We start from the raw sequence: 230,686 nt of genomic DNA on the forward strand, positions 1-230,686 counted from the left end.
TCATAAACAAATTGCGCATGCGAAGTCGCGTTTCTCACACACATATGAGACCGGGGTGTCGTTCCCAACGAAGGACTATATTCGATCAACGATTTACGAGGAGCGTTGACCGGTACGCCATGGATATACGCCCCATTCGTAAAACGGTTGGCATAAGGAGCGAATCCGCCAGTCTCCTTGGAACCGTCTACCAAATAGATCATGCGAGACTTTTTTTCTTGGAGAACATACATTCCCAACGGGGTTTCCTGCGCATAAGGAGGACGATGCTGTCCGGTAGTCGCAGGGTTCATGCTACGAACCAACCATTTCGAGCCGACGTGCTCCAAGGTCGCGATATTCTGGTTATGACGATCCACGAAGATCGCCTTATCGAAGACTACCGTATCCCCTATTTGCTTGATATATTTCTTCGGAGCATACCACTCCTCCTCCCCATCATACACGGTTTGTATACGAGCGAATTTAGAATCCTCATCCATCGCCTTGATACGAACCAAGCTACCGTCACGTCCATAGATCTCGGGAATCACGGTATCAGTCAGCAAATAAAGCGGGACGGATTGATAGCGTTCTACACCAAGCGTATCGGAAACCCTCTTATAGGCATCTCTCTTGAAGACTTTTACAAGAGGAGCCTCTCCATTCCTGTTTTTATAGTTCTGCAAGATCGCCCATTGAGACGGCTCCTTTTGGATCGACTCCAATAAGGATAATCTTTCTTTCATTTTCTCCCACTGGAACTCCCGTGTCGTATCTTTATAGAGGTAAGTATCTTCTAAAGTATGCTTATCGTAAAGCAGCTCTTTCTCTATTTCGATATGGGGAGGCAAAGTCTCCATGATCACAGCGGAATCCTTCGATATAGAATCCACAGGAGTTAAGACCTCGGTTTGAGCAGGCTCGGTCCTCGGCGTACAATAACTTAGCGTACAAAGGCTCGATATCAAAAGTATAAAAACTGTTCTCGTCATCATTATTACCCGGGATTTATTTGAATATCGTAAATATACGATTTTTTCCAAATAACAGGTAATCTTATCATCTTGTTTACAAAGTAACCGCGCCAAATGACAGAGCTATCCTATATTCATCCTATAATCCATTTACTGCCCGGTATTAATGAGATAATCTTTGTCGCCACATAACAGCAGATAAATGTACTTACCGCAATACATGGTATGGCGGCGACAGTAGGCAAGGCTAAGTCGTGCTTAAACACCGTTACCCACAATCCGAGCCAAAATATATGCATAAGGTACATACCGTAGCTGAGTTTAGACATCTCTGTTATGAGTCGTGGAGATTTCGAATTGCCTATGCAAGTAAAAGCGAGGAACGTACCCGCCGTAAGAAGCACACAGTTAATCGTACAGAAAGCCCATCCGATCTCTATCTCAGGTGTGACAAGAGTTACTCCGGGTATCGCTTGGACATAGAAGGAATAAATCGTCAGCAAGGCACCGACGACCATCGAGGCGATTCCGATAACCAGACGTTTAGAACGGTTCCATGTAAGATGGACATGTATATAATGTGCCAGTACGAGGTATCCTAAATAACCGGAGAAGTACCACAGTATATGGTATTCGTTCCAAAAACATTGTCCCCACACCTCGCCGAAGCAACGATTGAGATAGGGCATACAGGTCGACAACAGAAACAAGCCGATGAAAAAACGCTCTTCTTTCGCCGTGGCTTTATTCAACCATGGCGATATTACGGGTATAAATAAATAGAGGCTGATCAAAGGGTACATGAACCACAAATGTCCGGCCTGTGAAGGAAAGTTCAAGAATATTCTCGATATATCTTTCAATGATGTCTCGGCATCTATCTGCCCCCACAGCAAGGGTAAAGTGCTGTATAGTATCATAAATATGAAAAACGGCGGTAAGATGCGAATACAACGCTGACGGTAGAATTGCCAAGAGGTCAGCCCTGCCTTCATCGGCGCAAGAAGAAAGGCGGAGACAATTATAAACAATGGCACCGCCATGCGTGAGAAACCATCGTATACGGCTACCCACAACCGATCAGCCTCATTGGCCAGATAAGATTGCGGTCCCACCATATCCGTGGAGCCCTCAGCTCCATAAAAGTTTTCACTGGCGTGGACAACCATGACAAGGAAGCACGCAAACACACGCACGTAATCCAAAAAAACTATACGCTTCATTTTTTGTTTTAGTATTATTATTCGTTAGATGATTTCAAGTTTGTCTTTTTACGCGAAGCATGCATTCAAGAGGGATATATTTCGATGTTTTTCCTGATACTGCTTTATGGCGCACAAAGGTAAAAAAAGTCGGAAAGAATATATACCTTTGTCATATTATAAGTGAAATCTAAAATAAAAACATATGAGATCTATTAATGGCGCGGTTTTACGTAGCGCATTCGCGATGGTATTAGGGTTTGTTTTGGTATTATGGCCGGAAGCAGCCATAACCTATCTGGTTATCACGATCGGTATACTATTCATTTTACCGGGATTATTCGCTATCCTCAGCTATTTCACCCGACCGAAGAACGAGAACGGGGAGAAACCGATGTTTCCTATCGAGGCAGCGGGAAGCGTACTGTTCGGAGCGTGGTTGGTGATCATGCCCGAGTTCTTCGTGAATATATTAATGTACTTACTCGGAGCCTTATTGGTAATTGCCGGTGTACAGCAATTGGTTTCATTGATATCCGCAAGGAAATGGAGCAATGTACCGTTGGGGTTCTACCTGATGCCGGCTTTGATCTTGATAACCGGAGTAATGATTCTTGCCTACCCGTTCGGGGCGGCGGCAAATACATTCGTAATCTTCGGTGTAGCCAGCATTTTCTACGGGGCTTGTGAGTTGATCAACTGGTATAAGTTCCGCAAGCGTATAGAAAATACCGGATTATGATTTCCGGTATTCCATGGGTGATATACCCATATGCTTCTTGAAAAACTTACCGAAAGTGGATTGATCGGAGAAGTGGAGTATATCCGCTACTTGCTGAACCGTGGCTTGCGGGGCCTTCAACAGCATCTTGGCCTCGACGATCAAGGCGTCGTCAATCCATTTATTCGCTGATTTACCCGTTAGCTCTTTCAAGATAAGCGAAAGATACTGTGGGGTAATAAATAATTTCTCGGCATAGAAAGTAACGACGTGCTGCTCCTTGCAATGCTCGAAAAGCAATTGCAGGAACTGCTCGAAAAGCTCCTCCTTCCGGGAGAGTGTAGGTGCCGTCATCAGCTCCTTCTTACCCATAAAGATATTAGCCAACTCGATAAAGAAACCGACTAAGGCGTTTTGGAGAGCCTCCTTCTGGAAAAAATGGGTACGCAGCTTCATCTTTTCCCGTAAGATGGAGAATTGGCCGGATATATGCTCAGTCTCCTCGGCACTCATCGCAGCACATGGATTCTTACGGATCTGCATATAATGCACCATAGAGTTCTTTTTCCCTGCCGGGGTAGTATATCCATCCAGAAAAGATCTGGACACGATCAACAAACGCCCTCTCAAATCTTTGCTCACTTTCGATACCTGTATGATATGAGTCGGCATCAAGGTTATAAACGTATTCTTCTCTATCTTATATGGAATATAGTCTACCGAAATATCAGCAGTACCTTCCTGTACCAAGATCATCAACAAGGCATTTAAACGCATCGGGGTGGAATGCTCCAGCCTTTTTTCCTCGTAATTAATCAAATCTCCGTTCAGATCCGCTATCGATAAATCATCTTGAAAGTTGTCGCTGGACTCAATTCCCTTGATTAACTCAGTGACTTCAATTAAAGGTAAATTTTTCATATCTATCTGTAGATTTTTATTATCACCTCGGACAAAGATAGAAATAAAAAGCCAAAGACCACCCACTATTTCGTTTTTAACCAATTTTCATCCAAAATTGAACGAATAACAAGAATTTTTGACAATATCCTGTTTCATTCCATACCAATACCGTAACAGTATAAACCTTTCTGGTTTTCTAAATATATCAGACCTTTGCGAATAGATTCGACGGGAATATCCGGTCATTGGTCGATTCCAACGGACGAGTCAGCGCTTTTTACTTGTATACAGGGATTGCCCCGGCTACTTTTGACGTAACAAAAAAGAATATGATAAAAGAACAGATTATTAATACGGCGTTCGATCTTTTTTCTCAATATGGCATCAAGAGTGTGAGTATGGATGATGTAGCGAAAGCGGCTGGCATCTCCAAGCGTACACTTTACGAGTCGTTCGAGGACAAGGAAACCTTGCTGATCGAGGGGATCGATCACAATACCGAATCGCTCGGACAATATCTGACAGGATTGGAAAAAGAACCTTTCAATGCCTTGGAAGTAATCCTGCTCTTCTATGAGGAGATGATGAAAAACCCGAGATGGTTCAACGAGAAGTTTTACGAGGACTTGAAGAAATATCCGAAAGCCCAACAAAAAATAGAGATGAATAAAGCGAGAATGGGTAAGAGGTGTATGGACTTGTTCACACGAGGCGTTAAAGAGGGCGTGTTCCAAAAGGGGATCAACTTCGAGATCATGGCCTTACTGGTGAAAGAGCAGACGAAGATGTTGCGGCCTTCCAATGTCTTCTGCAAGCATTCCATCACCGAGGTATACAACACGATCCTCCTCACATTCCTGAAAGGGATCAGTACCGAGAAGGGAAGAGCGATCCTAGACCGATTCGATCTCAAACAATCCTATGATTTATAGCGAACACTTAATGAGTTTAATCACAGACAAAATCTATCCTAAATGAAACGATTATTGATGAGTAGAAAAATGATGTTGGTCACATTTATGGTATTGCCTTTTCTGGCGGCGAGACCGGTTCTGGCTCAAGACACCCTGAAACTGGATCTTGGAAAAGCGCTAGAGATCGCCCTTAGCGAGAACCCGACCGTAAAAGTTGCCGATAAAGAAATACAGAAGAAAAAGTACGCACGTAAAGGCTCGTACGCTTCTCTATTTCCGCAGATCAGTTTTGCGGGGGACTACAACCGTACCTTGAAGAAACAGGTGATGTATATGGATTTCGACATGGGTGACATGGGAGGCGGCAGCTTGCCCGAAGGCACGGACATGTCGAGTATGGACGAGGGCTTCGAGGTAGGACGTAGCAACAACTGGAGCTTGGGCTTCAACGCTTCCATGCCACTGGTGAACGCCTCCTTATGGAAAAGCTTGAGTATCTCGGCCTTAGACGTGGAATTGGCGGTGGAGCAAGCTCGCTCTTCTAAAATAGCGATGGTGAACCAAGTGAAAAAGAGCTTTTACGCCGTCCTTCTGGCAAGCGACTCTTACCGGGTATTCAAGCAAAGTTACGACAATGCCATGGAGAATTATCTGGATATCAAACGGAAGTATGAACAGGGAACCGTAGCTGAATACGACTTGATACGTGCCGATGTGACGGTAAAGAATACAGAGCCTAATCTGTTGCAGGCAGAGAACTCCCTTACCTTGGCTAAATGGCAGTTAAAAGCGTTATTGGGCATGGATCTGGATTTAAATATCGATTGCGACGGACAACTGACGGATTTCAAGTCCAGCCTCTTCGCCGACTATCTATCCACGGATACAACCTTATCCGAGAATACGGACTTGAAACAATTAGACCTTCAGGCGGAACAGCTGAAAAAGACGCTGGTCATGCAGAAATTCGATTATCTGCCGACCTTGTCGCTGACCGGTCTATATCAATGGAGCGCCATGAACAATGACTTCAAGTTCAAGAATTACAGATGGAACCCCTATTCGATGATCGGTATCACGTTATCGGTTCCTATCTTCTCCGGAGGTAGTAAATTTTATAAGGTAAAGCAGACGAAAGTCTCCATCGACCAATTAAACCTGCAACGGGACGATACCAAGCGCAATTTGCAGTTGGCCGTTAAACAGTACATAGATAATATGAATACCTGTATCAAGAAGTTCGACGCCGCCCAAAAGGGAGTCGAGCAAGCGGAACGGGGATATATGATCTCGCAAAAACGGTACGACACCGGAGCCGGTACATGGCTGGAGATGAACGATGCCGAACTTGCCTTGACGCAGGCCCGATTGAACTTCAACCAATCTATCTACGACTATATGGTAGCGAAGGCGGATCTGGAGAAAGTATTGGGTAACGAACAGATGAATTGAAAATTAAAAATTGAAAGTTTAATAGATAATAATTAGGAACAATTATATGAAGACAAGTCAAATGCTGAAAGTAATACCGATAGCTACATTGGCCCTGCTGATGTCTTGCTCGGGTAATAAGAGTGAGGAAGCCACGGAAACACAGAATGAGAAAGTAAAGGTGAAAGTGGAGACGGTCTCTGTTCAAGACGTGGAGCAACTCAGTGAATTTACCGCTACGGTGGAAGCGAATATCAAAAATAATATCGCTCCCCAAACCCCATTCCGTATCGAGAAAATCTTCGCCGAGGTAGGCGACCATGTAAAAGCCGGGCAGTTATTAGCCAAGATGGACGCTACCAGCCTAAAGCAAGCGAAGATACAATTGGACAACCAAGAGATCGAGTTCAAACGTATCGACGAGTTGTATAAGGTAGGTGGTGCTTCCAAATCCGCTTGGGATGCCCAAAAGACTTCCTTGGAAGTGGCTCGAGAGACGTATAAAAACTTGGTGGAGAACACCCAATTGCTAAGCCCGATCAGCGGAATCGTAACTGCCCGCAACTACGATAGCGGCGATATGTACAGCGGCGGAAACCCAATCTACACAGTGGAGGAAATCCGTCCGGTCAAATTAATGGTGAATGTCTCCGAGAGTCTTTTTACGAAAGTGAAGAAAGGCCATGAGGTAGATATCCGGCTGGATGTGTACGGAGACGAGGTTTTCAAGGGTAAAGTCAACTTGGTTTATCCGACGATCGATCCCGCTACCCGCACGTTCCCTGTGGAGATCAAGATCGCCAACTCGGATGAGCGAGTGCGACCGGGTATGTTCGCCCGGGTGACGATGAGTTTCGGCCATATGGATCACGTGGTGGCCCCGGATCGCTCTATCGTAAAACAATCAGGCGCCGGCGACCGGTATATCTATGTATGCAAAGACGGCAAGGTATCCTACCAGAAGGTGGAGCTAGGACGCCGTATGGGTGATAAATATGAGATCATATCCGGAGTGGAGGATGGCGACCAAGTGGTTATCACCGGGCAAAGCCGCCTGACGAACGGTATGGAAGTTGAAATCGAAAACGAATAACAGACTATGAGTTTATATGGAACAGCGGTAAGAAAGCCCGTATCGACCGCCCTTGTATTTGTGGCGATCGTGATCTTCGGACTTTTTTCCTTAAGCAGGTTATCAGTGGACTTGCTTCCGGAGATAGAGACGAACACCATCATGGTGATGACGGCCTATCCCGGCGCCAGCGCTTCGGATATCGAGATGAATGTTTCGAAGCCCTTGGAAAACGTGTTGAATAGCGTAAGCGACTTGAAGCATATCACGTCGCAATCCCGTGAGAATATATCGATCGTAACGTTGGAATTTAATTATGGCATCGATATCGATGTCGCCACAAACGATGTCCGCGACAAACTGGACATGGTAGAGTCTTCCCTACCCGATGACGTAGAGAATCCGATCATCTTCAAGTTCGGTACGGACGATATCCCTATCTTGATCCTTTCCGTGACCGCGGAGGAGAGCACGAACGCTCTTTACAAGATCTTGGACGATAAGGTATCCAACCCATTGGCCCGTATCAGTGGCGTGGGTGCCGTGTCTATCTCCGGTACGCCGATCCGTGAGTTGCAAGTGTATTGCGACCCGTACAAGTTGGAGGCTTACGGCCAGACCATCGAAGGTATCTCTACCATCATCGCGCAAGAGAACCGGAATACACCGGGAGGTAGCGTAGATATCGGTTCTAATACCTACTCCTTGCGTGTTCAAGGAGAATTCACGGACGCTAAGCAGATGCTAGACCTAGTGATCGGTAGCCAGAACGGAAAGAACGTATATCTGCGTGACGTGGCCCGTGTAGAGGACAGTATCGAGGAACGTGCGCAAGAAACGTTCAACAACGGCACGAAAGGTGGTATGATCGTCATACAGAAACAGTCCGGAGCGAACTCGGTGAACATCGCCAAGAAGGTACACCAGAAACTTCCGGAGATACAGGCTAGCTTACCCTCAGACGTGAAGCTGGACGTAATCATGGATACTTCCACGAATATCTTGAATACGATCGATAGCTTGAAAGAGACGATCATGATTACCTTTATCATCGTTATGTTGGTGGTATTCGTGTTCTTGGGACGCTGGAGGGCTACGTTTATCATTATCTTAACCATCCCGATCTCCTTGATCGCTTCTTTCGCTTATTTGCTGGCCTCGGGCAATACGTTAAACATTATCTCATTGAGCTCACTTTCTATCGCTATCGGTATGGTGGTGGACGACGCTATCGTGGTATTGGAGAACGTAACGACCCATATCGAGCGGGGTAGCCAGCCGAAACAGGCCGCTGTACACGCCACGAACGAGGTGGCTATCTCGGTTATCGCCTCCACCCTTACGATGTTAGCGGTGTTCTTGCCGTTGACGATGGTTACGGGTATGGCGGGTATCTTATTTAAGCAGTTGGGATGGATCGTTAGTATCATCATGATCGTTTCTACGGTAGGCGCCTTGACATTGACCCCGATGCTTTGCTCACAGTTATTACGCCAGCAACCGGAGAAGGGTAAATTGTACCGGATGTTCTTCACGCCTATCGAAAAGGGATTGAACGCCTTGGATCGCGGTTACGGACGCTTCTTGAACTGGGCCGTACGCCACCGGAAAACGGTGATCGTAGGCGCTACGCTGATCTTCATCGGCAGTATGATGCTGATCCCGGTTATCAAGACGGAATTTTTCCCGACACAAGATAACGCACGCATCGGCATAACGATTGAGTTGCCGATCGGTACACGGCAGGATATTACCCGTGAGTTAGCTCTCGACATCGACAAGAAGTTCCGTGAGAAATATCCGGAGATCCTAATCAGTAACTTCACGGAAGGTACGGCGGATACGGATAATACCTTCGCCCAGCTAAGCAATAACGGTACGCATATTATCGAATTCAATATAAACCTAACTAGCGTGGGCGACCGTGAGAGAGGTCTTACCGAGATTTGCGAGTTGATGCGGCAGGACTTAGCCCAATACAGCGAGATCAAGAAATTCGAGGTACTCGCCGGAGGGCAGGAAGGTTCTATGGGTGGAGAGACCTCGGTTAACATCGAGATCTATGGTTTTGATTTCGCCCAGACGGATGCCGTGGCGAATGAGATCGCCCGTCGTATGAGAAATGTAAAAGGATGCTCGCAAGTAAATATCAGCCGTGAGGATTATATCCCGGAATACCAGATCGACTTCGACCGGGAGAAACTGGCCATCAACGGGCTGAACGTAACAACCGCCTCTATGTATCTCCGAAACCGTGTAAATGGTTCCACCGCTTCAAAATATCGTGAGGATGGAGATGAGTATGATATCAAGGTACGTTACGCCCCAGAGTTCCGTGAGTCCGTAGAGGATCTTGAGAATATTTTGATCTATAACAATGAGGGCAAAGGCATCCGCATCCGTGATTTAGGCAAGGTAGTGGAACGTATGACTCCCCCGACCATCGAGCGTAAAGACCGTGAGCGTGTGATCACCGTATCTGCCGTAGCGGGTAAGGGAGCGGCATTGAGCGACTTGGTTGCCGCCGCCCGGAACGAGTTGAAACAAATGGATATCCCATCCGACGTAAGTTGGCAGTTGGGTGGAACATTCGAAGATCAGCAGGATACATTTACCGATTTGGGTATCTTAATGGTATTGATCATCATCTTGGTATTCATCGTGATGGCTGCCCAGTTCGAGTCGTTGGTAGACCCGTTCGTGATCATGTTCTCTATCCCGTTCGCCTTTACAGGTATCGTATTGGGATTGGCGGTCACGCAGACACCATTGGGCGTTATGGCTTTGATCGGCGTGATCATGTTGATGGGTATCGTGGTTAAAAACGGTATCGTGCTGATCGACTATACGATCTTATGTCGGGAGCGTGGCATGGGTATTATCACATCGGTAGTGACTGCCGGAAAATCCCGTCTTCGCCCGGTATTGATGACAACGTTGACGACCGTTTTGGGTATGATCCCGATGGCGGTGGGAACCGGCGAGGGTTCCGAGATGTGGCGCTCGATGGGTATGACCGTGGCTTGGGGTCTTTCCGTATCCACCTTGATTACCTTGATTATTGTTCCGACGGTCTATGCCGTATTCGCCGCCAACGGCGTAAAACGAAGACGCCGCAAAATAAGAAAGGCATTACGAAATAATTAATTATCTTTGCGTACCATAGGGAAGCCGAGGCCAAGCAAACCTCGATGGGCATTGTTAGGTCATAACAATGCCCATTGTAAGGTGCTTACGATGCCCATAATAAGCAGGCTTGAATGCCCATCGTAAGAAAAGCTTCCCTACGGATATGCGATCTCATAAAAAACAACTATATGAAAGCGATATTTATATCTTTCAATCAAGCGTATTACGAAGCTATCGTCAGTATCATGGACCGTAATAACCTTAAAGGTTTTACCTATTGGGATGTCGTGCAAGGACGGGGAAGTAAAACAGGCGAGCCACATTACGGCAATCACGCTTGGCCTACCTTGAATTCAGCTATCCTTACGATGGTAGAAGACGAGAAGGTCGATCATTTTCTGGAAATCCTACACAACTTAGACAAGGAAACGGAAGCGCAAGGGCTTCGGGCCTTCGTCTGGAATATAGAGAAAACCATCTAACTTAATTTTTCGAAACAACTATATTAATCTATTGATATGGACAAATCAATCCTGTTTACACCCGGTAAGATCGGTCCGCTAACACTTAGGAACCGCACGATCCGGGCCGCCGCATTCGAGAGTATGTGCCCGGGAAACGCTCCCTCGGAGCAGTTATTCAACTATCACACATCCGTAGCCGCCGGAGGGATCGGCATGACGAACATAGCTTATGCCGCCGTGACGCAAAGCGGCTTGTCGTTCGAGCGTCAGCTGTGGATGCGTCCGGATATTATTCCCGGCCTCCGCAAGCTCACCGACGCTATCCATAAAGAGGGAGCCGCCGCTTCCATCCAGTTAGGCCATTGTGGTAATATGTCGCATAAGCGGATTTGCGGATGCACGCCTATTTCAGCGTCCAGCGGTTTCAACCTCTACTCTCCCACGATCGTACGAGGTATGAGACAATCCGAGATCGCTTCCATGGCTCGTGCCTACGGTGAGGCCGTACGATTGGCACGTGAGGCAGGTATGGACGCTGTCGAGATCCATGCCGGGCATGGTTATCTGATCAGCCAATTCCTTTCCCCGTATACCAACCACCGGAAAGACGAATATGGAGGAAGCCTTGAGAACCGTATGCGCTTCATGAGAATGTGTATGGAAGAGGTGATGAAAGCAGCAGGTTCCGACATGGCCGTAACCGTAAAGACCAATATGCGGGACGGGTTCAAGGGAGGACTTGAAATAGACGAATGCCTAGAAGTAGCCCGTACACTCCAAGACCAATGCGGAGCGCATGCCTTAGTACTAAGCGGCGGATTCGTGAGCCGTGCCCCCATGTATGTAATGCGGGGAGAAATGCCGATCCGTACGATGGCGTATTATATGCCTCGCGGCTATCTACCGATTGGAATCCGCATGGTGGGTAAATATATGATTCCCTCGGAACCGTTTAAGGAGGCTTACTTCCTTGAAGATGCGTTGAAATTCCGCAAAGCCTTACATTTACCTCTTATTTACGTAGGAGGATTGGTCTCCAGAGACAAGATCGAGGAGGTACTGAACGACGGGTTCGAGTTTGTGGCCATGGCACGTGCCTTGGTGAACGAGCCGGGCTTCGTCAACCGTATGAAAGAAGACGAGCACGCCCGTTGCGATTGTGGGCATAGCAACTATTGTATCGCCCGTATGTATAGTGAGGATATGGTCTGTCATAAGAACGTGAAAGGTCTTCCGGAATGTATCGTACGTGAAATCAAAAGGCTTGAATATAAATAATGGAAAAGAAATGGGCTTTAGTCACGGGGGCCAGCTCCGGAATAGGTCTCGCCTATGCCGAGGAACTAGCCTCACGAGGCTATCAGTTAGTGATCGTCAGCAATGAGGAGCAGGCGATCCGGGAGAAAGGTGAGTTTCTCTCCGAGAAATATGGTATAGAAGTTTTGCCGCTTTATCGTGATTTGGCGATCCCCGGGGCGGCCAAGGAGCTATATGATACTTGCCAAGAGAAAAACATCCCAATAGAGGTATTGGTCAATAACGCCGGTATGTTTTTTTTCTGCGAGACCTTACAAGCTAAGGCCAACATCGTCGAGAAAATGCTTTACCTCCACGTGACCACTCCTACCCAGCTTTGTTATTATTTCGGTCAGGAGATGAAGAAACGGCGTCATGGATATATCCTCAATATGTCATCCCTATCTTGTTGGCTACCTTATCCGGGAATTACGCTGTACGCTTCCACCAAGCGATACTTGAAAAGCTTCTCCCGAGGCTTGCGTTCGGAGTTACTGGATTATGGAGTAAGCGTAACCGTACTTTGTCCCGGTGCCGTCGCCACGAATTTATATAACCTAAGCGACAACTTAAAGATTTTAGCGATCCGCCTAGGTATCATGATGCGTCCGGAAAAACTGGCTAAAAAAGGGATTAATGCCTTGTTTCACCACCGGGCTTCCCTATTACCGGGTCTCTTCAACAAAATATGCACACCCCTCGTAATGCTCCTCCCCCACGGCCTTGTCCGTTGGATCATGCGAACCACGAAATTAGTGAAGCTAGATCGACAATCCGACAAATAACATGCGAAATATTTGTCACATCAAACAAAAATCGTATCTTTGCACCGCTTTTTAGCCCCGTACCGTGTGATGGGAAATTAGGAAGCAAAATAACTAATTTTGAGTAACACAAAAATTAAAGAAAATGAAGACATTTGAGTTAGAAGGAAAAGGAAGAGAGATCGTCGCTCGTTCCGCTGATCAGAAAAGAGCCTTGAAAGCAATGCGTAAGAACAATGAAATTCCCGCTGTATTATACGGTGGCGAAAAAGTAACTCACTTCACGGTTACAAAAGAAGCCGTTCGTAAGTTGGTTTACACTCCGGAGATTTTCGTTGTTGAGTTAAGCATTGACGGTAACAAGACGATGGCTATCGTTAAGGACATGCAGTTCCAACCTGTAACTGACGAGATCCTTCACATGGACTTCTTGGAAGTATCTAAGGACAAAGCCGTAGTAATGGAAGTTCCGGTTGTTTTGGAAGGTCACGCAGAAGGTGTTAAAGCCGGTGGTAAGTTGTCTCTTCAAATGAGAAAACTGAAAGTGAAAGCTATATACGATCAAATCCCTGAAAAGTTGACGATTAATGTGGATCACCTTGGCTTAGGTAAGACTATGCAGGTAGGTGCTTTGCACTTCGAAGGTCTTGAATTGATGAACGCTAAAAACGCTGTTGTCTGCGCCGTTCAATTGACTCGTGCCGCTCGTGGTGCTCAGGCTAAAGGATAATCTGAGGTAAAAACATTATTACAATACATGAAGGGGAGGATATTCATAGAATGTTCTTCCCCTTTCTTTTATAGATTCGAGGATAATGAAATATTTGATAACAGGACTTGGTAATATCGGTTCCGAATATTGGGGAACCCGTCATAATATAGGTTTCCGGGTTGTCAACCATATGGTAGAGAGCGTAGGAGGCAATTTCACTGAGGAGCGATACGGGGCAATCGCACGCATACGGGTGAAAAACTGTGACTTGATCGTGCTAAAGCCGAATACCTTTATGAACCTCAGCGGCAACGCCGTTCGGTACTGGTTGCAAAAAGAGAACATTCCCGTGGAAAATCTATTGATTGTCGTAGATGATCTGGCATTGCCATTCGGAACCTTACGTCTGAAACCAAAGGGTAGCGACGCCGGGCATAACGGGTTGAAGAATATCGCCCAGTTATTGAATACGCAGGAATATTCCCGCCTTCGTTTCGGCATAGGCAGCGATTTTCCACGGGGCGGACAGATCGATTACGTGCTAGGGAAATTTCCCCCGGAGGAATTGCAATTGATGCCAGAGATATTGGATCGTGCGACAGAGATCATCAAGAGCTTCTGCCTCGCCGGCATCCAGATTACGATGAATCAATTTAATAATAAATAAAAAGAGACTGAGAATACAGATATGAACGAGGTACGTATCGATAAATGGATGTGGGCGACCCGTATCTTTAAGACCCGCACGATAGCCGCGGAAGCTTGCAAGAAAGGGCGTATCATGATAGGTGGAGTAACGATCAAACCTTCCCGCATGATCAAGGTTGGCGATGTGATCCAAGTGCGTAAACCGCCGATCACCTTCTCTTTTAAGGTAATCGGATTGATCGAGAATCGTGTGGGCGCGAAGCTCGTCCCGAATTACTTGGAGAACGTGACAACCCCGGATCAGTATGAGATTCTGGAGATGAACCGTATCTCCGGTTTCGTGAACCGTGCGAAAGGTCTCGGACGTCCTACCAAGAAAGACCGTCGTGAACTGGAGCAATTCACTGAGCCGGAATTCATGGATGACGGATTCGATTTCGAGTTCGACTTTGGAGAAGAGGATGAGGAGTAAGCATGCTGATTTCCACTCAATTACATTTACCAATATTTTCATCAAGAAGTAAAAGTATTTTCACCTAGAGGTAAAACTGTTTACATACTGATGTAACGACATTTACCTCTAGAGGAAAAAACATTTACCATTAGAGGTAAATGTCGTTACAACGGTATGTAAACGGCAATTATTCCTATTGATTCTCCTCGGAAAGCAGATTCCCCTCCTCATCCCAGCTACGCCAGACACCAGATTTCTTCCCTGCCGTATAGAACATCTCATACAACAAATTTCCCTTATCGCTCCAGATACGCCAAGGGCCGTCCTTTTGCCCTTCCTTATAAGAAGCCAGGCCGATCAGCTGGCCGTTATCGCTATACGTGCGCCATTCACCATGGAAGATCCCGTGATAGTAGGAACGCACCTCGGCGATCTTGCCATCCGGATAATAGATCACATAGGTTCCCTCGGGACGGCCATCCTTCAGGTACAGCTCCATCTTGAGCATGCCATCCTCATAGAATTCCGTATAGCGGCCCGTATACGGGGTGGTTTGTGTCTCATCGGTATAATACTGTCCCTCGCTCAATACCAAGTCTTGCGCCAGCACGGTCCAAGAGGCTCCCGCCAAAAAAGCGGAAAGTAACAATAGCTTTTTATTCATGATACATTCTTATCTAAATTATACATAAAAAGACACCGAGGGATCTTTCCGGATACCTCAGTGCCTTTAACAAATTCACAACCTATTCAATGCCAAGCTTGATTAATATTCGGTATTTTGAGGATCCCAATTAGTCCAACCGGCAGTCCAGTCATTCTTTCCGTCGAAAGCACCTTTGTAAGTTACTTTTTCGAAGAAGCTGTTGTTCAATACCTCATCGACAAATTCAGCGCCTTGCACAGCTGAAGCTACGACAGAAGAGTAATCACCATCTTTAGAGATAATCTCGTTGGTCGTTGCCAGAGTCGTGTTGCTACCGGCAAGATTGAAGAAGTTCTCACTTACCTTATCATCCTCATAGAAGTTCTTCCACATACCAGCAAAGATCACATTCTTGATGGCGATGCCATCGTTTGCCGTACCTTTCTTATCAGTAGCACGAAGTCCGTAAGGCCAGCCGGTGAATACGGAGTTGTAAACATTCAAGCTGGTATTACGACGCAGGTGCATGGCTGCCTGGAATTTACCACCCTTGGCACCGTTAGCAGCGTCGGCTGTCTTGGCTTCCACCTCAGCCTGTGTCTTATCGGATACCTTGCCATAGAAAGGACCTATCAAGGTTACGTTGGAGAAGACCGGCTTGGTAAGCGGAGTGTTGGAAGAACCGTCACCGTCGTTATCAGATTCAAAACCGTTAGAGTCTGAAGTATCAGCGATATTCTTATCACGTACGCTCAACAAGAATTGCAGTTTACCCGTATAACCGAAGTCTGTATCGAAATCATCATCCCAGCCTTTGTAAGCGATCAAGTGTTTGGCATTTACCGTTCCACCGAACCATTCGTAAGAATCATCGTTCGAAAATGAAACCTGAACGAACTCCACTTCCGTGCCGCTACCAACGCCGCCGAAGGTTAAGCCATTGATTTCCTTGTCTGGCTCCAAAGGATAACCGGCGAACTCGATACGAACGTATTTCAATTTACCGGAACTTTCCGCATTAAACTCATCGGAGGTCGTATTTCCATATAATGTACCAGGTCCTCCTTCGATAGTTGGTTGATTGGTACGATTCACACGAGCGTTACCACAAATAATCAGACCGCCCCAGTCACCTGTCAAACGTTTACCCGGCTCTTTATCGGACGTAAAGACGATCGGTTTGTCAACAGTACCTTCGGCGATGATCTTAGCGCCCGGCTCGATAATCAAGGAAGCGGCTTTCTCGCCCGGACTAACGGACACACCTTTGATAACAGAACCAGCCTCAATAGTCAATGTAGCGCCTGATTTCACGTATACGAAGCCTTTCATGAAGTTCTTGTCGGCAGCGTTGATCGTTAGATCAGCCGTGATATTTCCTTCCAATATCACCTCTTTGGAAGACGGAGCATCATTAGAGACAGTCACGGTACAAGTAGCCGTTTTACCGCCATCCTTCGTAGTTACAGTAATCGTAGCGGAACCTTCGGCCACGGCTGTTACCTTACCGGCATCAACAGTCGCTACCTTTTCATCGGAAGTACTCCATGTAACCGTTTTATCCGTAGCGTCACTTGGAGTAATAGTCGCGGACAAGGTAGTGGATTCGCCCACCTTGATAGTAGCGGTAGTAGGACTGACTGCCACAGCCGATACGGCTACGGAGCCATCAGGTTTATCATCGTCATCACTACACGATACAGTCCCAAACATAACGGCCATCGTTAACACAGAGGCCAAACCTTTTAAGAGAAATCTGTTCATAATAAAAACATTTTGTTTGTAATATATATATATTCAATTAAACATCAAAACCTAAGGGAAACACCGATATTGATATCCACTCCCGGGCGATAGCTGCGGATCAGTTGCTCACGCTCGCTCTTGCCGCCTTTGTCGTCTGTCAGTTTCACGAACTGCTTGTACTCGACCTTGGAGTTCAATATATCCTGGATTCCCGCCTTGATCTCGACAATCTTGCCAATCTTCTTCGAGAAAGTAAGATCCAACGAGTTGCGGGGCATCTCATATATATCAGGGATATCCTCGTCCTGGTTCTGCATCGGGACACCGACCGACTCAATACGCTTCCCGATCCGGTTATAGAGCAGGGAGGCGGAAATCCCCTTGTCATCGTACTGGTAGAAAAAACCGGCATTAACCAAGTAGGGGGATTGCCCTGCCAAAGGGCGATCCCGCTCCGGTGCCCCTTCCTCGAAACGGACACGGCTATAGATATATGCGGCGTTGCACACAAAGCTCAAGCCTCGCAGCCCTATAAAGTCGAGGTTCTTTTTAACGTCCAACTCTACGCCGAAGGTCTCGGCGTTCTTCGCGTTATGATAGGTATATTGCAGGCCGGAACCAGCCTCGTTGTACGTCTCCTCGATAGGATCCTTGAAGTGCTTGTAGAAACCGCCGATCGTGATCATCTCGCCCGCGGCGGGATAGAACTCATAACGAAGATCGATATTGTCAGCGTAAGCGTTCTTCAACTCCGTATTACCCACGATGTTTGCGTCTCGCTCGAAGTTGAAGTACACGTAAGGCACTACCTCTCGGAACTCCGGACGGTTGACCGAGCGACCGTAAGCGGCGCGGACCAAATGTTTTTGTGAGAGGTTGTAGGCAACATTAACTGAAGGGAAGAAATCCGTCGTCTTATTATCCAAGTGTACCGGAGTAGTACCGTCCGAGCTATATCCGTCCATCTTCAATTGGTAGTATTCCATGCGAACACCGATATTAGCGTTCAGCACCTCCCCATAGTTCAATTTAGCGGAGACATAGGCGGCTCCCAACATGTTCTCGGAAGTATAAGAGTCACTGTTCGTAGTTGTCTCACGCATCCATATCTTATCCGCCGAGATATTTTCGTCGGCGAACAACTCCGTATAATCCCAGTCCGCATACCGGTCGTAGCCGCTACCCAACAGGTTGTAGCCAAAGCGACGGGCAGCGAAGGTACGGCTCTTATATTCACCGTAGACACCTCCATTGAGAACAGGAGCGAACCTATCGGATACGGTGAATTTATGTTCGTAGTTGGCGGCTAGCGAGGCGCTGTGATCCTTCAATTCTTGGTAATAACGCATCGGGTCAGAGACATAGTAGTTCGGCTGTTCCGTACGGTTCTCGTCAAGGATGGAGTTCACGATCTTACGATCCGGCTCACGGTAGGAGGCGAAGGCATAGCCCACCGTCCAATCCACCTTGTTGACATTTTCTCGCAAGGTATGCACACCGCTGATCTGCCCAGAGTAAGTGGTACGCCCGGTATAGAGGGATTCCCATTTACGGATATCCTTGTCGGAATAATAGTTCATTCCTTCCCTTTGTGTCAGAGCGGAAACGCCACGCTGGCTGAAAAAGTTGCGAAGCTCATATTTACTGCCATCCCGTTGGAATGACCAGTTAAAGAGGGCCCCTAGCTTGGAGGTATTTTTATAGCGGATATCGTTGTACTCAAAGCGGGGACGAGATACGTCGTTCTTCACGTCGTAGGCGATGTAGTTGTTATTCACCGTCTCCGAGTAATCGAACTCGGTACTCCAGTTCAAGTTCGTGATATTTCCGATCTTCCAGCCGCCCACATCATAAGAGCGGTGCGAGGTAAGGGAAATCTTCTGGTCGGGGATGGCGGTGAACTTGTTGATCCCCCAACGTTGGTTGATTTGGCGGGTAAAGGCTGCCGCCTCATCCGTGGAGTGTTCTCCTAAATGGGCGGGGAAAGAGGAAGGCAGGTTTCTCACGTCCGCTCCGAATCCAAGGTAGTCCTTCGCCGTGCCGTCCGTCAGCTGGAAGTTACGGAAGGTGGCGTTCGTGTTAAAGCCCATTTGGTAGGATACGTTGAAGGTGTTCCCGTCCGGGATATTCTTGGTCATCACCCGCACGAAACCGCCGGAGAAATCCGCCGGAAGCTCGGCCGAGGGACTCTTGTAGATCATCATGTTATCGATCAAGGAAGAAGGAAGCACATCGAACGAGAAGGCACGGCTGTCCGTCTCGCTGGAAGGGGTCGTGGCATTGTTCAGCCATACATTATTATAACGTTGCGCCAGACCCCGGACCACGATGAAACGGTCGTCCACGATGGTGATTCCCGGGATACGGCGTAGTACCTCGGCGGCATCGCTATCCTGTGTTTTACTGATTTGCTGGGCGGAGATACCATTCACGACCGGAAGGCTCTTGCGTACGGTATTTAATACGGCCATCTCGGTTCCCAATTTCCGTTGGGCCACTACGACCACATTCTGTAATTGGAGGTTAGCATCGGAAAGCTCGATATTCAACACCGCCTCTTGGCATGCGACTACCGGAACATCCTTTACCGTTTGCGTTTGGTACGACACGTAAGAGGCGGCTACCGTATAAGTACCTGGTTTCACGTTCTCGATACGGAAATTACCGTCTATATCCGTGATAGCGCCAACCGTAGTCCCCTCGATCACAACCGAGGCGCCGATCAACGGTTCTTTTATCTTTGCGTCCGTAACCGTCCCGCAAATAACCCCTGTTTGTGCCCATAGAGAGAATGACAGGAAAACTCCCACCCAGAAAAGCCCTAACCTTTTCAATCTTTTGCCCCTTAAACTCTTTCCCATTATCTTACTACTTATTATTTCATCTTTGATTTCGACGCAAAAGTACGGGGGCGGTATTTCAAAGATGTTTAGATCCAATAACAATGAAGACAACAAATGTTACATTTTTAAGACCGCAACTTTTCCTTATCGTTTGACATAGCTAACGTATTTTTACTACATTTGCACTCCTGAATGCATAAAGACATTTAATAACATGAAGAACATTAAAATTTTCCCGAAAGACTGGTTGCAGTTGCATCCCTATAAACAAAGCACTCCCGTGGATTCCTATTATACCGGAATAGCGAACCGTATCTACGATATCATGGAGAAGACCGAGTTGGTAAACTCCTTCGAGGGCGAGGAAACAAAGCAGATCTGTATCCGCATGGCCGCCTACTTCGAAGACGTGATCTCCGGCATGGGGCTTTGGCGTGCCTTCATCCTTACCCATAAGGAGCTATACGGCAAATACCTCCCCTTCTACACTCCGGACGATCATTATTACGACGATGAGGTGAACCTTGAGGACGTGCGTTTCCTCCTTTGGCATTATACCCAGCAGTATCACGGCTATCGTAAAGGCACTTTTGTCAGTCCGGACAACCCTGCCAACGAATCCACCGGCATGCTTATCTACGACCTGTTCTGCAAAGAGTGGACCACGGCGCCGGAGAATACCCGCATGGCCAAGCTTTTCGCCCTTGATACCCGCTACGAGCGGCAAGAGGATTACGATCGTCTATTGCAATGGTTCCATTACGAATCCTATATCCTGCCTGAGTCGGCCCGGGAACTGAGCGACTTCGCCCACGACCGCTGGAAGGAGCAGCCCGACCTCAACCAAGAGCAGCTTAACAACCTGCTCGTCAACAGCCACGGTATGATGGCCTACACCAGCAAGACCTCCTTGCTAGGTCTGACCTCCCCGCAATGGCTGGCAAAGATATTGCCCGCCGAGCATCCCGACCATGCGGTATTTCAGAACACCGCCGACGAGTCTGTAGCCACCCTGCCCGACGATATGCTGGAGGAAAACCGCCAACAATACGAGACTTTCCGCAAAGCCGCAGGTGACAAACTGCTTCTCTATTTCGACAAGACCGAAGATGCACAAACATTTATCACGGAGACTTCCGGCCTTATCCCCGCCGAGAACTTCCATCTTCCCGAAGACTGGCAAGGCAAGAAACTGGCGATCTACGCCACGCCCGAGGAAGGCGCCCAAGTCATCACCCGAGACGTGGAGCTGATCAAGGATGAGAACAATCCCTTCTACGACGCTAACCGTGCCGCCAAGCAAGCGCTCTCTTTCTTCATCGTGAAACATTGCAGCGTTTACTTCCTGCCTGAGCTGGTAAAGCGAGGCATGCTGGCCGACGCGCAAACGAAAAGCCTTATCAGCCCAGAACGTGGCAAGGCGATCATACAAGAGAATTGGAAGTTCCTAGCCCGCTATTTCATCCGAGAATATCCCAATAGATAAAACAGATAGAAAGCACTGTCGCAAAACGTGACGGTGCTTCTTTTTTAGCTCATCTTTCATTTAGTAAATCCACAAACCAAATACCTTTCAAATAAAAAGAATAAACCCAGTAAATTATTACAAATAGAAACATCAGACAAGATATTCTTATCTTTTTCCCGCTCTTTCGCCCCGGCAAGCAATCACATTATGTCATTAATACCTATATTTGTAAAACAAATTGACGCAATAATTATTTATACACAAACATAAGGTCAGCAAATGAAAACAAACAAGAATCATTTTAATAGCAGACAAGGATTATACGACCCGTCTTATGAACATGACGCTTGTGGAGTAGGAATGTTAGTAAATATCCACGGCGAGAAATCGCACGACATCATCGAATCAGCCCTTAAGGTACTAGAGAACATGAGGCATCGAGGCGCTGAGGGAGCCGATAACAAAACGGGTGACGGAGCGGGAATCCTATTACAGATCCCGCATGAGTTCATCCTCCTGCAAGGAATTCCGGTTCCAGAGAAAGGCAAATATGGCACCGGACTAATCTTCCTCCCGAAAGACGAGGAACAGCAAGCGAGTATCCTCAGCATCCTCATCGAGGAGATCGAGAAAGAGGGATTAACCTTGATGCACTTACGCAAAGTTCCCGTTCATACGGAAATCTTGGGAAAGGACGCACAAGCGACCGAACCGGATATCAAGCAGATATTCATCATCGGCTGCAACGATCAGCAAGAGCTGGAACTAAAGCTATACCTCATACGTAAGCGGGTCGAGAAAAGGGTATCGGCCACTGACCTTCCGGCCAAGGATGATTTCTATATAGCGTCTCTTTCCACCAAAAACATCGTTTACAAAGGCATGCTGGAATCCATGCAGCTACGCCATTACTTTCCGGACCTGACGCAACCTTATTTCACTAGCGGACTGGCCTTGGTACACTCACGTTTCAGCACCAACACCTTCCCCACTTGGAGTCTGGCGCAACCTTTCCGCCTACTGGCACATAACGGGGAAATCAACACGATACGGGGCAACCGGGGATGGATGGAGGCCCGGGAGAGCGTACTATCCTCCCCCAGAATCCCGGATATCAACGATATACGCCCGATCATCCAGCCGGGCATGAGTGACAGTGCCTCACTGGATAACGTATTGGAATTCTTCGTGGCCTCCGGGATGAGCCTGCCGCATGCCATGGCGATGCTGGTACCGGAGAGTTTCAACGAGAAGAACCCGATCTCCGAAGACCTAAAGGCTTTCTACGAATATCACTCCATCTTGATGGAACCGTGGGACGGGCCTGCTGCTCTACTCTTTAGCGACGGACGCTACGCCGGAGGCATGCTAGACCGTAACGGCCTCCGCCCCGCCCGCTACCTGATCACGAAACATGACATGATGGTCGTGGCCTCCGAAGTCGGCGTCATGGATTTCGAGCCTAACGAGATCAAGGAAAAAGGCCGTCTGCAACCCGGAAAGATCTTACTCATCGATACCGAGAAAGGCGAGATTTATTACGATAGCGAGCTGAAGGAAAAACTGGCGAACGCCCAGCCCTACCGTACTTGGCTGGAGAAAAACCGGGTGGAATTAGACGAATTGAAATCCGGCCGTAAGATTCCTCATAAGGTAGAGAAATACGACAAGCTACTGCGTACGTTCGGATACAGCCGTGAGGATATCGAACGTATCATCATACCGATGTGCACGGGAGGGGCGGAACCGGTCGGCTCCATGGGCAACGATACGCCACTGGCCATATTATCCGCCCGTCCGCAAATCCTCTATAATTATTTCCGCCAACAATTCGCCCAAGTAACCAACCCGCCGATCGACCCGATCCGCGAGGAACTCGTCATGAGCCTGACCGAGTATATCGGGGCGGTGGGAAGCAATATCTTAGTTCCAACCGAGAGCCACTGTAAAATGGTTCGGCTGAACCATCCGATCTTGACCAATACGCAACTGGATCTCCTGTGTAACATCCGGTATAAGGGCTTTAAAAGTGTTAAGCTCCCCACTTTGTTTGACGCAGAGAAAGGATGCGCAGGACTGAAAGCTGCCTTGGACGAATTATGTAAACAAGCGGAGCAATCCGTCACCGACGGCGTTAACTACATCATTTTAAGCGATAGAAACGTAGATGAGAAAAAAGCGGTGATCCCCTCCCTGTTAGCGGTAAGCGCCGTGCATCACCATCTGATCTCCGTGCAGAAAAGGGTGCAAACAGCGCTGGTAGTGGAAACCGGCGAGATGCGTGAGGTAATGCACGCCGCCCTCTTACTAGGCTACGGGGCCAGTGCCATCAACCCCTATATGGCTTTCGCTATCTTGGATGATCTAGTAGACAGGCAAGAGATACAATTGAATTACGAGACTGCCGAGAAGAATTACGTAAAAGCCATTTGCAAGGGTTTATTCAAGATTATGAGCAAGATGGGGATCAGCACGATCCGCAGTTACCGGGGAGCGAAGCTTTTCGAGGCGATCGGCCTAAGCCGGGATCTGGCAGATACTTACTTCGGGGGAACCACCAGCAACATCGGTGGTATCCGCTTGGAAGAGATAGCGGCAGATGCGATCGCCATGCACAATGACACATTCTCCCACCCCACGGATTCTTTATTGGAACATAAAGGCATTTATTCCTTCCGCAAGGATGGCGAGAAACACGCTTGGAACCCGGATACCATTTCCATGCTTCAACTGGCTACCCGCTTGGGGAGCTACAAGAAATTCAAGGAATATTCCCATGTGGTTGATGAGAAGGAAAGCCCCATATTCTTGCGTGACTTCCTGACCTTCAAACAACGCACCCCGATACCCTTGGAGCAGGTAGAGCCGGAAGAAGCGATCATGCGCCGCTTTGTCACGGGAGCGATGAGCTTCGGCTCTATCAGCCGGGAAGCGCACGAGACGATAGCTATAGCCATGAACAAGATACACGGACGCAGTAACACGGGCGAGGGTGGTGAGGACTCGGCTCGTTTCATCCCCCGTGAGGACGGGTTATCGCTCCGCTCCGCCATCAAGCAAGTGGCCTCCGGACGCTTTGGCGTGACCACGGAATATCTGGTAAACGCCGACGAGATCCAGATCAAGGTCGCCCAAGGAGCGAAACCGGGCGAAGGAGGGCAGCTCCCCGGCTATAAAGTGAACGATATCATAGCCAAAACCCGTCACTCGATCCCGGGAATCTCTCTGATCTCTCCCCCACCTCACCACGATATTTACTCGATCGAGGACTTGGCGCAATTGATCTTCGATCTGAAGAACGTGAACCCTCAAGCCGAGATCAGTGTGAAACTCGTATCCGAGAGTGGCGTGGGAACTATCGCCGCCGGCGTAGCCAAAGCTAAAGCGGACCGGATCGTGATCTCCGGGGCGGAAGGAGGAACGGGGGCTTCCCCGATAAGCTCTATCCGTTACGCCGGAATCCCACCCGAGCTAGGTCTATCCGAGACTCAACAGACACTAGTGATGAACGGCCTCCGGGGACAAGTCCGCTTGCAAACAGACGGACAATTGAAAACCGGACGGGATATCGTATTGATGGCGATGCTGGGTGCCGAGGAGTTTGGATTCGCCACCTCCGCCTTGATCGTTTTAGGTTGTGTGATGATGCGTAAATGCCATATGAACACGTGTCCGGTAGGTGTCGCTACCCAAGATGAGGAATTACGTAAACGCTTTCATGGTCGACACGAATATTTGGTGAATTTCTTCACCTTCCTCGCCCGTGAAGTTCGGGAATATCTGGCAGAGCTAGGCTATACGAAACTAGACGATATCATTGGCCGTACGGACTTACTCATGCGTAAACCTTCCGATCATATCGAGAAACATGACCTATTGGATCTCAGCCGCTTGATCCATCTACCGGAACAAGCCGCCACGCAGACCATCCATCAAGTCACCCGTCAACTCCATGCGATCGACAACGTGAAAGATGTGGATATCATCCGTCACGCAAAGGCCGCCATCGAATCCGGACAGGAAGTATCGTTGGATTATGCGATAGCCAACACCGATCGTTCCGTAGGAGCCATGCTTTCCGGAGAGATCGCCAAGCGGTACGGGAACATCGGGTTACCGGAGAACACCCTGCATATCAAGTTCAAGGGGGCGGCAGGCCAGAGCTTCGGGGCCTTTCTGGCTCACGGCGTACATTTCCGGTTGGAAGGCGAGGCGAACGACTATCTCGGAAAAGGATTGAGTGGCGGACACATCTGCTTAATGCCTCCGGTACGCTCCACCTTTATAGCGGAAGACAATACGATAGCCGGTAATACCTTATTATATGGGGCTACCAGTGGTGAGGTCTATATCAACGGCCGGGTCGGAGAGCGTTTCTGCGTGCGAAACTCCGGGGCGATCGCTGTCGTGGAAGGTGTAGGCGACCATTGTTGCGAGTACATGACCGGAGGCCGGGTTGTCGTCTTAGGCAATACAGGCCGGAACTTCGCCGCCGGAATGAGTGGTGGTGTCGCTTACGTGTGGAACAAGAATGGTGATTTCGATTACTATTGTAACATGGAAATGGTAGAGCTTTCCTTGATCGAGGATAGCACCTCACGAAAGGAACTTCATGAATTGATCCGCAAGCATTATCATCATACCGGCAGCCATCTGGCCGGATTGATGCTCGATAACTGGAACAAGTACGTGGATGAGTTCATCCAGATCGTCCCGATCGAATACAAGAAAGTACTCCAAGAGGAACAGATGCGCAAACTCCAACGCAAGATTGCGGAGATGCAGAAAGACTACTAAATATTTACACAAAAACAAGAGAACTATGGGAAACCCAAGAGCATTTCTAACGATACATAGACAAGAGGCGGGCTATCGTCCCGTCCACGAACGTATAGATGATTTCAGCGAGGTAGAACAGACCTTGAACAGCGGCGACCGCCGTACGCAGGCCTCCCGCTGCATGGATTGTGGCGTACCCTTCTGCCACTGGGCCTGCCCGCTGGGTAACAAGCAACCCGAATGGCAAGATTTGTTATACAAAGGCCGTTACAAAGAGGCATATCACGTATTAGAGCAGACCGACGATTTCCCGGAGTTCACGGGACGTGTCTGCCCCGCCCTCTGCGAGAAAAGCTGCGTACTGAAACTTAGCTGCGACGAACCTGTCACGATCCGTGAGAACGAGGCGGCTATCGTGGAAGCCGCTTTCCGGGAAGGATACGTACAGCCTATCCAACCGGTACGCAACGGGAAAAAGGTAGCCGTGATCGGTAGCGGTCCCGCCGGATTGACCGTAGCGAACCAATTGAACCGAAAAGGATATGAAGTCACCGTATTCGAGAAAGATGAGTTACCGGGCGGCTTGCTACGTTTCGGCATCCCCAATTTCAAGCTAGGCAAGCACATTATCGATCGCCGTATCCGCATCATGGAGCAAGAAGGGATTCTTTTCCGTGTAAACACGATGGTCGGCAAAGAGATATTAGCGAAAGATGTAGTGAAAGATTTCGACGCTGTTTGCGTAGCGATCGGCGCCGAGGTTCCCCGGGATCTATCTATCGAGGGACGTCATTTAAGAGGCGTACATTTCGCCTTGGAGTTATTAAGCCAGCAGAACCGGATCTTAGAAGGCATCCCGATCCCTCCCAAAAGCCAGATCAATTGTAAGGGCAAGAAAGTCTTAGTGATTGGCGGAGGCGATACGGGTAGCGATTGCGTAGGGACAGCGAACCGTCATGGGGCGGCCTGTGTCACCCAGATCGAGATCATGCCCCAGCCACCCGTCGGACAGAATCCGGCGACACCTTGGCCCATGTATCCCCAAGTACTGAAAACCAGCAGCAGCCATGAGGAAGGTTGTATCCGCCGGTGGAACCTAGCCTCTAACCGTTTTATCGGAGAGAAAAACAACCTGATAGGGGTTGAGGTAGAAGAAGTCGAATGGGTTCCCTCCCCAGACGGAGGCCGTCCGCAAATGAGACAGACCGGCAAGAAAGAGATCATCGAGGCCGATCTGGTTTTCCTCGCCATGGGCTTCCTGCATCCGGAGCAAGAAGGATTGATCAAAGAACTGCGATTGGCTACCGACAACCGCGATAACATCGCCGTAGACAACGCCGGATATACCGCCAACAGCAACCTATTCGCCTGCGGAGACGCTGTCAGCGGAGCGAGCCTAGTCGTAAAAGCGATGGCCTCCGGCCGTAATGTCGCCCGATCCATCGACCGTTTCTTACAAACCAACTAATTTTCAACTCTCAATTTTCAATTATCATGTGTGGTATAACAGCGATATTCAATATACACGACAGAGCGCAAGCCCTGCGTAAACAAGCGTTATTAATGAGTAAACGAATCCGTCACCGGGGGCCGGACTGGAGTGGTATCTACCAAGGCAAAACCGCTATCTTAGCCCATGAACGCCTTTCCATCGTAGACCCCGCCTCCGGAGGACAACCTTTGGTCAGCCCCGACGGGAAACTCATCCTCTGCGTCAACGGAGAGATCTACAACCATCAGGAATTACGAGAACGGTTAAAAGGCGATTACGAGTTCCAAACCGGCTCCGATTGCGAGGTGATCCTCGCCTTATACAAGAAGAAAGGGATTGATTTCATCGAGGATCTCAATGGTATTTTCGCCTTCGCTCTCTATGACGAGGAGAAAGAGGTTTACTTGATCGCCCGTGACCCGATCGGCGTGATCCCGCTCTACATCGGATACGATGACGAGGGGCACTTGATGGTATCTTCCGAGTTAAAAGGGCTTGAAGGCTTCGCCACTCATTACGAACCGTTCCTCCCCGGTCATTATTTCTATAGCGAAGACCGGAAACTCACGAGATGGTATACCCGTGACTGGATGGATTACGCCAACGTGAAAGATAATCCTACCGACGTACAACAACTTCACGATGCGCTGGAAGCCGCCGTCAAACGCCAACTGATGAGCGATGTCCCTTACGGCGTCCTTCTATCCGGAGGTTTGGATTCCTCCATCACCTCTGCTATCGCCAAGAAATACGCAGCGAAACGCATCGAGACCAATGGGAAAGCGGACGCATGGTGGCCTCAACTCCACTCGTTCGCCATCGGATTGAAAGATGCCCCGGACTTGATCGCCGCCCGTAAAGTAGCGGATGCGATCGGTACGGTTCATCATGAGATCCATTATACGATACAAGAAGGATTGGACGCTTTACGAGATGTCATTTATCATATCGAGACCTATGATGTCACTACCGTCCGAGCCTCCACCCCCATGTATTTATTGGCCCGTGTGATCCGGAGCATGGGTATCAAGATGGTACTAAGCGGCGAGGGTGCGGACGAGGTATTCGGGGGATATTTATATTTCCATAAGGCCCCGAACGCACAGGCTTTCCATGAAGAGACCCTGCGTAAATTAAGCAAATTGTATTTATATGATTGCTTGCGTGCGAACAAAAGCCTTTGCGCATGGGGCGTAGAAGGACGAGTGCCGTTCTTGGATAAAGAGTTTCTTGATGTGGCCATGCGTCTGAATCCGGCGGCAAAGATGTGCCCGGGTACGACCATCGAGAAGAAGATACTTCGAGAAGCATTTTCCGACAGCTTGCCCAAGGAGATCGCTTGGCGGCAAAAAGAGCAATTCTCGGATGGGGTAGGCTATGGCTGGATCGATACATTAAAGAAAATAACCTCCGAGTCGGTCACTGATGAAGAGATGGCGAATGCCGCCAAACGATTCCCGATCAATCCGCCCCAAAACAAGGAAGAGTATTATTACCGCTCCATCTTTGAAGAGCATTTCCCCAGCGAAAGCGCGGCGAGAAGCGTACCTTCCATTCCTAGCGTAGCGTGTTCTACCGCAGAGGCTTTAGCTTGGGACTCGGCTTTCAAAAATATGAACGAGCCAAGCGGCAGGGCCATAAAAGGCGTACATGAATCCGCTTATTGACGAATATTTCTTTTCTTTAGTAGCAAAATGCACCAACTTTTATGAATAATAAACGCTGGTGCATTTAATTTTTATAATAACTTTGCCAGCTAGAGTCATAAAACACTTTAAAACAAATTTATATGAAGAAAATCTTTACATGCATTAGTTTGGCAGCCGCTACATTCATGGCTACCACCCCAGTGATGGCACAACAACAAAAACAATTAACAGATAAAGAAAAGGCTGCTGTTGTTAAAGTTATTGTACCTGCTGTTTTTGATCAAGTAAAGCAAATCAGTGGTGTTGATTTCATGTCCCTAGCTAATCCTAATATCGAAAATGTTATCAACTCCCCGTTATTTTTGCCACAAGTATCAAGTTTACGTGCCGATCAACTAAACACAATCTCGGCTACTCCGGATAGTCTAAAGTTAGATCTCAGTTCTTTAGATTTCTCTAAAATATTGCCTCCTGACTATGCAGGAATGGGAGATATCATTGCGGGCTTAGTAAATGACGTAAAACTTTCATTCAGTAACTATAAAGAATATAATGTTACTGTTAATGGAATCAATGTAAAAATTGAATTGCCCGAGAAAATTGATGTTAGTGCCGCTGCTATGACTGATGCAGAGACTGGTATACCTGCTAATTTGCTATCAATATTAATAAACACGAAAGATAAGGGAGTTATCCTTCCATTCAGTAGTTTATCTGTAGAATTAAAATTAGGCTTCTTGGGAACACTAGGTAGCATGATGCCTAATTTTCCTCTTAAAGATGGTAAATTAATTAGTCTTGCAGAGAATTCTAATAGTACAGGTACGATTGATTACAATGTTACTTTAGAAGAAAATTTACGTAGCCTCTCTGAATCATTGGCCCAAGTCCCTAATTTCCAAGTATCTGTTGATATGACGAAATTAATGACTGATAATGTAATCAAGGCTAGCTTATTCGGTAAACCTCTACAAGCACCTAACGCAAAATTGCCAATGGGTGACGCTGTCGTATATGCAAACTTGAAATCAACTACAGGAATGCCTGCTGATTCTATTGTCTTGACTTCATATGATGCCGCATCTAGCAAAATCAAAGGATACAAGAAGTTGACTCCGACAATTGGCGTATCTGGAGCAAATCTAGTTTTAACGACAACAGATTCTGTACGTGTTGACCAAAATACTGCTTGGACCCCAATGTCTAAACAGATCGTTACAATGCCAGCAACAATGAGCACAGCGATCAATTCTATTATGTCCTCTCTTGTTAATGGTGTCGTTAGTAATCTTAAAGCAAGCGCACAAACCAATTACACCATTACAATTGATTCTATTTACGAAGCTAAAAAAGATGAGGTTATTCGTGTAATGGAAATCGACGCAACGACAAAAGTTGAAGCTACGAGCTTAAAAGATACAAAGATGATCGTAGATATCAACTTCTTGAAAGGAAGCAATAAAGAGAATGTCATGAATATCAAGGCTACGGCTCCTACAAATGATACTAAAATTACGGTAGACTTTAGTCCTGCTGTTGATCCTAAAGGCGATGGCATTAAAGAAAATGTCAACATGGCGACATTATATATTACATCTGACGCTATGGGCATCATCACCGATAACGAGACTATCAGTGAAGAGGTTCAAGAAGTTACGGTATCTACAACCGCTAGCGGTCTTTATGTAAAGAATGGTAAGGGTAATTATGTAATCGTTAATATGGTAGGTAGAGTTGTTTCTACGGGTATCATCACTAGCGATGAGCAATACATCAGTACTCCGAATATGCCGAACGGTATTTATATGATCTCAATCGATCAGTCTAAGCTCTTGAGATCTGCTCATAAGACAACTGTTAAGTTCGTAAAATAAATTATCTAGATAATTAGTTAATCTGATAAAAGGAGCTATCCGGAAACAAAACCGAGTAGCTCCTTTCTTTTTGTCAATTTGTAAACCAAACTCCCGGAGAGTTGATTTTTCTGGCCTGATGTACTTCTCGTCCCTAAATATGAGAAAAAATATTAGCAAATGATTGTTTAGTAATATATTAGCCAAATACGACCTTTTGTTCTAGAAAAATAATTCATGCTAGTTCACATTTATACGGGTCAAAACATATTTTTTATACGGATAAAAGAGGCATTTCATACGGTTGTATCGCCCGACGCGACTATATGTATCGCCTTACGCGACCTATCGCGTTGGCTAACGCCACTACTTGCGTCGCCCAACGCGACCTTTCGTGTGACAAAACATGACCTTTTACGTAGAAATCAGTGGTTAAATACGTATTTTCATCCATTATCTATCCCTAGTTGAGGCTTCTTGAAAAAGAGGCTCGTCAGACAAACAGACTTATTTTAAGCAAATAGATAGATATATAGTTTTTTTACTTACAGTTACAGCAACCCATATTCACAAAGCATATATTACGATATAAAACCAAAACACGCACTTCTAATTATCATTTATAACTAAAAGCATATATTATAACTTCAATCTATTACAAACCTCATATTTATAAAACATTCGAGCCTCTCACCTGTTATATACTTATCAAAACGTTATATATTTGCATTACAATAAAACAAAAAGAAATAATATAAAGAATAATATCATCAAAATGACAAAATCAATCAGATTCACAAAGATGCACGGTGCCGGAAATGATTACATCTATGTAAACACGATGGTCTATCCGATAGACAACCCCGAGGAATTATCTATCGCATGGAGCAAGCCGCACACAGGCATAGGATCTGATGGTTTGGTCTTGATAGGTTCTTCAGACATCGCGGATTTCAGCATGCATATCTATAATGCGGACGGCTCCGAGGCGATGATGTGCGGAAACGCATCCAGATGTATTGGCAAATATGTCTATGAGGCCGGCCTAACGCAAAAGAACAAGGTTACCTTAGAGACCTTATCAGGTATCAAAGAGCTACAATTGAAAATAGAGCGTGAAGAGGTCACCGAGGTCACGGTAGATATGGGAATGCCTGCCGTAGGCGAGATCGCCTTGGAGGTTGAGGCTGGAAGAGAAATTTACACCGGCACCGTCATCTCCATGGGAAATCCTCATTTGGTTATCTTCGTGGACGAGATGGACAAGGTCGATCTGGCAAGCGTAGGCCCGTTACTGGAATGCCTCCCGCTTTTTCCGGACCGGACAAACGTGGAGTTCGTGCAGGTGCTAAAACCGGACGAGGTACGGATGAGGGTGTGGGAACGAGGTTCCGGCATCACCCAAGCCTGCGGAACCGGAGCTTGCGCCACCGCCGTGGCCGGCGTCGTACGTGGGAAGACAAAGCGAAAGACGAAGGTCATCATGGATGGGGGCCCTTTAACCATCGAGTGGGACGAGCGAAGCGGTAAGGTCTTTATGACCGGCGGAGCGGTCAACGTGTTCGAGGGATTCATCAAAGTCTGACACGGGGAACAAGACAAAACAACAAAAACAACAACATAAAAACAAAAGAACTGAGTATGGCACTAATTAATGAACATTTCCTGAAACTACAGAACAATTACCTTTTCTCCGACATCGCGAAAAAGGTAAACAGCTTCAAGGTTACCCATCCCAAAGATAAGATCATTCGAATGGGTATTGGTGATGTTACGCAACCACTTGCCCCCGCCGTTATTGAGGCGATGCATAAAGCCGTGGAAGAAATGGCGAGCAAGGATACATTCCACGGATATGGCCCCGAGCAGGGATATCCTTTCCTAATCGACGCTATCATTAAAAACGATTATGCCAGCCGGGGAGTCTTTATCGAACCGAGCGAGGTATTCATCAGCGACGGAGCGAAAAGCGATTGTGGAAATATAGGCGACATGCTCCGCCACGACAATAGTATCGGGGTGACAGACCCCGTATATCCGGTCTACATCGACTCGAACGTAATGAGCGGACGTACCGGGGTATTGGAAAACGGGAAATGGAGCGATGTCGTATACATCCCTTGCACGGAGGAAAACAACTTCGTACCGGATCTGCCCAGTCGCAGGGTGGACATCCTTTACCTCTGCTATCCCAATAACCCGACCGGAACGACCCTGACTAAGGACGAATTGAAGAAATGGGTAAACTATGCCCTTGCCAACGACGTGCTTATCATGTACGACTCCGCTTACGAGGCTTATATACAAGACCCGAATATCCCCCACTCTATCTACGAGATCAAAGGAGCGAAGAAGGTAGCTATCGAATTCCGGAGCTTCTCTAAAACCGCCGGATTCACGGGAATACGTTGCGGATACACGGTCGTACCGAAGGAGCTGAACGCCTTCACGCTGGACGGGCAACGGGTACAGTTGAACAAATTATGGAACCGTCGCCAATGCACGAAATTCAACGGAACCAGTTACATAACCCAACGGGGTGCGGAAGCGGTTTATTCCACCGCCGGGAAACAGCAAGTGACAGCTACTATCAATTATTATATGACCAACGCGAAGATCATGAAAGAGGGCCTGCAAAACTGCGGTCTCACGGTGTACGGAGGCGATAACGCCCCATACCTCTGGCTAAAGACCCCGGACGGCCTCTCCTCATGGAAATTCTTTGACAAACTGCTTTATGAAGTCAAGATAGTCGGAACCCCCGGAGTGGGATTCGGGCCGAGCGGGGAAGGTTATCTACGCCTCACCGCTTTCGGCGATAGGGATGACACCCTAGAGGCCATGGCTAGGCTGAGGAAGTGGCTAAGATAAGTCATTTACTATAAACAACAATAATCATCAGGTATTATGTCAAAGTTAAGATTTAGAGTCGTAGAATCGGCGTTCGAGAAAAAAGCGACCGAGCTAACCACTCCCGCCGAGAGACCTTCCGAGTATTACGGTGAGTTAGTATTTAACCGTGAGAAGATGTTCAAATATCTTCCAGAGAGAGCGTACGAGAGACTGGTGGACTCCATCGACAACGGTACCCCGTTAGACCGTGAGACAGCGAACGCCGTGGCCTCCGGCATGAAGAAATGGGCGATGGAAAAAGGCGCTACCCACTACACCCACTGGTTCCATCCCTTGACGGAAGGTACCGCCGAGAAGCACGATGCTTTCATCGAGCACGATGGCAAAGGCGGCGTACTTGAGGAATTCGAGGGGAAACTACTGATCCAGCAAGAGCCGGACGCCTCCAGTTTCCCGAACGGCGGTATCCGCAATACGTTCGAGGCCCGTGGCTACTCGGCTTGGGACCCTTCCTCCCCCGCTTTTATCGTAGGCGACACCCTATGCATCCCAACGATCTTCATCGCTTACACGGGCGAGTCCCTCGACTACAAAGCCCCCCTGCTGAAAGCCTTGGAAGCCGTGAACAAGGCGGCAGTCGATGTCTGTCACTATTTCAACCCGGACGTGAAGAAAGTATACGCCTACCTCGGCTGGGAACAGGAATACTTCCTAGTAGACGAGGGCCTGTACGCCGCACGTCCCGATCTGTTGATGACCGGCCGAACCTTGATGGGACATGAAAGCTCCAAGAACCAGCAGTTGGAGGATCATTACTTCGGCGCCATCCCGACCCGTGTCATGGAATTCATGAAAGACCTCGAGGTAGAGGCTTTGAGGCTCGGCATCCCCGTAAAGACCCGCCATAACGAGGTAGCCCCGAACCAGTTCGAGCTGGCTCCCATTTTCGAGGAATGTAACCTCGCCAATGACCATAACTTACTGATCATGGCCCTGATGCGCAAGATCTCTCGCAAACATGGGTTCCGTGTCCTGTTGCACGAGAAACCGTTCAAAGGCGTGAACGGTTCCGGCAAGCACAATAACTGGTCTCTGGGAACCGATACCGGAATCCTTTTGATGGGACCGGGTAAGACGCCGGAAGACAACCTGCGCTTCGTGACCTTCGTGGTCAACGTACTGAAAGCCGTGTACACCCATAACGCATTGCTGAAGGCCAGCATCTCCAGCGCGACCAACGCCCATCGTCTGGGAGCGAACGAGGCTCCCCCAGCGATCATCTCCAGCTTCTTAGGGACACAGCTATCCAAGGTATTGGAACATCTGGAGAACAGCGATACGGAAGATTTCAACCTAGCGGGAAAGCAAGGCATGAAACTCGATATCGCCCGTATCCCCGAGTTATTGATCGATAACACGGATCGTAACCGTACCTCCCCTTTCGCCTTCACCGGCAACCGTTTCGAGTTCCGTGCCGTAGGCTCCTCGGCGAACTGCGCTGCCGCCATGCTGGTATTGAACGCCGCCGTAGCGGATCAGTTGAGGCAGTTCAAGGCCGAGGTAGACGCTAAGATTGCCACCGGAAAGGATAAGTTCGCCGCTATCATCGAGGTAATCCGCAAGGATATCAAGGAATGCAAGGCGATCCATTTCGACGGCAATGGCTACAGCGAGGAATGGAAGGCCGAGGCCGCACGCCGGGGCTTGGATTGCGAGACCAGCGTGCCTTTGATCTTCGACGCTTATTTGAAAGATAGCAGCGTCCGCATGTTCGAGTCCACGGGAGTCATGACCCGCAAGGAGCTGGAGGCTCGCAACGAGGTCAAATGGGAGATGTACACGAAGAAGATCCAGATCGAGGCCCGTGTATTAGGCGACCTGACAATGAACCATATCATCCCGATGGCCACCAAATACCAGTCTTCCTTGATCGACAACGTATATAAGATGCGTGAATTATTCCCCGCCGATAAAGCCGCCCATCTATCCTCCAAGAACATGGAGATCATCGAGGATATAGCGAACCGCACGATCTTCATCAAGGAAAAAGTGGACGAGATGGTCAACGCCCGCAAGATAGCCAACAAGATCGAGAGCGAGCGGGAGAAGGCGATCGCTTACCACGACCGGATCGTCCCGATGATGGAAGCCATCCGTTACCATATCGACAAGTTGGAACTGGTTGTCGACGACCAGATATGGACCTTGCCGAAATACCGTGAGCTTTTATTCATCAGATAGTCTTATTCAGACAGTAGTTTTTTGTTGATTGTTTTGTGTTAATAAGGAGAGGATGCTGCGAAGTATACCTCTCCTTCTTTTTTATCCCATACAAAATACATACCTTTGGGGCATAAATATATAGGAGGGAAATTGATATGACGACAATAGAGTTACAGCAATGGAGAGAAAGCTTCGTGGAGAGATACCTTAACAAGATCGATGACATGGAGATATCGGAGGAACTGGAACGGGCTGCCAAAAAGATCTTTTCCAAGAGAAGGACACCCCGCCCTTGCGTAATCCACTCGCAAGAGGAGATGATAGCAGAGGTACGGAAATCGGTAGAAGACGCCCGAGAAGGTAGAGTCACATCAAGTGAGGATCTAGATAAAGAGATAGAGACATGGTTCTGAAACAGAAAAATCCATATTGGACAGCCAAGGCCAAAGAAGATTTGAAAGAAATTACGAAGTATTATAAGAAGGAGGTTTCTATCAACATGGCCCACAAGAAAGTCAAGGATCTGAAACATTACGCAGATTTGTTAGCGGATAATCCTCTTCTCGGTTTTTATGAGCAAGCCTTATCCTCGGAGCCGCAAGGCTTTCGGTCTCTTGTTCATGAGCATTACAAAATCATCTATTTTATAGAAGATGATATCATCTATATCTCCGCAATATTCGACTGTCGTCAAAACCCCGATAAATTAAGAACATCTATCAGATAAACAATAACAAATATGAATTACGGATTCGTCAAAGTAGCGGCAGCCGTACCACATGTTAAAGTGGCTGACTGCTTTTATAATATTCAACAGATCGAGGGATTGATGCGCCAAGCGTCCCAAAAAGAGGTCCAGATCATCGCTTTCCCCGAATTATCGGTTACGTCTTACACTTGCATGGACTTGTTCTCGCAAGAGACCTTACTCAGAAACGCCGAGAAAGCCTTGCTGGATTTAGTGAACAACACCGCCGATCTGGATTTACTAACGATCGTAGGTTGCCCGCTTGTCAGCGGAAGCCAACTGATAAACGCCGCCGTCGCTTTCCAACGGGGCGAGATACTAGGGGTAGTGCCCAAGAGCTACCTGCCCAGCTACAAAGAGTTCCAAGAAGAGCGTTGGTTCACGGCCTCTTCACACCTACAGCAATCCATGATCACGATCGGTAACCGGGAAGTGCCGTTGGATTGCTACCTGATCTTCGAGTATGATGAGGTACGCGTGGGTATCGAGATCTGCGAGGATCTTTGGGTTCCCATCCCTCCCAGCTCCGAGCTAGCCATGCAGGGGGCGAACTTGATATTCAATCTATCCGCCAGCAACGAGTTGATCGGTAAGCATGCTTACTTACGATCCTTGATCTGCCAGCAATCCGCACGTTGTATCGCCGGATACGTCTACGCATCCTCCGGTTTCGGGGAATCCAGTACCGACCTCGTATTCGCGGGAAACGGTATCATAGCAGAGAACGGCACGTTGTTAAGGGAATCCGAGCGTTTCTCCATGGAGGAGCAACTCGTTATCAGCGAGATCGATATCCAGAACTTACAGAACGACCGACGGATCAACACCAGTTTCATGCAGGGTTATCTCAACCATAACATGGATAACGGCACCGTAGTCTCATTCAGCCTTCCCAACCGGGCGCTGGACTTGACCCGGGTAATCGACCCGCATCCCTTTACCCCTTCCGGCGATGCCTTGAAAGAACGTTGCGAGGAAATATTCCATATACAGGTAGCGGGACTCGCCAAGCGTGTCCTCCATGCCCACGCCCAAACCGCCGTCGTAGGCATCTCCGGGGGACTGGATTCCACCTTGGCCCTACTGGTCACCGTCATGACCTTCGACGCCTTGAAGATCCCACGGGATAAGATCATCGGCATCACCATGCCCGGCTTCGGGACGACGGATCGTACCTATACCAATGCCTGCGACTTGATACGCTCCCTGGGCGTGACCCTCCGGGAGATCTCCATCAAGGAGGCTTGCGTCCAACATTTCAAGGATATTGATCACGACATCCATGTACATGACGTGACCTACGAGAACAGCCAAGCCCGCGAGCGTACCCAACTTCTTATGGACGTGGCGAACCAAGCGAACGGCCTCGTGATCGGTACGGGGGATCTCTCGGAGCTTGCCTTGGGCTGGGCTACTTACAATGGCGACCATATGTCTATGTACGGCGTCAACGGTAGCATTCCCAAGACATTGGTCAAATATCTGGTGGAATGGGTTGCCAACAACAAGGTAGACGAGGCTTCCCGCGCCACGTTATTAGATATAGTAGACACTCCGATCAGCCCGGAATTGATTCCCGCCGACGAGCATGGAAATATCAAGCAGAAGACGGAGGATTTGGTAGGCCCCTACGAGCTGCACGATTTCTTCCTCTATCACTTCCTACGCTTCGGTGCCTCCCCCGCGAAGATTTATTTCTTGGCGAAGCGGGCATTCGGGGAAACCTACGACGATGCCACCCTCAAGAAATGGCTCCATACCTTCTTCCGCCGCTTCTTCCAGCAACAGTTCAAGCGCAGTTGCCTGCCCGACGGCCCGAAAGTAGGCTCCATCAGCCTCTCCCCGCGTGGAGACTGGCGAATGCCGAGCGACGCGATGGCTACGCTTTGGCTGGATGAGATCGCAGGGCTTTAACATTCGTTCACGGGTATGGTCATAGACGAGGCTCTCTCATGGGTGTCGAAGCCTCGGCTATGACCCGTGAGAGAGCCTCAGTTATGATCGGTGAGAAAGCCTCGGCTATGATCCTGCCTAATCGAACTGCGTGATCACCCTCCGGATCCGGGTGAAGCTATCGCCGTCCTTCTCCAGTTTATAGATGTGCTTATAGGACAGGGCATCCTGCTCGGTCGGTGAGCCATTGATCAAGAGAATATCCCGGTCGTTGGCGAATTTCAAGATCCCCGCCACGTTATTCGGGTGTAGCTTCCCGATCTCATCCATCATGCAATGTAGCTTGAAATCAGAGAATACCGTGGAGGCGTTCCGCTTGAACACGTTCAGCAACATGATATTCACCATGGATTTGACCAAGATATCCGTACCCTCGGAGCCTACGTTCGTAAGGCGCTCCACGAAGCCCGTATCATTCCGGTTCTCGATCACCCGGAATTTAAGGTCGAAGAAATCCGCCAGACGGATCAAGTTGCCGGAATAAGCGTCCATCGACTTGATCAACTCACGTAGCAACGTCGTCGCCTTCTCCCGGGTAGCCGTATCGTCGGCCGAGGAAGCGAACAGGTTCTGCCCCAAATCCCAGCTATATTCCTCGTTGAATCGCTTGATCTCCTTCAACAGATTGACGATCTTGTTCTGGCTCGGATCGATACGCATCTCGATACACTGGATAATCCCCACGAAGTTCTTCTCCTTGAAATCGGCGTTGATCTGATCCACCACGCCACGGATATTGCCTTCCTGAGAGACCATGCTTTTCGTGTCCGCCGTAATCTGCCGGAAGATATCGGAGTTGCGGGTATTGATACGCAATTGGTATTCCGAGACCTTGTCCTCGTCGATAAACTCCTTCAAGTCGCAAGCGAAATCCATATACTCTTTATCATCCGAGAAGCTCGTCTTGAAGGCGAACACATTATCCTCGGAGAAATTGCCGGTGTAGGCGGTTATCTCCTTGCGCAGCTCGGAAAGTTTCTGGGATTGCTCGCTGACGCAGATCGTGATCTCCCGTACCAAGGAACGGCAATCGCCATTCGTATCCGTACGGTTCATGGAAGAGAAGACGGATTCCCTAGAGGTAAACCAGTCCAACAGGGTAGAGCGATGATATTCCTCCCGGTTCTCCAACGCTTTCCGGTTGGCCTCCTTCAGCTCCTTCAGCTCGGCATCTATCTTGAAGATATTCCGGTTCACGTCCGCCAGACGCTTTTTCAATTCCTCCTGTTCCCCGTGGATGATCTGCTGCAAACGTAGGCTCTCCGCCGTCCAGTCAGGTACCTTATCCAGCATCTCTCGTTTATCTTTCAGATACTCGATAATCAAAGCCTTGGTCTCGTTGATATACTTGATCTCCCCACCGATATACGCCAAGCGGGAATGGATCTCCTCCAAACGCCTCGGATCGCCACCACTGGCGGTCAGGCTATCCAATTGCTCCCTGTCATATCCGGATTTGCGCTCTTCCAGCTCCACTTTCTTGCGTGCGATCTCCTCCGAGATAGCTTCCCTCCGGGCGGAGAGTTCCTTATCCAAAGCAGCCAACTCATCTTTCTCTTGCTCATCCAAGGAAGCGAGTTCCCGGTCCATCTTGCCTTGAAGCGTGGCGATCTCCTGCCGGATCGAGGAAAGGGCGGCCTCGGCAGCGTTCAACTCCTCCTCCAAACGCCGGATCTCCTCCTGCCTCAGACGGGTCGCCTGATCCCGCAAGGCCGACAGACGAGACTCGTCCTCTTTCTTGCGAACCGCCAGTTGCTCCAACTCATATTCCGCGTGATAGATATCCTCCTTGATGGGCTTCACGGAGGATTGATATTGCTTGCGGAGATTCTCCTTGGCCGCCTCCAAATCCTGCCGCGCCGTAGCGATGAAGCGCTGGATTCCGGCACGTTTTTCCTCGGCCTCCTTCTTCTCCGTCAAGTAATCCTCCTTGGTCTTGACATTCCGGTGAATCCCGGAGGTGAAGCGGATTCCATAAAAGGTATCTCCCTCGCCTACCTCCGCCGTAAACTCTTTCCCGTAAAGCAGGCGCTCGTCACACACTTGCCCGATCGTCTGCTCCCAGCCGGGTTTATGCTCGGACAGCCAGTTGAAGAAGCTATCTTTCTGGTTATCCAAGAATTCCGTCAGTTCCGCTAGCTTAGCGCTCAGGGCCTCGATCTTCACCTCGTTGGATTCCGCTAGCTTTTGATAATCCTCATCCAAATGCTTCTCGGCGGTCTCGAACTCTTTCATCTGGTAGTTCAACTCGTACTTCAGCTCACGGATCTTCAGCTCCAAGTCCTTCCGGTTCGCGTCGTAATTACCGAGACGCCCTTTGACCGCCTCCAATTCCTCCGAGGTTCCCGACTGCCCCCGGGCAGTCTTGATACGCATCTTCAAGGCGGCGACCTCCGTCGTACGTTTCTCCCGATCCACCAACAAACGCTCTTTCTCCTCCGAGGCGGCATGGCGCGATTCCTCCCGTAGCCGTCGATAATACTCCCGGCGAGCCTCCCGACGAGCATTGATCTCAGTCTCTGCCGCCAGTAATTGTTTCTGTTTCTCGTTCTCGAAGCCGGCCAACTCGTTCTTCAGATTAGCGATCAAATTGGCGTGCAAGACCGAGGCTTCTTTATTCTTGGAAGAAAGCAAATCTTTCTCCACGACTAAGGATTCCTGTTCCTGCTGTAAGATCTCCAATTTGTTACAACGATCCATCGCCGTCTGGATATCTTTTCCGGCATAGAAAACCCGTTTCGCTTCCGCCTCCGACAAGGCGTTTTTCAGCACGGCCAACTCGCCTTCCATCGTGGCTGTCCGGTTCTTCGATTCAGCGTCCAGCTTATCCCTTTGCTTATAGAAATCCGATTTGACCGCCTCCTGCTCGTGTATCTTCCGGGACAACTCCGGCAAGATACGCTCCGTTTCCAGATAAGCCCCGCGCAATTGGCGGCACAGATCGTTGATCCGTAAATCCCGCTTACGGATATCGTCCGACAAGGTAGAGATCCCGGCGGCCTTCCGCGCCATGCCCGGCTCACGGAAAACACCGATATCATTCAGTTGCGCCTCGAAACCGGATAGATGGCTCCGGTAACGGCTCAAGTCGATCACGCTATCCGCCTCGTTCAAGGAGGTGATGATCGTCTGCTTGATATAATCCGCCTCCAAGCGTGAATTCAGCAAGACGTTCTGGATCGTACGGATGATATTCTGGTAGGAGCCGCTCTCCATCAAGGAATAACAGGAGTAATCCCGTTTATTATCCGAGTTTCCGTAAAGGATATTCCGGTATTCCTCATACGTGGAGATCGCCCCGCTATACTTGATACCGTTCTTATCGAGCACCGAGCGGATACGATCCGACGGATAAGGCGCTCCCTCCTCGTCGATAAAAAGATCCGGCCGGTACGGAGAAGCGATAAAACGGTAGCAGATACGGTTCATCGTCTTATAGCTAAGTACCGTAAACCAACCATCCTCCCTCGCTACCTCGTAGATGATCGAGGAATCGGCATAAGGGAAATAATAATCCTGATACGATTTCTTCTCGACCGGGATTCCAAGCCGTTGCGTATCGGCGTTGTAAAAGAAAAGGATCGCACGGAGGATCGTACTCTTCCCCACTCCCTGCGTTCCGATTAAATGTATATTTCCATCCAGCTGTACTTCCGAGTAACGGATAGCGGCGCTGTTTATAAATACTATTTTATTGAGATATCTCATCTTCGTTCTTTATGTTAATACTATGGATCATCTTCGTGAGGTAATCCCACGAGGAGAGCACTTTCCACGTCCCGTTCATATCGCTTACGCACTCGATAAAGCCCTCTTTCGTCATCCTGTCCAAGATGGTATCGAGGATATCCTTGCGTTTCTCCTTGCCTCCGGTATGTTTTTTCAACCCGTCCAGCTTCATCTCCAGATCCATGTCGATACGGGAACGTACCAATATCTCCGCCGGCGAGAAGGTGAAACCGGGCCCGAAGGCCGTATCGTACGTACAGAAGAAGTCCATGATATCGATCCAAGCGAAGAAACGCTGGAGTTTTTGCTCCAAGGTAGCCCGGGGCTCCTTGCGGGAGAAGTAGAAGTAATTATTCCCCTGCTCCAACACGAAATTGATATGCGAGAAATAATCACGTAAACGCTCAAAATTATCTTCTACGACCGAGAAGAGTGTCCTCAACTCCTTTACACTTGTATTCGAGCACAGAAAATTACCTTTCGACAGGTAATCATAGATCTGTGCGGTCTGTACCGGTAAATTATCTATCATCCTTATTATTGTTGTTTTATTTTATCCAGTTGTAGAGACGGGGCGTGCCCCGTCTCATCACAGGGGACACGCCCCGTCTCTACAACTAGGTTCTTTGAATAATGGCATATTCTATATGCTCCGTATGCCCAAAACGGTCTGTTATCTCCAACTCATTTTCATAGAGGGAGAGTAAACGGCAAAATAACGTAACCTTCGCCTCGAAATCCATCTCCCGGTTATACTCGTAGCCCATCACGAAAGAGAACAAATCCCCTCCGGTCCGGCTAAAAACATCCATCATCTTCCGGGTATTGATAGCGGCCTCCCCCACTTCTTGATTCTCCATCTGCTCGGCGGAGATCACGCCTAGCTCCTGCCGGTGGATCACCTTGTCCGGCCGTATGCCGTCGGCCACCTTCAAGATGACATCCAGCGCCTCGTCCGTTTGCAAATAAGGAATGGAAATCTTGAATAAGGTAGGCTGCACGCCCTCCAATACCACGGAACGCTCCGCATCTACCACCTCCCGTACATTCGTGTTCTCCTGTAACTCAAACTGCTCCCGCAGATATTTGATACGACGCAGCTTACGGGTAAAACCCACCTGCGTACGGATCTGGTTCAAGTAATCAATGATATCCTGTTGGGAATGGATCAAGCTATGGCCAGCGCTCAATAACTCCGTCTTCAACTCACGGGCGATCGTCAACAGCTCCTCGTCCGGGACTTGGGCGAAAAAGGGAGTCCGTTCCCGATCCAGCAGCTTCTCCACTTCCACGATCAGGCGGTTGATCTCGATTCGTTTAGCGTCCAGATTCTCCAGTTTGGCGATCTTCACCTTATAGCTCGGCTCGTTCTTGAACGTATTATCGATCACCCGTTGCAAGGACACCACGTTACGTACCAAGATCTTCCCGATCTTCCGCAAATGCGCCTTGACCGATCGCAGATAACCCAGCTTACGCAAATCGTTATCCTCCTTGCCATAATAATCGATCAATTGATACACCAACTGGATATTCTCATCGATCACCGAGGTAGAAATCTCCTCATTCGCCTCCAGAAGCAGCTCATAGAAAGAGAGATAATGCTCATCCATCTCGATATAAGGGCCGTTCCTGCGGATCACCTCACGCTCGATCAGGATATTCAATTTATTCTCATCGATAATATCCAACGCATAATCATAGCGAAACGGTAATGATTTTCTTTTCTCAAATAAGACCTCCAATAGGTCCTTTCCCAGATTTAGCGTGTTCGTTATATGGGGTATTGAATTATATATGTACATCCTAAACAATTAAGGACACAAAGGTAATAAAAATACAAGTAACCCTTTTTTCTCCGTGATGAAAAAGGATTTCCATCGTAGTGAAAAAGCTTTTTCATCACGGTGGAAAAAGTTTTTCACCCCGATGGAAAAAGAGGAAAATCACGAAGAGTTATCAATCCGCCGGATACACAATTCCCAACTGCCGGCGTACTTCATCGATAATCTCCAATGTAATCAAAGAATTATCAAGGCTATTGATTTCTGACTCCCGCTTGCCAGACAAGACGAGGTTGATAAATTCCGCTACCTCATAATAGTACTCATCCTTATCGGCGACCACGCTTAGGTCTTCCGGAACCGGTTCCGGGCCTTTTCCCATCGCCGGAGCTAAACGGGGAGAATACGTCACTTTACGGATGATATTGATCCGGTCCAAGGTCAAGTTCCCCTCCTCCCCTTGTATCTCGGTAGGCAAGGCGGAGTTGGCGATCTTAGAATAAAGCACCGTGGCGTTCATCCCCTCATACAAGAAATTCACGGCCCCTTGCCCGTCCGCTCCTGAGGACAGGACTATGCCCGAGGCATCTATCTTCTTTGGGCGACCAAACAAGACAACCATCGGATAGACCGTATAAATACCGATATCCATCATGGCCCCATTAGACAACTCCGGCTTGAAAGCGTTCAACACGATTCCTTCCTTGAACTTATCATAACGGGAGGAATACTGGCAATAGCAGGCGAAATAACGACGAACCGTACCTACACGCCCAAGATTCTCTCGTACAGCAAGGAAATTTGGCGTAAGCGTAGGCTTCATCGCCTCCATCAACGTGACATTATATGTACGGGAAGCCTCGATCATCGCACGTACTTCTTTCGCATTGGAAGCGAAGGGTTTCTCGCAAAGAACATGCTTGCCATAGCTCATGCAAAGAATACTCTGGGAGGCATGAAGGAAGTTCGGGGAGGCAATATACACAGCGTCGATCAACGGGCTTTTCGCCATCTCCTCCAAGGAGGTAAACGTATACGGTATATTATGTTTCGAGGCGAAAGCATCCGCCGTCTCCTGAGTTCTCGAATATACAGCTACCAGTTCAAAACGCTCATCCTGCCGGGCTCCGGCAATTACCCAATCACTTATGAAATTGGTTCCGACTACACCAAAACGTACTTTATCCATATTCTATCGTATTATGTTCTTCATTTACAAATGTACGATTTCTGTTTAACATAAATACTCCGTGGAAATGTTATTGTATCTATAAAAAGGATAAGCCACAGGAACTTTTTCGCGACGACGCTGTTTAATCTATACAATTTAAAACCGTTTTAAAACTAAATCAAGTATGAAAAGAATTGTATCTTTTATCGTCGTTCTCGCTGTCGCTATGTGCGGAATGACACAAGTAATGGCTCAAAAATCGATAACAAAGGAAGCCAAAAAAGTAGAGAGAGAAATCAAGAAACAAGAGCGTCTGGCACAAGATGCCGTAGAAGGCCAAGAAGAGTTTAACGCCGCTGTACAAGCTATCAACAACCAATCATTCGTATTGGAGGCTAACAACATACAACCGATGAACGGACAGGTATTCTACGTAAATTCAAATACGAACTTCGTATCTTTGAATGACGGACAGGCTATGGTCCAGATCGCGTCCAACTCTCCGTATCCCGGTCCTAACGGATTAGGTGGTATCACCGTACAAGGTAGCGCCTCCAATATCCAGACCAAGCAGGATGACAAGGGCAATGTTTATCTGAACATGAACGTACAGGGTGTGTTTATCTCCGCTACCGTTAGCTTGATGCTTACCAACGGAACAAACAACGCAACCGTTACCGTAGACCCGAACTTCTCCGGTAGAAACTTGAGAATGACCGGTACCCTACTTCCGTACTCACAATCGAACATTTTCCAGGGAACAACATATTAATCATGTCCAACTTTTCTATAATAAGGAAGGCGGTGCTCCGTGAGGAACATCGCCTTCGAACTATTTATAGATAGCCTTATCTCTTATTTACGGAAAGGAGCCTTTACCACTTGAGCCTTCAAGTTCTTATTACGCACCTTGATAAAGATATCCGTACCCGCTTTCGCAAACTCAGGTTTCACGTATCCCATACCGATCCCCTTCTTCAATACCGGAGACATCGTACCGGAAGTAACCACGCCAATTACATTCCCTTCCGCATCGGCGATCTCATAGCCATGACGGGGAATTCCCTTTTCCTGCAACTCGAAAGCACACAACTTACGGGTTACGCCCTCTTTCTTCTGACGCTCCAATTCCGCACGATTCGTAAAGTTCTTACCCTCGGCGAACTTCGTGATCCAGCCTAAACCAGCCTCGATCGGAGAAGTCGTATCATCCAAATCATTTCCATACAAGCAGAAGCCCATCTCAAGACGAAGCGTATCGCGTGCTCCCAAACCGATCGGCTTGATCCCTTCCGGCTTTCCAGCCTCGAAGATAGCGTTCCAGATCGTCATCGCATCACTCGGATAGAAATACAACTCGAAGCCACCCGCACCGGTATACCCCGTGTTGGAGATAATCACGTTCTTGCAACCGGCGAACTCACCCGTCACAAATGAATAGTAAGGAATAGAAGATAAGTCAACCGGAGTAAGACGTTGAAGAACCTCTTGTGCCTTCGGGCCTTGGATAGCCAATTGAGCCGTACGGTCAGAAGAATTCTCCAACTCGGCACCTACCGTATTATGGCTTACGCACCAATCCCAATCCTTGTCAATATTACCGGCATTTACGACCAGCAAATATTTCTCCGGCTCGTAATGATATACCAAAAGGTCATCCACGATACCTCCCTTGTCATTCGGGAAGCAAGTATATTGAGCCTTGCCAAGCGGCAAGACAGAAGCGTCATTAGAAGTTACGCTTTGAATGAAAGCCAAGGCGTTCGGGCCTTTTACCCAAAACTCGCCCATGTGGGAAACATCAAACACACCTACACCATTCACTACAGTCATGTGTTCGTCGATAATTCCGGAATATTCGATAGGCATATTGAAACCTGCGAATTCGTGCATCTTCGCGCCCAAGGCGATATGCACGTCGGTAAACGGAGTTGTTTTCATGTAATTATTGCATTTAAGATTTACGAGCCGATAGCTCTATGATTTTTATAACTGTTTCCATACTCTTCTCCAACGAACGAACGGGCAAGAACTCATAACGTCCGTGGAAATTCAGGCCTCCCGCAAAAATATTCGGGCAAGGCAATCCCATAAACGACAGGCGGGCACCATCCGTACCTCCCCGGATCGGTTTCACGATCGGTTCTACCCCAACGGAGGTCATCGCCTCAAACGCCAAATCAACGATATGCTTCTGGGGCTCCACGACCTCGCGCATATTGTAATATTGATCCCGAAGCTCCAAATGCGCACATCCCGGATGCGCTTCATTCATCTTATCAACCAACGTACGAAGCAATTCTTTCTTCTCCTCGAACAACTTCCGGTCATGGTCACGGATGATGTAAGATAGAGTAGCTTCCTCAACCGAACCTGTCATACCGGTCAAATGGAAGAATCCCTCATAACCAGTCGTATGCTCCGGACGTTGCTCGGCCGGCAACCAAGAAGCAAACTCGATCGCACGCAAGGAAGCGTTTTGCATCTTATCCTTGGCGTATCCCGGATGTACGTTCAAGCCCTTGAAGATAATCTTAGCGCCGGCGGCATTGAAATTCTCATATTCCAACTCACCGATTTGTCCACCGTCAATCGTATATCCCCAATCACAACCGAACTTCTCCACGTCGAAATGATCGGCACCTTGTCCGATTTCCTCATCCGGGGTAAAAGCGATACGGATCTTACCGTGCTTGATCTCCGGATGATCCTTCAAATATTGCATAGAGGCGACGATAGCGGCTACACCTCCCTTATCATCGGCACCTAATAAAGTCTTACCATTCGTTACGATAATATCCTGTCCCTTATAATCAGAAAGCTCTGGGAACATCGATTGAGATAGTACAACATTTTCTTCCGCATCCAAGACAATATCACCACCCAGATAAGTCACGATACGAGGTTGAACATTCTTACCCGACATATCCGGACTCGTATCCAAATGAGCGATAAAACCGATAGTCGGGATTTTCTCGTCCGTATTAGCCGGCAGAGTAGCCATTACATAACTATTCTCATCCAAGGAGATCTCCTCCATACCAATCGCTTCCAATTCCTTCACCAAAGCCTCGGCAAAGACACGTTGTCCCGGCGTACTAGGAGTCGTACCCGTCTCCTCGTTCGACTGGGTATCGAACGTAACGTACTTTAAAAATCTATCTAAAACTGTCATAACTCACTCTTTTAAAACAGCCATAAAAGTAGACAAAGCAAGTTACATGACAAAAAAATAGCGAGACAAATTGTCCCGCTATTCCTGTTTCTCTCAAAAAATGTCATCAAAAGCAGCTTGAACCGTCGAAGCAGTGCGTACAAACCTTACACTTAGGCAAGCCGATCGCCTCCACCAAGGTTTCCAGCGTATTAAACTTCAAGGAACTCAACCCGAAACGCTCGGCGATAATTCCGACCATCTTCTTATATTCCGGAGAGTCTGTCGTAGCATATTTATCCAGATTCTTATTCTCATCCCCTTCCAGTTCCTTGATAATCTGACGAGTTATCAACTCCAAAGGACTCTTGGAAGAAGTAAAACCGATAAACGGGCAACTATAAATCAATGGAGGGCAAGCGATACGCATATGTACCTCTTTCGCCCCATAATCATATAAGATCTTCACGTTATCACGAAGCTGTGTACCACGCACGATCGAGTCGTCGCAGAAAAGGATGCGTCTGCCTTCCAGCATCGCACGGTTCGGTATCAATTTCATCTTAGCCACCAAAGCACGCATCTCTTGGTTAGCCGGGGTAAAACTACGAGGCCACGTCGGTGTATACTTAGCGATAGCCCGATGATAAGGCACCCCCTTACCTTCCGCATATCCCAAGGCCATACCCACGCCGGAGTCCGGTATACCACAGGCGCAATCCACCTCCGAGTCATCCTTCTGCCCCATCTTATATCCACTCATAAACCGGACATCCTCCACGTTCTTACCCTCATAGCAAGAAACCGGAAATCCATAATACACCCAAAGGAAAGAGCAGACCTGCATCCCTTCATTCGGTTTACGCATCTGCTCCATACCATCGGCACGCAAACGGACGATCTCGCCCGGGCCTATAAATTTCTCGATCTCATAATCCAAGTTCGGAAGACTGCTAGACTCACTGGTCGCCGCATAAGCTCCGTCTTTCTTCCCGATTACGATCGGCGTACGCCCCCACTTATCACGGGCGGCGATAATACCATCCTCCGTCAGGAGCAACATAGAGCAAGAGCCCTTTATCTTATTGTAAACATTCTCAATACCCTCCACGAAGTCCTTGCCTTGTGTAATCAGCAAAGCGACTAACTCCGTCTGATTCGTTTTTCCGGAACTCAATTCCGAGAAATGCATGTTCGCTTCCAATAACTCCTTTTCCAGCTCGTCCAGATTATTAATCTTCGCCACCGTCACGATCGCGAATTTACCTAAGTGAGAGTTGATAACGATAGGCTGCGCATCCGTATCGCTGATAATACCGATCCCGGCTTTTCCTTTGAATTTAGGAAGCCCCGGTTCAAACTTGGTGCGGAAATAAGAATTCTCCAGATTGTGGATCGAACGCGTAAACCCTTCTTCCTTATCGTACGTAGCCATACCGCCTCTGCGGGTTCCTAGATGAGAATTGTAGTCTGTACCATAGAATAAATCCGTAATACAGGCTCCTTTAGAAATAGTTCCGAAAAAACCACCCATTGTTTTTTATGTTTGTATTTATGTTTGAGACCGCAAAGTTACAAGTTTATTTATATATGTTCCAAAATTTACTTCATAACGTTTATTATCATCGGCAATAAAAAAAGGATACCCCTTTTCAGGATATCCTTTTCCTTATTCTTTGGTCGCAGAAACTTAAGCCTCAGCAACAACTTCTTTTACAGAAACAAATGATCTGTTTTCTTTTCCTCTACGGAAAGTAACAACGCCATCTACCAACGCATACAACGTATGATCCTTACCGATACCTACGTTCTCGCCCGGATGATGAACCGTACCTCTTTGACGAACGATGATGTTACCAGCTTTAGCAACCTCACCACCAAAAAGCTTAACACCTAATCTTTTACTTTGTGATTCACGGCCGTTCTTAGAACTACCCACACCTTTTTTATGTGCCATTTCTTTTCTTCTCCTTTAAACGTTAAGCAATAACTTCTTTAATACTCACCTCAGTGAACTGCTGACGGTGACCGTTCAATTTACGGTAACCTTTTCTTCTCTTCTTGTGGAATACCAGCACCTTGTCACCTTTTACCAGCGGAGATAATACCTCGCATACTACCTTTGCGCCCTCTACAGTAGGAACACCCACTGTTACCTCACCGTTGTTATCTACTAACAACACCTTGTCAAACTCCACAACAGCACCGCTTTCCGCGTTCTGAATGTGATGAACGAACAATTTCTTGCCTTGCTCAGCCTTGAACTGTTGTCCGTTAATTTCTACGATTACGTACATCTGTCTTAAAATCTTTTAAACAGGTTAGGTCCCGGGGGTGGGCTCCGTCTCCGGCTCCACTTATTTACCCTCTGCGGAAAATCGAGTGCAAAGATAGAGTTTTTTATTTAATTCCACAAACATCTTCTTGAACTTTTAAAAAGCCACGCATAAGACGATGAGAATACAGAGCTTTTTACTACCTTTGCAACTAATAATATATTACTATTATCCAAATAAAGATGCAGGAAACAAATAATATGTTATCAGTTCTTGACAACTATACGCTAGACAACCCGGATGAGATCGCTAAAGAAATAGCCAACGACTTCCGCAAGCGACGTATAGAGAAGAATCTGACACGCGAACAAGTGTCGGAGAAGGCAGGTGTAGCAGTCAGTAATATCGTGCGATTCGAACAGAAAGGTCTTATCTCACTCAAGAACCTTATCGGCATAGCAATGGCATTAGGTTACACTTCGGAGATAAAGAAGCTTTTTTCCGAACCAAAATACTCCACCATGGAGGAGCTACTACAAATCCGCAAGAATACCAACAAGAAAAAAGTACATAAGTAATGAGAATCAAAAAAATAGAAAGACTTATCGTAAAGTATCACGAACAGATAGTCGGGACGCTTTCGCTCACTCCCGACAACAAACAGTGTGCCTTTGAATACGATAAAGCATGGCTTTCCAACGGTTTCAGTATATCCCCATTGGAACTTCCGCTGAAACCGGGATTGTTCATCGCAAAGCCCTCACCTTTTTATGGGAATTTCGGTGTTTTCGAAGACAGTCTGCCCGATGGCTATGGTCGCTACCTCTTGCATAAGGCCTTGCTCAAAGAAGGCATCAACGATACCCAATTGTCAGCGCTCGACCGTCTAAGTCTAGTGGGAAATGGGGGTATGGGAGCACTCACATACGAACCGGAAACCAGCATAGGTACTTCGCATGAGCCCCTTGATTTCGATCTGCTGCAAGAAAAGGCCTTAGAAGTGTTGCATGAGAAGAACGACGATGACGTAGAACTTCTTCTTTTTAACAGCCGAAATAGCGGCGGATGCAGACCCAAGGCATTGTTCTCCAACAATGAAGGGCATTGGATGGTGAAGTTCCGCCATACATACGACCCTCAAGACATGGGATTGATAGAATTTCATTACAATGAGTTAGCACGACAATGTGGCATCCGCGTTCCAGACTTCAAACTGATCAACGGTAAGTATTTCACGACACGCCGCTTCGACATCTCGCAAGATGGAGAACGTTTGCATACAGTCACAGCCGGAGGACTGCTTAACATTCCACTATCCAACCCAATTCTCGATTATAGCAACTTACTGGCCCTAACTGGCTATCTAACGCAGAATCCTTTAGAAGTGGAAGAAATGTTTCGTCGTATGGTTTTCAACTATTTCACAGACAACAAAGATGATCATTGCAAGAATTTCAGTTTCACAATACAGAAAAGTGATACCAGCACATGGCAATGGCATCTTGCTCCCGCCTACGATCTCACCCTATGCACAGAGGGTTATAATGGTGAACATGCGACTTCGGTCAATGGAACCGGACATCCCACCATTCAAGACATGATAACCATCGGTACTAAAAACAAGATGAATAAACCGCGCTGCATACGAATCATTGAAGAGGTTAGGACTGGCTGCGGAGATTTGTTGCGGAACAAAGACTGGGAGTAATTTCGACAATAGGAGCTGCCTTCCAATCTATCAGACCATCCGCCGTACGTAAGTCCATAAAATCAAAATCCATAAGCCATCGTTTCAATTTCTCTTCCGCTCCACGCAAGCCATAATACGATTTGAAACGACGGATATAATTTAAGTCCTCAATCATCGGTTGCTCCGCATCCAGATCACGAGGATGGATGTAAGCCAACAAATATTCCGGACATTCACGTGTCCATTTCCTCAATAATCTATAGGGAACCAAGCGGAAATAGCCTCCTCCAGAGAAAACGATATGCTTTCCCAATATCTTACGATACACGATCGGGAATTCTTTCATCCTTATTCCGTTATATTCCACCCAGCTAGGCACCGCAGAAACATATGATGGCATTCCTCCATGCGCATGATGCGCAGGAAAAACCGAGCTATCCATACGAATTCCCAATTCATGCAATATCTCGAAAGCCCACCCCTCGCTCTCACGGATCGAGAAGCCCGGCGCACGAAAAGCCTCTACCTTCTGTCCCGTTATATCCTCCAGCAATTTTATGGAAGAAGAGACATCCTCTTTGAATGCCTCCCTCGATTGTTGCCACACTAACTGATGATTCATCGTATGGCTTCCCACCTGATACTTGGATGCAATCTGTCTCACGATATCCGGATACGTCTTGGCGATCCAGCCGATCACGAAAAAAGTAGCCTTCGTATCTGTCTCCTCCAAGATACGAAAAATGCGCTCCATATTCTCATAGATACGCACTTCAAACCCTTTCCACTGCTCCTCGGAGCGTGTAGAGTCGTTATCGAGGAGATGAAACCATTCCTCGATGTCGAAAGTTAGTATGTTCATATTTTGTTAAATCAAGATCTTAATTTAGATTTTCGAAAAGAAGGATTCAGATATTTCACCAAACCAGATAATATACCCATCAACATTGGTAAAGGGTCTTTTAAAGATCCATCCTGATAAAATATATTCTTACCTAAAAAGCAGAACCAAGAGGGATGGGAACTAAATCTTTGGGGAGAAAAGATAAACCACATAACATCCAGTCCCCAAAAACGTAATACTTTTCCGATATGATAAGTATAAGTTAAGATCGGTTCATCCTTCATATCATGAACGATCATTTCCGGATAATTAACTCCTGCTATATATGCAGCATGTATACTTGCCGGTACACGAGGATTTATTTCTATAACTTTATATTCCCCCGATTTGCTCTCCATAATATCAAAGTCGGCAAAACCAACCCAATCCAAAGCATCTAAAATATCTTTACAGATGCAGACCAAAGTCTCATTTTGAATCGTCTCACAATAACAACTAGTCCCTCCTTTTAAAGGGAAATAACGCATGATTCGAATAATTACGGCTTCATGGCACCCCCCGCTCTTATCACGATAAAGCATCACATTATAATAGATCCCTGTATGATCAACATATTCCTGTAAAGTGCAACGACCAAAATCTCGTTCTATGGCAGGCCATTTGTCTAATAGCTCTTTCTCTTCATGCACAAGCATAATCCCTCTAGCCCCAGATGAAATATTCGGTTTGATTAAAGCAGGAAAGCCAACATAAGATACTACTTCATGCAGATTTTTTGACGAAAGAAATGCAGTCCGAGGGTGTGGAAATGATCGTTGCTTGCAAACATCCATCAATCTTTCTTTGTCATGTGCCTTTATAAAAGTATCATAATGTGGAATGGCACACTTCACGGAAAAAGAATTTTCTATCCTCTCCTTATTTTGGCTCAACAACTCTGCGCTATCATTATACATTGGAATAATAACATCTTGTGGATTTTTCCCCAAGAAATCAACTAAAAAATTCAAGTATTCAGAGGGAGCATCACGCAAGATAGGACAAAGGATCTTATGATCTACAAACCTAGAGACATAACCATAAGATAACCTAGATTCAATGAAACCAAATATAACATGACCATTCTCTTTCAAAGAACGAGCTACGGAAATGGATTGAACCGTATGAGCATCCAGTAACAAAATATTCATATCTAGCGGTATAACATAAACTATTAAAGCTTATAGTACAATTTTTCTCTTACGACCCCTACTATTCCCCAATAAACTAAACAATACAAACTTTTTATTAATGATAATTTTTCTACTCTTCGAAGTACCAGCCACTGAGGCTTTATCATTCTTATTTTATTAGAAGTAACTGCCGTGACCCTATCTCTATAGGAGATTGTTACAGTCAAATTTCCATAAGCATATGGTACCTCTTTCAGGATTTTTAGCCAATAAACATAATCATCCCTGAGACTCCCTAATTGCTCATCAAAATAATATTTCTTCGATTTGGACACATCATAAACCGTAGCAGAAGGACAAATCGGACATAATTTTAACAAATCATCATATTTAACCTTTTTCGGACGGGGAAATGGAACTCCCAAGTATCGCTTAGAATGTTCTTCTATATGTTGTACTGAAGCATAAACTATAATAGCTTTCTCCGTTTGCAAAAAATTCACTTGTGATTCCAAATACTCTTCCGGCCACATATCATCCGAATCCAAGAACGCTATATACTGTCCTTTCGCCTCTTTCAACGCAATATTCCTCGCCCCAGAAGAACCTTTGTTCACCTTGCTCTCTATCAATTTGATCCGCGGATCCGCATACCGCTTCACGACGTTGATCCCCGCCCCATCATCCGGCGAGCAATCATCTACGATAATCATCTCCCAATTCGTATACCTTTGCTTCAAGACAGATTCTATCGTATCGCCAACAAACTCAGCCCCTTTATACATAGGGGTAATGATCGAGACCAATCCCTTTTCCATATTTTCAGACATTGTATTATATTTTTCTCTTTATAATCATAATCCCACCAAAAGACCGACAAATCTTGTCAGCCTATTCGCATCCTTTACCCTACGATATATCACGCCAAAGAGGATGGGTAACGAGAATCCCAACACAAACGAGACACACGAAAACAGATATTGGTTCACCTCCGGAAAAGCATGGGCAATAGGTCCGCGCACAAGCATCTGCGGGAAATAAGAAAGCAGGAACACGGTATAGGTGTAGTCGGATAGATGTATCAAGCCTACCCCGCTACGCTTCTCCACTATAAGCGATAAAATCAGGCTGAATACGATACCTACTAATGCGGCAACCAATTTCCATGGCAATAAGCTAGCGGATAAAGCAAACGATCCCAAAAACATTCCATACTTATATCGTAGCAGAATAGCATCTATCCTCCCCTTATAAATACAATAAAGAATTCCCAAACCGAAATAAGCGGAGTAATGAACAGCAACCGATATTTGCATAAACTGCATATTAGGCATCACATAACTTAACACAAACAGCAAAATTACCCCCCCCATTTGTAAATATACGTTAACATATATCCATTTCCTTAAAAGCGAAAAGAATACGAATATCATGAACAACGTCGGTAAAAACCACATAAATCCAATCGGATACCAAAGCATACTCTCCACCCACGAGGAGAAACTAAACGTCAACGGATTCTGCATCAACTCCGCAGGAACAAAACGTGACTTAATAACAAAAATCACACTATTAATAAATAAGAAAGGCAATAAGAGCCGCTTGACCTTTTTCCTCATGAATGGAAAGAATCTCATTCCTTGCATTTTATTTGCTGGATATGTATACGCAAACAAGAATCCAGACAAGAAAAAGAAAAGAGGCATATGAAATGAATACACCCATTTATAAATCCAGAGATCTCTGTAATCCAAGGTAATATCCGCATGGCCTATCACAACCAACAGTGTTGCAAAAACAAATAAAAATGAAACTTGCGTGAGTTTCTTTCCCATAATCATTCCAAGTTTAATTAAATTTTTCCGCCAACTCCAACGCATTTGCGATCACCTGATGCATATCATAATATTTATATTCCGCCAGCCGACCGCCAAAGACCACCTTCTCTTGTGCGTCTGCCAAGGCCTTGTACCGAACATACAACTCACTGTTCCGTTTATCGTTCACCGGATAATAAGGCTCATCCCCCGGTCTCCACTCCTTGGAATTCTCCCTTGAGATCACCGTGTCCGGTTGTTGTCCAAACTCAAAATGTTTATGTTCGATAATACGGGTATAAGGAGTATCGGCATCCGTATAGTTCACCACGGCATTCCCTTGGAAATTAGGAACACCTTCCAATAACTCTGTTTCGAAACTCACGGTTCGATACTCCAAATACCCAAAGCGATAATCAAAGAAGCGATCAATCTCCCCCGTGTAGATTACCCGATCCGCTATCGAATCAAAATATTCTCGATTCCCGAAATAATCCGTATTCAAACGAACCTCCACGCCATCTAGCATTTTCTCGATCATCCTCGTGTATCCGCCCTCCGGGATACCTTGATACTTATCATTGAAATAATTATTATCGAAAGTGAAACGCACAGGAAGTCGTTTAATGATAAACGCAGGAAGTTCCGTAGCCTTACGTCCCCATTGTTTTTCTGTATAATCCTTGATCAGCGTATAATAAATATCCTTCCCGATCAAAGATATAGCCTGTTCTTCCAAATTCTTAGGGCTAAGGATTCCGGACTCTCTCCGTTGCTTCTCTATCATCTCCTTAGCCTCCTCCGGGGTCGTCACCCCCCACATCTGATAGAAAGTATTCATATTGAAAGGCAAATTATACAGTTTTCCCTTATAATTTGCCACAGGAGAGTTGGTGTACCGATTGAACTCAACCAACGAGTTCACGAACTCCCATACCCTCCTGTCACTGGTATGAAAAATATGCGCCCCATACTTATGTACGTTGATGCCATTCACGGACTCCGTATAGACATTACCCCCTATATGCGAGCGCTTGTCTATAACCAAACATTTATATCCTTTTTGATGAAGGAGGTAGGCCATTGTGGTTCCAAAGAGACCGGAACCGACGATAAGGTAATCATAAATCATCTCTATATGGTTTAAAATTATTATTTGAGGAATCTGTCAACAGGCACAAAGAATAAGATCCTTTTTGTAAGCCTATCGGTTTCCTTATCTACTATTGATCATGCATAAACCACTTATATATTCTCAAATACGGCAACGGTATCTTTAGAAAACGTTTTAAATAACCTATTTTCCAAGGTGATGAGGAAATACCCTTTTTCAATTTCAAAAAACTGAAGTAAACGCCACGATTAGGTTTAGCCAACGGGGAAATCGTATTATTGGCATAAAAAGACCAATTTCCGAACCGATTTAAGTCCGACTGACGGGTTTCCGTTCCCAAACGGCAGATCGCATCGAAAGCCATCGTCTTGTCCCAGCGGATGACATCCGACAAGGAATTCTCACAGAACCGCTTGACAAAGCATAAAGCCCCCTCCCGTATCTTTAGGAGATCCTTGAAATCATTTCTCAACTTACTGTTCCCATCATATTCAAAATCATACAATTCAATAGTTTGATCCGATTTATACCGTTTCACCGAGCCGTGATCCGCACTGAACAACATCTCCAGTAACCCCTCGAAGGATCGCACCATCACCTTTTCCTCGGAATCTTCCGAGCCATACAGATAGCCGAAAGCGTTTTCCTTATCCAACATGATACCTAGATAGAATCCCATAATTTCCATATTCTTTCCTAGTTCCGGCAACATTTCCTCCAAAGCCTTCTGTAAACGTCCCCGCCAACCTATATCGATAATCCCTACTTTTCCGGATAGGTTTAAACGATCGATGTAGTACTGTAAAGAGAGAAATTCTTCTTCCGAATTCTCAATAATATCGGGAAGTAATTCCTTTAGGAAACTCGATAAATCCTTATTCTCTAAAAAATCTTTTTTCAAAAAAGAATCATCCAGATCAAGTCCATAACGACCAAGTGCCAAGACATATTCCTTATAATCTAACCCCAACAAATCCAACATCGTTCTGACCGATGTATAACGATATATAGAGAGCCTGTCCAACATGGCTTTTATATCCTTGCAATGGCGTAATATCGGGACTAATAAACTTCTCCTTGAAGCATATACATATTCAGTATCCTCCTTAGGATATAATATCTTATAAGCGGCACGCATGATTTGTCCGTCACGAGAAAGGAACAGAAACTTATCGATTCCCAAACGTAATTTATATTCATGCAGCCAAACACAAAACCCATACAAAAGAGGTCCCAAGGTCTCATATCCGATACGAAACAAACGATCACCCGATTCCGATACCGTATTATTGATAAAGCTATACAAAGAATCCGAATCGAGTTCTCCCGTTTTAGATTTCCGACAATAAAGCGTATGGTTGACCTCTCTTGGTATATGAACGGATCGGATACCGGACAATTTCGGACGTATATAATCCGCCATCAAAGCATCCCCTATATGTACTATTTTTCCGGGGCTGTATGAGTTCTCCCGCAATATCATCCTATACATATTGCCGGTATATTTTTGGACTCCGGTCTCCGAGGAGACGTATATTTTCTTATACTGGTTATAACCGCATTTCAATAAAAGACGCTCAATAAAAGCCCGATCCAAATACATATCGGAGACGATAATCACCTCTTTCCCCCGGTCAATGGCATACTTATAAACCTCCTTGATTTCTAGATTCACGGTAGTCAACGCATACTCCATCTCCAGTTCCAGCTGCGATAAGGACGATTTAATCTCCTCCTCATAAGGCAATTGATCGTAAATTTCCCCAAACGAGATCTCCTCGCGATCGGACAATTCGCGGGCCGTTCGCTCCGCACATACACGCTTATCCCTGAATCCTTCCATAGAGACACCGAAACGTTTTAACGCCTCTCTTTCCACCAACGAGAACACATCTTTGGGTGTCCTTACGTTCCTTTTTATCAGCGTGTCGAACACATCGAAAGAAACAACCTCGCATCTATCGATATATTGCTTGTAAGACTTGATACTCATTCCTGTGTTGTTTTGTGGTTTTGAATTAACAAATTATCATAGACCTTTTTTAATTGCTCGCCATAGACCTCCTCCGTAAACGAGTGAATGGCTTTCTCCCTCGCTTTATCTCGAATAATGGTCGTATCCATATCCAAGACTTTCTCCATCAATGCCTCCAATTCGCTATTCGAATCAAACAAGAATCCGGTTTCCTCATGTTCTATCAATTCCGATGTCCCACCCGAATTCCTTCCGATAACCACGCAATCATTCATCATAGCCTCCACCGTCACTCGCCCGTATGCCTCATGCCAGGAACACATTAATAATGCAACCGCTTTCCTCATCAACTCCTTGGCATCCGTACGGTATCCCAACAAGACGACTTTTCCCTCTATCCCCTCTTTTTCTATAAGCGATTTCATCTTCTTGACGAAATGAGCAGATCCGGTTCCCGCTATATACAGCCGAATATTGCGATTGCGTGACACTTTTGAAAATGACGATATAGCATCCAAAACACCTTTATTTTCACTTAAGCCACCACAATACAAGAAATAATTCTCCTTCTCATAATGCACATCTTGAATATTACGGATAGAATCGACCGCATCGTAAAGAACCACTGCGTTCTTATTCCGAATATGAAAATGCCTCTTTACCGCTTCAGACACACAAATGACAGAATCCGAATTATTGAAATCCTCACATAACTTTTCAAAAGGTTTAAATGACCGCATATAGAAATGTAAATCTGACATTTCTCTCAAATGCCAAACATGCTTAATCCGCTTTTGTTTTGCGATTTCAAAGCCAATACTAATCCAACTATTATTCGAATGAATAACATCTATACCATTCTCTTCTATAATTTTTAATATCAAAGGATAAGAATACTTGTTAAGAATCCAATAATAACAAAACCTAACAGGATATAATATAAAACTTAAAAAATTCTTATTATAAGTCGCCATATTAAATTTAAATGGAACAACCTTATACGATACGCCCATTTCTTTCAACAGCGACAAGAAAGGGCCTTCTGATGGAGACAAAACCAAACAATCCTTAAAGCCATACGACTTAATCATATTAGAAAGCGAAAGATTTGCTCCATACAATCCCGCATCATTCAATAAAAAAGCAACTCTCATAATTATTCACAAAATATTGTTTGATAAGGAGAAACACCAACATTTCCTTCTTTTAGGCCCCTATTATTAGCATAAATAAACATCTCAAATAAAACAACATAAAACAACACCATGAGATATTTCAAAGCTATAATCTTTTTCTCACGCCATACACTCAAGCATAAGGGGAGAGCAAACACCAATGTTATTGCAGCTGCATCTGCCAATCTTAAAAAAATACTAACCTTTGTCATTAAGACCAATGATATAAAATAAAACAATGAAAAATAAATCACAGCATTATCTTTAGTCTTCGAGAACAAGACAGACAAAAAAACTATCGCCGCAAACAATATTTTCGAAAACGCACCATATCCCGTATTATAGGAAGGCTCAACCCCATAAACACTAAACATATATCCTCCATAATATGAATTCAAGAACAAGTCATTGTTCAACAAAACAAAAAACATATCTGTATAACATATACATAATAAAAACGATGAAATGAGCAGGAGAATAATTCTATTGCAATGCATCCTATTTACAAAAAAGAATGGCAGGAAAACAAATGAGGAAGCATGAAACAAGACAGACAATGGATATATTATGAAAGCCCCCCATCTTTTACCTCTAAAAAACAAATCGAATGCTAAGATTACGAGAGACAAAGAAATCATATTCCTTATCGCAGAATAAGACAATAAATAGCACAACAACACATACATCAAAATTTTCCACGTATAGTTCTTTCTTTGCAAGAACAGCAAAGGAAAATAGGTTATAAATGCAGAACAAACGAAAAGGCTATGCGCAGGCAACTGAAGATTCCTTAAAAAAAGGATCAAAGCATAAAAAACTATTTCTGTTTGTTTGTATTCGGAAGAAAAATTAAAAGAATCCACATAACTTGCATAATCAGTACCAATATCATATCGTAGAACAGAGGGCACGAAAAGTACCATAAAGAGGCTGTAACGAGCAAGGATACGTGAGCGTCTCGTTTTAGAATGTTCTGCATAATATGCGAATAATACGGACAGCAACAATATGGCATTATATAAGATAAATGTTTCTATCATAGTACTATAGAGACAAATAACCAATTTTCATATTCACGAAATCATTACTTCAACGCTTCCCGCAGAAACGTCACGGATCGCTCACGTAAAGGTGCCAGCGACTCCTCTATCTTGTCCCAATCTATCGGGAGATGATAAATCCGTTCAAAATCTCCGGGGGCTTTCCAGACGTTATCCGACAAGCTTAGTTTGGAAAGCATGTTTAATACACGGCTGTTCCCTTTGGCATGCGTGCCGGACAAAGGGAAATAAACGAAAGGCTTATGGAACAGGATACAGAAAGCCACCCCATGAAAAGAGGTGGTCACCACAAGGCCGGAATGCCGGATAAGGGAAAGCCATTCCGGAATAGTGGCGTAACGATATTCCACCCCTTGAAATAGTTCACGACCGGGTAAATATCCGCTGGCGGGTGTCACCACCAACGATAGTCCCTCTCTCTCTGTGAAACCTCGAAGCTCCGGCCAACATATCTCCTCATTACTTGAAATATTGATACTATATATAAAAATGTAAGGAGAAGGGCTTGGGGGTATATCTCGTGAAAGAGACAGATACTCCTCCTTCGCAAGCAACAAGGTCGGATCGAGCACATGTACCGCCTCTTTCCCGACCGCTTGGCAGATAGCGACCCCGCTTTCCTCGCGTACGGACAGGATATCGAACCGAGACAATCTAGCGGTGAGTTCCGCTTGAAGCCTTAAAGGACATTGATCCGATCCGAAACTAGCCGCGTATGCGATACGCCTTATCCGATCCGATCCGAAATCCAGCCAATAGGCCCGATCGTCTTTCCGTCTCAAAAGCACGGGATGCCATACCTGGTCGCTACCCGTTATATAGAGATCTGCCGTTGGAGGATCCTTCCGCAACTCTTTTAAAGAGCCATAGATCCGTTGAGTCTGATAGATATGGCTCTTCCTAAACTCCTCAAAACGACGCTCTTTATTCTTAACCCGATTAACAGCCTCCATGCGCCTGACCTCGCGATGCCTCCACCAACGCAGGAGCGGATAGACGAGAACCGTCTTCGCCATAAGCTTCAAGCACTTTCTCCAAAGTGGTTCTTTATAGAGGTAACGTATTAAGAATGGCTCATGGCCAATCCCTTTTAAATAACGCTGCAAAGCCCAACACTGCAATTGCTGCCCATAATTGTCACCGCTTTGCCAAAACGTAACGATTCCTATTCTCATAGTCTATATTTTATTTTCTTCCTCGAAACTGCGGATTGCTGATCCATGAATTACTGATTTATAAGTATAAAGTTATCAAAGCGACAGCCGGACGGCCATCACCCAATAGAGATAAACGTTCTAAAAATTAGAAATCTTTCGTATTTCGGGTTACAATCACCTCACATTAGGCGGAAAGGGCACTGTTGTATTGCAGCGCACCCTGTAAAAAGACAGCAGAACCCAATCATTCGAGTCCTTTTAAAATCCTACCCTGCGAGCCACCGATGGCAAGACTCTTCGTACGCCATATACAAGGCATGAGGAGAGAGCCAACACTACGAATGTCTGTGAGAACCAATCCCAATGAAAGGGCAAGCGACTCAATACCATGATAAAAAAGCAATGGATAAGGTATATCCCAAACGAGATCTGTCCCAACCAGACCAATAGTCTAAACCAAAGGCCAAAGGAGGTAAACTTCCGCTGAGTCTTCTCGGAAAACAATACCATGATTACCGCCAACGAATAGAGATGCGCGGAGGCCTTTATGCCATATCCCATATGGTACAAAGGATACAACCATTTGGTTTCCAAAAACGAGAGGAACAGACCTATACCCATTACAAAAAGCCATGGCCAAAGCCGATAAGCACGCTCTTTTCTATTGCCTAGATAAACCCCCATCACAAAAAACAGGAGCCATACGGGAAACAGGCCACCCTTTTCCAAGGAACTCATGCCATATCCTTTGACTAAATCTAAATAAGTGACTAGTATTATAGCCACCATAGTGATAACGAATGCTAAAATTACCCCCCCCATATTAACCTTTCGTAACACCGGAAGCAATACATAGTATTGAATGATAAGGGCTATGAAATAATAGATGGAGAAGCCGCAGGCGAGGAATAGGATCATGCCTTTCATCCAATCATTACCCTGCCACACATAGAGGGCCCAATAAGGTAAAGACCAGATTAGAGTAGGTATATAGATCTTGGGGATTTGATGTTTCAAGAATCGCGCATACGACCGCTCGCCTTGCTTTTTTGCAAGGAAATAACCAGATATGGCCAAAAACAGGGGTACAGCGCAATTCAACATCTGCCTAGATACAATCAGTGCGTCTCCAACCATTTCCTCTTTTTGCGAAGTGGCGGCAAACGTATGGATCGCTATGACCATCAAAACGGCCACACCCCGAAGAAAATCGAACCAGCTCTCTCTCTCTTTCATCTCCCCATCACCTTCTTGATCATCTCTTTCCCCTTTTCTCCTACCACGCTCTTCATCGCCTCTTTCAATACGCCTTTGGTCGATACGTTCAAGTTGTTCATGATCCGTATGGCATCGCTCTCGTCCCGGCTGTCGGTGAATACCTCGAACAGCATGGGACGATCGGTGAGACCCGGAGCGAGGAAACGGTCGAGTTGCCTCAAATAATCCTCCTTATTCTCGGCCGAAAGGTATTCATATCCCAGATCCTCCGCATAGTGGCGCACCAATTGGCGCGACTTATTGCCATAGTGACCGGCCGCGGCGATGTAATCGTCCGCCGCCTCGCCGAAGGCGGCGCCGGGATGCATGTAGTTGCGAAACTCCGTCCCTTTGCCGTTATTGACTAGCAAGATGCGGACGTTCCTCCCTACATGACGGTTTCCCAGCACATTCATGTCGTAGAAAAAGGCCAAGTCGCCCGCCACGCAGAAATAGAGCTTGTCCGGATGTACCCAGGAAGCGCCCATGAACGAGGAGATATAGCCGTCTATGCCGAAACCGCCGGTATTGGCGTATCCGTACACCGAATCGGGCAGGTCGAAGTAGTTCCATGTACGCAACGTATTGAGGATACCCAAGAAGAGCACGCTTCCCTCAGGGATACGACCTGCCGTCTCATGGGCTATCCATACGTTCGAGAACGGCAAGGCGCTTTTCGGCACTTTCGCCCAAATGGCTCTTAGTTCCTCCCGGCAAGCGTCCAGGTAGCCTTGACGCCCCGCGGACGCGGTATCCGCGTAACGCTCGAAAAACGCCCGCTCCTCCATCTCGAACACGCAGGTCAGTTTACGATAGGTATCGCGAAGCGCTCCGTCCGGGTTCACACGCCACACCTCCTGGGGGCGCATTCCTATATAACCTCCGGATACCTCTCCGATATGTATCAGCAGATCCATGCTCACCAAGTCGCAATAGTCCTTCTCTTGCGAGGAGAGGATGGAGACCGGGACCCGGTATTTCCCTTTGTAGCCGCTGGTATGATCCGTGAACACCACCGCATCGTAGGTGGAGCAGAAAGCGTCGAGAGCCGCCGTCTCCGGATCAGTGAATTTCCGGTGCGTGCCGACAACGACCGCCACACGCCCCTTGGGTAACTCGGGGAACAGGTCTTTCGGCATGACACGGCGGATCATCCGTGCCTGCGGCAATTCCCTAACCGAATAATCGCGGCTGTAGGTGGTCTCCATATTCAGGTGCACTGGGCCTCCGCCGCGATGACGCAACTCCAGCAAGGCGCAGTTTATCCTCACCGTGTTACTCCACTCCTTCACGCTGTCGTCCGTCGCAGGTATATACTCGCTCAAGAGAGCGATGTCGTTCTGTATGACGCGCCGGTCTATCACCTGTGCGATATGATGGCCGATCCGGGAAATATCCTGCGTGCTCGTGACGGCCAGTACCGGCAACTTTCGATAATAAGCCTCGGTTAGTCCCGGGATATAATTACGGGAAGCCGTCGCCCCCGTACAGCTCAACACCACGGGCTCGCCCGATTCCTCCGCCATACCACACGCCAGATACGCTGCACTACGCTCGTCCACGCTCGAATACACCTCAAACCACTCATCCTGTTGTAAACTCGCGACAAACGAAAGATTCGTAGTTCCTGGAGACGCAACGATTTTCTTGATTCCGTGCTGCTTAAGCAACGAGATAAGGAGCTGGACACTACGTTCCGAGCTATAATATTTTCCATCCATATTCCTGTTTTCTAAAAAGTATAATCCATATCATCATAAGTGACAGTTGCGGCTCCCCCTGTCATATAAACCATATCTCCGACTATCGTCCGTCCCATTGGGCTTACCAACACTACCGCCATGTTAGCTATCTCTTCCGGCAAGGCATAGCGCCCTATCGGATTCCCCTTATTCGTGATATTACCTTGACCATCTTTCAACAACATCGGGGTGGCCGTAGGCCCGGGCGCTATCCCGTTCACCGTAACACCATAAGGGGCAAGGCTCTTGGCAAGTCCAAGCGTCAGGCCTCGTATTCCCCACTTGGAAAGCGTATAAGCGGAAGTCGCAGGACGCAAGCAAGAGGACGAACCTACATTCAGGATATTCCCTTCCACCTTATTCGCTTTCAAATATCCGCCAAACAGTTGCGATAAGAAGAATACGCCTTTAAGGTTCGTATCTATCACCTTGTCAAACGCTTCTTCCGTGGCATTGGGCATCGAGGCACCTAGCACACCCGCATTGTTCACCAATATATCTATATGCGGAAATCCTCCGGATCCCACTTTATCTAACGCCTTTTGAAAACGATCATGGAATAAGTCCACCCTTGTATTATCCATTACCAAACCGAACAAACGGCCTTTGTAATGATCATCCTCGTTCAATTCCCCACAGGCCAGTCGCAAGCGCTCTTCACTACGACCCGTTATCACGACCGCCGCACCACTCCGTAAAAACGCTTTCGCCATATGGAAACCTATCCCGCTCGTTCCGCCCGTGATCAGAGCCACACGCCCCTTCAACAACTCGTTCGGAGCGAGACTTACCACCCGAACGTCAAACTTCCGGGCAGGAATATTATTGAGAATGAACTTAATCATCCCCTTTACCTTACGTTTAAATGACATATTTCCTTATTTTTATCCAGCCTATTGATCCTACATTACCGCCTCTTCCCCATCAGTTTCAAGAAGATCGCCTTCACGTAATGGGGGTATCGGTGAATCCGGAGGAGCATTTTCACATAGAAAGCCCTTTTCGCTCTTTGGGAATAGCGTTTATAGCCCACACCTTTCAGCCAATGTAACAGTTTATCGCAATAAGGATAGGTCACTGTGTCATCGATGGAATCCACGATATCCCAAAGCCAGCATAAATTCCGCTCGCAATATTGATAGAGACGAACGTGACGGGAGAATCGCTTCTCGTCGAACTTCTTAAATCCCCAATCTGCCGGATTCTCTCCCGCGCACAGGATATTAAGCTGCGTCCTCACACATTTAATGCACGTGCCACACTGCTCCGTCTCGTCATCAAAACAAGTCCAAAGCATGGTTCGCTCCCCCCGTGCCTTACACCACTCCACGATATTCCTCGCTTTCAGTGAACGCCGCACATAAAGACCATCCTGCTCGGTGAAGGAAACCTCCGCGAACTTGAATGAATCCGACAGCTCCGGATTCGCCCCGTCCAAATTGGAGGCATGATTATCCTCTAACTGCTCAAAGGCACTTCCCACAACTAAATATCTAATACCCAGCGCATAAGCAAAAGGCGCGGCGGAAAGCAGGTTCCCCAGATATTTCATGCCAAACCATCCATCGAAACGGAACGCCTCGCTACTGAGGGCGAAAGCGTTCTTCAACTCCGCCCATATCCGATCGTCATCAAAAACATCGGCTTGGAAATTATTCGTGATCAGAAGCCAATCACTGCCTGAAACGGCGGAAAACTCACGGATGAGACGAGACTTGACCTGGAGGAAATCCTCACCGGTGTCTTCTTTCTTCGTCTTTGCCATAGCCTCGATACTTGGCACACTCACCAAGACACTCCTCTTTCCTGGATTATTTATCCCGGCATGTACCGCATCTATACCCCCGGAAAAGAACACGATCGTATCAAACCCGCTCTTTCCCATCTTATTCTCCACCACGGCTCCGGGTCTCACCCTCCCGCTCCACACCTTCTTAAAGGGACCGTAAATCCGGGAATAAGTCTCATAAATATTCGGCAAACACTCATACAACGTCTTATCCATGGACGGGACAACCAGATCCACCCCATAGAACCACGTAGCCGGTAATAAGTACAGCGAGATAGGGATAGCCAAGATGGATTCCGGCAAGTCGCGCAAGGAAAAGGGAAAGCCCTCAGCATGATGGAACTTCACCCATGCCTCCACCCTCCGGCTTTTAAGAAGACTCAAGCCCGTAGAATCGCATATCTCATACTGGATAGTGTCGCCAACAGCGACCACTTTCGTGATCTCAATTGTCTTATTCATCTGTATATTAATTTGATTACATCTTTATTCCCGAAAGCTTTCACTGAGCGCGGGATAGTCTCTCTTTTAATATTCTCACCACATAATCCCTCTCCTCCCGGGTCATGCCGATGAGTATCACGGCCACGCCGATGAAAGCCATGATCGCAAATGTCCTTACCCCAAAACAGACGAGACCCCCGTATTCCTTTCCGGGAAGAATATAAATGAACAACGCGGACAGCAGGAATACGGCCAATGAGAACGACAAGCATTCCTTGCAAAAACGTGCTACCGGAAAAGCGAACTTCAATTTGGAGTGGATGAGCAGCACGACAAGCACAAGAGCCTTAAAAACAATGTTCAGCACAAAAACCGTCTCCACAGGCATCCCTAGCTTCAAGCAAACATACGAAGCCATGAAATTAACCGTATAGAGACTTGCCAAACCTATCTCGAAAGATTTTATGTTCCCCTGTGCCAGCATACCTGTTATAAGGGGGTTCAAAAAACACTCCACGAGTGAGTACAGAAGGGTAAGTACCACGAAATTCACCGTATGGGCGGGGACATCGACCAACCACAACCGCAACACATAATCAACGCCCGCACAAAGGGGCAACAAGATCATCAACATGATAAAAAAGCTGAACTTGCTGCACCGGATGATCAGGGAATACATCGCCTCCAGATTCCCGGAGGCGTAGTTCTTGGTGATTTGCGGATTCGAGGCTTGCATGAAATTCATGACGAAGCTATACACCGCCGCGTTGACTTGCATAGCGATCCCCCGTGCGGCATTGACAGCGGGACCACCAAACAGGTTTAAAAGGACGTTGCTTCCTTGGTCTTTCAGCACGATGGCCCCATTCCCCAAGAACGCCCAACCAGAAAAAGCGAACATGCGGGAAAGCAATCGCCTGTCGAAGCCCCACAGGAAACGGCACTCCGCAAAATGACGCTTGCAATAGAGCACATAGGTGAAACGCACGATCAAGGCCACCAACACCATGCTCAAGGCGTATAGCCAAAGCTTATCGACAGGGGAGATCAGTAACAAATAGGCCACCAGCAACTTCAAGACCACCTCGATGATGCTGATGTAAGCGAACGCCTTCATCTGCTCGTGGGCTATAATCAACGCATTATAGGGAACGCTCAGCAAATTGATGAAAAAGCTCAACACGGAGAACCCCAACACATAAAACGTCACGCCGAGGCGGTCGGACGGTATGACCATCTTATGCGCCACGAACCAAACCCCGAACGTGCCTATCAGCAAGGAGATGACAAGCCCCATGGCTATCTGTATCAACAAGGAGGATGAGAAAATGCGCCGCAACCGCAAGGTAGTGGCATCCGGCTGCCCCATCTCGTAGGTAATGAAACGGCCGATAGCCACCGACAAGGCACCCGACAAAATGTTGAACAGCGCCACAAATCCACCTACCACGTTGTAGATGCCATAATCCTCCTCGCCCAATACCTCCAGTACCACCCGTACCGTATACAAACTTACCGCCATCACCAATATCTGGCGGAAGTAGAGGAACAGCGTGTTCTTAGCGATCCGTTTATTGTTCACTGACGAAACTGACATAAGAAAGGATTCATTTTTACCCGATTTGAATTTTCGAGCAAAGTCATCGTATCAAGAGGCTTTGGTCAAGATAGTATAAAAATGGCTCGTTTTTTTGTAAGCACTCAATTTAGGGCATACCCCTTTGAAAGAGCACTTTTCAGTGCCCTAAACCGAGTTTTGTTAAATAATTAGTTTTGAAATTAACATTGGCTCGTAACCAAAGTGATTTTGTCAGGAACCATGTTAACATAATCCCTGCACCCGTTAAAGATATTTTAAAAAAAAGTTCCGATGAAGTTCCAGATAGAACTTAATATTCAATCTTCCATCCCTCGATCGTCCGTGTCTCCGTGCTGAAATTAATCCCAACCTTCACCACCGGTAACCCGCAAAGAGCGAAACGCTCCGGATAATTTTTCAAGTTGATTTGATCAAAGGCTATATCCGCGGTCCTATTCAACTTCAATTCCACGACATAAAGTGTTGTCGTGGTGCGCATCACCATGTCCACACGGCCTTGGGGGGTACGGACTTCCACGTCCACATACATTCCAAGCAGGCTGAAGATCGTATAAAGCAACGACTGGTAATGACCCTCGTAATCCGTATTGTCACATTGAGGGATGGTGGACAGGAAGGTCTGCAACAAACGCAACGCATCATCCATCCGCTCTCCTGCGATCGCCTCGAAAAGAAGGGCTACCGTGGTAAGCCCATCCGCGGTATATTGATGCAAAAAACCGGGAAGCAAGCTCTTCAACAATCCCATACGTACCTCCTTGTTGGGGATATCGAGCGTGTACAAATTCGTGAGCGGGGAATAGCCCTTTATCGTGACGTAACCACTCTGATAGAGCAAGGGCGTAATATCGAGCATCCGTTCCGTGGGGGCGTCAAACGACTCCGCCAACACTTTGCGTGCGCCTATTTGCTGGGGTTCCACGTGATACTTATCCAACATCTCGATCAAATAGGTAGGTGTACCACTATCAAACCAATAGGAACTGATTTTTCCCTTGCTCAAGGCGGTAAGCAAACTGAACGGATTATAAATATCGGATGACGGCCACGTGAAATGATAACCGTCATAATTATCTTTCAGGCGAAGAAAAGCCTCCTCTCCGGATATCCCCAGCTTCCCTGCCAGCAAATCGATATCCGCACCCATCTGACCGCGCAATTCCTCTTCCGAGATGCCGCAAAGCGAGGCATAAGCCTCGTCCATGCTGATGTTCTCAATATTGTTCAGCTCGCTGAATATGCTCAACTGTGAGAATTTCGTGATACCGGTGATGAACACGAAGCGCAAGTAAGGATCACACGCCTTCAACGGACTGTAGAAATTGCGCATCACGTCGCGCAATACGGGAAGATCCCTCTCCTCGTGTACCACATCCAAGAGCGGAGCGTCGTACTCATCAATCAAGACAACCACCTTCTGTCCGGTCTGGGCGTAGGCACGTTTGATCAGGCTCTCCAGACGCTGGTTGGTATAGACCGCGCTCTCATCGCGTCCGTATATTTCCTCGTAACCGGATAGTTTCCGTTCCAATTCACTCAACAAACGTTCCTGATCCATATGCTTCGCCGTGCTCATGTCGAAGTGAAGCACCGGATAGCTCGTCCATTCCTTTTCCAGCCGTTCCATCGCCAGCCCTTCGAACAGTTCCTTACGTCCCTCGAAGTAGCTGCGCAGCGTACTGGTCAGCAAGGATTTTCCAAAACGGCGGGGACGGCTCAAGAATTGATATTTCGAGGCGGAATGGGTCATTCGGTAGACCAGTTCCGTCTTGTCTACATACAGGTAATTCCCCTCCCGGATTTCAGAGAAGGTCTGGATGCCTATCGGATATAATCGTTCTTGTCCCATCATCGTATCGCCTATTTAGTCTTGAACCTCAAAGATTCAATTTTTCCCGGATTCAACGAATTTCACCTTGTTTTTTACAGATCATCGTTTCTACACAGGTGTTTTCGCGATAAAACAATTAATCGTCAAATGTAGCAACGACCATAAAATCAAGTTTATAGCCAACAAGAAGGTAATATTCATCCACCATGCCAACCATGCGTTCAATCCGATAAAAGACAACGCTATCCCAAGGATCGTCACCATCACCATCCGCACCCGCATCCCCGTGCGCAACAACTTATGATGAAAGTGATTCTTATCCGGCAAGAACGGGTTCTTGTGCTCACGCAGGCGATGCAAGACCACACGGATCACGTCCAACAGCGGAACCAGCACCGTAGAGAAAGCGATCACCATGTACGGGTTGGACAATGTCGGAGAGACCTCGTTCGTCACGCTCATGTGAATGATCAAGAAACTGATCACGTAGCCCAGCGTAAGGCTGCCGGCATCCCCCATGAAAAGCTTATGTCCACGGTTGGCGTTACCGAACACGTTGTAACACCAAAAGGGCATAAGGATACCCAGCGTACAGATCGCCAACAAGGCGTAAACATACTGCCCGCAAAGAAAGAATATCACGCTCAAGACCGACAAGGCGATACAACACAGACCCGAGGCCAGGCCGTCGATACCATCAATCAAGTTAATGGCATTTGTTATATATACCACGATAAACACCGTGAACGGCACCCCTACCCAAACCGGCACCGAGTAAATACCGAACAAGCCACCAAACGAGTCGAACCAGTTGCCTGACAGTACCAACAGAAACGCCGCAGCAATCTGCACGGCGAACTTATAGCGGTAGCCTACACCGACCAGATCGTCGCAAACACCCACCAGATAAAGCAGCGTCATGCCCACGAACAGGAACAGGTACTCATAAAGCATATTGAATGACAAGCCGGACACGTTCACATCCCAAAAGTACAGACGAAAACCGATCACCAGGAACATCGACATCAGGATCACTGGAAAAAAGGACAGCCCACCCAGACGAGGAACCGGCATCGTATGTACCTTACGGGCGTCCGGGACATCATAGAGCCGTTTCTTATGGGAAATCACCAAGATCCTCGGGATGATCACCATGCCGAGCGATACGGCAAACAGGAAACCGAATAATAGAAACAAAGATGTTTGCATGATCCTAACGTATAAGATTATTTCTTTCTTTCATCCATCTTCCCCCGCATGTAAGCGATATACCGCTCCACGGCTTCATGGGCCAGTCGGCGGAACCGATCCTCGTCATCCAGATGTTCCCAAAGGAGGTCCAACAGACGGACATAGATGCTGAAATGCATGTCTATACCTTTTTTAAAGCGTTATAGGTACTGCCGCCCATACCTCCGGTTACGCAGACGATGGATTTGGTCAGCTTGGTGACTTTCAGCAGCGTGTCGATGTAATCACCCAGACGGGGAAAGAATTGTTGTCGGTACATATGTGATAATCGTATTAATTTCTCTGAAATCCGTACGTGTGGGGATACGGCAGTCCCGATACCTCCCGGTCGTGCCACGACCGGTAATCTTCCGCAGGGAAAACGGGGACGGTCAATCGCTTATAATCCGGCTCGTCTATCCGCAAGATATGCTTGCGGGCGTACGAACGCAGCGAGCGATCCGTTACGGACACCATCACGACCGGAAACGGATACCCGAACAGGCGCATCGGCGTGGTCTCGCTGTCCGGGAACGCACGACGCAACTGATAGGCCGAACGCTCGAAGGCAACCCAGTAAGGCCCCGTACAATATAGGTGCATGGAGGTATGGTTCGCACGCTCACGTTCCATGATCTCGCACAAATGGTCGTTCAGCAACGCCACCAAACGAACGCCGGAAGGAAGGGTAGACATCAAATTTGAATTATGAATTTTGGATTATGATTTAAACTGTCAACTGCCACTTCTCAACTGTCAACTGATTCGTGGCCCAGCCATCTATCATAGTCGCCCAGCCGGTGGATCAAGGATAATTTACTTTTCTTAGGCGAGGGATCGACTTGCCAAGGATCCACTAGCTCGTGTGCCATGCGACGGTAGAGAGCGTTATCCGTACAGCCGTACAAGGTGACCAGCAACAGGGCACGGGATTGCGGTGCTTTCACGACAGGCAATAAGCCGCGCATCGTGTCGTGCAAGCGAACGAAAGCCTCCTCATCGCCCGACAGCTTATAGGTCGGGAGGAGCAACGCGCACAGCTTGCAGCGCATCACGTCTGTCTCCGCACGCAAAGAGGCATACCCCCGCAGTACCTCGCCGGCCAATCGTCGATCCTCCTCGCAGACACTGCCGGAAGCATGGTAACGTCCCAAGGCCTCGTGCAGGCCCTCCGACAGGCGGTCGTTGTCCAGATGGGTATAAACGTGCTTGCTCTTCGTGTTCAACTCGATCAACTCGTACTCACCCGCCTTTACCTCGAACAAGGGTACCCACATGCAATCCAGTATGCGCGCCATCACCTCCTTATGACCGCCGCCCGGCTGGATCACCACCTCGGCCTCCATCCCGGTAAAATAACCGGACGTGATGCGTACCCGATCCCCCTTCAACAAGCGGGTACTCTCCGGCACGTACACCGGGAGCTCGTTGGAGTAAGCCTCCGCCACCCAGCGCAAATTCGCCATCTCCTGATCCAAGAGGTGCGGGAAATAGGTCGTACTCCCGGAAGAGACACGGGGAAGGAAATTATACAAGGGGAGTGCCTGCTTCATGCGGAAGATTTCCTCTACCGAAGAACGGATAAACACGTAGTTGAACAGCAAAGGTCGCCTCGTGTTGACCAGCTTGCCACCCACCTTTCGCACCTCCACGTACGAGGGGGCGAAATACTCGAAAAGAGCCTCTCCCCGACGTTCCCGCCGGGAAAGCTCCACGTCCAAACCTTTGGAGGGGCTGATCCGGTCACGCCGTCCACCCGCGGCGGTAGGAAGCGTGAGCACGTACCAGCGCACGGCTTTCAAGTCATGACGCTTGCCGGCCTGTGTCAAGCCCCCCTTCGGGCAATCGTTTCTCAAAATACGCGTCGGCATGATTCTCTTTTCCCTAAGATATACGAGGAGTTCCCCTCTGATTAAACGACAATTCAAAGCCCTGCCAAGCGTACCCTATTTACGCCTAACACACAGCACTTTAAGTTTTCAAATATGGCATTTCTGAAAATTACCATACCTAGTGAATATTTAGCTACTCGGGAAGTAGCGTAAAAGGAGGTGAAAATTACCCAGCTGTAGAGACGGAGCGTGCTCCGTCTCCCATCGTCTGACGGTAATTTAAATACCATTTTGAGGAGATGAGACGGGGCACGCCCCGTCTCTACAGGGATACACACAGGTTATGGGGCATGGTGGAATGATACCGGGAACAAGAGGTCGTTTCACCCGCGTCACCATGTCTATACGTTTAGGATAAAATGGGAAAATCAAAGAATCGAGAGGATCAAACGCCTACAATGAGTAAACAAGCGGATCTATTCGCTTGTTTTTAGTTATTTTTTACTATATTCGCGGCATGAAAGAATACGCTACTTCCCGAGTAGCTAATCTCTTACCCCACCTCGGATACCGGTTTATACACGCTCTCGAAGCAAGCCCGGTTCACCGCCGACAGACGTTCCAAGGAAAAGCTCTTCAAGTAAATTTGCGTGGTCTTGATAGACGTATGCCCCAACAGCTCGCTGATCATCTCGATCGGTACGTCCTGTTCCTTCAAGGTCGTGGCGAAAGAGTGACGGATCGTGTACGAGGTGACCGGCTCACCCACACCACAAGTCTCCGCCAGCGACCTCAAGTCGCGGTTAAAGCGCAGCAAGGCGCCGTTGTATTCCGCATAGGCCGCCTCACCCGTTTTCTTCCCGCTCAGAAACGGGAACAGGTAAGGCGAGTCCTTGTCCGTGCAAACCGCCAACTCTTCCAACAAGAGCCGTACATCGGCCGGGATCTCCACCCGGATGAAAGACCCGCTCTTCTGACGGTGGTACGACAAGACCCCGTCCTTGACATTCTCTTTCCGCAAATGGGCGAAATCCACGAACGCCATCCCGCTGAACGAGAACATCAGGCAAAAACACAGCTGGGTTCTCCGCATCTCCGGCTCAACTCTCGGAGTCCCCATCAACGAGCGCAAGCTATCCAGAGGCAACGCCTTCTTCCGCTTGCTCTCCACGCCTGTAAACACCCCCTTGAACAGATTCGGGATATACGAAACCTCGCCAGCCTCCACCGCCAAGTTATAGATATGCCGGATTCGCCGCATATAGGTGGACACCGTATTGCGCATACAGCCCCGCTTCGACAGCCATGCCTGATAAAGCAAGAGCCTCTCTTTGTCTATATAGGCATAAGGGATTTCCTCCATCCCGCAAAAACACTTGAACGAGCGTAAAGCGTCCAGATAACTCTTCGCCGTGGAATAACGCCCCACCTCACGAAGGTGGGCTATATAAGCCAACATACCCGCCACCACGTCTTCTTTTTTCATATAAATCCTCCTTAAATCCTTGTTTATTCTGTTATCTTTTATTTAATCATGTCAACACCATTAACATTGGGACGAACTGTTCGTCCCGCACTTTATTTTATTAATCCGACCTTCACCGCCGTTAATCTAAGAAAAAGAATACATGAAAAATGAATTTAAAATGTCCCTTTTCGCAGCCCCGATCTCACCGGTCAAAGATAGCCTAACGGGACGAGTATCACGACCGGCTACCGTATATCCCAGTCGAGAAGTCACCTTACAGGAGGTGGCCCGACTCATCACCGGCGATCCGACCCTCGAACGCCTCACCCGGCAGCTCCGCCTCCCGCTTGAGACGGGTGACAAGGAACGATTCAGCGAGCTGAAACGGCAAACGCTACCGTATGTCACGCCTTGCGGGACTTTCTCCTACCGGAAAAGCGATCGGCTCCTAGCCCCGAGCGGATTGGTAGTAGTGGATGTAGACGGATTGGACTCTACCGCGGAGGCGGAAGCTCTTCGAAGACAGCTGTTCGACGATGCCTACCTATGCCCCGCCCTCTGCTTCATCAGCCCGAGCGAACGAGGCGTAAAGGCTTTCGTCCCCTATCCGGAACATCCCGGAAACGAGACACCCGCCTATATCTCCGAGCATATCCTAGGCGTAATGAACTACGTGGAATATGTGTATGGCGACGGAGAGACGCGAGGCTCCCAGAAAGTAGACCCGAGCGGCAAAGACATCGTCCGCTCTTGTTTCCTATGTCATGATCCCAACGCACTTTTTAGGATTTGAAATCTAACTCATAAATCATAAATTACATGTCAGACAGTTTATCCCGCTTAGTAGAAGCGGTTCGTTCGGCGGGTGTAGATATCGCCCCCGGATATTGTGAATACGTGCGCTTGGCGTTTGCCATCGCCAACGATTGCGGCGAGGCAGGACGAGAAGGGTTCATCGCCCTGTGTTCCCTATCGGTGAAGTTTAACCGGGAGAAGGCCGAACGGCTTTTCTCCAACGCCTTGAAAAAGGGAGACCACAGGATACACCTCGGTACGGCCTTCCACTTGGCCGAACTGGCGGGCGTACGCCTGGAGCCTCCAAGCCGCCCCCGCGATACGCACGCAAATAATGCAAGTAATGCAAGTAATGCAGCACCTTTTTCCCACACACGTGCGCGCGATAATAACGTAGAGATCGAGATCGAGGAGCAGGTCGATCCGTTCACCCACCTGCCCTTCTTCCCCGAGGGGCATGAGTGGCCCCGGATGTTGCGGCAGATCATGGCGTTCGGACAGAGCCGGGAGCAACGGGACGTACTCCTCCTCGGCGGGCTCACCACCTTGGGCGCCTCGCTCGCCCAGACGCTGCGGTTCCTATATGGAGGCAAATGGTTCTTCTCCAGTTTGCAAACCTTCATCGTCGCTCCCCCCGCCTCCGGAAAAGGCGTGCTCGCATGGACGCGAATGCTCGTGCAACCGATCCACGACGAGATCCGGGCGACCGTGGCGGAGGAGATGAAAAGGTATAAGAAAGAGATGACCTCCTTCAATTCCTTGGGACGGGAAAAGGCGAAAGCCGAGGAACCGGAAATGCCTCTCAACCGTATGTTTATATTCTCCGGCAACAACACCGGTACCGGTATCTTGCAGAATATCATCGACTCGGGCGGCGTGGGGATCATCTGCGAGACCGAGGCGGACATGGTCAGCAACTCCATCGCCTCGGATTATGGCCATTGGAGCGAGGTGATCCGCAGCTCGTTCGATCACGACCCACTCAGTTACAACCGGCGGACAGACCGGGAGTATCGGGAGCTGCGGCACTCCCACCTGTCGGTATTGATAAGCGGAACGCCCGGGCAGGTGAAGCCGCTGATCCCTTCCAGCGAGAACGGATTGTTCTCCCGGCAAATGTTCTATTATATGCCCCGTGTACTTCACTGGATCAACCAGTTCAGTCTACAGCGGACCGACACGTCGCTGGAATTCCAGAAATTGGGCAAGGACTGGATCGCTCACTTGAGAGAGATCCAGAAACTGGGGGTGATCTCGCTTCGCTTGACCGACGCGCAAATCGTCTCCTTCAACGAGGTGTTCCAAACCTTGTTCGAGCGCTCCCGGAAGGGTACCGGCAACGAGATGAACAGCTCCGTCGTACGGATGGCCATCAATATCGGACGTATCCTGTCGATCGTCGCCCTATTGCGAATAACAGGGGAATGCGAGGAGGCGGGAGACTTCGCCGCCAGCCTGCGCAAGTCGCCCCGGCTCACGCCAGACCCGCAGACCTGCTCCGACAACATCAAGGACGGGATCATCACCCGCTGGGATCTCTCCATCCAAGAGGATGATTTCCAAGCGGTCCTTTCCTTGGCCGAGCCTATGTACCTACACGCCGTACACATACTCTCGTTCCTTCCCGCCAACGAGGTGAAGAACCGGGGCATGGCCGACCAAGAACGTCTCTTCATCACCTTGGATACGGGTTTCACCTATCAATCCCTCTTGGAAGAAGCCGAGAAGCTGAAGATACCCAAAAACACCGCATGCAGTTGCTTGCAACGTTGGCAGAAACAGGGAATCGTCCGAAAGGGAGAAAAACGAGGGGATTATAAGAAAACATAATCCCTCTTCTTCCTCTTCTTTTAAGTATGTACGCACGTGTGTGGGAAAACAGGTACTGCATTACTTGCATTATTTGCATTACTCGCATAAGTCGCACGCCCCACACGTACACCGGCATCGCCTCACGCCTACGCCCGTACAGGGCCACGCCGATATACGTGTGGGCTAACGTCAATATACGCATGAAGCGATGCCGATATACGCATGCGAAAGCGAACGTGGAAGATCCTCGTTCAAGGACGGCCCAAATAGCGAAAGATCAGTTCCACTTGCAGGGAGGTGAAAATCCGCTGCCGGTTTTGGTAACCCGTCTCATCCAGCTCATGGCTGAGCTTCTGATGATGTCGGACCCATCCCGCCAAGCGGTTAAGAGCGGAACACGGACTGATATCGGGAGCATAGGCTATGGCCAACTCCCGTTTGCTATAAGGGCGCACCGGCCACTCATCCAGATATTCGTTGTTTGTTTGCATAAAATAGGTGTTTTTCAATTCATTTACAGGAATAAAGATACTGAAAAAGTACGAATCCGGCAACGATCCGATCCACTAATATTCATCTTTTATCACCTTATATACCCCGATTTCACACCGCCTCTACGAGACTCATTCCGGAGGAAACCGGAAGTCGTACATTCGTAATCGAAAACAGATCGATCCCATTTTCAATTATCAATTATCAATTTTTAATTATCAAAACTATGGCATTAAATTACAGTGTGGCCCTTCGGCCCAACCCTTTGAAGAAAGACGAGCCGGCGAAAGCGTACGCCACGGCACAGGTCAATGGAGAGCTGTCGCTCAAGCAACTGAGTCGCCGGGTATCCATGCAAACCACCGTCAGCCGTGCGGACGTGGTAGCGGTATTGATCTCCACCGTCGAGAACCTGCTTGATGCCCTCCAAGAGGGAAAGCAGGTGGATTTCGGCGATTTAGGCAAATTCCGTCTACAGATACTCAACGAGGGGGCGGAGAGTCTTGAGAAATTCACATCTACAAACATCACCGGTGTCAACATCCAGTATATACCGGGTGAGGACCTGAAGAACATCTTCGCCGGACTAGAGTTCCAGCCGGTGGCCAGTCGCAAGGCTCAGCAAGCCGTGCTTCGTGCGGAGAAGGCCGGGGAGACCTCTGTCGATATCAGCAAGAAGCCCGCTTCCGGAGGGGACGACTCGGAATCGCCTGACGAGATCTAGCGTGTCACTTTTGGCTTACACCCAATCGGTATGTCACTTTTGGCTTGACCCAAAAGTAACCAAAAGGTCAAGGCTGACGCGGACGGGCTACTTCGAGACCTGCGCTCGCTGTCGCATCCCAACTCGCTACGCTCAAACAGGGATGCTCCGGGCGCTCGCTACGGTCTCTCCGCTTCACGCCCGTCCGCTGAGGCCGTCCGAAGGAAAGCGTCGCTTTCCTCTTATATCAGCCGGGATATCATTATTCATTATTCATTGTTCACTATTAATTATTAATTATCATGAAGAAGTCTGTTTGGAGTACCATTCTCAAAGTGATCATCGCCGTAGCCACCGCCATCGCAGGGGCCTTCGGCCTGCAAGCTTGCCAATTGTTTTAGCAAGCCTCCCCCACCCATTCCCACTCCCTAAAGAAGACAACCTCCCCAAAAGAGGACACCCTCTACCCAGAAGGACAGTCTTTCTCAAGGGGCCGGCCTCTCCTCAAAGAGCCGGGAACGGCTCTCCATCCGGCCTTAGCGGGCGGGCGTAAAGCGAGGCGGCCGAAGTGAGCGACAGGAGCGTCCCTGTTTGAGCGAAGCGAGTTGGGACGCGACAGCGAGCGAAGGCCGACGAGTAGCCCGTCCGCGTCAGCCTTGAACTTTTGGTTACTTTTCTTTCAAGAGAAAAGTAACACACAAACTAAAAAAAGAATAAAAATGAAACAATATTGCTTTTACCAGAATTACAGGGAGGTTCGCCTCCTTGTAATTCATTGCAGCGCAACACGCTACGACCGGGATTTTCCCGTGGAAGCGCTTCGAAGCGCACACAAGGATCGTGGGTTCGCTGACATCGGCTATCATTACTATATCACCCGGGATGGCGAGCTGCACCGCTGCCGGCCGGAGAACCAGATCGGGGCACACGCCTCGGGCTGGAACGATCACAGTCTGGGTATTTGCTACGAGGGCGGATTGGATGAGCGAGGTCTTCCCGCTGATACCCGCACCTACGCCCAGCGTTGTACCCTGCTCGATCTCTTGCGGCAGCTACGCCGTGATTACCCGTCAGCGCATATCCTGGGACATTACCAACTCAGCCCCTATATCCGCAAGGCTTGCCCCTGCTTCGACGCGGAGAAAGAATATGCGGAATTGTATTAGGCTTCGTGATATTTGAATAGGCAACAGATTTTTTCGTATGTTTGCGGACAATATAGAAAATAAACAAAAAGATACGACATGAACTACTACGAACTTAGTTTCACATACACCTCTCCTATCGAGAAAGAGATTATCAATGACGTGCTGGCCGCCGAGTTGGGGGAAATCGGTTTTGAGAGCTTTACGGAAAGCGAGAAGGGTTTGCTGGGATATATATCCGAGGCTTTATACGACAAAAAGACATTGGATGATAAACTGGCCGACTTTCCGCTAGAGAATACCCGGATCGATTACACCTCCAAATGGGTAGAAAGCAAGGATTGGAATGAGGAGTGGGAGAAGAATTATTTCAAACCCATCCGGATCGGAAACGAGTGCATTATCCGTGCCTCCTTCCACGAGGCGGAGCCCGGCTATACATATAATATAATAATAGACCCGAAAATGGCTTTCGGCACCGGCAATCACGAAACGACTTATTTGATGATAAGCGAGATGCTGAAACTAGACCTAGAAGGTAAGGAGCTACTGGATATGGGATGCGGCACAGCCGTGCTGGCCATCTTGGCCCGGCTGAAAGGGGCGAAACGGGTAGCGGCCATCGACATCGACGAATGGGCTTATAACAACGCCCTAGAGAATATCCGCCTGAATCATACCGAAGACATACAAGTAGCCTTGGGCGGCGCCGAGAAAATCAAGGAATTCGGACTATTCGACATCGTCTTCGCCAATATCAACCGGAACATCCTCCTGAATGACATTTGTCAATATACAAACAGTATGAAACCGGGAAGCATCCTATTTATGAGCGGCTTTTATGTAGAAGATATCCCGGCGATAGAAGCAGAATGTCAGAAGAACGGGCTGAAATTGGATTCTTATAACGAAAGAAATAACTGGGTTGCCGTGAAGGTCTTAAAAGGATAACTTTTTTTAACAACAAAAGTTAAGACAAAGATAAACCTTAATCCAAATAAATACGTTATCTTAGTGGAAACTTCTAAAAAGAAAAAGTTATGAAAAGCGTAGATTCAAAATTATTACTTGGCCTTGTAGTAGGCGCGGCTGTTGGTGCCGCTGTAGGTTATTTGGCAGCGACAGATAAGAGAGAACAATTACTGGAAGAATTGAACGGTGTTGTCGGAAAAGTAAAAGAAGGTTTTAACTCCGCTCTTGCCAAATATAAAGAAGGAAAGCAAGAAGTAGTACAGGCAACAGAAGAAATCGTAGCTGAATAAGCTTTGTATGGAGAAAGATTCAGGAACAGTCTTCCGTGAGCTGAAAGAAGATGTATCGGCTTATGTGGAGTTAAAACTTGAGCTCCTAAAGTTGAGCACATATGAGAGAACGGGTAAAGTCATAGCCGTTCTCTCATATGGCTTGATATTATTGTTCTTGGCGTTCTTCGCCATCTTGTTCATATTCTTGGCCTTGGGCTTCTTCCTAGGGGATTGGCTCGGCTCCTCCGGGTTCGGATTCGGTATCGTGGCGGTCTTGTACCTGCTACTTATCGGCATTATAATAATGAATAGGGACAGGATCAGCACAAAAGTATTAAATGAGGTAATAGCCGCCATGACGGCGAATGACGATAAAAATAACGCGACAAACGATGAACAACCGGCAAACCCCACTGGAGAAACTGATTTCTGACAAAGAACGCATACAGAGACAATGTAAGCGACAGGAACAGAAATTGAATGAGGATTTCTCTTATATACAGGAGAACGCCGGAAGTTTATTGTTATCCGGATTATCGTCTCTCCTTTTCCCGAGCAATAAGTCAACGACAAAAACAAACGACAAGAACACAGCTCCCGTAACGGCTGGACAACCCTCCATCGCTTTAGGGATCTCAGACTATTTATCCATAGCGAAAGGCATGATTCCCATCGCTTGGGATCTCGCTCAACCATTTATTATGACGTGGGGAATCAAAAAAGCGAAAAAATGGTTCTCTAATCTCTTATTCAAGAAAAAGAAATAACCTCCAACAATTAATTTATGTTAGAGGGCAGCTTTTTTCTAGCTATATTATAAGGCTCAATACAAAAAACATGACTACATTTGCAGTCGTTAAAGCAAGGATAAAATGAATATCTACTCCTTGCGATGGATAAGAGATAAAAATAAAGACTTATTATTAATAAACCCATAAAAAGTTTTATTACAATGATCAAACTAGGTATTAACGGTTTTGGCCGTATCGGACGTATGGTGTTCCGTGCTGCAGTTGCTAACTTTGGCAACGATATTCAAGTTGTAGGTATCAACGACCTTTTGGATGCTGATTACTTGGCATACATGTTGAAATATGACTCAGTACACGGTCGTTTCGACGGCGAAGTAGCTGTAGAAGACGGCGCTTTGGTTGTAAACGGTAACAAGATCCGTTTAACTGCTGAGATGGATCCTGCTAACTTGAAATGGAACGAGGTTGACGCTGACGTTGTTGTTGAGTCTACTGGTTTCTTCTTGACAGACGAGACAGCTCGCAAACACATCCAAGCTGGCGCTAAGAAAGTTATCATGTCTGCTCCTTCTAAGGACGCTACTCCTATGTTCGTTTACGGTGTTAACCATACAACTTACGCAGGTCAAGACATTATCTCTAACGCTTCTTGTACTACAAACTGCTTGGCTCCTATCGCTAAGGTTTTGAACGACAAGTTCGGTATCGTTAAAGGTTTGATGACGACAGTTCACGCTGCTACAGCTACTCAGAAGACTGTAGACGGTCCTTCTAAGAAAGACTGGAGAGGTGGTCGTGGTATCCTTGAGAACATCATCCCTTCTTCAACGGGTGCCGCTAAGGCTGTAGGTAAAGTATTACCTGTATTGAACGGCAAATTGACAGGTATGGCTTTCCGTGTACCGACTTCTGATGTTTCTGTTGTTGACTTGACAGTAGTTCTTGAGAAAGAGGCTTCTATGGCTGACATCTGCGCTGCAATGAAGGAGGCTTCTGAAGGCGAATTGAAAGGTGTTCTTGGTTATACTGAAGACGCAGTTGTTTCAACTGACTTCCGTGGCTGTGCTAACACTTCTATCTTCGACGCTAAAGCTGGTATCTCTTTGGATTCTAACTTCGCTAAGATCGTATCTTGGTACGACAACGAGTGGGGTTATTCAAACAAAGTTTGTGAGATGGCTCGCGTTATCGCTGGTAAGTAATTTATTACCACTCTACATAGAAAAGGCTATCCTCTTTGAGGATGGCCTTTTTTTTCGTACGTTTGTATTATGAAATCATATGAACTTATCACGATTCTAGGGCCTACGGCTTCCGGAAAGACGACCTTCGCCGCCGCTCTCGCCGCCCAGTTGGATACGGAGATCATCAGCGCTGATTCTCGGCAGATCTATCGTTCTATGGATATCGGGACGGGTAAGGATTTGGCCGATTACAACGTGAATGGAAAACAAATCCCCTATCACTTGATCGATATCTGCGAGCCCGGCTATAAATATAACGTATTTGAGTATCAGCATGACTTTTTCCGGGTCTATGAGGATATGAAGCGGAGGGGTAAACTCCCGATCTTATGTGGAGGAACCGGGATGTACATAGAGGCCGTACTAAAAGGATATAAGCTATTAGACGTGCCTCAAAATCCTGAGCTAAGGGAATCCTTGAGGAATAAAACCTTGGAGGAACTGGAAACCATCCTCGCCTCTTATAAGATATTACATAATAAAACGGACGTGGACACCGCCCAGCGGGCTATCCGTGCGATCGAGATCGAGGAGTATTATAAGACTCAGGCACCAGACGTAAATGAATATAATCCGATCAACAGCCTGATCATCGGTATCCACATCGACCGGGAATTACGTAGGGAAAAAATATCCAGACGCTTGCGGACCCGGTTGGACGAAGGAATGGTGGATGAGGTTCGTACGATCTTGGCTACGGGTGTTAAACCGGAGGACTTGATCTATTACGGATTGGAATATAAGTTTCTTACTTTATATATTATCGGGGAACTCTCTTTTGAGGAGATGGTCTCGCAACTCGAGATAGCTATCCATCAATTCGCCAAGAGGCAAATGACTTGGTTCCGGGGCATGGAGCGCCGGGGTTGCGAGATTCATTGGATAGACGCCACTCTACCGACCGAAGAAAAAATAGCGACAACAATGCGAATTCTAAATAATCAGCTATGATAACAATAAACGATCTAAATAAAAGCGAGAACTTCTTCTTGATGGCAGGTCCTTGCGTAATCGAGGGGGAAGATATGGCGTTACGTATCGCCGAGAAAATAGTGGGTATCACGGAAAGACTGCATATACCCTATGTATTCAAAGGCTCCTATCGGAAAGCGAATCGCTCCCGTCTGGATTCTTTCACGGGCATCGGGGATGAGAAGGCGTTAAAGATCTTACGGAAGGTGAGCGAGACGTTCGATATTCCCACCGTTACCGACATCCATGAGACAACGGAAGCTGCCATGGCCGCCGAATATGTCGATGTCCTTCAAATCCCGGCTTTCCTATGCCGCCAAACGGATTTATTGGTAGCGGCGGCCGAGACCGGGAAGATCGTCAATATAAAGAAAGGACAGTTCCTTTCGCCGGGTGCCATGCAATTCGCCGTACAAAAGGTAGTGGACGCAGGAAATGATAATGTCATGATCACCGAGCGGGGAACGACATTCGGCTATACCGACCTTGTTGTCGATTTCCGGGGTATCCCGCAAATGCAAACATTCGGTTTCCCAGTCATTATGGATGTAACCCATTCCTTGCAACAGCCGAACCAAACCTCCGGCGTGACCGGTGGATTGCCCGCCCTTATCGAGACGATAGCGAAAGCCGCTATAGCCATAGGCACGGACGGCCTGTTTATAGAGACCCACCCGGAGCCAAGCCAAGCCAAATCCGACGGGGCCAATATGCTCAGACTGGATTTATTAGAAGATCTTTTGACACGTTTGGTACGTTTACGCCAAGCGATCCTATAAAAAATAAGGGGCCCTTACTAAAAAGGCCCCTTTATTTCTTATTTTTACGATCAATAATCTAATTATCCCATCTTGCTGATTTTCTTCAACCGATCTTCATCTATCAACTTAATCTTTCTACCGTCTAAAGCAATGATACGTTCCGCCACAAAGGTAGACAACGTGCGAATAGCATTCGATGTAGTCATATTAGATAGATTTGCCAGATCTTCACGAGCCAAATAGATGCTTAACGTAGCACCGTCTTCTTCCAGTCCGTAACTATCTTTCAGGAATAACAAAGATTCAGCTAATCGCCCACGAATATGTTTTTGCGTAAGGTTAACCGTACGTTCATCCGAGATACCGAGATCAATGGATAATTGTCGGATGAAAAACATAGCCAAATTCGGATTACTCATTAAAAGGCCCGTAACCACTGTCATAGGAATCATGCAAACCGTAGAAGCCTCGAATGCGGAAGCGTTCGTCAAGTAATCTTCTTGAGCGAAACTAGCCCGGTAACCAAAATACTGCACAGGCTTAATCATTCGGATAATCTGGCTTCTGCCACCTACTCCATCCTTGTAAATCTTCACTTTACCCTTTAACAAGCACATCATGTCCTTTGGTTCGTCGCCCTCGCAATAAATCAACTCGTTACGTTTGAAATGCTGGATCGTCGAATTACTACGGAGGATCTCACGTTCCTTATCGGTCAGAACCCTCCACACCTCTGATAAACTGGCCGATAAATCGACCTCTTCTTTTTGCTGTTTAACCACGACTGCTATATAACATACTTATGAAGCACAAATATACGATTTTTCTTTTGATAAAATAAAAACTTTTGTACGATTAATTACACCATATTGTAACATTTTACTTTCTTTCACGTCTAAACTGAAATTTATTCATTATGTTTGTCTGGAAAGAATGTAAAATCGTTGAAAAAGTTATATTCGATACTTACCTTGATTTTAATCTCTATAAGTATTTTCGCGAAGAGCACTGATACTTATAGTGATAAGATCCTGTCTTTTGGCAAGGGGAATCGAGAAACGAGAGAACGGGCGGACTCGATCATGCACCTTGTTATCGAAAAGGCAACCCAATACCAAAATACGGTATCGAAATATGAGGCTGAGATCTATATCAAAGGACGTACAGAAATTTTAAAACAAAATATGTTAATACGTCTCGCCCACCATATCTTCCCTATCGACCGAAAAAATAAGGATATGCTTTTTGAGATGGTCAGCCAATCTAAATTTAACGCTCCGCAGAACTATCTTCATGATCTAAAGGCGGTCAACGGAAACAGCATACCCAACGGGAAAAAGCAGCAGGAGGCCTTGGCCTTCTTGAATTTGAACGTATACTCCCCTACCGCTTACGATGATGCTATCTTCATGCCGATAGCTAGCAACGCTTTTAAGTTTTATACGTTCAATTTGGAAGGGCTGGAAACTATCAACGGCTTGACGATTTACAAAATCCGTTTCCTGCCGAAGCAATGGAGCCAGAAATTGGTATGCGGGGATCTATATATCATCGACCAGTCATGGACGATCGATAAGATCGATATGAACGGTCGTTACTCTTTCGCCGAATTCAACCTAGTCATGAGCTACGGACGGGATTTCAGGCGGTTCATCCTGCCCGAGAAGGCGGATCTATTCCTCCGATACAGGGTATTGGGAAACGCAGTGGCAACCACCTACCATTCTTCCTTTAAGTATCAGGAAGTGGAATGGGTGGAGGAGGACAACGAAAGCCATAAATGGAAATCCTTGGACCTGACCAATTATTACAAGCTCTCGTCCGATACGGTTCCTATTATCAGGGATTCCACGTATTGGAATATCCATCGTGACAATCCCTTGAGTCCGGATGAAGCCCACTTATACAATAAAGCCCAAGAGCAGAATATAAATAAAATCGATACGGCCGATGATCTCCAGAAGTACGTTAAACTAACGGAGCAGTTAACGAATACGGTCAATATGGATTATAAAACGACCCGTATTAAATATTCCGGGCTTCTGAATCCATTCCAATTGGGTTATTCCGCCCGTAACGGCATCACTTACAAACAGCGATTCCGTATCAGCAAGACATTTACCCGTGACAAGCAAATTCGTTTTCGTCCGGAGATAGGTTACGTATTCAAGCGCAAGCAGATATTTTTCAAGGTTGGAGGCGATTGGGAATACTCGCCGCAGAAACGGGGAATTTTATCGGTAGAAGTAGGAAACAGTAATGAAAGCTATTCCTCCGAGATCACCCAAAAGATCAATGAGGAACTAAAGGATTCCACCTTCAATTTTGATGATTTAAACCTTGAGTATTTCAAACACTACTATGCGGAAATAAAAAACTCCATTGAGTTATTCAATGGGTTTCAATTAACAACAGGCATCTCTTACCATCGCCGTATCCCCTCTAAAAAGAAAGTGGCGATTGATCCCGGGGATGATGTAGAGGAAATACTTAGCCAAAATTATAATGACTTTACGCCCACGCTCGGTTTCTCCTATACCCCCCGCCAATATTATCGCATGGACGGATACCGGAAGGAGTATGTCTATTCGTATTATCCCACGATATCAATCGAAATAGCGAGAGGTATCCCCGGAGTCGGGAAAAGCTCGGGAGATTACGGACGTATAGAGGCGGACATGCATCAAAGCCTTATGCTTGGCCTGTGCAGACGATTGAACTATCATATCAGCGCCGGTCTTTATACGCAACAGAAGTCTACCTATTTCGCGGACTTTAGGTATTTCACCCGCAGGAATTTCCCCGATACATGGGATGATCAGATTGGCGGAGTCTTCAATCTACTGAAAGGCGAGTGGTTCAATGCCTCCGATAAGTATATACAAGCACATTTCATGTATGAAAGCCCTTTTGTCTTATTCAAGATCCTCCGCATCAACTCCACGAAAAAATTCATGCAAACGGCCTCACGCTATATCCTCTCCGAACGCTTTTATCTGAGCCAGCTATGGACACCGGTCTTGCCTAGCTATACGGAAGTCGGATACGGGATCGGGAACCATATCTTTAATATCGGGATATTCGCCGGATTCGATCGCTGGCATTACCAAAGCATGGGATTCAAGTTTGCCTTCGAGTTATTTCAATAAATCGATAGTGGGCGGGCTACCAATATCCCTTTACAGCTCTTTATCCCCTCGGCGTAATCTCGTAAGGAGGATGCTTGGATGATTACCTTTTTAGCGGAAGAAGAGGCATGGATAAATGTCAGTTGTCCATCCTTCCAATAGGCAATCCCGACATGCGTCACGTCCAGCCCCTTGATAGAAGTAACAAAACAGAGGATATCGCCATTCTTGATTCCGGACGAACATTTCTCGATCTCCTGTTTAGGCACATAATAATGAGGACGCAGGTTTATCTCCTTTTCCTTATCGGCCATCCTTCGAACCCTTTCCGGATGGTTCTTCAATTGCTTATAGCTATCCGGATGCGTGGATATAAAAGATAAATCCAAAGGTAGGGAGGCACCACCGATCTCCCGCCCTATATCTTTCACGATTCCTTTTCGCTCGTTCTCATAGAACCAGTCGGTCATATAATGCAAACGATCCGTGTAATCATGGATTGTGCCGTCTCTGTACCGGAGCTGCTGTAAATTCTCACAAAAGTTCTCAAAGGTAGGATTTTCTTCCCGTAGGGTGCGGGATAAAGCCAATACGGTCTCCGCAAATGTAGTACAATCCAATTCCTGCAGATTGACCACCAAGCCCTCCGGCTCCTTTTCCAAGGTAGAGGCGACATAAGGAGTCCCCCGGAAGAAAAGGGCGGTATGGATCATTAGCTCGTCTAGGGGTAACGATTTCTCAGGTTCCATCTGGGTACAATACCGATCGAAAATAGCACGATCCTCATCCGTACAATACAACTTACGGGATGTATGCTCTTGGGCGTTCACTAAAAACACCATACATACACACATCCAAAAACCGAGCAGTAGCATTCCCCTTCTCATAAGCTAATCCTTTTTCGTTTTCAGTAAATCCTCCAATTTCACCAGCTCGTCACGGAATTGGGCAGCCTCGATGAAATCCAGTTTCTTCGCCGCTTCCGTCATCTGTTTGCGAGTCCGCTCGATCGCCTTCTCAAGCTGCGTACGGTTCATGTATTGCATGACCGGGTCCGCCACCAAGCTTGGTTCCGGCTCTATATAAGCGTAAGGCTCCGCCGCTTGTTGTTTCTCGGCAAGCATGGATACACTGTTTTTCATGACTTGCTTCGGAGTAATGCCATGCGCCTCGTTATAAGCCATCTGTTTCTCCCGCCGGCGATTGGTCTCGTCCATGGTCTGCTGCATACTCGCCGTGATCTTATCGGCATAGAAGATAACCTTTCCATTCACGTTTCGGGCGGCACGTCCAGCTGTCTGCGTCAAGGATCGGTGGGAACGCAAAAAGCCTTCCTTATCCGCATCCAAGATAGCGACCAACGAGACTTCCGGTAAATCCAGCCCCTCGCGTAGCAGATTGACACCGATCAGCACATCAAACAGGCCATTCCGCAGGTCGTCCATAATCTGTACACGTTCCAAGGTATCTACATCGCTATGTATATAGTTGCATCGTACCCCCATGCGGGTCATATACGTAGTCAGCTCTTCCGCCATACGCTTGGTCAAGGTAGTCACCAAGACTCGTTCGTCTTTTGCCGAGCGCTGCGTGATCTCCTCCATCAAGTCGTCGATTTGGTTTAATGAAGGACGGACATCGATAATCGGGTCCAGCAGGCCTGTCGGACGTATCACCTGCTCCACCACCACTCCCTCGCTCTTTATCAACTCGTAATCGGCGGGAGTAGCGCTCACATAAATGCCTAGAGGCGTCAACGACTCGAACTCATCGAAGGTAAGCGGACGGTTATCCATCGCCGAGGGCAAACGGAAACCATACTCCACCAAGTTTTTCTTCCGGGCATAATCCCCGCCATACATCGCACGAATCTGCGGGATCGTCACATGGCTCTCGTCTACGACTAGCATGAAGTCTTTCGGGAAATAGTCCAACAGGCAGAAAGGACGATCTCCCGCCGCGCGTCCGTCGAAATAACGGGAATAGTTCTCGATACCCGAGCAATGCCCTAGCTCCCGGATCATTTCCAGATCAAACGTGACACGCTCATACAGGCGTTTCGCCTCGAAGGGCTTACCGATCTCCTTGAGGAAATTCACCTGCGTCCCCAGATCCACATCGATCTGACCGATCGCCATATTGATACGCTCTTGGGTGGTCACGAATAAATTGGTAGGATAAATATTCAGCTCATCTTGCTCATCATACTCCTCGCCTGTCAACGGATTGAAAGAGGAGATGCGGTCTATCTCATCATCCCAGAACTCGATACGGTACGCCATGCCGTCGAAGGTCTCGATCGCCGGGAAAATATCCACCGTATCACCATTCACACGGAAACAGCCGCTTTTGAACTCCAGCTTATTATTCACGTACAAGGCGTCTACAAACCGGCGCAACAGCTTATCCCGGTCGATACGCATACCCCGTTCCAGATGCGTCACTTTCTCGGCGAAAGCCGTAGGGTCTGCCATGCCATATAAGCAGGATACGGATGAGACCACGATCACGTCCTTACGACCCGACAATAAGGAAGCCGTGGCCCTCAAACGCAGCTTATCGATCTCCTCATTGATCGCCAAGTCTTTCTCTATATAGGTATCGGTAGAAGGTAGATAGGCCTCCGGTTGGTAATAATCATAATAAGAGACAAAGTACTCTACCGCATTATTTGGGAAAAACGCTTTAAACTCACTGTATAACTGAGCGGCAAGCGTCTTATTATGGCTGAGTATCAAGGTTGGTCTCTGAACTTCCTTTATCACGTTAGCGATCGTAAACGTCTTACCAGAACCGGTAACACCTAAAAGTGTTTGAAAAGGAACGCCACTCTTGATCCCTTCCGACAACGCCGCAATCGCCTCGGGTTGGTCACCCGTGGGACTGAACGAAGACGATATTTCAAAATTCATCCTTTACCCGATCTGTTGTTTAGGCATTACCAACCACAAGATAACGTATAACAGTCCGCCGAATCCAGCGAAGAAAACCATCAATACCCACACGATCCGTACGATCGTCGGATCCAAGTCCAAGTACTCCGCAAGACCGGCACAAACGCCACCTATCATCTTATTATTCGAACGAGTCAATCTTTTCTTCTCTTCCATATCTTATTATATCTTTATCAATATACAAAACTAATGAATCTCACTCATATTTACAAGTTGAACCAATAATTCATTTTGATCATGAACGTATTTGTAGCGGGGAGTCCCCACATACGATCCAGATTACTTCCCCAGCCGGAGGAATACCAGTTGTCCCGGTTGGACATCCGGTGTTCCCATACGAAATAAAGCGTGGAACCGGGCAAGTATTCCCAGCGGGCTACCAAGTTGGAACGAAACTCGTTAAACCTAAAATCAGGGTTCCTAAAAGGCATCTGCCCAGCTCCCTCCCCGATGGTATAGACTCCATCCGCATAAGTCAATTGATCCGGATCAATACGTTGGAAACGGTTCTCAAAGGTATGCGACTTCGTATCCGCCGCTAATTTAAAATCATCGTATTTAGCGATGGAGGTGAACGGGGCACCATAAAATTGAATGGAAATATCGGGGGTCACGTTCACTTGTAATTTCAGCGTGAGACCATAGGTCTTCTGATCCATGTGGCCCATGACATAATAATAAGGGGCCAAGCTACTCGAGCTAAGCGGACTCGTCGTAGCCACATATTGCATCTCATCCGTATTCCACGCATAATCCAGTTGACCGGACAAATAGACATGGTTTCCCAAGCGGAATGTCAAGCTCGGCGAGATCGTATTGAAGCGATTTCCCTCGAAATTATGATCGCCCTCGTATTTGAGCATGAACATCATTCGTTTCGCCTTATCGGTATTGAACTTAGCGGAAGTTAAGAAATAAGAACCGAAGCGAACATCCGGTCCCCCTCGCAGCAAGCGGCTATCCAGCCAATTCCAAGCAAAGGTTTCCTTGACATCCCATTCATACCGGTTCATCGTCATACTTTGCCAACGCAAAGAAGCGTTGTTGCTAAAAGGAGTACCGCCGTAATTCCACATATTCTTTTGGGACAGGGTAAAGGCGTTGTACCGGAATATCTTCCAGATATCGGTCTGCCGATACATGATCTCCGTCTCATTCATCAGATAATCTGTCTCCTTCATATATCCCATATCATTCAAGTCGAAACCGGGTGACGACCAAGTAAAGGTCTCCGAGAAGTTCCATTTGGCGTTTCCTTTCCGTCCCACTTTCACATAACCACCCGTTCCGGTCAGGGAGCGACGGGTAGGATCCACCCCCAGATAATCGGCGGAGGAAGCCCTTTGATAATAATGCGCCACGCTATTCTGCAAAGCCGTGATCGCCCCGGCGCTACCATGCAAGGAACTCAACATTCCCTTTACATCTATATAATAAAGGCGATTCTTGAAATACTGGGTAAAGTCAATACCCGCCGTGAAAGCGTTACGCACCATGAAATCCTCCAGATAAGGCTGATCCAAGGCACGGTTTACCGAAGTCACCATACCGCCCAGCAAGGTATTCCCCTTCCAGTTCTTTTGCACACGGGCCACGGTATAGTTCGTCAAAGGCTCCACGACTTCCACATCCTCCACCCCGTTACGGGTAACCTTGGAGGAGGAACGTGCCGTTACGCTCTCGATCACTCCGATCGTCAAGCCCCGTTTATTCGTACCCGTCAGTTTCAAAGCACCAATAATCGGCACATTCTCTTTCGTCTCGGCATAACTGCCTACATTGTCTATACCCCGTGGCGTATAAGAGGGAGAGGCGCCGATCCTACGGGTATAAAACATCATATCGCTACCGTTAGCGAAATCCAAGATATGTTTTCCTTCCAAGAAGAAGGGGCGTTTCTCATCGTAAAACGTCTCGTAAGCCGTAAGGTTCATTACGGAGGGGTCCAACTCCACTTGTCCGTAATCCGGATTGATCGTCATATCCAACGTATAATCCGAGAGGGCGAACTTAGCGTCCAAGCCCACGTTTCCTCCCCAGCTATGCCCTTTTTGATAAGGGCTGCCGTCTATCCGGGGTTCCTGCCTGTATTTACCCATTACATACGGCAAGAACTCGATGCCGCGAGGCTTGGGAACAGAGTCCATGCCGCTCATGTTTCCGAACGAAAAGACATGTCCGTTATTCTTCAAGGGAATCATGCTCCAATTTTGCACCTCGTTATTCCTACGTATGATACGGCGTACGTGCAAGCCCCAAACGCCATCCTCCGATTGCTGGTTATAGCGCAACTGGCTGAACGGGATACGCAGCTCGGCGGTCCAACTGGAATCCGCCCGGTTGATATTCGTTCGTCCTTCCCAAACGGCGTTCCAGCTAAGGTTGACGTTCAACTTATCCGTTACGACCAGATCCGTCTTATTTCCTCCTAGATTGATATTGAATTCCGGTGCCGCACGATAATCATGGTAGGTGTCGAAAGCGACGCTGATCAAATCGCCCAGACTATTATCATCCCGGTTCCCGATAAAACGATTCATCTTATCCGGCACGGCGTCCTTGCAATATACACCTACATAGATATATTTATCATCATAGAAAAGTTTTACCCGGGTCGGGGATTGAGTGATCGCCCGCTCATAAGGGATAATCTGTACGAAACGATCCGACCATTCGCCTTGCTTCGTCCAAAAGTCCTCATCCAACTTACCGTCGATCGTAGGTTTCACTCCCGATACTTTCCGGATATTATAGGTACGCTTATAAGCTTTCTCAAAAGGGACGATCGAATCTTGCTGGGCTTCGCACAACAACGAGATTCCTAAAAACACGAGTAGAGTCAGATATTTCATAATGGCCTAGACTATAAGATAACAATAAGCCTCAAAGATAAGCACTTCTTTTCAGAAAAGAGCACATCTTCCCAAGATTTATCGCAACGTAGCCAAAGGCATACGATATCAAGTATTCACTGCAACCCGTATTGCAGTAGTACTGCGACGCACGTGCAGCGCTACTGCAACCGGCGTGCAGTAACACTGCAATGCGGGTTGCAGTACAATAACAATAGCGTCACGATAAAAATCAACAACCGCCTCCCAACGCCCGGTACAGCAATATCTTCTTCCGGCATAAATCGGTGACGATATCGATATGCTCCAGCTCGCTATCCAGATAACGCTCCTCGGCGGAAAGAACCTCCAAGAAACCGGTATAGCTTAATTGGAACATCTCGCCGGCATTCACCACGGAACGTTGGTGGGCAAGGGATTCTTTCTCTTTCAAGCGGATACGCTCCGTTTGGGTCTGGCTGGCGCAATAGAGATCGAGCACCTCGGTGTAAGCGTTCAAAGCGGTCTCGTGGTATTGGGATAAAGCGATACGCTGGGAAGCCTTCGCCTCGTTCCACATCGAACGGATCTCATTGCGGCGGAAGATAGGAGCCGTGATACCCGCCGCCAAGTCGTACACCAAAGAGGCCGGCGAATGAAACCACTTACCCACATCAAACGCATTGAAACCACCACTGGCGCCAAGCACTAACGAGGGATAGAAAGCCGCCTTCGCCGCTATCACATCCGCCTTGGAGGCGATCAACCCCATCTCGGCGGAACGTACATCCGGACGCAATGTCAAGAGGTTCGCTGGAATCCCTTCCGACAAGGGAACCGGCAACTTACGCAACTCATCGAATCCCATCCGGCGAATCTCGAAGGGGAAAACACCCAACAGGCAAGCGATCGCCCGCTCCTTCTCACCGATCAACTGATCGTTTTCCAGCAATTTACTCTCGATCGACAACACACGGGCATAAAACTGATCGACCGCCAACTGCGTCTCCGCCCCTTCCTTCTTCAACTGGCGGGTCAGCTCATGGGAACGACGGGCACTGGCCAGCGCGTTCCGCAACACCTCCTTACGCCGGTCCAAGCCGATCAACTCATAATATTGAATCGCCAAATCGGAGATCAACATCGACTGGGCAAAACGGGTAGCCTCCACGGAAGCCATCCAGCGAGCGGCGGCGGCCTGCTTCTTCCGGGTCAGTTTACCCCAGATATCCGCTTCCCATTGAAAGCTCAAGCTCAAGCCGAAATCCCGGTAAGGGTCCGGTATATGCTTATCCTTTGGCAAAGAAGGCACGTTTGTCTCGCTATTCCCCACACCATCCATCGTATATTCACCGAAACGGTTCACGGAGGCTCCGATGTTCAAATTCACGTCCGGCAGCAAAAGCCCCTTCGCCCGCTGCAAGGCCGCACGGCTCATGGCGATGCGCTCCATGCTCTGCTGGAAGGAATGGTTATTGCGTAAAGCCACATCCACATAGCCTCGCAATAAGGTATCTTGGAAAAAGACATCCCACGAGAGCGGTTTCACGAACGTAGTGTCGTTCATTCCCATCTCGCCAGATTCCGGAAGCGAGATCCGCTCGTCCATCGATAGCTCGGGAGTCTTACAACCGGCCAAAGCAATCAGAGCCAAGGCGCAGCCTATCATTATATATCTCATCTTATCAATACACATACTCGTCTTCTTTAATTTGCTCTTTCTCTTTTCTCTTTTTAAAATAAGTAGCCAGCGACTCGAAGATCACGTAAAGCCCCGGGATCAAGAAGATACCGACAAACGTACCGATCAACATACCTCCGGCCGCCGCCGTACCGATAGAACGGTTACCCAAGGCACCGGCTCCCGAGGCGATCGTCAACGGGATCAAGCCACTGATAAAAGCGAAGGAGGTCATCAAGATCGGGCGCAAACGACTGGTAGCCCCTTGAATAGCGGCTCCCATCACGCTGATACCTTCCTTACGGCACTGGTTCGCCACCTCGATAATCAAGATCGCGTTCTTTCCCAGCAAACCGATCAACATCACCAACGCCACCTGCGCGTAGATGTTATTCTCCAGCCCTACCACGTACAGCAAGAAGAACGAGCCGAACACACCCGCCGGAAGCGACAGGATGACCGGAAGCGGAAGCAATAAGCTCTCGTATTGGGCGGCAAGCAACAGATAGACGAATGCCAAACAAATAGCGAAAATCACCAATGTTTGCCCACCGGACTCTTTCTCCTCCTTCGCCACACCGGACCATTCGGTATCGTAACCACGGGGCAATACCTCGGAAGCGATCTCCTCGACAGCAGCCAAAGCCTCACCCGAGCTGACACCCGGGGCGGCCTCGCCGGTAATCATGGCCGAGGTAAACAGGTTGTAACGGGTAATCTGGCTCGGGCCATACACACGCTCCATCGTCATGAAGTTGGAGTAAGGCACCATATTCCCCTCCTTATTCTTAGCATACAGGCTGAACAAATCCTCCGGATTCATACGATACTCCGGCGCCGCTTGCAACATGACCTTGTACATCTGGCCGAAACGGACGAAGTTGGAGGAATAGAAACTACCTACATAGGATTGCAAGGTTTCCATGGACTCGTTCACGTTGATGCCTAGCTTAGCCGCCTTCGCCAAATCCACCCGGAGCAGATATTGCGGGAAATTCGGGTTGAAGCCGGAAGTGACACCAGTCAGGCGAGGATCAGCGTTCAGCTTCGCCACGAAGTTCTTGGCGACCTCATCCAACTCGGCGAACGTACCGGCGGTCTTATCTTGCAGACGAAGCTCGAAGCCGCTCGCGTTACCGAATCCCGGAACCGTAGGCGGCAGGAAGAACTGGATGTCCGCATCCTTGATATGGGCGACACGATCGGCATACACGCTCATCAACTCCGCCGCCGTCTGCTCCCGTTGATCCCAAGGGGTCAAGTTAATCATACCCATACCGAAGCTGGCACCCTCCGTCTCGGTCATCAAGCTATAGCCGGCCAAGGTAGAGATCGTCTCCACCTCTTCCAACGGCAACAAAGCCGCTTGCACCTTGTTCAAGGCCGCTTCCGAACGCTCCAAGGTAGCTCCGGGAGGCGCATCTACGTTCACATAGATCATACCTTGGTCCTCGTTCGGGATAAAGCCGGAAGGCAACACGAACGTCATGCCCCACGTGGCCAGACAGAAAAGGATCAAGGTTGCGTACGTCAGCATCCGACGGTTCAAGAACCATCTTAAATTCAAGCGATAACGACGCTCCAAGAAATCATAACGGCGGTTAAAGCCCTCGAAGAAACGAGTCAGAAGGCCCTTCTTCGCCTTTTTCGAATGAGATACCGGCTTCAGTAACAAGGCGCAAAGAGCCGGAGACAACGTCAAGGCGTTCACGCCGGAGATCACGATCGCCACAGCAAGCGTCAATGAGAACTGGCGATAGAAGATACCCACCGTACCATCCATGAAACCGACCGGGATAAACACGGCGGACATCACCAGCGTAATAGCGATAATCGCCCCTCCGATCTCACCGATCGCCTTTTTCGTCGCCTTCAACGGGGGCAGCTTCTCGTTGTGCATCTTCACGTGGACCGCCTCTACCACCACGATCGCGTTATCCACCACGATACCGATAGCAAGCACCAAGGCGAACAAAGTCAGCATATTGATCGAGAAACCCAGCATCTGCATAAAGAAGAACGTACCGATCAACGATACCGGAACGGCGATAGCGGGTATCAACGTAGACCGGAAATCCTGCAAGAAAAGATACACCACGATAAATACCAAGATAAACGCCTCCAGCAAGGTCTTGAGCACGACCGATATGGAAGCGTCCAAGAAACGGGATACGTCGTACGAGATATTATATTCCATACCCGGGGCAAACGTCGTTTCCTTCAATTCCTCCATCTTCGCCTTGATCTGCTGGATCACCTCACGGGCGTTCGAGCCCGGACGCTGCTTGATCATGATAGAGGCCGAGGGCTTTCCGTCCGTCATGGAGATCATATTATAATCCTCGGAATCAAACTCGATCGTAGCCACGTCTTTCAGGCGAAGCACGGAACCGTCCGGCAGGGCTTTCAAGACGATCTCGCCATATTCCTCCGGCGTGCTGAACTTACCGCTATACTGCAAGACGTATTGCAATTGCTGCGGGATCTTGTCGGAGCTGATACCCGTCTTACCCGGCGCCGCCTCGATATTCTGCGAGCGGATCGCCTCCGTAACCTCTTGCGGCGACATATTATAAGCCGCCAACCGGTTCGGGTTCAGCCATACACGCATCGCATAGTCGCGGCTACCCATGATCTCCACGAATCCCACGCCATCGATGCGCTTCAACTCACGCAAGATATTGATATCGGCAAAGTTATATACGAATTTCTCCGTATGGGTACTATCCGAGCTCATGATGTTCAGGTACATCAACATACTGTTTACCTCCTTCTCCGTAATCACGCCGGCACGGATCACCTCTTCCGGAAGCTCATCCAGCACGGTGGTCACACGGTTCTGCACATTCACGGAAGCTACGTCCGGGTCGGTACCGACCTTGAAATAGATCGTAGTCAAGGACATACCGTCGTTCGTACAAACAGAGGTCATATAGGTCATTCCGGGCACGCCGTTGATAGCACGCTCCAGCGGGGTCGCCACCGTTTTCGCCATCACGTCGGCGTTCGCTCCGGTATAACGGGCGGTAACGGTAACGGATGGGGGCACGATATCCGGGAATTGGGTGATCGGCAAGGAGTTGATCGCCAGCAATCCCAAGAAGACAATTACCACCGATATCACGCCCGATAAGATAGGGCGTCTGATAAATATTTCAAACATAGGGCTTACTTATTATTCTCGATTTCATTAGACGATTCCAATTGGCGACGGATCGTGGCTCCATCTACCATATCGGGATTGATAGTCATGCCGTCTGTGATCATCTGAACACCCTCGTAGACGATGACGGTCTGGTCCGGCAAATCCTGTGTTACGTAATAAGAACCGTGGCGGGCCAACGGCTCGAAGCTACGCACGCTCACCTTTCCATCTTCCGCTACCGTATATACATAGGTAAAATCCTGTATCTCGAAAGTGGATTGCTGGGGAACCAAGACCACGTTCTCCATCTTGGTCAGCATCCGGATCTTACCGGATACGCCATGTCGCAGCAAACGTTCCGGGTTCGCAAAACGGGCACGGAAAGCGATCGATCCGGTACCCCGCTCAAAGTCGCCCTCCACGGTCTCTACCTTCCCTTTATACCGATAGGTGGATTGGTCGGAAAGGATCAGCTCCAGATTATTATACTCCGGCTGGTCGATACCGCTCAACTGCGTCCGTTTATATTCCAGATACTCCTTCTCGTTGATCTTGAAATAGGCGAACATATCCGATACGTCCGTCAAGGAGGTCAATAAGCTGCTCGGCGTAACCAAACTTCCCACCTTAAAGGGGATGCGGTCCACGTATCCCTCGAAAGGAGCCGTGATCGTCGTGTACGAGAAATTAGTCTCCGCACGTTGCAAACGGGATTTGGCCTGTTGCACCTGCAAGCGTGCCACGTCCGCCTCGGCCATCGCCTGCTCCAGACGAATCGGCGAGATGATATCTTTCTCCACCAAACGCTTGATGCGGTCTACCTCTACCTCCGCCATCTTCAACTCGGCTTGGGCCTGTTTGTGATTGGCTTGCGCCTCTTTCACCTCCTCGTACAATTCCGCCGAGGAAAGCTTGAAAAGCACCTGCCCTTTCTTCACGTGCTCGCCCTCATCTACAAGGACGGCCTCCACGAACCCTTCCACTTTCGGTTTCACCTCTACGAACTGTACGGCTTGTACATCCGCTACATAGGACTGCGGCACCTCGATCGTGGTCGTGGTTAACCGCATCACCGGCGTATGATCTTTCTTCCCGGACTTTTTCTCCCGGTTTTGGCTACAAGATACCCATACACAAGCCGTTAAGCATAGTAAGGGTAAATAGTTAGAAAACAATTTTATCCTCATAAAACTTATAGATTTATAATTATTTGAATACGACGAAAAGCACATAGGCGAATCACCCCATGCGCGACAATAAGAAACAGGTAAGTTCTACTAAATCAGATAGGAACAGAACCAAACGAAATTCTGTGCTTTGTGTAGGTTATAAAATAAAGGAAGCTTGGCGCATTGCCGTAGTTCCAAGGAATGAATTAATTCATGTAAATCCAGAATCGTAAACAAGTCCCATATCAAATCGATCTCCAAGGCTCGGATTTGCACTTGCTCCTGACGTACCGTTCGCAAGGAGGCGTTATCGTCAAAATCCAACAACACATCGGGTGCCTCTTTATCGACTATTTCCATCGAGGTAGTGGTAATATTCTCCGGAAAGAAATCGCTTCCAATGGAATAAAACTGTAACAGCACCAACATGATCATAAGCATGATACGCTGGTGAAACCCAAAACGATTATTCACTGTTACATTTAGCATCTTTTATCTAATGGAGGCGCAAAGATAAACAATCTTTTTGGGAAGAAAAAACATTTCACCCGCATACGAGTATTGGTATCGCCCCACGCCGGTATAGGCATGAGGCGATGCCGGTATAGGCGTAGGGCTACACCAATACCGACACAGGCTCACGCCTATACCAGCACTTAAATATATGCTTTTACCTTCTCCCGATCCGTTTGCACCGTCTCGAATTCGGAGGACACGATACTGCTTCCCATCGGGACATTCTCATTACGGTATTCCATTTTACTATATACGATACTTCGGGCGGACGTATGAAACTCTTTCGCTCCTGTCTCCGCCTCTATTTTCCCGATATTATTCTCACGTACACCACATCCCGGCATGATGATGATCCGTCCGTCCGCACGTTTCACCAGCTCGGCGATCAAGGGGATTCCTTTCACGGCATCCGATTGCTGGCCGGAGGTCAAGATACGGTCGCATCCCAACTCGATTAGCTGCTCCAACGCGGTGAATGGGTCCCGGCAAACATCGAAAGCACGATGACAAGTTACGGACAGAGGTTTTGCCGCCTCGATCAAGCGCCGCATCAAGGGTACATCGATATCCCCGTCTTTCGTAAGACAGCCGAAAACGACGCCATGCACTTTTAGCTCCTTGCACAGTTCTATATCCAATAGCATGGATTGTACCTCGGCTTCCGTATACAAGAAATCACCGCCTCTCGGACGGATAATCACATTGATATCGATCTTGGAAGTCAGAGCCTTCGCCGTCTTGATCTCTCCATAACTAGGTGTAGTTCCCCCTTCGGGTATCCCGGCGCAAAGCTCTACACGGGTAGCGCCTCCCGCCTCCGCCTCCACACAGCTCTGGGCGGAGTTCGCGCATATCTCAATAATTCGTTTCATGTTTATTTAGTATTGTTGACGTACAAAATTACATAAATATCACCACTTGCTCAACAGAACCACAAATAACTATCCGATACCATTAAAAACACCCCTATTATGGATTAACAAAATAAAACAGAACTGTCACCTTTACTATCAAAAAGGCAGCAAATTCGTATCTCCTTATCTATCTATGCCTTAGAAATTTGACTATAGCTTTCTGATTCGTCCAAATAAGAAACAAATTGGTCTATTTCGGAACTACAGCTAAATAGTTTAATGTTTAACTAATCTCAAAAAGACACAAAAAGTTCTATTTTCAAGGATCGAAACGCCATAAAACGTAATATTGCAACGACATTTTAATAGGTTAAGATAAATAACAAATAGGCTTTATGGGAGAAATAAAAGGCTATATCTCACAGGTTATCGGCCCGGTAGTGGATATCCACTTTGATTATGGGACAGAAGAAACAGTAACCCTCCCCCGTATCCACGACGCCATGGAGATTTCCCGCCCGAACGGAAAGATCTTGATCGTCGAAGTTCAGCAACACATCGGGGAAAACACCGTCCGTACCGTAGCGATGGATACGACCGACGGATTGAGACGAGGCATGGAGGCCGTGTCATACGGAATGCCCATCACCATGCCGACCGGCGACCAAGTCAAAGGACGTTTAATGAATGTCACCGGCGACCCTATCGATGGCATGGCCCAGCTTACTAAAGACGGGGCTCTTCCCATCCATCGTGAGCCTCCTAAATTCGAGGATCTGACAACGACCCAAGAGGTCTTGTACACGGGTATTAAAGTAATCGATTTATTGGAACCTTACGCCAAAGGAGGCAAGATCGGACTTTTCGGAGGAGCCGGAGTCGGCAAAACGGTATTGATCATGGAATTGATCAACAACATCGCAAAGAAAAACAACGGATTCTCCGTCTTCGCCGGTGTGGGTGAACGTACACGTGAAGGAAATGACCTATTGCGTGAAATGATCCAATCCGGTGTCATCCGATACGGCGAGGAGTTTAAGAAGAGTATGGAGGCAGGCAACTGGGACTTGTCGAAGATCGATTACGATGAATTGGCTAAGTCGCAGGCTACCTTGGTATTCGGGCAGATGAACGAACCGCCGGGCGCCCGCTCGTCCGTGGCCTTATCCGGTTTGACGATCGCCGAATCCTTCCGTGACAAAGCCTCTGAGGGAGAAAGAAAAGATATATTATTCTTCATCGATAATATCTTCCGTTTCACCCAAGCCGGTTCCGAGGTTTCCGCCTTGCTGGGGCGTATGCCTTCCGCCGTAGGTTACCAACCGACATTGGCCACGGAAATGGGAGCTATGCAAGAGCGTATCACATCAACCAAGAAGGGCTCCATCACCTCCGTACAGGCGGTGTATGTTCCTGCCGATGACTTGACGGACCCGGCTCCGGCGACTACCTTTACGCACTTGGACGCAACAACCGTCCTCAGCCGCAAGATCACGGAACTCGGTATCTATCCGGCCGTAGACCCGCTGGAATCCACCTCCCGCATCCTTGATCCGCTAATCGTAGGCAAGGAGCATTACGACACAGCGCAACGGGTAAAACAAATCCTGCAACGGAACAAGGAACTTCAAGATATCATATCCATCCTCGGTATGGAAGAACTTTCCGACGAGGACAGGCTAACGGTCAACCGGGCCCGCCGGGTACAACGTTTTCTGTCCCAGCCCTTCTCCGTGGCAGAACAATTCACTGGCGTACCCGGTGTCATGGTCTCTATAGAGGATACGATCCGGGGATTCAAGATGATCATGGACGGGGAAACGGATGACATACCCGAACAGGCATTCTTAAACGTAGGAACCATCGAGGATGTCTTGGAGAAGGCCAAGCAGCTGAAAGAACAAGCAAATTAATCGATATGAAACTGGAAATTGTATCACCGGACGGCATTCTTTTCGAAGGCGAGACCGAATCTGTCTCATTCCCGGGAGTTGCCGGTTCATTCGATATCTTGCCTCATCACGCCCCATTGATAGCAGCGTTGAAGGCGGGTACGATCCGGTTCGAGGCAAACGGCAAAAGACAAGAACAAACGATACAAAGCGGATTCGTAGAGGTAAAAGACGACATCCTATCCGTTTGCGTCGAATAAAAACATACGACAATGAATGGCAGATTAAAAATGAGGTTAATGGGTTTGATCACGTTTATCAACGTGGCAATAGGCGTTTCATTGGGTGGTTTATTATATACCATCTGGCCGGAACACTATTTCTCGTGGTATCCGTCCATTCCCTTCTTTTACTGGGTCATGGCCATGGCGATGACTTTCTTCCTAGACCGGGTAAAAAGGAAAAACGGAGATGTGACCGTAACCATGTACATGCTAGTCCGGTTGTGTAAGTTCACGCTCGCTTTCGTCTTCTTATGGATGTACGCGGCGTTTGTCGGGCAACAATTAAAGACATTTGGTTTCACGTTGATGTTATTCTATTTCATTTACCTCGGACTGGAGACTTACATTTTATATCTGTTTGAAAAGAAAAGAATGAAAAGAGAGAAAAGGGAAAAGGATGATGAGTACAATCAAAGATAACAAATACATATGGATCGCTTTCTGGATGTGGCTCAGCTTTCTCACTCCGGCAAAAGCGGCGTCCGGCGAGATAGACGTGCAGGATATCGTCTTCTCCCACATTCAAGACGCCTATACATGGCATATCACGGAATGGAACGGACAAGAGATTGCGATTCCCCTGCCTATCTTGGTAAAAAGCGAGGAAAGAGGATGGGATTTATTCCTGTCATCCCATCTACATCATGGCCGGACGCATCACAATTATTATATCGCCGGGGAAGGTGAGCATGCGGGAAAGGTTGTTGAGAAGAACAGTGCAGGAGAAGAGGTTCGCCCGATGGATTTCTCATTGACCAAGAATGTTTGCGGACTGTTCCTCAGTTGCGGCCTCTTGCTTTTCATCGTTCTCCGGACCGCCCATTGGTATAAAAAGCACCCGAACGAGGCGCCGGGCGGATTTATCGGATTGATGGAAATGGCCATCTCCTACATACAAGACGGGGTGATCAAAGAGGCGATCGGAAAAGAATATAAGCCGTTCTCGTCCTATTTGCTGACGGTATTTTTCTTTATCTTGATCAATAACCTGATCGGGATCATACCGGTTTTCCCGGGAGGCGCTAATATTACGGGAAATATAGCGGTAACAGGCGTATTGGCACTTTGTACGTTTATAGCGGTCAACCTGTTCGCCACGAAAGTGTATTGGAAAGAGATTTTTTGGCCCAAAGCGCCGATCTACTTGAAACTGCCCTTGCCGATCATGCCGTTCGTGGAGTTCTTCGGGGTATTCACCAAGCCGTTCGCGTTGATGATCCGTCTGTTCGCCAACATCATGGCGGGCCATACGATTATCTTGGCGCTAACCTGTTTGATATTCATAACGGTAACGATGGGAGTAGCCGTGAATTTCGGTATGACGATCGTATCCGTCTTGTTCTGTGCGTTCATGAACTGTCTGGAATTGTTAGTGGCTTGCTTGCAAGCTTATATTTTCACCCTGCTGTCGGCCAACTATATCGGATTGGCCAAGGTAAGGGAATAAATCCAAAGAAATTAAGGTATTAGAATTATATTATTAAGGTTACTAATTTAAAATTAAACACTATGTTATCGACTATTTTATTACAAGCGGCAGCCGGGATGGGCGTAGCGAAGATGGGAGCCACTATAGGAGCGGGATTCGCCGCCATAGGTGCAGGTATCGGAATCGGATTGATCGGTAAAGGTGCCGTTGAAGCTATTGGACGCCAGCCGTCGGCCGCAGGAGAGATCCGTACCTCGATGTTGATTATGGGAGCGTTGGTAGAAGGTGTGGCATTGTTCGCTATTGTCGTATGTTTCTTAGCGTTGTTCCAATAAAAAAGTAACAAACTATGTCTTTATTAACACCGGATTCAGGGCTTCTATTCTGGATGATCGTTTCATTCGGGATTGTCTTCGTGATCCTTTCCAAATACGGTTTTCCCGTGATCGTCAAGGCAATCGAACAACGGAAAGCTTACATTGACAATTCCTTAGAGACGGCACGTCAGGCGAATGAGCGACTTGCCCATATCCAAGCCGAGGGCGAGAAGATGCTAGCCGAGGCCAAGGAAAAGCAAAACGCCGTCCTGAAGGAAGCCTTTGCCGAAAAGGAGCGGATCATCGAGGAGGCACGGAAAAAGGCCGTCTCCGAGGCACATCTGCAGATAGAGGAGGCTACCCGGCGTATCCGCGAAGAAAAAGAGAAAGCTATTCGCGAAGTCCGCTCGGAGATAGCGGATCTGTCTATCGCTATCGCAGAGAAAGTAATGAAAGAGAAAATCGGCCGGGATAAGGAACAACGACAGATGATCGACCGGCTGCTGGATGAGGTATCGTTTAGTAAATCGTAAGGTATGGATATAGGAACTATTTCTTCCCGGTATGCCAAAGCGCTTTTCTCCCTAGCGAAAGACAAGGAACAGGAAAGCCGGGTATATGATGATATGAAGATGTTGGCGGACAGCTTCTCGATGGAGCCAGAGCTTAGGGGTGCCTTGAGCAACCCGATCGTTTCCGTACCGGAGAAAGTGAAATTGCTTACGGCGGCGGGAGGTATCGAGGTATGCGAGCTATATTCACGTTTTATCAATCTGGTATTAGCCCATAAACGGGAGACACTACTGCCCTTCATCGCATACATTTATATCCATTTGTACCGGAAAGAGAAAAAGATTACCCGGGTACGATTCGACACGGCCGTAGCGGTAGACGATGCGGTCAAGTCTCACCTGCAAGACAAGCTACGGAAAGAGACGGGATGCACGATCGAGTTCTCCGGCCATGTGGAACCGGAACTAATCGGGGGCTTCCGCCTACGCATCGGCAATTACCGGATAGACGCCAGCTATGCGACGCAACTACGGGATATCCGTACCGGGCTACTCGAAAACAGATAAAAAAGAAGAAGTATGACAGAACAAATAAAAGTGAGTGAAGTCTCCTCCATCCTGCGCCAGCAATTGGAAGGAATCCATACCAGCATCAAGCTGGAGGAGGTCGGGACCGTATTGCAGGTGAGTGACGGCGTGGCCCGCATCTACGGGCTGGATAATGCGGAGGCGAACGAGTTGCTTCAATTCGATAACGGGATGGAAGCGATCGTGATGAACTTGGAGGAAGATAATGTAGGCGCCGTCCTTTTAGGTCCGACCGACCGAATCAAGGAGGGCGACACCGTAAAACGCACGGGCCGCATCGCCTCTATCGATGTCAGCGAGGGGATGATCGGGCGTGTGATCGACCCATTGGGAAACCCGATCGACGGGAAAGGCGAGATCCTTGGCGAAACTTGCGAGATGCCGCTTGAGCGCAAGGCTCCGGGTGTGATCTTCCGTCAGCCGGTAAACGAGCCTTTGCAAACCGGTATCAAGGCCGTAGACGCTATGATCCCCATCGGAAGGGGGCAACGTGAGTTGATCATCGGCGACCGGCAGACGGGAAAGACCTCGATCGCTATCGATACCATCATCAACCAACGTAGCAACTACGAGGCAGGGAACCCGGTTTACTGTATTTACGTGGCGATCGGGCAAAAAGGTTCCACAGTAGCGGCCTTGGTGAACACCTTGCAAGAGAAAGGCGCCATGGACTATACGATTGTCGTAAGCGCGACCGCCTCCGACCCGGCAGCCATGCAATATTTCGCCCCGTTCGCCGGAGCGGCCATCGGAGAGTACTTCCGGGATAGCGGACGACACGCCTTGGTGGTCTACGACGATCTGTCCAAACAGGCGGTCGCCTACCGTGAGGTTTCCTTGATCCTTCGCCGTCCTTCCGGACGTGAGGCGTACCCGGGTGATATCTTTTACCTGCACTCCCGCCTATTGGAACGTGCCGCCAAGATCATCAACCAGCCGGAGGTAGCCCGTGAGATGAACGATCTCCCCGAAAGCATGAGAGACAAGGTGAAAGGCGGTGGCTCCTTGACCGCTTTACCGATCATCGAGACTCAGGCGGGAGACGTATCGGCTTATATCCCGACCAACGTGATCTCTATCACCGACGGACAGATATTCCTTGAGACCGATTTATTCAACCAAGGGAACCGCCCAGCTATCAACGTCGGAATCTCTGTTTCCCGTGTAGGCGGTAACGCGCAATTAAAGGCGATGAAAAAGGTAGCGGGTACCTTGAAAATCGATCAGGCTCAGTTCCGTGAATTGGAATCATTTTCCAAGTTCGGGGGCGAGATGGATGCCGTCACCGCTTTCACGATCGATAAAGGGCAGAAGAATACCCAGTTACTGATACAGCCTCAATATAGCCCGATGCCAGTGGAAGAGCAAATCTCGATCCTTTATTGCGGAACGCAAGGTCTGCTGAAAGAGGTTCCATTGGACAAGGTGCATGAGTTCGAGGCAAGGTTTTTGCAAGAGTTACGTACCTCTCACCAACGGGACGTACTGGATGTCTTAAAGACCGGCGTTATCAATGATGAGATACGAGGTATATTGGAAAAAACAGCGAAGGAGTTATGGGTTCATTGAAAGAAATAAAAGTCCGGATCGCCTCTATACGGAGCACGCAGAAGATCACCGCCGCCATGAAAATGGTATCGTCGGCCAAGTTTCATCATGCCCAGACGCAAACCGAGCACACACTTACATATGCTAATAAACTATCCGCTATCTTAAACGGTCTTCTTTCGGCGGAATGCGACCTAGACTCACCTTACACCGAACAGCGTAAGGTGAGCAAGGTGGCTATCGCCGTATTCGCCTCGAGCACGGGGTTATGCGGGACATTCAATGCCAATATATGGAAAGAGTTATCCGCCACGATCCAGACTTATAAGAACCAGCAAATAGAGGTACGCCTCTACCCTATCGGCAAGAAAATAGCGGATGAGCTTCATAAAGCGGATTATAGCTTCGACACTGATTTCATCACGATCGGCGAAAAACCGTCTTATGAAAGCGCCGTATCCTTGGCGAACCGTCTCATGGAGCTGTTCGTCACAGGTAAAGCAGACCGGGTGGAATTACTGTATCACCATTTCAAGAACATGGCGACACAAGTCGTAACCCACAAGACGTATCTTCCCCTTTCCCTCTCGGATACGGAAGCGGCGGAAACGGCCACCGACTACATCCTTGAGCCCTCGGCGGAAGAGTTGCGTAACCGGCTTTTCCCGAAATTGCTGAACCTAACCATCTATACGATCCTACTCGACACCTCAACCGCCGAGCACGCCGCCCGTATGATGGCCATGCAGACCGCCAACGACAATGCGAACGATTTAATCCAACAATTAACTTTGCAATATAATAAAACCCGCCAGCAAGCCATCACCAACGAATTGCTGGATATCATGGGAGGAGCGGCCGTTTCATCGTAATAAAAACGGGATGCTTCCTTGACTAAACAGACAATGATCCGTATGTAAAACACTTTACTAACGGATCATTTCTTATTTACAAAAAAAAGTAAGACCTTTGCTCACCAAAACATAAGCCTGTATACATTTATATTATACCAATCTAGGATCGTACTTATGATGAATCAAGAAAAGCTAAAAGGGCATCTCCTTATTTTAGCGGCCAACATCCTGTTCGCCATTAATATGCCCGTATCCAAATATCTACTCCCCGAGCATGTGCAACCCGAGGCGCTGACCAGTATGCGGATGAGCTTCGCTTGCGTGATGTTCTGGATCACCTCTCTATTCGTTCCCTATGAGAAAGTGCCGTTGAAGGACTTGGGACTTCTATGCCTTTGCGCCCTTTGCGGAGTAGGCTTGAACCAAGGGCTGTTTATCTGGGGATTGAATACCACGTCGCCGGTAGACGCTTCCATCATAGCGACCGCCGTCCCCATCTTTGTCATGATCCTGGCAGCCCTGATCCTAAAGGAACCGATCACACGGATGAAAACGTTCGGGGTACTGCTTGGCATATGCGGGGCGATCTCCTTGATACTACAATCCACGCAAGGTTCCAATCAAGCGAGCAGTCTGGGGGGAAACCTGTTGATTACGGTTAGCGGATTCATGTACTCGATCTATTTGGTAGTATCCAAGCCTCTAACGCTCAAGTACTCATCCGTCACGATGATGAAATGGATGTTCCTGTTCTCCACGCTGATTACCCTGCCTTTCGCTATCGAATCCATCTGGAATACCCCGGCTTTCCACAAAGAGGTCTTCGACGGCCAAGAGCTGGGAGCCATCTTCTTCGTGTTATTCGGGGCCACGTTCGTACCCTATTTATTAATACCGCTGGCCTTAAAGCGAATCCGCCCGACTACCGTCAGCATGTACAATTATATCCAACCGATCGTAGCTTCCTTTATCGCCGTATGCATCGGTCAGGATAGCTTTAGCGTAACGAAACTAGTATCGGCCGCACTTGTTTTCTCCGGCGTCTATTTAGTGACCCAAAGCAAGAGCCGGGCGGACCTTGAACAACAAAATAGTCAATCTTTTGACAAAAACGCTTGCAATATGAAAAATAATGCGTAATATTGCCCCCATAATATAAAAGAATAAGCACAATACAAAATCAATGATGAGTGTAGAGTCCTCATATTATACATGGGCATTGATGACCCCTTGGGGGGTTAGAATCTATTAATAAGCATTCGCGTAGACCACGTCACGCTATGTCGCAATCTCGTATTGCATCCTTTTTTATTTCTCCTTTTACATAAATAAGTTTAATCAATCGGTCATTGTCGGTTGCTAATCATGAAAAAGCCTTTCTTGATTGCCAATCCTCGATGAACCATTAAAAATACATATCGATGAAAGTATTAAAATTCGGCGGAACATCCGTAGGTTCCGTGAATAGTATCTTAAGTGTAAAGAAAATAGTAGAGGCTATCGAAGAGCCCGTAATCGTGGTTGTCTCCGCCTTAGGGGGCATCACCGATAAATTGCTGGCCACTTCTACCATGGCTTCTAAAGGCGACCTTGCCTACGAGAAAGAATTATCGGAGATCATCGCCCGCCATCTGGACGTGATCGAGGGAGTGATCGAGGACAAGGAGGTACGCATGGATGTCCAGAAGAAAGTGATGGCTTTACTGGATGAATTGAGCAATATTTTCAAAGGTGTTTATTTGATTAACGATTTATCCGCCAAGACATCCGATACGATCGTAAGTTATGGCGAGCGCCTATCTTCCCTGATCGTCTCGAACGTGATCAAGGACGCTAAGTTGTTCGACTCACGCAAATATATCAAGACAGTCAAGCAATTCAACAAGCATATCGTGGATTTCGACTTGACCAACAAGCTCATAAAAGAGACCTTCTCGCCGCTGCCCAAGGTTTCCTTGGTGCCCGGATTCATCTCTTCCAGCACGGAAACCGGAGAGGTTACGAACCTCGGACGAGGGGGATCGGATTATACCGCCTCCATCTTGGCGACCGCCTTAGACGCTAACACCTTGGAGATCTGGACGGACGTGGATGGTTTCATGACCGCTGATCCCCGTGTGATCAGCTCCGCCTACGTAATCGACCGGCTTACTTTCACGGAGGCGATGGAGTTGTGTAACTTCGGGGCGAAAGTAATCTATCCGCCGACGATCTATCCGGTTTATCATAAGAATATCCCGATCCGTATCTTGAATACCTTCAACCCGACCGCTCCCGGAACCTATATCTCGAAAGAGCGGGTGAAAGAGGAAGGCAAGGCCATCATCAAGGGTATCTCCTCCATCAACGATACCTGTTTGATCACGGTACAAGGTTTAGGTATGGTGGGCGTGATCGGCGTGAACTACCGGATCTTTAAGACGCTCGCCAAGAATGGCATCAGCGTATTTATGGTATCGCAGGCCAGCTCCGAGAACAACACGACTTTCGCCGTACGTAACGCCGACGCTGATTTGGCCGTACAAGTATTGAACGACGAGTTCGCCTTGGAACGTGCGCAGGGTGATATGAACGATACCGTAGCGGAGAAAGATCTGGCTACCGTCGCTATTGTAGGCGAGAACATGAAACGTACCCCGGGTATCGCCGGGAAGCTGTTCGGTACGCTGGGACGTGCGGGCATCAGCGTGATCGCTTGCGCCCAAGGCGCTTCCGAGACGAATATCTCTTTCGTTATCAAGCATAAATACCTTCGCAAGGCGTTGAACTCCATTCATGACTCTTTTTTCCTATCCGAATATAAGGTATTGAACCTTTTCATCGCCGGTGTAGGAACCGTAGGCGGCAATTTATTGGAACAGATACGCATCCAGCAACCGAAACTGATGCGGCAAAACGGTTTGAAGCTGAATGTCGTAGGTATCTCAAACTCCAAGAAAGCCCTTTTATGCCGGGAAGGGATCAACCTCGACAATTATCTGGAGGAGCTGAAGGAGAACGGGGAAGAGAGTAACCCGGAGCATCTGTGCGAGGAGATCGTAAAGATGAATATCTTCAACTCCGTATTCGTGGATTGCACGGCAAGCCCGGACGTAGCGGCTCTTTACGAGACGTTGATGAACAATAACGTGTCCGTCGTGGCAGCTAACAAAGAAGCGGCCTCCTCCTCCTACGATAATTATACCAAGCTAAAGGAGACCGCCCGCCACCGGGACATCAAGTTCTTGTTCGAGACGAACGTAGGCGCCGGCCTCCCGATCATCAATACGATGAACGACTTGATCAATAGCGGTGACCATATATTGAAACTGGAGGCCGTACTTTCCGGTACGCTGAATTATATCTTTAATACGATCAGCGCCGATATTCCTTTCAGCGAGGCGATCCATATGGCAAAGGAAGCCGGATACGCCGAGCCGGACCCACGTATCGACCTTAGCGGCAAAGACGTAATCCGTAAGCTGGTTATCTTGGCCCGTGAGGCCGGTTATCCGGTGGAGCAAGCCGACGTAAAACGGAACCTGTTCATCCCGGAAAAGTACTTCGAGGGTTCCCTTGAGGACTTCTGGAAGAATATCAAGGATACAGATGCCGGTTTCGAGGAGAAACGCCAGCTACTGGAAGCGGAAGGCAAACGCTTCCGTTTCGTGGCGAAGATGGAGAACGGCGCTTGCGAGGTAGGCCTACAAGCCGTAGACAGCCACCATCCGTTCTATGAACTGGAGGGCAGCAACAATATCATCATGATCTCCACCGAGAGATATCATGAATATCCAATGATCATCAAGGGATACGGTGCCGGGGCCGACGTGACGGCCGCAGGTGTATTCGCCGACATCATATCCATCGCAAATATTCGATAGGTATGAAGCACATTATCATTTTAGGCGATGGAATGGCCGACGAGCCGATAGAGGCCCTGGGAGGCAAGACTCCGATGCAATACGCCAAGACGCCTTATATGGATAAATTGGCGGAACTGGGAGTAACCGGGCAGATGAAAACCGTAGCGGATGGTTTCCATCCCGGTAGCGAGGTCGCGAACATGGCGGTATTAGGCTATGACCTGCCCTCCGTATACGAGGGACGGGGTGTATTGGAAGCCGCCAGTATAGGCGTCGCCCTGCAGCCCGGCGAGATGGCGATGCGTTGTAACTTAATCTGCGTAGAAGGCGACATCTTGAAGAATCACTCTTCCGGCCATATCTCCACGGAGGAAGCGGACGAGTTGATCCAATGCCTGAACGAGCGATTAGGTTCCGACCATGTCAAGTTCTATACAGGTGTCTCCTACCGCCACCTATTGGTAATCAAAGGAGGCGATAAGCGTCTGGATTGCACGCCACCACACGACGTACCCCTCCATCCTTTCCGGCCTTTAATGATAAAACCGGAAGTTCCGGAAGCACGAGAGACCGCCGATTTATTAAACGAATTAATCCTCAAGTCCCAAGAGATCTTAAAGGATCACCCGGTGAACCTCAAACGTATGGCAGCGGGGAAAGATCCGGCGAACAGTATCTGGCCTTGGTCTCCGGGCTACCGTCCGGCCATGCGAACAATGCGGGAGATGTACGGCTTCGGAAAAGGCTCCGTGATCTCCGCCGTCGATCTCATCCGGGGAATCGGCGTTTACGCCGGCCTCGAGGTGCTTCACGTAGAGGGAGCTACCGGATTATACGACACGAACTACGAGGGAAAAGCGCACGCCGCCCTTGAGGCCCTCAAGACAAACGACTTCGTCTACCTGCATATCGAGGCAAGCGACGAGGCCGGGCATGAAGGAGACGTAGACTTAAAGATCAAGACGATAGAGTATCTGGACGACCGTGCCGTACGTATCATCTACGAGGAAACGCAAAAATGGGACGAGCCGGTAGCGATCGCTATCCTTCCGGACCACCCCACTCCTTGCTCCATACGTACGCATACGAATACCCCGGTTCCATTCCTGATTTACAAGCCGGGCGAGCAACCCGACTCCGTTACCACATTTGATGAGTTCTCCGTATCAAACGGCAAATATGGCATACTGGAAAAAGATCAATTTATAAAAGAATTTCTAAACGATTAGAGCATGAAATATTACAGCACAAACAAACAAGCCCCTGTAGCCAGCCTAGAAGAGGCCGTCGTAAAAGGTCTGGCCGGCGATAAGGGATTATATATGCCCGAGTATATCGACTCCTTGGACGAGGAGGTGATAGCCAACATGAAGAACCAGTCCTTCCACGAGATCGCCTGCACGGTAGCTCAGATGTTCTTCGGGGAAGACATAGAACCGGAGGTATTGGACGGTATCGTAAAAGATACGCTCTCCTTCGAGACCCCGGTGGTACCCGTAAAGGATAATATCTATAGCTTAGAGTTATTTCACGGGCCTACATTGGCCTTTAAGGATGTAGGAGGGCGCTTCATGGCTCGTCTGCTCGGTTATTTCATAAAGAAAGAGGGATTGAAGCAAGTAAACGTATTAGTAGCGACTTCCGGCGATACGGGAAGCGCCGTCGCCAACGGATTCCTAGGTGTCCCGGGCATTCACGTGTATGTGCTTTATCCCAAGGGAAAGGTCAGCCCGATCCAAGAATGCCAGTTCACGACATTAGGACAGAACATCACGGCATTGGAGATAGACGGCACGTTCGACGATTGCCAAGCGCTGGTTAAATCCGCCTTTATGGACGAGGAATTAAAACGTCATATGAAACTGACCTCGGCGAACTCCATCAACGTAGCCCGTTTCTTGCCCCAATCGTTCTACTATTTCAACGCTTACGCTCAGCTGGACAAGCTGGGAAAAGCGGACGAGCTGGTTGTTTGCGTGCCGAGCGGTAATTTCGGAAACATCACCGCCGGATTGTTCGCCTATTGGATGGGGCTTCCTATTAAACGTTTCGTAGCGGCAAACAACCGTAACGACGTATTCTTGGAATACCTGAATACAGGAACTTATACACCCCGCCCATCAGTCGCCACCCTAGCGAACGCCATGGATGTAGGCGATCCGAGTAATTTCGCCCGTATCATCGACCTATTCAGCGCATTCAATGATCCCCATAAAGAAATATGCGCACTGATCTCCGGACATCGCTATACGGACGAGGAAATCGCCTCTACGATGCGAGCCGTCTATAAAGAGACGGGATATATCCTCGACCCGCACGGAGCCTGTGGCTACCAAGGATTACTAGACAGCGACCTAAGCGAGACCGAGACGGGTCTATTCCTCGAGACCGCCCATCCCGCCAAATTCAAAGGAACGGTCGATAAGATACTGGAGGCAGATATCGAGATCCCGGCGAAACTGAAAGCCTTCATGGAAGGAACCAAACAAAGCATCGAGCTGGCAAAAGATTTCGAGGGATTCAAATCTTTCTTGATGAGCCGGTAAAAACACGTATATAGGCATCGCCCCACACGTATATAGATATCGGTCTACGCCAATATACGTGTAGGTTTATATCGATATACGTGTGGGGCGATGCCTACATACGCTCAATCCACCGCCCACTCTTTCATCTCATACATATCCTTATATTCTTCCCAATCTGGATCCATCTCGGTATAAATAGAGATGGGCAGTAATTCGAAAGGAGCCAAGGCCTCATTCAAGCGTTCGCCGAATACACGCACGGTACGTGTGTAAAACACCCAGACCTTCTCTCCTCCTCCGGTATAGACACCCGTCAGGATAGCCAGCTTGTCTTTCTTTTCCATCGCCTTACGAAGCGCTTCCTCCACGGCCTCCATTTTCTCGCCAAGGTCATCGCTAGGAAGGCCTCTCCCATCTCCCTCGTATTTCCAAGTGATCTCGACACGTTCCTTGAACTTACCGGATTCGGTAAACTCATTCAACTCGTCCCGCCCGTAAACGGTAATCATTTGCCCTGACTCGTTTTCCGAGAGAGCCGTAAACCATACATCGCTTAATCTCATATTTATATTTTCTATTTATCTATAAGTATTCCTTACTGACTTTACCGGGTAAAAATACGACAAAAAAGGCTGCGTCCGGTGAAGATACAGCCTTTTTATATTTCTCGACGGAAATTTATTATCTCTTTCCTAATCTATGATCCATAATGGCGTAATGGCATTCCCCATAATTCTTCAATTGATCCACGATCTCTTTAGCCGTAGATTCTTCCTCTACTTGCTCGCGTACGAACCAGAACAAGAAATCACGGGAAGCATGATCCTTATCAGCCTCGGCGATATCAACCAACTTGTCGATCAACTCTGATACATAGCACTCGTGTTTGTAAACATGCTCGAATACCTCCAACGGATTTCCCCAGCCTGTCGGAACCACGTTGATCTGGCCGATCGTAATATCGCCGCCACGATCCAAGGCGTAATCGATCAACTTATGAGCATGCTCCAATTCCTCAGCCGCTTGTTTCTTCATCCAATGGGCGAAACCGTTCAACCCTGCTTTCTGGAAATACACGGACATTGACAAATACAAATTCGAAGACCACATCTCCGCATTAACTTGGGCATTGAACGCCTCTGATAAATTTCTACTTAAGATCATAATTTTATCATTGTTTAAAAATGTTGAAGTATTATCCGTTCACGAAATTTCACTATGCAAATATAAATAAAAGTAGGATTCCTTATCTCATTTCCGCCCTTAGATATTGGCTACTTTCGAAAATTTTTCTAACTTACGCCCTTATTTGATAAACATCATGCAATACACCGACAAATATCGATCTCCCTTGGGAGAAATAACCCTAGCCAGCGATGGCGACCACCTGACAGGATTATGGTTCGACGGGCAAAAATATTTTGCCGCCACTTTATCGGCGGAACACCAAGAAAGAGAACTGCCGATATTCGAACAAGCCAAAGAGTGGCTGGATAGCTATTTCATGGGTAAGATTCCCAGCTTCACCCCTCCTATCCATCTGGAGGATACGCCTTTCCGACTTGCGGTATGGGACTTATTGAGCAAAATACCTTATGGCGAAGTCGTTACCTACAAGGAGCTCGCCGGGGAAATCGCCCGGCAAAGAGGTATCCCGAGCATGTCTACGCAAGCGATCGGAGGAGCGGTAGGCCATAACCCAATCAGTATCATCATCCCCTGCCACCGTGTCGTAGGCAGCGATGGCAGCCTAACCGGATACGCCGGAGGTATCGACAAAAAAAGGAGCCTGCTTACAATCGAACGGGCCCCAAAAGTATCGTAAAGAGACTTTACCTTGCAAATCCTTGTGGACAAATATAGAATGTAACTATCCCATTAACGTTATCTCCTTCACCTCATGATCTTCTATATCAGCATATAGGAAGTGGCCGGCGAAAGTGTCTTCCGTGTCTTGGAAAAAAAGCTCCAGTTCGTAATGGATGGAGCCGTCTTCTTTCTCCTTGGTCTCTATATGAACAGATTGCAATTCTACCTGGGAGGCAAACTCCTCTCTGGACAATGCCGGAAGTTCACAATCTTCCCACCATGCGTTTGCTGTCGGGAGCAATTCGTCGGCCATGCGCAATTGCCATATCGCTTCCCCTTCTTCTTCCAGCTTATTCATATAGCCACTAATAGCTTTCAGATGTTTCCGGATAAGGGATTCGTGCGGACAACGGGGCTCCAGGTTTTTACCGCATTGCTTCCGGATAAGTTTGATGGCCTCATTCAAACATTCAATCTTAGTACCGGTAGAGACCGAGGGCATTTCCCAAAGTCGCTCGTATAACTCCAATCGTTTTTCAAACGAGTGAAGGGCAGACCTTGCTCCAATCTTTATATCAAGATAAGCATCATAGGCTTTAGACTCTTCCTTAGTCATATCTCGCTCAACGCCGTTTAGCTTATTCTGACCCTCATCCATGCGAGTAATGATGTCATTGGTAAATTTCACTAATTGACGTACCTGCTTGGGTGTTTTTATTTTGTTTTTCTTCGCATTTTTCTCTACGCTTTGCGCAAAGAATTGAATAGTGGCCATTGTAATTGAAATATTCGTATCCGCACGCATCAAATCATCCGGCAGTTGGACATTACGCACAAGGTCATATAATTCAATTTTATAAGGAATGAGCTGACTGATTTTTTCTTCAACGGGCAAATCCGGATTGCTCCATATCTTGGTGCAGTCTTGAATGATTGCCTTAATCCTCTCGGCGTTCATGTAATCCAAATAGCGTTGCTCTAACGCCTCGTCCACCTTAGGCGGCAGGAGTTTTTTGAGAGCTTTTATCTTCTTTTTGAGTTCGTCTACGTAGGCTTGCTGTTCCGGGGGGAGCAGCTCATTCTTACCTTTTGCCGATTTCTCTTCAATGATAGGTAATTTCTCGGTTGGTGTCTCCAAGGGAGCGATGGAGATGCATAGGTCTACCTCCCTCCCCCAAATCGTCGCTTTATACTCTTCGGGTGTTTGATAGCCATGAAACCATGTCTGGAGTGTACTAAGCCAAAACTCCGTATGCATTTCCAAGGTCATTTTGGAAAGCTGGGCGATCTTATCTGTCAGATGAAATTCCCAACTATTTTCATTCGTTTGTTCCTTTTCCATAAGTATGAATAATTATTATACTGAAATAGACAACTTGATCACCTTTGAGCCAATAAGTTTTCCCCGTAAACGTATATCCTGCAATTAAGATAAATATATGATGGTTATAGCTTCAAAGCGTAACGAACGCTGTTCCATGTAATTCACCACGTTTTGCCCAAATCAACAATTCATACCCCATGGGGCAATTGTTGTTATCATATTACAGAGAGTCTTTCATGAAACAACTGCTTGTTTCTCTAGGTGTTTCCGTTTTCTGCTATATAGCTTATTTCATATTTGGGATTTGCTTCAATTTACTGATAAGAGGATAGGAAAGAAAGTTAATGAGGCGGCTCCATCGTTATTTCGGTGTGCCGCCTTTTTCCGGGTCGCATTTATTATTCTAGCTCATTTTTCCTCTTTTTCCACAGCTGATAGCTATTGAAAATATTTTGCCACATATTATATATACAATATTATATAAACCTGATTATCAAAAAGAAAGCCCACATATTACTAACAGTGGGTAACAAAACAGTAACAAAAAAAACGAAGAAAATCGCTTAGTGGTGGACTTCGTGTACAAAGGTAACAAAAGCCCTCTAACCATAAAAATAAAACTGGCGAAAAGAAGAATACTATTTTTTCTTTTCGCCAGCATATATAATTTGCTGTCTAAATAAGTTTAGTTCGTTTTGGATATACAGACAAAGAAACGTACTAAACCTTTGAACTTAAAAATATAACAAACATGTTATGTTACATACTTTTTTGAATATTTAAACAATGTAGTTAAGTACTATCAAGCATATTTCAGGCATTTTTTATACATTTGCACCAATGACAAGTAAATGATGACTGAATTTAATTCATATATGAGCAATATAGACATAGATTTTTTTAAAGAATTGTGTCTAAAACATGGAGAGTTACGACATTATAAAAAGAATGAGTTTATTCTCCATGAAGATGATGCATGTTCTTTCTTCGGGTTTATCTTGTCAGGTGTAGTCAAATACAGTTGTACCAACCGGACAGAAAACAAGCCGTATAATGTCGGTTTTTCCTTTCCAAATGAATTTATAGGCGATTACCCCACTTGCTTATATGGCATGAAATCAGAATTGAATATACAGGCAATAATCCCGTGCGAGATTTACATCTGTTCTTCTGCATTCTTACAGCAAAAATTCGAGGAGAACAAAGAAAGCCAACGGATAGCCCGTATCGCAGCCGAACAGATGTTTTTCCAATCATATTCACGTTATTTGGATTTATTCAGATTCACACCGGAAGAGCGTTACCTCCAACTTTTAAAAAAATGCCCTGCAATCCTTCAAATGGTACCACTAAAAGAAATAGCATCCTACCTTAAAATTACACCCGTACACATGAGCCGAATCAGACGCAAGCAAAGTCTTGACAACAAAAAATAAACATAGGTTTAGAAATTTACATTCAGAACAATATTCCAAGAGTATCTTAATCTGCCAAAGGATTCTTCTTTTTATCTTTGTCTTATCTTTGGTTGGTCCAACGAAGAAACAAAATAAAGATTGAATGAGTTAAACAAAAAATAAAAAAGAGAATATGAAAACAAAAGAAATTCTTGGAATACTTATGCTATTCCTCTGTACATTCTGTTTTATAAACTGCGATGATGATAATGAACAGACAAATGAATTAACCCCCGAAGCACTTTATCAGACTTCATGGCGTGGAACAGGGCATTGTGAGGCTTGGACAGTACAAAATATGGGGGTCGGTATGCAATTTGTAGATACTCAGAAAGGGAAAGTAAATTGGGAAGGTTACGATGAAATTGATATTACTTATACAATAGAAGGGAAATATATCACATTTAATAGCAATGCTTTATATTTGGGTGGAGCCCCTTGGATTATCAAAAGCTATACCCAAAAACATATAACCATTATACAGAATGAAATTAGTCCAGATAAAGAGAAAGTAGCTACGATTGAATTAGAGAAAATAGATTAAACTGAATCATGGAACATTAAGTTGCATAAATGTATGCTATAACAGAACAAAGAGAACCGTGAGATTCGCAAATTGAACAAAGAAAGAATGAAAGAACATATAAATACCTTGTAAACAAAGGGGAAAATGCAGATTCATCTAATATTCCTTTATGTGCTATTATCGAGCTGGTCTATGGGCTGAAATACAAGGAAAAGAGATTCACCTTGTTCTCTTACATAGGATTGGTTATTGGGATAGGATGACAATTTATATGCTACTGCTAATAAGGTCAATGTAAATCAAAGTAATATGAAACTGAAGTATATATTGAATGCTATACTATTTGTTTTGGCATTATCTTTTTTGTCTATGTGTATATTTAAGACTACAGAGTTAAGTTTAAAATGTATGCAATTTGCTGTATCTATCTCTTGTATAGGAGCAATGTTTTCTACAAAAAGCAATAGATACATATTTGCATCTATTGCTTTAATCATTATAGGAATATCTTTTTTACTTTAGATGTCCATAATAACGATAATGATTTGATTGTTGCTAATGTCTTTATAATAGTATCTGTCAAGCATATTTACTTTAGCAAACGCCTCCCCCGCAGGTGCAGTTCCTATTCACTATTAAATCATTGCCTAATCATCATCCAAACAATCCAGCGGATTGGGGATTTTTGCTTTTCAAATTAGACTATCCACAAATATAGAAAAAGTGCAGTACACCACGAAGATGTACTGCATTTTTCTCCACATATTGTGCGGGCTTTAACATTTACAGTTTGTATCCTTTGTTTTCCCGGTTTATGGCTTGCCCAGTCGGTTGGCTTCCTTTTTCAACCGCTCGGCTTGTTCATTGAGCAATCTTGCACGCTCCAACGCTTCCGCCTGCTTCCTGCTGCGGTATTCAAACCTCGTCACCGAATCAGTCAAATTTTGGATGAAAGCGTTATCCCGTTCTCTACTGAAATTCGTTTCCAGCAAATCAAGGCAGTCCCCGTCCGCTTCCCCTTTCATCAGAATGTAGCGGTATTTCATATCGTTGTCCTGCAACTGCTGCATCCGTCCAGCCAAACGGATATTTAGGAACAAGGAAACGAAACAGATAACCAGCCCTGCCAAAAAAACAAACAATTTCGGGCGTAACAAACCGCTTATCCTCCGGGGCAACGATGTAGGTTCGGTTTCCGCTTTTTCGGTTGTGCGTTCCTTACGGTAAGAATCCAACACATCCAGCATTTCTTTCAGACAACGGTAGGTAGCCGTTACAAATTTTCTCACTTCTCCTATGGATTGCTGCTGCTCCTGTTCCGCATTCCTTATGTCGGTAAGTTGGCTTTGGATAGCCTGCAACTTCTCCAAAGGAACAGCCGGGTTACTGTGCAGTCTCGACAATACCTGCTCAATTGCTCCAAACCGTTCGAGAGTTTCCTCCCGGCTGGCTGGCGTTACCTGCGCTTCCAGCTTCTCTTTCAGTTCTGTTACCATAGAGAGAAGCCCCTCTAAAATCAAGTTGTCTTCCATGTTTTTACAATTTAAGTCGTTTTTTCTTTTTCTTCTTCTTTCTCAAATTCAAGTTCGGCTCTTCATCCACCGGGGACGGTGATGCAAAAAACAGACCGATCGAACCGCTTATAAACGGACTTTCTGCGTTACTCTGTGTGGGTATTTGTTCCCGGATGGGTGCGAAAGCTGTTTGCCGTTGGCTTTCGGCAACATTCATGCCTACATCCCCGAAACATTTATCCAGTTTGGAGAAACTGAAACTGCGGTCTATCTCCGAACCCTTGAACGTGTATTCTCCTTTGGAAAAGGATATGCCCTGTATTTCATCGGTCTGTCCCTTTCGTTTGAACTGGATAGTGATACCCTTTTCCGCCAATCGGTGCTGCAACTGCTTCCAGTTACGGGATTTGCCTATTTCGTTTTTCACAGCCGTGTATATCTCGTATTTCGACTTGTCTGGCTCTTTCAAACGATGCTGCTTCACCTGCTCTTTCCCCTTAGCGAAATAAAGCCCGTGTTTGGCTTTCAGCTTTTTGCATACCTGTTCGTTACGGTACATATCGTTCCTGTCCGAAATGGTCTTGCCATTGTTGTCTATACGGTTGAACACAATATGTACATGTGGATGCTCCCGGTCTTGATGGCGCACGATGATATACTGCGTATCGGTGATTTTCATTTCACGCATATACTCCTGCGCAAGCTGTACCATTTTCTCATCCGTCAGTTTGGGTGCGTCCACCGCCGAATAGCTTAACGCAATGTGTCCGACAGGTTTCTTTAAGTCGGGATTCATCCCGGTCTGCATACAGAAGCTGCGGATTATATCGCTCCGGCTCTCGGTAAGAACTCCGTCCGCATGAAGCAAAACCGCCTGCTCCTTGCCAAGTACATAGTTCACACAGCCTTTAAAACCGCTTCCTTTTTTTATTTTTCCAATCATCCGACAAATGATTTATGATTTCAACAATCCTATTTTTGAGCTTCACCAGTTCCACTGCCACCAATGCGAAACCTCCGGTATTTGCCCGATGTGCCAACTGGTTAATGTTGTTGGCTTCCCCTACCAGTTTGCGGATAGCATCTGCATCCTGCCTGCTCAGCCGGGGTATGACCTCTGCCGAAATAACTGCTTGCCGAACATATTCACTGATGCGCAACCCGGCTTCCCCGGCTCGCTTCCTGATAGCGTAATACTGCAACTCAGTCAGCTTCGTACTGACTACCTTTTTCTGCTTTTCCGTCCGTTTCTTTGCCGGACGACCGCCCGGCTTGTCCTGTATCTTTTTCATGCCTTTTTACTTTTAAATGATGTCTTAGAAATTGCGACCAACGGGAGCGGTTTCCTTTGCGGTGAGCAAAGCAAGGTGGTTTCGGTCTACCGAAACATAACCTTGCTCTCCCTATGAAACCGCCAGCCGCTGGCAATCCTGCCGGATTAAATGCCCCTGCCCTTCTTTTGTCTTGGGGCGGCACGTTGTTCGGTTTTCTGCTTCCTGCCGCACAAGTAATCGTTCAAGTCCGAATACCCTCTGTAATTGTGCGAGAAGTCACGCACACGGTAGGAGTATTCCAATTCGATAGCCCGTGTCGCCTTATACCCTGTCTCATCATTGTCAAGCATACAGTGGATACGTTCATACGGGTATAGCACGTCAATGGCTTTTGGCACGTTGACAGTCGAGTTAAGAATAACATAGTCCTGCCTGTCAAGGTCGGGCATGGTCGGACAGTTCTTCATCCGGAGCGTGAGGAAAGAAAGATAATCCATAAAGCCCTCAAATACCAAACATTTCTCTCTCGGCTCTCCCTGCTGCCGTATATGGGTAATGTCTTTCGGGGCGATACACCCTTTGAAAAAGGAATTGCGAACCTCGTAACCTCCTGCCATATTCGGGAAACCGATAGCAAAGAACGGTCTGCCGTTATTGGTAAAATGAAGTTCCTTACATTCTCTTTTTGCCAGTTCGATATTGATACCCCGCCCCTCCAAGTAACGGAGCAATGCCGGATGGGTCAAGTCACGGACTTCCAAATGTTGGAAACTCGGCTCTGTCCTATGCTGGGGAAAAGAAAAACTGACCGGATGAACGTTTGGTGTCTGCTCTTCTATCCTCTTTAAAAGGTAGGGAAGACTGTCGGAAAAATAAAGTTCCTTTGCCAGAGCGATGATGTTGCCGCCTTTTCCTGCGCGTAGGCTCGGTACAAGACGCCTTGCCGCCTTTCGGCAGTAGGTTTCCTCATACCTGCCCCCAAACCGTACTTGCATGTCTCCACGCATACGGCTCTCCATTGATAACATGACTTTATCCTGCATGGCTCTGTATTTTTGCATTACAACTTGTGCATACGACCAAAGTCTTTCGATGTTTTGCGAGCATCAGTTTTTCCCATTCCGTATCTCCTTTCAGATGATTCAGATTTCTTGCATGATGCATTACAACAGGACCGACTTTCCCACACAACTCACACACCTCGGATTTTAACCTTTCAACCAGCGTTGGTTGTGGTACTGTGATTATATATGGGATATTGTCCACATCTGCGAAAGACGATGGCAGTTTGCGTTTGAAACCTTCATTGTAGAATACTCTGTAACGTAGTTTACCTTTTGCATCGTGATACGGAACAATGATGTCATTTCCTTTTTTGTATTTGTCAATGACCTTACTGATTGAACTGTTTGTTTTTGCTGCAATGGTATGATACATACTGTATTCCATAATGTAGCCAAATTTAGAAGCTGCATACGAGACGTTATTGGCTATACTGTAATAGTTGTAGAATCCTCTGATTTCAGAGTTGTACCGTGCTACTATGTCTTCTATTTTCTTTTTCATCAGTTTGCCCCTCAATTTAGGAAACCACGTTTGAACCCCGTTTTCCATCTTATATTTAATGGCTTCATAGTGTTCCAATCTGTTTTTTACAGTTTCTGTGGCTACCTTGAGGACAACTGTACCATTGAAACTTCGGACTGGTACATTAAACTTGTTACGTTTGGTTACGTCAGTTTTACGGACTAAGACTTCATATCCGAGAAATTTTGCAGGCTTTTGAGCGTTTGTTATCAAAGTCTTTTCTTGCGACATTTCCAAATGCAGACATTCTTGCATATATTGAGTTATGTCAGACTTGATTTTGATACAGTCCGCCTTGCTACCAATAACACCGATTAAAAAATCATCGGCGTATCTCGTGTATTTCAGTCTTTTATAGGTGTCGTCCATATAATCCCTACATGTAACCTTTAGCCGTTCACGTCTAAGTTTCTCATATTTGTCTTTAAGTTGTTTCGCACTTTCGGCATCTTTCGCACTTTCAATCTCAGCTTTCAGTTTGTATATCTGTTCGCTGAGTCTTGAATACTCCTTTGTTAGATGTCTTTCTTTTCCCTTGTTGAAATTACGGGTATATTCTTCCATGTACTTATCGAAACAGTCAAGATAGATATTTGCCAATATAGGACTTATTATACCTCCTTGCGGTGTTCCCGAAAAGGTGTTATGGTATTCCCAATTTTCAATGTAACCAGCATTCAAGAACTTACGGATGAGTCTGAGAAATCTTTCGTCAGAGATTCTTTTCCTCAGAATTCCTATCAATACATTGTGGTCGATGTTGTCGAAGAATCCTTTGATGTCTCCCTCTATGAACCACTTTGTACTTTTGAATGTTTTTTGTATGCGGGTTAAGGCGGTATGGCAGCTTCTGTTAGGTCTAAATCCATGTGAAGAATCTTCAAACACTTCTTCATAAATAGCTTCGAGAATTGTCCGTACTACCTCCTGCACAAGCTTATCCTCAAAGGAGGGTATGCCAAGCGGTCTTTTCTTGCCGTTTTTCTTGGGTATATACTTTCTCCTTGCCGGATCCGGTTTGTAAGATTCATCCTTTAGGGATGCGATGATGCGGCTTATTCTTTGAGTGCTCATTTGGTCTATTGTTTTACCGTCAGAGCCGGGTGTCATATTTCCCGGCTTTGCATAGATGCGTTGGTAAGCCATATAGAACATTTCCACGTTGTACAAAATGCGATACAATCTTTCGAACTTGTAATCCGAAACTTTGCCATGCTTGTTTAAAGCTTTTAATACTTGCTCTGGACTTCTCATAATGTCTCACACATTTTCCGTTGTTTGTATTAAGTTATCTAACTGCTTCCCTTCGCCATGTACAAGGCTTTCCCTTGCTCGGACTACTACGGAAGCTCCGTTCCCATGTCAGATATTCAGAGCCTATGCTCATAGCTTTTCAGCATTCTGATTTAGGGAATCCCCATTTGCTTTCACAATAACTATTTGGCGTGACTGACTGTCGGATGCGACTTACGTTCTGTATCCGCTTATTGCGGTTGCTCAGAAGCCAGTTCTTGCCCTGTTGTAATTTCGGTTTACATAGGGTGCTTCTGCCCGACATTTCAATTACCTTACGTCGGGGCTGGTACAGGTGCCGCAGAACTATCGTTCAACCAATCAGGCTTCATCCTTGTGTCTGTCTTTTCCTCTTGCCATACAGTCGCAGCGTGGTAATTGGCTGACTAATGACTTTACTGACATGCTTCTGTCACCTTTGGGTTTCCCCTCCAGCTAAGTCGTTGAGGATAGGCCTATTTGAACTCTAACCTAATCTCTTGCCAAAGAGATATTTATTGTGTAGCCTATATGGGCGCATCAAAGTCATACCAAAGATTGCGGTCTGTATTCACCTTAAAGGACGCTTCGTGTTCCTCCCTTAACGGTGATTTGTACCATAAGCCGTTACCCTGCCGCTTGACGGGCGAATAACCTAAACTGTGCAGATAGTCTGCAATGGATATTTGTTTCACATCTTCGATGTTCATAATATTTTCTTTTTGGGGATTAAAAAAATAGTTGAAAAGTGCGCCAGTCCTGTTTAGTCCGTCATATATATACCCGTACCATACTAAACCTGCCTGCTGTCGATACCGGGAAACAGACAGTCCGTTCCGCTTATATATACACCCGGACTAAACCAAACCGACTTTTAATAATGAAAATCGGGATTGTAGCGATAGCCCTTACCCTCTTTCACAATCATGCGCTTGTTCACAAGGAACTTGTTAAGCGACACAAGGACATTGCGTCCACGCTCATAACCTATACTTGCGTAACCTTGTTTCAATGCCGCTATCACATTGGAATAGCCTTGTACAACCTGCTTGCCGAAACCGCTCTCCAATGCTTCCCGGTGCTGCTGTTCCGTCAGCTCTGTAAGCGGAAAGTTCCTGTCTTGTTTGGGTTGCTGGAATACATAACCGTCCATGACTTCGGGCAAAGCGTTGTCATTGATGCGAAATGCGAACGGGTCAAACTCACGGTCACGTATATGCATCGCCTTTACTTCGCTTATATTGCCGTCCTGCGTGCTTTTCGTGATTTGCAGGACGGTTTCAGCTTTGTTGTTCAGCTCTGTACCAATATGTCCTCTTGTGTTATCATCCCCCTTGTTCAAATGCAGTACGGTGTGGATATGCAGGTTATATCCACTTGACCAGCGCATCAAAAGGTTGATTAGGTCGGTCGATTCGCTCGGACTGTTGATGTCGTACATCAAATCACGGATTCCGTCAATAATGAGCAACCCCACATCGGGCATATTCTCCAACATATAGCCAATTATCTGCTTACGCTTGTCGGGGGTATGTTCTCTTAACACAATGAAAACAAAATCGTCCACATCCTTATCGGTCGGCAGTCCGGCAAGGCGCAAAATACGTTCCATGACCTTATGGCAATGGTACTTGCTCTGCTCGGTATCAACATAGAGAATTTTGCGCTTGTTCGGTGGCAGATATGCCGAATACTTCAGAACCTCGTCATTCTTCAATGCAGCCGCAACAATGGCGGAAATGTTGAATGTCTTTTTGCTCTTGGCTTTGCCTGTGGATGCGCTGAAATTGCCCAATGTGCCGATAGTAGAACCGTTAACCCAAAGAATTTCGGGCGGTACTTCATAAGTGTCCGTCACCTTTAGACAAATGGTTTTCCAAAGGGCTGCAAAATCTTCTTTCGTCATGGCTGTGCCTTGTCCGATTTCCTCTTTCTTCTTGTTTTCCATAGCCATTATTTCTTTAGAGGACGGTTAAGGATATACTTCTGCGCTTCCTGCTCTATCTGCGCCTGCGTCTTCACCGGGTTCTGGCGCAACCATGCTTCCAGTTCAGCTTTTTCAAAATAAAGCATTTTGCCCTGCGGCTTATAATGGGGTATCAAGTTACCCGAAGTCAGCTTGTACAGGTAACTTTTAGAAAGGTTCAAGAACCTGCTCGCTTCATCGAAGCTAAGCACATTCTTCGAAAGGAACACTAAATTTTCGAGTTCTGCAACTCGCTTCTCAATACTTGTTTCCATATAACAAAAGTATTTGCGTTAGACAATATGGAGTGCATGCCCTCCGGTTTCTTGTAATCGATTACGGGGGCAAAAGTATTGAGGAATAGCTTGATAGCGGATTAAGCTATGTTTGAGGTATTAACCTATTCTTAAAGTTTTTTCAGTTGTTTGATATAATTGCTGATGGTTACATAATCTTTTTCATGCTCCACCCCTTTTACATAATTGGCGGCTGTGGCTAAATCACCTTGATTCAGATATTTATCTTTCTTTATATTCTTCGTAACAAACAACTTATTCCTTGCTATGACAGATTGCCAATTAGGTGTTATCAAACCACGATTGCTTAACTCCGAAAAAAGAAAAGCGACTAGCCTGTTGTTATTAGACCTAAATATAACTTTAGGCTTACAAGAAAGTATTGCTTTCAAATCTTCAAAAGTCATAAGAGCATTGAAAATTTCCACTTCATTGATACAATCCACCAACAATGCTATTTGTCTGTCGTTTAAAATAGACTTGAACGGATTTTCTGTTTCAGCAACATGAGGAATAATTTTAGGCTCTTGGCATTTATCTTGAATTGGTTGCAGTTCTTCCTGTTCTTGTTGGAGTTGCATTTCCGCTTGTACCTTACTTTCTTTCTTCTTTCGCAAGTATTCTGAATATCGTTCCAACACAACAGCTTTGACTACCACTGAAAAATAAGGCAGTTCCTCATCATAAACCGTATTATCTTGTTCATACCGGGAATAATCAAATGAAAGTGGATTAAACGACATATATTTTCTTTTCTCATCAGATTTCAAGGATTCATAAAAACCACTTTCCCAAAAGAAATCAGACACAGAATAAAAGTATTGAATGTCATTCAACACAGAATAACGAATATATAACTGCACCAGTTCATCAGCGGTGCGAACGTATTCCTGCTGTTCCAGCTTATCTGCCTGCTCTTCGTCAAAATATAAAGACTTAGAAGCAATGCCATCTATCATAACTTGGCTGGCATGATTGATGCAACGGTTAAATATGCCTTGTATATGGTCGAATTTTATTTTCAGTTCTCTTTCTGTCATAATATCCTATATTTCAGTTAGTAGGAACAAAGATATATTTTTCCGACTAAACAAAGGCAAAAAAAGAAAGAAAGTACGGTTATATCACAATCCCCATACTTTCTTTTTAAATCAATCTGTCAAATTCGGTATCAAGCTTATAGCTTCTTCTTTTTTCTTATCGACAATCTTCGCATAAATTTGAGTTGTGGCAATATTTTTATGTCCCAACAATTTACTTACCGTGTACAAATCAGCCCCTAATGTAAGCATCATAGTAGCATGTGTATGCCGGGCAACGTGAAACGAGATATGCTTAATAACCCCTGCGTCTTTCGCCCATTTTTGAAGTATTTTATTTATAGTTCCCTCATGCGTCAAAGGAAAAATCAAACCATCGCCTTTTGCTTCATTTTGCTGCGGCAACCACTTTAACGCTTCATCGGATATAGGCAGATAAAGCGGTTCTTTTGTTTTCTGCATCTTTATTTCAATTCTAATTCTTTCACCGCTTTTCTGCAAATCGCTCCACTTCAATTTTCTTATATCGCTTACACGCAACCCACACAAACAACTGAAAAGAAAAGCTTGTTTCATTATCTCATACTTGCACTCTGTCCCGATAAGCCGCTTCAACTCCTCTATTGTCAAATACTCCCTGCGGCTGACTTCCGATTTTACCTTACTGGCAAAATCAAACTCTTTCGTTGGATTAACCGTAATAATCCCCTCTTTATAGGCTCTATTTATAGCGGTACGCAGCACTCCATAATAAGCAATAACGGAATTATTACTTAATACGCCTCCAGCTTTTAACAAACCAAACTTACTTGCTTTCTTCGCTTGTTTCAAGAAATCCACAAAGCTATTTAAGAAGTCCTTATCTATATCACGAAAAGCGATATAATCCCCTCTGAACAACTTTAGTTCACGGATGGCATTACCAATAGTCTTTTCGTAATTCAAACTGCCACGTTCTTTAGATTGGCTTCTCATGTTCATTAAATAATCAATCACATTCGCCTTTGACTTGTTAGTGTTCTGAAAGCCGTGTGCATCATTTTGCAACTCTACTATCCGTTTGCTTTGAATGGCTTTTGCAAGAGCCAACGTAGCTTCGTTCTTCGCCTTATCCTCTCTTGTCTTTTCGGGTATAAGGTATAACTTCAAAAATTCATACTGTCGTTTACCGCCAACATAATTTTCTTTTCTAATAATATCACCTGTATAGTAATCCAAATAAATAGACTGGTTACCATTAGCAAGCTGCTTGAATCTAATCCTTACGGGTTCTTTCAATTTAACTTCTTGTTTTTTCTTCGCCATAATTATGTTCTTATTTTGTTACCGATGCAAATATAACTATTTGTTTTGTTACTCCAACGAATACGAGTAACAAAATAGTAACAAAATAAACGCATTTATTAGATTAAACAAGAAAACAAGGGAAATAAAGGAAATTACACTAAATAAATATAAAACACTCAATATCAATATCTTATATTTAATATTTCATCTCATTTTTTCTTTTCTTCCATAACTGATAACTATTGATGATGTTTTGCCACAGGACATAGCTTCCCGGGCCAACAGAAGACAAGGGGTTCAAATAGGTGTAAGACATCCAGATCGCTAACACGGTATTTTTTTGTCCCAAGGCTTGTCCGGCGCTAATACGGTCATTGTATTTCGTGCCGATGCGCTTTCCCCAATAAAACTGTGCGATACAGGTTATCAAGCCGCCTAAAGCGATCAGGATTTCTACATAAATCTCCGCCTCGCTATTAACCAAGGATTTCACGGTCTGCCCGGTCACGATAGCTAGAGCGACGGCCCAGAGGTAAAAGGCCATGTCTCGAAGCCCCGCAAGGAAGCGATGGATAGGTGGTATGAATCTACGCAAGAACAAAGCGAGGAAAAACGGGAATAACAGCAATGGGAAGACTTTTCCCAAGATCTTCAAGAATGCGGCGAAGAAAGTAATCTCGGCATGCGGTTCCACTAATGGGAAGACCAGCGGCACGACAATCGCTGCCAATAGATTCGATAATAAGGTATAAGTAGTCAGACTAGAGGCGCTTCCCCCTAATTTACCCGTAATCACGGCGGCCGCCGTAGCGGTTGGGCAAATCAGGCAGACCATCGCTCCCTCGAACACATCCCGGTATTCCTCTCTCATTGGCAGCCAGAGCAATAAGGCGGCAAGCACCAAACTGGAAACCGCTTGGATAAGCAATAGCCAACCATGCCAAGGGCTGGGCATCAATTCCCGGACAGAGATCTTACAGAAGGTCAGGAGCAGCTGGGCAAAAATCAAAAAGGGCGTCAGATACGCTATTAAAGTGTACATGAACGGCTTTGTAGGCTCCAGAAAAGTAACATTGGCGAAAACAAAATACCCTATCGCACCCGCTAACATGGAGATAGGGAGTGTCCATGTCTTGAAGAATTTCAACATAACGCCTATTCTTTTAATTCGGGATGCAAAATAACATCTTTCCACCGAAAGAGGCAAGAGAAACGGGGATTAATTAGGGATAAAGAGAGACGGGGCATGCCCCGTCTCTACATTAGATATTCTTACAGCTTACTTTTAATGTCCTTATCCCGTAACGAGGGATAGAGAGACGCATTGAACTGGCGCCTTTCTTCTCGGTGACGGTTAAGTCCTCAACCAGACGGTTATCCAATTCCACCAAGCTCGCTTTCACGTCTTGTCCTTGGAAGGTTATCGTTTTAGGGGAGGCATCGCTTTGGGCATTGAATAGGCGGATGTAAAGGTCATTACCTTTATAGACCATGGAGACCAACTCGTAGGCATTATTCTCTATCCGGAAAAGGGAACCGGATGTCAAGGTAGCATCGCCACCCAAGGTTGCGACCAAAGGCTCATTGCGTCGTTCGCTTTGTGTCCAAATACGGCTTTTCTCCCAAGTTCCGGCATGAGGGATCAAGGCATACGAGATCTCGGTCGGACGGTCTATGATATAATCCCGGCCCCACAAGCCTTTACCGGCGTATTGTACGTTCAAGGCCAATGGGAAATCCTTACCATGCGCATAGCTGGTCGTATGATCCGTGAATAATGACAGACCGCAAGAGTTATCCTTGCTCGCTACATCCACCCAATTCAAAATGATATTATGCTTGATGCTATCCCAACGATTGAAAAAGGTATTCTCCAACCGGCTCTCGCAAACATCGAACGGAGCGTCCTTATAAATCTGTTGGTTGGCGATCTGGGTAGGCAGATACACCAAAAGTTTGTAACGGTCGTCATAAAATGCCTTACGGGGATTATCCGCACGGAATTCGATACCCGGCTCACCAATGCGAGGGTTTCCTGTCCAATCCAGTTTAACACTCATATCGATGCGAGGCTCTCCCTGCGTTAACCGGATCGTTTGGGTAAATGAATACTTTCCGATCTTGCCTTTCACAGCTACCTTCACGAATAAGGGCCCTTGCTCCAACACGCTCACCTCAGCCGGTTGATCCATACTGGAAAGGAAACCGCCCTCATCGATAAAATATCCCCGAAGCTCATTGAACCCACGTTCATTCCGGTTATCCACGAATTCCTTGCCTCGTACGGCTTTCGCTTTCAAGCTTTCTATTACACCTCCTTTAGAGGGGTTTAGCACCAAGGTGTATAAATCACTTTCCATGCGAAACGTACCGTCTTTCTGTCTCTCAGCCTTCAAGGTTCCAGACTGTTTATCCTCTGCCTTCCGGATCGCATAAGAGGCATAACCGGCTGAGGGGACTTGCGCACGAAACAAGAGTTTTGAAATGCCGTCTTCCGTCAACCATTGAGCCGGTTGTTTCTTTCCTTGCTTATCAAGAACCACCCAATCCGAGTTTCTCCATGAGACGGGAACTTCCACCGCCACCAATTCATTCCGGTCGGTAGCCAAGGTATTATATACGTACACCGTGGATTCACCTTCCTTTTCTTTCAATAAGGACAAGGCGTTATCAATTATCTGACGGCTGTTTTGATTGGTCACCCCAGTCCAATCCGTAACCGTCTCCGCCCATGTCTTTTTCCCTTGTAGTTGATTGTAAGGAACGATCCAGCAATCATGATGCTGCGACAATAAAAGCGTGCGCCATCCCTCATCGATACGTTCGGTCGGCCATTCCATGCCTTTGTATAAGCGAGCGTAAGCCGCCATTTTCTCCGCACGCACGATAGCGTTCTCGGCTACCCGTACCTCTCCGGCCAAACGCTGCATGACCTGCGTTCCCCACATCAAGCCACCTAGGACATCCTCTTGCGAGAAATACCAATCATCCTGAGTAGTCCCGACGGAACAGTCTTGGATGTAATTCCGCCAAGTCTTATAGGCGGTCGGCGTATAATAGCCCGTCGTATCCTGTCCCAGCCAAGGGCCTTTATCCCAGCCATGGCTCCATGCAGCGTCTTGTATACACATTCCGACCGGGTGCTGGATACCGGTATCCAAACATTTATGGATGTAGTCCTTCGTATTGAACCACGAGATGGATTGCCAGCAAGAGCCGGGTTGTAAATCCTCGCAGGCGTAACGGGGTACGGTGGTCAGTCTCGTACCATCCGGCCCTACCCAATTCACCAACTCACCTCCGTAAGCGCTTACGTAGCCACCCCACATCGTATTCGGGTTCTTAGTAGAGGCATATGAGAAGCCGAATGACTTCAATATATACGGCAGGCAACTGGTAAAGCAAGGCTCTTCCGCCGAATAGGTGGTAAATACCGCCTCGGGGAAATGTTTCCGGATCAGCCGCATTCCATATTCGAATTGGCGGATAGCGCTCTCGCCGGATGTTCCGAAGAAATAACTTTGGGCATAGGTCGGGTTTACATACTCGATCCGCCCGCTCTCCACGGATTGATCCTTAAATAAACGCTTGAAAGCCTCGTAACCTTCAGGGTCTCGTTGCCGTACGACTTCCCATGATTCAGGCTCGATCTCGATATTGATATTCCAGTTGGGATTCTGCCTTAATTTCTGGGCGATAAAGGCGGTCTGTCCCACCGGGTAATGCCCGTAGATACCGCCATGATAGCCATCGATGAAATAGGCTTGTTGGGCATCCGCCCAACCGGCCAACAAGAATTGGCTTAATACGAATATCGCTAGTTTCTTTTTCATATAACTATGTACTATTAATTCACATTTAGAATACTTCCAGTCGGTGGGAGACGGGGCACGCCCCGTCTCTACAAGTCTGTAAATTTCTTGATCTCTATTCGCAAGGGGATTGGTTTATTTTGCTCATAGATCCGGTCGACCAGATTCTGTTGCTCATTCACGCAATCCTCACGAATCCCCTTGTGCATGTATTGTAGCCAAAGGTCGCCGTTCCATTGCAAGAAGATGTCGTGGGGACGGTATTTGCGCAAGGTGTCCACGGCAGCCTCGTCGCAGGCCCAAAGCATGCCCGTCTTCCGCATCAAGTTATATTCCACCCAATAAAATTCACGCATCTTACGCTCTTTCAACCAGCGTTCCTCGTTCATCTGGCGGATCTTCATCGCTTGTTTATACTGCGGGGTATTCTGAAGAAGAGCCATATTGATGCCTCGCTCCAACTCCCTCGCCGTAAAACGACCGATAAACTCCCCACCGATCGTCAACCCGTAATATCCATCCGACAAACCGCTCACGGACAATCCCTCATAATTCATCTCATCCATAAAAGAGATAACACTCAAGGCATCTGCCTGTGTATGTTTCTCATTATCATAATAAGAGGTATCGATAGGATACGGAAGCGATTTCGCCTCGTACGTAAAAGTAAGGTTATCCGAGGAAACAGACAAATCCGAGACACGGCAATTATCCGAGCGAGTCACCTTTTTCCCCGCTCCGTCTATCCGGATATCGGCTACCGGCTTACCGGCCAAGCCTTGCGCCTTCAAGAAGAGATAAGCCATGACCAGATGCCCGTCCGTAGAGGGATGTATACGATCCTTCCCGCACAAGGTATACATGGAATCCGCCGCTTGCTCCCATTGGTTGATCGCTACCATCGGGCGGTTGAAATCCACGAATCCCCATTGATTCTCCCGGGCACGGGCATTCAGGAAATCCACGATCTCCAAGATCGACGTATTCTTCCCCGGGAAAGCGACCTTATTGAAACGGGAAGTCTCGTCATAAGGAGAACTTCCGATCAAGATTTTCCTCACCTCCGGATACTTCTTATAGACCTCCTCGATAAGAGCATAATCCCGACAAGCTTTCTCTACCCGGTTCCGGGCGATCGTATCGGCCCCCGGCTTCCGAAAATCCATATAGCCGACATCGTTCATGCCAAAAGATAGCGTCACCACTGTAGGCTCATGTTCGAAAACCTTATCCAACCGCTGGTAAATCATCTCAGCTACATCCCCACCTACTCCCTCGTTAAAGATATCGATGCGTTGATCCGGGAAACGGGTCATATAGTACAGCCAGATATATGAATGATAATGACCACCGCAAGTAATGCTGTTTCCCACGAAGGCGATCCGATCTCCTTTCTGAAACGGAGCTATCGACTGAGCATATACTCCTGCAAGACCTGATAAAAGCAAACAGACAAACAAAACATATCTTTTCATCTCTAATTTCTCTCTTCTCTAATTTTCTGTGATGAATAATATATACCGTGTTAAAAAATATTACTATCAATAGTAATCGTATTTATCATGGATAATAATCCGGATTACTACGGATAGTAATATCCTCCCACACACCTCTAGTCTAGAGAATCGCCCGCTTACTTTTAGCGAACGACATCCTCACCGAGCAGAGGGTTCAGTTCTTTCTCACGCAAAGGTACCGGGAAAACCAAATCCGATTCTTTAAACGGATACGTATGATTAACCGCCTGATAGCCGAATAAATCAACCATTTGCTTCGATACCGGATCAAACGCACGGTGAGTACGCAACATATCATACCATCCTGTAAACTCATAACAGAGTTCCCACGCACGCTCTTTCAATACTTGATCAACCGTGATCGAAGTTGGTCTCGCCTCATCAGGCAACGCACGGTGACGAACTTGGAAATAAGCATCTACCGCCGTAGCGTCAGAAGTAGATCCTCCATCCAAGGTAGCTTTTGCCTCCGCACACATTAATAGAACATCCGCATAACGGTAAACCGGGATATTCGCCCCGCTCTTTCCTGTAGATTCCGCATTCTCATCCCAATATTTGCATAGATAAGGAACATCCAAAGTAATCGTTGTCTCCGGATCACCATATTTGGGTTTAGAAGTATAGAAAAACTCCTCATTCCGTTTACGAATATCTTGGTCATCATAACTTTCATAAAACTCTTTACGAGGAGCCAAACCACCCCCATAAGCCGGAGTAATGGAAATCGGTTGTTCCGGATAAGGCAAAAGGCCAAAATGGAAAGGAGCCCCGGCATCTTGCGCCTCACGCTGGATCATAAAAATATGCTCACCACTATTTTCGTTCTCTAACGCACGTAAATCCTTATAATCAGCGAACAAGCTAAAGGCTCCACTGTCAATAACCTCCTTGGCTTTCTCGTAAGCCAATTGATAATACTCATTTCCTTTTTGAAGCGGATAACCTGCCATTGTCAAATAAACCTTGGCTAAAAGGGTTTTGATCGCTCCCATAGAGACATGGCCTGTTTTATCACTCCAATCCAAACCGGACTGCTCCGCCTTTTTCAAGTCTTCCACGATCTGGTTATAAATATCTTCCTTAGGAGACCTTGGAATCTTCACCGTATTCAAGTCTACCGTAGGTTCCGTCTTCAACGGGATATCCCCGAATAATTGTACCCCTTGAAAATAGTAATACGCCCGCAAGAAATAAGCCTCTCCCAGATACTTCGCTTTCTGGCTCTCGCTAATAATATCCGTAGCGGAAACATTTTGAATCACGCTATTACAATTTTCCAAAGGAAAGAAAGTAGCCTTCCAGAAGTTACGAATAATGCCGTTACTCTCTTCCAAACCGGAAAGCAACAAGAACTGGTTCTGCTCATTACCGGCCGCACGAGGACGATAACTAGTACCTACAAGATATTCCAAGTTAAAAAGGTGAACTGTGGCAATCTCGAGGTCGGAACTCAACAGATCATCAAGCCCGTCATAAGTGCCATCCACAGCCGCCTTTATCTGGTTCTCTGTCGTATAATATTCAGAAGGACTCAAGAAGGTTTTCGGGTCTTCCTCTAAAAAATTCGTACAGGATGTAAAAGCCATTGTCGCCGAAAGCAAGCCACACATCCATACATGCGCTTTATTTTTCATATCTTAGTTTTTTACGAAGTAAAGATTAAACAATTAGAAATTAACACCTAAAGTAAATGAATACGTACGAGGTTTGGGATAGGTATAAAAATCCACTCCTTGCTCAAATACAGCATCATAACTCGTCACCTCCGGATCACTACCAGAATAGTTCGTAATCAAGAACGCATTCTCCACATTGAATCCCAAGGATAAACTCTTGATGTGAGCGGCAGAAAGCATACGGGAACTAAAGTCATATTTCAAGCCGATATTACGTAAACGCAAGAACGAACCCGGCTCACAACTCCAAGAATCTACGTCATTCTCATATCCATCTCCCGGAAGGCGCAAGCTAGGCACCATCGTGTTTTGGTTTTCCGGCGTCCAAGCGTTCACCGGAATGTCCGCATAAGCATTGGAGAATGTCACACGGTTACCCATCAACTGGCGAGTGAAGTTAATCAACTTATTACCATACACCCATTGTAAATCAAACATAAACGTGAAGCCTTTCCACGAGAATGTATTTGTCATATTCATCTCGAATTTAGGAGCGCCATTTCCGATATAGTCTTGGTCTTCACCATCCTTCATTCCATTACCATTTTTGTCCCAATACTTGATATCGCCGGGTTTCTTATTATATTTAGCGGCTTCTTCCGCCTCATCGGTTCCCCATGTACCTAGGCGAACATAGCCGTAAAGGGCATTTAAAGGATGTCCCTCTTCAATACGTCCTCCCCATTTACCAATGATATTATCATTTATATCCAGTACCATCGATCGGTTCATCGTATAATTCCAAGAGGTAGTCCATAAGAAATCACGGCTTTGGATATTGCGTGTATTCAAGCTCATCTCAAGACCTTGATTACGGATCTTACCCAGATTTGTCATAGTTTTCTCATATCCCGAGTTAGAAGGCAATTGTAGCTCATACAATAAATCAGTCGTAATCTTATGATAATAATCCGCCATAAACTCGATACGCCCATTAAAGAAACTCAAATCGATACCCGCATCAAGTTGTCTGGATTTCTCCCAGCGTAAATCCGGATTTGCCATACTTTTCAACGTAACGATCGTCGTCATATCCTTGCCAAAAGGAAGGCGTTTATTCTCATAACGTGCCATAGACGCATAATCACCGATTTCCGCGTTACCCACCGTACCGTAGCTCAAACGGACTTTCATATCATCAATCACCTTTTTTGCGTTCTCGAAGAAATTCTCATTGGATACACGCCAAGCGGCCGAGAATGAAGGAAAGAAACCATATTGGTTATTCAAGCCAAAACGAGAAGAACCATCCTCACGGAAAGAAGCGCCCAATAAGTAACGATTGTCAAAATTATAGTTGATACGGGCATAGTAAGAATTCATTTTATTATCCGTATAGTCTGAGCCAACCTTAGAACGTACGGTGCCGACTCCCATATTATTGTACTCAAAATAATCATCGAAGAAATTCTCGGCCCCTAGCTCGCTTTTCTCTGTTTTTGAGTAATACCAACTGGCTCCCGCTACGACATTCAAGTTATGCTTATTCCAGCTTTTATCAAAAGTCAAGTAGTCCTCATTCGTCCACGACATCGTATTTCGATGTGCTTTCTCCGCTTTACCCTTTTGAGTATCTCCATAGCCGAATAAGGTACTCGGGTTATAAGATGAATTGATATAAGAACCATCCTGGCGGCTGAAGCTAGTCGTTAACTTTAACCAAGAGGTAATCTTAAACGTACCAATCACGTTAGCCAACGTGTACTGATTCTTATCGATATTCTTACGTTCCTTTAAAATCCTCACGGGATTCTCCGTATCTTCCGCACCTGGATAATCTCCTTTACGGGAATAGGTACCATCCTCATATTGAACCGGAAGGAACGGTAATGCTTCCAATGTATACCGAGAGATCGCATTCTCCGAGTTTCGGGCATTACTAGATCCAACATTCAACATGGCCTGTAAATGGAACCATTCTTTCAAATCCCATCCGACATTGATAAATGCGTTTAACTGACGTTTATAGGTCTCCAACATTATACCTTGATTATCTTTGTAACTTACATTCGCCACAGCGGTCAGCTTATCGCTTCCTCCAGAGAAACTAAGTGAATGCTGATGAGAAAAAGCCGTACGAGTCACGGCATCCTGCCAATCCGTATCATATTTCGGAGTCCCGTCCGGATTGAACAGGTCATTCTTATGCGTAAACATATTGCTCGGATCCAGATGGGGAGCGATACGTCCCGGTTGAGCCTCATAAGCACGCTTGAATACATCCAAAGCCTCTTCCGCATTTAAGACATCGACTTTACGAGCTAACGTTCCTGCTGACAGAACTGTATTATACGAGATATTCGTCGTATTTTTCTTACCTTCCTTTGTTGTTATCACCACAACGCCATTCGCACCTCTCGCACCATAAATAGAAGAGGAAGTAGCGTCTTTCAAGATATCGATAGACTGGACAATATTCGGATCAATCTGGTCCGGATCCACGCCAACCACACCATCGACCACATATAGCGGTGTATTAGAAGAATTCAAAGAACCGATACCACGGATTTTTATCGCAGGACTACCACCCGGCGCACCAGAATTCAAGGCGATATTAACACCAGCCACCTTTCCGGCCAATCCTTGGAATACGTTCGTGGCATTCGGACGCTCCAATAACTTCTCCGAGTCTACGGAACCCACTGATGTTGACAAGTTTCGTTTCAACATCGTACCATATCCAACGACAACGACCTCTTCAAGCGCCTTATAATCCTCGGCCAACTTCACGTTAAACAGTGTACGATTCCCGACCTCGATCTCTTGCTCCGCATAGCCGATATAGGAAAATGACAGGATATCGTTATTAGCCGCATCCAAGCTAAACTTTCCATCCAGATCCGTAACCGTACCGACCGTCGTACCCTTAATCACGACATTGGCCCCGATAACCGGTATGCCATCCGGATCCGTAACGGTACCGGAGATCTTTTTCTTTTGTTGCTGTACGGCGTCTTTCTTCAAGATCGTGATGTGCTTACCTGATATGCGGTAGGTCAGGTTCGTGTTTTTCAACAACTCATTCAACACGTCGGTGACTTGGCGATTCTTCACCTGTATATCCACCTGCTTACTATTATCGATATCCTCGCTCTTATAGAAAAACATGAACTCGGTCTGTTTCTCAATCTCCGAGACGACATCATAGAACGTCCCGTTCTTTACTTCTACCGTAACTTGAGCTTTTTGCGCATAGGTATCCGCCGAGACATGCAATATACCCAGTATTAAAAAAAGCAATGTGATCTTCATGATTGATTTAATTTTTTTAGGCAATAGCTCATCGCTATTCCAGACTTTTTCCATAAGTTTGTAATTATTTTTTATTAATGACTTACCTTGCTCGCTACTTTTTAGAGGACAGCGATAAAGGTGATTAAACGAATAATGAACGTCTAAGAATCGGGGGTGAGTGGTGTCAGTCCCGATTCTTTTTTGTGATCAGGTATTTGTCATAGGCAATTCGAATGTTTAAGGTTATACATCTATTATTTTGTTATTTGCTCCTCGCCGATATCAGGATATCTTTTCCGTCTTTCGTGAAAGTGAATTGTTTCTCCGAGTTAATAATATCTAGCACCTCTTGTATACCTTGATCCAAGGAGAAGGTTCCTGTGTAGCGGATGTTCCGCAGACTGTCATGCGCCAAGCGGATATTTACCCCATAGTAATTCTCCAGACGTTTTACGATAGAGACTAAGGTCTCATCCTTGAAACGATATTTCCCTCCTACCCAAGCGTTCGAGATCGAGGCATCTGTCTCTGACAAGAAAATAGAGCCGGTCCGGTTATCCGACCGGGCTTGTTGATTCGGCTTTAGCTTCATGCTACTCATTTTCCGTCCTTGAGCGTCAAAAGATTCCAACAGGATACTACCACTTAATAAGGTGGTGACGCTAAAGCGATCATCGTTGAAAGCCTGTATATTGAATGAGGTTCCGAGTACCGTGATTTGTTGGTTCTTTAGTTTTACGATGAAAGGTTTCGAATGATTCTTCGCAACCTCGAAATAGGCCTCACCCTCCAGATGAACCACACGCTCATCTCCATTAAAAGAGGTGGGGTATTTAAAACGGGTGGAGGCATTGAGTATGATCTTACTGCCGTCGGATAGCAATAGCGTGTTCGCACGTCCGCCTTTTTCCACTACGATCTCGTTATATTCCATATCGCCGGCATATAAACGATTGCTTATCCATTGATTCATACCCACACCTATTCCCATAGCGATTACGATAATCGCCGCATATCTCAAGAATGAAAGCCAGAACTGTTTGCCAAGGACCTTGGATTTCACAGATACGCCAGAGATCGCATCCAGCTTTCCAGCCATTCGCTCCCAACTACGCTCCACGGAATAATGGTTCAAGAACGCCACTTCTTTCCGAGTGTCAAAAAGCCCCTTAAGCTCAAAGAAGTGGGCTTTATTAGCGTCACTCTCATGAATCCAAGCATCCAACACTCGAAGTTCATCCTCTTGAATCTCGTTCTGCAAATAGCGTATGATCAGTTCTTCTATCGAATTATTAGATTCCATTTTCTGTTTCATTTATAATATATACGACCGGTTTCCTCTTTTTACTTACGTATTCTACCGTATTTTCATCTAAAAAATAAAACCAGTGCCAGAAGCGCCAACACATTCCGTATGATCTTCAATCCTTTATAGAGTTGCGCCTCTACCGTACGTTGAGAGATATTTAGCATTCCTGCGATCTCCACTGATTTCTTCCCGTCCACATAAGCCAACGTAAAAACCTCTCGGCATCTGTCCGGTAACTTGGCTATTTCCCGGTAAACGGAGTCCAGACGCTCTTTCTCCAGCTCCGCCGCATCCGACTGATTATAATAATCTATCTCCTCTATCTTTAGTCTACGAGCAACCTCATCCGCATAAGTCATTTCTATTGATTTATGCTTTAGGTAATCGAGGCAAGCATTTTGAACGGAACGGAATAGGTATGTCTTCAAGCCTTCTTCCACGGAATAAATCTCTTTCTTTTGCCAGATCTTGATGAATATATCATGCACTAAATCTTCCGCCGTATCGCTATCCACATATTTCGAGGCATAAAAGATCAGTCTGGGGGCATTCTCCAGATATAATAATTTAAATTTATCCAACTCATGGTTCTTAATAATATAGTCTTTCATGCTCAATGTGGACATTTCTTGTATTATATTAGACAGTTCAAGGCTTCTCCTTTATCTATATACGATCATAGAAACAGATCTACTTACGCCCACACGAAAAAAATAACACAAAAACAAAAAGCCCTATCCGAACTTAATCAGATAGGGCTTTCAGATTATTCTATCGCTAGATATTATCTCAACGGGATATATTGTACAAACGCCTCGATCGCCTCATAAGAAGCCAAACCTAATTGGCGATACAACTCCGCGGTAGCACGGTTGCGATCTTCGGCACGCTGCCAGAACAAACGCTCGTCGTCACCCAGATACGGAGCGCTCTCGGCCTGCGATTGATGCTTCAAAATAGCGTTACGTTTGAAGCGCAACTCCTCCGGACTGATAGGTACGGCCATCTCAATATGGTCCATTTCCCATTCTGCCCATGCGCCGCGATACATCCATACACGGCAGTTCTTCATCCATTCCTCGTCTTTCACCTCGTCGATAGCGGCCAGTACGGCATCCAGACAAACCTTGTGGGTTCCGTGCGGGTCAGCCAAGTCACCGGCGACAAACATTTGATCCGGCTTGATCTCGAGCAACAGGGCCTTTACGATATCCTTGTCGACCTCACTCAAATCATTCTTTTTCACTAATCCGGTCTCGTAGAACGGAAGATCCAAGAAATGAACATGATCGTCCTTCACGCCCGAGTAGCGGCAACCGTGACGGGCCTCCTCCCGACGGATCGTTCCTTTCATAAAGAGGACATCCTTCCGCTCCGGCTCGCCGTTCTCCACCTTCTCGTAACGCAGGTAGTTGATGATCTCGTTCGCCTTATCCTTCACGGCCGAGTCGGGAGAGTATTTCTCACATACATCACGCAAATACTCGCAATAACGGATTACCTCCTCGTCGCCTACGGCAATATTACCGGAAGTCTCGTAAGCCACATGCACATCATGATGCTGGTCGCACAAACGACGCAAGGTTCCGCCCATGGAGATCACGTCATCATCCGGGTGCGGACTGAATACGATCACTTTCTTCGGATACGGGTTAGCACGCTCCGGACGATTGGAATCGTCGGCGTTCGGCTTGCCACCCGGCCATCCGGTAATCGTATGCTGGATATCATTGAATATCTTGATATTTACGTTGTAAGCGGAACCATATAACGCCAATAGCTCACCCAATCCGTGCTCGCTATAATCCTTGTTTGTCAATTTCAAGATCGGTTTGTCCGTCAACTGACACAACCAAACGATCGCACGGCGGATCAACTTATTATCCCACTCGCAGCTAGTCACCAACCAAGGATGGCTGATACGAGTCAAGTCGTAAGCGGCGGAAAGATCGATCACGACCTTGGCGTTCGGATGATTCTGCAAATAGCTGGAAGGAACGGCATCGCTAACCTTGCCCTCAACGGTCTTAGCGACAATGCTAGCCTTATCCTCGCCCCAAGCCATCAAGATCACGCTGCGGGCGTTCATCATCGTAGAGATACCCATCGTGATGATACCTGCCGGGACATTCTCCTGCGAAGGGAACGTACGGGCAGCCTCCTTGCGAGAAGCGCCTTCCAACAAGACCATACGGGTACGCGAGCTGATCGTCGTTCCACCCACGTTGAACATGATATTGCTGGAGTTACCGATACCTAGCAACATGCAATCGATACCTCCCACGGATTGGATCGTCTCCTCATACTGGCGACAGAAATCTAGGATAGCGTCTTTCGGCATGCTTCCGTCCGGGCAATAGATATTCGCAGGATCGATATCGACCTGATCGAATAACTCCTCTTTTAAGCGAGCCAGATTTCCGGCGCTGGGATTAGCCAATGGATAGAACTCATATTCCACGAAAGCGATCACGTTGCGGAAACTTAATTTCTCCTCTTTATGCATACGGATCAACTCCTTGTAAACGCTTAGCGGAGAACGTCCGCCGGGTAAAGCGATCACGAAGGGCTTACCGATATCTTGTTTTTTACGGATTTGTGTTGCTATCTCTTTAGCGATAGCGAAAGAACCTTCCTCGGCCGATTCATAAATGTTTGTCGGAATCTTTTCCAAACGGGTTAAAACTGAATGCTCGAAAGCATTTTCCGGGCGATAATACCGCAACGGTATACGCGTCAGAGTAATTTGAGAACTAAGGTTCGTTTTCATGTTTAATTATTGATTTAGTATTACAATCTTACTTGAATCACAAATATATGAAATAAGTACTGATTTCGCCATACGTTGATAGAACAAATTTATTAGCCGAAAGGTTTGATCTATATCGCCTAAAAATAAAAAAGGACCGTCCCGGCCAGCCAAGACAGCCCCTCTCTTTATTATTAACGTGTTTAGACCAATGTATTTGTCTCTGGAACTAAGTTTCCCATGCTCCATACCGCACGCACGTTCAACTTACGATCCAAGATCACGATATCCGCATCCTTCCCTCTTTGCAAGGTTCCGGTGCGATCGCTTACCCCCATCAGGCGGGCCGGAGTCTCGGAAGCCATACGGACTGCATCGGCCAAAGGAATGTCAGCCTTCTGCACCATCGTACGTACCAGTACGTCCATCGTGGCGATACTTCCCACCAATGAAGAATGATCCGCCAACTTGCATACGCCATCCTCAATGATAATGCGGGGATCGGATAACGGCTTACCCTCGTTGGCTGCGCATGAGAGAGCGTCCGTAACCAAGCAAGTACGTTCCACTCCTTTCAGCTTATAGACCAATCGGAGGATCGTAGAGGGTAAATGACGCCCGTCAGCAATCACCTCTACCGTCATATCGTCCATCAAGAAAACACTTTCCACCGTTCCCTCGTACTTATATTCACGACGCTTATGGAAACCAGGCATGGCGTTATAGAAATGAGCCGCATGCGTGAAACCGGCATTGTAAGCGGTCTTAATATCATCAAACTCCGCTTCCGTATGCGAGATAGCGGATAGGATTCCCCTCGACTTCAAGTATTGGGCGAACTCAAGCGCACCCGGTATCTCCGGGCTGGAATCCCAGCGCTTGATGCAATCCGTGCGTTCCAATATCTCTTTATATTCTTTCGGGTCGGCGGGATTCTCCTTATCGATAAACAGGCTCGCCGCCATCTTCGGATTCAGATACGGTCCCTCGATATGCAATCCCAAGATAGGGCCGTCTTTTTTCCTCATCATCTCCTCGCATACGGCCACCGCCTTATCGATCACCCCGATTTCCGGAGCCAACACGGTAGGGAATATCGTCGTGGCCCCATGCTTCTGATGGGCAGCTACCGCACCGTGGAAAGCCTCTTCCGTACATTCGGAGAAGTCGAAGCCCCCACCGCCATGGATATTCATCGCCACGAAACCGGGAACGATCGACATTCCTTTCGCATCCACCACCTTGGCGCCAATCACCGCTAAATCGCTATTTGTAACCTCCAATATCTTCCCGTCGCTAATCAATACGGAACCATCCTTCATCCATCCTTGCGGCGTAAGGATATGGCCATTTATAATCTGTGTCAACATAATCGTTCTTGCTTAGAATAGTTTATTCGTACCTTCAACCAACTTACCCATCGCCCAGACCGCACGGACATTCAAGTCACGGTCCAACAAGACGATATCGGCGTCTTTGCCCCGCTGCAACGTTCCCTTGCGATCGGATACGCCCATGATACGGGCGGGAGTCTCCGAGGCCATACGCACGGCATCCTCCAAGGGGATCTCGGCCTTCTGCACCATCGTACGGATCAGGCGGTCCATCGTGGCGACACTACCCGCCAAGGCCGAGCGGTCGGCCAACTTACACACGCCATCCTCGATGATGACACGGGGATCGAAAGCGACTTGGCTATCACTGGCAGCGCAAGCCAAGGCATCCGTGATCAGACAAGTGCGTTCCACACCTTTTATCTTATAGACCAGACGAAGGATCGTAGGCGGCACATGGATACCATCGGCCACGACCTCGACGGTCATATCATCGAGTAGATAGATACTTTCCACCGTTCCCTCATACTTATACTCGCGGCGTTTATGGAAGCCCGGCATGGCGTTATAGAAATGGGTGGCGTGGGTATAACCTACCTCATAAGCGGTCAGGATATCCTCAAACTCGGCTTGGGTATGCCCTACCGAGGCGAGCACGCCTTTCGAGGTGATATATTTACCAAACTGCATCGCTCCCGGAAGTTCCGGAGCGGCATCCCAGCGCTTGATACAATGCGTTTCCTCCAGCAAAGGGATATATTCCTCGGGATCGGGATTCTTGATGTTCTCAGGGATTTGTCCACCAGCCATTTTCATATTGAAATAATGTCCTTCTAAGTGAAGCCCCAGAACCGGGCTATCTTTCTCGGCCATCAGTTTCTCGGTGGTCTCGGCGGCGGCACGGATCATCGGGATGGTAGAAGAGGATAAGGTGGGGAAGATACTGGTAGTACCGTGTTTCATGTGTGTGGCCACCGCCGCATGGAAAGCTTCCTCGGTGCCTTCCATAAAATCACGGCCTCCACCTCCGTGCACGTGAATTTCCACGCCTCCGGGGACGATGTACATACCTTTGGCGTCTATCAAGGTTGCCCCCACTACCGCTAAGTCGCAGTTTGTCACTTCTAAAATCTTCCCGTCGCTTATCAATACCGAGCCGTCTTTCAGCCAGCCTTGCGGGGTAAGAATCTTTCCATTAATGATCTGTGTTAACATGATATGTGTTTTAAGCTTTCGCGTTTCTTTGGATAGCAAAGTTAAGGACTTTCTTTTTAAAACGAGTAAGCTATTAGAGGTTATTTTCAAAGAATAATCAAAATGACACTTTGTAATCCGAACCTCCGGAGAATCGAATATTCCGGGCCCTAAGTACAGCTCGCCTCTAAATCCGAAAGAAAATTTCAGTAATCAACTAATGGCCAACACCATACCCCAAAACAGCCTTTTATTCTAGCGAAATCAATTCATCCTAATTCATATCAAAGGGAGAGATTGGTATCATTTATAGGGTTACAATACGGTTCTAGCAGGGTAAGAATGCCTATTCACAAGTAGTCATAACCCTATTCTTGAGTAGTCACGATGCCCAACGGCGGCATATGCGTCGGCCGATGGCAGTACTGGCGTAGCCCAATGCGGCCTATCACGCATGGGAAAAGGGATATTCTCCCTTTTAAAAGCCAGCTCTCGCACTCTCTCTTCCGCTATTTCGCATCATCAACGGCAAGCACTTGTCACGAAAACAGGAGTATTTGAATCAAAAAGATCAGATAAGCTGCCTTTCACTGGCTAGCAGCCTTTTCATGAATCCTGCGTATTCAACTCTTCCAACTCCATTGTCCGTTCGGTCCATAGATCCATCGCATCGGAAAGTTCTTTTTTTAGGGCAGAATATTCACCGTAGAGAGAAGCGTCGGAGGCACCTTCCGGCGTAGCCAGCTTCGCCTCGATAACGGCAATGCCATTCTCAAGCTCCGAGATACGGGCCTCGGCCTCGGCAACAGCTTTCTCCGCTTTCTTAATCACTTTACTCAGTTCCTTCCTTGCCTCATAGGAGAGCTTGTTATGGGATACCTGAGCCTCACCGGTACCGGACATGGAAGTACTCGTCCCAGTAGAACGTTCCAATTCACGCAAGCTATCCATTTTCTTATGCTCCAAGAAATTATAGATGCCGCCTAAATGCTCGACGACTTTCTGGTTACCGAACTCATAGACCTTATCGACTAGGCCATCCAAGAACTCACGGTCGTGGGAAACCACGATCACCGTGCCGTCGAACTCCCTCAAGGCGTCTTTCAGCACGTCTTTCGAACGCATATCCAAGTGGTTCGTCGGCTCATCGAGAATCAGCAGGTTGACCGGCTCCAATAACAAGCGGATCATCGCCAAACGGGTACGCTCGCCACCCGACAGGACTTTCACCTTCTTATCGGAGGCCTCGCCGCCAAACATGAAAGCACCTAGGATATCCCGTATCTTCAAACGGATATCCCCTTGGGCTACGTAATCGATCGTATCGAAAACGGTAAGGTTCTCGTTCAATAGCTGCGCTTGGTTCTGGGCGAAGTAACCGATCTTCACGTTATGGCCTAATTGGAGCTTTCCGGTGAAATCGGCAATCTCTCCCATGATACATTTCACCAAGGTAGATTTACCCTCGCCGTTCTTTCCGACGAAAGCTACTTTATCGCCCCGATTGATTGTCAAGGTCACATGGTCGAAGATCAGATGATCGCCATAACGCTTCGCCACCTCCTCACAGATCACCGGATAGGAGCCGGAACGGGGAGCGGGCGGGAATTTCAGTCGCAGCATGGCTGTATCCACATCATCTACCTCGATACGTTCCACCTTCTCCAATTGCTTGATGCGGGATTGTACCTGTACGGACTTCGTGGCTTTATAACGAAAACGCTCGATGAAAGCTTCGGTATCGGCCAGTTTCTTCTGTTGGTTCTCGTAAGCGCGTAGCTGCTGCTCGCGGCGTTCGCGGCGAAGTACGACGTACTCCGAATATTTTACCTTATAATCGTAGATGTTCCCCAACTCAATCTCAAGGGTACGAAACGTGGTATTATCGATAAAGGCACGGTCGTGCGAGACTAAGATCACGGCGTTGGCACGGGTAGCGATAAAGTTCTCCAGCCATTGGATGGACTCGATGTCCAAGTGGTTCGTCGGCTCATCCAGTAGCAAGACATCCGGCTGGCGGAGCAAAAGCTTAGCTAGTTCGATACGCATACGCCATCCACCGCTGAACTCGGACGTCGGGCGATCGAAGTCCTCACGGGAGAAACCTAACCCGATCAACGTACGTTCCAGCTCGGCGTGATAATTATTGCCGCCCATCATCTGAAAATGCTCGGTCAAATAAGTGACACGGTCTATCACCTTTTGATAACCTTCCGACTCGTAATCCGTACGCTCCGCCAATTGGGTATTCAAGCGGTTGATCTCCTCCTCCATCTCATGGATATGCTCGAAAGCGCACTCCGCCTCCTCCCGAACCGTACGGGTATCCACCAATTGCATGTGCTGGGGCAGGTATCCGATCGTGACCTCCTTCGGCACGCTAACGGTTCCCGATGTGGGTGATTGCAGACCGGCGAATATCTTCAACATCGTCGATTTACCCGCTCCGTTCTTGCCCACTAGGGCGATACGGTCCTTCTTGTTTACCACAAATGAAATGTCATCAAAAAGCGTGAAACCGCCAAACTCAACTGTTAGTCCTTCAACCGAAATCATACTGTCTCTTTAATTTATGACCGCAAAGATACAACAGTTCAAGGTTTACTCACAAACTTTTCAATTAATATCAGCACATCCTTATGCAACGGAAGGGCCGGATCGGTATAGGTAGCCATCTGTTTTTGCTGATCCATCGTATCGCAAGTCTTCATCAGATGGTTCATATTCCCGATCAAATGGTAATCGGCCGAAGGTTGGGATCGCTTCAATAGTTCGGCGTCTTTTACGGATACTTGCATATCCTTATCCCCTTGCAAGATCAACACCGGGACTTTTAGTTTCTTGATGATTTCCTGCGGATTATACGTATACCATGAGATCATATAAGGCTGTACCGACGAGCGGAACAGGGCTTGCAAACCGATCGGCACGTCCGGTACGAGCTTCCCTTCCTTCAAGGACGTGTTTATGGATCTCACCATATTCCGGATCACTTCCGGTTGACCGGCCATCTGTTCCTCTATGATCTCATAAGCGGGACGCCCCGCACCCGCCACCGAAATGTATCCTTTCACTTTCGGATTATCCACCGAAGCCGCCATACCGACCAACGCTCCCTCGCTATGCCCCAACACATAGATTCCGGAGATCCGTTTGTCCTTGCTTAAATAATCGATCCAGCCTCGTGCGTCCTTGATCCCGTCCTCGAAACGCATGGAATACTCATCCTTTCCGGCCGAGGCGCTCGAAGCGATACCCCGCTTATCATAACGCAGGGAAGCGATACCCTTCCCTGCCAGCCCTTCCGCCAAATATCTCAAGGAATTATTCTTACCCGGCAAGGCGGCGGAGTTCCCGTCCATATCCGTAGGGCCGGAGCCGGGGATGATCAATACCACAGGATAACCGGACTCCTGATTGGGAGTTACCATCTTCCCTTTTAATACCCCGGTAGACGTATTCAACACCACCGGACGCTCATTCAACCGTACAGGCAACTGGGGCAGACCAGACAAGGATACGAGAAGAAAGCAAACGAAAGCTATCAGTTTCTTTTTCATAACGGAATCAATTTATATACTTAAAGCACACATGAGACATACAATCTCAGTATCCGCCAAATGTAACTAAAAAAGGGGAAAACCTCTCGGCCTTCCCCCTTCTTTATCTAACATCTTTATAGGAAATTAATAACCCGGATTCTGTTTCAAGTTCGGATTCTTATCCATGCTTGTTTGAGGAATCGGCAAGTAACGGTTACGAGAAGAGAACTGGCGAGTCTCAATAACAGCCGTACCCGTGATTTCCGCACGTTTAGTAGGCTCAGACTCCCCATAATTAATCGTTCCTGTAACACGTAACAAATCACCATTCATGACTTTCTCGGCAAGCATCTTTCCATCTTCCTGCCAACGGACGATGTCCGCACGGCGCAAGCCTTCGCCGGCCAACTCTACCGTACGCTCACGACGGATCAATTCACGAAGTTTATCCTTCGTCCCATATTTAGCCTTATCCACTTCCCCCATTCCTACACGCTGGCGGATCTGGTTCAAATAACCATAGATCTCATCAGAAGGACCGCTCAGCTCATTCGCGGCCTCCGCATACGTCAATAGAACCTCCGCATAACGGAATACGATCGGACAAGCTCCCGAACTCCAAACATCTCCATATTGATCCATCGGATCCAAGTATTTCGCCCAAGTCAAAGCACTCTTGGAAGCATTATCTGTATAAGTCGGGAAGTTCTTGTTGACAGTACCATCTTGAAGTTTCTCATCCAAAGTATTCAAGACATCACCTCTCCAGTCACGTCCCGGATATAAAATGGTCATGGCCATACGAGGGTCGCGATTCGCGAACGGATGCTTTGCGTCATAAGTCTTCGACTCTTCTTTCGTCAATCCATCTGACATTTCATACATATCCACCAAATTCTGGGTCGGGACGATAGAAGACCAACCTTGGTCAACATTATTATACATTTGCCCGATGGTTCCCAATCCGTCCAACGTCTCAATATTCTGATCCGCTAGGATTATCTCTTTAGAATCCACTCCCGATACCTTAAAAAGATTCGTATAATCCGGATCCAACTCATACTGCTTCAAATCAATGATTGCCTTAGCTGCGTCTTTTGCCTTTTGCCAATCACCATAATACAAAGCCTCACGCATCTTGATAGCTAAAACAGCACCTTTAGCGATATAGCCACGAGCCTCCGGAGCCTCCGCAATCCCAGCTAAGGCCTCGTCTAAATCCTTAGCTATATAATCGCGTACCTCTTGTTCCGTATTACGTTCCACTTTAGCCTCGTCCGCACTTGAATAAGAACTAATAATAGGCACACCACCATACCACCAATTCATCAAGAAATACTTATAAGCACGGATCGCTTTAGCTTGAGCCACATAATTAGCTTTTACAGCGTCACTAGAAAACGTCACCTTGTCTACATTCTCCAAGAATGTATTCGCCTTACGAATCGACTTGTAATCATAAAGGATCTGCCCAGGATTAGAACTAGACAATGACCCATCCCCCCACGGGCGGAATCCTTCCCAAGGGAAATTATTATAGCCTATATCTGAGCCACAATCCAGATAAAGCAACGTATTTCCATCTAGCAAATCCTTATAACAGCCTACTATGAAGCCCTTCGCATCCGCCTCTGTCTGCCATGTGGTAGAAGGAGCCAACTGATCCTTAGGCACCGTATCCAGAAAATCCGAACACGAAGTAGATAACGCAGCCATACCAGCCGCCAACATATATATTGATAATCGTTTCATAAAATCTTCTATTTAAATGGTCTTAACTAATTAGAATGTCACATTTACGCCAAAAGAATTTGTCATCACTAATGGGTAGCTAGACAAACGGGAACTAACCGTCTCCGGGTCTACGTTCAATGGCATAGAATCTATCGTAAACAAATTCTCCGCAGAATAATAAACACGTACATTCGACAAACCGATAGCGTTCAGCACACTCTTTGGAAGCGTATATCCCAATTGCAATGTCTTCAGACGCAGGTAACTGGTATTAATTACCCAAAAATCAGACATCACGTTAGAAGCCTCACTCGGAGATTTTCTAGACTCCGCTACACGCGGCATACTTGCATTGGTATTTTCCGGTGTCCAGCTATCCAGCCATGCAGTAGAAGGATGTCCGGCACTACCCGAGAACTCACCAAACGCTTCTTTCGTAAACGCACGGCCTACATTAGCCGCACCGGTGAAGTTCAAAGTCAAGTCAAATGCTTTATAGCCTACATTCAAGTTCAAACCAAATGTAACAACTGGATTGATAGTCTTAGACAATACACGGTCATCCGCATCCAGCTTTCCATCTCCATTCGTATCTACATAACGTAAATCACCGGCTTGGAAATCCTGTCCGAACGGGTAGCCGTCTTTTCCTTTATAGGTATCCATCCATTGTTGTGCCTCCGCGTCAGATTGGAAAAAGCCATCAGCCTTATATACATAGTAAGAATCGATTGGCTTTCCAACAAAACGCCACAAATCACCGTCATCAGGATTTGTCATACGGTCTACACCTCCTAAATCCTCGATCTTGTTCTTATTATAGGCCATATTTCCCATCACATTCAATGACCAGTCATTCCACTTATTGTTATAACCTAGCTGTACCTCGACACCTCGGTTACGCATAGAACCCACGTTGTCGAAATAAGGATCCAAGCCAAACTCAGTCGGGACCGGTACCTCCATGATGATATCCGTAGTCTTGCGATCATAGTAATCAAACGTGAAAGTCACATGATTAATAACCGCATCCAAGCCAATACCCCAAGTCGTAGATTTCTCCCATGACAAATCCTCGATACGATAGGCTTTCTGGTAATATCCCGTCGTCAAGTTGCCTCCCATAGGATAATTACCATCCAAATTATAAGTCTGCATCCAAGGATAATATTGGTTCTCCCAAGGGTTCGATTTATTCAAGGCGTCTTGATTACCTAACATACCCCAAGAAGCACGAATCTTCAAACTGCTCAACCAATCATGCGTACTTTCCATAAACTCCTCCTCGCTGATACGCCAAGCACCGGAGAAAGAAGGGAAATATCCCCAACGATGTCCCGGAGCAAAACGAGAGGAAGCATCCGCACGGAAGTTTGCCTCTAATAAATATTTTCCCGCAAAATCATAATTAATACGCCCAAAATAGGAAAGCATGGCAAGCTCTCGGCTCAAACCATCATTTGTTTGTGTAGAAGCCCCACCGGCATCCATATCATTCAGGCTATTACTCGGGAAATTATTCCTCTGCATCTGATTCTTGCTAACCTCATACTTCTCCGCATGATAACCTACCATCACTTTCAAGCCATGCTGACCAAAGTTCTTGCTGTAATTCAGCAAAGCATCGAAATTATAACGTTTCCAATTCACGAAACGTTCAACCAAGGAAGTGGTACGAGACGCAGATGCCGGATCATCCGGTATGCTCAGAACTCGCTCCGTATGACGTTGGTCCTCGTTCACATAGGCACCCGTCACAGTAGCCTTCAGCCCATCAATAATATCATAATCAACAGAAAGTGCCCCCGTAAAATTCTGGTTACAATTATCCACCGTCTGCCCGGAATCCAACCATGCGATAGGGTTACCATCGTTAGTTTGTCCGTATTTGCCATCCTTATCCTTGACAGGGATCATCGGGCTAATAATATTCAATTGACGGATAATCTGGTCGGAAGAACCACCATAATAGCTAGCATTCGGATCCGAGAAGTCATTCTTGATAAAAGACATGTTCATCCGAACAGCCAGTTTCTTCGTCAACTGCATATCCAGATTCGTACGTCCGTTAAACTGTTTACGATCTGAGTTAGGAAGGATACCCGTCTGCCCTAAATATCCGGCCGAAGCCATATACTTCACGTTCTCCGCACCTCCTGTAATACTAACATTGTGTTTATGCAACAAACCTGTCCGATAAGCCTCATCATTCCAGTCCGTATTAGGATGTCCGTAAGGATCAGAGCCATCCTCAAACATCCGGATGTCCTCGTCACTATAACGTCCCGGCTCGAAACGATTCCACAAACGTGCGTAATCGGCTGAGCTGACACGATCAATCATGGAAGTAGCTTTCGAGGCACCCACATATCCGTTATAAGAGATACGAGGAGCACCCGTCTTACCACGTTTTGTCGTGATCAAGATAACACCATTAGAAGCCTTCGAACCGTAAATAGCGGCGGAAGAAGCGTCTTTCAATACAGAAATACTCTCAATATCATTCGGATCGATATCATTCATGGAGCCACTCTCGATACCATCGATCAAGATATATGGGCTGGCAGAGTTCAAAGTACCGACACCACGGATACGGATCGTACTACCATCCTGTCCCGGACGGCCTTGACCCGAGGTAACGGTTACACCCGGCATCATACCTTGAAGACCGGAAGACACGTTGGAGATAGGACGGCTTGTCAACTCCTTGCTATCCAATTGGGCTACCGCTCCCGACAAGTTCGCCTTCTGTTGCGTACCATAACCGACAACGATCACCTCATCTAATTTCTGGGTATCTTCCTGCAAGGATACATTGATGGAAGGCTCTCCATTATATTTGAATTCTTGAGTTAGATAACCGATAAAGGATACTTGGATCACATCCCCTTTCTTCACATCCAACACGAAATTACCATTCATGTCGGTTACAGTACCATTCGTAGTACCTTTTACAACTATTGACGCTCCGGCCACAGGGCCAAAACTGTCACTAACCGTTCCCTTCAAACTACCTTCTTGCTGGGAAATACCTACCCTCGGAGTTATCGCCGCACGATCAGAAGCATGAACCACACCTCCGGAACAAAACGCTGCAGACAATAGAACAAAACTGACAGGTCTTACAATTTTCAACATAAGAATCGTTTTTTGTTTATTAAATAGCTGTTACTATTATAAGACTTAAGGCATACTATTTTAGATCTCGTTTCTTATAATATTCACTCTTCTAAATCATTAATGTATAATTATAAATCCTCGGTTAACTACCATGAAAGCACTTCTTCATCGTTCTGGCGGAACTTATAATCATTAGACGCAGCAAATATAGCACTATTTTTAATTATAAAACAAAAAAGACTAATTTTTCGCATACGAATCTAAAACGACACCACCTAATTATTAAAATATTTAACAAACAATCTTTTCAACCATAATCTTTTTTAGTATGGAGCTATGGACATCAAAGAGGTATATGGTTTGAAATTCAAACATGAAGTTAGTGTATATGAGTAATAAACGGAGTTCCGCCAGAACTACGTACTTATAGAAGCCTGATTAATATTAAGGCACTTATTCCATTTATTCCTTTATAACCACTATTTATCATGAAAAAGTTGTTATCTTCGTCCCTTGTAATAACTAATTATTAAATTATGAAAAAGAAAAGCTTAACTTTATTACTAGCGACTACGGTGGCAAGTAGTATCCTATTTTCGTCCTGTATAGGATCTTTTGGTTTAACAAACAAACTTTTAACGTGGAATAGAAGCATCGACAGTAAGTTTGTTAATGAGCTAGTGTTCATTGCTTTCTGGATTGTCCCGGTTTACGAGATTTCCGCTTTGGCTGATGTCCTTGTGATCAACTCTATCGAATTTTGGAGCGGAAGTAATCCTGTAGCGGATGTAGGTAACGTTAAAACAATCGATGGTAAAGACGGCGTTTATACCGTAGAAACAAAAGTTGACGGATACCATATCCAAAAGGAAGGCGATGAGAAAGCGGTTGACTTAGTTTTCAACGAGGCTGACCAAAGCTGGAATGTAGAAGCTAACGGAGAAAGCACAAAATTATTAAAATTCAATGGTGATGACGAAGTTGTCATGTATTTACCCGATGGCAAGGAAATGAATGTCGAGCTAAACCAAGCAGGTGTTTTAGCTTTCCAACAGGTAGCTGACGGATATTCTTACTATGCAGCTAAATAATTGAAAATTGAGAATTGAGAATTGAAAATTACGTAGAGTCACTTCTAATTCTCAATTCTCAATTTTCAATTCCCCAGTGCTAATCTAAATAAAATACGATGAATATGAACTCTATCAAAAAAATGATGCTTTCCGGAGCATTAGGTTGCCTTATTTCCGGAATGGCTTATGCGGACGGTTCTTCACCCCAACCCGTAAAACCTTATTGGCAAGACATTCAAGTCGTAGCCGTAAACAAGGAAAAACCCAGAAGCTCCTTCATGAGTTATGCGGACCGAGAAACCGCCCTCACCTCTCGATTTGAGAAAAGCCCGTACTATTCCCTATTAAACGGTACTTGGAAATTTTTCTTTGTCGACTCTTACAAAGATCTTCCTCAAAATATCACAGATCCTTCCGTTAATACCTCTTCATGGGATGATATAACCGTTCCCGGAAACTGGGAAGTACAAGGGCATGGCGTAGCCATTTATACGAATCATGGTTACGAGTTTAAACCAAGAAATCCCCAACCTCCGTTATTGCCGGAAGCGAATCCGGTTGGCGTATACCGCAGAGACATCGAGATACCCGCAAGTTGGGATAACCGGGATATTTATTTACACATCGGCGGAGCTAAATCCGGCCTTTACGTATATTTAAACGGGAAAGAAGTGGGTTATAGCGAGGATTCCAAAAATCCCGCCGAGTTCCTGATCAATAAATACCTGCAACCCGGAAAGAATGTGCTTACATTAAAGATATTCCGTTGGAGCACCGGTTCTTATTTGGAATGTCAGGATTTCTGGAGAATGAGCGGTATCGAACGTGACGTATTCCTTTGGTCTCAACCCAAGGCCAGTATTCAAGATTTCCGTGTCGTCTCAACCTTGGACGATACGTATACGAATGGAATCTTCAAACTGGCGGTAGACTTAAAGAATCATACCCAAGAAACGAAAAATTTAAATGTCGGATATGAGCTTTTGGACGCAAAAGGTAATCTTGTGACCTCCGAGGCTAATGATATATGGGTAAGTCCTGCAAGTCCTCAAACAGCATCTTTCGAGTATGATTTAAAGAACGTAGCCCCTTGGAGTGCCGAGCATCCGAATCTATACAAATTATTGATGACGATAAAAGAAGAGGGTAAGGTAATCGAGGTAGTTCCATTCAACGTTGGTTTCCGCCGGTTCGAGATGAAGCAAATTGACCAAGTAGCGGAAGACGGAAAACCTTATACGGTCTTATTGTTCAATGGGCAACCGGTTAAGTTCAAGGGTGTCAATATTCATGAGCATAACCCGGAAACCGGACATTACGTAACCGAGGAACTCATGCGTAAGGATTTCGAGCTGATGAAGCAAAACAATATCAACGCTGTCCGCCTATGCCACTATCCGCAAGACCGTAAATTCTATGAACTCTGCGACGAATACGGATTGTATGTTTACGATGAAGCGAATATCGAGTCTCACGGTATGTATTACAGCCTGAAAAAAGGCGGCACTTTGGGTAATAATCCGGAATGGCTGATCCCGCATATGGACCGTACGATGAATATGTACGAACGAAACAAGAATTATCCGAGCGTTACTTTCTGGTCACTCGGAAACGAGGCTGGAAACGGATACAACTTCTATCAAACTTATTTATATCTGAAAGACAAGGAAATAAATAGCATGAATCGTCCGGTGAACTATGAACGTGCCCTTTGGGAATGGAATACGGATATGTACGTACCTCAATACCCGAGCGCTGAATGGCTAGAGGAAATCGGGCGTAAGGGTAGTGATCGTCCGGTAGCTCCTTCGGAGTATTCACATGCGATGGGAAACTCTTCCGGCAACTTATGGGATCAATGGAAAGCTATCTATAAATACCCGAACCTGCAAGGCGGATTCATCTGGGACTGGGTGGACCAAGGTATCTTGGAAAAAGATAAGAATGGACGTGAATATTATACCTATGGTGGTGACTATGGAGTAAACGCCCCTAGTGACGGAAACTTCCTTTGCAACGGTATAGTAAACCCGGATCGTACCCCGCATCCCGCTATGGCAGAGGTTAAATACGCCCATCAAAATATCGGGTTTGAGGCGATCGATTTAGCGAACGGTTTATTCCGCGTCACGAACCGTTTTTATTTCACGAACCTAAAGAAATATATGGTCCACTATAGCGTAACAGCCAATAATAAAGTTGTACGCTCCGGTAAAGTCTCTTTGGACATAGAACCCCAAGCTTCTAAGGAATTTACGGTTCCCGTAGGCAACTTAAAGCCACAAGCCGGTACGGAATATTTCGTAAACTTCAACGTAACGACCGTAGAAAAAGAGCCGTTAATCCCTATCGGACACGAAATCGCTTGCGATCAATTCCGCTTACCGATCGAAAGCCCCAAGAAGGCGTTTAAGACCAGCGGCCCTAAATTAACGGTTTCGACAAATGGAGATAACTTATCGGCATCCTCCTCAAAGGTAAACTTCATGTTTAACAAGAAGACAGGAATCGTTACTTCTTATAAAGTGGATGGTACGGAATATTTCAGCGAGGGTTTTGGTATCCAACCGAACTTCTGGCGTGCGCCGACCGATAACGATTACGGAAATGGTATGCCAAAACGCTTACAAGTATGGAAGGAAAGCAGCAAGAACTTCAACGTAACAGACGCTACCGTCACTATGGATGGCAATAACGCCGTGGTTAACGTGAACTATTTATTGCCGGCAGGAAATCTATACATTGTTAATTATACGATCTATCCAAGCGGAGCTGTAAATGTGGCCGCCCGTTTCACATCCACGGATATGGATGCCGCCCAAACCGAGGTATCGGAATCTACTCGCACGGCAACTTTCACTCCGGGACGTGACGCCGCCCGTAAAGAGGCTTCCAAATTGAATGTTCCCCGTATCGGTGTTCGCTTCCGCTTACCGGCAAGCATGAATCAAGTGGAATATTTCGGACGAGGACCTGCTGAGAACTACTTGGATAGAAACGCCGGTAGTATGGTCGGCTTATATAAATCTACAGCCGAGGAATTATATTTCCCATATGTACGCCCGCAGGAAAACGGTCATCATACCGACACTCGTTGGGTATCACTTAGTACCGGCAAGAAAGGCTTGTTGATCCAAGCGGATAATACGATTGGATTTAACGCTTTGCGTAATTCCATAGAGGATTTCGATGACGAGGAAGCGACTGGCCTATCCCGTCAATGGAGTAATTTCACACCAGAGCAAGTAGCGAATCATGATGAAGCCGCAGCAAAGAACGTATTACGTCGCCAGCATCATATCAACAATATCACGCCTCGCGACTTCGTTGAGGTTTGCGTCGACTTGAAACAACAAGGTGTAGCAGGTTATGATAGCTGGGGTTCACGTCCGGAACCAGCTTATACATTACCCGCAAACCGGGAATACAACTGGGGCTTTACCCTTATTCCGCTTAAATAAAGAAAAGTCATAACTTATCCATAAAAAAGGGAGTGTATTAGGCTTAATCCAATACACTCCCTTTGTTTATACTACTGCAACGGCTTTGCAGCACTACTGCAAGGCGGGTTGCAGTAACGTATCCTTATTTAATCACTTCCTTCAAGGTATTCTGTAAGTCTTCTCCAGTGATATTCTTGGCGATGATCACCCCATTCGGATCCAATAACACATTTGCCGGAATACCTCGTACCCCATAAAGAGCAGGGATCTCAGAATCCCAATATTTCAAGTCGGAAACGTGAGCCCAAGTCAGATGATCGTCTGCGATCGCTTTCTGCCATTTAGCCTTATCCTTGTCCAAGGATATACCTACGATCGTAAAGTTCTTATCCTTATATTGCTGGAAGGCATTTACCACGTTAGGGTTTTCCTTGCGACACGGGGGACACCAAGAGGCCCAAAAATCCAATAACACATATTTTCCCCTAAAGTCCGACAATGACACAGAAACTCCTGCAGTATCCGGCAAGGAAAACTCCGGAGCGACTTGTCCGATCTGTACGTGTTCTAATTGCTTGATAATACCGTCCAAGTCCTTCACATAAGGACTATTCGCCAATGCCGGGGAAATCTTCGCACGAGTCGCCTTCAAATCATCCAAAGATAATTGGTAGGTAAAATAACGATATAGATAGAACGCCGCCGCCGGAGAATCCGGATATTTCGAAATCAAACTGTCAATATCATACCCTTCCTCAAATACCTTCTCCGCATTTTCTTGAAAGACATCATTCACCGGCGAGTTCCGTACGGTGATGGTCTCCCCGTCATTCCCGATCTTGACATTCATATCCGTATTCTCCAAGAAGAGCTGAACCGGATAGTTCATATTCTCGGTTGCCAAACCAAAAAGTAAAGGCTGATCTACCTCACCCTTAAAGGTGAATTTCCCGTCTTTTACCTCTGCCGTATCCACGTCAAAGAACATTTTATTACGGAATGACTTCAAGTAAATCTTGCCGTCGGGCATATTCTCTACCTCGCCATTGATAACATATCCTTTTGGAACTTCTTGGCAACCAACCACCAAAAGGCCGGCAAGCGCCATCATACAAAATTGCTTCATTTCTCTATTCTATTTATTGATTACTTAAACTCTGGGTGATGATAACGTCCCTTTTTCAACGAGATCGTCCCATATTCTATCGCACGCACCGGACAACGATGAATACAGGCAACGCACTGAACGCAAGTATCAGCCCATTCCGGTTTTCCGTCACCCGACAGGGAAATCGTACCGGTCGGACAGACCTTCGCACAGATACCGCAAGAGATACAGGTATCCGTAGCATAAAATCGGTTGCTGCCTATCGCAAAGTGAGTAAATAACGGATAGACCATATAGCTCTTCAAAAGAGGGGCACTTCCCGCACAATACAAAGAGGGATTTTTCTTCTGCCGGATCGCCTCTACGATCTCGTCTACACGTTCCGGTGCTTTTTTCAGTTTTTCAGTCTCTACCTCCTTACTATCCACGTCGAAGCCGGGCATTAAGATATAATTGTTCGGCATTTGTATAGAGAATCCTCCGGTTAAGGTAATTCCCCGTCTCGCCAAGGTGCTCCGCATGATCCGATCCGTATATCCACAATCATCACCACAAGTACAGACGAAATAAACCTCTTGCCCTTTATATCCAGACAGGATCAACCGGGAAATAAAACGGGACACCAATACAGCCGGCCCCCAAGAATGGACAGGAAACACAAAAAACACTTTCTCCCTCTCCCTCAATGGATAAACATTCTCATCCTTACCCTCATTCAACGCATCGGCAATGGAAACCAACGGCTCATCGAAAGCCGTTCCTAACGCTTCCGCAACCCAACGGGAGTTTCCTGTCCCTGTAAAGTAGAATATCATGCGCTCATTTTTTAGATGCAAAAATACATAATATCCAAATATATACGCTATCTTTGTCTAGTTTAAGAAACCTAAAAAACAAATCGTTATGACAACGATGGAATTAAATTTACGGAAAGAATATCTCTATGACTTGATAAAAGGCATGGATGAGGAAAGATTATCGAAAGTGGAGACCTATATAAAACGTCTATGCCTTGCCAAGCAAAAGGAGAGTCTTTATCCTTGGGCACCAGACGAGGCTGAATTAACTTGTAAGATAGCTGAATCTGAAGTAGATTTCAACAATGGGGATTATTGTACGCAAAAAGCGCTGAAGAAAAAACTACAAAAAAAGTTGGCTTCATGGTAAAAGAAATCCAATGGTCTAAACATGCAGAAGAATCATTTACTGAAATATCAGATATTCGATACTAGGCAATCACCGGATAAACTGATGGATTTATTCAGATAAAATAACAAGGGATAGAAATGTAAGCGTCTTACAATTTATCCCTTGTTACTTTTCTGAATTATAGCGCAAATCAAATCTCAATATCCCAAATACCCGTCGAACGTTCTAATTCGACCAAGGCTGAGCTGTAATTAAACAGCGTCTCAATATACTGAGCTTGTACCTCATCGTAAGTACGCTGGGCGTCCAAGACTTCCAACAAAGAGACTTCCCCCCTATTATAGCTGTAAATCTTGCCATCCATCACCTCACGGGCTTGCCTTAAAAGCCCATCCTGATAATGATTGACTTGCTCGGCGAAAGATTGATAATTGCGATATGCCTGCATCACCTCCGTCTGCACTTGCAAAAGAGCCTGCTTATATTGCGCTTCCGCTTGTTGCTCCCGATAACGAGCGGCACGAACCGTCCCCTTATTGAAATTAGAGAATTTCAAAGGAACAGCGATACCTGCCGTCACTCCGGTAAAAGGAGGCGCCGGGGCTTCCTCATTATAAACCCGGGCATTACGGCTTACGGCGATAGACAAATCCACATCCGTATTCCGCTCCCGGCGAGCTACTTTCAAGGCTCTAGCGGCCACTTCCTTGTTTTTTAAGGCAGCTACCAAATCCGTACGCCCCTCGCTTGCCGCTGTTATTAAGTCAACAAGGATAAAATTCCGAGGCTCCATACGTAACTCGGCCTCTGGGTGAAATAAAGTATCCATACTGAAAGTCCCTGTCAAGAGGTTTAAGTTCGAGAAAGCATTCTTTAATTCCGCACCGGCTTGCAACAACTCGTTCCGCAAGACCCCGGCCTCCACCCGGCTCTGCGTAGCGTCCACCTCACGGATTTGCCCTAAAGAGAAACGGATACTGTCGCTCTCCGCCAATGCCCGGATATTCTCATAGGCATTCTCCTTTACTTTATACAACTCATGTTGCTTTAAGGCTTCCATATAGGCAATCGTAGCGTCTGCCCGGAGATTCCGGAAATAATCGGCCAACAATGCCTCGGTCAACTCACTCTCGCTACGTGCCAATGAGATATTCGCACCCCGTTTCCCAAAAGAGAAAGTTTTGCTCAGTTCTACCTCAACACCTTCTCCCATCTGCAAGGAATTATTCTCATTATTGAAATAAGACACGGAAAGATTCGGATCGTTAAACACCTTTGCCGCCGTTACCTCGGCCTTAGCGGCCGGCACATTCAATTTCTCCGACGCATACTCAAGGTTACCTTCCGCAACCCGCTCCATATATTGCCGATACGTAAGCGGAACCATGGTCTGGGCATTCGCGGATAAGCATCCGCAGAGTAACGACAGGATTATATATTTCTTCATATCTTCTAATCTAAACATAGTACATCTTTTTAATTCCACCGCCGGATTAAGCGTGTAGCTCTTTTTCCTCCGATACCGGCGTCAAATCCTTCCCCTCATAATGCTTCTCGATCATATAGTATAAAGCGGGAAGCACATAAAGCGTGATTACCGTAGCAAATAAAAGCCCGTAAACGATTACCGTAGCCAAGGGACGCTGCACGTCCGAACCGATCCCCGTACTGACAGAGGCAGGAAGCAATCCCAAGACCGCAACCGTAGCCGTCATCAAGATCGGACGGAAACGGTGCTTGGTTCCCGTTATCACCGCATCTTTCAAATCCCGCTCCCTCGTACGTAAGTTATTGATATGGGAAATCATGATCACGCCATTTTGGATAGCGACACCGACCAAGGCGATAAAACCAACCGCCGAGGAAACATTCAACGTCATTCCCCGCACATTCAACGCCAGCATACCACCAAACAAAGCCAAGGGAACGACACTCATCATCAAAGCCGCCTGCCGGAATTTACCGCAAGCCGCAAACAACAAAAGCAGCATCAGCCCCAACGCCAAAGGAACCACAGCCCCCAAACGGGCATACGCACGATGCTGGTTCTCGAACTGTCCGGCCCATTTCAAATGCACGGAATCATGATCGTATTTCACCTCTTTATCGATCAACGCATTCGCCTTATTCAAGAACGCCGTCAAGTCCACGCCACGTAAATTAACCCGTACCGTCAAGTGCCGCTTATTCATCTCACGGGTAATCGTACTGGCACCAGTTGTCATCTTAATCTCCGCTACTTGCGAAAGAGGAATCTTTGTTCCGGAACCGGTAGTCAGCAATAGATTTCCGATACGTTCGGGAGAATTGCGGCTAGCGTCATCGAAACGACAAATCACGTCATAACTTTTACTTCCGACAAATATCTGGGAAATAGAAGCTCCACCGATCGCTAACTCAATCAAATCAGCCACATCCGACACGTTCAAGCCATACTGGGCGATACGGGCACGATCCGCAATAATCTGCAATTGCGGCAACGGAGGCTCTTGATCTACCGCTACGTCGGCAGCACCCGGTATTTCCTTCAACACATTAGCGACTTGATCCGCAATATGGCGACTTTCCGTAATATCATCGCTATAAATCTTCAGCGCCAAATCACTATGAGCCCCAGCGATCTGATCCATCACCATATCGATGATCGGCTGGGAGAAACCGACCGAGTAGCCGGGCATGGTCTCCAACTTAGCCGCCATTTCCTCGATCAGATCCGCTTTCGTCTTACCGAATTTCCATGTACTATAGGGTTTCAATCCCACGCCACACTCCACATGAGAGAGTGAGAACGCTTCCGCCCCCTCATCATCGCGACCGACTTGAGTCATTACATATGAGACTTCCTTAAACTCTTTCAAAGTCTTCCGAAGCTCCGCCCCCATCTCCTTCGATTTCTCAATGGAAATACCCGGAGGAAGCTGTACCTGTATCCAGATCGCCCCCTCATCCAACGGAGGCAAGAAGTCTTTTCCTACGGTATAACTTAAAATCCCCGCTCCCAGCAATATCGCCAGTAACGGTACAATAACCCGTCTTGGCTTCTCCATCAATCGGACAATTTGTGAATGATAAACCGTGGAAAGTTTCTCCAACCAACGATTATGGTAAATCTTTCCCGGCTTACGATACGCATAAAAGGCCAATCCCGGAATCAAGAACAAGGCCACACACAAAGCGCCCAGCAAAGCATACCCTACGGTATAAGCCATCGGCGTAAACAATTTCTTCTCAATATGCTCAAAAGCGAACAAAGGAAGATAGGCTGTTATAATAATTAATGTAGAGAAAAAGATCGGGCGAGCCACCTCAGTCGTACGGCGCAAGATCGAATCTTCCGTCAATACCTCATCCGGATGCCGTTCCCTTTTCTTCAAGACCGTCTCCATCATCACGATCGCTCCGTCTACCAAAATACCGAAGTCTATAGCGCCTAAGGAAAGTAGGTTCGCAGGAATATTCGTAACATGCATCAAGATAAAGGCAATCAATAGAGACAAGGGAATGGTTAAGGCCACCAACAAAGCGCCACGCCAACTCCCCAAGAATAAGATCAGTACTAAGACAACCAATACCATACCCTCGAACAACGTATGCGATACGGTATGCAAGGTCGTATTAACCAAATCCGTACGATCCATAAACGGATGGATACGGGTTCCCTCGGGAAGTGTCTCGTTATTTAGTTCGTCTACCGCCTTATGCACATCATCCAACACCCGGGACGGATTCTCCCCCCTGAGCATTTGTACGATACCTTCCACGCCATCGGAGTAATCACGGGTATCGTCCGTAAAACCTAAAACGCCCTTACGCTCCAAGTTTCCGTATTTCAGTTTACCGATATCATTCAAGTAGACCGGGACACCATTCACTGTCTTGATCACGATATGCCCCAAGTCTTCCAAGTCCTTAACCAGACCGATTCCACGGATCACATAACTCAAATCCCCCCGGCTTAACATACTACCACCGGCGTTCACGTTATTCTTCTCTATCTTTTCCGTAATATCCCCTAAGGTAATGTCGTATTGCTCCATCTTATAAGGGTTCACCTCGATCTGATATTGGGTAGTGATACCGCCGTAATTACTTACATCCGCTACACCCGTAACCTGTTTCAGTCTCGGAATAATTACCCATTTATGCAAATCGGTCAACTCCCTCAAGTCTAAACGGTCACTTTCCACCACATAACGAAAGATCTCTCCCGTCGGCGAAGTCAAAGGATTTAAGCCGGGAACCGCATTATAAGGAAGCTCCACGTCTACCAACCGCTCTTGTACACGTTGCCGGGCCCAATAATCCTCAATACCATCATCAAAAACCAATACGACCGTAGATAAACCAAACGTATTCTTGCTACGCATTACGTTTAGTCCCGGCAGACCATTCATAGCCCGCTCGATCGGAATACTGATTTGTTGCTCGATCTCCTCGGCGGCCAATCCGGGAACCTGCGTCACGACTTGCACGGTGGTATCGGCGATATCCGGATAAGCATCTATCGCCAACCGCATCCAAGAATAATAACCAACGATCGCTAAGAACAGAAATAACACGAACATCAGTCCTCGCCGATGTATCGCCAAGTAAATAATCCTTTTCATAATCCGTTAGCGTGCGTCAAGTAAATAAAACGCTCCCGTAACTACGATCTCGTCACCTACATTCAAGCCGGATAAAACCACCGTCTTGCCATCTTCAGTATGGCCGGTCTCGATCTTTTGTTTCCGGTAATCGTTATTCCCCAATTCCACCAATACGTACATGTTCTCCTCTTCCTGCAAGATAGCGGAAGTAGGTATACGGATCACCTCCGCCTCACGGTCGCTCAGCTTGACCGTGCCGTACATCTCCGGCTTCATCAAACGGGTACTGTTATCGCACTCGATCAAGACCTCCACCGAACGGGTATCGGGGTCCAGCATCTCGCTGATGTGATAAATCTTTCCCGATATCGGTTTATCCGGCATGGCTACCAACCGGATTTCCACCTCATCCAAAGCCTGTATTAAACTCAAATCCTTCTCTTTTACATGGGCGACCACCCATACCTTGCTCAAATCGGCGATGACAGCTACAGGCTCGGCGTCCTCTTTCATATATTGCCCGATTACGATCCGATCTTTCACGACCTCACCGGCTATAGGCGAGCGAACGATCAATGGTTGCCCCAAAGCCATTTCATCCGGATTAATCTGAAAGACTTTCAATGCCGCTACCATATTCTCATAGTCTTTTTTCTTTAACTCGTAATTCACCTCGGCCTCTTCCAATTCCTTTTGGACACCAACCTTGTTTTTCATCAAGTCTTTCTCCCGATTCAAGCTTTTCAAGGCCAGTTCCATCTCTTGGTGAGCTTGGTAATAAGATTTCCCCGCCTCATAAACAGCGGGAGCGCTAATCTCGAAGATCGGACTACCCGGGGCCACTTTTTGCCCTAAGCGAACGAACGATTTCGTAATTCGCCCGCTTACAGGTGAAGCCACCTCCGCATAATTAGAAGGAATCGCCTGTACGACCCCCGAGGTGGTAAACTCCATACGGTAAGGTTCCTGTTTAACCGTTTCCTTTGTCAACTTGGATAAAACAGGAGATTCGGAACCGATATGTATAATATCTCCTTTGAGTGTTACGGCATGCGCAGACTCATCCTCTTGCTTTTGGGTATGGCAAGAGCATAATACTATTGCTGGAAGCAATAGTAAAAATATAGATTTCATATAAGATGCGTAAAATGTTTAGTATAAAAAGTGATTCTAATGCTTGATTCAAACTACTATACCAAACGAGGGAGGCGCACGGGATTCGCCACGCCGCACAAGACGCAAGACAACCTCTTTCTTTAGAAAGACGAGCACTACCATCAAAAGCGCCCAAGCCATAACCAAAGGTAAGTACGGAATTAACTCCAGACACAATTCGGTCAGCTCTTCAATCGTATTAAACGCTACCGTACTATGCTCATGATGAGGCAAGCCGTCGGCTCCCGGCAGATAGGGATGAGAGTGAGTGATACTAGAGTTTAGGAAATGATGCGTATGGGTAAAGGCCGTGCCACCCACGTAGTAACTCATAAAGAGTACTACCAAGAGGGGTCTTAACCACTTCAAGCTACGCATTGTTTTCATTCGCCATCTGTTTACTTCGCAAAGTTATAAAAGAAACTGCCATTTCATTTGCAATAAGTCAAAATTTATTCCTTTATTTGCATACACTGAATAATAAACAGTCATATCAATGAAATAAACACTACTTTATGAGAAAAATCTTACTTGTTTGTGCGGCATTAGCCTGCATGACAGTCTCCCCTGTACCAGCTCAGGACGCTGCCGTAAAAAAAATCATCGAGATGGGTCAGAACGATAATCAAGTGATGCATCAGCTGGATATCCTTACGAACCGCTTTGGCGGACGTTTAATCGGTTCCGACGCTTATGAGAACGCCGCCGAGTGGATGGTGCGTGAGTTTAAGAGTTGGGGACTCGATGTCCAATTAGAAGAAGCCGGTACCGTCCCTGTCGGCTTTAATCGAGGACCTTGGTTCGGACGCTTGTTGAGCGACAACGGAATGATCCTGCATTTCGCCACCCCTTCCTACACTTCCGGAACGAAAGGCGTGCAACGTGGGCATGCGGTGATGGAGCCTCGTAACGACGAGGAGTTCCAGCAAATCAAAGGAAGATTGAATGGTGCTTGGGTTCTTATCTCAGGGAAAAATGTAGGTTGGCCTATCGACCGCTCCGCCTCGGGGGATTCCATCCGTGTGGAGATCAAGAAAGAGAACAACGAGATCATGAAGAAAAACAATGATCTAAGACGCCGCAACTGGGAAAACGGGGAGAAAAACGAGATGTTGCCTTATAAAGAATTCCCCGGATTATATTATAAGGAAATGTGCGAGGCCGGAGCTTTAGGTTTTATCCAATCCTCCACCGTACCTATCCGTGCGTTATACGACCGGAAAATGATGAACGACCCGAATACGAACTTCGACAATCTGCCGGAACTTCCGGATATCAAATTAGACGAGCATCAATTTGCGATCATCGAACAAATGGTGAAAGAGAGACGTACATTCGAACTAGAGTTCGATATTCGTAATCATTTTAAATTAGGCCCGGTTAAATACCATAATGTCGTAGCGTCTATCAAAGGCAGCAAATACCCGGACGAATATGTTATTATCAGCGGTCACCTAGATGCTTTCGACGTGGCTACCGGAGGCATCGATTGCGGTACTGGAATCGGACCGATGATGGAAGCCGCTCGCATGATCGCCAAATCCGGAGCCAAGCCTAAGCGCACGATCTTATTTATCGGATTCGCCGGTGAGGAATTTGGCTTATTAGGAGCACAAGCTTGGGTGAAAGCGCATAAGGATAAATTACCCAAAATCGCTAATTTGTTCAATCGTGACGGTGGCCCGGAACCTCCTGTCGGTATCTCCGTCCCTCAAGCCATGTATGATGATTTCGTGAAGATCAGCGAACCCATCCAAAAAATCCGTCCGGACTATCCTTTCGAGGTAAAAGTTCGTGAACCCCGTAAACGCCCGACACGCATGGGGGGAACAGACGCATCAGTTTTCGCCATCGAAGGTGTCCCCACATTAGGTTTCACCACAGAGGATTTCAAAGGATATGATTTTGATTACGGCGAAATCTGGCATACGGAACGGGATTTATACACAAAGAACATCCCCGAATACCAAGAACATACGGCTACTGTTACCGCTATCATAGCCCTCGGTGTAGCGAATCTGGATAAGCAATTATCAAGAGAAGGTTTATATACCGAAGAGTAGGTCAGCACGATCGCTATTATAAGGAGTTTACAATGCCTATTGTAAGCTCCTTATGATGGGCATCATAAAAGACTTACAATGCCCATTATAAGAAATAGAAAAAGGATATGCCCTAATAGGCATATCCTTTTCTCATTCTAGGGTGAAAGATGGGGCTCGAACCCACGACCCTCGGAACCACAATCCGATGCTCTAACCAACTGAGCTACTCTCACCATATAAAAAAACCTTTCATTCTTCATAGACGCCTTGGTTTATAAAACCTTGTTTTATTCATAACAAGATTTTTATCTAAAAAACCACAATGGGTGAAAGATGGGGCTCGAACCCACGACCCTCGGAACCACAATCCGATGCTCTAACCAACTGAGCTACTCTCACCATATCCGCCTTTCAAAGGCTTCCCCCTTTAAGACGGCGCAAAGATAGGTATAAATTCTGATTACACAAACCTTTTGCGAACTTTTTTATCCATCCACTTACTTATAGATCGCTTTCTTTCCCGCTAACAATGTGTTACGCATCAAAGAAATGATTGTCATAGGCCCTACGCCACCCGGAACCGGAGTGATATAGGAACATTTAGGAGCGACCTCATTAAACAAGACATCTCCCGTTAACTTAAATCCGCTCTTGGTTATGCTGCTTGGCATACGGGTTGTTCCCACGTCAACGATCACGGCGCCTTCCTTCACCATATTCCCTTTCAAGAATTCAGGAACACCTAAAGCCACGATAATAATATCAGCAGACAAGCACATCTCCTTCAAGTTCTTAGAACGGCTATGGCATACGGTCACCGTACAATCGCCCGGATAAGATTTCTGCATCATCAAGGTAGCCATCGGCTTGCCGACAATATTGCTGCGTCCCAAAACCACGCAATGCTTTCCTTGCGTCTCGATATGATAACGCTTCAATAATTCCAAGATACCGGCAGGCGTAGCCGATACGAAACAAGGTAAACCGATAGACATACGTCCCACGTTAATCGGATGGAAACCGTCCACATCTTTACGATAATCGATCGCCTCGATCACCTTCTGCTCGGATATATGTTTCGGAAGCGGAAGCTGTACGATAAAGCCATCCACATCCGGATCATTATTTAACTCATCGACCTTACGAAGCAATTCTTCCTCCGTAACATCCTCCTCAAAGCGAATTAAGGTAGACTTAAAACCAATCTCCTGACAAGTCTTGACTTTACTAGCCACATAAGTCTCGCTACCGCCGTCATGGCCCACCAAAATAGCAGCCAAGTGAGGGATCTTACCTCCGGCAGCCTTGATCTGGGCTACCTCCTCAGCCATCTCCTTCTTCATCTGAGCGGAAACGGCCTTACCATCCAGCAATTGATAATGTTGTTCTTCCATATTATTGATTGTCTCCTGTTAATTAACGTCTGAACGAGGGCTTCATCGAAGGTAGCTTCATCTTCCCCGACTTCGCGGAAGTAAGCATACGCATCATCTTACGGGTCTCATCAAATTGCTTGATCAGCTTGTTTACCTCCTGGATGCTCGTACCGCTACCTTTGGCGATACGCTGACGGCGTGAGCCATTCAAGATAGCCGGGTTGCTGCGCTCATCCGGAGTCATCGAATAAATGATAGCCTCGATACTCTTGAACGCGTTATCATCGATATCCACATCTTTCAATGCCTTTCCTACACCCGGGATCATGGATGCCAACTCTTTCAAGTTACCCATCTTCTTGATCTGTTGGATCTGGGAGATAAAGTCGTTAAAATCGAACTGGTTCTTAGCGATCTTCTTCTGCAAACGTTTCGCTTCTTCCTCGTCATATTGCTCTTGCGCACGTTCCACCAAAGACACGATATCACCCATGCCTAAGATTCGATCCGCCATACGTTCAGGGTGGAAAATATCCAAGGCATCCATCTTCTCGCCCGTACCGACAAACTTAATCGGCTTATCAACAACCGTACGGATCGACAAAGCGGCACCACCACGGGTATCACCATCCAACTTCGTAAGTACGACGCCGTCGAAGTTCAGCCGCTCATTAAATTCCCTCGCGGTATTCACGGCATCCTGACCCGTCATGGCATCTACCACGAACAAGGTCTCATCCGGCTGGATAGCGCTCTTGATAGCGGCGATCTCGTTCATCATCTGCTCATCGATAGCCAAACGACCGGCGGTATCCACGATCACGACGTCATTGCCTTTAGCCCGTGCCTCGCGGATAGCGTTCATAGCGATCTCCACCGGATTCTTATTCTCCAATTCCATGTATACCGGAACACCCACCTGTTCTCCGACTACACGCAACTGCTCGATAGCTGCCGGACGATACACGTCGCAAGCGGCTAATAATGGTTTCTTATTTTTCTTGGTCTTTAATAAAGACGCTAGTTTACCAGTGAAAGTAGTCTTACCCGAACCTTGCAAACCGGACATCAATATAATGGCGGGATTTCCCTGCAAATTCACGTCGACTGCCGTACCTCCCATCAAGCTGGCCAACTCATCGTGAACAATCTTAACCATCAACTGACTAGGCTTAACCGATGTAAGCACGTTCTGTCCTAAAGCCTTCTCTTTTACCGTATCCGTAAAACTCTTGGCAACCTTATAATTGACGTCGGCATCCAACAACGCTTTACGCACATCCTTCAATGTTTCCGCCACATTGATCTCGGTAATCTTGCCTTCGCCCTTCAACAGTTTAAACGATCTGTCTAACCTTTCGCTTAAGTTCTCAAACATAATTCGTATGTGTATTTATATTATTTTCTACTGGATTAAGGGGCAAAGGTACGAAAAAGAGATGAGTATGCGATGAAAGCGATCTCGAAATTCTTCACTTCTCAACGTTTTAGTATACGGATCGAATTAAGAACCGCCAGCAAAGATACACCTACATCCGCGAAAACAGCTTCCCAAAGCGTGGCAAAACCGAAGGCTCCCGCCACAAGGACTATCACCTTCACGCCAATAGATCCCACGATATTCTGACGGACGATATTCCGGGTAGCACGTCCGATAGAAATAGCTTCCGCTACTTTAGAGGGCTGGTCCGTTTGGATAACCACGTCCGCGCTCTCGATGGCCGCATCCGATCCCAATCCACCCATCGCAATACCGACATCACTTAAAGCCAGTACCGGCGCATCGTTCATCCCATCGCCCACAAAGGCAACCGACTTATCCGTCTCCGCCGTTAATCGCTCTATATAAGCGGCTTTATCCTCCGGCAGCAGATTACCATACGCTTTATCGACACCCAAACGCTCAGCGAATTGATTCACGATCTCTTGCTTATCCCCGGACAACAAGCGAATATCTTTAACATCCAGATCCTTTAACCGACGAATCGCATCCACGGCATCCTTCTTCAAGGTATCCGAAAGGAGAAGATGCCCCGCATATTTCCCATCGATCGCACAAACCACCACGGTAGAAATACTATCGGATAATTCCTTCGGGACAGGAATATCACGTTCGGCCAATAAACGAATGTTACCGACAAGCACCTGCCGACCGTTCACGATAGCCTCGACACCATGCCCTGCCAATTCCCGCATGTCAGTGATTTCCATCGGCACGCTATCTTGTTTTTCCGCATAGCGAACTACAGCCTGCGCTACCGGATGGGTACTTTTCCGCTCTACTGATAACAAAACACTCAAAAGATCAGAAGCCGGGATACCCGTGCTTTCCACCATTGTGACCTCAAAACGCCCGGTAGTCAATGTACCGGTCTTATCGAACGCTACCGTATTTACCCGTGTGATCGCATCTAAATAATTACCACCCTTAAATAATATCCCGGCACGAGAAGCGGCGCCTATACCACCGAAATATCCGAGCGGAACACTTATAACCAAGGCACAAGGACAAGAAATAACCAAGAAAACCAATCCCCTATATAACCAATCCGAGAAAACATACTGGAAAGAAGGCGTCACCATCCCTACCAAGGCTGGAACCGACACGATTAGAAACGACAGAAGAATCACGATTGGGGTATAAATCCGTGCGAAACGCCGAATAAACAATTCCGCCGGCGCTTTCCGCTCCGAGGCATCTTTCACCAAAGCCAAAATACGGGCCAAGGCACTTTGCTCGTACGGCCGATTCACTTGTATACGTACCGCCTGCCCCTGCACGATCATTCCGGCAAGCACCTCCTCACCCTCACGGATAGAACGAGGCATACTTTCCCCGGTTAATGCCGAGGTATCGAACTGTGCCTCGGCTTCCAATAAAACGCCATCCAAAGGCACACGTCCGCCGGGTTTCACCTCGATCCGCTCGCCTACTTTTACATCCTTCGGAGATACATTCATATATGTACCCGTCCGCCATACATCCGTTCGTTCCGGCCGGACATCTAACAAGTCACTGATATTCTTCGAGGCTTTATTCACGGCTAGAAGTTGCAACCTCTCTCCTACCGTATAGAAAAGCATCACGGCTACGGCCTCGGGATACTCCCCAATACAAAACGCCCCAATCGAGGCGATCGCCATTAACGAGAACTCACTAAAAAAGTCTTTCCGCAAAGCCGCTTCCCAAGCTTCTCGCATAACAGGAAGTCCTACCGGCAAAAAAGCGACCAGAAACCAAATGGCCTCTATCCAAGACTCAGCAAACCAACTTATCCCCGAGTACTTCCCGATAAGTCCTATCACCAACAAAACGAAAGAAACCGTCGGCATCCATAAACCGGAACTTCCGTGCGAATGGCAATGTTCGCATCCACATGTTGTACTCATAATCTTATCTATTTTAATTATTTACTTCTTGATTACGGTACAAAGGTAAGAGAAGGGAGTTGCAACTTGATTGCAAATTATCAGGGTTTCTAGGAACGTCGCTTATTACACAATGGGCAAACACCCTTTACCGTATAATTAATGGTATCCATTATATATCCTTCCGGCAATTGAGCGACCGGGATCTTGATATTATTCAAACAAGAGGTTTTACGGCATACCTCGCAGAAAAAATGAATATGCCTATCACCCACTGGGCATGTCTCCGAACGGCTCTGGCATATCTCATATTTTATAGAGCCACTACCATCTTCGAAAGAATGGATCGCATGATGTTCCAATAACAAGGCCAATGAACGGGAAATGGTCGATTTATCCAACGTCTCCAACTCCGCCTCCAATTCGAACAGGGAAGCCGGGCTGGTTCGTTCTGATAATTTTTGCAAGACAAGGATCCGTGCGGCAGTAGGCCGTACTCCTTTTCCTACCAACATATCTTCACATTGCTTCGTGGACATGAGTTACCTTTCTTATTTGATTACAATACAAAAATACGAACAATTTCCCAATATTCACAGTTCAAAAAAAGACGTACGTGTTTTTCAGAATTCACGTACGTGTTTTCGAAAAAAGACGTACGTGTTTTTTTCCCCTCATATACTTATATTCTCTTATTTTGCCAAGAGGCTTTCTTTAAATAGATTACGCTAGCGACGAGCAATCCACTATAGTAAATAGCCTCTGTCAAGAAGCATACGGCTACCGACAAACGCAAACGTATCCCCGCGACATATACAAAAAGCACATACAGAATCAATACCGCCACTTCCATAAAAAGCGCAGAACGTGTATTTCCCGTACCCGACACCCCGTTGAACGCCACATTAGCTACCGATCCGATCAATAAAGAACCGACAATCACGTAGACGGATGGAACCGAGGCCGCCACTAATGAAGCGTCATTCGTATAAACAGACACGACCCATCCCGGCATCAAACTGACAATAGCGGCAAACACGACCATAATGCCCAACGATAACTTACAGATCTTCCAGATAGTCGGTATAACTTGATTGATCGCTCCCGCCCCGATACTATTACTCACGAACGTGTTTGTCGTGGTCGCCAAGGAATTAACGGGAATCAACATCACGACGTAAATACTACGTACGATATTCGCCACCGCCAACTCCCGTTGCCCCAAATGCTCCACAGCGATAAAGAACATAAACCAAGTAGCGATAGACAAGAAATATTGCAGCATCGTGAACACGGAAATATCCAGCACCCGTTTCAACAAGCCAAAATCGAAAGAACGAATCTGGTTAAGCGCATATTTACGTATATCTACGGTAAGTCTCGTGTAAACCACGAAAAAGAGAATCGATACCGCCTCGGCTATGACGGAAGCGATAGCCGCCCCTTGAATACCCATCTTTGGGAATCTGGCATGTCCGAAAATCAAAAGATAATCCAGTAAGACATTCGTCATTGCCATCAAGACAGCGTTCAATGTCAACACCTTTGTACGGGTAATACCAATAAAAAGAGCCCGGAACATCACGTTCACGAAAGAGAAGAAGAAGCCAAACACACGCCAATCCAAAAATTCCTCCGTGGCATTCAAGATAGCGTCCGAAGAAATCAATACACGCATCACGTCTCCCGCGAAAAAACGAGAAAACAAGAACAATATAGCAGCCAGCGACAATAGGAAGAAAACGCCTTGTATCATGACAGGCCCTATCTGGTCATAACGTCCCTCTCCGTTTCTACGGCCAATCACGATTTGAGATCCCGTACTAAAACCGAAGGCGATCGTAAAAGCGCAGATATAATAAAGTCCTCCCATAGCGGAAGCCCCCAACTCGACTTCACCAACCCTACCTAGAAAAGCCGTATCAGTCACGTTTATCACGTTTTGCGCCAACAAGCTCAAAAAGATCGGGTAGCTAACATTCCATATATTCCTGTTCGTGTACATAACTCGCTTATTACTTAAATTTATGAAGATAAAAAAAGCCCGCCGCATCCCGACGAGCTTTTCTTATGATTAGAGATCTCTACAAAGTCTAGTGTCTACTATATCAACTTATTTGTCGCCGTATCGGGAAATACCACGGAAGGCTTGAATGTTTTCGCCTCCTCGAAATCCATCATGGCATACGACATAACGATAATAATATCTCCGGGTTGAGCCTTACGGGCAGCCGCTCCGTTCAAGCAAACCACTCCCGAGCCACGTTCGCCCTTGATAATATACGTCTCAAAACGTTCTCCGTTATTATTATTCACGATCGAGACCTTCTCGTTCGCAATCAAATTAGCGGCGTCCAACAAATCCTCGTCGATAGTGATGCTACCGATATAGTTTAAGTTAGCTTCCGTTACCGTTACCCGGTGAATTTTTGACTTTACTACCTCTATAAACATGTATGACTTATAATTAGTATTTGATATTGTCGATCAAACGTACCTCTCCGCAATATACCGTGATGCAACCTACCGGATAATCGGTATCCGACCAGTTCTTGATAGACTCTAACGTATTGCCATCTACGATCTCGTAGTACTCAACTTCCATGACTGGATCGCTATTAATCGTATTGACAACATAGTCAATCACTTCTTGTACGCTTTTTCCGGGCACAAAGGTAGTACTTTCTTTTAACGTACGAGCAATTAACGGAGCTTTTTGACGTTGTTCCGGTGTCAAACGGGTATTCCGGCTACTCAAGGCCAAGCCATCGCCCTCACGAACGATCGGACAAGCATTGATCGTTACAGGGATATTCAATTGTTTCACCATCGCCCGGATCACAGCGATCTGCTGGAAATCCTTTTCCCCGAAATAAGCGTTATCCGGCTCTACGATATAGAACAACTTACTTACTACCTGCGCTACACCGTTAAAATGCCCCGGACGCTTAGCGCCTTCCATTACCTCAGATACCGTTCCCAAATCAAATGTACGGGTATCTGGCTCCGGATACATCTCTTCTACAGAGGGAGCGAATACATAGTCACAGCCGGCAGATTCTAATAACACACAATCAGCCTCCAACGTACGGGGATACGTTTCCAAGTCGTGTTTGTCATTAAATTGGGTTGGATTTACAAAAACACTGACTACACATACATCATTGTTTTTCACGCAATGTTGTACTAAGCTAAGATGTCCATTATGCAGTGCTCCCATGGTAGGAACAAAGCCAATTTTCTTATTATCCTGCTTTGCCTCAGCAAGATAAGCCTTCAAATCTTTAATACTATTTACTATTTTCATCAGATAGATGCTTAATTGACGGTGCAAAGCAACTAAATAATTACCGTAAATAAAAGATTTTTCGTATCTTTGTAGCGTCTTTATAAAACTAGTTTACAGAATGGATGCAAAAAAAATCTTGTTTATAGCCCAAGAAATCACTCCCTACCTTCCCGAATCCGAGATTGCGACAATATGTAGAAATTTGCCGCAAGGAATTCAGGAGCGTGGTCGCGAAATCAGGACATTCATGCCAAAATTCGGAAATATCAACGAGCGCCGCAATCAGTTGCACGAGGTTATCCGTCTGTCTGGTATGAATCTTATTATTGACGACACGGACCATCCTCTGATCATTAAGGTAGCATCCATTCAATCGGCCCGGATGCAGGTTTACTTTATTGACAACGAGGATTTCTTCCAACGGAAATCCACGGTCAGCGATGAGAATGGAAATGAGTATGAAGATAATGACGATCGTTCGATCTTCTATGTACGCGGAGTATTGGAAACCGTAAAAAAATTGCGTTGGATTCCTGATGTAATCCATTGCCATGGCTGGATGTCAGCGTTAACGGCTCTTTACATCAAGAGAATGTATGCCGATGACCCGTGCCTGCGTAATGCGAAAATCGTTTATTCGATCTACAACGATGACTTCAAGAACCCGCTAAACAAAGATTTCGCGACAAAACTGAAGGCGGACGGAGCCAAAGAAGCTGACTTGAAGTTAATCAAGGCAGATACAAGTTTTGTGGGCCTAACCAAATTAGCGATTGATTTCGCTGATGGTGTAATCCAAGGTAGCGAGACGATCAATCAAGAAGTCCTTGATTATATCTCTGCCAAGAAAGATACTCCTTTCCTTCCCTATCAGTCACCGGAAACTTATATGGACGAGTTCAATAAGTTCTACGACGTGGTATTGGATTCTAACACGAAATAATAAATGTAGTAATGAAAATCAAGCTTTTAATACTTGGACTTGGCCTTGGTGCTAGCATTTTGGCCGGGTGTAATGATGATTTTAGTTCGATAGGAACAAGTATTCAGCCAGGCGACGATACAATTGCGGTATATATGGACACGTTCCAGATACAAGCCACTACGGTGCAATTAGATTCTATTTACGCAAGGTCTACTAGCGCCCAGTTGGGTGAACTCTACGATCCGCTGTATGGTAACCTTGTATCGGATTATATGTGCCAATTCTATTGTCCGAGTGATTTTCAATTTAAGCATACACCTTATGAGGGAAAAATTGATTCGGTGGAATTCAATATATATTATAATGGTTCCAATAAAAACGGTGTATGGGTAGGAGACTCCTTGGCGCCTATGCGTGCGGAGATCTTTAAAATTACAAGTCCGTTACAAAAGAATTTTTATACAAATATTGACCCTAAGCAATATTGCAATATGCAAGAGTCAATGGGTGCTCAAGCTTATACAGCTTATAACACAAGTATATCCGACTCCCTTAGAAACTCTGATGGTTACAGCCCTCATGTAAGCATTAAAATGCCTACTGAGTTCGGACAAAAATTTTATGATGAAACGATTAATAATCCGGGTACATTCAAGAATCAAGAAACTTTCAATGAGTTTTTCCCGGGGCTTTATGTAACAACTACCTTCGGTAGTGGTAATATATTGTCCGTGGCTAGCTCTGTCCTTAAGATATATTATAATTATGCGGTTAAAAGCACAGCAGGAAAAGACTCTTTAATAACCACGTGGGAAGCTTTCTCCGTCACTAAAGAGGTCATTCAGCTAAGTCGTTTCAAAAATACGGATATGAGTCAATTGCTACAACCGAACGACAGCTATGCATTTTTTAAGACTCCTGCCGGCGTTTGTACACGCATCGTTCTTCCGACACAGGAAATTACTCCGATCATGGAAAAACGTATCGTGAATAATTTACCACTAGAGTTAAAAGCGATGCCGCAAGAAGATTGGCAATATGCGCTGGCTCCTCCTCCTTATTTATTGATCTTGCCGGAGGATTCTGTAAAGAGTTTCTTTGAGGGTAGTCAAATTGACAATAATGTAACCTCGTTTCTATCCAAGGCTTACGATGCGACTACTCGTACGTACTCATTCCCGAATCTTGCCAATTTATTAAAATATCAGATGGAGAATAATCCGGACAAAGATTTGAGTTTACTTCTTATCCCTGTTCAACGGACAACGACCACAGGTAACAGTTACGGTCAAAGTACAGTTGTTACAACAGCCATCACGAATTATCTAGCTCCCTCAGGTGTAAAGATACGAAAGGATGAAGAGGTGATGAAAATTGGTATTACATCATGTAAATATGTCAGATAGCAAAGAATCTATATAATAAAAAAAGCGAGATGAAAAACATCTCGCTTTTTTTATATCCGTATCTCTAAGGCAAAAAATAACGGGTCCCTAAAAGGACCCGTCACTCTCCAAAAATAGTCTAGTCAAATCAATTAACGACTTATTTCTTCGCCGCCTTCTTTTTTAATTTATCTAATTCTTTCTGTAGACTCTCGATTTCCTCTCCTTGATTCTTAATCGTAGAAAGCAATGAATTCAATTCCTCATTCTCTATATTCTCCGGGAATTCCGCATTTACACGAACAATGAAATCGGAAAGAACATTCATATAGTTATTAAATGCATCATACGGATTATCGTAAGGGCTAAAGCCACCTTGTCCCATATGCTTTGTACTCATATAATAGAAATGGTCACTGCTCTGCAGATAGTACCAGTCCTGACGGATACGACGAGTCTGAGACAAACGAACACGTTCACCGATCTCATTAATCTTACGGAACGCTTCCTGCTGCAATACATTTCCTAACCAAGAACTACAATCTCTCTCCTCATCTACCCAAGAGATCGGATAAGGAACGGAGATAGAGTCTACCGGCTTGATCAATGTAAATACTTCCGATGGAGTAGAGAAGCTAATCCCCTTATCCGCAGCAAAACGAGGCAAAGCCTTGAAGAACTCAAAAATACCGGTTGAAGCTGGATGCAAAGATCCCAGCACCTCATAATTCATAAACAAATTAATGATTTGCTCTGAATCCGGAGTAGCAGCGATCCATGACATATACTTATCGGCTGTCAAAGGATACTCATTCCAACTATAATCACTGAAACGGTTCGATAAATCCTCGCTGAAACGGTCATTCTTCAATAATAAACTCAACTTCGGAGCTACGCAAGAAGAATACATATAGTTCGGACTCTTCCAACCTAAGATATGCTTAGCACCCTCCGTCAACATCCCCTTATAGCCCATCTCAGAAACCATAGCGGAAATATCATCCGAGTAAATCAACTCCGTATTACGGAACACTTTCGGTTTAACCCCGAATAAAGTCTTGATCTTATCTTCTTGTTTCTTTACTTGATGCTTGAACTCCTCCGGATCTCCCAAGGAAGAAAGAGAATGAGCATAAGTCTCAGACAAGAATTCCACATTCCCCGTAGCCGCCAATTCCTTAAAGCTATCGATCACTTCCGGAGTATAAATCTCCATCTGCTCCAACGCTACGCCGGAAATAGAGAACGCTACCTTAAACTTACCACCACTGGTCTTAATCATCTCCAAAATAGTCCGGTTAGCCGGCAAGTAACATTGTTCAGCTATACGATGGATAATCTCCTCATTCTGGAAATCATCGTAATAGTAATGGTCGTTACCTATATCGAAGAAGCGATATCTTTTTAAACGGAACGGCTGATGTATTTGAAAATAAAAGCAGATCGTTTTCATAATATTGTTTGTTTTATTTTTGTCTTGTCGTTAATTTATTTGTTACCTATCACATTGTCGTAAATACGACGAACCTTTTGTCCGGCATATTCCCATTTGATATTATCCACCTCTTTCTTACCTTCCACTTTCAAGAACTCATGCATGGCAGGATAAGTAATAATTGAATACATGGCATCCGCTAACGCCTCAATATCCCAATAATCCACCTTAATCGCATAATCCAAGATCTCGGCGCAACCGGATTGTTTAGAAATGATAGAGGGTACACCACATTGCATGGCTTCCAACGGAGAGATACCAAAAGGCTCAGAAACCGAAGGCATCACATATACGTCACTGGCTTTCAACACCTCATAGACCTGCTTGCCCTTCATAAATCCGGTAAAGTGGAAACGATCTGAAATATTACGTGCTGCGGCCAAACGAATCATTTGATCCATCATATCACCACTACCAGCCATCACGAAACGTGCATAAGGAGCCTTAGCCAAAACCTTTGCGGCAGCCTCAACGAAATATTCCGGCCCTTTCTGCATCGTGATACGACCTAAGAATGTAATAACCTTATCCTTTACACCCTTTTTATCTGGGATCGCTAAAATCTCAGGACTTAAAGGCTCTACGGCGTTATGTACGGTCGTTACCTTAGCGGGATCTTGATGATATTTCTCGATCACCGTCTGACGAGTCAAATTACTCACCGTTATGATATGATCTGCATTGTCCATACCATTCTTCTCAATCGCATAGACATCCGGATTCACATTACCACGGCTACGATCATAATCCGTAGCATGAACATGGATTACCAAAGGCTTACCACTCACATTTTTAGCGTGAATACCCGCCGGATAAGTCAACCAGTCGTGCGCATGGATGATATCATACTCTTCCGTACGAGCGATTACTCCCGCAACGATCGAATAGTTATTGATCTCTTCCAGAAGATTATCCGGATAACGTCCGGAAAACTCAAGGCACCCTAAATCAGTCACATGACGATAACTGAAATCCGCATAAATATGATCCCTGTACTTATAATACTGGTCAGCGTTCATTCCCGCTTTGGAAACCCGTTGCTGCACATATTCACGGTCAACATCCTTCCAAACAATCGGAACTTGGTTGACACCCACTATCTTTAGAAAGCTCTGGTCTTCATCGCCCCAGGGCTTCGGTATACAAAAAGTAATATCCATATCGGGCTGCATTGCCATGCCTCGTGTCAAACCGAAACTGGCCGTTCCTAAACCGCCCAAGATATGAGGAGGAAATTCCCATCCAAACATTAATGCTTTCATAATGGTACTTAGTTTTATTCGGCGTTATACTTCTTCAACAAATCCACAACACGGAGGATAGCCGCAACATTCATCGCAAAAGAGACAGCTCCACGTCCGGTAAACGGTGGGTTACCATCAAACAATTCCGGGATCGTCCCGATACAGTGTAATGACATCTCCTCCTCCAAGCTTATCAACATACGTTCAGCAAAAGCAACGCCACTCTTTCCGAATACACGCAAATAAGCTTCCAAATAGGCGCCTAACAACCACGGCCAAGCAGTACCTTGGTGATAAGCCAAATCTCGTTCATATTGCGGCCCCACATAATACGGGCGATATCCTTCGCTCTTCGGACTCAAGGAACGCAAGCCCTTCGGGGTAAGCAACTCTTTCGTCACGATATCCACTACGGCACGTTTCTGCATCCTCGTCAATGGGGAATAAGGCAATGCCACAGCGAAAATCATATTAGGCCGTACGCTCCAATCTACCGTAGAACCATTCACGGAATCGAACAAATAATTATACCCGTTCACAAAGGTTTCCGGGAACGATTTATCCATCGACTTGATAATCGGATCAATACCCTCGACAGGTACTCCCCCCATCAATTCTGTATAGAAACAAAGAGCATTATACCAAAGAGCGTTAAATTCCACTATATAACCAGAACGAGTTACAACAGGTTTTCCGTTTACGGTAGAATTCATCCAAGTAATCGCCTTATCTTTTCCATTAGCGAAAAGTAAACCATTCTCCATCAATTTCATATCGGGATGTTTCTGGTCCCGTATATAATCGATAACTTCTTTCACGAAATCGCCATATAGCTCACGTGCCTTTTCAACGCCCTCATGCTTAGCATACTGTTGGATCGCCCAGATCGCCCATAAAAAGACATCCGGATGCTCGATCTCACGAATCACCGCATCGAAACGCCCATTCTCCATATACGCCCGCATCGCCGGCATCGCCGTATGCATGATCTTCTCAAAACGAACCGGATCATCGATAGACAACGTACTACCCGGAAGAGCTACGAACAAATCTCTCGCACGTACTTTAAACCATGGATAGCCCGCTAATAGATAAGCGTCGTCTTCCTTGGGACGAAAATAAAATTGCTGAGCGGAATTCTTCAAGCAATTGAAGAAGCTAGTACGAGGTGTACGAGCTACGACCTCATTCTCATACAGTGCCTTCAAGCGGGTAGTTGCCACTGCACTATCGCCAGCGCTGAAAATAATAGTCTCCCCTTTTTTGATAGGGACCTCGAAATATCCGGGAACATACAAATCCTCCTGATAAGGATATCCCCTCTCTTGTTCTTTCGGATACTCGATGCCATTGTACCAATATGGCTCATACACAAATTTAACTTTCTTGTTAAATTGCATATACAGTTCCGGATAACCGGGATACATACATGTCTTGATTCCGTTTGTGACTTCCTCGTAAGATTGGTTCACGTTACCATTGGCTTGCGTTAAGTTCTTCACGCTACGGAAAGCGAGGAAAGGACGGAAACGTAAGGTCGTAGCGGAATGAGCATCTTCCAACGTATACTTAATCATGATACGATTCTCGTACATGGAAAACACTTTCTCTTTCGAGAAGATCACACCTCCTACACGGTAAAGCGTACGAGGTACTGTCTCTGAGCTATACTCGCGGATGTACTTATGTCCCTTGGGACTGAAATTATCGCCTGCATATTTATGCAACCCAAGATTAAATTCGGCACCATGTTGAATTACCGTCTCATCAAAAGAAGATAGTAACACATGGTTGTCATCATCAATCGCAGGCACAGGCATAACGAGTAGTCCGTGGTATTTCCTGGTATTACAATCAACAACAGTAGTGCAGTGATAGGCTCCCAAACGGTTGGTTCGAAGCACCTCACGAGTCAGCGACTCTTCCAGGTTTATCATCACTGTTTTGTCAAATTTAAGATAACTCATATGTGTATTTGGGTTTTAAGTTACTTTCTTTAATATCAAAATGAAATTATTTTCGTTTCTGAGAATCAAAAGTATTATTTAATAACTAAAAAAACAAACTGTCTTTTATATTTATTTAGAAAAAAAGGCATCCTTCTTCTACGATAAACTTATAGATCAAGGCTTTAAAAAGAAAGGTGCTCTAAAGGAGTGTTTTCAAACATATAAATTTTTGTTAAATCAATCCTATTATCATATTCATCAAAGCTCAAAATCAAGGTACAGCCCCCCGAAAACAAGCCTCGGTTTAGTCATAGGAAATGTTCTATTTTTCATTTTAAATCAATCTGAATATAAAAACAGATGCCTATAATGTTCCTGTGATTAAAATGCCTACCTTTGCGGAAATTTTCAAACAATTTTTAATATGAGGAAGTTATTATATAATGTAGTAATTTTATTAAGCGCAATTCAAATGACACACGCAGCAAATAACCCTTTCTTCGGGAAGTTTAAAACACCGTTCGAGACCCCTCCTTTCGATAAGATCAAGATCGAGCATTATGAGCCCGCTTTCGACGAAGGAATCAAGCAAATGGAAAAAGAGGTGCAAGAGATCGCCAATAACCCGCAACCGGCTACTTTCGAGAATACGGTAGTAGCTCTGGAACGTAGCGGCAAATTATTAGAAACAGTCTCTTCTGTTTTTTTTAATGTATTAGGGGCAGAGGCTAACGACGAAATGATGGAAATCTCGCAACGTGTCTCCCCGAAGTTATCCCAGACATCCAATAACATCTTCTTAAATGAGAAGCTACTTGCTCGGGTCAAATCAATCTATGATAAAAAAGAACAATTGAACCTTTCTACCGAGGATGCTAAATTGCTGGAAGACCTTTACGAGTCGTTTAAAGCGAATGGGGCTACGTTAAATAAAGATGACAAGGAAAAATACCGCAAGCTAAGTATGGACCTAAGCATGTTAACCTTGCAGTTCGATCAAAACGCCTTGAAAGATAAAAACCGATTCGAATTACTAATAACGGACGAGAACGAACTATCCGGCTTACCCGAAAGTGCTCGTGACGCAGCGGCCATGTTAGCCAAAAGTAAAGATAAAAATGGATGGTTATTCAATCTCTCGGCTCCGAGTTACATTCCATTTATGCGTTATTCCGACAAGCGTGATTTGCGAGAAAAAATGTATCGTGAATACATGAGCGTAGGAAATAAAGGGGATGAGTTCGACAATAAGGACATTATCAAAAAGATCGTTAATATCCGCCTAGAGATCGCCCAGTTGATGGGATTCAAGAATTACGCCGAATATGCGCTGGAACACACGATGGCTAAAAACTCAGCGAACGTATACAAATTATTGAATCAGTTACTCGAAGCTTATAAACCGATAGCGATCAACGAATACAATGCAGTAGAAGGATTCGCATTAGGTACAGAGAAAGAGAATATCACCGTTATGCCTTGGGACTGGAGTTATTATTCCGAGAAGTTACGGGATATCCGCTTCAAGGTAAACGACGAGATGACTCGCCCTTATTTCGAGTTAAGCAACGTAAAGAAAGGCGTATTCGGATTAGCTACCCAGCTCTACGGTATCACCTTTAAGGAAAACAAGAAAATCCCGGTTTATCATCCGGAAGTAGACGCTTATGAGGTATACGATGCCGATGGTAAGTTCCTTGCTATCCTTTATACGGATTTCTTCCCTCGTGACGGAAAACAATCCGGCGCTTGGATGAACAATATCAAGGCTCAATACAAAGATAAAGACGGAAAAGATAGCCGTCCTCAGATCGTTATCGTGATGAACTTTACCCGTCCGACAGACACGAAGCCCTCTTTGTTAAGTTTCGACGAGGTGAACACGCTCTTGCATGAGTTCGGGCACTCCTTGCACGGCATGCTAGCGCAAGGAACCTATTCCAGCCTTTCGGGAACCAGCGTTTATCGTGATTTCGTAGAATTACCTTCCCAGATCATGGAGAACTGGTTGACTGAAAAAGAGTTCTTAGATCAGATCGCCGTTCATTACCAGACCGGAGAGAAAATCCCGCAAGAGATGATACAAAGCTTGGTAAACGCCTCTAACTTCAACGCCGGCTACCTTTGCTGCCGCCAATTAAGCTTTGGCTTGCTGGATATGGCATGGCATACGTTGGAGCAACCTTTCGACGGTGACGTAGCGGCATTCGAGAAAAAAGCTTGGGCTCCGACGGTAATCGTACCGGAAGTACCGGAAGCCTTGATGGGCACAAGCTTCGGACATATCTTCTCCGGAGGATACGCGGCAGGCTATTACGGATATAAATGGGCCGAGGTATTAGACGCCGACGCTTTCTCCGTTTTCAAATCGAAAGGAATCTTCAACAAGGAGGTCGCGAAATCTTTCCGTGACAATATCTTATCCAAAGGTGGTACAGAAGATCCCGCCGTGTTATACAAGCGTTTCCGTGGACAAGAGCCTACGATAGACGCCTTATTAATCCGTAATGGTATTAAGAAGTAATAATTTACCGGGCTTATCGCCCGGTAAATCTAAATAATCACTACCTTTGTGTCTGGATTAAAAGACAAAAGAGTAAACAAATGTGCGAGAAAACAGAAAAACAGCACGAATTAGATAAACGTTACCTGCGAATGGCCGCTATCTGGGCCGAGAATTCGTACTGTAAACGACGCCAAGTGGGCGCATTATTAGTAAAAGATAAAATGATCATATCCGACGGATACAATGGAACACCCGCCGGTTTTGAAAATGTTTGCGAAGACGAGAACAATGTCACCAAGCCTTATGTTCTACACGCGGAGGCTAACGCCATCACAAAAGTGGCAGCCTCATCGAACAGCAGTAAAGGAGCGACCATTTATGTGACCTCCTCCCCTTGCATTGAATGCGCAAAATTAATCATACAATCCGGGATCAAGCGAGTGGTCTATTCCGAGAATTATCGCATAGCGGACGGCTGCGAATTATTGAAGCGTGCCGGTATCATAGTAGATTATATAGATTTGAACGAATAAATAAAACGTTTTTATGGATAAAAACAAAAGACTGACCGTATGGCTCCCGGTTATCATCGCGGCTAGTATCGCTTTAGGTATCTTTATTGGGAACCATTATTTATCTATCAGTCAAGGAAAAAAACGGTCCTACTCCAGCGGTAACAAGATAAATGCCATCTTGGACATTATCGACGAGCAATATGTTGACACGGTTAGCATGTCTAAGCTGGTAGAGAGTACGATCCCGAAAATATTCAGTGAATTAGACCCTCACTCCGTATATATCCCCGCCGAAGACGCTTCCGTGGTGAATGAGGAGCTGGAAGGTTCTTTCAGTGGTATTGGCGTATCATTTAATATGCAAACCGATACGATCCTAGTGATCAGCGTAATTAGCGGTGGTCCCGCAGAGAAAGCAGGTTTACTGCCCTTCGACCGGATCATCTCGATCAATGATTCTATTTTCTCCGGTAAGAAAAAGAACCAAGGAGAGATCATGAAGACACTCCGGGGCGCAAAGAACAGTACGGTGAAACTAGGCGTACAGCGAGGAAATTCTCCTGAGTTGCTCTATTTTGACGTAACCCGTGGAGATGTCCCTGTTAATTCGGTCGATGTTTCTTTCGAAGCGGCTAAAGGTATAGGTTACATCAAGGTTAGCAAATTCGCCCGGAATACTTATAATGAGTTCATCACGGCGATCGCCAAGCTGAAACAAGCGGGCTGTACCTCTTTCGTGATCGACTTACGGGGTAATACCGGCGGATATATGGATGCCGCTATTAATATGATTAACGAGTTTATGCCGGAAGGACGCTTGATCGTCTACACGGAAGGTAAGTCGTTCCCTCGTTCCGACGTATATGCGAACGGAACCGGAACTTGTAAAGACGCCCCGATCGTAGTATTGACCGATGAGATCTCGGCTTCCGCCAGTGAGATATTCTCCGGAGCGATCCAAGATAACGACCGTGGTACGATTATCGGACGAAGAACGTATGGCAAGGGTCTGGTACAAACTCAAATGTCATTGAGCGACGGTTCAGAGATGCGATTGACCATCGCCCGTTATTACACGCCGTCCGGTCGCTGCATCCAGAAGAAATATGAGATGGGTAATACGGACGCTTACGACCAAGATATCTATAACCGATATATGCACGGCGAGTTCGACTCGGCCGATAGCATCAAGATGGATGATTCCTTGAAATACCAGACCGTAGGCGGACGTACCGTATACGGCGGGGGCGGTATCATGCCAGATATCTTTATCCCTCGTGACACGAGCGGCGTTACCTCTTACTACTCAAATGTGGTAAATAGCGGCGTGCTTTACCTGTATGCGCTCGAGTACTCAGACCGCCATCGGGAGAAACTAGGCTCATTCAAGACTTGGGAGGAATTATATAATTACTTGCAGCAACAACCGCTCCTTTCCGACTTCGTGAACTTCGCCGCTACCAAGGGCATCAAGAGACGTCCTACATTAATTAATATATCCGGCAAGTTAATCGAGAACCAATTGCAAGCGTATATCGTAAGGAATTTCTTCGACGAGGCGGGCTTCTACCCCATTTTCCTAAAAGATGACGTTACCTTATTACGTGCGATCAAGATCTTGCAAGAGGGAAAATCTGTGCCGAATGCGGAACTATTAAAACAATCAGCGAATGGAGACTTACACAGCCAAGCAGGCCCTACGAAAAGATATGGCCTCTCGAAAAAAAGAATATTCGAGGATTACCTTGTGCGAGCTATCGGATAAGATCATGGACCGCTTGGAACAGACGGAACTGTTCCAAGCGGCTTCTTGCATCGCCCTTTATCACGCCATACCGGGAGAAGTACAGACCGCCGGCTTTATCGAGAAATGGTACCAGAAGAAAAAGCTTCTGTTGCCCTTGATCGTCGGTGATGATTTGAGATTGCTTCTTTACGAAGGACCGGAATCCCTAAAACCCGGACCTTTCGGAATATTAGAGCCTAAGGCGGACGGCATAGAAGTTCCAAAGAATGAGATAGACTTGATTATCGTGCCCGGAGTCGCCTTTGACAAAGACAAGAACCGCATGGGACGAGGGAGGGGATTCTACGACCGCCTTCTTTCCACGCTCAACGCTCCCAAGGTTGGCATATGCTTCGGGTTCCAGATGATACCACAGGTTCCGGTAGAGCCACTCGACAAGAAAATGGATTACGTAATAACAGAAGACACCATCTATTGATCTCTCCGCAGAATATATACTTACTGGGTCAAGCCATATATACTTACCGGGGCTGGGCAGTATATGTTACTTGACCCAGTAAGTAATATTGCGAATGGTAAAGCCACACTCAATGAAAAACGATATTGGTAATGACCGAGGCACCCGCGTAATCATTCAAGCTTTTCACCAACCGTTCCCGGCAAAGCGTCAACTCGCTACGAAGTACGGAGGAAGTCAATGAGACATGAAGCACCTTATCACGTACATATATATTACGTGTGTACTGCATGATCGTAGGCCCTAAAACTTCTCCCCACGCACGTTGGACCCGGATCTCCATCATTTTCTCGTACAACTCGGTATTATCCTCGAAAAAGTCACGAAGCACTTCCCCCAATGTCTGTGTATTTCTTCTCTGCATTCTTATTCCTCCATAGGTTGTACCTCGCCACGTTCCACACGGAAGAGAGCATAGTCATGATTCATAGCCAATAAGATCTCATCCAGATACTTCCGGTTCGTATCTGTAATAAAAATCTGCCCGAAGCCATTCTCGCTGACCAGTTTGATGATCTGCTCCACACGGCTAGCGTCCAGCTTATCGAAAATATCATCCAACAGCAAGATAGGTGTAGTCTGTCCCCGTTTATTTAGGAAAGCGAACTGAGCGAGTTTCAAGGCGATCAGATACGTCTTATTCTGTCCTTGCGAACCAACCCGGCGAATCAGGTACCTGCCCAACGTCATTTCCAGCTCATCCTTATGGATACCGGAAGAGGTATAGCCCAATATACGATCCCGTTCCCGGCTCATCGCCAATTTACCGGCAAGCTCCGTTTCCTCCAATTGCGAGATATAATGTAGCCCTACCTCCTCGGCAGAGCCGCAGATCGTCTGGTAGTACTCATTAAAGATCGGGGTAAAATCCTCCACCAGTTTTTTCCGCTTCTCGTAAACGATTTGGCCGTACATACCCAGCTGCATCTCCAATACCTCATAAAGAGAGGCATCCATGCTCTGATCTTTCAGCAACGTATTCCGTTGGAGCAACGCTTTATTATATTGGATAAGCGCATGCAGATAAGGCTTGTCCTGCTGCGAGATGATTAAGTCCAGAAAACGGCGTCGCTCATCGCTTCCCCCCCGGATCAAGTCGGCATCAGCCGGAGAAACCATGACCAACGGTAATAGGCCGATATGCTCGGACAGCTTGTCGTACTCCTTCTTATTCCGTTTGAACTGTTTGCGTTGCCTACGCCGCATGGCACAGAAAATCTCCTCCTCACGTCCCTCATAATCATAGTTACCCTGCACCACGCAAAGATCTTGATCACTGTTTATTATCTGGCTATCAGGCGTATTGACATGACTCTTGCAAAATGAGAGATAATGAATGGCATCCAATAGATTCGTCTTCCCCATCCCGTTATTGCCGAAAAAGCAATTCATCTTGGGCGAGAAAATAACCTCGGACTGAAGTATATTTTTGTAATTGAGAACAGAAAGCTTCTTTAGTATCATCTAAACCGTATTAATCGTACAAAATTAAAAAATATACTTCTAAGTATAGATTATATCAGCAAAAAAAACTACTTTTGCGCTTTGAATCGCCAACCATATGGTATGGCTTAAAATCAGCGATAAAATTAATAAATAACTATAACACATTATGGCTACTAAAGAAAAGGACACCAACAAGGAGTTAGAAGTAGAAGAGATTGTCTCCAAATCGGAGCAATTCATTGAAAACAATTCAAAGAAGATTATTTACGGTATAATAGCTGTCGCACTCGTTGTTGGAGCTGTTTTGGGAATCAAGCATGGTTATTTAGTTCCTCAGGAGAAAAAAGCCGCCGCCGCCATGTTCAAGGGCGAGCAATACTTCGCCAGAGATTCTTTCGCCTTGGCTTTAAACGGCAATGGAGCTGACTATGAAGGTTTCGAGGCTATCATCGACCAATATGGAAGCACGGACGCCGGAAACTTGGCGAAGGCTTACGCAGGTATCTGTTACTACAAGATGGGCGATACACAGAAGGCGCTCGATTTATTGAAATCTTTCAGCGGAAAGGACCAAATGGTATCTCCGGCGGTTACAGGCTTGATCGGTGATTGCTACGTGAACATGGGTAATACGAAAGAAGGAATCAGCTATTTCGAGAAAGCCGCTAAGGAGGCCGACAACGAGGTTATCAGCCCGATTTACTTGAAGAAGGCCGGTATCGCTTACGAGAACTTGAAAGAGTATGACAAGGCTGTAAAGGCTTACACGACTATCAAGGACAAGTATTACACTTCCATGGAGGCATCCGATATCGATAAGTATATCACCCGTGCTTCGGCAGGAAAATAAATAAACAGTATATTATATAGTATAACAGAGGATGTCTCGGTCAAACAAGGCATCCTCTTCTTTTAAAGAGACAAGTATGGCTACAGCTTATCAGAATTTATCCGAGTACGACTTCAACAGCGTACCCGATGCTTCAGAGATGAACATCGGCATCGTAGTTGCGGAATGGAACAAGAACATTACCGAGAAGTTATTGGAAGGTGCTTGCAACACGCTTGAAAAGCACGGGGTGAAACCGGAGAACATCGTAGTTAAACGAGTTCCGGGTAGTTTTGAACTGACTTTTGGAGCCAAAAGATTGGCCGAGACTAAAGAATTAGACGCCGTGATCGTTCTGGGATGCGTCGTAAGAGGCGATACGCCACATTTTGATTACGTTTGTTCCGGCGTTACGCAAGGCATTACAGAATTGAATTTAATGTACGATATTCCTTTCATTTTCGGCCTGTTAACTACCGACACCATGCAGCAATCCGAGGATCGTGCGGGAGGTAGATATGGCAATAAAGGGGACGAGGCAGCGGTTACCGCAATAAAAATGGTAAATTTTTCTGCCTAAACGCTTGCAGGTTTCAAAATAAATCGTACCTTTGCACTGCAATTAAGAACAAGGGGGCAGTTACCAGAGTGGCCAAATGGGGCTGACTGTAACTCAGCTGGCTTTCGCCTTCGGTGGTTCGAATCCATCACTGCCCACCTTAATTGATCGGTTCACATTGTGAGCCAATTCTTTCGAAAACCGAAAGAATACATATTGCGGAAGTAGCTCAGTTGATAGAGCATTAGCCTTCCAAGCTGAGGGTCGCGGGTTTGAGCCCCGTCTTCCGCTCTAGGAAAAGAGGAAAATCGAAAGGTTTTCCTCTTTTTTTATATCCTCGTATTACTATATATCCGGGATAATGTCTACTTTAGCCCCCAATACAACAAATAACAAAAAGAGAGATGAAGATGGTGAAAGGGATATACGTGTTGCTGACAATGTTCCTATTGATGGGATGCGCTACGGTAATGAATCCTTATAAAATGGACAACCGGATGCATAAGATAGAGCTAGGGATGACCAAGCAAAAGGTTATATCGATACTAGGAAAGGATTTTGAGTCGGCTGGCGCACGAATAACCCCGGACGGCCCCATAGAGAGTATCAGTTATAAGACGGTCACCATGACGATAGCCGACTACTCTGAAGGCTACTACATCCTAAGCTTCAAGAATGGGATACTAGTGGAGTGGTTCAAGGAAAAGACACCGATCAATAACAATACAGCGAACTAAGGTCTCCTTTTAGGCTACTAAAAACAAATAAGGCAGATGCCTCTGGGCATCTGCCTTCATTCTTTTACGATTATAAACTTTCTTCGATACATGAATCCGGTTATGACTGACCGGTCTGCCGTGGTTTTCTAACTCGGCCTCACGACTGCCTTTCCGGTTAGCCTTTATGTACTCGACTAACGGATCTTGCTTTTTTCTCTTTGTCTTCATAGCTTTATTGCTTTTATATCGCTTTCACGAGGGCAAAGATACGAAAAGAATTCATTTCACCTCACTATCGTCCCAAGGGTATTTTCTTTTCGGATTTCGAGGGAACCAGCCTTTCTGCACACGCTCCTCCTGCTCGAAAATCTCCTTGATCGTCCAGAACGATGAGAAGGCGAATACGCCGCAAATAGCGGACACAAACACGCTGTCTATAAACAGGGAAGCTATCACCCCTAAAATCCCCAAGACAAGGAATATCCACCAGCACTTCGTCCCCCAATAATACTCGGCCTTCACGACTACCGGATGAAACATACCGATAATCAAGAATGTAACGATACCGATCAACAACCCATCAAAATTTATCATATCCATATCTGAATATTTATACTTATTACTATTATATGTAACAAATATACAAACAATATTCCACTTAACTAATCATTTCTTTCTATGAAGAGATAGAAACCTCTATTCGTAATAATCGTCCCACAAAGATGAAACGATCTTTTCATATACGTGATACGATCTTTTCACCCTTGTGATACGATCTTTTCACATAGGTGAAAAGATCAAGACCTAAAGAAGCTTACACTTAAAGTAGCACAAAAAAAAGTCACATCCATTGTTAGTGGACATGACTTCTATATTGTTTTCAAATAAGATTCTTATCTGTTGCTTTCCTCCGCAGGTGTAGTAGTAGCGGGAGTTTCCTCTGCCGGAACTGCCGGTTGTTGAGCCGTACCAAAGTCCGGAGCGATCGTATTCGGATCGATAGAGATAGCGTCGTTTACTTGTTGCTTGATCTCAGATTGAGCGGCATGCTCCGCTCTGGGGATAAATGCGGTAATCAAGATACTCAATACGATTACGGTACCCGCCAAACTCCAAGTAGCTTTCTCCAAAAAGTCCGTGGTCTTACGTACACCCATGATTTGGTTAGAAGAAGAGAACCCTGAAGCCAAACCTCCACCTTTCGAGTTCTGGATCAACACGATCAAGATTAATAGTATAGAGGCAATCAGGATTAAGATAGAAATAAATACGTACATCTTAGTTTTATTTTTTAGTGTTAATAATCAACTTTTCCAAAAATCTGATTTGGTCTGCAAAGTAAACATTTTTTTCTGGATATTTCAAGCTTAAGTTTTTAATAATTTGCAAAGCCTTATCATATCGCTTCTGTTTTATATAAATCCGAGCTAAAGTTTCCGTAAGGCACGAGTCTTCCAGCGATTTGGACTGCTCATCATCCAAATCTTTCACCGACTTTGGAGTCTCCGCACGGCTGTTTTCCTCTCGGATTTCCAGCCCGCTACCCGGCATACGCTGTTGGTCATTTTTAATGAACGAATCGATCAAGTCGTGATGTCGAAGCCTATTCTCCGCATCCTCTCCAGATGGCTTCTCTTCTTCCTCTTTCGATAATGACCAAAACATATAATCTGACGATACCGATGGCTGGAACAGGAACGGGGCTTCTTTCTTAGGCTCCGGTTCCTCGTTACGGTTAGAGAGGAATGCGTCTATCAAGGAGAAAGTATCCTCTTTTCGCATATTCGGCTCATGCTCCACACGGGAGTTCAAGCCATATTTATCTCCCTCTATCAGTTGGAACAGCTTTTTCCGATCCGGCAAGAATATCGCCATCTTCTCCAGCTCCGAGGTAAAACTCATATCATTTAATACGGCCAGATTCTTTAGATACAACATCCGTGCCACTTGAAAATACGGGTAATCCTCCACGATTCGTCGCAACTCAAGAAGAGTCCCCTCGGTCAATTCCGAAGGCTCCTCCATCAAACGATATAAATCCTCCGCCCTCATTCTACCAATTGGCAACCGTAGCGTTATAGATTTGGTCTACTATTTCCTCTATGATCTCCTCGCATAATGTTCCCTCTACCTGCTGCGGCATCAAGTTACTGTCGAACTCGCGGTAAGCGGAGAACGACTGCTCGAAATCCTCATCCGGGTTAACCCGGTTGGAGTAACGAACCCGCACCGTGATCGTCAACCTCGTCTGCGAGGCGATAGCATCCTCCTTCACGGCCATTGGAGCGAAATCGTAACCAGTGATCTCACCCTCCAACTCAAGGTCGCCATTGCTCGGAACCAGTTGCAGACGAGTCTGACGGATGTAAATATCCTTCAAATCCTCCGTAAACTGCGGCGCAAGGGTCGGATTCACGTAGGGAGCTTGGTTCGTGAAGTCACGAATCGTAATGGTCTTCACCTTCGTATAATCGATAGAGGCTCCATTAAACTTATAGGAAATAGAGCAAGCCGTAGCCAATACCGTCAAAAATGAGAGTATAAGCCAATTGGCTGCCGACAAACGTATGTTGACAATCTTCTTTAGCATATTTTTATTCCAAATTGTATTCCTTGATTTTTCGATATAACGTACGCTCCGATATCTTCAAGTCGGCCGCCGCGTTCTTCCGTCGCCCGTTATGCTTCTCCAGAGCCTTACGGATCATCTCCTTCTCCACCTCTTCCAAGGATAAAGTCTCCTCTTCCACATCCTCGGCATCTTGGATCGTCGGGTGCATGGCATGAACCGCCGCCGGATGGATCGGATGCGCATAAGGGGTATCGTCCGCCACCGTTGGCATCGGGATATTCCCTCCCATGATATCATGCACTAATTTCTTTAGCTCGTTCACGTCCTTTTTCATATCGAACAAGACTTGATAAAGGATCTCCCGCTCGCTGTTAAATATCTTTTGATCCGGATCTTGCTTCACCAATACCGGATATTTCTCAACGTTCACGTTCGGCAGATAAAGGCGCAGGACATCCGCCGTTATATCCCGTGTCTCCTCGATTACGGAGATACGTTCCGTGATGTTTTTCAACTCACGCACGTTACCCGGCCAACGGTAAGAAACCAATAATTGACGGGCCTCATCATCCAAGCGGATCGGCGGCATCCGGTATTTCTCGGCGCAATCACTGGCGAACTTACGAAATAATAAGACGATATCTTCCGGACGCTCCCGCAAGGGAGGCACTTGAATAGGCACCGTATTCAAACGATAGTACAAATCCTCACGGAATTTACCTTCCGAAACCGCCTGCACTAAATTCACGTTCGTAGCGGCAACGATACGCACGTTCGTCTTCTGTACCTTAGAGGAACCGACCTTGATAAACTCACCCGTCTCCAACACACGAAGCAAGCGTGCTTGCGTAGGAGTTGGCAGCTCTCCGACCTCATCCAAAAAGATCGTTCCACCGTCCGCTACCTCGAAATACCCTTTACGGTCGGCCAACGCCCCGGTAAAAGAACCTTTCTCGTGCCCGAAAAGCTCCGAATCTATCGTCCCTTCCGGAATGGCGCCACAGTTTACGGCTATATATTGTCCATGCTTACGCTGACTGTTCTGGTGTATAATTTGCGGGAAAGTCTCCTTCCCGACTCCACTCTCTCCTGTAATAAGAACAGATAAGTCGGTTGGCGCTACTTGAAGCGCAACGTCGATCGCACGATTTAATCCCGGGTTATTACCAATAATCCCAAAACGCTGTTTTATCTGTTGTACATCAACCTTCATCACTCTTTCACTTTTAAAATCTGTAATTATTTCAGTTACTCTGCCAAAATTACAAATCTTAATTCAAACTACCACTATTGATAACAGATTCTATCGGTCGTTTCTTATTTTTTAGCACCATATGTACGTTTATACAAGAACTCGGCAAGATCCTTGTCTTCCGGGATGGCGGCGATCTCTTCCGGCGAGATAGGCTCACCGATATATACATCCGCTTTCTTTCCACGCTTATTGAAAGCCTCTGTAGGAATACGCAAGGTACGTATTTGCCAGCTGATATTCCCTAGCCAATAGAAAAAATGGGTATTTTGGAAATCAAAATAAACAGGGTATACCGGTGCTTTCGCCTTACGAACTAAGCGGATCACGCTATGCGCCCACGATAAATCCCGTACCTGTTTCTCTTTTTTATTATAAAATGAGATCGCTCCAGCAGGGAAGAAACCCATCGGATGACCTTCTTTCAGGCGTTGCAGGGATAGTCGCACGCCATTAACATTCGCCGGATTCGCCCCTCGCTTGTGGGAATCGGGCACCACGGATATGAAATTATCCTCCATCGCCCCGATCTTGGTCAAGATGCCGTTCACCATCACCTTAAAGTCCGGACGGCGGGAAGCGAAAATATCAATCAGCATGATTCCATCTAACGACCCGATCGGATGGTTGGAAACGGTAACAAAAGCCCCTTCCGGCAGATGATCTAAAATCTCTTTATTATGAACCTCATAGCTGAGATCGATAAGGGGGTCATGCAATAAAGCGGAAGTAAACTCAGCGCCCCGTAAATGACAATTCCGGGCATGTACCTTATTAACCAGATCCACACGTAAGCACTTTATCAGCAACTTACCTAACCATGTCCCCACTCGCCCCTTGAAGAACGGGGCCATCTCTTGCAAATCGTAAATGTCAACAACACTCTTCTTCATACTTTATCCTAAAAACGAGGCACACATCTTCTCGTGTTTCCTCATCACTATCGCTAGTACGATGTTCAACACGATGATCTCGTATAGGTAATAAGCCCAGACCTGTCCCGTTAGTACGATCACAAACATAACCATCGTCCGGCCATTAAAGGTCAACAAGTCTATGTAACGCATTAAATGACGACTCTGTTTACGAAAGTCCACACGGATATTCTCCGGAATATTATCCCCATACTTCGCGTGCAAATTTTGTAACATTCTCTGTAAGGTAGGCGTAGCCTTCACTTGCAACATCGTATACCAACGATATAAGAAGTAGAAAAACTTGTTAATGCCATACTTCATCTCCTTATGTTTCGCCTCCACCTGCTCCAATGATTGGAACTCCGAGCCTTTATCCTTACTGATAAAATAAAGGTGGAGCGTCTTATAATAATCCGTGATATTCGCTTGGACTAAATGAGACAGACCGGATAAGACCGCCAAGGCAAAGAACCAATCCGTACCATAATCGTGAGACAGGCGAAGAGCGAATCCGATATAGATCGAGGCGAACCAGATATCCCCGGCGAATCCGTCCAAGATACGCCCGATAGCGGACTTGATCCCTGTAAGACGTGCCAGCTGCCCATCCACGCAGTCGAGAATATTGGCAAATACCAACAATAATATACCGCAGATATTATATGTCAAATTATCGTGATAAAACATAAATCCGACCGCCGCACCCACGAAGATCGAGATAACTGTAATCATATTCGGGGTAATCCCCGTGCCTCGCAACATACGAGCAATACGAAATCCTATCGGACGATAAAAAATTCGGTCTATCTTATTTTCTGTTTCTATCGACTTTAACGATGCTTCGTATTCCTTATCCAACTCGCTCATTTGTTTCTTATTTATACGAGTAACCGCCATCCACAACGACTACCTCGCCATTAAAATAACTATTCTCTATCAACATTTTATAAACTTCCGCCAATTCATCCGGGTCGCAGAACCGTCCCAAAGAGACCTTGTTCTCTATATTCCGACGGATCTCGGCAGGCTTTGTTTTCTGCCATTCCGTATCGACAAAACCGGGAGCCACGGCATTCACACGCAGTTCATAGGGAACTAAGAACTTCACCATGTTTTTGACCAGCGCATGAACAGCACTTTTCGTCACCCCATATGCCAAGGATACCGAATGAGGCTGTATTCCCATCAAGGAACCCGTAAACACGATACTTCCCCCCTTATTAATCCGTCCAACAATCTTCTGTAAAAGGAAAACCGGGAAATGGACATTCGCAAAGAAAACCCGATCCCAATCCTCGAATGAAAGTTCCTCAAAAGGATCCCGACAGGTCATTCCCGCATTGAACACAAGGCCGTCCAAACGTAGCCTATTCTCCTCCAAGAAAGAATCGATAACCCCGATCGTATTCCGATCCGAGATATCGGCCCGCAGAATAGAAACCTGTATATCAAAACGCCCCACCAACTCGCTACGTACCTCCTCGGCGGCCGCTTGGTCGGAAACATAAGTCAGTATAAGGTTATATCCGGCCTTTCCTAAACAGGACGCTACCGCCTTTCCTATCCCTTTTGTCCCACCGGTAATTAAAATAAATTTATCCATGAAACTGATCGTTATTTAGCGGCAGATCCTTTCACTGTTTCCGGCTTCGCCTGACGTTGGGTTGTCAGATTTGCCTCATAAGAATCATGTATCGTCTTTTTCAGGTTCGAGGAGGAAACCCCCGTTCCGTAAGGGAAATAAAATACCTGAACGCCTAAATCCTTCAGATAGTCGTACTTTCCGAACCAGTCATCACCTACCACGAAAGCGTCGATGTTCAGCTTCTTCACGATTTCCGTATGATCCAAGGAATGTTGTGGAATAACGATATCGGGGGTCTTCAACGCCTCGATGATCTGCAAACGTTCGTGGAACGGAATGATCGGTTTCGCCTTATAAGAAGAGACCAACTCATCTGTACTAACCCCAACGATCAATATATCCGCCAAACTACGGGCGTAATTGATCATCCTAAGATGATTATAATGGAACATATCAAACGTCCCGGATGTATATACTATCGTTTTGTCTTTAAACATAATCGTAATTTTCGTTTTAAACCGCAAACTTACGCAAACTTTTCCTATCTTAAAAGTTTAAAACCAAAAAGCGTCCCACGCCCCATACAAAAATGTCATGTCAATAACATCCATTCGTTATTAACATGACATTTTATGTATTTATTGAAACTTGTCCGGAAAGATCTACTATAATCCGTCCGTATCGTCCTCTTTCGTCAAGTCCAGTTTCTCATTATCTCCCCCCCTATCGAAATATTGCTTACGCAACGGATTAGCGGTAGCCTCCTGATAACGCAACCGGTTCCGGTAGATATCCAACGCCGCATATAAGGCTTGGCGGAACGACTCTTCCGAGGCCACGTTCTGCCCGGCTATGTCATAAGCTGTTCCGTGTGCCGGAGAAGTCCGTACGATCGGCAATCCTGCCGTATAGTTCACCCCGTCATCCATCGCCAACGTCTTGAAAGGAGCGAGCCCTTGATCATGATACATCGCTAAGACACCATCAAATTTATCATACATCTGCGAACCAAAGAAACCGTCAGCCGCATAAGGGCCAAATGACATTACGCCTTTTTTCTCCGCCTCTTGCATTGCCGGTATGATAATCGTCTCCTCTTCCGTACCCAGCAATCCGGCATCACCGGCATGAGGGTTTAAGGAAAGAACCGCGATACGTGGCTTCACAATACCGAAGTCTTGCTTTAACGACTGATTGAAAATACGCAGCTTATTCACGATATCGCCCACGTTGATGGAAGACGCAACTTGCGACAATGGAATATGCCCCGTCACCAAAGCGACACGAAGATCATCTGTCATCAAGATCATCAAGGCTTTTTTATCCAAGCCACCGAAGCATTTCTCCAAATACTCAGTATGCCCGGGAAAATGAAAATCCTCGTTCTGGATATTATGTTTATTGATCGGGGCGGTAAGCAGTACATCCACTACTCCCCGCTTCATATCCGTAACTGCCGCTTCCAACGCCTTGAAAGCCGACTCACCGGCAACCGGCGTAGATTTCGACAACTCCACCTTGGTCTCGTCCTCCACGCAGTTAATAATGTTCACCCGGTTTACTCCCGCATCCTCCGCATGTGAAATAATATTCATATTGATAGGAGGAAGCTCCAATGCCTTCCGGTGATAAGCGGCTATCTTGGACGAGCCATAGATAATCGGCGTGCAAAGCTCCGCCATGCGGGTATCGGAAAAGGTCTTTAATATCACCTCATAGCCGATACCATTTATATCTCCGTGGGTGATCCCCACTTTAATCAGTCGTTCTTCCATATATTTTGTTTGTTTATTACTTTTTCTCTTTTGGGATATCCAATGTCTCAGTTACCGGTTCATCAAATTCACCCGGCAAACGTAACGTAAATAAGGCAGCTTCTATTCTACGCATGAAATTACGCTTGTCTGTCTCCGGAGCATACACAAATCCCTCGGCTACAACCACACGATGATTCTTTTCATCCAAGCGAGTGTGGCTTACGAACGGGCCTCCCATCATATCGCCTTGCATTCTCCACAAACCGCGCATCACGCCACAATATTTACCATTTAAGGTTATTGGCGTATACTCCACTCCCGCACGCGTTTCTGTTTGCATATAGGAACCCGGGAACGAACCCGGCAGATTCGCCTTCAATACAGAATCTCGTTTAGCGACCAGATATTCCTCCGTAAACGTATTCGGATCAGTATAAGGGAAAGTATATACGATTAAGTCCATACGGCCTGTGTTAGCGTTATTGGAAGACCAGAAGAAATCTGTCGTATCCTTATAGTACGTGAAGTTTGCCGGAGCGTTTAACATCACGTTCAGGTCGCTTTTCAGGTTGTCCATAACCACCATGCTATATTCCTTTTGCAATTGCTCTATCGCACGATTCATCTCTACCTTTACGAAGAAGTTGACCAACGCCTTCTCATGGGTCTTTGAATACTCGACGATCGACTCCGTATTAGGAGCTTTCAGCGAAACAACCACCTGTCCTCTAGCCCAGACATTATTCTCGTAGCCTACAGAAACTTTCGTATAAGCAGTGGGATCTATCGTAACCACTAATATATTCCTTACATACCGTAACAGACCTGTAAAATCCTTTGGTTGTACGTAGGTAATCTTCAAAGAAGGCTCGGCTTGCGGCAGTCCGGGCACCGAAGAGGCCAACTCAGACTTTATGGCTTCTCCCGCAGGGCCTTTCCAATCCTTTTGATCCATAACCACGACAACCTCATATGCGAAGCCCGTAGCTTGAGTCATCACAGAACCCGAATTACATGCTCCCATCAAAACAAGAAGCAGCAACATACCGATGAATAAAGAACGTGTTTTCATACCCGTGTGTTTTATATTATACAAATGTAACATTTTTCGCGGTAGAAAGCATTCCACAAGCGGCGAAAATATCCTCCCCTCGTGATGCCCTTATCGTACATACAACTCCTTTGGCGTTTAAGAAATCCCGGAACGCCTCCATTTTAGCGATATCGGAAGTCTCTAAAGACACATTCGGTATCGCATGAAAACGGATCAAGTTTACCCGACAAGGAATTCCACCTAATAAACAACTCAAAGCTTCGGCATGTTTCAAGCTATCGTTCAAATTTTTAAAAACAATGTACTCAAAAGAGACACGTCGTTGATGCGAAAAATCATATTGTTTGATTAAATCGATCACCTCCCTCGCTGGGAATGCCTTTTCAACCGGCATCAAGGAAAGACGTTCCATCGGATAGGGCGAGTGCAGACTTACGGCCAGATGACATTCGCTCTCCTCTAAAAAGCGTTTCAAGCCTTTCGTCACACCGATGGTTGAAACCGTGATACGCTTCGGGCTCCACGCATATCCATACGGAGCCGTGAGTATTTCCAAAACCTTGAAAAGCTCGTCTACGTTATCCAGTGGTTCCCCCATTCCCATGAAAACGATATTCGTCAATGAATCGTTCTCCGGCAAGGACTGGATCTGGTTCAATATCTGGTTCGCTGTCAGGTTTGCCGTGAAGCCTTGTTTTCCCGTCATACAAAACAAGCAATTCATTTTGCATCCGACTTGAGAAGAGACGCAAAGAGTCGCCCGATCATCCGTAGGAATATAAACAGACTCAACAAAACGCCCCGGTCCGGCAGCATATAGATATTTGATCGTACCGTCTTTCGACTTTTGATACTCAGATGGCGGATAAGCCCCGATCTCGAATGAATCCTCTAATAAAGCACGTTTGGCTACCGCTATATTCGTCATCTCCGAAATCCGGGTTATTTTCTTCTTATAAATCCAATCGGCCATTTGCTTAGCCGCATATGCGGGAAGACCCACCTCAGACGCTACACCTTTCAGTTCCTCCAAGGTCATCCCTAATAATTGTCTTTTGTCAACCATGCTATCGATATTTTCTTATTCGCGAAAGTACGAGAAATATTCCACAAAATAAAGATCCCCTGTTTTGTCGTCAAGATATATTTATTTTGACGGCAAAACAGGGGATCTTTTTTATCTTAAGTATAAATACTCTTTATTAATAGAAACGGATACGGTTGTCTTCCACCTTAGCGTTGTTGACCATAGATTGGATAGCTTGGAATCCTACACGATACGCGTTCGAAGCATCCAACGCACGAATTTCCTCTGCCTCGTTGAACTCCTTACCATCTTTATTTCTTGCGTATACTTTGAACACATATACACCGTTGTTACCTTTAACCGGAGCACTTACTTGGTCAACTTGAGCCATAGAAACCATAGCGTTCAAGTTCGGTTCGATACCGATACCAGCGATACGGCGAGTACCAAAGTTCACGAACTTTACAGAGTCTACAGAAGAACCCATCGTTTCAGCATATGCCTCAACTGAAGTTAAATTCTTAGCAGCCAATTCCTGAGCGATCTTATCGCCTTTCTTCTGGGCAGCCAATTCAGCTCTCAAAGCTGGAGCGACCATATCAACCGGACGATACCCCTCGGAAATACTTCCTTCTACAGCAGCCACGACAAACTTATCACTACACTCGAAGATCTCAGAGATAGAACCTTTATCGTTCTGGAACGCCCAACGAATTACCGGACGTGAATTCTTGATAGAACCTAACAACTGATCATCCGTAGTAACCGTTGCACCTGAAATCAAGTTATAACCGGCTTCCTTCGCATTCTCCTCCAATTTAGCCATAGAGTTGTTCTTCGATACGAACTGATTCAACTCATTGTAGATGTTGCTATAGGTCTTAGAGCTAGGAGATACAGTCATGTCGATATCTGCGATCTTATATTTTTCAACATTTCCTGTTTTCTCTGTTACTTTTACAAGGTGAGTACCATATAAAGATTTCACAACCGCTACCTCATTCAATGGAGTTGAGAAGACAGCCTTCTTAAAATCATCATTCACACCTCTCAAAGCGGTAACCTCTGTAAACCAACCTAGTTCACCACCATTCTCGGCGGCTTGGTCTGCTGAGTATTTCTTAGCTAATTCAGCGAAATTAGCGCCACCTTTCAACGCCCCCATCAAGCTATCAGCCAAAGCTGTTGTCTCAGCCTCAGATTTACCGGCCAACATGATGTGGCTAACTTTTACTGAGTCCGGAGCGACCGTCTTATCGACTAGCTTAAACATTCTGTATTTGTCATTCTCGAATACAGGACCATAAACAGCGCCAACCTCAGAAGTCGTAGCGAATTGTTTCATCTCCGGATCCAAAGCCTTCTCCGTGAAGAAAGCGTCAACATAAGGAACCTCAGAGTTCTCGTTTACTACATCAGCCACTCTTTCAGACGTAGCCAGCTCCTCTTTCAAGCTCTCGATCTCGGCCTGTGCCTTATCATAATCCTCTTTACTCGGACGGATATCTACGGCGATATATTTAATTACCTTAGATTCTTTTTGTTTATAAAGCTCCTTGCGTTGGTTATACAATTTCTCGATCTCGCTCTTGCTTACCTCAATCGTTGAATCCGGAATCGTAGCATATGATTGCATAGCGTAAATGATATCCGAATTCTCGGCATTATCATTATAAGCTTCCTTAGCGTCCAATGAATTCGCGGAAATAGCCTTGCTCAATAATGTCGTATATTTTTGCTCCAAACGTTGACGTTTGATGTTCTTCTCCCAGAACAACCAGAAGTTCTTAGCTTGAATCAGCTGTGCCTGTTGATCTGCCGGATAGCTAGCGATATTATCGGAATCGATTTGTTTCAAGAAATTCAACAAAGCGGCCTTATCAAAAGCACCAGTCTGAGGATTCGTAAACATTTGCATTTGTTGGATCAACGGAGAGATATTCTCACCTTGAACCATATCAAACAATTCTTCCGGACTTACTCCCATACCTAATTTAGCAGTAGCCTCGTCCAATACGACCTCTTGTACCATCGCATCGAATACGGACTGGCGAATCTGTGTCATATATTCCTCGGGCAGGCTGGCTGAACCGGATTGCATCTTATACATCTCGGCCATCTCATCAACGCGACCTTGATAATCTTGAATTTTTACAACCTCTCCATCAATCTCGGCGATCCGTTCCTGTGATTGCCTAAAATAAGTAGAACCAGAGTTTAAAAAGTCTCCAATGATAAAAGCGAACAATGCCAAACCCACCACGAGTACCAGCAGTCCTGCTTTGCTTCTAATTTTTTCCAGCGTAGCCATTTATCTTTATTATTTTTTAAAGTTTATTATTTCACATTTTAAGGGCACAAAGATATGAAAAAAAGGAAATTCCACAGCATATAATCCTTTTTTTTATCAAATCCCTACTTTCATACGTACAAGTTCGATCTTCGTAGCCGTTACTTTGATTATCTTAAACGAATATTTATCGATCTGGACAGTCTCGTTCAATTTCGGGAATTTTTGATAGAAATGCAAGATAAAACCGGCGATGGTGACATAATCATCCGACTCCGGAAGATCCAACCCGAACATTTCGTTCAAGGTATCAATCTCCATCCTACCCGACAGCAAATACTCATTGTCCGATACTTTTTTAGCCACATGCGACTTCATATCGTGCTCGTCCTCAATCTCTCCGAAAATCTCCTCCACCAAATCCTCAAGTGTCACGATACCCGACGTACCGCCAAACTCATCCACGACAACAGCCAAGCTCTTCTTCTCTTGCATCAGCAGTTTCATCAGTTTATTCGCCGCCATCGTCTCCGGAACGATCGATACGCTACGGATATGCTGGGTCCAATCCTCCGGATTCTTGAAAAGCTCGGAAGAATGGATATACCCGATAATATCGTCAATATTCTCGTTATACACCAATATCTTCGAAAGTCCCGTCTCGATAAACTTAGAACGCAATTCCTCCATCGTAGCCGACGTATCACAGGCTACGATCTCCGTCCGGGGCACGATACAATCCCTCAAACGGACATTCGAGAAATCTAAGGCATTCTGGAAAATCTTAACCTCCGTATCCATATCCGAATTTTGAGGTGCATCTTCCAGACTTTGCTGTATAAAATAATCCAAGTCTACCTTGCCTAATGCCTGAGGTGAACTTTTCAAGTTCTTCACGCCCCCTAACTTCAAAATCAAAAAAGATAGCAGGGATGAGAACTTGGAGACCGGATACAGGATGATATATATAATAAATAATGGTATCGCAAATATATTGAGTGATAAATTAGGATTCAACTTAAATATGGTCTTGGGAATAAACTCCCCGGCAAACAAGATCAAGATCGTAGATATCACGGATTGGATAAAAACGATCAATGCCTCATTCGCAACCACCTTGGCTATAAACGGCTCCAATACGATTGCCATCTGAAGACCATAAACGACCAACGCAATATTATTTCCTACCAACATGGTAGAGATAAACAAATTTGGATTACGATAGAAAATACCCAGTATCTTACTGGATAGACTACGTTCCTTCTTATCCAGCTCGAAACGAAGCTTATTGGAGGAGATAAAAGCGATCTCCATCCCGGAAAAGAATGCGGAAAATGCGAGGGAAATTAAAATATAAGTCAGCGTCCCCACCTTAATTACTTTTTATTGAATCTATTTGTGACACATCTACCCGGGCACTATCCCCCTGAGCTGTCCGGGTCGTATCGGCCGGAGCATCGCTCACCGGGAAAATACCTTGTGAGTTAAATATCTTATACTGAGTCATATCTTGGTTCGACTCAAAACCTATGCCTGTTATGATCTTATCTTCTTGCTCGATACGCATAAATTTATCAGAATAAACCTTCTCTTGCTTCTGGTCCCAGAACAATTGGGAAGTCTCAAAATGCTCCCCTTGCAGACTTTCCACCTCTACATTACCGATCAGCTCCCAAAGCCCTTTTTTATCATAATAATAGGCTGTATCCGCCTTAATACTCGCTTCTGTCTGGAATAAGGTATCGAACTTCTCCACGTAGATCCCCTCGGGGAAATACCAATGGGGTTCCGCCGCCTTCCCATAGATCTGCCATTCTTTCGCTTTCAAGCGATATCTCGTGATACCTGAATCGGAGATCAAGGATGACACATCCGTAGCCTTCATCGTATAAGTCTTGTCCGGGTCAAACTCAACATCAACCACCTCCTTATGCTCCTTACTGCAAGAGGCAGAAAACAAAAGAAGCATAACAACCACCACGAAGGTAGTTGTTATGCCCATATTTTCCGTTTTACAATGAAAACGATTGCCTATCATAATTACCGAATCGTTGTACGCTCTCCGATCCAACCACCGACAGTGAAAGGTTTGCCCTTCTCCAAATCCGGGTGCATGAAGATCTCCTCCGTAGAAGGAAGGTGAGCACGATAAGATGATATCAAAGTATTAGCCTCTTCAGCAACACTCGGATCTACCTGTTTCGCTTTCTCAAATTTATCGATAGCGGCATTATAAGCAGCTCTTGCCAACACTCCATCATTCGGGAAGACAGATTTAGAAGTAGCAGCATACATCTTGCCGATCAATAAATAAGCATTGCCATAGTTAGGATTTACCTCCAAAGCTTTCTGGCAATATTGTCTAGCCTTTGAATAAGCATTTTGCTCAAACAGCAACAATGCGATCATATAATAATCATCAGCTTTTGAAGTCGCGTCTGTTTCTAAATTCGCGGCCTCATCAAAGTATTTAATAGCCGTATCATAATCCTTTATCTTAACGGCTTTCTTTCCTAGCCCAACAGCAGCCTCGGCACTAGGTTCTTGACGATAAGCATAGTCTGATGCCAAAAAGTAAGCCTCGATTTCTTGGCAACCTGTTCTTCTCAACAAGGATATAGTCTCTTTCAAATAAGGTAAGTTTTCCTTATTCTCCTCGATCTTAGCAGCATACAAATTCTGCAAAGTCTCACAATCGGCAGCACCACTATTCGCAAAGGCATTATCAACACCACTCTTATATGCGGTCAAGGCATTCACTTCTTTTTGATTGTTTGCAGCCTGCGCAGCTTTTAACTGAGCATCCAAGCCACCAGAAACCTTCAAATAATCTTGAATATATTGTTCCTTGAAGTTCGGATCGTTAAGCATTTTCTTCATAGAAGAGAAACTAAACAAGGAGAGACCTAGAGCCTCCGTATCAGCTCCTTTCTCATCAACGATCTCCTTCAACCAAGTATAGGCTTGATTATAGTCGGCATTATCGCCAGTTTGCGCTAAATAATCTTGCACTTTTCGAGCCACGATCCAATCTTTTCCATATTTACGATCGTTACCAAAGTATTTAACACGCTTGTCATAAACCGACATCAAATCATCAATAAGAGCTTTCTTCTTAGCGGGATCTTTCTCTTGGGCGATCTTCCAGCCCATAATTTTCACACCGTACAAATAGATATCTTTTGTAGCGGCAGGACACTCATCGTACACGATCTTCCAGAAATCATAGGCATCTTTGAAGTTTCCGGCTTTCGCGTAAGGAACGAACAAGCTGATATTGGTAATACAACGCACGCTATCCTCACCGGAACCGAACTGTGTACCATTATCTACTCCTTTCTGCGCATAAGCACCCAATGTACCCATAGTACATCCAAGCGCTAGTAATAAAACTTTGATCTTCATATCTCTTTCTATTAAAGTTAGCTATAAATTTATATTCCTTCAAAAAAGTATCATACTCATTAGACCCTTTCGGCCATTCCCGGTTTAATCCACTTTTCGTTTAAAAAACCATAATTCGTTAAATGTATAGTTCACCGTAAACCGGAAATACTGCTCATCAATCATTGTACGTAATTCCGGACGGATCTTCACGTATTCAAATGACAGGTTCACTAATGAACGGTTATCGATCAATGGAAGCCCAAAACCGATACTCGCCCCATATTCATTATAACCATGTCCTTTATAACCATTCTCCTCGGAGCGACTGACTCTTAAGTACGAATTGCTATAATGAAAACCGGCACGGTATCTGATACGTCCCAGATAATTACGATTATCATAACGAGGAATAAATTCGGCACCAGCCGCTACACGTGTACGATTCTTGAATTGACCTTTCTCGTTATCAAAATAAGCGTTCGCCCAGTCCTCATATAAGAAGTCCGCAGCTAACGTCAACCGGTTCTCCTTCACATAAGAGATACCCGCTCCATAAGAGTTTGGCATATCAAACCGATAATTCTTAATTGTATCGTTCCTTGTATATCCGGATGTAGCCGAAGAACCGACAAGTTGAGTATCATACACAGTCGTATTCAGCTTTTTCCCAGGAGAATAAACGAAACCTACCGTGACATGCTCCGTCTTGCTCAAAGGATGCGTATATTGAATACCAAAATCTAACTTTAAATCACGAATCTCATAACGTTGGTTTCTATACACATCGTCCGCCCCTGTCGAACTCGGGAAAATCAAGTTGCGGGAATGTGTTATATTTCCAAATAAAAATCCGGCGTTCAAACCAATGGAAAGACGCTTCTTCCAAATATCATAGGAGAGCCCTAAATAGGCATCGCTTAAGCCACCTTCGCCACTAAAGCTTTCTCCCCAACTTAAACCGCCCTCAGTACGGCTCTCGCCGAAATCATATCCTACATATGAATAAGGTAATAAACCAATACTCATCGCTAAACGCCGGGTGATCGGAAATTGCATAGCGATATACTCCACGTTTCCATTCATCTGTCGTTGCTTATTCGTACCGTCATAGAACCAAGACACCTGACCGGACGCACCAAAATCAAAAAGGAATGTCAACGAATCCATACAACTATAAGATGCTGGATTTAATGGATTTATCTGTTTAGAGGACCTTAATCCATAACCGACTCCACCCATCGCCCTTCCGGCACCAAAAGATCGATCCGCCAACTCTCCATATCCAAATCGCGTATAAGGCGAGTTCGTGTTATTTTGAGCCCACAATGGCAATTGTGTAAAGATAAGAAAACTTATTATTACTACCTTATTAATTTTCAACATTATACTCTAAGATTCTGTTTAATCCTGTCAACACTAAATTAATGTCTGCAAAGATGGAGTTTTTTAGCCGTCTTTCAAAATAAAACGAATGACCGCCTGTTAAAAAAACCAAAAGATCCGGATATTTTACTTTCAGCTCGTCAATATATCCGTCCATCTCGTAAACAATCCCATTCACCACACCCGCTTGGATAGCCGTTTCCGTACTTCTCCCGATAAGCGGTATATCATCCTCTTCCGTTACCAAAGGCAGTTTCTTCGTAAAATGGTTCAACGCTCGAAAACGGGTTGTCATCCCCGGAGAGATATTCCCTCCCAGAAAGATACCCGGCGCTTCTATCACCTCATACGTGATAGCGGTACCGGCATCGATAACCAGCAGATTTTTTCCCGGCCGCAAATAATTCGCCCCCACGACAGCGGCCAAACGGTCCTTGCCTAGCGTTTTCGGCGTCCCATATTCCACCTTGATCGGTAAAGCTACATGTTCATCCAGAAAGACAAAACGCTGAAGCTTATTTTTTAGATAAGCGATCAACTCATCGTCCGTATCTATCACCGTCGATAAAATGCCTTGCGTAAAAGCGTACTTCTCAAAAAGAGCAGCGACCACAGATACACCGAATTGCTTGTATACAAAAGAAGCCTCTATATGCCCATTTTTATACACAGCGACCTTTGATGACGTGTTACCTTGTTCTATAATAAGATTCACTTCTCTGATATTTTCCGCAAAGAAAAACAAAAATGATGAAATAACACGCAAAAACATCGTATAACCTCTAAAATTCTTCTTGAACAAAAAGGATCGCATCTCTGTTTGAAGAAAAATCTAAATAAAAAACAAGTTATGAATTACGGGATTAGTGTCTTATTCAGGGCGATTCCATTGCTAATGGCCCTCTTTTGTTTCGGTTATGGATTTTTTGTCTTTAACTATGGAGTGGACTCCAGCAGATTCGTCGCCGGACCTGTCGTATTCTCTCTTGGCTTTATTTGTATAGCCTTGTTCGCTACGGCAGCGACCATTATTCGTCAAATTATCCATACATATAATAATGTAGCCAGATTCGCCTTGCCTATCCTTGGATATCTCTCGGCAACCATCACTTTTCTGGCGGGCTTTATCTTACTCATGTCCTCACCGGCGCCAGCAGACTTTGTCGCGGGCCATGTCATTTGCGGGGTGGGCCTTATAACCGCATGCGTAGCAACAACGGCTACCGCCTCTACCCGATTCACCTTAATACAAATGAACGCCAAAAGCGACGATCCCAGAATACCAGACAAAGCGTTCAACTTTTGGCAGGGGGTATTCTTGATCCTTGTAGCATCATTTATATCCATAGTCGCATGGATTTGGGCTTACCGGTTGCTAGCGCATAGCGACGAGCATTCCCAATACTTTGTCGCCGGGCATGTGATGGCCGGACTAGCATGTATTTGCAGCAGCTTAATCGCTTTAGTCGCCACGATCGCCCGACAAATAAGAAACACATATTCCCGATTGGAAAAAAGGCTATGGCACCGTTTTGTCATCCTGATGGGATCTATCAGTCTGATATGGGGCCTCTTCGTATTAGGAGATAGCGACCCGGCTAATGCCTCAACCGGATATATCATGATCGGCCTTGGATTAGTTTGCTATAGTATCTCCAGCAAGGTGATCTTGCTGTCTAAAATATGGAGGGAAGAATTCAAGCTTGCCAACCGGATTCCATTGATTCCTATATTCACGGCTTTATTCTGCCTTTTCCTCTCCGCTTTCCTTTTCGAGATGGCGGCCGAGCATAGTTATTATGCCATTCCCGCACGGGTATTGGCCGGACTGGGAGCGATCTGCTTTACGTTGTTCTCCATCGTCAGCATATTGGAAAGCGGAACCTCTTCCAAGTAAACTGTTTTTTCATCGTGATGAAAATACTTTTTCTTCACGGTGAAAATACTTTTTCTTCATGATGAAAATATTTTTTCCTCACAATGAAAAAATCAACATTCTTTGATAAACCATCGGCCACAACACATAAAACATTCTTTAACACTACCAAAAGCATAAGGTTTTCAATTCTTTATAAACAATTATCATCCCAAGAGTAAGAAAACGCTTGCAAAGTAAAAAATAATATCTACTTTTGCACCCGGGTAAGTCCTACACGGCATGCTCCCTCGGAATCCCCCAGGGCTTGACCGCAGCAAGGGTACTTGGTTGTAGCGGCGCGATGTAGTAAGCTTACCCACCTGCCTCTTTAGCTCAGTTGGCCAGAGCACGTGATTTGTAATCTCGGGGTCGTTGGTTCGAATCCGACAAGAGGCTCAGATAAGACACATCTTAAAGAAGGAAGCTTATAAGTAGGCTTCCTTTTTCGCATTTTAGGCATAATATAGTTGCGCATTTGCATTAATATATTAATTTTGCTGATAAGAATTCAAAACTGCAGCATCATGGAAGAGAATAAGAATTTACTTTTAAAAGGCGCTATGACTTATGGTTTGGCCATGGGTATATATTGGGTAGTGAAATACATCTTTTTCATCTTCAGCGTTTCCGTCCCCTCCTTAAGTCTTGTCTATTGGCTATTGACGCTCGCCGTCCCTTTCATCGCCTACTACATGACGAAAAGATATCGGCACGACATCGGTGGAAGGATCAGTTTCTTTCATGCATGGAGATTCGGCACGATGTTGTATTTTTTCGCCGCATTGATCGTCTCGCTTGAATACTTTGTCTTTTATCAGTTCATCGCCCCGCCTGATTTCGTGGCAAATGCGATCGGGCAATTAACGACTGTACTAAAGGATAGCCAAGTCAGCTCGGAGATGATCGACTCGCTCAGCAAGATTCGTATCTCGCCAATCCACATGGCCATACAAGGAATATTTAATAACGTATTTTACGGCATCATACTTTCTATACCGGTAGCGGCTCTCTTGTGCAGGAACAATTCGACAGGTTCCATCACTGAAAACCGCTAAAAAGTTAATTACAGACAAATAATGGACATATCAGTTGTTATCCCGTTGTATAACGAAGCCGAGTCTTTACCCGAGTTATTCTCGTGGATAGAGCGGGTGATGAAAGAACATAATTATACCTATGAAGTCATTTTCGTGAATGACGGCAGTACGGATAATTCTTGGGAAGTGATCGAGGAGTTGAAGCAACGTTCTCCACACGTCCGGGGAATCAAGTTCCGTCGCAACTACGGTAAGTCGCCGGGATTGCATTGCGGATTCCAACGGGCTAAAGGTGACGTGGTCATTACCATGGACGCCGATCTGCAGGACAGCCCGGATGAGATACCCGAACTTTACCGGATGATCACCGAAGACGGGTACGATTTGGTATCCGGCTGGAAAAAGAAAAGATATGACCCGTTGTCTAAGACGATCCCCACGAAATTATTCAACGCGACAGCTCGTAAATTCTCGGGAATAAAGAACTTACACGATTTCAATTGCGGATTGAAAGCGTATAAGAATGTTGTCATTAAAAATATAGAGGTGTATAACGATATGCACCGTTACATACCTTATTTAGCTAAGATTGCCGGATTTCACAAGATTGGCGAGAAAGTAGTGAAACATCAAGCCCGCAAGTACGGAACTACTAAATTCGGGTTGGATCGCTTCGTGAACGGTTATCTTGATTTGATCACGCTTTGGTTTACTTCCAAATTCGGAAAGAAACCGATGCACTTCTTCGGTTTATGGGGAAGCGCTATGTTCTTCATTGGTTTTATCGCTCTAGTAATCGTACTCAGCATGAAATTGATCTCGATGTACTCTGGAGATCTAAGACCTTTGGTTACAAGTTCCCCTTATTTCTATATTTCATTGACAGCGATGATTCTGGGAACCCAGATGTTCCTAGCGGGCTTTATCGGGGAGTTGATTTCCCGCAATTCTCCGAATCGCAATAACTATAAAATAGAGGATGAGATATGAGTTTCCTAGAATTAGCGAGAAAACGTTGTTCTATCCGAAAGTATGCCCCCAAAAACGTAGAGCAAGAAAAGATTGATTATATCCTAGAAGCAGCTCGTTTGGCCCCTTCGGCGGTAAATTATCAACCTTGGTATTTTGTTTGGGTTCAAAGTGCGGAAGGAAAAGCTAAATTACAAGAATGCTATCCCCGGGAATGGTTCAAGCAAGCGCCTTATTACTTGATCGTTTGCGGAGATCATCAGCAATCTTGGAAACGGGGCGATCATAAGGATCATATGGATATCGATGCGGCTATCGCCACGGAACATATTTGTTTAGCCGCAGCCGAACAAGGATTGGGAACTTGCTGGGTTTGCAATTTCGACACGGAGCTTTGCCGGAAACATTTTAAAATTCCGGAAATGATCGAGCCTGTTGTATTGATACCGTTCGGCTATCCTTCCGACCCGGCATTATTCGATGAGACTCCAAAGAAACGTAAGCCTATAGAAGAAATTATTAAACGGGAATCATTCTAGTATGTTATACATTGAAGTTCTGCTACTAGCGATCGGCTTATCCATGGATAGCCTAGCAGTATCAGTTACCGGCGGCGCAGTTCTTAAGAGTAACTGCACCGCCGGTAATATTATTAAGATAGCGAGTGTGCTCGGTATATTCCAAGCCGGAATGACCGTGATCGGTTATACGATGGGATTAGGATTCGAAAAATACATTTGCGCCTTCGACCATTGGATCGCATTTACCCTCTTGCTTTACTTAGGTGGAAAAATGATATACGATAGCACGAAAGAAGAGGAGGAAGACGGGAAATTCGATCCTCTATGTAACCGGACATTATGCGGATTGGGAATAGCGACAAGTATCGATGCCCTCGCCGTAGGAATCTCTCTGGCGATCTTAAAATCACCACTCTTGCTGCAAGCCTCGACTATCGGTGTTGTCACCTTCGCTATCTCTGCCTTCGGTGTCTATTTCGGTAACCGATTCGGCAAGAGAATCGACTTGAAGCTGGACCTCATCGGAGGTTTAATCTTAATCGGTATCGGTACAAAAATTTTAATAGAGCATTTATTCTTTAGCTAGGGATACCTTATTGAATAAATAACCTTATACATTAATTAATAGACATGAAAAGCCAGCAATTACGAAAACTAGCGCCGGAGCTGGATTCACTCCGGCTAGGCAGCGGTTGGAAAATCGACGAATTGAGTAAACCGCAAATCATTGTAGAAAGCAGTTACGGACATAGCCATCCGGGAAGCGCCCATCTGGATAAATTGGTGGACGAGGCCGGAATCGGTATAAAGGAAAAGGGGGGACGTGCCGCAAACTACTTCGTCACCGATATTTGTGATGGAGAGGCGCAGGGACACGATGGTATGAACTACTCATTAGTCTCCCGTGATATCATGGCCGCCATGATGGAAATTCATGTAAAAGCGACTCCTTTCGACGCTGGTGTCTTTATAGCCAGTTGCGACAAATCCGTCCCTGCGCATTTGATGGCGATAGCCCGGCTAGATATGCCTGCTATATTCATGCCCGGTGGTATAATGAAAGCCGGTCCCAACCTACTCACGTTAGAACAAATCGGTACCTATAGCGCCCAATACGAGCGAAAGGAAATAACGGAAGAACAATTCATGGTTTATAAGCGTGACGCATGTCCGGATTGTGGAGCTTGCTCTTTCATGGGTACTGCCTCTACGATGCAAGTAATGGCAGAAGCGCTAGGCATCGCTTTACCGGGTTCCGCCTTGATCCCCGCCCATTTACCCGAGTTAAAAGAAACCGCCCGTAAAGCCGGAGAACATGCGCTCGGACTGGCGAGAGAAGAGTTAAAACCCTCCGATATCATGACGATACAAGCGTTTGAAAATGCGATCATGGTACATGCCGCCATAGCGGGTTCCAGCAACAGCCTGCTTCATCTTCCAGCTATCGCCCACGAACTGGGAATCCAGTTATCACCGGATTTGTTCGACAAGATACATCGTAAGATCCCCTACCTTTTAAATATACGTCCCAGCGGTTTTTGGCCCGGCGAATACTTCTGGTATGCGGGAGGCGTACCGGCGATCATGGAAGAAATCAAGGAATTCCTCCATCTCGATGTCAAGACCGTTACCGGCAGAACATTGGGAGAAAACTTAAAAGATTTACAGCTCAACGGCTTCTATGAGAATTGCCATAAATATCTTCCTGCCCTAGGAGTAAAGGTTGGCGATATTATCAAACCTCTTCATACACCGATCAAGGCACAAGGAGCCATCGCTATATTGAAAGGAAATTTAGCGCCCGAAGGGGCAGTCGTAAAACATTCGGCGATTTCACCCCGCTTGATGCAAGTCACCCTGAAAGCGAGGGTATTCGATTGTGAGGAGAACGCTATTGAGGCGGTATTACAAAAGAAAATCCATCCGGGAGAAGCGGTATTTATCCGTTATGAAGGACCGAAAGGAAGTGGAATGCCAGAAATGTTTTATACGACAGAAGCGATCGCCTCCGATCCTGAGTTGGTAGAGACCATCGCATTGATCACCGACGGTCGTTTCTCCGGAGCGACCCGAGGCCCGGCGATCGGACATGTATCCCCGGAGGCTTCCGAGGGGGGACCGATCGCCTTGGTAGAGAACGATGACTTGATCCGTATCGATATTCCAGCGAGAAGATTGGATATAATCGGTACCGGCGGTATCGAGAGAAGCGCGGAAGAAATAGAAAAGATCCTATCCGAAAGGCGTGCACATTGGATAAAACCAGAGTCACAATATAAAAAAGGAATCCTTGATATTTATACACACAATAGCGTCTCCCCCATGAAAGGGGCATATATGGAATTTTTTATGTAAGTTCGCGACATAAAATTTCATAATGATGCGCAAGAATATTTCCATATTAGTCAGCCTGTTGATCTTATCGCTTACGGCTTGCTCGGACAAGGGCCAATATTTCGAAGAGAGTGGTTCTGTTTTTCATACAAGTTACCACATCAAATACAAGGCCAAGCAAATCCTAACCGATAAGATCGACAGCGAGCTGCAACATTTTAACCTCTCCTTAAATCCTTTCAACCCCAACTCCACGATCGCTAAAGTCAATAATAACGAGGATGTGGAGGTAGACGAATGGTTTACCGAAGTATTCAATAAGGCGGAAGAAATCTCCAAAAAATCAGGAGGAGCTTTTGATATTACTTGCGCTCCATTAATTAATCTATGGGGATTCGGATTCAGTAAGATGGACAGCGTAACCCCGCAGATGATCGATAGCATCAAGGCTTTCGTCGGTTATCAAAAAGTAAGATTGGAAGGAAAGAAAATCATCAAAGAAGATCCCCGGATTCTATTGAATTGTTCGTCCATCGCAAAAGGTTATGCTTGCGATGTTATCGCCCGCCTGCTGGAAAAGGAAGGCGTAAAGAACTACATGGTAGAAATAGGTGGTGAGGTCACCATGAAAGGCGTAAATCAACAAGGTGACTGTTGGCGAGTCGGCATCAACAAGCCGGAAATAGGGACAAGTGGCGTAACAAATGATGTTGAAGAGATCGTACAATTATGCCAAAAAGGGGGGGTGGCTACTTCTGGTGACTACCGAAACTTCTACATCAAGGATGGTAAGAAATATGCCCATACGATCAATCCTGCGACCGGTTATCCCGCTGGACAAAATATTCTTAGTGCGACAATCGTGGCGGAAGATTGTATGACAGCAGACGCTTACGCTACGACTTTCATGGTTTTGGGAGTCGAGAAAGCGAAGCTACTGGCACAATCCATCCCCCAAATAGAGTATTTCATTATTTATGCGGACAACAACGGACAACAGAAAGTCACCTACTCAAAAGGTATGTTGGAATACCTTCCTAACAGAAAAACATTGGCTATCCTCGAAAATCCTTAAGTTCCTACATGAAGCGTTATCTAAATCAACTTGAATGCAAAATACTGAGAGCCGGAGATTCCCTGTTTAATTCCACAACCACGGATAACCTATTAATCTTCGTATTTTCGGGAAAACTTATTATTTACAGCCAAGAAGGGACACATATAGCGGAAGTGGCAAAAGATCATTTCATGCTACTTGCGCAAAACACCAATCATAAGGTTATAGCCTCAGCCCCTACCCGCCTTATCTTAATACATGCGGGCAGTCTATCCGACATGATCATAAATGACCCGGAATGGAATGTGGAGAAACCGGTCGTCTTACCGATTCCCCCAGCCTTAGCGCACACATTAAATCAGATAGAATATTATATGAAGGATAAATACTTTACCTTGAATTGAGATTAAAAATGTTTCAATTCCTGATAAAGCTTTTGCACAGGTAATCCCATCACGTTATAAAAACTACCATTGATAGCCTCTACCCCGATATAACCGATCCACTCCTGAATGCCATACCCTCCCGCTTTATCATAAGGTTTATATTTATCCAAATAATAATTAATCTCTTCATCACCCAATTTAGCGAAACAAACCGCAGATTCGACGGAAAAGCCTACATTTTTGTCCTTCGTCATGATACAAACACCGGTTATTACCTGATGTACATGATCCGACAAAGCATGAAGCATAGCATAAGCTTCCTCTCGATTCGCAGGCTTTCCCATAACCCCGTCAAACGTCCAAACGATCGTATCTGCCGTGATTAGCAATTCATCATCCGCCATAGTCGGTTTATAGGCCTCCGCTTTCGAACGGGCAATATATAAAGGGATCTCCATGGAGTCAATAGAATCCGGGTAAGACTCGTCAATATCCGAAATTACCCTCACCTCGAAGTCGATATCCAGACCAGATAACAAATTCCGTCGTCTCGGAGAATTAGAGGCTAAGACGATCTTGTACTTTTTTAAATTCTCTAACATAACCTATTCGATTAAGCGTTACACATTCACCAAAATTTTACCACCCAAAAGCCTCCTCGCCGAACCAGTGTCCTTGCGCCCGCATCGTTTGCTCGATCACGTCCCTAGCTACGCCTTCGCCACCTCGCCGGGAGGATATATATTTCGCTATCTCCTTGATCTCCGGAGCCGCATCCGCAGGTGCCACCGGCAATCCGACTTGCGTCATTACCTCATAATCAGGAATATCATCACCCGCATACATGATTTGCTCAGGAGACAAGCCCGTTTTTTCCATAAAATCCTTAAAGTCATGCACCTTTACAGCGCTACGCATATAAATACGTTGTATTCCTAAACGAGAAAAGCGAATCTGTACGGCTTCCGTATATCCGCCCGTAATTATAGCGACCTCATAACCTTTCTTCACGGCCAATTGCAAGGCATAGCCATCCTTGATATTGACCGTACGCATCGGATCGCCATTCGGGTGAAGCGGAATCACATCGCAGGATAGCACCCCGTCTACATCAAAGACAAAAGCCTTTATTTTTCTCAAATCATAGTTTATACTACTCATGTCGAGCCTCCTTATGTATACTTCGGCTAATCAGCTCATATAGATTTCGCATATCCGGATCTTTAAGCATAGCCATATGTTTGTTTATCACATTTTCGTCATATCGTATAGCTGGTCCCGTTTGGGCCCGCGCCGGCGACATTACATGTACCTTAGCGGCTGTCTCGTCTATCAAAGGTAGCAAGACCTCTCCCGGTATTTGCTGTTCTTCCAAGATCTTTTCAGCTAGCGCATACATATGATTCGTAAAATTACAAGCGAAAACCGCCGCTAAATGTAAGTTCTTTCGCTTCTCGGAGGAGAGGAAACGGACATCACAGGAGAGCGCCCTAGCCACCTCTCCCAGCACCTTCTCATCTTCAGATGAGTTCGCCTCTAAAAAGAACGGTATTTTCTTGAAATCCACCTCCCTACTCTTACTAAACGTTTGTAACGGATAAACCACCCCATATCTAGCCGTAAAACCTTCAAATACAGAGATTGGCATACTCCCTGCCGTGTGCACCCACAAACCGTTATTCGGTTTTACACGGGCGATAACATCTTGGAGCACGGCATCTTTCAAAGAGAAAACATACAAGTCGGCATCTTCCACAATCTCTTCCGGGATCACGGTCCACCCACATCCCAATTCATCAGCTAAAATCTTAGCATGCTCACTTGTGTGACTATATACTTGCCCGATACTCATTCCGGACTTACGCATTTCCAACGAAAGCCGGGTAGCTAAGTTTCCGGCACCAACAAATACGACTCTCATTCTCCCGTCTCTTTATTTTCTTCCGGAAGAGAAAACTTTCCTATATGTATCTTCTCCCATTGTAAATGGGATTCATCAAAAGGCTTACGAACCTGATCCTTATAACCGATACCAATGATAGACAAGACATCCAATTGATAAGGGATATCCAGCAACGAACGAACATAATTATTCGAATCCGCCTCGTCCTCTGTTACCCGGTTCCGGATCTGACACCAGCAACTGCCCAATCCCAAATCCTCTGCTTGCAATTGCATATAAATAGAAGCGACCGAAGCGTCCTCGATCCAAACATCGCTTTCCATCACATTCGCCAAGACAACCACGGCTAAGGCACAACCCTCCAGAAAAGTGGAACCATTTTTCTTACACCCGGCAAGTTTCTTCAACATTTCCTTATCTTCCACGACCACGAACTGCCAAGGATTACTACGTTTTGAGGCCGGAGCCATCAACGCCGCTTTCAAGATCAGTTCTACCTGCTCGGGTGAAAGTAGTTGTTCGGTAAACTTACGTGTACTTCTTCTATTTTGTATAAGTGTTGCAAAACTCTCCATTTTTTTCGTTCTTTGTACTCTTTTAATATTAAGATTCGCAAATATAAATATAATTTTTTGCACCCATATATACGTATCGTTCTTTTTTCTCGTTAGTATTTTTATAATTGAACAATAGATTATGAAGATTCGTGCGATAGCCGCGCTGCTATTTATACTTATTTCCGTGAGTGCCTTTGGCGAAGGCCGCATAAAAATCACTGGTTATGTCCGTGACGCCGACGGTAACCCTCTGGAATTAGTGAATGTCCGGGTTAAGAACACGTTGATCGGCTCCATGACCAACGAGAAGGGATATTATTCCTTTTCCATATCGCCGGGGGATTCTATCTCCATTATTTACTCTTGTCTGGGATATAATAAAGCTGAACGTATCATTCCTTCAGCACAAGCCGATATGCGCCTGAACGTACAGATGAACTATACCTCATTTGATTTAGGGGAAGTATCTGTTACTGCCATCCGCAAGCAGACCACGACCATGGAGTCCCTAAATGCGGACAAAATCAAGTTATTGCCCGATCCTTCCGGAGGTAGTATAGAGAGCTTGGTCGTTACGTTTGCCGGAGTATCGTCCAATAACGAGTTAAGTTCCCAGTATTCCGTACGTGGAGGTAGTTATGATGAAAATATCGTTTATGTGAATGGGATCGAGGTATTCCGTCCACTTCTGATTCGCTCGGGACAACAAGAGGGCCTTAGCTTTATCAATCCGGACCTAACGGAGGCGGTCAATTTCGCCGCCGGTGGCTTCGAGGCTCGTTACGGAGACAAGATGAGTTCTGTGCTGGATATTACCTATAAAAAACCTAAGATATTCGAAGGCTCGGCTTCTGCGAGCTTGTTGGGCGCGAATGCTTATGTAGGCAGTTCTATCGGTAAATTTACCCAAGTAACGGGTTTCCGCTTTAAAAGCGGTCGGTCTATTTTGGGTACCATGGATACAGACGCAGAATACGACCCTAAATTTATCGATTTGCAAACTTACATCACGTACCAATTGGCCCCTAAATGGGAAATCAATTTCTTGGGAAACCTCGCTAACAATAATTATAAATTCACCCCTTATAGCCGAGAAACCTCTTTCGGTACAGCCGAGCATCCCAAGAACTTCAAAGTCTATTTCGACGGAAGGGAAAGAGACCGTTTCCAAACCTTATTCGGTGCGCTTACATTGAAACACAACCCCAATGAGAACACAGAGTTGGGACTTCAAGCCTCCGCTTTCAAAAGCAAGGAAGAAGAGGGATACGATATCGCCGGAGAATATTGGCTGAGCGAGAACGGAGCGGAAAATCCGAATGACGACGCGTCAGCCGCCATGTCCGTAGGCCGTTATCACGAGCACGCACGAAACCGTTTGAACTCCACCGTCATGAATGTCGGGCACTATGGGATGGCCCGCCTTTTAAACAATACGTTGAAATGGGGAGCCACGGTACAAATGGAGAAAATCAATGATAAGATCAGTGAATGGGAAAAAAGGGATTCCTCAGGTTATTCTTTGCCCCAAACCGGTAATAACGTAAGTGTATATTCGAACCTCTTTTCTGATAATCAGATAGAAAGCACACGCTTTTCCGCTTATGCGCAAGACGCATTCAAATTCAGGACCAAGCAAGGTCTGTTCACGTTAGTCGCAGGGGTTAGAGGTAGTTATTGGACTTATAATAAGGAGTTCCTTTTCAGTCCCCGTGCCTCATTGGGCTTTATCCCGAACTTCGACCAAGACTTGACGCTCCGTTTCGCCACCGGACTGTATTATCAATCGCCCTTCTACAAGGAATTACGTAGAGTAGACAAAGATAAGAACGGCAATAATATCACGGTATTGAACAAAGATCTAAAGTCACAACGCTCCATCCATTTCATATTGGGAGGAGATTATACGTTCCGTGCCGTAGACCGGAATTTCAAGGTGACCGCCGAGATGTACTATAAAAAGCTGGACAATCTGAATCCCTACACCGTAGATAACGTCAAGATCCGCTATTACGGTGAGAACTGCGCCAAAGGTTACGCCATGGGACTCGATGTCAAATTCTTCGGAGAATTCGTACCGGGTACCGACTCATGGATCAGCTTCTCCTTGATGAAAGCCCAGCAAACCATCCGGGAAACAACGACCGTTCCTATGGCCAATAGCCAAGGCTACAACATCTCACTCTTCTTCCAAGATTATTTCCCGGGCTATAAACGAGTCAAGCTAAATCTGAAAGGAGTTCTATCCGGAGGACTTCCCCAGACAATCCCGGGCAAAGGATACGAAGCCGGCTATTTCCGTACGCCCGCCTACAAACGTGTAGATATCGGCCTCTCCTATCAATTGGCAGGAGGCACGGACGCTATCATGGACAGGGGCTTCTTCCGCCATTTGAAAAACATTTGGCTAGGTCTGGATGTGTTTAACATATTAGACATCAAAAACGTTAGTTCCTACTATTGGATAACAGATGTATATAATGTCCAATACGCAGTTCCAAACTATCTGACCGGACGTCAATTGAACGTTCGTCTGATTGTCGATTTTTAATAAAATGTATCTTTAAACACATTTACTGGGAGATAAAAACAAAAAATTATTTCCTCATTCATAAAAAGTAGTGTACATTTGCACACAATAGAAACAAACATTTACTAAATCTTTAAATTATTATTGACATGGAACTTACACATATCGAACATTTAGGTATCGCAGTGAAGAGTATCGAGGCTTGTTTACCCTATTATGAAGGCGTTCTTGGATTAAAATGCTACAATATCGAAGTAGTAGCAGACCAAAAAGTAAAAACCGCATTTTTCAAGGTAGGACAGACTAAGATTGAACTACTAGAGCCGACCAGCGAAGATAGCACGATCGCGAAATTTATCGAGAAAAAAGGTGAAGGTATCCACCATATCGCATTCGCGGTACCTGATGTACAGGCAGCTTTGAACGAGGCTGAGGAAAAAGGCGTTAAATTAATCGATAAAGCTCCTCGTGGTGGCGCGGAAGGCTTGAACATCGCTTTCCTTCACCCGAAATCAACTTGCAGCGTATTGACAGAACTTTGCATGCCGGGCAACAAATAATTAATCCGTTCATTTCTAACAACAAATCAAAATACAATGAGTAACCAGCTTGAAAAAGTAAAAGAGCTCATCGCACTTCGTGAGCAAGCTCGCTTGGGTGGAGGAGAGAAAAGAATCGAATCACAGCACAAAAAAGGCAAATATACCGCTCGTGAGCGTATCGCCATGTTGCTTGACGAAGGTAGTTTCGAGGAATTCGACATGTTTGTTCAACACCGTTGTACAAACTTCGGTATCGAGAAAACTAAATATTTAGGCGATGGTATCGTAACAGGTTATGGTACGATCGACGGACGTTTGGTATATATCTTCGCTCAAGATTTCACCGTATTCGGTGGAGCCTTGTCTGAGGCTTTGGCTATGAAGATCTGTAAAGTAATGGATCAAGCCATGAAGATGGGCGCTCCCGTTATCGGTTTGAACGACTCCGGCGGAGCTCGTATCCAAGAAGGTGTAAACGCCTTGGCAGGATATGCGGAGATTTTCCAACGTAACATCTTGGCATCTGGTGTTGTTCCCCAGATTTCCGGTATCTTCGGCCCTTGCGCCGGTGGAGCCGTTTATTCTCCGGCTTTGACAGACTTCAACATCATGACACGTGGTACCAGCTACATGTTCTTGACAGGTCCGAAAGTAGTAAAAACCGTAACAGGTGAGGATGTAACCCAAGAGCAGTTGGGTGGAGCCAGCGTACACACTACAAAATCAGGTGTAGCCCATTTCGCTGTTGATACAGAAGAGGATGGTTTGCAATTGATTCGTAAATTGCTCAGTTTCTTACCTCAGAACAACTTAGAGGAAACGCCGTTAGTTGAGTGTAAAGACCCGATCGATCGTCTGGATGATGTATTGAACGATATCATTCCCGATAACGCTAACCAATCTTACGATATGTATGAGGTTATCGGTACGATCGTCGATAACAACGAGTTCCTAGAGGTCCATGCGGACTACGCTAAGAATATCATCGTAGGTTTCGCTCGTTTCAACGGACAATCTGTCGGTATCGTAGCCAACCAGCCGAAGGTTATGGCAGGATGCTTGGATAGCAACGCATCTCGTAAAGCAGGTCGCTTCGTTCGTTTCTGCGACGCTTTCAATATTCCTTTGGTAACATTGGTTGACGTTCCGGGATTCCTTCCGGGTACAGGTCAGGAATACAACGGTGTAATCCTTCATGGCGCTAAATTGCTTTACGCTTATGGTGAGGCTACCGTTCCTAAGATTACCGTTACATTGCGTAAGTCTTACGGTGGAGCTTATTGCGTGATGAGTTCTAAACATTTACGTGGTGATATGAATTACGCATGGCCGACAGCCGAGATCGCCGTTATGGGCCCGAGCGGTGCCGTAGAGGTTATCTTCGCCAAGGAAGTAGCAGCCGCTGAAGATCCGAAAGCATGCGCAGCAGAGAAAGAAGCTGAATATAAGAAAGCATTCGCTAATCCTTATAACGCAGCTCAATACGGTTATATCGACGATGTTATCGAACCGCGTAACACTCGTTTCCGTATAATTCGTGCTTTGCAGCAATTGCAGACTAAGAAGCTAAGCAATCCTGCTAAGAAACATGATAACCTGCCTCTATAATCCGTAAAACAGGAGATGAATATGATAAATAAGAAAATAGGGGTATTGCTATTGTTCGCTTTGCTCATTTCATTCGGGGCAAAGGCACAGCGCGCAACCTCCATGCGAATTAATGAAGTATTGGTTATCAACGAGGATAACTTCGTTGATGACTATGGCAAACGTCATGGCTGGATTGAGTTGTTCAACACTTCGGCCGGAACGGTAAATATCGCGGGATGCTATTTGACAGACGACAAAAACAATCCCATGAAATATCCGATCCCGAAGGGAGACGTATTAACTCAGATCCAACCCCGCCAGCACACACTATTTTGGGCTGACGGACAGCCGGGCAGAGGTACATTCCACGTTAACTTCGTATTAGATCCCTCTAAGGAGAATTATGTTGCCTTATATGACGCCGACGGTAAGACCTTGATCGATGAGATCACAATTCCGGCAGGCCAATTAGCAGACATTAGCTACGGTAGAGTGATTGATGGCGAAAAAGACTGGGCACAGTTAAAGAAAGTCACTCCCAGTACGAACAACTTGACGTTGGACTCCAATGAGAAAATCGATAACTTCAGGGTTAATGACTCTTTAGGTATCGGTATGACTATCACGGCTATGGCTGTTGTATTCTTAGGTCTGTTCTTGTTGTACATCATCTTTAAGCAGATTGGTAAATTATCTATCGCCGCTAGCAAACGTAACGTAGAGAAGGCCGTAGGTTCTGCTTCAGTTACCGCAGACGCAGGACAAGAATCTGGAGAGATATTCGCCGCCATCGCTACCGCTCTATACGAAATGAGCGATGATAATCACGATATCGAGAACACGGTTCTCACTATACGTAAGGTACAACGAGCTTATTCTCCTTGGAGTTCAAAACTCTATGGCTTACGTCAAACTCCTCAAAAGTAATTATCTAAAAACGAACTAAAGAATGAAAAGTTTTAAATATACCATTAACGGTAACGTATATAAAGTACACATCAATTCTGTAGTGGATGATATCGCAGAACTTGAAGTAAACGGAACTCCCTACCAAGTTAAGATGGAGAAACCGGCAAAGAAACAAATGGTTACATTGAAACGCCCAGCTCAAGCCCCGACTACGGCAAGTGGAGACCCTGTTGTTTCCCGTCCGGCGGCTTCTACGACACAAGGGGCTGTTAAGACTCCGCTACCAGGTGTTATCTTGCAGGTTAAGTGCAACGTAGGTGATACCGTGAAGAGAGGTCAAACCTTGATTATCCTTGAGGCTATGAAGATGGAGAACAACATCAACGCAGACCGTGACGGTAAGATTATAGAAATTAAAGTACACAAGGGAGACTCTGTGCTAGAAGGTGCTGATCTCGTAGTAATCGGATAAGACTATGCAAGAGAGCTTTTTAACATTCTTAGGTGAGAACTTACAACTGTTCCTTACCTATACAGGTGTATACAACGCTACTCCGGGACATCTCATCATGATTCTGGTAGGTCTGTTGTTTATATTCCTGGCGATTAAATATGAGTTTGAACCGATGCTTTTGATCCCTATCGGATTCGGTATCTTGATCGGTAATATCCCTTTCAAGGACGCAGGTCTTCAAGTAGGTATTTATGAGCAAGGGTCTGTACTGAACATCCTCTATCAGGGTGTGACCTCTGGATGGTATCCGCCATTGATCTTCCTCGGCATCGGGGCCATGACCGACTTCTCCGCATTGATCTCCAATCCAAAGTTGATGTTGATCGGTGCAGCGGCTCAGTTCGGTATCTTTGGTGCTTATACGATTGCTCTTCAAATGGGATTTGAGCCGAACCAAGCAGGTGCTATCGGTATTATCGGTGGTGCTGACGGTCCGACGGCTATCTTCCTTTCTTCTAAGTTAGCGCCAAACTTAATGGGTGCGATCGCGGTATCCGCCTACTCATACATGGCGTTGGTTCCTATTATCCAACCACCGTTCATGAGATTGCTTACGACTAAGAAAGAGCGTTTGATCCGTATGAAACCGCCGAGAGCCGTTTCTTCCACGGAAAAAATTATCTTCCCGATCGTTGGCTTGTTGCTTACTTGCTTCTTGGTTCCGTCCGGTTTACCATTGTTAGGTATGCTATTCTTCGGAAACTTATTGAAAGAAAGTGGCGTGACTCGTCGTTTGGCAGAAACTGCTCGTGGTCCTCTGATCGATACAATCACGATCTTATTGGGTATCACGGTAGGTGCTTCTACTCAAGCAACTCAGTTCTTGACATTGAACTCTATCAAGATCTTCGGTCTAGGTGCGTTATCATTCGTGATCGCTACTTGCGCCGGTGTATTGTTCGTTAAATTATTCAATTTAATATTGAAAGACGGCAATAAGATCAATCCGCTTATCGGTAACGCCGGTGTATCTGCTGTTCCCGACTCAGCTCGTATCTCTCAAGTCGTAGGTTTGGAATACGACCCGACCAATTACTTGTTGATGCACGCTATGGGTCCGAACGTAGCAGGTGTAATCGGTTCCGCTGTAGCTGCCGGTATCTTGCTAGGATTCCTTGGTTAATAAAACAACTATCTATATTAAAAAAGGCGAGGTCCGAAAGGATCCCGCCTTTTTATGTTATTGTTCTCAGTTAGCTTGCTCTATAGGAACCGGACTAATCTCCGTACTCGTATCCTCCACCAACGTTGTCCCGAGGAACAACCAGATCATCAAAAGGATTATAGCGACAACCACACCAAACACCAATAGCGTATTCACACTTTTCTTTCTCATGTCTTTAACTGATTTATTCATTTTAGAATAAACAGCCGGAACATGAATTTGGTTGTGTACCCTTACTCTTATTTGTTTTTCCCTAACGCCTCGTTCAGCACTTTGTTCTTAGCGATCGTTGCTTG

196 protein-coding genes, 5 tRNA genes and 3 pseudogenes (2 of these 204 cut by a window edge) are annotated in these 230,686 nt (G+C 46.1%); 85 read left to right on the top strand and 119 right to left on the bottom strand.

What is annotated here, in order from left to right; translation table 11 throughout:
* Both CI959_RS01115 and CI959_RS01120 read right to left on the bottom strand, forming a co-directional pair.
* Positions 1–977, bottom strand: the 5' portion of a protein-coding gene (locus CI959_RS01115) for a L,D-transpeptidase (protein WP_057317608.1). The gene continues 43 nt to the left of window position 1, outside the view; 977 of the gene's 1,020 nt are visible here — the first part of the coding sequence; the start codon lies at positions 975–977; its stop codon lies off the left edge, out of view.
* Between the two features lie 113 nt (positions 978–1,090).
* A complete protein-coding gene (locus CI959_RS01120) occupies positions 1,091–2,179 on the bottom strand; it encodes an acyltransferase (RefSeq protein ID WP_008780852.1) in 1,089 nt (362 codons plus the stop codon).
* Positions 2,180–2,363: 184 nt separating this feature from the next.
* On the opposite strand from CI959_RS01120, the gene CI959_RS01125 reads away from it, so the two are divergent.
* A complete protein-coding gene (locus CI959_RS01125; RefSeq protein WP_008774007.1) occupies positions 2,364–2,900 on the top strand; it encodes an HdeD family acid-resistance protein in 537 nt (178 codons plus the stop codon).
* Here CI959_RS01125 and CI959_RS01130 read toward each other — a convergent pair.
* Positions 2,895–3,800, bottom strand: a complete 906-nt coding sequence (locus CI959_RS01130) for an AraC family transcriptional regulator (protein ID WP_005861981.1) — start codon at positions 3,798–3,800, stop codon at positions 2,895–2,897. The two genes, CI959_RS01125 and CI959_RS01130, sit on opposite strands and share 6 nt — an antisense overlap.
* A gap of 311 nt (positions 3,801–4,111) precedes the next feature.
* On the opposite strand from CI959_RS01130, the gene CI959_RS01135 reads away from it, so the two are divergent.
* From CI959_RS01135 to CI959_RS01180, 10 genes are all read left to right on the top strand, one after another.
* On the top strand, positions 4,112–4,714 hold the full coding sequence (locus tag CI959_RS01135) for a TetR/AcrR family transcriptional regulator (RefSeq protein WP_009276612.1): 603 nt from the start codon (positions 4,112–4,114) through the stop codon (positions 4,712–4,714).
* A gap of 42 nt (positions 4,715–4,756) precedes the next feature.
* Positions 4,757–6,148: a TolC family protein gene (locus tag CI959_RS01140; RefSeq protein WP_008780850.1), complete on the top strand. Its 1,392-nt coding sequence runs from the start codon at positions 4,757–4,759 to the stop codon at positions 6,146–6,148.
* A gap of 46 nt (positions 6,149–6,194) precedes the next feature.
* Positions 6,195–7,220, top strand: coding sequence for an efflux RND transporter periplasmic adaptor subunit (locus tag CI959_RS01145; protein WP_009276611.1), 1,026 nt, complete (start codon positions 6,195–6,197; stop codon positions 7,218–7,220).
* Between the two features lie 6 nt (positions 7,221–7,226).
* The gene (locus CI959_RS01150; protein WP_005861971.1) at positions 7,227–10,346 is read left to right on the top strand and encodes an efflux RND transporter permease subunit; all 3,120 of its coding nucleotides are present in this window, start codon (positions 7,227–7,229) and stop codon (positions 10,344–10,346) included.
* Between the two features lie 170 nt (positions 10,347–10,516).
* Positions 10,517–10,810 (top strand): PG0541 family transporter-associated protein, encoded by a 294-nt coding sequence (locus tag CI959_RS01155; protein WP_005866064.1) that lies wholly within the window; start codon positions 10,517–10,519, stop codon positions 10,808–10,810.
* 36 nt (positions 10,811–10,846) lie between these two features.
* The gene (locus CI959_RS01160) at positions 10,847–12,070 is read left to right on the top strand and encodes an NADH:flavin oxidoreductase (protein WP_005861966.1); all 1,224 of its coding nucleotides are present in this window, start codon (positions 10,847–10,849) and stop codon (positions 12,068–12,070) included.
* Positions 12,070–12,873, top strand: a complete 804-nt coding sequence (locus CI959_RS01165) for an SDR family oxidoreductase (protein WP_008780848.1) — start codon at positions 12,070–12,072, stop codon at positions 12,871–12,873. Before CI959_RS01160 ends, CI959_RS01165 begins: the two co-directional genes overlap by 1 nt.
* 124 nt (positions 12,874–12,997) lie before the next feature.
* Positions 12,998–13,582, top strand: a complete 585-nt coding sequence (locus CI959_RS01170; RefSeq protein WP_005861962.1) for a 50S ribosomal protein L25/general stress protein Ctc — start codon at positions 12,998–13,000, stop codon at positions 13,580–13,582.
* A gap of 85 nt (positions 13,583–13,667) precedes the next feature.
* Complete coding sequence (gene pth / locus CI959_RS01175) at positions 13,668–14,231, top strand: aminoacyl-tRNA hydrolase (protein WP_057317607.1); 564 nt, start codon at positions 13,668–13,670, stop codon at positions 14,229–14,231.
* A gap of 21 nt (positions 14,232–14,252) precedes the next feature.
* The gene (locus CI959_RS01180; protein ID WP_005861957.1) at positions 14,253–14,684 is read left to right on the top strand and encodes an RNA-binding S4 domain-containing protein; all 432 of its coding nucleotides are present in this window, start codon (positions 14,253–14,255) and stop codon (positions 14,682–14,684) included.
* 175 nt (positions 14,685–14,859) lie between these two features.
* Here CI959_RS01180 and CI959_RS01185 read toward each other — a convergent pair whose 3' ends face one another.
* The 3 genes from CI959_RS01185 to CI959_RS01195 form a co-directional block, all read right to left on the bottom strand.
* Positions 14,860–15,330 carry a toxin-antitoxin system YwqK family antitoxin gene (locus tag CI959_RS01185; RefSeq protein ID WP_005861956.1) on the bottom strand — a complete coding sequence of 157 codons (471 nt, stop codon included), beginning with the start codon at positions 15,328–15,330 and terminating at the stop codon, positions 14,860–14,862.
* A 102-nt stretch (positions 15,331–15,432) separates the two neighbouring features.
* A complete protein-coding gene (locus CI959_RS01190) occupies positions 15,433–17,076 on the bottom strand; it encodes an Ig-like domain-containing protein (RefSeq protein ID WP_005861954.1) in 1,644 nt (547 codons plus the stop codon).
* 44 nt (positions 17,077–17,120) lie between these two features.
* On the bottom strand, positions 17,121–19,919 hold the full coding sequence (locus tag CI959_RS01195; protein ID WP_005861952.1) for a TonB-dependent receptor: 2,799 nt from the start codon (positions 19,917–19,919) through the stop codon (positions 17,121–17,123).
* Positions 19,920–20,115: 196 nt separating this feature from the next.
* Between CI959_RS01195 and CI959_RS01200 the strand changes: the two genes are divergently transcribed.
* The 11 genes from CI959_RS01200 to CI959_RS01250 all read left to right on the top strand — a co-directional run bounded on the left by CI959_RS01200 (position 20,116) and on the right by CI959_RS01250 (position 38,880).
* Positions 20,116–21,387 carry a DUF3843 family protein gene (locus CI959_RS01200; RefSeq protein WP_005861949.1) on the top strand — a complete coding sequence of 424 codons (1,272 nt, stop codon included), beginning with the start codon at positions 20,116–20,118 and terminating at the stop codon, positions 21,385–21,387.
* Between the two features lie 261 nt (positions 21,388–21,648).
* Positions 21,649–26,166 carry a glutamate synthase large subunit gene (gene gltB / locus CI959_RS01205; protein ID WP_057317605.1) on the top strand — a complete coding sequence of 1,506 codons (4,518 nt, stop codon included), beginning with the start codon at positions 21,649–21,651 and terminating at the stop codon, positions 26,164–26,166.
* A gap of 25 nt (positions 26,167–26,191) precedes the next feature.
* Positions 26,192–27,616, top strand: a complete 1,425-nt coding sequence (locus tag CI959_RS01210; RefSeq protein WP_034527846.1) for a glutamate synthase subunit beta — start codon at positions 26,192–26,194, stop codon at positions 27,614–27,616.
* Between the two features lie 26 nt (positions 27,617–27,642).
* On the top strand, positions 27,643–29,307 hold the full coding sequence (gene asnB / locus CI959_RS01215; protein ID WP_057317604.1) for an asparagine synthase B: 1,665 nt from the start codon (positions 27,643–27,645) through the stop codon (positions 29,305–29,307).
* Positions 29,308–29,429: 122 nt separating this feature from the next.
* A complete protein-coding gene (locus CI959_RS01220; RefSeq protein ID WP_057317603.1) occupies positions 29,430–31,163 on the top strand; it encodes a DUF6383 domain-containing protein in 1,734 nt (577 codons plus the stop codon).
* Between the two features lie 754 nt (positions 31,164–31,917).
* Complete coding sequence (gene dapF / locus CI959_RS01225) at positions 31,918–32,727, top strand: diaminopimelate epimerase (protein ID WP_095231394.1); 810 nt, start codon at positions 31,918–31,920, stop codon at positions 32,725–32,727.
* A gap of 56 nt (positions 32,728–32,783) precedes the next feature.
* Positions 32,784–34,013: an LL-diaminopimelate aminotransferase gene (locus CI959_RS01230; protein WP_008780842.1), complete on the top strand. Its 1,230-nt coding sequence runs from the start codon at positions 32,784–32,786 to the stop codon at positions 34,011–34,013.
* Positions 34,014–34,049: 36 nt separating this feature from the next.
* The gene (locus CI959_RS01235; RefSeq protein ID WP_057317601.1) at positions 34,050–36,236 is read left to right on the top strand and encodes a glutamine synthetase III; all 2,187 of its coding nucleotides are present in this window, start codon (positions 34,050–34,052) and stop codon (positions 36,234–36,236) included.
* A 137-nt stretch (positions 36,237–36,373) separates the two neighbouring features.
* Positions 36,374–36,631, top strand: coding sequence for a hypothetical protein (locus tag CI959_RS01240; RefSeq protein WP_005861932.1), 258 nt, complete (start codon positions 36,374–36,376; stop codon positions 36,629–36,631).
* Positions 36,622–36,945, top strand: coding sequence for a type II toxin-antitoxin system RelE/ParE family toxin (locus CI959_RS01245; RefSeq protein WP_008780841.1), 324 nt, complete (start codon positions 36,622–36,624; stop codon positions 36,943–36,945). The genes CI959_RS01240 and CI959_RS01245 overlap by 10 nt, the downstream gene beginning before the upstream one ends.
* 12 nt (positions 36,946–36,957) lie before the next feature.
* Positions 36,958–38,880 carry an NAD(+) synthase gene (locus CI959_RS01250; protein ID WP_057317600.1) on the top strand — a complete coding sequence of 641 codons (1,923 nt, stop codon included), beginning with the start codon at positions 36,958–36,960 and terminating at the stop codon, positions 38,878–38,880.
* Between the two features lie 117 nt (positions 38,881–38,997).
* On the opposite strand, the gene CI959_RS01255 is transcribed toward CI959_RS01250, so the two are convergent.
* From CI959_RS01255 to CI959_RS01270, 4 genes are all read right to left on the bottom strand, one after another.
* Positions 38,998–42,627, bottom strand: a complete 3,630-nt coding sequence (locus CI959_RS01255; protein WP_009276603.1) for an ATP-binding protein — start codon at positions 42,625–42,627, stop codon at positions 38,998–39,000.
* Complete coding sequence (locus CI959_RS01260) at positions 42,611–43,180, bottom strand: hypothetical protein (RefSeq protein WP_005866029.1); 570 nt, start codon at positions 43,178–43,180, stop codon at positions 42,611–42,613. Before CI959_RS01260 ends, CI959_RS01255 begins: the two co-directional genes overlap by 17 nt.
* Before the next feature lie 85 nt (positions 43,181–43,265).
* Positions 43,266–44,453 (bottom strand): hypothetical protein, encoded by a 1,188-nt coding sequence (locus CI959_RS01265; protein WP_008780837.1) that lies wholly within the window; start codon positions 44,451–44,453, stop codon positions 43,266–43,268.
* A 154-nt stretch (positions 44,454–44,607) separates the two neighbouring features.
* The gene (locus CI959_RS01270; RefSeq protein WP_005861919.1) at positions 44,608–45,621 is read right to left on the bottom strand and encodes a Gfo/Idh/MocA family protein; all 1,014 of its coding nucleotides are present in this window, start codon (positions 45,619–45,621) and stop codon (positions 44,608–44,610) included.
* Between the two features lie 166 nt (positions 45,622–45,787).
* On the opposite strand from CI959_RS01270, the gene CI959_RS01275 reads away from it, so the two are divergent.
* Positions 45,788–46,375 (top strand): DUF4251 domain-containing protein, encoded by a 588-nt coding sequence (locus CI959_RS01275; RefSeq protein ID WP_005861917.1) that lies wholly within the window; start codon positions 45,788–45,790, stop codon positions 46,373–46,375.
* Between the two features lie 83 nt (positions 46,376–46,458).
* Here the strand turns inward: CI959_RS01275 and gcvT are convergent, their stop codons facing one another.
* The 5 genes from gcvT to rplU all read right to left on the bottom strand — a co-directional run bounded on the left by gcvT (position 46,459) and on the right by rplU (position 51,054).
* Entirely contained in the window at positions 46,459–47,544 is a 1,086-nt protein-coding gene (gene gcvT / locus CI959_RS01280; RefSeq protein WP_005861915.1) for a glycine cleavage system aminomethyltransferase GcvT, read from the bottom strand.
* Positions 47,545–47,557: 13 nt separating this feature from the next.
* The gene (gene pepT, locus CI959_RS01285) at positions 47,558–48,778 is read right to left on the bottom strand and encodes a peptidase T (RefSeq protein ID WP_005861913.1); all 1,221 of its coding nucleotides are present in this window, start codon (positions 48,776–48,778) and stop codon (positions 47,558–47,560) included.
* A 106-nt stretch (positions 48,779–48,884) separates the two neighbouring features.
* On the bottom strand, positions 48,885–50,291 hold the full coding sequence (locus CI959_RS01290; protein WP_008780836.1) for an amidophosphoribosyltransferase: 1,407 nt from the start codon (positions 50,289–50,291) through the stop codon (positions 48,885–48,887).
* Between the two features lie 156 nt (positions 50,292–50,447).
* Positions 50,448–50,714 (bottom strand): 50S ribosomal protein L27, encoded by a 267-nt coding sequence (gene rpmA, locus CI959_RS01295; RefSeq protein WP_005861909.1) that lies wholly within the window; start codon positions 50,712–50,714, stop codon positions 50,448–50,450.
* A gap of 22 nt (positions 50,715–50,736) precedes the next feature.
* Positions 50,737–51,054, bottom strand: a complete 318-nt coding sequence (rplU, locus tag CI959_RS01300; protein ID WP_005861907.1) for a 50S ribosomal protein L21 — start codon at positions 51,052–51,054, stop codon at positions 50,737–50,739.
* Between the two features lie 221 nt (positions 51,055–51,275).
* Here rplU and CI959_RS01305 point away from each other — a divergent pair, with 221 nt between their 5' ends.
* Both CI959_RS01305 and CI959_RS01310 read left to right on the top strand, forming a co-directional pair.
* Positions 51,276–51,611 carry a helix-turn-helix domain-containing protein gene (locus tag CI959_RS01305; protein WP_005861905.1) on the top strand — a complete coding sequence of 112 codons (336 nt, stop codon included), beginning with the start codon at positions 51,276–51,278 and terminating at the stop codon, positions 51,609–51,611.
* Positions 51,611–52,741 (top strand): type II toxin-antitoxin system HipA family toxin, encoded by a 1,131-nt coding sequence (locus CI959_RS01310; protein WP_057317599.1) that lies wholly within the window; start codon positions 51,611–51,613, stop codon positions 52,739–52,741. Before CI959_RS01305 ends, CI959_RS01310 begins: the two co-directional genes overlap by 1 nt.
* Here CI959_RS01310 and CI959_RS01315 read toward each other — a convergent pair.
* The 21 genes from CI959_RS01315 to CI959_RS01405 form a co-directional block, all read right to left on the bottom strand.
* Positions 52,695–53,585 (bottom strand): polysaccharide deacetylase family protein, encoded by an 891-nt coding sequence (locus CI959_RS01315; RefSeq protein WP_005861900.1) that lies wholly within the window; start codon positions 53,583–53,585, stop codon positions 52,695–52,697. The two genes, CI959_RS01310 and CI959_RS01315, sit on opposite strands and share 47 nt — an antisense overlap.
* A gap of 11 nt (positions 53,586–53,596) precedes the next feature.
* The gene (locus CI959_RS01320) at positions 53,597–54,757 is read right to left on the bottom strand and encodes an ATP-grasp domain-containing protein (protein WP_005861898.1); all 1,161 of its coding nucleotides are present in this window, start codon (positions 54,755–54,757) and stop codon (positions 53,597–53,599) included.
* A 23-nt stretch (positions 54,758–54,780) separates the two neighbouring features.
* Positions 54,781–55,569: a glycosyltransferase family 2 protein gene (locus CI959_RS01325; RefSeq protein WP_249931812.1), complete on the bottom strand. Its 789-nt coding sequence runs from the start codon at positions 55,567–55,569 to the stop codon at positions 54,781–54,783.
* 24 nt (positions 55,570–55,593) lie between these two features.
* On the bottom strand, positions 55,594–56,619 hold the full coding sequence (locus CI959_RS01330) for an acyltransferase family protein (protein ID WP_306462960.1): 1,026 nt from the start codon (positions 56,617–56,619) through the stop codon (positions 55,594–55,596).
* The gene (glf, locus tag CI959_RS01335) at positions 56,588–57,688 is read right to left on the bottom strand and encodes a UDP-galactopyranose mutase (RefSeq protein ID WP_005861893.1); all 1,101 of its coding nucleotides are present in this window, start codon (positions 57,686–57,688) and stop codon (positions 56,588–56,590) included. The genes CI959_RS01330 and glf overlap by 32 nt, the downstream gene beginning before the upstream one ends.
* 91 nt (positions 57,689–57,779) lie before the next feature.
* Positions 57,780–59,663: a hypothetical protein gene (locus CI959_RS01340; RefSeq protein ID WP_005861891.1), complete on the bottom strand. Its 1,884-nt coding sequence runs from the start codon at positions 59,661–59,663 to the stop codon at positions 57,780–57,782.
* Complete coding sequence (locus CI959_RS01345) at positions 59,660–60,799, bottom strand: glycosyltransferase (protein WP_005861889.1); 1,140 nt, start codon at positions 60,797–60,799, stop codon at positions 59,660–59,662. Before CI959_RS01345 ends, CI959_RS01340 begins: the two co-directional genes overlap by 4 nt.
* A gap of 2 nt (positions 60,800–60,801) precedes the next feature.
* Entirely contained in the window at positions 60,802–61,860 is a 1,059-nt protein-coding gene (locus CI959_RS01350) for an EpsG family protein (RefSeq protein WP_005861887.1), read from the bottom strand.
* Between the two features lie 44 nt (positions 61,861–61,904).
* A complete protein-coding gene (locus CI959_RS01355; protein ID WP_005861884.1) occupies positions 61,905–63,056 on the bottom strand; it encodes a polysaccharide pyruvyl transferase family protein in 1,152 nt (383 codons plus the stop codon).
* A 240-nt stretch (positions 63,057–63,296) separates the two neighbouring features.
* Positions 63,297–64,274, bottom strand: coding sequence for an acyltransferase (locus tag CI959_RS01360; RefSeq protein WP_005861882.1), 978 nt, complete (start codon positions 64,272–64,274; stop codon positions 63,297–63,299).
* A complete protein-coding gene (locus CI959_RS01365) occupies positions 64,271–66,016 on the bottom strand; it encodes a thiamine pyrophosphate-binding protein (RefSeq protein WP_005861880.1) in 1,746 nt (581 codons plus the stop codon). Before CI959_RS01365 ends, CI959_RS01360 begins: the two co-directional genes overlap by 4 nt.
* 11 nt (positions 66,017–66,027) lie before the next feature.
* Complete coding sequence (locus CI959_RS01370; protein WP_005861878.1) at positions 66,028–66,909, bottom strand: SDR family NAD(P)-dependent oxidoreductase; 882 nt, start codon at positions 66,907–66,909, stop codon at positions 66,028–66,030.
* Positions 66,910–66,944: 35 nt separating this feature from the next.
* Positions 66,945–68,288, bottom strand: coding sequence for a hypothetical protein (locus CI959_RS01375; RefSeq protein WP_005861876.1), 1,344 nt, complete (start codon positions 68,286–68,288; stop codon positions 66,945–66,947).
* A 40-nt stretch (positions 68,289–68,328) separates the two neighbouring features.
* Entirely contained in the window at positions 68,329–69,867 is a 1,539-nt protein-coding gene (locus tag CI959_RS01380; RefSeq protein WP_005861874.1) for an oligosaccharide flippase family protein, read from the bottom strand.
* 292 nt (positions 69,868–70,159) lie between these two features.
* Positions 70,160–71,719: an ATP-binding protein gene (locus CI959_RS01385; protein WP_036629199.1), complete on the bottom strand. Its 1,560-nt coding sequence runs from the start codon at positions 71,717–71,719 to the stop codon at positions 70,160–70,162.
* 90 nt (positions 71,720–71,809) lie between these two features.
* On the bottom strand, positions 71,810–72,910 hold the full coding sequence (locus CI959_RS01390; RefSeq protein ID WP_057317598.1) for an MraY family glycosyltransferase: 1,101 nt from the start codon (positions 72,908–72,910) through the stop codon (positions 71,810–71,812).
* A gap of 17 nt (positions 72,911–72,927) precedes the next feature.
* Positions 72,928–73,071: a hypothetical protein gene (locus CI959_RS21425; protein ID WP_005861867.1), complete on the bottom strand. Its 144-nt coding sequence runs from the start codon at positions 73,069–73,071 to the stop codon at positions 72,928–72,930.
* 2 nt (positions 73,072–73,073) lie between these two features.
* The gene (locus CI959_RS21430) at positions 73,074–73,211 is read right to left on the bottom strand and encodes a hypothetical protein (protein WP_005861865.1); all 138 of its coding nucleotides are present in this window, start codon (positions 73,209–73,211) and stop codon (positions 73,074–73,076) included.
* 14 nt (positions 73,212–73,225) lie between these two features.
* Positions 73,226–73,627: a hypothetical protein gene (locus CI959_RS01395; protein ID WP_005861863.1), complete on the bottom strand. Its 402-nt coding sequence runs from the start codon at positions 73,625–73,627 to the stop codon at positions 73,226–73,228.
* A 53-nt stretch (positions 73,628–73,680) separates the two neighbouring features.
* Positions 73,681–74,802, bottom strand: a complete 1,122-nt coding sequence (locus CI959_RS01400; protein ID WP_057317597.1) for a transcription termination/antitermination protein NusG — start codon at positions 74,800–74,802, stop codon at positions 73,681–73,683.
* A gap of 514 nt (positions 74,803–75,316) precedes the next feature.
* Positions 75,317–76,249, bottom strand: coding sequence for a site-specific integrase (locus tag CI959_RS01405; RefSeq protein ID WP_057317596.1), 933 nt, complete (start codon positions 76,247–76,249; stop codon positions 75,317–75,319).
* Positions 76,250–76,391: 142 nt separating this feature from the next.
* On the opposite strand from CI959_RS01405, the gene CI959_RS01410 reads away from it, so the two are divergent.
* Both CI959_RS01410 and CI959_RS01415 read left to right on the top strand, forming a co-directional pair.
* On the top strand, positions 76,392–77,024 hold the full coding sequence (locus tag CI959_RS01410) for a BT4734/BF3469 family protein (protein WP_010185435.1): 633 nt from the start codon (positions 76,392–76,394) through the stop codon (positions 77,022–77,024).
* A 26-nt stretch (positions 77,025–77,050) separates the two neighbouring features.
* Complete coding sequence (locus CI959_RS01415) at positions 77,051–78,856, top strand: DUF3987 domain-containing protein (protein WP_057317595.1); 1,806 nt, start codon at positions 77,051–77,053, stop codon at positions 78,854–78,856.
* A gap of 233 nt (positions 78,857–79,089) precedes the next feature.
* Here the strand turns inward: CI959_RS01415 and CI959_RS01420 are convergent, their stop codons facing one another.
* Positions 79,090–79,329 (bottom strand): DUF4248 domain-containing protein, encoded by a 240-nt coding sequence (locus CI959_RS01420; RefSeq protein ID WP_057317594.1) that lies wholly within the window; start codon positions 79,327–79,329, stop codon positions 79,090–79,092.
* 227 nt (positions 79,330–79,556) lie between these two features.
* On the opposite strand from CI959_RS01420, the gene CI959_RS01425 reads away from it, so the two are divergent.
* The 11 genes and pseudogenes from CI959_RS01425 (at position 79,557) to kdsA (ending at position 86,169) form a co-directional block, all read left to right on the top strand.
* On the top strand, positions 79,557–80,054 hold the full coding sequence (locus CI959_RS01425) for an HU family DNA-binding protein (RefSeq protein WP_005865971.1): 498 nt from the start codon (positions 79,557–79,559) through the stop codon (positions 80,052–80,054).
* A 10-nt stretch (positions 80,055–80,064) separates the two neighbouring features.
* A pseudogene (locus tag CI959_RS22050) lies at positions 80,065–80,292 on the top strand (hypothetical protein); the annotation flags it as partial.
* Between the two features lie 43 nt (positions 80,293–80,335).
* Positions 80,336–80,434: a smalltalk protein gene (locus tag CI959_RS21435; protein WP_005861849.1), complete on the top strand. Its 99-nt coding sequence runs from the start codon at positions 80,336–80,338 to the stop codon at positions 80,432–80,434.
* A 318-nt stretch (positions 80,435–80,752) separates the two neighbouring features.
* Entirely contained in the window at positions 80,753–81,199 is a 447-nt protein-coding gene (locus CI959_RS01440) for an N-acetylmuramoyl-L-alanine amidase (RefSeq protein WP_008780824.1), read from the top strand.
* 78 nt (positions 81,200–81,277) lie between these two features.
* The gene (gene prmA, locus CI959_RS01445; RefSeq protein ID WP_005861841.1) at positions 81,278–82,129 is read left to right on the top strand and encodes a 50S ribosomal protein L11 methyltransferase; all 852 of its coding nucleotides are present in this window, start codon (positions 81,278–81,280) and stop codon (positions 82,127–82,129) included.
* An 89-nt stretch (positions 82,130–82,218) separates the two neighbouring features.
* The gene (locus CI959_RS01450) at positions 82,219–82,440 is read left to right on the top strand and encodes a YtxH domain-containing protein (RefSeq protein ID WP_005861840.1); all 222 of its coding nucleotides are present in this window, start codon (positions 82,219–82,221) and stop codon (positions 82,438–82,440) included.
* Positions 82,441–82,447: 7 nt separating this feature from the next.
* A complete protein-coding gene (locus CI959_RS01455) occupies positions 82,448–82,855 on the top strand; it encodes a phage holin family protein (protein WP_005861838.1) in 408 nt (135 codons plus the stop codon).
* The gene (locus CI959_RS01460) at positions 82,815–83,189 is read left to right on the top strand and encodes a hypothetical protein (protein WP_005861836.1); all 375 of its coding nucleotides are present in this window, start codon (positions 82,815–82,817) and stop codon (positions 83,187–83,189) included. Before CI959_RS01455 ends, CI959_RS01460 begins: the two co-directional genes overlap by 41 nt.
* A gap of 185 nt (positions 83,190–83,374) precedes the next feature.
* Positions 83,375–84,376, top strand: a complete 1,002-nt coding sequence (gene gap, locus CI959_RS01465) for a type I glyceraldehyde-3-phosphate dehydrogenase (RefSeq protein WP_005861834.1) — start codon at positions 83,375–83,377, stop codon at positions 84,374–84,376.
* Positions 84,377–84,445: 69 nt separating this feature from the next.
* The gene (gene miaA, locus CI959_RS01470; protein ID WP_005861832.1) at positions 84,446–85,369 is read left to right on the top strand and encodes a tRNA (adenosine(37)-N6)-dimethylallyltransferase MiaA; all 924 of its coding nucleotides are present in this window, start codon (positions 84,446–84,448) and stop codon (positions 85,367–85,369) included.
* Positions 85,366–86,169: a 3-deoxy-8-phosphooctulonate synthase gene (gene kdsA, locus CI959_RS01475; protein WP_008780822.1), complete on the top strand. Its 804-nt coding sequence runs from the start codon at positions 85,366–85,368 to the stop codon at positions 86,167–86,169. The genes miaA and kdsA overlap by 4 nt, the downstream gene beginning before the upstream one ends.
* A 62-nt stretch (positions 86,170–86,231) precedes the next feature.
* Here kdsA and CI959_RS01480 read toward each other — a convergent pair whose 3' ends face one another.
* Positions 86,232–86,933: a Crp/Fnr family transcriptional regulator gene (locus tag CI959_RS01480; RefSeq protein WP_005861828.1), complete on the bottom strand. Its 702-nt coding sequence runs from the start codon at positions 86,931–86,933 to the stop codon at positions 86,232–86,234.
* Between the two features lie 162 nt (positions 86,934–87,095).
* On the opposite strand from CI959_RS01480, the gene CI959_RS01485 reads away from it, so the two are divergent.
* Positions 87,096–89,300, top strand: a complete 2,205-nt coding sequence (locus CI959_RS01485) for a DUF5686 family protein (protein ID WP_057317593.1) — start codon at positions 87,096–87,098, stop codon at positions 89,298–89,300.
* Here CI959_RS01485 and CI959_RS01490 read toward each other — a convergent pair.
* The 9 genes from CI959_RS01490 to CI959_RS01530 form a co-directional block, all read right to left on the bottom strand.
* On the bottom strand, positions 89,294–90,166 hold the full coding sequence (locus tag CI959_RS01490) for an N-acetylmuramoyl-L-alanine amidase-like domain-containing protein (protein WP_057317592.1): 873 nt from the start codon (positions 90,164–90,166) through the stop codon (positions 89,294–89,296). The genes CI959_RS01485 and CI959_RS01490 overlap by 7 nt on opposite strands.
* Positions 90,167–90,169: 3 nt before the next feature.
* On the bottom strand, positions 90,170–92,191 hold the full coding sequence (uvrB, locus tag CI959_RS01495) for an excinuclease ABC subunit UvrB (protein WP_057317591.1): 2,022 nt from the start codon (positions 92,189–92,191) through the stop codon (positions 90,170–90,172).
* A 3-nt stretch (positions 92,192–92,194) separates the two neighbouring features.
* Positions 92,195–92,389, bottom strand: a complete 195-nt coding sequence (locus tag CI959_RS01500) for a PspC domain-containing protein (RefSeq protein ID WP_036632600.1) — start codon at positions 92,387–92,389, stop codon at positions 92,195–92,197.
* Positions 92,390–92,439: 50 nt separating this feature from the next.
* Complete coding sequence (locus CI959_RS01505; protein WP_057317590.1) at positions 92,440–95,085, bottom strand: DUF5916 domain-containing protein; 2,646 nt, start codon at positions 95,083–95,085, stop codon at positions 92,440–92,442.
* A 232-nt stretch (positions 95,086–95,317) separates the two neighbouring features.
* Complete coding sequence (locus CI959_RS01510; RefSeq protein ID WP_095231395.1) at positions 95,318–96,760, bottom strand: efflux transporter outer membrane subunit; 1,443 nt, start codon at positions 96,758–96,760, stop codon at positions 95,318–95,320.
* Positions 96,750–99,908: an efflux RND transporter permease subunit gene (locus CI959_RS01515; protein ID WP_005861806.1), complete on the bottom strand. Its 3,159-nt coding sequence runs from the start codon at positions 99,906–99,908 to the stop codon at positions 96,750–96,752. Before CI959_RS01515 ends, CI959_RS01510 begins: the two co-directional genes overlap by 11 nt.
* A 5-nt stretch (positions 99,909–99,913) precedes the next feature.
* The gene (locus CI959_RS01520) at positions 99,914–101,077 is read right to left on the bottom strand and encodes an efflux RND transporter periplasmic adaptor subunit (protein WP_005861805.1); all 1,164 of its coding nucleotides are present in this window, start codon (positions 101,075–101,077) and stop codon (positions 99,914–99,916) included.
* Between the two features lie 90 nt (positions 101,078–101,167).
* Positions 101,168–101,548 carry a hypothetical protein gene (locus tag CI959_RS01525; protein WP_005861803.1) on the bottom strand — a complete coding sequence of 127 codons (381 nt, stop codon included), beginning with the start codon at positions 101,546–101,548 and terminating at the stop codon, positions 101,168–101,170.
* A 167-nt stretch (positions 101,549–101,715) separates the two neighbouring features.
* Positions 101,716–102,447 (bottom strand): copper homeostasis protein CutC, encoded by a 732-nt coding sequence (locus CI959_RS01530; protein ID WP_005861801.1) that lies wholly within the window; start codon positions 102,445–102,447, stop codon positions 101,716–101,718.
* A gap of 377 nt (positions 102,448–102,824) precedes the next feature.
* Here CI959_RS01530 and atpD point away from each other — a divergent pair, with 377 nt between their 5' ends.
* From atpD to thrC, 13 genes are all read left to right on the top strand, one after another.
* Complete coding sequence (gene atpD, locus CI959_RS01535; RefSeq protein WP_005861799.1) at positions 102,825–104,342, top strand: F0F1 ATP synthase subunit beta; 1,518 nt, start codon at positions 102,825–102,827, stop codon at positions 104,340–104,342.
* 5 nt (positions 104,343–104,347) lie between these two features.
* Positions 104,348–104,581: an ATP synthase F1 subunit epsilon gene (gene atpC / locus CI959_RS01540; protein WP_005861798.1), complete on the top strand. Its 234-nt coding sequence runs from the start codon at positions 104,348–104,350 to the stop codon at positions 104,579–104,581.
* A gap of 12 nt (positions 104,582–104,593) precedes the next feature.
* Positions 104,594–105,025, top strand: a complete 432-nt coding sequence (locus tag CI959_RS01545) for a hypothetical protein (protein ID WP_008774073.1) — start codon at positions 104,594–104,596, stop codon at positions 105,023–105,025.
* The gene (gene atpB / locus CI959_RS01550; protein ID WP_008780815.1) at positions 105,003–106,052 is read left to right on the top strand and encodes a F0F1 ATP synthase subunit A; all 1,050 of its coding nucleotides are present in this window, start codon (positions 105,003–105,005) and stop codon (positions 106,050–106,052) included. The genes CI959_RS01545 and atpB overlap by 23 nt, the downstream gene beginning before the upstream one ends.
* 62 nt (positions 106,053–106,114) lie before the next feature.
* Complete coding sequence (atpE, locus tag CI959_RS01555) at positions 106,115–106,369, top strand: ATP synthase F0 subunit C (RefSeq protein WP_005861792.1); 255 nt, start codon at positions 106,115–106,117, stop codon at positions 106,367–106,369.
* 14 nt (positions 106,370–106,383) lie between these two features.
* Positions 106,384–106,884, top strand: coding sequence for a F0F1 ATP synthase subunit B (gene atpF, locus CI959_RS01560; RefSeq protein WP_057317587.1), 501 nt, complete (start codon positions 106,384–106,386; stop codon positions 106,882–106,884).
* Between the two features lie 3 nt (positions 106,885–106,887).
* A complete protein-coding gene (locus tag CI959_RS01565) occupies positions 106,888–107,430 on the top strand; it encodes a F0F1 ATP synthase subunit delta (RefSeq protein ID WP_011965942.1) in 543 nt (180 codons plus the stop codon).
* Between the two features lie 12 nt (positions 107,431–107,442).
* Positions 107,443–109,020, top strand: a complete 1,578-nt coding sequence (gene atpA / locus CI959_RS01570; protein ID WP_005865921.1) for a F0F1 ATP synthase subunit alpha — start codon at positions 107,443–107,445, stop codon at positions 109,018–109,020.
* Positions 109,008–109,871, top strand: a complete 864-nt coding sequence (locus tag CI959_RS01575) for a F0F1 ATP synthase subunit gamma (RefSeq protein ID WP_057317586.1) — start codon at positions 109,008–109,010, stop codon at positions 109,869–109,871. The genes atpA and CI959_RS01575 overlap by 13 nt, the downstream gene beginning before the upstream one ends.
* A gap of 156 nt (positions 109,872–110,027) precedes the next feature.
* The gene (locus CI959_RS01580; RefSeq protein ID WP_008780814.1) at positions 110,028–110,993 is read left to right on the top strand and encodes a DMT family transporter; all 966 of its coding nucleotides are present in this window, start codon (positions 110,028–110,030) and stop codon (positions 110,991–110,993) included.
* 281 nt (positions 110,994–111,274) lie between these two features.
* The gene (gene thrA, locus CI959_RS01585) at positions 111,275–113,716 is read left to right on the top strand and encodes a bifunctional aspartate kinase/homoserine dehydrogenase I (RefSeq protein WP_005861780.1); all 2,442 of its coding nucleotides are present in this window, start codon (positions 111,275–111,277) and stop codon (positions 113,714–113,716) included.
* A gap of 2 nt (positions 113,717–113,718) precedes the next feature.
* A complete protein-coding gene (locus CI959_RS01590) occupies positions 113,719–114,927 on the top strand; it encodes a cofactor-independent phosphoglycerate mutase (RefSeq protein ID WP_009018562.1) in 1,209 nt (402 codons plus the stop codon).
* 3 nt (positions 114,928–114,930) lie between these two features.
* Positions 114,931–116,244, top strand: coding sequence for a threonine synthase (gene thrC, locus CI959_RS01595; protein ID WP_057317585.1), 1,314 nt, complete (start codon positions 114,931–114,933; stop codon positions 116,242–116,244).
* Between the two features lie 104 nt (positions 116,245–116,348).
* Here thrC and CI959_RS01600 read toward each other — a convergent pair whose 3' ends face one another.
* The gene (locus CI959_RS01600) at positions 116,349–116,789 is read right to left on the bottom strand and encodes a DUF695 domain-containing protein (RefSeq protein ID WP_005861774.1); all 441 of its coding nucleotides are present in this window, start codon (positions 116,787–116,789) and stop codon (positions 116,349–116,351) included.
* A gap of 118 nt (positions 116,790–116,907) precedes the next feature.
* Positions 116,908–117,390 carry a ferritin gene (locus CI959_RS01605; protein ID WP_005861772.1) on the bottom strand — a complete coding sequence of 161 codons (483 nt, stop codon included), beginning with the start codon at positions 117,388–117,390 and terminating at the stop codon, positions 116,908–116,910.
* Positions 117,391–117,547: 157 nt separating this feature from the next.
* Here CI959_RS01605 and CI959_RS01610 point away from each other — a divergent pair, with 157 nt between their 5' ends.
* The gene (locus CI959_RS01610; RefSeq protein ID WP_057317584.1) at positions 117,548–118,051 is read left to right on the top strand and encodes a methylated-DNA--[protein]-cysteine S-methyltransferase; all 504 of its coding nucleotides are present in this window, start codon (positions 117,548–117,550) and stop codon (positions 118,049–118,051) included.
* A gap of 45 nt (positions 118,052–118,096) precedes the next feature.
* Here CI959_RS01610 and CI959_RS01615 read toward each other — a convergent pair whose 3' ends face one another.
* Positions 118,097–119,377, bottom strand: coding sequence for a DUF2262 domain-containing protein (locus tag CI959_RS01615; protein WP_008780810.1), 1,281 nt, complete (start codon positions 119,375–119,377; stop codon positions 118,097–118,099).
* Positions 119,378–120,213: 836 nt separating this feature from the next.
* Between CI959_RS01615 and CI959_RS01620 the strand changes: the two genes are divergently transcribed.
* Positions 120,214–120,795 carry a Crp/Fnr family transcriptional regulator gene (locus CI959_RS01620; RefSeq protein WP_057317612.1) on the top strand — a complete coding sequence of 194 codons (582 nt, stop codon included), beginning with the start codon at positions 120,214–120,216 and terminating at the stop codon, positions 120,793–120,795.
* Positions 120,796–120,949: 154 nt separating this feature from the next.
* Positions 120,950–121,360, top strand: coding sequence for a hypothetical protein (locus CI959_RS01625; RefSeq protein WP_007656455.1), 411 nt, complete (start codon positions 120,950–120,952; stop codon positions 121,358–121,360).
* A gap of 794 nt (positions 121,361–122,154) precedes the next feature.
* On the opposite strand, the gene CI959_RS01640 is transcribed toward CI959_RS01625, so the two are convergent.
* From CI959_RS01640 to CI959_RS01760, 24 genes and pseudogenes are all read right to left on the bottom strand, one after another.
* A complete protein-coding gene (locus CI959_RS01640; protein ID WP_057317583.1) occupies positions 122,155–122,874 on the bottom strand; it encodes a hypothetical protein in 720 nt (239 codons plus the stop codon).
* 4 nt (positions 122,875–122,878) lie between these two features.
* Positions 122,879–123,799: a relaxase/mobilization nuclease domain-containing protein gene (locus tag CI959_RS01645; RefSeq protein WP_057317582.1), complete on the bottom strand. Its 921-nt coding sequence runs from the start codon at positions 123,797–123,799 to the stop codon at positions 122,879–122,881.
* Entirely contained in the window at positions 123,765–124,148 is a 384-nt protein-coding gene (locus CI959_RS01650) for a MobC family plasmid mobilization relaxosome protein (RefSeq protein ID WP_057317581.1), read from the bottom strand. The genes CI959_RS01645 and CI959_RS01650 overlap by 35 nt, the downstream gene beginning before the upstream one ends.
* Positions 124,149–124,294: 146 nt before the next feature.
* Positions 124,295–125,047: pseudogene (locus CI959_RS01655) on the bottom strand (toprim domain-containing protein); the annotation flags it as partial.
* A gap of 115 nt (positions 125,048–125,162) precedes the next feature.
* Positions 125,163–126,971: a reverse transcriptase/maturase family protein gene (locus tag CI959_RS01660; protein WP_057317747.1), complete on the bottom strand. Its 1,809-nt coding sequence runs from the start codon at positions 126,969–126,971 to the stop codon at positions 125,163–125,165.
* Positions 126,972–127,531: 560 nt separating this feature from the next.
* Positions 127,532–127,699: pseudogene (locus CI959_RS01670) on the bottom strand (DNA primase); the annotation flags it as partial.
* Between the two features lie 164 nt (positions 127,700–127,863).
* Entirely contained in the window at positions 127,864–128,937 is a 1,074-nt protein-coding gene (locus tag CI959_RS01675) for an AAA family ATPase (RefSeq protein WP_057317640.1), read from the bottom strand.
* A gap of 5 nt (positions 128,938–128,942) precedes the next feature.
* On the bottom strand, positions 128,943–129,230 hold the full coding sequence (locus tag CI959_RS01680) for a helix-turn-helix domain-containing protein (protein WP_057317633.1): 288 nt from the start codon (positions 129,228–129,230) through the stop codon (positions 128,943–128,945).
* Positions 129,231–129,361: 131 nt separating this feature from the next.
* On the bottom strand, positions 129,362–130,291 hold the full coding sequence (locus tag CI959_RS01685; protein WP_057317632.1) for a hypothetical protein: 930 nt from the start codon (positions 130,289–130,291) through the stop codon (positions 129,362–129,364).
* A gap of 111 nt (positions 130,292–130,402) precedes the next feature.
* Positions 130,403–131,596 (bottom strand): site-specific integrase, encoded by a 1,194-nt coding sequence (locus CI959_RS01690; RefSeq protein ID WP_057259046.1) that lies wholly within the window; start codon positions 131,594–131,596, stop codon positions 130,403–130,405.
* Between the two features lie 178 nt (positions 131,597–131,774).
* Positions 131,775–132,728: a transporter gene (locus tag CI959_RS01695; RefSeq protein WP_057317631.1), complete on the bottom strand. Its 954-nt coding sequence runs from the start codon at positions 132,726–132,728 to the stop codon at positions 131,775–131,777.
* 112 nt (positions 132,729–132,840) lie between these two features.
* Entirely contained in the window at positions 132,841–135,411 is a 2,571-nt protein-coding gene (locus tag CI959_RS01700) for a glycoside hydrolase family 38 C-terminal domain-containing protein (RefSeq protein ID WP_057317630.1), read from the bottom strand.
* Positions 135,412–135,479: 68 nt separating this feature from the next.
* Entirely contained in the window at positions 135,480–136,865 is a 1,386-nt protein-coding gene (locus CI959_RS01705; protein WP_057317629.1) for an SGNH/GDSL hydrolase family protein, read from the bottom strand.
* A 164-nt stretch (positions 136,866–137,029) separates the two neighbouring features.
* Positions 137,030–138,544 carry a RagB/SusD family nutrient uptake outer membrane protein gene (locus tag CI959_RS01710; RefSeq protein WP_005861752.1) on the bottom strand — a complete coding sequence of 505 codons (1,515 nt, stop codon included), beginning with the start codon at positions 138,542–138,544 and terminating at the stop codon, positions 137,030–137,032.
* 33 nt (positions 138,545–138,577) lie between these two features.
* A complete protein-coding gene (locus CI959_RS01715; RefSeq protein ID WP_230327206.1) occupies positions 138,578–141,838 on the bottom strand; it encodes a TonB-dependent receptor in 3,261 nt (1,086 codons plus the stop codon).
* A gap of 244 nt (positions 141,839–142,082) precedes the next feature.
* Positions 142,083–143,123: a FecR family protein gene (locus CI959_RS01720; RefSeq protein ID WP_005861748.1), complete on the bottom strand. Its 1,041-nt coding sequence runs from the start codon at positions 143,121–143,123 to the stop codon at positions 142,083–142,085.
* A gap of 65 nt (positions 143,124–143,188) precedes the next feature.
* Positions 143,189–143,755 carry an RNA polymerase sigma-70 factor gene (locus tag CI959_RS01725; protein WP_005861746.1) on the bottom strand — a complete coding sequence of 189 codons (567 nt, stop codon included), beginning with the start codon at positions 143,753–143,755 and terminating at the stop codon, positions 143,189–143,191.
* 158 nt (positions 143,756–143,913) lie between these two features.
* Positions 143,914–145,899, bottom strand: coding sequence for a glucosamine-6-phosphate deaminase (locus CI959_RS01730; RefSeq protein ID WP_005861744.1), 1,986 nt, complete (start codon positions 145,897–145,899; stop codon positions 143,914–143,916).
* Positions 145,900–146,081: 182 nt separating this feature from the next.
* Complete coding sequence (gene nagA / locus CI959_RS01735; protein ID WP_005861742.1) at positions 146,082–147,248, bottom strand: N-acetylglucosamine-6-phosphate deacetylase; 1,167 nt, start codon at positions 147,246–147,248, stop codon at positions 146,082–146,084.
* 12 nt (positions 147,249–147,260) lie between these two features.
* The gene (gene nagA, locus CI959_RS01740; protein ID WP_036629182.1) at positions 147,261–148,427 is read right to left on the bottom strand and encodes an N-acetylglucosamine-6-phosphate deacetylase; all 1,167 of its coding nucleotides are present in this window, start codon (positions 148,425–148,427) and stop codon (positions 147,261–147,263) included.
* Between the two features lie 585 nt (positions 148,428–149,012).
* On the bottom strand, positions 149,013–150,962 hold the full coding sequence (locus tag CI959_RS01745) for an ABC-F family ATP-binding cassette domain-containing protein (protein WP_005861738.1): 1,950 nt from the start codon (positions 150,960–150,962) through the stop codon (positions 149,013–149,015).
* Between the two features lie 38 nt (positions 150,963–151,000).
* Positions 151,001–151,966, bottom strand: coding sequence for an alpha/beta hydrolase (locus CI959_RS01750; RefSeq protein WP_005861736.1), 966 nt, complete (start codon positions 151,964–151,966; stop codon positions 151,001–151,003).
* A gap of 126 nt (positions 151,967–152,092) precedes the next feature.
* On the bottom strand, positions 152,093–153,700 hold the full coding sequence (locus tag CI959_RS01755) for a RagB/SusD family nutrient uptake outer membrane protein (RefSeq protein ID WP_005861734.1): 1,608 nt from the start codon (positions 153,698–153,700) through the stop codon (positions 152,093–152,095).
* Between the two features lie 30 nt (positions 153,701–153,730).
* Positions 153,731–156,820 (bottom strand): TonB-dependent receptor, encoded by a 3,090-nt coding sequence (locus tag CI959_RS01760; RefSeq protein ID WP_005865885.1) that lies wholly within the window; start codon positions 156,818–156,820, stop codon positions 153,731–153,733.
* Positions 156,821–157,338: 518 nt separating this feature from the next.
* Here CI959_RS01760 and CI959_RS01765 point away from each other — a divergent pair.
* Together CI959_RS01765 and CI959_RS01770 are read left to right on the top strand one after the other, a co-directional pair.
* Positions 157,339–157,893, top strand: a complete 555-nt coding sequence (locus tag CI959_RS01765) for a DUF3332 domain-containing protein (protein ID WP_005861730.1) — start codon at positions 157,339–157,341, stop codon at positions 157,891–157,893.
* A 98-nt stretch (positions 157,894–157,991) separates the two neighbouring features.
* On the top strand, positions 157,992–161,336 hold the full coding sequence (locus tag CI959_RS01770; protein ID WP_172680051.1) for a glycoside hydrolase family 2 TIM barrel-domain containing protein: 3,345 nt from the start codon (positions 157,992–157,994) through the stop codon (positions 161,334–161,336).
* Positions 161,337–161,460: 124 nt separating this feature from the next.
* Here CI959_RS01770 and CI959_RS01775 read toward each other — a convergent pair whose 3' ends face one another.
* Together CI959_RS01775 and CI959_RS01780 are read right to left on the bottom strand one after the other, a co-directional pair.
* Positions 161,461–162,444 (bottom strand): TlpA disulfide reductase family protein, encoded by a 984-nt coding sequence (locus CI959_RS01775; protein WP_008774095.1) that lies wholly within the window; start codon positions 162,442–162,444, stop codon positions 161,461–161,463.
* 20 nt (positions 162,445–162,464) lie between these two features.
* The gene (locus CI959_RS01780; RefSeq protein WP_008774096.1) at positions 162,465–163,241 is read right to left on the bottom strand and encodes an EFR1 family ferrodoxin; all 777 of its coding nucleotides are present in this window, start codon (positions 163,239–163,241) and stop codon (positions 162,465–162,467) included.
* Positions 163,242–163,329: 88 nt separating this feature from the next.
* Here CI959_RS01780 and CI959_RS01785 point away from each other — a divergent pair, with 88 nt between their 5' ends.
* Positions 163,330–163,593 carry a hypothetical protein gene (locus CI959_RS01785; protein WP_008774097.1) on the top strand — a complete coding sequence of 88 codons (264 nt, stop codon included), beginning with the start codon at positions 163,330–163,332 and terminating at the stop codon, positions 163,591–163,593.
* Positions 163,594–163,765: 172 nt separating this feature from the next.
* On the opposite strand, the gene CI959_RS01790 is transcribed toward CI959_RS01785, so the two are convergent.
* From CI959_RS01790 to CI959_RS01805, 4 genes are read right to left on the bottom strand one after another with little or no spacing between them, the layout of a single operon-like run.
* On the bottom strand, positions 163,766–165,040 hold the full coding sequence (locus tag CI959_RS01790) for a TolC family protein (RefSeq protein ID WP_057317625.1): 1,275 nt from the start codon (positions 165,038–165,040) through the stop codon (positions 163,766–163,768).
* Between the two features lie 28 nt (positions 165,041–165,068).
* A complete protein-coding gene (locus CI959_RS01795; RefSeq protein ID WP_057317624.1) occupies positions 165,069–168,182 on the bottom strand; it encodes an efflux RND transporter permease subunit in 3,114 nt (1,037 codons plus the stop codon).
* Positions 168,183–168,188: 6 nt separating this feature from the next.
* The gene (locus tag CI959_RS01800) at positions 168,189–169,298 is read right to left on the bottom strand and encodes an efflux RND transporter periplasmic adaptor subunit (RefSeq protein WP_057317623.1); all 1,110 of its coding nucleotides are present in this window, start codon (positions 169,296–169,298) and stop codon (positions 168,189–168,191) included.
* Between the two features lie 48 nt (positions 169,299–169,346).
* Positions 169,347–169,706, bottom strand: a complete 360-nt coding sequence (locus CI959_RS01805) for a hypothetical protein (protein WP_008774100.1) — start codon at positions 169,704–169,706, stop codon at positions 169,347–169,349.
* A 128-nt stretch (positions 169,707–169,834) separates the two neighbouring features.
* Between CI959_RS01805 and CI959_RS01810 the strand changes: the two genes are divergently transcribed.
* Positions 169,835–171,382: a M28 family metallopeptidase gene (locus CI959_RS01810; protein ID WP_005861636.1), complete on the top strand. Its 1,548-nt coding sequence runs from the start codon at positions 169,835–169,837 to the stop codon at positions 171,380–171,382.
* Positions 171,383–171,523: 141 nt separating this feature from the next.
* Here CI959_RS01810 and CI959_RS01815 read toward each other — a convergent pair.
* From CI959_RS01815 to panC, 9 genes are all read right to left on the bottom strand, one after another.
* Positions 171,524–171,597: transfer RNA gene (locus tag CI959_RS01815), tRNA-His, on the bottom strand.
* 92 nt (positions 171,598–171,689) lie between these two features.
* Positions 171,690–171,763 (bottom strand) — tRNA-His (locus tag CI959_RS01820).
* Positions 171,764–171,861: 98 nt separating this feature from the next.
* Complete coding sequence (gene folD / locus CI959_RS01825; RefSeq protein ID WP_005861634.1) at positions 171,862–172,758, bottom strand: bifunctional methylenetetrahydrofolate dehydrogenase/methenyltetrahydrofolate cyclohydrolase FolD; 897 nt, start codon at positions 172,756–172,758, stop codon at positions 171,862–171,864.
* A gap of 22 nt (positions 172,759–172,780) precedes the next feature.
* Entirely contained in the window at positions 172,781–174,118 is a 1,338-nt protein-coding gene (ffh, locus tag CI959_RS01830) for a signal recognition particle protein (RefSeq protein WP_005861632.1), read from the bottom strand.
* Positions 174,119–174,219: 101 nt separating this feature from the next.
* On the bottom strand, positions 174,220–176,130 hold the full coding sequence (locus CI959_RS01835) for a heavy metal translocating P-type ATPase (protein WP_057317622.1): 1,911 nt from the start codon (positions 176,128–176,130) through the stop codon (positions 174,220–174,222).
* 89 nt (positions 176,131–176,219) lie between these two features.
* On the bottom strand, positions 176,220–176,648 hold the full coding sequence (locus tag CI959_RS01840; RefSeq protein WP_005861628.1) for a Fur family transcriptional regulator: 429 nt from the start codon (positions 176,646–176,648) through the stop codon (positions 176,220–176,222).
* A 143-nt stretch (positions 176,649–176,791) separates the two neighbouring features.
* Positions 176,792–178,114 carry an MATE family efflux transporter gene (locus CI959_RS01845; protein ID WP_095231469.1) on the bottom strand — a complete coding sequence of 441 codons (1,323 nt, stop codon included), beginning with the start codon at positions 178,112–178,114 and terminating at the stop codon, positions 176,792–176,794.
* A gap of 98 nt (positions 178,115–178,212) precedes the next feature.
* On the bottom strand, positions 178,213–178,563 hold the full coding sequence (panD, locus tag CI959_RS01850; protein ID WP_005861624.1) for an aspartate 1-decarboxylase: 351 nt from the start codon (positions 178,561–178,563) through the stop codon (positions 178,213–178,215).
* Positions 178,564–178,576: 13 nt separating this feature from the next.
* Complete coding sequence (gene panC, locus CI959_RS01855) at positions 178,577–179,416, bottom strand: pantoate--beta-alanine ligase (RefSeq protein WP_005861622.1); 840 nt, start codon at positions 179,414–179,416, stop codon at positions 178,577–178,579.
* Positions 179,417–179,516: 100 nt separating this feature from the next.
* On the opposite strand from panC, the gene CI959_RS01860 reads away from it, so the two are divergent.
* Together CI959_RS01860 and CI959_RS01865 are read left to right on the top strand one after the other, a co-directional pair.
* Entirely contained in the window at positions 179,517–180,341 is an 825-nt protein-coding gene (locus tag CI959_RS01860; RefSeq protein WP_005861620.1) for a glycogen/starch synthase, read from the top strand.
* 11 nt (positions 180,342–180,352) lie between these two features.
* Positions 180,353–181,729: a DUF4270 domain-containing protein gene (locus tag CI959_RS01865; RefSeq protein ID WP_005861618.1), complete on the top strand. Its 1,377-nt coding sequence runs from the start codon at positions 180,353–180,355 to the stop codon at positions 181,727–181,729.
* Between the two features lie 139 nt (positions 181,730–181,868).
* On the opposite strand, the gene CI959_RS01870 is transcribed toward CI959_RS01865, so the two are convergent.
* The 3 genes from CI959_RS01870 to CI959_RS01880 are packed head-to-tail and all read right to left on the bottom strand — an operon-like array spanning position 181,869 to position 186,414.
* Complete coding sequence (locus CI959_RS01870) at positions 181,869–183,161, bottom strand: glycoside hydrolase family 57 protein (RefSeq protein ID WP_005861616.1); 1,293 nt, start codon at positions 183,159–183,161, stop codon at positions 181,869–181,871.
* 35 nt (positions 183,162–183,196) lie between these two features.
* Positions 183,197–184,465, bottom strand: coding sequence for a glycosyltransferase (locus tag CI959_RS01875; protein ID WP_005861614.1), 1,269 nt, complete (start codon positions 184,463–184,465; stop codon positions 183,197–183,199).
* A 14-nt stretch (positions 184,466–184,479) separates the two neighbouring features.
* Entirely contained in the window at positions 184,480–186,414 is a 1,935-nt protein-coding gene (locus CI959_RS01880; protein WP_005861612.1) for a glycogen debranching enzyme N-terminal domain-containing protein, read from the bottom strand.
* Between the two features lie 406 nt (positions 186,415–186,820).
* Between CI959_RS01880 and CI959_RS01885 the strand changes: the two genes are divergently transcribed.
* The 4 genes from CI959_RS01885 to CI959_RS01900 all read left to right on the top strand — a co-directional run bounded on the left by CI959_RS01885 (position 186,821) and on the right by CI959_RS01900 (position 191,642).
* Complete coding sequence (locus CI959_RS01885; RefSeq protein ID WP_172680050.1) at positions 186,821–188,920, top strand: M3 family metallopeptidase; 2,100 nt, start codon at positions 186,821–186,823, stop codon at positions 188,918–188,920.
* Positions 188,921–189,000: 80 nt separating this feature from the next.
* Positions 189,001–189,435: a dCMP deaminase family protein gene (locus CI959_RS01890; protein WP_008778036.1), complete on the top strand. Its 435-nt coding sequence runs from the start codon at positions 189,001–189,003 to the stop codon at positions 189,433–189,435.
* A gap of 13 nt (positions 189,436–189,448) precedes the next feature.
* On the top strand, positions 189,449–191,182 hold the full coding sequence (locus CI959_RS01895; RefSeq protein ID WP_008780784.1) for a S41 family peptidase: 1,734 nt from the start codon (positions 189,449–189,451) through the stop codon (positions 191,180–191,182).
* Positions 191,127–191,642 carry a 5-formyltetrahydrofolate cyclo-ligase gene (locus CI959_RS01900; RefSeq protein WP_022192887.1) on the top strand — a complete coding sequence of 172 codons (516 nt, stop codon included), beginning with the start codon at positions 191,127–191,129 and terminating at the stop codon, positions 191,640–191,642. The genes CI959_RS01895 and CI959_RS01900 overlap by 56 nt, the downstream gene beginning before the upstream one ends.
* A gap of 109 nt (positions 191,643–191,751) precedes the next feature.
* Here CI959_RS01900 and CI959_RS01905 read toward each other — a convergent pair whose 3' ends face one another.
* Positions 191,752–192,045: a DUF721 domain-containing protein gene (locus CI959_RS01905; protein WP_005865842.1), complete on the bottom strand. Its 294-nt coding sequence runs from the start codon at positions 192,043–192,045 to the stop codon at positions 191,752–191,754.
* 2 nt (positions 192,046–192,047) lie between these two features.
* Complete coding sequence (locus tag CI959_RS01910) at positions 192,048–193,145, bottom strand: DNA replication/repair protein RecF (protein ID WP_009018588.1); 1,098 nt, start codon at positions 193,143–193,145, stop codon at positions 192,048–192,050.
* A 148-nt stretch (positions 193,146–193,293) separates the two neighbouring features.
* Here CI959_RS01910 and CI959_RS01915 point away from each other — a divergent pair, with 148 nt between their 5' ends.
* From CI959_RS01915 to CI959_RS01935, 5 genes are all read left to right on the top strand, one after another.
* Positions 193,294–193,977, top strand: a complete 684-nt coding sequence (locus tag CI959_RS01915; protein WP_005861596.1) for a tetratricopeptide repeat protein — start codon at positions 193,294–193,296, stop codon at positions 193,975–193,977.
* A gap of 76 nt (positions 193,978–194,053) precedes the next feature.
* Positions 194,054–194,536 (top strand): 6,7-dimethyl-8-ribityllumazine synthase, encoded by a 483-nt coding sequence (gene ribH / locus CI959_RS01920; RefSeq protein ID WP_008774114.1) that lies wholly within the window; start codon positions 194,054–194,056, stop codon positions 194,534–194,536.
* Between the two features lie 54 nt (positions 194,537–194,590).
* A tRNA-Tyr gene (locus tag CI959_RS01925) sits at positions 194,591–194,673 on the top strand.
* Between the two features lie 60 nt (positions 194,674–194,733).
* Positions 194,734–194,806, top strand: a tRNA-Gly gene (locus tag CI959_RS01930).
* A 113-nt stretch (positions 194,807–194,919) separates the two neighbouring features.
* Positions 194,920–195,252, top strand: coding sequence for a hypothetical protein (locus tag CI959_RS01935; protein ID WP_008774115.1), 333 nt, complete (start codon positions 194,920–194,922; stop codon positions 195,250–195,252).
* Positions 195,253–195,261: 9 nt separating this feature from the next.
* Here the strand turns inward: CI959_RS01935 and CI959_RS01940 are convergent, their stop codons facing one another.
* From CI959_RS01940 to CI959_RS02030, 19 genes are all read right to left on the bottom strand, one after another.
* Positions 195,262–195,462, bottom strand: coding sequence for a hypothetical protein (locus tag CI959_RS01940; protein WP_005861590.1), 201 nt, complete (start codon positions 195,460–195,462; stop codon positions 195,262–195,264).
* A gap of 51 nt (positions 195,463–195,513) precedes the next feature.
* Complete coding sequence (locus tag CI959_RS01945; RefSeq protein WP_057317621.1) at positions 195,514–195,834, bottom strand: DUF4491 family protein; 321 nt, start codon at positions 195,832–195,834, stop codon at positions 195,514–195,516.
* Between the two features lie 293 nt (positions 195,835–196,127).
* A complete protein-coding gene (secG, locus tag CI959_RS01950; protein WP_005861586.1) occupies positions 196,128–196,511 on the bottom strand; it encodes a preprotein translocase subunit SecG in 384 nt (127 codons plus the stop codon).
* 7 nt (positions 196,512–196,518) lie between these two features.
* Complete coding sequence (locus tag CI959_RS01955) at positions 196,519–197,286, bottom strand: hypothetical protein (RefSeq protein ID WP_057317620.1); 768 nt, start codon at positions 197,284–197,286, stop codon at positions 196,519–196,521.
* A gap of 1 nt (position 197,287) precedes the next feature.
* Positions 197,288–197,824, bottom strand: coding sequence for an LptE family protein (locus CI959_RS01960; protein ID WP_005861582.1), 537 nt, complete (start codon positions 197,822–197,824; stop codon positions 197,288–197,290).
* A gap of 4 nt (positions 197,825–197,828) precedes the next feature.
* Positions 197,829–199,022 carry a sigma-54-dependent Fis family transcriptional regulator gene (locus CI959_RS01965; RefSeq protein WP_029257260.1) on the bottom strand — a complete coding sequence of 398 codons (1,194 nt, stop codon included), beginning with the start codon at positions 199,020–199,022 and terminating at the stop codon, positions 197,829–197,831.
* Positions 199,023–199,123: 101 nt separating this feature from the next.
* Positions 199,124–199,951 (bottom strand): lysophospholipid acyltransferase family protein, encoded by an 828-nt coding sequence (locus CI959_RS01970; RefSeq protein ID WP_057317619.1) that lies wholly within the window; start codon positions 199,949–199,951, stop codon positions 199,124–199,126.
* A gap of 3 nt (positions 199,952–199,954) precedes the next feature.
* The gene (locus CI959_RS01975) at positions 199,955–200,842 is read right to left on the bottom strand and encodes a CDP-alcohol phosphatidyltransferase family protein (RefSeq protein WP_057317636.1); all 888 of its coding nucleotides are present in this window, start codon (positions 200,840–200,842) and stop codon (positions 199,955–199,957) included.
* Between the two features lie 7 nt (positions 200,843–200,849).
* Positions 200,850–201,578 carry an SDR family NAD(P)-dependent oxidoreductase gene (locus CI959_RS01980; protein ID WP_057317618.1) on the bottom strand — a complete coding sequence of 243 codons (729 nt, stop codon included), beginning with the start codon at positions 201,576–201,578 and terminating at the stop codon, positions 200,850–200,852.
* Positions 201,579–201,589: 11 nt separating this feature from the next.
* Complete coding sequence (locus CI959_RS01985) at positions 201,590–202,057, bottom strand: adenylyltransferase/cytidyltransferase family protein (RefSeq protein WP_005861572.1); 468 nt, start codon at positions 202,055–202,057, stop codon at positions 201,590–201,592.
* 168 nt (positions 202,058–202,225) lie between these two features.
* Positions 202,226–203,335, bottom strand: coding sequence for a 4-hydroxythreonine-4-phosphate dehydrogenase PdxA (gene pdxA / locus CI959_RS01990; protein ID WP_057317617.1), 1,110 nt, complete (start codon positions 203,333–203,335; stop codon positions 202,226–202,228).
* A gap of 16 nt (positions 203,336–203,351) precedes the next feature.
* Positions 203,352–204,389 carry a DUF4837 family protein gene (locus tag CI959_RS01995; RefSeq protein WP_005861568.1) on the bottom strand — a complete coding sequence of 346 codons (1,038 nt, stop codon included), beginning with the start codon at positions 204,387–204,389 and terminating at the stop codon, positions 203,352–203,354.
* Between the two features lie 16 nt (positions 204,390–204,405).
* Positions 204,406–205,437, bottom strand: a complete 1,032-nt coding sequence (gene rlmN / locus CI959_RS02000) for a 23S rRNA (adenine(2503)-C(2))-methyltransferase RlmN (protein WP_005861566.1) — start codon at positions 205,435–205,437, stop codon at positions 204,406–204,408.
* Positions 205,438–205,573: 136 nt separating this feature from the next.
* Positions 205,574–207,709, bottom strand: coding sequence for a SurA N-terminal domain-containing protein (locus tag CI959_RS02005; protein ID WP_005861564.1), 2,136 nt, complete (start codon positions 207,707–207,709; stop codon positions 205,574–205,576).
* A 96-nt stretch (positions 207,710–207,805) separates the two neighbouring features.
* The gene (locus CI959_RS02010; RefSeq protein WP_008774123.1) at positions 207,806–209,059 is read right to left on the bottom strand and encodes a hemolysin family protein; all 1,254 of its coding nucleotides are present in this window, start codon (positions 209,057–209,059) and stop codon (positions 207,806–207,808) included.
* A gap of 1 nt (position 209,060) precedes the next feature.
* Entirely contained in the window at positions 209,061–209,726 is a 666-nt protein-coding gene (gene lptC / locus CI959_RS02015; protein ID WP_008774124.1) for an LPS export ABC transporter periplasmic protein LptC, read from the bottom strand.
* Between the two features lie 2 nt (positions 209,727–209,728).
* Positions 209,729–211,093 carry a lipopolysaccharide assembly protein LapB gene (locus CI959_RS02020; RefSeq protein ID WP_057317616.1) on the bottom strand — a complete coding sequence of 455 codons (1,365 nt, stop codon included), beginning with the start codon at positions 211,091–211,093 and terminating at the stop codon, positions 209,729–209,731.
* Between the two features lie 84 nt (positions 211,094–211,177).
* The gene (locus CI959_RS02025; RefSeq protein WP_005861556.1) at positions 211,178–212,458 is read right to left on the bottom strand and encodes a membrane protein; all 1,281 of its coding nucleotides are present in this window, start codon (positions 212,456–212,458) and stop codon (positions 211,178–211,180) included.
* Positions 212,445–213,272, bottom strand: coding sequence for a type III pantothenate kinase (locus tag CI959_RS02030; RefSeq protein ID WP_005861554.1), 828 nt, complete (start codon positions 213,270–213,272; stop codon positions 212,445–212,447). Before CI959_RS02030 ends, CI959_RS02025 begins: the two co-directional genes overlap by 14 nt.
* A gap of 36 nt (positions 213,273–213,308) precedes the next feature.
* Here CI959_RS02030 and CI959_RS02035 point away from each other — a divergent pair, with 36 nt between their 5' ends.
* The 9 genes from CI959_RS02035 to CI959_RS02080 all read left to right on the top strand — a co-directional run bounded on the left by CI959_RS02035 (position 213,309) and on the right by CI959_RS02080 (position 220,698).
* Positions 213,309–214,355 (top strand): DUF2776 domain-containing protein, encoded by a 1,047-nt coding sequence (locus tag CI959_RS02035; protein WP_005861552.1) that lies wholly within the window; start codon positions 213,309–213,311, stop codon positions 214,353–214,355.
* A gap of 343 nt (positions 214,356–214,698) precedes the next feature.
* Positions 214,699–214,772, top strand: a tRNA-Thr gene (locus CI959_RS02045).
* 128 nt (positions 214,773–214,900) lie between these two features.
* A complete protein-coding gene (locus tag CI959_RS02050) occupies positions 214,901–215,431 on the top strand; it encodes a DUF4199 domain-containing protein (RefSeq protein WP_005861548.1) in 531 nt (176 codons plus the stop codon).
* Positions 215,432–215,452: 21 nt separating this feature from the next.
* Positions 215,453–216,403, top strand: coding sequence for a glycosyltransferase family 2 protein (locus CI959_RS02055; protein WP_005861546.1), 951 nt, complete (start codon positions 215,453–215,455; stop codon positions 216,401–216,403).
* Positions 216,400–216,921: a nitroreductase family protein gene (locus CI959_RS02060; protein ID WP_005861544.1), complete on the top strand. Its 522-nt coding sequence runs from the start codon at positions 216,400–216,402 to the stop codon at positions 216,919–216,921. The genes CI959_RS02055 and CI959_RS02060 overlap by 4 nt, the downstream gene beginning before the upstream one ends.
* A 1-nt stretch (position 216,922) precedes the next feature.
* Complete coding sequence (locus tag CI959_RS02065) at positions 216,923–217,489, top strand: manganese efflux pump MntP family protein (protein WP_005861542.1); 567 nt, start codon at positions 216,923–216,925, stop codon at positions 217,487–217,489.
* Positions 217,490–217,533: 44 nt separating this feature from the next.
* The gene (gene ilvD / locus CI959_RS02070; protein ID WP_057317615.1) at positions 217,534–219,258 is read left to right on the top strand and encodes a dihydroxy-acid dehydratase; all 1,725 of its coding nucleotides are present in this window, start codon (positions 217,534–217,536) and stop codon (positions 219,256–219,258) included.
* Positions 219,259–219,280: 22 nt separating this feature from the next.
* A complete protein-coding gene (locus CI959_RS02075; protein WP_087880116.1) occupies positions 219,281–220,312 on the top strand; it encodes an FAD:protein FMN transferase in 1,032 nt (343 codons plus the stop codon).
* A gap of 8 nt (positions 220,313–220,320) precedes the next feature.
* A complete protein-coding gene (locus CI959_RS02080; protein WP_005861536.1) occupies positions 220,321–220,698 on the top strand; it encodes a hypothetical protein in 378 nt (125 codons plus the stop codon).
* 2 nt (positions 220,699–220,700) lie between these two features.
* Here the strand turns inward: CI959_RS02080 and CI959_RS02085 are convergent, their stop codons facing one another.
* The 4 genes from CI959_RS02085 to CI959_RS02100 are packed head-to-tail and all read right to left on the bottom strand — an operon-like array spanning position 220,701 to position 223,158.
* Positions 220,701–221,282: a Maf-like protein gene (locus CI959_RS02085; protein WP_005861534.1), complete on the bottom strand. Its 582-nt coding sequence runs from the start codon at positions 221,280–221,282 to the stop codon at positions 220,701–220,703.
* Positions 221,283–221,319: 37 nt separating this feature from the next.
* Positions 221,320–221,841, bottom strand: coding sequence for an HAD family hydrolase (locus CI959_RS02090; RefSeq protein ID WP_008780770.1), 522 nt, complete (start codon positions 221,839–221,841; stop codon positions 221,320–221,322).
* Complete coding sequence (locus CI959_RS02095) at positions 221,834–222,601, bottom strand: Rossmann-like and DUF2520 domain-containing protein (protein ID WP_008780769.1); 768 nt, start codon at positions 222,599–222,601, stop codon at positions 221,834–221,836. The genes CI959_RS02090 and CI959_RS02095 overlap by 8 nt, the downstream gene beginning before the upstream one ends.
* Positions 222,598–223,158: a nitroreductase family protein gene (locus CI959_RS02100; RefSeq protein WP_034527798.1), complete on the bottom strand. Its 561-nt coding sequence runs from the start codon at positions 223,156–223,158 to the stop codon at positions 222,598–222,600. Before CI959_RS02100 ends, CI959_RS02095 begins: the two co-directional genes overlap by 4 nt.
* Before the next feature lie 121 nt (positions 223,159–223,279).
* Here CI959_RS02100 and CI959_RS02105 point away from each other — a divergent pair, with 121 nt between their 5' ends.
* From CI959_RS02105 to CI959_RS02130, 6 genes are all read left to right on the top strand, one after another.
* Positions 223,280–225,691 (top strand): TonB-dependent receptor, encoded by a 2,412-nt coding sequence (locus CI959_RS02105; protein ID WP_005861526.1) that lies wholly within the window; start codon positions 223,280–223,282, stop codon positions 225,689–225,691.
* A 128-nt stretch (positions 225,692–225,819) separates the two neighbouring features.
* Positions 225,820–226,230 (top strand): methylmalonyl-CoA epimerase, encoded by a 411-nt coding sequence (gene mce / locus CI959_RS02110; RefSeq protein ID WP_005861524.1) that lies wholly within the window; start codon positions 225,820–225,822, stop codon positions 226,228–226,230.
* Positions 226,231–226,266: 36 nt separating this feature from the next.
* Positions 226,267–227,820 (top strand): acyl-CoA carboxylase subunit beta, encoded by a 1,554-nt coding sequence (locus tag CI959_RS02115; RefSeq protein ID WP_005861522.1) that lies wholly within the window; start codon positions 226,267–226,269, stop codon positions 227,818–227,820.
* A 21-nt stretch (positions 227,821–227,841) separates the two neighbouring features.
* Positions 227,842–228,729, top strand: a complete 888-nt coding sequence (locus CI959_RS02120) for an OadG family transporter subunit (protein WP_005861520.1) — start codon at positions 227,842–227,844, stop codon at positions 228,727–228,729.
* Between the two features lie 22 nt (positions 228,730–228,751).
* Complete coding sequence (locus tag CI959_RS02125) at positions 228,752–229,183, top strand: biotin/lipoyl-containing protein (RefSeq protein ID WP_005861518.1); 432 nt, start codon at positions 228,752–228,754, stop codon at positions 229,181–229,183.
* Positions 229,184–229,187: 4 nt separating this feature from the next.
* Positions 229,188–230,348, top strand: a complete 1,161-nt coding sequence (locus CI959_RS02130; protein ID WP_005861516.1) for a sodium ion-translocating decarboxylase subunit beta — start codon at positions 229,188–229,190, stop codon at positions 230,346–230,348.
* A 66-nt stretch (positions 230,349–230,414) separates the two neighbouring features.
* On the opposite strand, the gene CI959_RS21440 is transcribed toward CI959_RS02130, so the two are convergent.
* A complete protein-coding gene (locus tag CI959_RS21440; protein WP_005861514.1) occupies positions 230,415–230,561 on the bottom strand; it encodes a hypothetical protein in 147 nt (48 codons plus the stop codon).
* Between the two features lie 68 nt (positions 230,562–230,629).
* Positions 230,630–230,686, bottom strand: the final stretch of a protein-coding gene (gene tsaB, locus CI959_RS02140) for a tRNA (adenosine(37)-N6)-threonylcarbamoyltransferase complex dimerization subunit type 1 TsaB (RefSeq protein WP_005861512.1). The gene runs 660 nt beyond the window's last position; only the last 57 of its 717 coding nucleotides appear in the window; its start codon lies beyond the right edge, outside the window — the gene reads right to left on this strand; it ends in the stop codon at positions 230,630–230,632.

The sequence above is a fragment of the Parabacteroides sp. AT13 genome, from assembly GCF_002272965.1.
GTDB classification, from domain to species: Bacteria; Bacteroidota; Bacteroidia; order Bacteroidales; family Tannerellaceae; genus Parabacteroides; species Parabacteroides distasonis.

Coding starts and splice junctions, on each gene's coding strand:
- CI959_RS01975 (WP_057317636.1), bottom strand. CDS start 200,842: ATGAGCGAGTTGGATAAGGAATACGAAGCATCGTTAAAGTCGATAGAA.
- CI959_RS01165 (WP_008780848.1), top strand. CDS start 12,070: ATGGAAAAGAAATGGGCTTTAGTCACGGGGGCCAGCTCCGGAATAGGT.
- pdxA (WP_057317617.1), bottom strand. CDS start 203,335: ATGGAAGAACGACTGATTAAAGTGGGGATCACCCACGGAGATATAAAT.
- glf (WP_005861893.1), bottom strand. CDS start 57,688: ATGATTTATGATTACCTTATCGTCGGTTCCGGTCTCTTTGGAACCACA.
- CI959_RS01390 (WP_057317598.1), bottom strand. CDS start 72,910: ATGCAAACATCTTTGTTTCTATTATTCGGTTTCCTGTTTGCCGTATCG.
- CI959_RS01935 (WP_008774115.1), top strand. CDS start 194,920: ATGAAGATGGTGAAAGGGATATACGTGTTGCTGACAATGTTCCTATTG.
- gcvT (WP_005861915.1), bottom strand. CDS start 47,544: ATGAAAACAACTCCGTTTACCGACGTGCATATCGCCTTGGGCGCGAAG.
- CI959_RS01700 (WP_057317630.1), bottom strand. CDS start 135,411: ATGAAAAAGAAACTAGCGATATTCGTATTAAGCCAATTCTTGTTGGCC.
- pepT (WP_005861913.1), bottom strand. CDS start 48,778: ATGACAGTTTTAGATAGATTTTTAAAGTACGTTACGTTCGATACCCAG.
- CI959_RS02050 (WP_005861548.1), top strand. CDS start 214,901: ATGGAAGAGAATAAGAATTTACTTTTAAAAGGCGCTATGACTTATGGT.
- CI959_RS01900 (WP_022192887.1), top strand. CDS start 191,127: ATGGCCTCTCGAAAAAAAGAATATTCGAGGATTACCTTGTGCGAGCTA.
- CI959_RS01600 (WP_005861774.1), bottom strand. CDS start 116,789: ATGAGATTAAGCGATGTATGGTTTACGGCTCTCTCGGAAAACGAGTCA.
- CI959_RS02065 (WP_005861542.1), top strand. CDS start 216,923: ATGTTATACATTGAAGTTCTGCTACTAGCGATCGGCTTATCCATGGAT.
- CI959_RS02060 (WP_005861544.1), top strand. CDS start 216,400: ATGAGTTTCCTAGAATTAGCGAGAAAACGTTGTTCTATCCGAAAGTAT.
- gltB (WP_057317605.1), top strand. CDS start 21,649: ATGAAAACAAACAAGAATCATTTTAATAGCAGACAAGGATTATACGAC.
- CI959_RS01775 (WP_008774095.1), bottom strand. CDS start 162,444: ATGAAGCAATTTTGTATGATGGCGCTTGCCGGCCTTTTGGTGGTTGGT.
- CI959_RS01520 (WP_005861805.1), bottom strand. CDS start 101,077: ATGAGGATAAAATTGTTTTCTAACTATTTACCCTTACTATGCTTAACG.
- CI959_RS01710 (WP_005861752.1), bottom strand. CDS start 138,544: ATGAAAAATAAAGCGCATGTATGGATGTGTGGCTTGCTTTCGGCGACA.
- CI959_RS01340 (WP_005861891.1), bottom strand. CDS start 59,663: ATGAGTATCAAGTCTTACAAGCAATATATCGATAGATGCGAGGTTGTT.
- CI959_RS01245 (WP_008780841.1), top strand. CDS start 36,622: ATGGTTCTGAAACAGAAAAATCCATATTGGACAGCCAAGGCCAAAGAA.
- atpB (WP_008780815.1), top strand. CDS start 105,003: ATGATGAGTACAATCAAAGATAACAAATACATATGGATCGCTTTCTGG.
- CI959_RS01685 (WP_057317632.1), bottom strand. CDS start 130,291: ATGACAGAAAGAGAACTGAAAATAAAATTCGACCATATACAAGGCATA.
- CI959_RS01845 (WP_095231469.1), bottom strand. CDS start 178,114: ATGTACACGAACAGGAATATATGGAATGTTAGCTACCCGATCTTTTTG.
- CI959_RS01895 (WP_008780784.1), top strand. CDS start 189,449: ATGGATAAAAACAAAAGACTGACCGTATGGCTCCCGGTTATCATCGCG.
- CI959_RS01400 (WP_057317597.1), bottom strand. CDS start 74,802: ATGCCGACGCGTATTTTGAGAAACGATTGCCCGAAGGGGGGCTTGACA.
- CI959_RS01645 (WP_057317582.1), bottom strand. CDS start 123,799: ATGATTGGAAAAATAAAAAAAGGAAGCGGTTTTAAAGGCTGTGTGAAC.
- CI959_RS01190 (WP_005861954.1), bottom strand. CDS start 17,076: ATGAACAGATTTCTCTTAAAAGGTTTGGCCTCTGTGTTAACGATGGCC.
- CI959_RS01945 (WP_057317621.1), bottom strand. CDS start 195,834: ATGGATATGATAAATTTTGATGGGTTGTTGATCGGTATCGTTACATTC.
- CI959_RS01500 (WP_036632600.1), bottom strand. CDS start 92,389: ATGGAAGAGAAGAAAAGATTGACTCGTTCGAATAATAAGATGATAGGT.
- atpD (WP_005861799.1), top strand. CDS start 102,825: ATGGGAGAAATAAAAGGCTATATCTCACAGGTTATCGGCCCGGTAGTG.
- CI959_RS01315 (WP_005861900.1), bottom strand. CDS start 53,585: ATGAACATACTAACTTTCGACATCGAGGAATGGTTTCATCTCCTCGAT.
- CI959_RS01410 (WP_010185435.1), top strand. CDS start 76,392: ATGAAAAATGAATTTAAAATGTCCCTTTTCGCAGCCCCGATCTCACCG.
- CI959_RS21430 (WP_005861865.1), bottom strand. CDS start 73,211: ATGTACCGACAACAATTCTTTCCCCGTCTGGGTGATTACATCGACACG.
- CI959_RS02130 (WP_005861516.1), top strand. CDS start 229,188: ATGCAAGAGAGCTTTTTAACATTCTTAGGTGAGAACTTACAACTGTTC.
- CI959_RS01425 (WP_005865971.1), top strand. CDS start 79,557: ATGGCATTAAATTACAGTGTGGCCCTTCGGCCCAACCCTTTGAAGAAA.
- CI959_RS01505 (WP_057317590.1), bottom strand. CDS start 95,085: ATGAAATATCTGACTCTACTCGTGTTTTTAGGAATCTCGTTGTTGTGC.
- prmA (WP_005861841.1), top strand. CDS start 81,278: ATGAACTACTACGAACTTAGTTTCACATACACCTCTCCTATCGAGAAA.
- CI959_RS02005 (WP_005861564.1), bottom strand. CDS start 207,709: ATGGCTACGCTGGAAAAAATTAGAAGCAAAGCAGGACTGCTGGTACTC.
- CI959_RS01160 (WP_005861966.1), top strand. CDS start 10,847: ATGGACAAATCAATCCTGTTTACACCCGGTAAGATCGGTCCGCTAACA.
- CI959_RS01835 (WP_057317622.1), bottom strand. CDS start 176,130: ATGAGTACAACATGTGGATGCGAACATTGCCATTCGCACGGAAGTTCC.
- CI959_RS02025 (WP_005861556.1), bottom strand. CDS start 212,458: ATGTTGAAAATTAATAAGGTAGTAATAATAAGTTTTCTTATCTTTACA.
- CI959_RS01790 (WP_057317625.1), bottom strand. CDS start 165,040: ATGTTTAGATTAGAAGATATGAAGAAATATATAATCCTGTCGTTACTC.
- CI959_RS01785 (WP_008774097.1), top strand. CDS start 163,330: ATGACAACGATGGAATTAAATTTACGGAAAGAATATCTCTATGACTTG.
- CI959_RS01995 (WP_005861568.1), bottom strand. CDS start 204,389: ATGAAAACACGTTCTTTATTCATCGGTATGTTGCTGCTTCTTGTTTTG.
- CI959_RS01970 (WP_057317619.1), bottom strand. CDS start 199,951: ATGAAGAAGAGTGTTGTTGACATTTACGATTTGCAAGAGATGGCCCCG.
- CI959_RS01380 (WP_005861874.1), bottom strand. CDS start 69,867: ATGTCAGTTTCGTCAGTGAACAATAAACGGATCGCTAAGAACACGCTG.
- CI959_RS01405 (WP_057317596.1), bottom strand. CDS start 76,249: ATGAAAAAAGAAGACGTGGTGGCGGGTATGTTGGCTTATATAGCCCAC.
- secG (WP_005861586.1), bottom strand. CDS start 196,511: ATGTACGTATTTATTTCTATCTTAATCCTGATTGCCTCTATACTATTA.
- gap (WP_005861834.1), top strand. CDS start 83,375: ATGATCAAACTAGGTATTAACGGTTTTGGCCGTATCGGACGTATGGTG.
- CI959_RS01800 (WP_057317623.1), bottom strand. CDS start 169,298: ATGAAATCTATATTTTTACTATTGCTTCCAGCAATAGTATTATGCTCT.
- CI959_RS01260 (WP_005866029.1), bottom strand. CDS start 43,180: ATGATAGATAATTTACCGGTACAGACCGCACAGATCTATGATTACCTG.
- atpC (WP_005861798.1), top strand. CDS start 104,348: ATGAAACTGGAAATTGTATCACCGGACGGCATTCTTTTCGAAGGCGAG.
- CI959_RS01865 (WP_005861618.1), top strand. CDS start 180,353: ATGAAAATCAAGCTTTTAATACTTGGACTTGGCCTTGGTGCTAGCATT.
- CI959_RS01150 (WP_005861971.1), top strand. CDS start 7,227: ATGAGTTTATATGGAACAGCGGTAAGAAAGCCCGTATCGACCGCCCTT.
- CI959_RS01395 (WP_005861863.1), bottom strand. CDS start 73,627: ATGTCTACCCTTCCTTCCGGCGTTCGTTTGGTGGCGTTGCTGAACGAC.
- CI959_RS02100 (WP_034527798.1), bottom strand. CDS start 223,158: ATGGAGAGTTTTGCAACACTTATACAAAATAGAAGAAGTACACGTAAG.
- atpE (WP_005861792.1), top strand. CDS start 106,115: ATGTTATCGACTATTTTATTACAAGCGGCAGCCGGGATGGGCGTAGCG.
- CI959_RS01130 (WP_005861981.1), bottom strand. CDS start 3,800: ATGAAAAATTTACCTTTAATTGAAGTCACTGAGTTAATCAAGGGAATT.
- CI959_RS21425 (WP_005861867.1), bottom strand. CDS start 73,071: ATGCATTTCAGCATCTATGTCCGTCTGTTGGACCTCCTTTGGGAACAT.
- CI959_RS01605 (WP_005861772.1), bottom strand. CDS start 117,390: ATGATCTTAAGTAGAAATTTATCAGAGGCGTTCAATGCCCAAGTTAAT.
- CI959_RS21440 (WP_005861514.1), bottom strand. CDS start 230,561: ATGAGAAAGAAAAGTGTGAATACGCTATTGGTGTTTGGTGTGGTTGTC.
- CI959_RS01760 (WP_005865885.1), bottom strand. CDS start 156,820: ATGTTGAAAATTGTAAGACCTGTCAGTTTTGTTCTATTGTCTGCAGCG.
- CI959_RS01565 (WP_011965942.1), top strand. CDS start 106,888: ATGGATATAGGAACTATTTCTTCCCGGTATGCCAAAGCGCTTTTCTCC.
- CI959_RS01360 (WP_005861882.1), bottom strand. CDS start 64,274: ATGAAAGAGAGAGAGAGCTGGTTCGATTTTCTTCGGGGTGTGGCCGTT.
- CI959_RS01415 (WP_057317595.1), top strand. CDS start 77,051: ATGTCAGACAGTTTATCCCGCTTAGTAGAAGCGGTTCGTTCGGCGGGT.
- CI959_RS01240 (WP_005861932.1), top strand. CDS start 36,374: ATGACGACAATAGAGTTACAGCAATGGAGAGAAAGCTTCGTGGAGAGA.
- CI959_RS01840 (WP_005861628.1), bottom strand. CDS start 176,648: ATGTCCACGAAGCAATGTGAAGATATGTTGGTAGGAAAAGGAGTACGG.
- CI959_RS01615 (WP_008780810.1), bottom strand. CDS start 119,377: ATGGAAAAGGAACAAACGAATGAAAATAGTTGGGAATTTCATCTGACA.
- CI959_RS01955 (WP_057317620.1), bottom strand. CDS start 197,286: ATGAGGGCGGAGGATTTATATCGTTTGATGGAGGAGCCTTCGGAATTG.
- CI959_RS01765 (WP_005861730.1), top strand. CDS start 157,339: ATGAAAAAGAAAAGCTTAACTTTATTACTAGCGACTACGGTGGCAAGT.
- thrC (WP_057317585.1), top strand. CDS start 114,931: ATGAAATATTACAGCACAAACAAACAAGCCCCTGTAGCCAGCCTAGAA.
- CI959_RS01180 (WP_005861957.1), top strand. CDS start 14,253: ATGAACGAGGTACGTATCGATAAATGGATGTGGGCGACCCGTATCTTT.
- CI959_RS01960 (WP_005861582.1), bottom strand. CDS start 197,824: ATGCTAAAGAAGATTGTCAACATACGTTTGTCGGCAGCCAATTGGCTT.
- CI959_RS02080 (WP_005861536.1), top strand. CDS start 220,321: ATGAAGCGTTATCTAAATCAACTTGAATGCAAAATACTGAGAGCCGGA.
- rpmA (WP_005861909.1), bottom strand. CDS start 50,714: ATGGCACATAAAAAAGGTGTGGGTAGTTCTAAGAACGGCCGTGAATCA.
- CI959_RS01120 (WP_008780852.1), bottom strand. CDS start 2,179: ATGAAGCGTATAGTTTTTTTGGATTACGTGCGTGTGTTTGCGTGCTTC.
- CI959_RS01880 (WP_005861612.1), bottom strand. CDS start 186,414: ATGAGTTATCTTAAATTTGACAAAACAGTGATGATAAACCTGGAAGAG.
- CI959_RS02120 (WP_005861520.1), top strand. CDS start 227,842: ATGATAAATAAGAAAATAGGGGTATTGCTATTGTTCGCTTTGCTCATT.
- CI959_RS01195 (WP_005861952.1), bottom strand. CDS start 19,919: ATGGGAAAGAGTTTAAGGGGCAAAAGATTGAAAAGGTTAGGGCTTTTC.
- CI959_RS02075 (WP_087880116.1), top strand. CDS start 219,281: ATGATGCGCAAGAATATTTCCATATTAGTCAGCCTGTTGATCTTATCG.
- CI959_RS01345 (WP_005861889.1), bottom strand. CDS start 60,799: ATGAGAGTTGCTTTTTTATTGAATGATGCGGGATTGTATGGAGCAAAT.
- CI959_RS01220 (WP_057317603.1), top strand. CDS start 29,430: ATGAAGAAAATCTTTACATGCATTAGTTTGGCAGCCGCTACATTCATG.
- CI959_RS02035 (WP_005861552.1), top strand. CDS start 213,309: ATGAATTACGGGATTAGTGTCTTATTCAGGGCGATTCCATTGCTAATG.
- CI959_RS01375 (WP_005861876.1), bottom strand. CDS start 68,288: ATGAATAAGACAATTGAGATCACGAAAGTGGTCGCTGTTGGCGACACT.
- CI959_RS01885 (WP_172680050.1), top strand. CDS start 186,821: ATGAGGAAGTTATTATATAATGTAGTAATTTTATTAAGCGCAATTCAA.
- CI959_RS01545 (WP_008774073.1), top strand. CDS start 104,594: ATGAATGGCAGATTAAAAATGAGGTTAATGGGTTTGATCACGTTTATC.
- panC (WP_005861622.1), bottom strand. CDS start 179,416: ATGAAAATAGTAAATAGTATTAAAGATTTGAAGGCTTATCTTGCTGAG.
- CI959_RS01370 (WP_005861878.1), bottom strand. CDS start 66,909: ATGTCATTTAAACGTAAGGTAAAGGGGATGATTAAGTTCATTCTCAAT.
- CI959_RS01255 (WP_009276603.1), bottom strand. CDS start 42,627: ATGAGATATCTCAATAAAATAGTATTTATAAACAGCGCCGCTATCCGT.
- ffh (WP_005861632.1), bottom strand. CDS start 174,118: ATGTTTGAGAACTTAAGCGAAAGGTTAGACAGATCGTTTAAACTGTTG.
- CI959_RS01140 (WP_008780850.1), top strand. CDS start 4,757: ATGAAACGATTATTGATGAGTAGAAAAATGATGTTGGTCACATTTATG.
- CI959_RS01185 (WP_005861956.1), bottom strand. CDS start 15,330: ATGAATAAAAAGCTATTGTTACTTTCCGCTTTTTTGGCGGGAGCCTCT.
- CI959_RS01460 (WP_005861836.1), top strand. CDS start 82,815: ATGAACAACCGGCAAACCCCACTGGAGAAACTGATTTCTGACAAAGAA.
- rplU (WP_005861907.1), bottom strand. CDS start 51,054: ATGTACGTAATCGTAGAAATTAACGGACAACAGTTCAAGGCTGAGCAA.
- CI959_RS01515 (WP_005861806.1), bottom strand. CDS start 99,908: ATGTTTGAAATATTTATCAGACGCCCTATCTTATCGGGCGTGATATCG.
- CI959_RS01610 (WP_057317584.1), top strand. CDS start 117,548: ATGCAATACACCGACAAATATCGATCTCCCTTGGGAGAAATAACCCTA.
- CI959_RS01170 (WP_005861962.1), top strand. CDS start 12,998: ATGAAGACATTTGAGTTAGAAGGAAAAGGAAGAGAGATCGTCGCTCGT.
- CI959_RS01690 (WP_057259046.1), bottom strand. CDS start 131,596: ATGGCGAAGAAAAAACAAGAAGTTAAATTGAAAGAACCCGTAAGGATT.
- CI959_RS01210 (WP_034527846.1), top strand. CDS start 26,192: ATGGGAAACCCAAGAGCATTTCTAACGATACATAGACAAGAGGCGGGC.
- CI959_RS01675 (WP_057317640.1), bottom strand. CDS start 128,937: ATGGAAAACAAGAAGAAAGAGGAAATCGGACAAGGCACAGCCATGACG.
- CI959_RS21435 (WP_005861849.1), top strand. CDS start 80,336: ATGAAGAAGTCTGTTTGGAGTACCATTCTCAAAGTGATCATCGCCGTA.
- CI959_RS02115 (WP_005861522.1), top strand. CDS start 226,267: ATGAGTAACCAGCTTGAAAAAGTAAAAGAGCTCATCGCACTTCGTGAG.
- asnB (WP_057317604.1), top strand. CDS start 27,643: ATGTGTGGTATAACAGCGATATTCAATATACACGACAGAGCGCAAGCC.
- CI959_RS01250 (WP_057317600.1), top strand. CDS start 36,958: ATGAATTACGGATTCGTCAAAGTAGCGGCAGCCGTACCACATGTTAAA.
- CI959_RS01270 (WP_005861919.1), bottom strand. CDS start 45,621: ATGGATAAAGTACGTTTTGGTGTAGTCGGAACCAATTTCATAAGTGAT.
- miaA (WP_005861832.1), top strand. CDS start 84,446: ATGAAATCATATGAACTTATCACGATTCTAGGGCCTACGGCTTCCGGA.
- uvrB (WP_057317591.1), bottom strand. CDS start 92,191: ATGAATTTTGAAATATCGTCTTCGTTCAGTCCCACGGGTGACCAACCC.
- rlmN (WP_005861566.1), bottom strand. CDS start 205,437: ATGGTTGACAAAAGACAATTATTAGGGATGACCTTGGAGGAACTGAAA.
- CI959_RS01510 (WP_095231395.1), bottom strand. CDS start 96,760: ATGTGTATTGATAAGATGAGATATATAATGATAGGCTGCGCCTTGGCT.
- CI959_RS01590 (WP_009018562.1), top strand. CDS start 113,719: ATGAAGCACATTATCATTTTAGGCGATGGAATGGCCGACGAGCCGATA.
- CI959_RS01650 (WP_057317581.1), bottom strand. CDS start 124,148: ATGAAAAAGATACAGGACAAGCCGGGCGGTCGTCCGGCAAAGAAACGG.
- CI959_RS01795 (WP_057317624.1), bottom strand. CDS start 168,182: ATGAAAAGGATTATTTACTTGGCGATACATCGGCGAGGACTGATGTTC.
- CI959_RS01660 (WP_057317747.1), bottom strand. CDS start 126,971: ATGAGAAGTCCAGAGCAAGTATTAAAAGCTTTAAACAAGCATGGCAAA.
- CI959_RS02085 (WP_005861534.1), bottom strand. CDS start 221,282: ATGTTAGAGAATTTAAAAAAGTACAAGATCGTCTTAGCCTCTAATTCT.
- kdsA (WP_008780822.1), top strand. CDS start 85,366: ATGATAACAATAAACGATCTAAATAAAAGCGAGAACTTCTTCTTGATG.
- CI959_RS01810 (WP_005861636.1), top strand. CDS start 169,835: ATGAGAAAAATCTTACTTGTTTGTGCGGCATTAGCCTGCATGACAGTC.
- CI959_RS01350 (WP_005861887.1), bottom strand. CDS start 61,860: ATGATAGAAACATTTATCTTATATAATGCCATATTGTTGCTGTCCGTA.
- CI959_RS01910 (WP_009018588.1), bottom strand. CDS start 193,145: ATGATACTAAAGAAGCTTTCTGTTCTCAATTACAAAAATATACTTCAG.
- CI959_RS01860 (WP_005861620.1), top strand. CDS start 179,517: ATGGATGCAAAAAAAATCTTGTTTATAGCCCAAGAAATCACTCCCTAC.
- CI959_RS01290 (WP_008780836.1), bottom strand. CDS start 50,291: ATGGGTGGTTTTTTCGGAACTATTTCTAAAGGAGCCTGTATTACGGAT.
- CI959_RS01230 (WP_008780842.1), top strand. CDS start 32,784: ATGGCACTAATTAATGAACATTTCCTGAAACTACAGAACAATTACCTT.
- CI959_RS01705 (WP_057317629.1), bottom strand. CDS start 136,865: ATGAAAAGATATGTTTTGTTTGTCTGTTTGCTTTTATCAGGTCTTGCA.
- CI959_RS02095 (WP_008780769.1), bottom strand. CDS start 222,601: ATGAGAGTCGTATTTGTTGGTGCCGGAAACTTAGCTACCCGGCTTTCG.
- CI959_RS01620 (WP_057317612.1), top strand. CDS start 120,214: ATGACTGAATTTAATTCATATATGAGCAATATAGACATAGATTTTTTT.
- CI959_RS01490 (WP_057317592.1), bottom strand. CDS start 90,166: ATGAGAAGGGGAATGCTACTGCTCGGTTTTTGGATGTGTGTATGTATG.
- CI959_RS01680 (WP_057317633.1), bottom strand. CDS start 129,230: ATGGAAACAAGTATTGAGAAGCGAGTTGCAGAACTCGAAAATTTAGTG.
- CI959_RS01745 (WP_005861738.1), bottom strand. CDS start 150,962: ATGATTTCGGTTGAAGGACTAACAGTTGAGTTTGGCGGTTTCACGCTT.
- CI959_RS01575 (WP_057317586.1), top strand. CDS start 109,008: ATGGGTTCATTGAAAGAAATAAAAGTCCGGATCGCCTCTATACGGAGC.
- CI959_RS01145 (WP_009276611.1), top strand. CDS start 6,195: ATGAAGACAAGTCAAATGCTGAAAGTAATACCGATAGCTACATTGGCC.
- CI959_RS01365 (WP_005861880.1), bottom strand. CDS start 66,016: ATGGATGGAAAATATTATAGCTCGGAACGTAGTGTCCAGCTCCTTATC.
- lptC (WP_008774124.1), bottom strand. CDS start 209,726: ATGATAGGCAATCGTTTTCATTGTAAAACGGAAAATATGGGCATAACA.
- CI959_RS01385 (WP_036629199.1), bottom strand. CDS start 71,719: ATGGGACAAGAACGATTATATCCGATAGGCATCCAGACCTTCTCTGAA.
- dapF (WP_095231394.1), top strand. CDS start 31,918: ATGACAAAATCAATCAGATTCACAAAGATGCACGGTGCCGGAAATGAT.
- CI959_RS01275 (WP_005861917.1), top strand. CDS start 45,788: ATGAAAAGAATTGTATCTTTTATCGTCGTTCTCGCTGTCGCTATGTGC.
- ribH (WP_008774114.1), top strand. CDS start 194,054: ATGGCTACAGCTTATCAGAATTTATCCGAGTACGACTTCAACAGCGTA.
- CI959_RS02030 (WP_005861554.1), bottom strand. CDS start 213,272: ATGCGATCCTTTTTGTTCAAGAAGAATTTTAGAGGTTATACGATGTTT.
- CI959_RS01640 (WP_057317583.1), bottom strand. CDS start 122,874: ATGGAAGACAACTTGATTTTAGAGGGGCTTCTCTCTATGGTAACAGAA.
- CI959_RS01980 (WP_057317618.1), bottom strand. CDS start 201,578: ATGGATAAATTTATTTTAATTACCGGTGGGACAAAAGGGATAGGAAAG.
- CI959_RS01355 (WP_005861884.1), bottom strand. CDS start 63,056: ATGAGAATAGGAATCGTTACGTTTTGGCAAAGCGGTGACAATTATGGG.
- mce (WP_005861524.1), top strand. CDS start 225,820: ATGGAACTTACACATATCGAACATTTAGGTATCGCAGTGAAGAGTATC.
- CI959_RS01125 (WP_008774007.1), top strand. CDS start 2,364: ATGAGATCTATTAATGGCGCGGTTTTACGTAGCGCATTCGCGATGGTA.
- CI959_RS01715 (WP_230327206.1), bottom strand. CDS start 141,838: ATGAAGATCACATTGCTTTTTTTAATACTGGGTATATTGCATGTCTCG.
- CI959_RS01870 (WP_005861616.1), bottom strand. CDS start 183,161: ATGAAAACGATCTGCTTTTATTTTCAAATACATCAGCCGTTCCGTTTA.
- CI959_RS01875 (WP_005861614.1), bottom strand. CDS start 184,465: ATGAAAGCATTAATGTTTGGATGGGAATTTCCTCCTCATATCTTGGGC.
- CI959_RS01985 (WP_005861572.1), bottom strand. CDS start 202,057: ATGTTTAAAGACAAAACGATAGTATATACATCCGGGACGTTTGATATG.
- CI959_RS01330 (WP_306462960.1), bottom strand. CDS start 56,619: ATGCGTTGGAGTTGGCGGAAAAATTTAATTAAACTTGGAATGATTATG.
- CI959_RS01265 (WP_008780837.1), bottom strand. CDS start 44,453: ATGTACATATATAATTCAATACCCCATATAACGAACACGCTAAATCTG.
- CI959_RS01135 (WP_009276612.1), top strand. CDS start 4,112: ATGATAAAAGAACAGATTATTAATACGGCGTTCGATCTTTTTTCTCAA.
- CI959_RS01780 (WP_008774096.1), bottom strand. CDS start 163,241: ATGATATTCTACTTTACAGGGACAGGAAACTCCCGTTGGGTTGCGGAA.
- CI959_RS02090 (WP_008780770.1), bottom strand. CDS start 221,841: ATGAGTAGTATAAACTATGATTTGAGAAAAATAAAGGCTTTTGTCTTT.
- CI959_RS01310 (WP_057317599.1), top strand. CDS start 51,611: ATGAGAATCAAAAAAATAGAAAGACTTATCGTAAAGTATCACGAACAG.
- CI959_RS01325 (WP_249931812.1), bottom strand. CDS start 55,569: ATGTCTGAAAATATGGAAAAGGGATTGGTCTCGATCATTACCCCTATG.
- CI959_RS01940 (WP_005861590.1), bottom strand. CDS start 195,462: ATGAAGACAAAGAGAAAAAAGCAAGATCCGTTAGTCGAGTACATAAAG.
- CI959_RS01420 (WP_057317594.1), bottom strand. CDS start 79,329: ATGCAAACAAACAACGAATATCTGGATGAGTGGCCGGTGCGCCCTTAT.
- CI959_RS01805 (WP_008774100.1), bottom strand. CDS start 169,706: ATGAAAACAATGCGTAGCTTGAAGTGGTTAAGACCCCTCTTGGTAGTA.
- pth (WP_057317607.1), top strand. CDS start 13,668: ATGAAATATTTGATAACAGGACTTGGTAATATCGGTTCCGAATATTGG.
- CI959_RS01915 (WP_005861596.1), top strand. CDS start 193,294: ATGGCTACTAAAGAAAAGGACACCAACAAGGAGTTAGAAGTAGAAGAG.
- CI959_RS01890 (WP_008778036.1), top strand. CDS start 189,001: ATGTGCGAGAAAACAGAAAAACAGCACGAATTAGATAAACGTTACCTG.
- CI959_RS01905 (WP_005865842.1), bottom strand. CDS start 192,045: ATGCAGAGAAGAAATACACAGACATTGGGGGAAGTGCTTCGTGACTTT.
- CI959_RS01750 (WP_005861736.1), bottom strand. CDS start 151,966: ATGAAAAAGAAACTGATAGCTTTCGTTTGCTTTCTTCTCGTATCCTTG.
- CI959_RS01770 (WP_172680051.1), top strand. CDS start 157,992: ATGAATATGAACTCTATCAAAAAAATGATGCTTTCCGGAGCATTAGGT.
- panD (WP_005861624.1), bottom strand. CDS start 178,563: ATGTTTATAGAGGTAGTAAAGTCAAAAATTCACCGGGTAACGGTAACG.
- CI959_RS01440 (WP_008780824.1), top strand. CDS start 80,753: ATGAAACAATATTGCTTTTACCAGAATTACAGGGAGGTTCGCCTCCTT.
- CI959_RS01455 (WP_005861838.1), top strand. CDS start 82,448: ATGGAGAAAGATTCAGGAACAGTCTTCCGTGAGCTGAAAGAAGATGTA.
- CI959_RS02055 (WP_005861546.1), top strand. CDS start 215,453: ATGGACATATCAGTTGTTATCCCGTTGTATAACGAAGCCGAGTCTTTA.
- atpA (WP_005865921.1), top strand. CDS start 107,443: ATGACAGAACAAATAAAAGTGAGTGAAGTCTCCTCCATCCTGCGCCAG.
- CI959_RS01530 (WP_005861801.1), bottom strand. CDS start 102,447: ATGAAACGAATTATTGAGATATGCGCGAACTCCGCCCAGAGCTGTGTG.
- CI959_RS01625 (WP_007656455.1), top strand. CDS start 120,950: ATGAAAACAAAAGAAATTCTTGGAATACTTATGCTATTCCTCTGTACA.
- CI959_RS01235 (WP_057317601.1), top strand. CDS start 34,050: ATGTCAAAGTTAAGATTTAGAGTCGTAGAATCGGCGTTCGAGAAAAAA.
- CI959_RS01720 (WP_005861748.1), bottom strand. CDS start 143,123: ATGGAATCTAATAATTCGATAGAAGAACTGATCATACGCTATTTGCAG.
- CI959_RS02125 (WP_005861518.1), top strand. CDS start 228,752: ATGAAAAGTTTTAAATATACCATTAACGGTAACGTATATAAAGTACAC.
- CI959_RS01155 (WP_005866064.1), top strand. CDS start 10,517: ATGAAAGCGATATTTATATCTTTCAATCAAGCGTATTACGAAGCTATC.
- atpF (WP_057317587.1), top strand. CDS start 106,384: ATGTCTTTATTAACACCGGATTCAGGGCTTCTATTCTGGATGATCGTT.
- CI959_RS01525 (WP_005861803.1), bottom strand. CDS start 101,548: ATGCTAAATGTAACAGTGAATAATCGTTTTGGGTTTCACCAGCGTATC.
- CI959_RS01320 (WP_005861898.1), bottom strand. CDS start 54,757: ATGAATATTTTGTTACTGGATGCTCATACGGTTCAATCCATTTCCGTA.
- thrA (WP_005861780.1), top strand. CDS start 111,275: ATGAAAGTATTAAAATTCGGCGGAACATCCGTAGGTTCCGTGAATAGT.
- CI959_RS01730 (WP_005861744.1), bottom strand. CDS start 145,899: ATGAAAACGAACCTTAGTTCTCAAATTACTCTGACGCGTATACCGTTG.
- CI959_RS02020 (WP_057317616.1), bottom strand. CDS start 211,093: ATGAAGATCAAAGTTTTATTACTAGCGCTTGGATGTACTATGGGTACA.
- CI959_RS02105 (WP_005861526.1), top strand. CDS start 223,280: ATGAAGATTCGTGCGATAGCCGCGCTGCTATTTATACTTATTTCCGTG.
- CI959_RS01450 (WP_005861840.1), top strand. CDS start 82,219: ATGAAAAGCGTAGATTCAAAATTATTACTTGGCCTTGTAGTAGGCGCG.
- CI959_RS01725 (WP_005861746.1), bottom strand. CDS start 143,755: ATGTCCACATTGAGCATGAAAGACTATATTATTAAGAACCATGAGTTG.
- CI959_RS01755 (WP_005861734.1), bottom strand. CDS start 153,700: ATGAAACGATTATCAATATATATGTTGGCGGCTGGTATGGCTGCGTTA.
- ilvD (WP_057317615.1), top strand. CDS start 217,534: ATGAAAAGCCAGCAATTACGAAAACTAGCGCCGGAGCTGGATTCACTC.
- nagA (WP_005861742.1), bottom strand. CDS start 147,248: ATGTTGACACAGATTATAAATGGCCATATCCTTACGCCGCAAGGATGG.
- CI959_RS01200 (WP_005861949.1), top strand. CDS start 20,116: ATGAAGAACATTAAAATTTTCCCGAAAGACTGGTTGCAGTTGCATCCC.
- folD (WP_005861634.1), bottom strand. CDS start 172,758: ATGGAAGAACAACATTATCAATTGCTGGATGGTAAGGCCGTTTCCGCT.
- CI959_RS01580 (WP_008780814.1), top strand. CDS start 110,028: ATGATGAATCAAGAAAAGCTAAAAGGGCATCTCCTTATTTTAGCGGCC.
- CI959_RS01695 (WP_057317631.1), bottom strand. CDS start 132,728: ATGTTGAAATTCTTCAAGACATGGACACTCCCTATCTCCATGTTAGCG.
- nagA (WP_036629182.1), bottom strand. CDS start 148,427: ATGTTAACACAGATCATTAATGGAAAGATTCTTACCCCGCAAGGCTGG.
- CI959_RS01305 (WP_005861905.1), top strand. CDS start 51,276: ATGCAGGAAACAAATAATATGTTATCAGTTCTTGACAACTATACGCTA.